Origin of the sequence: Pseudomonas sp. stari2 (assembly GCF_040760005.1) — a bacterium.
Classification (GTDB): Bacteria; Pseudomonadota; Gammaproteobacteria; order Pseudomonadales; family Pseudomonadaceae; genus Aquipseudomonas.
Map to the genome: position 1 here is coordinate 506,970 of NZ_CP099760.1, position 229,725 is coordinate 736,694.

Sequence of the window (229,725 nt, forward strand, 5' to 3'; positions counted from 1 at the left end):
TGCTGCGAATGCATAACTCTGGACGATAGACGGCGTTGGGCATGAAGTTGATCGACAAGTGTGTCTGCATATTAAGCGCGGCCGCGCCTTCGATGGCGCGAGTCCGGCAGAGTTGGTCGAAACGGTAGCGGTTATCTTCTGTAATCTGGTCCAGCACGGTGAGTGCGCCTTCACCGGCCGCACCACGAACCAGTGCCTCGTAGGCGTATACCGACTCGTCACGCAGATCCACGATGGGCTGATAAGCGAAGGAAAAGTCGAAGCCCAGCGGCTCGCTTTGCTGGCAGCCCAGACAGCCCGGTTTGGGCGAGGTCAATGAAGACGGAAATTTGGTCACTCGATCACTCCATGCCGGTGAACCGGCGAAGATCACAGTTTATCTGGAGGGCCGGGTTCTTGCGCCCGACAGAATCGGTAGTACAGTTCCGACTACTGGCTGAACGAGGAATTCATATGGCGCAAAAACAGGAAGAGGACGACAAGGTCCGTCTCGATAAATGGTTGTGGGCTGCGCGTTTTTATAAAACACGGGCCTTGGCCAAAGCCGCCATTGAAAGCGGCAAGGTGCATTGTCGGGGAGAGCGCTGCAAGCCTGGCAAAGAGCCACGCATCGGCGATGAATTCGAGATTCGCACCGGCTTCGATGAAAAGACCGTTGTGGTGCAAGCCCTGTCGATCGTGCGTCGTGGCGCGCCGGAAGCGCAGACGCTGTATGCGGAAACCGAAGCCAGTGTCGCCAAGCGCGAGGCGGCTGCGGCGATGCGCAAGGCGGGCGCCTTGGGCGTAACCACAGATGGCAAACCGAGCAAGAAGCAGCGCCGGGATCTGTTTAAATTTCGTGGGAACAGTGGCGGAGAATAAAAAAAACGCAGCCTGCCGGTCCTGACTCAAGACTCGTCAATGGCTGCGATTTTTTTCAGCGGTCGTCGATTATCGTGCGGACACGACAGTCATCCGCGAAACCACCGGCAACTTGCCCAGCAGCCCAAAGATTGGCGCCGTGACCTTCAGCCAGAAGTTCGCCGCGTGATAGGCAAACGGCGTGTAGTAACCCCAACCCAGCGCCCACACCGCCAGCAGCAGGCCACCGATGTAATCGTCCTGGCCCCAGTGCGCGCCGGCCACCAGCCGCGGCAGCATGAACAGCAGCGCCAGGCCCCAGACTGTCAGGAACTGGCCGGCTGAGCGACTGAAAACGCCCATGAACAGCGCCCAGATCAGCAGCACCGAAGCATGGTCACCGGGAAAACTCTGGCTCGAGCGATCCTTCAGCTCAAAGGTCTTCTCCAGATGCGGGAAATAGTCGCTCATATGGACGGCGCCTTCGAGCACCATGGAGGGGCTATTGTGCTGCCAGCCCATGTGGTCGGCAAATTTGGAAAACAGCGCGCGGATCACCACCATCAGCAGCAGGATCGAGAAAAATCCGAAGAACGCGCGACGTACGTCAATCGCCTTGAAGACCCAGTCGCCCTTGATCAGCAGCGTCAGCAGAATCAGTCCGACGACAACGTCGAACGGGCGCAGACTTGCAATTGCCCAGATGTGGAGCCATATGGGGTTGCTGGCCAGCGGAGTATTGAGTGAGCGGAACAGCCACTCGTCGAAAACCACACACAGCATCTGGCCTGTAGGCCATAACCAGAAAGCCAGTAGTGCCAATGGCACTGCATTGCACAGAACCAGCCGGCCGAGGTTCCACCTTGATTGGAACAAACCCGGATTGTTCATAAAATGCCTCCCGTGGCTGAACATAGGCATCAAAATGGATGCCAGAAGCGCGGGATTTTCATTCTTTGTAACCTTTTTGTCATTAAAATCAGATACCTAGACCTATGACCGATTTCCTCGATACCGATTACACCCAACGCTTCATCTTCGATGACAGCGACACGCGCGGCGAACTGGTGTCGCTGGAACGCAGCTACGCCGAAGTGCTCGCCAAGCACCCGTATCCGGAGCCGGTTGCGCAATTGCTGGGCGAATTCATGGCTGCCGCGTCGCTGCTGGTGGGCACCCTGAAATTCGATGGCTTGCTGATTCTTCAGGCACGCTCCGAAGGCCCGATTCCGCTGCTGATGATCGAGTGCTCCAGCGAGCGCGAAATTCGTGGCCTGGCCCGTTATGAGGCGGACCTGATCGCCCCTGACGCAACCCTCGCCGACCTGATGCCCAACGGCGTTCTGGCCCTGACGATCGACCCGACCGTAGGCCAGCGTTATCAGGGTATCGTCGACCTCGACGGCGAAACCCTGTCCGATTGCTTCACCAACTACTTCGTCATGTCCCAGCAGGTCGGCACCCGCTTCAAGCTGTGTGCCGATGGCCGTCGCGCCCGTGGCCTGCTGCTGCAGCAACTGCCGGCCGATCGCCTGAAAGATGAAGATGAACGCGCCGCCAGCTGGCAGCACATCACCGCGCTGGGCAACACCCTGACCGCTGATGAACTGTTGAGCCTGGACAACGAAACGGTTCTGCATCGCCTCTACCATGAAGAGCAGGTTCGTCTGTTCGATGTGCAGAAATTGCGTTTCCACTGCAGTTGCTCCCGCGAGCGTTCGGGCAATGCATTGGTCAGCCTGGGTCTGGAAGATGCGCAGCAATTGGTGGCCGAGCAGGGTGGCAGCGTCGAGATCGATTGCCAGTTCTGTAACCAACGCTACCTGTTCGATGCGGCGGATATCGCTCAATTGTTCGCTGGCGCGGGCGTCGAGACGCCGTCAGATACCCGGCACTAAAACGGTTCAGCGCAGGTAAATTCACTGCTCAACGACGGAATAACGCCGTTACGACGGGAGGACCCTACTCTTTTTGGGCTTTTCTGGCATAATCCGGCCCACTTTTTTCGCGGTAGTAGTGCACGACTTTCTACTACAAAACGTTTGGAGCACACTCGGCCACTGGCCGACGGGGAATCTCATGACGCAAGCCAATAACGCCGTGTACACCGATCTGAGTGTTGATGATCTGGTAAAAGAAGCCCTGAAACGCGGTGAAGGCGAGCTTGCCGATACCGGCGCTCTGGTTGTTCGCACCGGTCACCGTACCGGCCGTTCGCCAGTCGACCGTTTCATCGTTGAAGAGCCTTCCACCCAGGACGCTATCGCTTGGGGCCCGATCAACCGCAAGTTCCCGGCCGACAAGTTCGACGCGCTGTGGGCTCGTGTCGAGGCGTTCAACAACGCGCAAGAGCATTTCGTTTCCCACGTGCATGTAGGCGCGGCCGAAGATCACTACCTGGCCGTGAAGATGACCACTCAGACTGCCTGGCAGAACCTGTTCGGTCGTTGCCTGTTCATCAACCCGGCCCAGTACAACCCGGCCGGTCGTGAAGAGTGGCAAGTGCTGAACGTGGCCAACTTCGAGTGCGTGCCTGAGCGTGACGGCACCAACTCCGACGGTTGCGTGATCCTCAACTTCGCCCAGAAAAAAGTGCTGATCGCCGGCATGCGTTACGCCGGTGAAATGAAGAAAGCCATGTTCTCGGTGCAGAACTTCCTGCTGCCGGCTTCCGACGTGTTGCCAATGCACTGCGCTGCCAACATCGGCGAAGCAGGTGACGTGACCCTGTTCTTCGGTCTGTCCGGCACCGGCAAGACCACCCTGTCGGCCGACGAAAGCCGTTACCTGATCGGTGACGACGAACACGGCTGGGGTGAAGGCGTTGTCTTCAACATCGAAGGCGGCTGCTACGCCAAGTGCATCGACTTGTCCGAGAAGAACGAGCCGGTCATCTGGAAAGCCATCAAGCACGGCGCCGTGCTGGAAAACGTCGTGATCGACGATGCCAAGCACGCGGACTACGCCGATGTCAGCCTGACCCAGAACAGCCGCGCAGCCTACCCGCTGGAGCACGTTGCCAAGCGTTCCGAGAAGAACCTGGGCGGCGAGCCGAACGCTGTGATCTTCCTGACTTGCGACCTGACCGGCGTACTGCCGCCCGTGTCGATCCTGAACAACGAGCAGGCGGCCTACCACTTCCTGTCCGGCTACACCGCACTGGTGGGCTCGACTGAAATGGGTTCGGGCAGCGGCATCAAGTCGACCTTCTCCACCTGCTTCGGCGCACCGTTCTTCCCGCGCCCGGCGGGTGAATACGCCGAGCTGCTGATCAAGCGCATCAAGGGCTTCGGCTCCAAGGTCTACCTGGTCAACACCGGCTGGACCGGCGGTGGCTACGGCGTCGGCAAACGCTTCAACATCCCGACCACCCGCGCCGTGATCGCTGCGATCCAGAGCGGTGCCCTGGTCGGTGCCGAAACCGAACACCTGGACACCATCAACCTGGACGTGCCACTGGCCGTACCGGGCGTCGAAACCAACCTGCTCAACCCGCGCAACACCTGGGCTGACAAGGCTGCATACGACGAAGCTGCCAAAGCACTGGCCGGTCTGTTCATCGAGAACTTCAAGAAGTTCGACGTGAGCGACGCGATCAAGGCTGCCGGGCCTAATTTGTAAGACTTAGTTCTGGTGAATGAAAAAGCCGCCTCTTGAGGGCGGCTTTTTTGTGGGTGATCGGTTGGACTTCGTTGTCAGATCAACTGCCATTATTCCCGCAGAGTCCGTGCTAAGCAGCCAGAATAATGCTACTTAAGGATCCGCAAACTCCTAAGCATTTTTTCTCCAGCCATCATGGCCATTGCCGTCTGGTATGCAGCACTCGCAGCACTTCCACAACATCAACTTTGATTGTGTAGATGATGACGTAGTTTGGGGTGACGACGATTTCGCGGGTGCCTTCCGCGATACCTTTTCGGTATATGGCAGGGTGCTTGCGAGCGCTTTCTCCTTTCAGTTCGAAAACCTCATCGAGTTCAATCGCTGCAACGGGATTTTCCTGTCCGATACGCTCCATGATGTTGTCTCGGTCATCCAGCGCCTTTTGGCGCCAGACCAACCTCATCAACGTACTCGCTGACGCAGGGCATCCCGCTTGGCGGCAAATATCCTGCGAGCGTTTTCATTGCTGACGCTGGGCCTTGGGTCATCAATGCTGATTTGTACCTGTTGTTTGACCCATTCTTCATATGCAGCGGCTTCATGAGCTTGCTTCATCGCTTCGGCGCGATCAGGGCGAGCATAGGTTTTTATTTGAAGAGGATCATAACTGGAGGCGTCCACATCGAAGTGATTGATACCCACTCCTTGCAGGTAGGTCACCAGTGTTTCGAACCGCTTGAACAGCCGCACCTGGCCACTGCGTTGTGCTGCCAGTGAATACTCTTTGCTTCCTTGCTGAACTTGAATCGACCAGCCACCGGGCCTGGCGACGATATGTGCGCTACTGATCGAACCGTTCTCAAACAGTCGCGTGAGAGTGCTGTGATCAATGGTTTCAGTGGTCATGAAAGCAAGCCCTTGGTTGAACAATGGCTCCCATCGTACGCAATCAATAATAGTTTGCAAAATTCAGGTCCTTAAGTTTTGCGCCGGAAATGCCAGCGTCAGTGTTCTAGATAGAGGCAGGCAGTTCTAGCCATGAACACGCCTGCCCGAAGTTCGTCAGGCCGGGGCTTTCCAGCTGAGCATTTTCTGCTGGTCGACTTGCAGCAGGTCACAGCCGTCTTTGGTCAACAGGTAGAGCGCGTGGGTGATGTGCGGGATGTCTTCGACGTCGGCGTGTTTGAAGCAGAGACAGTAGAGGGTTTGCAGCAGGTGGCTGGAAGCACGCAGACGCTGGACGGCGCATTCGAGGATGTCTTGTGGGTTGGCATCGGTGTCGATGACCAGGGGCTTGGTGTCGGTGAGGTTGGAGTCGAGTGGACGGTAGCGATCGGAGTGGAGCTCGTTCCATGATTTCATTTTTTCTATCTCTGTAGGCATCGATGAACCGCTGCTACCGTGACCAAGCGGTGGAGGCGGACTGTGTTCAAGTTGGTCAAACCGGCAGAGATAACCCGGTACGCCGAAGCGTCCCAAACACAGCCCGCCATATAGCGTGCCGACAGAAAGAGGTCGGCAGCATACAAGGGCATGCATCAGTTATCTCTGTTTTTCAGGTGACCAAACCTGAATCGCTGATTGGGCAGCGACAGTCACAACTATAGGTTTCGACCCACCGGCGCCGATAGAAGACAAGGCGCCGCTGCGTGTAGGAACGGGATGCAGATTCGGGCAGGCCGTTCTTACAGATCAATCATGGTTTTCAACGAATCGCCCGATACCCCTCAACATCCAGCACACTCGTCGTCAGCCCGGTCGCCGGGGTGTAGATCGTGCCTTTCACTGTCGAGAACGGGACGCCTTTGCTGCCCAGCGACACGTAGCGTTCACCTTGATCCAGTTCGGTGAACCAGGTGTAGGAGCACTTCTCCATGGCTTTGTATTTCGCTGCCGCGTTGACGATGGCGGCGGTGTGGTTTCGAAGGTCGGCGTCAGTAAGGTTGAGGTTCTTGTCGAGCACGGTGCCCCAGCGTTTCAGGCAGGTCTCGGCAAAGTGGCGGACGATCAGGCCCGGTTCGGCCACAACCTTCGGACCACTGACACCATCGGCCGAAGCATTGCCGACCAGGGTGGCGTGACGACCTGGCATGGGGAAAATGCTGGTTTTGGTGCCGGTCGCGGTTTGCGGAATGACGCAGCTGAAACCCTTGGAACGTTCGTCCCGAGCATAAAAGCCCACGTATTCTTTGACGTTGTAATTGAGCTTTACCCGGTGTTCCTGAAAGTTACCGATACCGGGCACAGGATCAATGGCAAAGATATTGACTGGAATGTTTTTCAGCGCACTGTCATTGAACATGGCATTGGCCAGCATATGGCAACTAATGCCGCCACGGCTCCAGCCCACCAGATTGACCTTTGTTGGAATAACACCGTCCTTGCGGAAGGTTTTAATGATTTGCTCTTGTAACTTCTGTTGCGTGACGCTGCGCTCGCCATAGTTATATTTGCGCCATAGCCAGGAACCCTCGATCTTTACATCTTCAATCGGAATGCCGGCAGCCTTGAGGCGGTTGTATTCCGCTTCGGTCAACTGCTCGCGCTGCCAGTCGCATTTGCCTTTGATGATGTTCATCGCGTGCTGGACGTTTTCCTCCCAGCCCTTGCCGAACAGGGTTCCGCTGAGGCCATAGTCCTTGGATTTGGTGAACAGGTCATCGGCTTGCAGGTTGCTGGTGCCGGGGCCATCGACCACGATCCATTCGGCAAACTCGCGACCGGCGTGGTGGGAGGCGAGTGTGGAAACGAGTTCGCCATCCCAATAATTTTCGTGGGCATTATCAAACTTTGTGGAACCTGTACCGCAAAAGAAAATAGTCAGCGTAGTCATGTTGTTGCTCTTGGTTGATGAAAGAGCAAACAGACTAGTTCTGAACTTTGCAGTCATGGAAGAGACGGGTTGTTGCGAACTTTGTAAGTTTGGCGGGTGGCGTCAATTATTTATTCGTTGCCTGGCAACTTCCAGCAGGTCACAGCCGTCCTGCGTCAATAAATAAAGCGCATTGACGATGTTGGGGATGTCTTTCACATCGGCCTGTTTGAAACACAGGCAGTAAAGAGTTTCCAGCAGGTTGTTGGCTGCACGCAGTCGCTGATCGGCGGCGTCGAGGAGATCGCGGTGACTCGCCTCGGTATCAATGACCAGCACGGGCGTTTCGTTATAGCTGGTCGTGAGTGCGCGGTATCGGGTGTTTAGCGGTTTGAACGGGTTCATGATCGGGTGAGTCCTTTACGAAGTCGCGTTAGCGGGCCGACACAGTGCTTTCAGTCGCGCCGGCCACTATAGAAGGGCGCCCTCGAGCGGAACAAGACAGCCACGATGGACAGAATTCGTAGGGGTTTTTCCGGGGTTCGGGCATTTGCCCTACGCGTTTTTCAAGCTTTTTCACAGCCAAACCCTGATCAGCGAAATTTCCCGCGTGTTTGTCGGGCGATTCCCGTTAAACCTCTGTATGGTGCGCGCCAGAATCCGTAGGGCGTTTCCAGACGTCCGACACACGCTTAAAGGGAATTAGGTATGCAGTGGCTACGAATGGCCTCGATCATTTTGCTGTGGGCCAGTGGTTGTCGTTTGGCGGTGGCTTCCGACACAGGCAATGGGCTGGCGCTTGCCAATCTGGAGCGCAGTGGCTGGCCGGACGCGCTCACCACTCAGGACAACATCGATACGGCCTCCCGCGCTGAGGTGCTGATCTTCGGTAAGGCCTTGTTGGCCAGCGAAGCGCTGAACGAAACGGGACTCAAACAACGACTGGGTGTGCAGCAAATGCAGCTCAAGTCGATCCGGCAAGTGCGCGACGGTCTGTGGGATCGCTTGCTCAGCACTTACCGTAATGCCAGCCAGAATTGTGATGAACAAGCGTTTTGCCCACGGGTGCGCAGCGTCGCCGATCTGCGCCAACTGGCGGCGGCATTCACCGGTGATATCAGCCCTGCCCATGCACAATGGGCAAGCAAAAGCCTGGACGTGCATGAGCGGGTACTGGATGAGCAACTGCGGGTGGCTGTCTTGCGGCCCTGACGATGCTTTGCGGGTGTTCAGGCCGAAAGGGTTTCACCCGTTGTCGCGGCGCAAGCCCAGGGCGGGGGGAAGTTGTCGGGAGAGGGCGTACATCCACCCAGCAGCAGGAATGCAAAGATCAGGGCGAGGGGCAGTTTCAAAGGTTTCGACATGTTCACTCCTTGATAAAAATCCATGGGCATCGGCCATCCTGGCTCTATGCGTGACGGACATTACCCTCAGGTCGATTCACGCTGCGATGAACAAAGTGTTTCATTTGTTTGATCCCGTGGCGGAGCTGCCGACGCTGTATCATCCCGTATCGATTTGCCCCCCGACCTATTCTCGACTCGCTGCGATCGCCCGCTAGGCTGTTGGCATCACAGCGGTCAACGGAGTGACAGCGAATGCACAACACCCTGGAACAGGTTTTCGGTTATCCACAATTTCGACCCGGTCAGGAAGCGGCAATCAGCGCCGTGCTGGCCGGGCGCTCGGCGGCGGCGATCTTTCCCACCGGGTCGGGAAAGTCCATTTGCTACCAGATGCCGGCTCTCCTGCTGCCACACCTGACGCTGGTGGTCTCGCCGTTGCTGGCGCTGATGCAGGACCAGCTTGAGTTCTTGCGGCGCCACGGCATTTCGGCGGGGAGCATCGACTCGGCACAAAGCCGCGAAGACGCCAATAATGTGATGGCCCGCGCCCGTTCGGGCGAACTGAAGATCCTGATGATTTCCGTTGAGCGTCTGAAAAACGAGCGCTTTCGAAATTTTTTGCAGCAGGTGCCGATCTCGCTGCTGGTGGTGGATGAGGCGCACTGCATCTCCGAATGGGGCCACAACTTCCGGCCCGACTATCTCAAGCTGCCGGACTACCAGCGCCAGTTCAACATCCCGCAGACCCTGCTGCTGACTGCCACCGCAACGCCGAAAGTCATTGCCGACATGCAGGCGAAGTTCGCCATCGCCGCCGAAGACGTAGTGACAACCGGTTTCTATCGACCCAACCTCAACCTGCTGGTGGAGCCGGTGCGCGGCGAGGACAAGCGTCGACGGCTGGTGCAGTGGATGGCCGAGCGAACGGGCCAGCCGAGCATCGTCTACGTCACCCAGCAGAAAACCGCCGAACACCTCGCCGAGCATCTGGGGCGCAATGGCATCCAGGCCGAGGCGTACCATGCCGGGCTGCCCCACGAACAACGGGAAGCGATCCAGAAGCGCTTCATGGGCGGGCAGTCCAATTGCATCGTCGCCACCATCGCGTTCGGCATGGGCATCGACAAAAGCGACATCCGCAACGTGGTGCATTTCGACCTGCCCAAATCCATCGAAAACTACAGTCAGGAAATCGGCCGTGCCGGGCGAGACGGGCAACCCTCCGACTGCCTGGTGCTGGCCAACCGCGACAGCCTCAATGTGCTGGAAAACTTCGTCTACGGCGACACGCCGGAGCGCGATGGCATTCGCCACGTGCTGGACGAGTTGCAGGCCGCTGCGCCTGAAGGTCAGTGGGAGTTTTTGCTCGGGCCGCTGGCGGATCAGAGCAATATCCGTGCGCTGCCGTTGAAGACGTTGCTGGTGCAACTGGAGCTGCGAGGGCTGATTGCCCCGCGCTACGCGTACTACGCCGAATATCGTTTCAAATACCTGCTGGAACCCGAGGCGTTGCTTGAGCGTTTCGAGGGCGAGCGCAGGGATTTCGTCGCAGCGATCATCCAGACTTCGAGCCGCGCACGGACCTGGGCCACGGTGAATTTCGAGGCGATGTATTCGCAGTATTCGGCCGAGCGCAACCGCGTGGTGAAGGCGCTGGATTACTTCCAGGAAAAGGGCTGGGTCGAGCTGGAAAGCAAACAGATGACCGAGGTCTACAACGTTCTTCACAGTGCCTTCGACAGCCAGGTCTTGAGTAGCGAGTTGCATGAATACTTCTCCCGTCACGAACAGGCCGAAGTGGCGCGGATTCACGCGATGCTCGAATTGTTCGCCACCGAGCGATGCCTGGGCTATCGACTGGCCGAATACTTCGGTGATCACAACGCCCCCGAGCAGTGCGGGCATTGCTCGGTGTGTCACGGGCAGATTGCCCGGTTGCCGGCGCCTCCGGAACTGCCGGCGCTTGTGGATAAAAGTTTTCCGGCGTTGTGCAGCGACTTTATCCACAGGCACGAGCAACAGACCGGCAGTGCGCCTTCGGCGGAGCGGCTGACGCGCTTTCTGTGCGGGATCAGCGTGCCGCTGTTCACCAAGCTAAAGGCACGGACCATTTCCGGGTATGCGGCGCTGGAGGAGTATTCCTACGCGGACGTGCGGGCCTGGGCTCAGGCGCATCTCTGAAGCGGTGAATCCATCTGCTGAATGTCGATCATCACGGCAATAAACTTCAAAAAAGCCCGGTGGCTGTCTATGGTGAAGGCTGTCTTTGGATCTCCAACAAGAGAACAACATGAGCCAGACATCCTTCGAAATCCGCCAGGCCGCCGTGATCGGCGCCGGCACCATGGGCCGCGGCATTGTCATGTGCCTGGCCAACGCCGGCGTGTCAGTGCAATGGGTCGATAACAATCCGCAGATGCTTGAGCAGGCGCTGAAGGCGGTGGCCGATACCTATGCGCACAACGTGCGTCAGGGGCGTATCGATCAGGTCGAGGCCGATGCGCGAATCGTCCGGGTCAGCGCGGCGGCGGATTATGTGGCGATCCGCAATGTCGATCTGGTGATCGAAGCGGTGTACGAGAATCTCGAGCTCAAGCAGAAGATCTTCCGTGAGCTCGATGGCTTGCTGAAGCCGGAGGCACTGCTGGCGAGCAATACCTCGGCGCTGGACATCGATGCAATTGCCGCCGCGACACGACGCCCGACTCAGGTGTTGGGCCTGCATTTCTTCAGTCCGGCGCACATCATGAAATTGCTGGAAATCGTCCGTGGTGCGCGAACCTCGCCAGCCGTGCTGGAAGCGGCGCTCGAACTGGGCAAGCGTATGGGCAAGGTCAGTGTGGTGTCAGGCAACTGTCACGGATTTATCGGCAACCGCATGCTTCATCCTTACGTGCTCGAGGCGCGCAAGATGCTGCTCGAAGGGGCCTGGCCACAGCAGATAGACGCGACGTTGCAGGGCTTCGGTTTTGCCATGGGGCCGTTTCGCATGTACGACGTGGTTGGCATCGACCTGGAGTGGCGTGCCCGTGAGCTCGCCGGCAAGGGCCAGGAAGCGCCAGAGGTTCAAGTGGATAACCGCTTGTGCGAGCTGGGGCGCTTCGGACAGAAGTCCGGTAACGGCTATTACCACTACGAACCGGACAGTCGTCAGGCCGAGCATGACCCCGAGGTGGATGCGCTGGTGTTGAGCGTCAGCGAAAGTCTGGGGTTTCATCGCCGTGACATCGGCTCCGAGGAGATCCTTGAGCGTTGCCTTCTGGCGTTGGTCAACGAGGGCGCGAAAATCCTGCAGGAAGGGATTGCCGAATCGGCCCATGACATCGATCAGGTCTACCTGAATGGCTACGGTTTCCCGGCGGAGAGGGGCGGGCCGATGGCCTGGGCGGACGACCAGGGGCTGGCAGACATTCACAAGCGGTTGCTGGCGCTGGAGACCCGGCAGGGTGATCAGTGGCGGCCAGCGCAATTGATTGGTGAGCTGGCAGCGCGAGGAAAAGGTTTTTACCTTTAGACTGGCCCGATCACTCAAGGAATCGACACTGATGTCCAACCCGATGCCGCAACGCACCGATTACCCGCATTTCCAGCCGATCACTACGCGCTGGCATGACAACGATGCCTACGGTCACGTCAACAACGTCACCTACTACAGCTTTTTCGACACGGCCGTGAACACCTACCTGATTCAGGTCGGTGGCCTGGATATTCACGACGGCGAGGTGGTGGGGTTTGTGGTGAGTTCGTCCTGCGATTACTTCGCCTCGATTGCGTTTCCAGACCGGATCGAGATCGGTCTGCGGGTTGGCAAGCTGGGTAACAGTTCGGTGCAGTACGAGCTGGCGGTGTTCAAGGCTGATGAAAGTGAAGCCTGTGCGGCCGGGCGTTTCGTGCATGTGTTCGTTGATCGGGCGTCGAACCAGCCGGTGGCGATTCCGGCCGGTTTGCGCGGGGCGCTGGAACGGCTGGCGGTCTGACAGGCAAAAAAAAATCGCAGCTCGGGGGAGCTGCGATCTGGCTGTACCGGCAATGAGGTCAAGCCTCAGTCGCGGTAGTAGCGGTGATGCTTGCGATGGCCGTAGGCATGGCCGCGACCATGGTGGTAGTCACGATAGTAGCGACGATCATCACGGCCGCGATCATAACGACGGTCTTCGCGATTGCTTTCGTTGCCCATGTAGTTACCCAACGCGCCACCGGCACCGCCACCTGCTGCGGCGCCGATCAGGCTGCCAGTGGTGCCGCCCATGCTGCGGCCAACCACGTTACCGCCGGCTGCGCCCAACGCACCGCCAATGGCCGCTTCGCCACGGCTGTGTTTGTTGGCGCCCACCGCACTACCACCCGCGCCGCCCAGGGCCGCGCCAATGGTTGAACCTGTGCTGCCGCCTAAAGACTGACCGACGACCGAGCCAAGAACCCCGCCCAATGCGCCGCCCACACCTGCTTCGGTGGTGCCTCCGGCAGAAGCGAAGCCACTGACCAGGCCAAGGGACAACAAGAGAATCTGGGAGAACTTCATAGAGGAGCCTCAAAGGGATGACGGCGCGATCCTGAGGCTGTGTAACAAGGCTGACAATCGAAATCCGACGAATAACACGACCTGTATACAATTATGCAAGTTACTGATTTTTGGATGGAACTTAACCGATTTTGGCCGGTCTTTAGCTACTTCACAAAGGCCGCTTTTATGCAAAAGCGGCCTTTTTTTGTGGGCGCAGAAAAGTTTTGTATCAGGCCGACTTGGCCATGATCAACCCTGACTCACTCGCCGCTTCCAATCGGATCGCGATGAATTTCGACGTCGGCGTATGGCTGCCGTCCCCGGTGCTTTCCAGCGGCACCAGCGGATTCACCTCTGGATAGTAGGCAGCTGCCTGACCCGCCGGAATATCGAACGCCAGCAGCGTGAAGCCCTTCACCCGACGCTCACGGCCATCGTCCCACAGCGACACGATGTCAGCCTTCTGCCCCGGTTTGAAGCCCAGACGAATGATGTCCGCTTCGTTGGCAAACAGCACGTCACGCTGTCCCTTCACCCCGCGATAACGGTCGTCGAGACCATAGATCGTGGTGTTGTACTGATCGTGAGAGCGCATCGATTGCAGGATCAGGTCCGGCAGTTTGCCGGTGGCGCGGGTGCGTTCGTGGATCAGGTCTTTTGGCAGCATGTTCGGTTTGAAGTTGGCCCGCCCCGATGTGGTGTTCCACTTGCGCGCGCCGGCGCTGTTGCCGAGGTAGAAGCCGCCCGGGTTCTTGACCTTCTCGTTGAAATCCTTGAAGCCCGGGATGGTGTCGGCGATCAGTTCGCGGATGCGCCGGTAGTCGGCCACCAGCCAGTTCCAGTCCACCGGTTTGCTGCCCAGTGTGGCGGCGGCGATGCCGGCGATGATCGACGGCTCCGAGCGCATCTGGTTCGACAGCGGCTGCAACTGACCGTTGGAGGCGTGCACCATGCTGAACGAGTCTTCCACGGTGACGGCCTGCGGGCCTTCGGTCTGGATGTCGATGTCGGTACGGCCCAGGCACGGCAGGATCAATGCGTCCTTGCCGTGGGCGAGGTGGCTGCGGTTGAGCTTGGTGCTGATCTGCACGGTCAGGTCGCAGTTGCGCAGGGCCTGGAAGGTGCGCGGGCTGTCCGGCGTGGCCTGGGCGAAGTTGCCGCCCAGACCGATGAACACTTTGGCGCGGCCTTCGGCCATCGCGTGAATCGCTTCGACCACGTTGTGCCCGTTGTGGCGCGGCACCTTGAACTGGAAGCGACGCTCCAGAGAATCGAGGAACGCCACCGGCGGACGCTCGTTGATGCCCATGGTGCGGTCGCCCTGCACGTTACTGTGACCGCGCACCGGACACAGACCGGCGCCGGGCTTGCCGATGTTGCCGCGCAGCAGCATCAGGTTGGCGATTTCCTGGATGGTCGGCACCGAGTGGCGGTGCTGGGTGATGCCCATCGCCCAGCACATGATCACGTTCTTGCCTTTGGCGTACATGCGCGCCGCTTGCTCGATCTCGACCAGGGGCAGGCCGGACTGCGCGACGATCTGCTCCCACGGCGTGTCATCGACGACACCGAGGTATTCCAGCACGTTGACGCTGTGTTCATTGAGGAAGTCGTGATCGAACACCGCCGGCGCACCGGCCTTTTGCGCATCGCGTTCCCACTGCAGCAGGAACTTGGCCATGCCGCGCAGCACCGCCATGTCGCCGCCCAATGCCGGGCGGAAGTAAGCGGTGTTGGTTGGCTTGTCGCCGTTGGTGAGCATTTCGATCGGGTGCTGCGGGTGCTGGAAACGTTCCAGGCCGCGCTCTTTCAGCGGGTTGATGCAGACCACCTGAGCACCGCGTTTCACCGCTTCGCGCAGCGGTTCAAGCATGCGTGGATGGTTGGTGCCGGGGTTCTGGCCCCAGACGAAAATCGCATCGGCGTGTTCGAAGTCGTCGAAGGTCACGGTGCCTTTGCCGACACCGACGCTTTGCGCGAGCGCTACGCCGCTGGCCTCGTGGCACATGTTCGAGCAGTCGGGGAAGTTGTTGGTGCCGAAAGCGCGAACGAACAGCTGATACAGATACGCCGCTTCGTTGCTGGCGCGCCCCGAGGTGTAGAACTCGGCCTGGTCCGGGCTCGACAACGCTTGCAGGTGTTTGCCGATCAGCGCGTACGCATCGTCCCAGCTGATGGGCTTGTAGCGGTCGGTTTCGGCGTCATACACCACCGGCTCGGTCAGACGGCCCTGATATTCGAGCCAGTAGTCGCTCTGCTCCAGCAACGAGGTGACGCTGTGTTTGGCGAAGAACTTGCCATCGACTCGACGTTTGGTTGCTTCCCAGTTGACCGCTTTGGCGCCGTTCTCGCAGAACTTGACCATGCCGCTTTCCGGCGAATCGCCCCAGGCGCAGCCCGGGCAATCGAAGCCGCCGTTCTGGTTGGTCTTGAGCATCATGCGCAGGTTTTTCAGCGCGTTGTCGCTGGTCAACCAGGCCTGGGCCACGCTGATCAGTGCGCCCCAGCCGCCGGCTGGGCCCTTGTAGGGTTTGTAGCGCGGGACGGGTTTCTGGTCGGCTTGATGGTGTTGGCTCACGGGTGTTTCTCCATTTCTGGGCTATACACCCGCGGCGCATTTTTCTGCGGCAGGTGGATGAGATTGAGGTTGTGGCGACGGGCCCATTGAACGGCGAGGCCGGTGGGCGCGGACAGACTGACGAGGGTCTGGATCCCGGCGCGCAGGACTTTCTGGATCAATTCGAGACTGCAGCGGCTGGTGACAATCGCCAGGCCTCCGGTTGTGGATATCTTTTGCCGGATCAGGCCGCCGATCAGTTTGTCGAGAGCGTTGTGCCGGCCGATGTCTTCACGACCCAGCAGCAATTCACCGCTGGCATTCATGAACACCGCCGCGTGCACCGCGCCGCAATGCTGGCCGAGCGGCTGGAACGCGCCGATGCGCTGGCGCAGACCGTCGAGCCATTCGACCGGCGGCAAAGGCGCGCCGGGCAGGTCCTTGAGATCGGGTAACGCCTGTTCCACCGCCTCCACACCGCACAAACCGCAACCGCTGGTGCCGGCCAGTTGCCGACGTTGCTGCTTGAGGTTCCAGAAGGCGCGATTGGCGATAGTCACCTGGGCGTATTGCGCCGAGCCCGAACCGGTCAGTTGCAGGTCATAGATGTCTGAGGCGTCTTCGATGATGCCGCTGCCCAGGCTGAAGCCGACGATGAAGTCTTCGAGGTCGGTTGGCGTCACCAGCATCACGGCCTGGCTGATGCCGTTGTAGGCGATCGCCAAGGCGACTTCCTCGGCCAGCGCGGTGCTGGCCGACTCCGCCAGGGGCAGGTCGCTGTAGCTGTAGGTCTGACTGGCGGCGGGCGCGGGCGTTTCGAGTGCAGGCGCCGCGCAGGCCGGGCGCTTGGCGTTCATGGCATCACCGACGGATTGATCAACGTTAAGACTAGGCGCGGCAACTTGTCGCGTCTAATCGCTAGTGTCGATCTATCGATAGATGCTGTCGATCAAGCGGCCACTGGCGATTTCTGATACAGCGCGAAACAGGCCTCGGCAAGCGCCGAGCGCGGGGCACCGCGGCGCATGATCAGGCCCAGTCGGGCGAGGGTCTGAGCGTTTTCGATAGGTTGCAGCCGCAGGTGATCGGTGAGTCTTTCGAGACCGCCGTCCAGCGGCATGATCGCGCAGCAGAATCCGCCGTGCACAGCTTGTAACAATTGATGCACGGCGTCGGTCTGCAACAGTGGCTTTGGTGTCAGGCCCCGGCTGTGGAAGTTGTGGTCGATGGACTGGCGAAAGTGCATGCCGCTGGTGAGCATGCCCAGCGGCAGTTCGATCAGCGCCTGCCAGCTCAGCGGTGCCTCGCCGAAACTGAAGGAGCGCTGATCGTAGAGCAGGCCCATGCGGGTTTCGTCGAAGGCCAGGGATTCGAAACGTTCGTTATCGAGGCGGTCCAGATACGAGACGCCGATGTCTATCCGGTTGTCCGCCAGTTGTTCGAGGATCTGCTCGGAACTCAGTGCCGACAATTCGAAGCGCAGTTCCGGGTGTGCAGCGTGCAGGCGTTGCATCAACGGCAGCGGATCAAAACTCGACAGCGGCACCACCCCCAGGCGCAAGGTGCCGATCAGGTTGCCGCGACAGGCTGCCGCTTCCGCTTGCAAGCCGTCGTAAGCCGCCAGCACCGTACGGGCCCAGGCCAGCACTCGCTCGCCTGGCGCGGTGAAACCTTCGAAGCGCTGGCCGCGATTGACCAGCGGCAGATCGAGCTCTTCTTCGAGGCTGCGCAGGCGCATCGACAGGGTCGGCTGAGTGATGTGGCAGCGGGCGGCGGCCTGTCCGAAATGGCGGGTTTCGTCGAGGGCGATGAGGAATTTCAGCTGCTTGATGTCCATCTTCGCTCCGGGGCGCTGGCAAGGGTGGACGATTCTACCGCTTGCGCGGCGACAGGGTCATTGGTCGGTCTGGAACCGGGTTGGTTTGTGGTGGTCTAGGCTTGGGCGTCTGGAACTTAAATCAAGGAGTGTGCGCTATGAGTCTTTTGAGCTTTGTAAAAGAGGCCGGTGAGAAGCTGATCGACCTGCTGACCCCCGGCAACGCCAATGCCAGCGAGCAGTTGAAGGAACACATCAGCAAGGTCGGGTTGGGTAACCCGAATGTCCAGGCCACCGTGGACGGCGACAAGGTGACGGTCACCGGTGAAGTAGCGAGCCAGGAAGAGAAAGAGAAGATTCTGCTGGCCGTCGGCAATATCGAAGGCGTGGGCAGTGTCGATGACCAGATCACCGTCACCGGGCCGGTGGTGGCCGCCGCACGTTTTGTGGTGGTGAAAAAGGGCGACACCCTCAGCGCGATTTCCCTGGCGGTGTATGGCAACGCCAACCAGTACAACAAGATTTTCGAGGCCAACAAACCACTGCTCAAGGACGTGAACAAGATCTATCCGGGGCAGACGCTGCGTATTCCTGATTAACAACACACCTGCAGGAGCTGCTTCGGCAGCTCCTGCAACGTTCAGAGTCCGCTGATCAAATCCCGATAATCCTCGACCGCCGCAAATTCCGCCGTGTCCTTCGGCCCCTTGCGACTGTCCGGTTCCTTCACTGCCAACAGATGCGCCACCCCGAAATCCTGTGCACTGCGCAGGATCGGCAAGGTGTCGTCGATGAACAGGCTGCGCGCCGGGTCGAATCCGATATCGGCCTGCAAGGCGTCCCAGAACTGCGGATTTTCCTTGGGGAATCCGTAATCGTGAGAGCTGATCAGTCGCTCGAAGTACGGCGCCAGTTCAACCCGTTCCAGTTTCAGCGACAGTGAATCGCGGTGCGCGTTGGTGATCATCACCACGCGTTTGCCGGCCCGTTTGATTGCAGCCAGAAAAGTGTCGGCGTCGGGGCGCAGGGCGATCAGGTGGGCAGTTTCCAGCTTCAGCTCGCGCACCGACAGCTTCAATTCCGCGCTCCAGAAGTCCAGGCAATACCACTGCAATTGACCGGCATGGCGTTCGAACAACGGCTGCAATTCCATTTCCGCCATGGCCCGGCTCACACCATGCAGTTCGGCGTAGCGCTGCGGCAAGTGTTCCAGCCAGAAATGGTTGTCGAAGTGCAGATCCAGCAACGTGCCGTCCATGTCCAGCAGAACGGTATCGATGTCGGACCACGGTAATGAAGGCATGGCAACGTCTCGAACGGTAGAAAGATATCCGACGCAAACAATCGGAAAAGCCGCGTTATAGTAGCGCGTTCACGCCAAGGAGCTTTGCATGCGCCAGAAACCAACCGTACTCGCCCGGGAAATCGTCGCCACCAGCCGTCTGTTCTGCGTCGAAGAGCTGAAGCTGCGCTTTTCCAACGGTGTGGAGCGCACCTACGAGCGGCTGGTGGGCAAGGGCGCCGGTTATGGCGCGGTGATGATCGTGGCAATGCTCGATGCCGAGCACGCGGTGCTGGTCGAGGAATACTGCGGCGGTACCGACGAATATGAACTGTCCCTGCCCAAAGGGTTGATCGAACCGGGCGAAGACGTGCTGGCGGCGGCCGAGCGTGAACTCAAGGAAGAGGCCGGCTTTGGCGCACGACAGCTGGAGCACCTGACCGAGTTGTCGTTGTCCCCCGGTTACATGAGCCAGAAAATCCAGGTGGTGCTCGCCAGCGATCTGTATGAAGAGCGACTGGAAGGCGACGAGCCGGAGCCGATGCGAGTGGACAAGGTCAACCTGCGGGATCTCTCGGCGCTGGCGCAAAATCCGCAATTTTCCGAAGGTCGTGCCTTGGCGGCGTTGTACCTGGCCCGCGATCTGCTGACCCAGCGCGGCTTTTTCCAGTCATGAGTGAGATGTCGATGAATTTTCCCCATCCGATGATGGCGCCCGTGGTTGAACTGGCGTTGCGGGCCGGCGAGGCGATCCTGCCGTTCTGGCGCGCCGATGTGGCGGTGACCGCCAAGTCCGATGATTCGCCGGTAACCGCCGCGGATATCGCTGCACACCATGTGATCGTTGCCGGCCTGACCGCCCTGGATCCGAGCATCCCGGTGTTGTCCGAAGAAGACGCCAACATCCCGCAAAGCGTACGTGCCGAGTGGCAGCGCTGGTGGCTGGTGGATCCGCTCGATGGCACCAAGGAGTTCATCAGCGGCAGCGAAGAGTTCACCGTCAACATTGCCCTGATCGAAAATGGTCGGGTGGTCTTCGGCGTGGTATCGATGCCGACCAACGGGCGCTTCTACGTCGGCGGTGCCGGGATCGGTGCCTGGCGTGGTGATACAGGCGGCACGCCGGTGGCGATTCAGGTTCGTGACGTGCCAGGTCCTGGCGAAGCGTTCACTGTGGTTGCCAGCCGCCGTCATTCGAGCCCGGAGCAGGAACGCTTGCTGGCCGGTTTGAGCGCAAGCCTGGGCGAGTTGCAGCTGGCCAATATCGGCAGCTCCCTGAAGTTCTGTCTGCTGGCCGAAGGCGCGGCGGACTGCTATCCGCGACTGGCGCCGACGTCCCAGTGGGACACGGCGGCGGCGCAGGGCGTTCTGGAAGGCGCGGGCGGTGAGGTGCTGGACTTGAGCGGCGAAGCGTTCTGCTATCCGCCGAGAGAATCACTACTGAATGAGTTTTTCCTCGCGCTGCCGGCAAAAGCGGCGTGGCGCTCGAAGCTGTTGGAGCTGGCCCGTTCGTAAGAACACCTCCACATCTCAGCGGTGCAGGACGTACTGCCCGCTGAACGTCACCGCATCCTCATCGCTCCCCGCATTGACGACTCGCGTGTGCAGCGTCAATCGCGCCCGCCCGCAGCGCTGATACATCGCTATAAATTTTTTCCAAACGGCCGTACTTGGCGCCGGGCAGATGGCAGTGGCATCGCCAGTCACCGGCAGTGGATAACTGATCTGCCCTTCCTGAATCACGATGTGGCCGTCGGTGATGCCTTCTTCCTTCAAACGCAAATGCAGCCAGCCCCAACCGGCCAGCACCGCGCCGCAATACAGACTGCCGCCGAACATGGTGCTCTTGTGATTGACGTTGGCCTCCAGCGGCAAGTGCAGGCGCAGCTGCTGTTCGTGCCAGTCGAGCACCTTGAGGCCCATGTCCCGGGTCAGCGGGATGTCGTGATGGAGGACGGATTCCAGATAATGGCTGTCGTGCTTCATTCGGATTCGTCTCCATGGTTGCTGCTGTCGGCGAAATTCAGTCCGTGCTTGCGCAGTTTGTCGTGCAGGGTCTTGCGTGGGATGCCCAGGGCTTCGGCGAGGCTGCGCACCGAGCTGTGCGAGCGGGCCAGCTCGGCGGCGATCAATGACTTCTCGAAATGCTCCACCTGTTCACTGAGGCCACCGCTGGTGACCTCGATGGTCGCGCTGCCGCCGTCGGGCTGAGTGTTATCCAGCGCCAGTTCCAGGCCGAGGGCAAAACGCTCTGCCGCGTTCTGTAACTCCCGCACATTGCCCGGCCATGCGTGACGCAGCAGCAACGCCCGTTGTGCCGGTTGCAGTTCATGAGGTGGCAGACCGTGGCGAGCGCTGGCTTCATCGGCATAGTGCTGGAACAGCACGAGCGCGTCTTCGCCTCGTTCGCGCAGCGGCGGAATGCGCAGCGGCGCGACGTTGAGGCGGTAATACAAGTCCGCCCGGAACCGCCCCTGATCGGCGGCCTGGCGCAGGTCTTCCTTGGTCGCGGCGATGACGCGGATGTCCAGCGGGATCAACTGATTGCCGCCGAGGCGTTCGACGACTCGCTCCTGCAACATGCGCAGCAGTTTGACTTGCACATCCATGCTCATGCTTTCGATTTCATCGAGGAACAACGTGCCGCCATTGGCGAATTCGAACTTGCCGATCCGCCGTTTTTGCGCTCCAGTGAAGGCGCCGGGCTCATGACCGAACAACTCGCTCTCCACTACCGACTCAGCCAGTGCCCCGGCGTTGATCGCCACGAACGGGCCGTTACGCCGGCTCGACAGGTCGTGCAGGGCGCGGGCGACGACTTCCTTGCCGGCACCGGTTTCGCCGAGGATCAGGACGTCGGCCTTGGTCGCGGCCAGTGCGCCGATCTGCTCGCGCAGACGTGCCATAGGGGCCGAGTGGCCGACCAGTCGGGCGCTCAGTTCGTTGCGGTCGCTCAGGGCCATGCGCAGGCTGCGGTTGTCCAGCACCAGACGGCGCAGGGCCAGTGCGCGGCGTACGCTGTCGAGGAGTGCGTCGCTGGCGAACGGTTTTTCGAGGAAGTCGTAGGCGCCGGCGCGCATGGCCTGCACGGCCAGCGGTACGTCGCCATGGCCGGTGATCAGCAGCACGGGCAGCTCGGGATCCTGAGCGTGAAGTTCATGGAGCAACTCAAGACCATCCATGCCAGGCATACGAATGTCGCTGACTACCACGCCGGGCCAGTCACGCTCCAGTTGGGTGGCCAGACCCTTGGCTTCGGACAGCGGAAGGATTTTCAGGCCGGCCAGATCCAGCGTCTGGCCGAGGGCCTGACGCAGGTGCGGATCGTCGTCGATCAGCACCACCTGAATGCGGTTGTCGATGGTCATGCACTTCGATCCTCGGACGGTTGCAGGCTGACCCCGGGCGCGCCGGCGCGCAGCCGCAGGGTGATCAAGGCGCCACCTTGCTTGTGGTTGGCGAACGACAGCTCACCGCCGAAGGCGCGCATCAGGGTTTCGCAAATGGCCAACCCCAGACCAAGCCCCTGTGTGCGGGTCTTGGTGGTGTAAAACGGTTCGCTGGCGCGACCCAGCGCTTCCATGCAGAAACCCGGGCCGTTGTCGCGAATGTACAGATTGACGCCTTCGCCGGTGGATTCGGCACTCAGCCACAATTTGCGCGGCGGGCCTTTCTCGGTCAGGGCATCGAGGGCGTTGGCCAGCAGATTGCCGAGGACCTGGCGCAGACGGGTTTCCCCGGCCTCGACCCACAAGGTTGCGGCGGGCAGGTCGCGGATCAGCTCGACGTCCATGCTCCGGCGACGTTTGGCCAGCAGCGCCAACGCATCGTCCAGCGCCGGTTGCAGGGCTACGCTTTCCGGGGCGTGGCGATCGCGGCGGGCGAAAGCGCGCAGGTGGGCGATGATCGACGCCATGCGCCCGGTCAGTTCGCTGATCAGTTTGAGGTTGCCGCGGGCGTCGTCGGTGCGCTGATGGTCCAGCAGCACTTCGGCGTTTTCCGCGTAACTGCGGATCGCTGCCAGCGGTTGATTGAGTTCGTGGCTGATGCTCGCTGACATCGTCCCGAGCGCTGACAGTTTGCCAGCCTGCACCAGATCGTCCTGGGCCCGGACCAGTTCCTGCTGAGCCTGCTCGCGCTCCAGCACTTCCTGTTTCAGGCGTCGGTTGAGTCCTTCCAGATCGCTGGTCCGTTCGGCGACCCGACCTTCGAGTTCCCGCCGCGCCTTGGCTTCGAAAGCGATCCGTTCCAGGTAATGGCGACGGCGCTGCATCATCAGCCCGAGCAACAGCATGACCACCAGCAACGTGGCGCCGCCGACGGCCACCACGGTGCGCACCGGGCGGTCGATCAGGGTGCGCGGAGCAAGAATGCTGACGCTCCAGCCGGTTTCTTCGATGTCCCGGGTCTGGGTCAGCCAGGCGGTCGGGCTGAGGTTCAATGGGCGCGGTTCGCGGGTCGGATAGGGCTGGATCGCGGTGATTGCCGAGCGTTCGTCGCCACTCAATGGACGGGTCGAGCGGAAGCGCCATTCCGGACGCGACGTAAGGATGACCACGCCGTTGTGGTCGGTCACCAACAGTTGCTCCGGGGTTTTGCCCCACAGGCTTTCGGTGTGGTCGAGGTCGACCTTGATCACCAGCACGCCGATGATTTTTTCGCCATTGCGCACGGCCGCGGCGAAGAAGTAGCCGCGTTTGGCAGAGGTGGTGCCGAGGCCGAAGAAGCGGCCCAGGCGCCCGGCCATGGCTTCACTGAAATAAGGCCGGAACGAGAAATTGCGCCCGACGAAACTGTCGTGCTTGTCCCAGTTCGACGCCGCCAGCGTTCGGCCAGTGGTGTCCATCAGGTACATGACTTCGGCGCCGGTCTGGGAAGCGATGTTCTTCAGCAGGCGGTTGGCATTGCCTTGGGTGACACCATCGTCCGGTGCGCCGACGACCGCGCGCAGTGCCGGCAGGTCGCCGAGGATCTGTGGCAGCACTTCGTAACGATGCAGAGTGCCCAGCAGGTTGGCGACGTAGAGGTCGAGGGTCTGGCGGTTCTGGCCAGCCAGCTCACTGCGGTAGTAACGCTCGGCGAGATGCTCCAGCGGCCACAGCAGCGGGGCCAGGCACAGGGCCAGCAGGGCGAGGCTGCGCCAGCGGGGGCGGCGGGGAAGGGTCGGAGTCATGAGCATCGAGCGCCTGTGGATACAGGCGCATTATGCCTAGGCTTGCCGTCGCAGTCTGCGCACCCGTTGTCGGATGCGCAGTGGCGCTGAAGTTTCACACAGGCATTCAGGAAAAGACGTCAGCGTCCTTGAAGAGTGTTCCAGCCTGGTCCTTGATCGACAGTTTTGGTTCTTCGTCCAACTGCCAGTCGATGCCCAGATCCGGGTCGTCCCAGCAAATGCAGCGTTCGGCCGAAGGGGTGTAATAGTCAGTGGTCTTGTAGAGAAATTCAGCGAATTCGCTCAGTACCACAAAGCCATGGGCAAAGCCTTCAGGTACCCACATTTGACGATGGTTGTCGGCCGACAAGCGCACGGAGACCCACTGGCCGAAGTGCGGCGAGCTGCGCCGGATATCGACGGCTACGTCGAGCACTTCACCGGCAGTGACGCGAACCAGTTTGCCCTGGGTGTTATCCAGTTGGTAATGCAAACCGCGCAAGACGCCTTTCTGCGAGCGGGAATGGTTGTCCTGGACAAATTGAGGGCTAAGGCCGGTCGCTTCCTGAAAAACCCTGGCGTTGAAGCTTTCGTAAAAGAAGCCGCGCTCGTCACCAAATACCTTGGGTTCGATGATCAGAACGCCGGGCAGGTCGGTGGTGATTACATTCATGAATTTTTCCATTGGCTGGTACGGATGGCCGACATTCTTGCGCAAAGTGCCGGAGGGTACGAGAGCAGACTTGCAAAAAACCTTGCCTCCCAAGACTCGGGGGGACGGATGGTCGGGGGTTGCTTATCGCCTTAAGCAGTGGCGATATAGGCGCCTAATAAAATTTCAGGGGTCGTTCCATGTCGTTCGCCACGTTGATTCATCGCGCCAGTCTGCCAGGTCCACAGGTCACCGCGGAGCAGGCGTTGCAGGTTCTGGCGCAGCATTACGGGCTGAACGGCACGTTGCAGGCACTGGGCAGCCAGCAGGACCTCAACTATCGCGTGGACAGCGAGCGCGGGCGATTCGTGCTGAAGATCTGCCGCGGTGATTATTCGCTGGTGGAGTTGCAGGCCCAGCACGCGGGTCTGAAATATCTTGCCGAACATTGCGATGTCACCGTTCCCCGGGTCATCTCGGCCAATGACGGCCAGGACCTGTTGTCGCTGGAGATCGGCGGTGAAGCTGTGCATGTGCGGCTGCTCGACTACATCGAAGGTCAGCCACTGACCGCGCTCGATCATCTTGGTCACGAAGTCGTCGCCGGATTCGGCAGGCTCTGCGGTGAAATGGACCTGGCCCTGGCCGGGTTCGACCATCCGGGACTCGAGCGCACGTTGCAGTGGGACGCGCGCCACGCCAGCGCACTGATCGAGCATCTGCTCCCGGTGATCGCGGATCAGCACCAGCGCGCATTGATCGCCAACGCTGCGGAGCAGGCTGGGCGCCGTCTGCAACCGTTGCTGGAAAAGCTACCAGTGCAGGCGATCCACATGGACATCACCGACGACAACGCGGTCTGGCAGCGTGATACCCGCCGGCACTGGCAGTTGCAGGGTGTGATCGATTTCGGTGATCTGGTCCGTACCTGGCGCATCACTGATCTGTCGGTCACCTGTGCCGCGTTGCTGCATCACGCCGGGGGCGATCCGTTCGTGATCCTGCCGGCAGTGCAGGCCTATCACGCGGTCAATCCGTTGCAACACGAAGAATTGCAGGCGCTGTGGCCGCTGATCGTGGCGCGGGCGGCGGTGCTGGTGCTCAGTGGCGAGCAACAGGTCAGCATCGATCCGGGTAACACCTACAGCCGTGACAACCTCACCCATGAATGGGAAATCTTCCGGGTCGCCACGTCGGTGCCGCTGGCGCTGATGGAGGCGGCGATCCTCTCGGCGGTCGGGCAGACGTTGCCGGCTATCGATAGTGAAGGCTTCGCGCCGTTGTTGCCCGGCCTGGTCGGGCGCGAATTCGCGTTGATCGATCTGGGTGTGTTGAGCGCGCACTTCGAGGCAGGCAACTGGGAACAGCCGGGCATTGATCAACGTTTGTTGAACGAGGCAGCCGCGATTCACGGTCTGGCCGCCAGTCGATACGGGCAATACCGTCTGTCCCGCACCCGGCCGGACAGCGCCGAGGAACCGGAGACGTTCCCGCTGCACGTTGAGTTGCGCGTACCTCAGGGTACGGTGGTAGAAGCGCCGTTTGCTGGCGTTCTGCACCTGTCGGCTGACGGTGCGCTGCGACTCGACGGCCCTCAACTGAGCGTGCGCCTGTGGGGCGTGACGCCGTCGCTGCACAGCGGCGCGGCGCTGGTCAAAGGCCAGGTGTTGGGGTCGGTGGACGGTCCGTTGATTGTGCAACTGATTCGCGATGCGCACCTGGAGGCACCGCTGTTCTGCACGCCGACCCGCGCACCGGCGTGGCAGGTGCTGTCACCATCGCCGGCAGCACTGCTGGGCCTGGCCTGCGACGCCGAGCCGGAACTGGATGCGCAAACCCTGCTGGCGCGTCGTGACGCCAGTTTCGCCCGCACTCAAAAACACTATTACGTCGACCCGCCGCGGATCGAACGCGGCTGGCGCAATCACCTGATCGACATGCAGGGTCGCTCCTACCTCGACATGCTCAACAACGTCGCGGTACTCGGGCATGGCCATCCGCGCATGGCGGCGGTCGCGAGCCGGCAATGGTCACTGCTCAATACCAACTCGCGGTTCAACTATGCGGCGGTTGCCGAGTTTTCCGAACGCTTGCTGAAACTGGCCCCGGAAGGCATGGACCGGGTGTTCCTGGTCAACAGCGGCAGCGAGGCCAATGATCTGGCGATCCGTCTGGCCTGGGCCTACAGTGGCGGGCGCGACATGCTCAGTGTGCTGGAGGCCTATCACGGCTGGACGGTCGGCGCGGACGCGGTATCGACGTCGATTGCCGACAACCCGCGAGCCCTGAGCAGCCGTCCGGACTGGGTGCACCCGGTGACTGCGCCGAATATCTATCGTGGCGAATTCCGAGGCCTCGATTCGGCACCGGACTATGTGCGCAGCGTTGAACACAACCTGGCCAAAATCGACGAACAGAAACGGCAACTGGCCGGGTTCATTTGCGAGCCGGTCTACGGCAATGCGGGCGGGATCTCGCTGCCGCCGGGCTACCTGAAGAAAGTCTATGAACTGGTGCGTGCCCGGGGCGGCGTGTGCATCGCCGACGAGGTGCAGGTCGGTTACGGGCGCATGGGCCACTTCTTCTGGGGCTTCGAAGAGCAAGGCGTGGTGCCGGACATCATCACCATGGCCAAAGGCATGGGCAACGGTCAGCCCTTGGGCGCCGTGATCACCCGCCGGGAAATCGCCGAAGCGCTGGAAGCCGAAGGTTACTTCTTCTCGTCTGCCGGCGGCAGTCCGGTGAGCTGCCAGATCGGCATGGCGGTGCTCGATGTCATGGAAGAGGAAAAGCTCTGGGAAAATGCCCAGGTGGTTGGCGGGCACTTCAAGCAGCGGCTGGAAGCATTGATCGATAAACATCCGCTGGTCGGTGCGGTGCATGGCTCGGGGTTCTATCTGGGGGTCGAACTGATCCGCAATCGCCAGACCCTGGAGCCGGCGACCGAAGAAACCACGCTGTTGTGTGATCGCCTGCGAGAGCTGGGGATCTTCATGCAGCCGACCGGCGATGACCTGAACATCCTCAAGATCAAACCGCCGATGGTCACCTCGCGCCAGAGCGTGGATTTCTTTGTCGACATGCTGTCGAAGGTGCTCGAAGAAGGTCTCTGAGCCTGTGATAGTCCGATTAATACCGATTTCTATCGGTATTAATCGGTAAAAACAAAATCATGGATTTGTTTTTAGCTTTTAAAGTCGATATTTATCGTTTATAAAGTCGCCATCGTCCGTCGTCCAAACCTGTTCGGCGCGTTGAACAACCTCGACCGTTCCCTGGAGTCCTGATCGACATGACCACCTTGAAAAGTACCCCACGCGCCGATGGCTTCTACATGCCGGCCGAATGGGCGCCGCAAACCCAGACCTGGATGATCTGGCCCGAGCGTCCGGACAACTGGCGTCTGGGCGGCAAGCCGGCGCAGGCTGCTCACGCCGCCGTGGCCAAGGCCATCGCGCGTTTCGAACCGGTGACCGTTGCAGTGTCCGCCGGCCAGTACGAAAACGCTCGCGCTCGCCTCGACGTGCCGAATATCCGCGTGGTCGAGATGTCCAGCGATGACGCCTGGGTTCGCGACAGCGGCCCGACTTTCGTCATCAACAACAGTGGCGAAGTGCGCGGTGTGAACTGGGACTTCAATGCCTGGGGCGGTTTTGATGGCGGTCTGTATTCGCCGTGGAACCGCGATTCCCAGGTCGGCGGCAAGATCCTCGAGATCGAGCGCAGCCCGCGCTACCGCACCGAAGGCTTCGTGCTCGAAGGCGGTTCGATTCACGTCGACGGCGAAGGCACCCTGATCACCACGGAAGAATGCCTGCTCAACCGCAATCGCAACCCGCACCTGAACCGCGAAGAAATCGAAGCGGTACTGCGCGACAACCTGTCCGTGGACAAGATCATCTGGCTGCCGGATGGCTTGTTCAACGACGAAACCGACGGCCATGTTGATAACTTCTGCTGCTACGTGCGTCCGGGCGAAGTGCTGCTGGCGTGGACCGACGATCCGCAGGATCCGAACTACCCGCGCTGCCAGGCTGCGATGAAAGTGCTGCAAAGCAGCACCGACGCCAAGGGGCGCCCGTTCACGGTGCACAAGATGCCGATCCCGGGGCCGCTGTTTGCCACTGAAGAAGAATGCGCGGGCGTGGACCCGGTGGACGGCACCCAGGAGCGCAACCCAAGCGTGCGTCTGGCCGGTTCCTACGTGAACTTCCTTATCGTCAACGGCGGCATCATCGCACCGAGCTTCGACGATCCGATGGACGCCCCGGCCCGGGAGATCCTGCAGAACCTGTTCCCGCAACATGAAGTGGTGATGGTGCCGGGTCGTGAACTGTTACTGGGAGGCGGCAACATTCACTGCCTTACCCAACAGCAACCCGCGCCGCACAAAGAGTGAGTGCGGATGTAACAGCTTGAGTTGATTGAAAAATCGACCGGTCAGTCATTTGTTGCCCACGCTTGAAGAGAAACCCGCAGCCCGTCAGGACTGCGGGTTTCTTTATGTCCGCTGGTCGACAAATTCATTACGTTGGCATAGCTCTTGTATCGCTCATGACGCACTAGGGAGGGGGAAGAACTTCAACGGTTCTGTCATAAACCTTGGATAACTTAGCCGCTCATGAACGGGGAGAGAGCGCTGAAATGAACGCCGAAGTGAACGTAATCAGCGAGCGGACGTTGCATCCCATGGCTGTAAATAGTGAGTCGCTCCAGATTGTCGCGCACTGGTTGAAGTCCAATGGAACGCGTCAGATCAGAGAGCCTGATCCGCGCCGGATGATGATCGAGCGTTACCCCGCTGGCCTGTTCAGCGAGGCCGAACTGGATGCACTTTGGGATGTGATGGAAGGATAAGAAGAACAAACAAGGATTGTAAAAAGCGCTGCCGGGATGGCAGCGCTTTTTTTATGGGCGCGAATCAGAAGCTGTAGGTGCCTGTCATGACCAGGCTGCGCGGCGCGCCCGGCTGGATCTGGAAGGCACTGGTGGCCGAGGCGTAATACTCGCGGTCGGTAATGTTGTTCAGTGCTGCACGCAGATCCCAGTCCTTGTGCCGGTAGCCGACCAGTGCGTCCCAGCGACCATAACCCGGTAACACGGTGGTGTTGGCGTTGTCGGCGTAACGCTGGCCGACCAGGGTCAGGCCGGTTTCACCGTACCATCCCATCTCCGGTTTCCAGGTCAGGAACAGACTGCCGTTGTGCTTGGCCACGTTGTTGACGCGCTTGCCTTCCAGGCCGTTGTTGTCCTTCTCGATGGTTGCGTCCTGCACGCCGACGCCACCGCGCACGTACCAGTTGCCGACGATCTTGCCGGTGCCGGTCAGTTCGATCCCGCGTGACCGTTGCAAGCCGCTGAGTACGGTCAGGGTCGGGTCGTTCGGATCAGTGGTGCGACGGTTGTAGAGTTCCAGCTCATAGACGGCGAGGGTGGTGCTCAGGCGATCGTCGAGCCAGTCGCTCTTGACCCCGATTTCCTTCTGCTTGGTCAGCTCCGGGCTCAGGTCGTTGGTGTTGCCGGTCGCACCCGGGGTGATGCCGATCAGACCGCCGCCGACCGGCGAGAAGGTCTTGGTCCACGAAGCGTAGAACGAGTGGTTCTGCAACGGCGTCCAGACCACGCCGAAACGTGGGCTGGTGCTGTGGCTGTCACGGTCTTCGGAAATGTTGCGCAGCTTGTTGGTCGACTCGATGTCGAAGGTGTCGTAGCGCAGGCCGGCCAGCAGTTGCCATTGATCGTTCAGGCGCAGTTGATCCTGAACGTAGATCGCGCGGCTTTCGACTTCGGTGTGGCTGCTGCTCGACACCTGCATGCGCCCGGTGTGGCGCTGGCTGCGATCCGGGTTGTATAGATCCAGCGACGGCACTGGCTGAGTGCCCCGGCCGGTGGCCGCGTTGTACAGCGTCGGGTCGCGGCGCTGGCTGCCGGTTTCGATCCCGGTCAGCAAGCGATGCTCGAGGCCGAAGGTGTCGAATCCACCTTCCAGCTCGACGTTGTTGTAGACGTTGCGGGTGGTCAGATCCTGTTGCCAGTGCTGGCGGGTGACCTTGTTGGTTTTCGCGTCGAAGCCGGTGAGGTAGGTGTTGTCGAAATCGCTGTCGAGCTTGAACACACCGAGGGTGTGGCGCAGCTGCCAGTTGTCGTTGAGTTCATAGCTGAGTCGCGAGCGCAGGGACTGCGTTTTGTCGTCGATGAAATCGTGATCGTTACCGTAGGTCGTGTCCCGGCCGACATCCGCCGGACGTCCACCGACCCCGGGAATGCCGCGATCCGGCGTGCGGTTGTAGCGGCTGTATTCGTATTGCACCAGCCAGTTCAGGTCAGGCGTGAGCTGCCAGCTCATCGACGGTGCGAACAGTTTGCGGTTGCCGCTGACGCCGTCGCGGAAGCTGTTCTCGTCCATGTTGCCCATGTTCAGGCGCAGGCTGATGTTCTCGCTTGGGTCGGCGCTGAGGTCAGCGTACAGGCTGCGCAGATCTTCACTGCCACCCTGGGCCTCGACGGTCGAGCGGCGGCCGAATTCGGGTGCCTTGCTCACACGGTTGACTATCCCGCCCTGGCTCCCACGGCCGTACAGCACGGCCGCGGGGCCCTTGAGCACTTCGACACGTTCGATGTTGTGCAGGTCGCGCTTGTACTGGCTGTCGTCGCGGATGCCGTCCAGATAGAAATCGTTGCTGGCATCGAAACCCCGGATGCGCAGGCTGTCGAAGCGCGTGTCGCCTCCACCGCTGACGTTGGGAATCCCGCTCAGGGCATCTTCGATGTCGTTGATGCCGTAATCCGCGACATTGGTGGTCTTGATCGAATCGATCGCCTGCGGCACGTAGCGCACGGGGGTGGACGTGCGGGTCGCGGTGTTGCTGACTTTTACGCGTGGGTCGTCGGCTTGCGTTTCGGCACTGATCGAAGTAGCGGGAAGCTCGGTCGCGGAGTAAGCGAAACCGGAGGACAAAAAGGCGGAAAGCCCAAGCGTGACGGGCGTGAGACGGAACGGGGCAGGCATTGAAAAACGCATCCGAAAGGGTGGAAGAATTCGAGTGCGCGAATGGCAATGCTTTGCATTTGCTTCCGTTAATTATTCTGGAAAAGTTCCGTGAGTTGATTGTGTCAATTTGTTTCCAGCCTGTTTCAAGATTGTCACGAGATTCGCAACAAGGGCATTCGACCGATTGCTGAAACAGACTGAAAGCCATTCCGGCGTTTTTCTGCAACGGCCGAGGGACTAACGTGGCTGCCATCGATTTCCCGGAGTTTTCAGATGGCCCTTCACTACATTTACGACCCTCTGTGCGGCTGGTGCTATGGCGCAAAACCGCTGGTACAAGCCGCACAGCAAGTGCTGCCGGTGATCGCCCACGCGGGCGGCATGATGACCGGCGCCAACCGTCAGAGTGTTTCACCGCAACTGCGCAATTACGTGATGCCTCACGACCGACGCATTGCTGAATACACTGGACAGCCGTTTGGCGAAGCCTATTTCGAAGGCCTGTTGCGTGATCACACGGCGGTTTTTGATTCCGCGCCGCCGATTGCCGCTGTCATGGCGGCAGAAAGCATTGATGGGCGTGGTCTGGAACTGCTGGGTCGTTTGCAAACCGCACACTATGTAGAAGGCCGACAAATTGCCGATGACGCCGTGCTCGTGGAGTGCGCGGTAGAGATGGGCTACGAGGCGGACACGTTCCTTAAAACCCTCAAAGCGACTGACACCGGTCAACACATAAAGAACAGCCGCGCATTGTTGGCGAAACTCGGTGGCCAAGGCTTTCCAACTTTCGCACTGGAACAGGACGGGCAGTTCACCCTGATCGATATCGGCCCGTGGCTCGGCAAACCGCAGGCCTTTGCACAATGGTTGAGCGAGTCGATTCCGTCGGCTCCAGCGACACAAGTCTTGCCGGTCTGTGGCCTCGATGGTTGTGCGTGACCGGGCATCAAATCCCTGATTACAGGCATTTCCCCGCACGTAGCTTTCGAAAAATTTACTTTTATTAGACGATTTTTGCCTATTTAAAGACGATTCTTGAAATTGACACATTGTTCAGGGCGCGGCTACGATTCGGCCACAACGCCTGTGGCTAACCGCCATGACTCAAAATCAGGAGCAGGCCCGCCATGACAGTGTCTTGAGCGGGCCTTTTTGTTTCGGGGTGAATAAAAGAGTGCATCAAGCGCCGTTTCAGCCGTTCGACACAGCGCGTTTCAACCCGTAATAAGGAAAACAAAATGTTGAACAAGCGGATCAGTCTGATCGCATTGGGGATGTTGAGCGCCACTCAGGCCATGGCTAACGACCAGGCAGAGTCCAAGGGTTTTGTTGAAGACAGCAGCCTCAAAGTGCTGCTGCGCAATGCCTACATCAATCGTGACTACAAAGACGGCAACAAGGACAAATCCGAGTGGGGCCAGGCGGCCATCGGTACGTTCTCGTCCGGTTTCACCCAGGGCACCGTCGGTGTCGGTGTGGACGCATTCGGCCTGTACGCCCTGAACCTGGAGCGCAGCGAAGATCGCAGCGGTGCCCAGGGTATCGACTTCTTCAAGAAAGGCGACAGCGGCCACCCGGCCAACGACCTGTCCAAGGGCGGCGCAGCGGTGAAGTTCCGCCTGTCCAACACCACCCTGACTTACGGTGACCAGATGCCGGCCCTGCCGGTGCTGAACTACGACAACTCGCGTCTGCTGCCGGAAAGCTACACCGGTACCTTGATCACTTCCAAAGAGATCAAAGGCCTGCAACTGGATGCCGGTCGTTTCACCGCCGAATCGCGTAAAAGCGCTGAAGGCCGTGACAGCGGTGGTCTGAAGTCGATCAACGTGTTGGGCGGTAGCTACCAGTTCACCGAACAGTTCAAGGCTGCGCTGTACGCTTCCGACGTCGAAGACGTGCTGAAGAAGCAATACGTGAACGCCAACTACGTGTTCCCGATCGACAAGGATCAGTCCCTGACCCTGGACTTCAACGGTTACCGCACCAAGCTGGACAACTCCTATGTCCGCGAAAACGGTGTGACCGGCGACGACAACAAGATCTGGAGCCTGGCAGCGACCTTCGCTACCGGCCCGCACTCGTTCACCGTGGCGCACCAGCGCTCCACTGGCGACAGCAACCTGGGTTACGCCTATGGTGGCTACCAGAAAGGTCAGGGGCGCGTGGGTGACGGTGGCAACACCATCTACCTGGCCAACTCCTACTGGTCGGACTTCAACGCTGAAGACGAGCGTAGCTGGCAGCTGGGCTATGGCCTGGACTTCGGCGCATTCGGCGTACCGGGTCTGAGCTACAACTTCGCGTACGTACGTGGCGACAACATCACCACGTCCACCAGCGAAGGCGGCACCGAGCGTGAAATCTTCAACCAGTTCAAGTACGTCGTGCAAAGTGGCCCGGCCAAAGACCTGAGCGTAAAAGTGCGTAGCTCGATCCTGCGTGTTTCGCAGAAATCCAGCGAGTACAACGTCAGCGGCAACGAGCTGCGTGTGTTCGTGGATTACCCGATCAACATCTTCTGATGATCGGTTGAACCCGCGAAAAGCGATAAAAAACCCCGACTGGTTCGGGGTTTTTTTTTGACGGTTTTTCTGAAAAAAGCATAAATACCCGTGTTTTTGTCATTTGAAATGCACTTTGAGGCCGTTTCAAATCGCGTTTCAAACAGGGCTTTAAATGCCTGAAATTCTTTCTCATGGACGCAAATTCTCCACCTAATAGATTAGGCCGCTCAATGCAGCGGAGAATTTGGTAATGATCGTTTTAACCAGAGAAGTGGGCGAATCGCTACGGCGCGACAAGTACGCCAACGTGCAGGGTGCTGACTTCAATCTCTACGGTCATTTCGCCGACTTCGTCAGACTGACCAAAAGTTGGGAAAACATGGAGCCTGACAGTTACTACGGTCAGGCCGAAGCCGGCATGCGTTACCGTCGTTACAGCGACTTTGAGTACAACCCCAAGACTCGCGAGCTCAAGCAGCTTGAGCATCGCGCGTACGTGCAGTCCAAGGAGAACAACGCCTATGTGGGCGGTGTGGTCCGGCACTTCCAGGACTTCTCGGACGAAGTCATCGACTCACCGGTGATGCGCAGCCTGATCGACACCGATTTCGAAGTGTACAAAAGCGTGTTGCCGGAAGAGCTGCACGATGAAATCTGGCAATGCCAGATCCATCAGATCCGCATCGAGATCAAACCCGGCAAACAACTTGAAATCACGCCGGAAGGCATTCACTGCGACGGTTATCCGTTCAGCGGTGTGCACTTCTGGGGCCGCAATAATGTCGAGGGCGCCGAAAGCCGTCTGTACGACATTCACGAGCAGCAACTGGCGTCGACCACCTACCAGGAGATCCTCGACACCACTTACTTCCTCGACCGCGACATGCGCCACTACGTGACACCGGCGCGCAACACCCACTCCCATGCCATGGCTTATCGGCAGATCCTGGCGATTTCCTTCTCGCGGCCCGGGACCGCTTTCGACATTGTTCGCTAATCAGATCACCCAAATAGACGGCGTCGAATGCTCGACGCCGGTGGTGCTGCGGCGCGCGACGGCCAAGGACGCGCAGCGCATGGAGCGTTTCTTCCGCCAGTTCGACGAAGTGTCGTTCTGTGAATGGCAGGACGCCAAGTGCCTGCGCGGCGTGCTGATCCAGAAAACCACCACGGCGTATCTGGCCTTCGACGTCGAAGGCGAGATTGTCGGGGCGGTGCTGGGCGGCATGCTCGGCAGTCGCGGCACCATCAACCATCTGGCGGTCAGCCTGCGCTATCGCAGCCAGGGCGTCGGCCAGCGACTGGTGGAAGCGGCGTCGGCCGACATGAAACGGGTCGGTGTGCTGCGGATGTTCCTGTTCGTCGATGATGCTAACCTCGCGGGCAAGCGTTTCTGGACTGCCCAGGGTTTCTGCGAACCTCACGGCGAACGGACATTTGAGAGGGATCTATGAATGAAACATCCGGCAGTGCGCCGCTGATGGTCGACCGTCAGCCGTCGCGCACGTTTGCCGAAGCCAGCCCGGTGGTGGCCGGTTATTTCACCGTGTCGTTCGTGTTCGGGCTGATGGCGGTCAACGCCGGGCTGCCGCTGTGGCTGCCGGTGGCAATGTGTCTGTTCGTGTATGCCGGGGCTTCGCAATTCGCGGCGCTGGCGCTGATCAGCAGCGGTGCGTCGCTGACCACCATCGTGCTGACCACGTTTCTGATCAACGCACGGCACATGCTGATGTCGGTCTACATGGCGAAGGCCCTGCGGGCGCTGGGCCTGAGCCGCATGGAGCGTTGGTGCTACGCCGGCGGCCTGACCGATGAATCGTTCGCCTTCCACAGCGTCAAACTGGGCACCGGTGTGCCGGTGAATATCCGTTATCTGATCGGCTTCAACCTGTTCTGCCACACCTCCTGGGTGATCGGCGGATTGCTCGGCGCCTTGTGCGCACAGTACGCGTCGCACTTGATCAAATATCAGCTCGACTATGCGCTGACCGCAATGATGCTTTATGTGCTGGTCTCGCTGTGCAACACCCGCAACAAGCTCATTGCCGCCCTGGCCGCAGTGGTCTGCATGGGCGCTCTGAGCCTGGTTGGCAGCTCGCCGTTCAACGTTTTCATCGCCACGTTTGTGGGCTGTGGAGTGGGTGTATGCCTGACCAAACGTTCCTGATTCTGGTGGTCGCGCTGATGATGGCCGTGACCTTTCTGCCACGAGCGCTACCGCTGCAGGTCAACACCGAGCACTGGCCGCCCTTCGTCGCCCGGGCGCTGGAATACCTGCCGGTGGCGATCGTCGCTGCGATCAGCCTGACACCCTTGTTGATCAAGGATCAGCACATACAGCTCGATCGCCCGGAATTTTATGCAGCGATTCCGACGCTGTTATGTGCGTATTTCAGCAAAAACCTCTTTCTCAGTGTGGCGGTTGGGACGGCTGCGTACATTGCGCTCGGCTCGTTCATGTAGCGGCAGATCGACCACGTCGTTCAACGCCTGGCCGGACAGATCCGGGTTGTTTACCGCCAGGCGTACTTCGAGGAAATCCTCGAACCCGGGGAAAATCGTCAGGCCGTTCTTCTGCGCGGCCTCGCGGGAGACCATGCCGACCGCGTCCATCTGCGTGATGAGCGACAGGGTCAGCGTTTCGCTGCAGGAATAAATCGTCCGCTGACTGTTCTCGTGATTACCCAGCCCGGCGTCGAGAAAACGCAAAAAGCTGTGGGAATACGGGCAATCTTCTGCAGGACGCACCTGAAACTTGTTGCCAAGTAACGTCAGCGGATCGTTCTCCTGACCACAATGAGCGCCGACTACCTGCACCTGCACTTCCGGCAGGACAATGCTCGGCAACCCCGGCCGCTGCGGGCCGATCAGCACCGCAAGGTCGAAGTCTTCGTTCTTCAGCTTGCTGAGATTTTCCATCGACTCGGCGTAGCTGAATTCCATCTGATAGTCGGGGAACACATCGATCAGGCGTCCGATCAGTCGCCGGTTGAAATCCGGGTCCAGCGTGGTGTTCAACGCCACTTTCAACGTGCGCTGTCCCGGTACCTTCAACGCCTCGACTTTCTCTTCCATCTGCCGCGTGGCTATCAGCACTCTGTCCATATAGGGCGTCAGCTCGGTGCCTTGCGGCGTCAGCGTCAGGCCCTTGTTGGATCGTCTAAACAAGCGGAAACCGAACTGTTCTTCGACCTTGTTCAACTGCGCGGCCAGGGCCTGCACAGTCAGGCACGAATGCTCGGCTGCGGCCGACAACGAGCCGGTCTGCACGATGCGCATGAGGTTGCGTAAGGTTCTGCTATCCATGGGTAATGCCCTCTGAAGTGGGCTGGGTATTGTTGTGTACGTGACGGCCTGAACGGCTCCATTTGCCGGCTATATTCCTGTACCTGAGCATAGTTGTCGCGCAATTAGTAGCGAATTGATGTCCCCGCCGATGGCTGGAGGCTGACACAGAATCGAGGTTTTTGGTGACGCGGGGGTGATTGGGGTCAAAAAAAGTGCACGGTTTGGGTGCGTTTGGGGGGATTTTCCAAGGGAAACGACTGACGTGAAGGATGCCTTTTGCCCGCAATTTTTACGGACAGGTCTCAGAGATCACTGCGAATGAGCTGATATCGGCTGCCAGAGTGAGCGTCTCTAATAAGTCGCACTGTCTGGAAATAGGTAATTGCGATGGTGGTTCAACGAAAACCCGAACATGTGCGGATACCCTCACTGAAGACCGCCCGCGCCATGAGGGAAGCACTCCTGCTTCGACAGTATTTTGGTTCGATTGATGAGCTGTTGAAGGCTCAAGACGATGCAGAAAAAGGCATTCAATCACGCTGAGCTGACGCGTTCCTTTGCTCAAATTCTGGTGGGGTTGTTACAGGCTATTCATTACACCACCTCACAAATGAAGTACCCAACCCCTACTTTTTCCCCTCCCGGCACACGCCTACATTGAGCTCCAACACCTGACCATCATCCCGAGGGCAGGTCACTGGAGTAGTCGTCATGCCATTTGTCAGCGTACGCATCACCCGCGATGGTGTTACCCGTGAGCAGAAAGCTCAGGTGATCGCCGAAATCACTGAAACCCTGGAACGCGTCCTCAACAAGCGCCCGGACCTGACCCACATCGTGATCGAAGAAGTCGACACCGATAACTGGGGCTACGCCGGCATCACCACCACCGAATACCGCCGGCAACTGGCGGAACGGGGCCAGTCATGACCCCGACCGTAACCATCGATTTCGTCTCCGACGTGGTGTGCCCCTGGTGCGCACTCGGGGCGACAGCGCTGGAGCAGGCGATCGGCAATCTGGCCGGCGAGGTTTCGGTGGAGCTGACCTACAAGCCCTTCGAACTCAACCCGGACATGCCCGCCGAAGGCGAACCGGCGGTGCAGCACTTGATGCGCAAATACGGCCGCACCGCCGAAGACGTCGCCGCCGGTAAGAGGATGCAAATCGAACGCGGCAATGCCATCGGTTTCGAGTTCGATCTGGAGAAGCGCACGCATTTTCACAACACCTTCGACGCCCATCGATTGCTGATGTGTGCAGCACAGGAAGGGCGGCAGATCGCGCTGAAAAAGATCCTGCTGCGCGCTTACTTCCGCGACGGCGACAACCCGAACGATCACCCGACGCTGATGCGTCTGGCGACCGAAGCAGGACTGGATGCGGTGAAGGCTCGCAAGGTGCTGGCCAACGACGAATTCGCCAGCGAAGTACGGCAACTGCAAGCGTTTTACCGGCAGCACGGAATCAACTCGGTGCCCGCGCTGATCCTGAACGGCAAGCACCTGGTGTCCGGTTCGCAATCGGTCGAGTACTACGAACAAATGCTGAAACAACTGGCTGCCGCCTGATTCAACACCCACTTATTGATTGAGGATTTCATCATGAGCAACTCGAAAAAAACCGTCGTTATCACCGGTGCTTCCCAAGGTCTGGGCGAAGGCATGGTCAAGGCCTTCCGTGAACTGGGCTACAACATCGTCGCTACCTCGCGCTCGATCAAACCGTCGAACGACCCGCAGATCCTGACCATCGCCGGCGACATCGGCGACCCGGCTACGGCACAGCGCGTGATTAGCGAAGGCGTGGCCCGCTTCGGCCGCATCGACACCCTGGTCAACAACGCCGGCATCTTTGTCGCCAAACCGTTCACCGCCTACACCCCGGAAGACTACGCGGCGGTGCTGTCGGTCAACCTCAACGGTTTCTTCTACATCACCCAACTGGCCATCGCCGAGATGGAAAAACAGGGCAAGGGTCACGTAGTCAACATCACCACCAGCCTGACCGACCACGCGGTCGACGGCGTGCCCTCGGTCCTCGCTTCACTGACCAAGGGCGGCCTCAACGCCGCCACCAAATCCTTGGCCATCGAATACGCCAAACGCGGGATTCGGGTGAACGCGGTATCGCCGGGCATCATCAAGACGCCGATGCATGGCGAGGAAACCCATACGGCACTGGGTGCGCTGCACCCGGTCGGGCACATGGGCGAGGTCGACGATATTGCGCAGGCGGTGGTATATCTCGACAACGCGAACTTTGTGACTGGCGAGATTCTGCATGTGGATGGCGGGCAGAGCGCTGGGCACTGATTGACGCGGAAACACAAAGCCCTTGCAGTGATGCGAGGGCTTTTTTGTGGGCGACGGTTTATGGATCTGGACTCAGCACTTTGACCGCATCATCGACCAGCGCCTTGCTCAACTCCTGCAAATATTGCGAGGCGCAGGCGTGGAGTTCCGGGTCGTTGGCGGCAGAAGTATCCGAGGTCAGCAGTTTGGAAATGTGTAGCAGATGGGACGCGTGGGAGAGAGCGGTGGCGACCGGTACGCCGGGGGTGGTGCGAAAGAGTGCGTGGTTGGACTGGAAGGAAAAATGGGTGAGGCCGAGGGTTTTTAGATCGTTGGGGGTGGTCATGGCTTCACCTACCTTTGGCTGGTTGGTGGAAGGGGCAGACTCTGGACGGATCGATGCTAATCATTTGTGAAACTCCCTGTATCAAATGAGCGCTGCCACTTCGTTCTCAGGCGAAAGGGTGGCAGCTATGCGCAGGCTGAGAAACCGGAGATACAGGAACCCGGCAGACCCGAAGGTCTCCCACGCACAGCCGCCATTGCACGGAAATGCAGGCACAAAAAAACGCCGGCAAACGTGGGTTGGGGCGCTGGTGCGCCTGCATCTTACTCGGGTTCTCAGGCCCGGTCGCTGAATTGGCAGCGACGGGATTGACGGTAGCGTGGGGAGGGTTGGAGCGCAATCGTGGCCAGGTGGTGGCGAGGAGGCCGACATACTCACATGCAACACTTATGTTGCATGGGTAACAAATATGTTGCACGGTCGCTCTGCCGAAATAGCGCGTGATGCGCATAAGCGAAATCGAGTTTCGGCGATGCAGCTAGGCCACAAGGGTGAGGCTGAGTTGTACCCCATGAGAGGAAACGTGATGTTCGAATATGCGTTGGAAGTCCACGAGGAGCCGAGCAGTGTCTGGTTGTCCTGCGCAGAAATTCCAGAGATGCACGTCGCTGGCGACACTCTTGAGGAAGCACTCGACGGCGCCATTGATGCGATGGAAACGGCATTGTCGATTTACGTCGATGATCGCCGGTTGATTCCGACAGGTGATGCGGGAGAGCAGGAAAGTGACGCGGTATTGCGTCTGCCTGCACTGACTGCGGCAAAGGTTGGGCTCTGGAATACGCTTCTGGAGTCTGGGGTCAGCAAAGCTGAACTGGCACGACGCTTGGGTGTACAACGACCCCAGGTAGATCGGTTAGTCGATTTCCTGCATCACTCCAAGATCGAGAATGTCGAGCGTGCATTGCAGCAGCTTGGGCGGCGGATTTTGCTTTCGGTTGAGGCTGCTTAAGATTGGAGAAAAGCCCCCGACAGCGATTGCTGTCGGGGGCTTTTCATTTGGGTTGGAATAAACGCACCCTAGAAACAACAAAGCCCCTGCATTTCTGCAGGGGCTTCGTTTTGTATGGTGCCGGCACCAGGAATCGAACCCGGGACCTACTGATTACAAGTCAGTTGCTCTACCATCTGAGCTATACCGGCGTGTGGGCGACGATTATAGCGACTCGGGTGCTTCTGTAAACCCCTGAATTCAGACTATTTTTGCGCCCTCTGCGAATCACGCCCGGCGCAGGACGTTGCGCAGTTTTTGTACAGCGCGCCAGGCGCGGCTGTTTTGCATGGCTCGCAGTTCGGCTTCGGCTTGTTCGGCGCGTTGCAGGGCGGTTTCCAGTGCCGGGTTTACCGGGTGGGCGAGGTTGTGGCCTTTGCACAGCTGGAAGTTGTCGAGGTTGCACGGTGGCAGGTCGAACGCGGGTTTGAGATTGATGTGTTCATTGGCCAGGAAGAAGCTGTTGAGGCCGTCGAACAGGACGTTGGTGTAGCCAGCGTCGGTCACCAGGTGTTCCCAGGTGTGGTCGCGCTCCCATGGGGTTTCGATGAGGATGATCCAGGGGCGGAAGCGGCTGAAGTCCATGCCGCGCAGGACGGTTTCTTCGTGGCCTTCGACGTCGATTTTCAGGAAGTGGATCGGCCGCTCAGCGGCGTGTTCTTCGCAGATCGAAGTCAGTGTGCGTGCGTTGACGGTGAGGCTTTGCACGTCCATGCCGAGGTTTTTGCGTTCTTGCGCAACGACTGGGTCAGCGGTGGACAGGCCGGTGTCGGGAATGCCGTAGAAGGTCAGCTCGCCCGGCTGGTCGCTGGCCACACATTGCAGCGTCGTGTCGCGGGGGCGATGCTGGCGAAGTGCGTCGTGGTAGTTCTGCATCGGTTCGACATTGATGCCCTGCCAGCCACGATCGTAAAAGGCCTTGGTGACCGAGTCGTGGATCGGGTCATTGGCGCCGACGTCGATATAAAAACCGTTTTCAAAATACTGCAGGGCGCGCCAAAGGCGAACGTCCTCGAAATTCTGTGCGTAAGAAATGAACGTCACGGTCGCTTCCTGTCGGTCAGATTTTTTCTTGTTCGGGCGTGCGCTACCTGCACGGCGTAGGTCTGTATAACAAGGGCGGTGGGCTGGCGCAATTGCCGGTTGCCGGCGTCCGCGATTCGGCGGTTATGTCCTTTTATTCGAAGGCTTATGCACAACAGGCTTTGTAGAGAACGCGCTTAGGCAGGTTTTTGTGAACGGGTTCTCATTTGATGCGCAAATCCCTGTTTTACCGGTTTTTTATTTGTGTGAACAAAAAATGACCAGTGCTGTTACTGGCTTGAAACAGGCGTGGATATTGGATCCACGAGAATTCCATCAACAGAGTTATCCACAGGCTGTGAAGGATTAATCGCGTTCTGCCAGCAACAGGAAATTGCGCGGCGTGAGCGGCGCTTCGCAGAAGGTGCCGAGACGTACGATGTATCCCTGCTCGGTGAGGAAAAGTGCCCGATCAAGATTCAGCCAAAGCTCCAGCGGCCGTCGGAACAGTCCGCGCAGCAATTCCAGGTTGCGAACTTCGGCCAATCGCTGCCAGCCGGCGATTTCCAGTGCTGGCCAATCTGGCGAGCCGATTGTGGATAACTCTTTCAGCGCTGCCAGGTCGCGGCAGAAATCGGCAAACGGTTTTTCCAACCACGCGCTCGGCAGGGACGGCGTCGGCAGGTATTCGTCGACGCCGCGTACTTGCCGTTGCAGCAAATCGAAAGCCAGCCGGCGGGCCATGGAAGTGTCGCGTTGACGTCGGACGCGGGCACCGGCGGTGACGGTTTCGCTCATTGGCAGGGACAGATCTTCGAGCGATAGCTGTAGGGCTGATCGCGAACCAGCGGAGGACAATGTCTGATATTCAGTGCGACTGATCCGGTTGTAGCAGCACGGTGCGATCGCCATTTGTTTGCAACCGACGGCGCTGGCCAGTTGCATCAGCCGCACATGCAAGTCGCCGCAAGCGTGCAGGGCGACAGGTGTGTGCTCGGCGTTCAGCAATAAAGCGGTGTTCGCCGCGAGCACATCCTGCTCGACATGCAGCGCAGGCAGGTGATGACGCTGACTCAACGCCTGACCGCTCGCAACCAGCGTCGGGTCATATTCCAGACAGGTGAGTTGCTGATCAGCGCCGAGCAGACGCCGACCCAAATGCCCTTTGCCCGAACACCAATCCAGCCAGTGCTTCGGTTGTGCGGCAAACGACAAGCGGCTGGCGAAGGCCTCGATCTGCTGCCATTTGCGCCCCGGCACATCGACATTCAAGCGATGCCCGGCGGCTTCCAGCGAATGCGCAGGTAATTCACCGACCGAACTCAACTCAAGCGACAACGCCGCCAATGCAGCGAATGGCTCCGGCGCATCCAAGAGTTCTGCAGGTTGGTTGTGGGCGTTTTCCGCATCTTCCAGCGACCGCTCGCGTAGCCACGAGGCCAGTTCCGGGTGGGACGCTTCCCATGGCAGTTGCAGATGAGTAAACGGGCGAGGCTTCCACAGCGCCTGATGTGCTGTGAGAAATGTATCCAGTGCCGTGAAGCGGGCGAGTAGGGCCTCGCCCGTCAGCACGTAAGAAGAATCAGCGTCCCTGGCACGCATCGACGCGCAGCCAGCGTTCCAGCAATTTGAAACCGCGAACCAGCACGTATGCCATCACCAGATAGAACAAGCCGGCAGCGAAGAAGATCTCCACCGGCAGGTAAGTGCGGGCAATGATCGTCCGGGCCATGCCGGTCAGTTCCAGCAGCGTCACGGTGCTGGCCAGGGCGCTGGCCTTGAGCATCAGGATCACTTCGTTGCTGTAGGCCGGCAGGCCGATGCGCGCAGCGCGCGGCAGGATGATGTAGAACAGCGCTTTCGGCCGGGACATGCCCAGTGCCCGCGCCGCTTCGATTTCACCCGGCGGAATCGCCTGGATCGCGCCGCGCAGGATCTCGGCGATGTAGGCGGCGGTGTGCAGGGTCATGGTCGCGGTCGCGCACCAGAAAGGATCGCGCAGGTATGGCCACAGCGCGCTGCTGCGCACTGCGTCGAACTGCGCCAGGCCGTAATAGACCAGAAACAGTTGAACCAGCAACGGCGTGCCACGGAAAAAGAAGATGTAGGCGTAGGGCAACGAGCGTACGTACCACAACTTCGAAGAGCGGGCGATGCCCAGCGGGATTGCCAGCAGCAGACCGGCGATGACGGCGATGGCCACCAGTTCCAGAGTCAGGGTCGCGCCCTGCGCCAGTTTCGGCAGCCACTTGATGATGACTTCCCAGTTCATTGAGCGCTCCTCGCGAAGCCGCGTGCGGCGCGTTTTTCCAGGAAGTGCATGCCGGTCATCGCCAGCACCGTCAGGCACAGGTACATGAGGGCGGCGACCATATAAAAGGTGAACGGCTGTTTGGACACGGTCACGCCGATCTGCGCGTGACGCATGATTTCTTCCAGGCCGATGACCGACACCAGCGCGGTGTCCTTCATCAGAATCATGAACAGGTTACCCAGACCGGGCAGGGCGATGCGCCACATCTGCGGCATGATCAGCTTGGTGAAGATCCGCCATTTCGACAGGCCCAGGGCCACGCCGGCCTCACGGTGGCCCTTGGGAATGGCAAGGATCGCGCCTCGGAACACTTCCGTGGCGTAGGCGCCGAAGCACAGGCCCAGCGCGATGACGCCGGCGGCGAAGGCGCTGAGTTCCAGTTCGGGGTTGCCGAAGAACTCTCCAAGCGCGCGCATGGCATTGACCGTACCGAAGTAGATCAGCAGTACCCAGAGCAATTCCGGGACGCCGCGCACCAGGGTCGAATAAGTGCCGCCAAGCCATTGCAGCGGCTTGTACGGAGAAGTCTTGGCCAGGGCGCCGAGCAGACCGAGCACCAGCCCGAGGCACAGAGCCGTAAGTGCCAGTTTGACGGTCATCAGCGCGCCGGCGGCGAGCGCCGGGCCGAATCCGTAGAGGTCGATAATCATGGATTTCTTTTCAAATCGCGGCAGGCAAGGCCGGGATCCCGCACCGTCGGATCACGGTGCAGGTCCCGCACGTCAGGATCAGTAGATGCTGAACGGGAAGTACTTGTCGTTGATCTTCTTGTAGGTACCGTCGGCGACGATTTCCTTCAATGCGACGTTCAGCTTCTCGCGCAGCGGGTCACCTTTGCGCACGGCGATGCCGATCTTGTCGCTTTCCACGACCGGGTCACCCTTGAACTCGTAGTTCTTGCCGGCGTCGGTTTTCAGCCAGTCATAGTTGGCGTACTTGTCGGCGAGGATGGCGTCGACACGACCGGAAGTCAGGTCGAGGTAGGCGTTTTCCTGAGTGTCATAGAGTTTGACCTGGATATCGCTACCGTAGGTGTCTTCAAGCCAGGTGCCGGCCAGGGTCGCGCGTTGCGTACCAATGATCTTGCCTTTGAGCGCGTCCTTGTCGGTTTTGAAGTCGACGTTTTTCGGCGCGATGAACTGCAGCTTGTTCGAGTAGTACGGGTCGGTGAAGTCCACCGCACCCTTGCGCTCGTCGGTGATCGACAGCGAGGAAATCAGGAAGTCGAACTTCTTGGCGTTCAGGGCCGGGATGATGCCGTCCCAGTCGGAGGTGACCACGGAACATTCGACTTTCATCTTGGCGCACAGGGCGTCGCCGATGTCTTTGTCGAAGCCGACGACGTTGCCGCTGGCATCTTTATTGTTGAACGGCGGGTAAGCCGCTTCGATGCCCATCTTCAGGGTCTCAGCCATGGCGCCGGCGCTGAACGCCAGGGAGACGGCGGCGGCCAGGAAGACCTTTTTGTAGTTCTGCATGCGGGTAGCTCCGTTAGCGGTTGCTGGACATGAATTGTTTGCAGCGCGCCGAAAGCGGGTTTTCGAACACCTGCTGTGGCGATCCTTGCTCTTCGACCAGGCCCTGGTGGAGGAACACCACTTCACTGGACACCTGGCGGGCGAACCCCATTTCGTGGGTCACGAGCAGCATGGTGCGGCCTTCTTCGGCCAATGCGCGGATGACATTAAGTACTTCCTGGACCATTTCCGGGTCAAGGGCGGAGGTGGGCTCGTCGAACAGGATCACCTTGGGCTGCATTGCCAGCGTGCGGGCAATCGCCGCGCGCTGTTGCTGGCCGCCGGACAGTTGCGCCGGGTAGGCGTGGCGCTTGTCGGCGATGCCGACCTTGGCCAGCAGGGCTTCGGCGACTTCGATGGCTTCGGCCTTGCTCTGGCCGAGCACGCGGCGCGGGGCTTCGATGATGTTGTCGAGCACGCTCATGTGCGGCCATAGATTAAAGTTTTGAAACACAAAACCAATCTCGGAGCGCAGGCGGTTGATCTGCTTGCCGTCGGCGGCAACCAGTTCGCCATTCTTGGCGGCCTTGAGCTTGAGTTCTTCGCCGGCGACCAGGATCTGGCCCTGGTGCGGGTTTTCCAACAGGTTGATGCAACGCAGGAACGTGGACTTGCCGGAACCGGAGGAACCGAGGATCGAGATCACATCGCCGTCGCGGGCGGTCAGCGAGATGCCTTTGAGCACCTCAAGCTGTCCGTAGCGTTTGTGCAGGTTGCGGATTTCAAGCGCGGGCGTGGCCTCAGCCATGTGCGTTCCTCATATATGTTGCGCTCCAGCTGTTGGTGGCCTTCCTGGCGAGGCGGCCAAGCTAGCATAGCGTTTCAATGGCAGCCAACAGCGCTACGAGCGGTAAACGGATGGCGTGTGGCAGGTTGTCGCATCAGCGCAGCAGACTGTCGCCCCGTCAACAACCGAACGGGTGTTTGAACGTTGATTCCCGTGGGTGTCGCGTAAAAAAAGGCGCGATGTTGCCACCTTTGGCGGGGTGTTGGAAGCGCTATCCGGCCGAACGTTCCTCATTCGCCCTTTTATTGTGCATCCCGCACTTTTTCAGTGTGTTTCTGGTGCGCTTGTTCGTTTGAAAAGTGAGTCGCAGGGTAACGCTTTGGCGAAAGGCCAGTATTCTCAAGGACTTGCGATGACTGTCCGGTCGCGCTAAAAACCGCGGGCCAGAAGACTTTGAAACATTTTGGCGCAATTATTGCGTGCAGAATCTGGAACGCCCCGTTGGATTCTTTTTACGAGAAGGAACGCCAGACGGGCCGGACGCAATCGCTTTCCTCGCAAAGGTAGTTTCAATGAGCAGTACCTCAAGCTCCAATGGCCTCGAACAGGGGCTCAAACCGCGTCATGTGACCATGCTGTCGATCGCCGGTGTGATCGGTGCAGGTCTGTTCGTCGGCTCCGGCCACGCGATCGCCGCCGCCGGCCCGGCCGTGCTGCTGGCCTACGCCGCTGCCGGTATGCTGGTTGTGCTGGTCATGCGCATGCTCGGCGAAATGGCTGTTGCCTCGCCGGATACCGGCTCCTTCTCGACTTATGCCGATCGGGCCATCGGCCATTGGGCCGGTTTCACCATCGGCTGGCTCTACTGGTGGTTCTGGGTTCTGGTGATCCCGCTGGAGGCCAACGCCGCTGCAACCATCCTGCACGCCTGGTTTCCGAGTGTGGAAATCTGGGCATTCGCACTGATCATCACCATGCTGCTGACCGTGACCAACCTGTTCAGCGTGAAAAACTACGGTGAGTTCGAATTCTGGTTCGCCCTGCTCAAAGTTGTGGCGATCATCGGTTTCATCATTCTGGGTGTGGCGGCGATTTTCGGTTTCCTGCCGAACAGTCAGGTGAGCGGCGTTTCGCACATCTTCGACACCCAAGGCTTCCTGCCAAACGGTCTCGGCGCTGTATTGGGCGCGATCCTGACCACCATGTTCTCCTTCATGGGTACCGAAATCGTGACCATCGCGGCCGCGGAATCGAAGAACCCGGGCAAGCAGATCTCCAAGGCCACCAACTCGGTGATCTGGCGGATCGGTCTGTTCTACCTCGTATCGATCTTCATCGTCGTGGCCCTGGTGCCATGGAATGATCCGGCGCTGGCCAGCCTCGGTTCCTACCAGACTGTGCTGGAGCGCATGGGCATCCCGAATGCCAAGATGATCGTCGATATCGTGGTACTGGTCGCTGTGACCAGCTGCCTGAACTCGGCGCTGTACACCTCTTCGCGCATGCTGTTCTCCCTCGGCAAGCGTGGTGATGCTCCTGCCATGGCAACCCGTACCAACAAAAGCGGCACCCCTTACTGGGCGGTGATGCTGTCCACTGGCGCGGCGTTCCTGTGCACCTTCGCCAACTATGTGGCCCCGGCTGCGGTGTTCGAGTTCCTGCTGGCCAGCTCCGGCGCCATCGCGCTGCTGGTGTACCTGGTGATCGCGATTTCGCAACTGCGCATGCGTAAACAGCGCATGGCTCGCGGCGAAAAAATCGTCTTCAGCATGTGGCTGTTCCCGGGCCTGACCTACGCGGTGATCGCCTTCATCGTGGCAGCCCTGACCATCATGCTGTTCCAGGACGCCCACCGCGTGGAAATCCTCGCGACTGGCCTGCTGAGTCTGGTGGTTGTCGCGACCGGCATGCTCGTGGCGCGTCGTCGCAAGGCAGAAAGCCGTGGTGCGGTGGTATTGAACTGATCCGTATCGCGTAATGCAAAACGGCCGCTGTCAGCGATGACAAGCGGCCGTTTTTGTTTGCGGGCGAGGTTTATTCGCTCTTTTCTTCCTGCGTTTCGAGCGACTGGCCGTAGGTGTCCAGTGCTTTCCCGAAATCGCTGATGAACTGCGGCTCGCTCAGCCAGGCCTGGGCCGTCTCGCGATCCATGCCATCGGCCCACATGCGGTAGTCGATCAGCATGTCGGCGGCCAGGTGAGTGGCGGCCATGCCTTCGTCGTCGGCGTTTTCCATGTCCAGCAGTTCAGGATGATCAACGATGATGAACGCCAGCTCCCGCAGCAGCGTCAGCAGCATGTCGTTGCGGCTGATGGCTTCGGCGTCGCGCATCTTGCTGAACATCGCCAGGGTGTATTCCGGGATCGGCTCGGCCAGGTGACCGAGGTCATCGTCCTGGGCCAGAGGTTTGCGGCCGACCATGCGGATTTGCTTGGCTTTGGCCTTGGCGCGTTTGGCGCGTTTCTGCTGCTTGTTCAGGGATGCCATGGGAACTCAGTTTTTCTGTTGGGTTTGTGCGGCGATTGCGTCGGACGCGGCCACATAGTCTTTCTGGAAAGCAGGGGATTCGATCCAGGCCAGGGCGCCGGCTTCGTCGGTCTCGGTGGACCACTGGCGGTACTCGATCAGTGCGGCGAGGATGAAGTCCATCGCACCTTCTTCGCCTTCCTGTTCGTACACCAGCTCCAGCAGCGGGTCTTCGAGGAACGCGGTGCACATGGCCTGCTGGCTGATCTTCTCGGCGTCGATCATTTTCTTGAACAGTTCGGTCAGGTCCACCGACTCGAAATCGATGCGGTCGTCGTTCGGGTCCAGCTCGACTGGCGTTTCCGCACGTTTGGTGCGGTTCTGCTTGGCCTTGGTCTTGGCCCGGGCGGCGCGTTTTTGCTGCTTGTTGGCGGAAGCCATGGTGTGTGTTCCGTGATGCGTTAAAGGGCTTGGCTGCGCGGCACTTGCCGCCCCGGAGTGTCGGGGGCCAGTGCGCCGGTTTGCAGCCAGGTCAGAGCGATGGGCCATAGTGTGGCTTGGTATGCGCTGCGAAAAAAGGCGAAATGTCCGACTTCTTGTTCGCCGATGTCCTGCGGTTCGATTCGCAGGTGGGTCTTTCGGGCGTTGTGGAAGTAATCGAGCAGGCGTTCGGTCGCTGGAATGGTTCCGTAAGGATCGTCGCTGATACTGATTGCCAGGGCGTTTGCGTGGACGTTGGTGAAGGGCAGATCGACCATTGCCCGACCGCTTGGGCGCTGCTCATAACGTGCGGCAGGCGTGCTCCAATCGCGCACCACGCCCGCGGGCGTGTCTTCCAGCCAGCCGAGCCGCTTGCCCGGAAAGTAGCCACAGAGCAGCGTCACCAGCGGCATCAGCAGATGCCATTTGCCGAACATCCGCCAGCGGTGTTCCGAGGCGTAATCGCGCCAGTAAGCGAACTGCGCGCCGACCGTAACCAATCGTCGGATCATCTGCCCGGAGGCTCCCAGACCTGCTGCGCAGCCACCAAAGCTGTGCCCGACCACATCGATCGGCTGACCGGGAAACTCCCGCTGCGCGCGTTTGAGCATCGCCTCGAAATCCAGCGCGCCCCAATCCGTCCACGAGGCCTGCAAATGCCTCATCGACTTCGGTCGCGACTCACCAATGCCCCGGTAGTCGTAAATGATCACGTCGAAACCGTTGGCGAACAGGTACGCCGCGAAGCGCGAGTAGTGACGGCAACGCACCGAGGTGGCCGCGTTGATGATTACCACCGAACGCTGCAGGTCGGGCAACGCGTGGCGCCAGGTGAAGCCGCCAAGACGATAGCCATCGGCGGCGGGCTCGTGAAAGGGTTCGTCCAGAACGGCGCTTGCGAGCGCGGTTCTGCCCTGAGGATCTTCCAGTGCGTGCGTCTCTTGAAAACCCATGGCTCTCGACCTTCGCGGAATAGCTGCCAACGATAGTCTCAGGCGGCTCGGTGAACAATCCGTCGTCGGTTAATCATCCGGCTGATCGGTCAGGCGCTCGTCGAGAAACCTCTGTTCCCGGTTCAGTTCCGCTCGCAATTCCTCCTCACTCGGCAGCACCAGTTTGTAGCTGCTGGCGAACAGTTGTTCATTGCCCTTGAGGATTGTGTAGCGCGCAACCGATTCATTTTGCTGTGCGCAGAGGATGATCCCCACCGTCGGCCCATCACCCTCGCTGCGTTTCAGGTCGTCGTACATGCGGATGTACATGTCCATCTGGCCCACGTCCCGGGCGCTGAGTTTGCCGCGCTTCAAATCGAGGATAACGAAGCATTTGAGCAGGTAGTTGTAGAACACCAGGTCAATGTAAAAATCATCGTCTCCAGCGCTGATGCGTTGCTGACGTCCGACAAAAGCGAAGCCCTTGCCCAATTCGAGGAGAAAACCCTGGAGCTGATCGATCAAGGCCTGTTCCAGTTCGGACTCCTGAAGTTTGCCCGGTGAGGGCAGGCCGAGAAATTCCAGAAGGACGGGGTCGCGGATGAATTCCCGAGGATTGTTTATCATCGCGGCGATGTTGGTCGCTGCCTCTGCATAGACGTCGGTCCTGTCTTGGCTCATCAACAGACGTTCGTAGTAAAGCGTGTTGATTTGGCGATCCAGGGCGCGGCTTGACCAGTTTTGTGCAGCTGCTTCGTTCATGTACCACTGCCGGGCCGGTTCGCTTTCAATCCCCAATAGCTTGCGGTAGTGGGTCCAGCTCAATTCGTGACGCAGTGCGTCACGAATTGGAAATGCTTGATAAAACAAGCGCATGTAGCGAAGGTTGGAAGAATCGAAGCCTTTTCCAAAATCCGCAGTCAGCTCCTTGGCCAACGTAGCCAGAAGCTGTTTTCCATACCCGGCCCGCCGGGCTCCCTGTTGTTCGAACTCGACAATATGCCGCCCGATCTGCCAGCAGGTCTGGACCTGAATCGTGTCGACCGTTCGCAGCACTTTTTGGCGTGCCTGACGAATCAGGTCGCCAAGGTCGCCCAGCAACGAATCGAGTTTCGGATCTTGCGCTTCAGAAGGTTCAAGTTGGCTCATCAGGTTTTCCGACGCAGGAGGAACAGAAGCAAAAGCATGCCTGTAACCCACGGCTTGGCGATGCCGGCCATGTCTGGTTCAACTGAAGGAAGGGTGAGCGGGTTTTGCGGGATCTGACCGAGTACGGCAATGATTGGGGAATACAACGCGTAGTCCTTTTCGCACCCAAGACAACTCCCAATCAATCTAAAACCAGCCCCGCATCGCAAAATCTAAACAGGAGTAACGATTGGGTTCTGCGAGAACCCGGGAGTACTCATCATGAAACGCGTCACTTCACTCATGTTGCCCGTCGCCGCTGTGGCGATTCTGATGTTCCCGCTCATGGCGCAGGCCACGAGTGCCGAGCCTATCGAAAGCGCCGGCGTGCAAGTCCAGCAGCAACAGCAGAACGGGATCAATTATCTGTCCGGCGGGATTGGCCTGGACGAGTCTCGGGCCATTCAACAGTCCACCGGTTACAACCTGCATATGACTTTCGCCGTCGGTGCGCAAAATCTGTACACCTCGGACGTTGATCTGGTTGTCCAGAAGGCGACGGGGCAGCCTGTACTGAATCTGAGTCAGATCGGACCGCTGGTTTATGCACAGTTGCCACCAGGCAAATACACCGTGGTTGCCACGCGCAATGGCGAGGTGCGCCGGGACGTTGCCAATGTCGGCAGCGGCGCAGCCAGCAATCTGGTGTTTCATTGGGACTGGCATCAATAGCTTCGGCCAGGACGGGATTCGCCCTGAATCCCGTCCTTCACGATTACTTGCGCGCTTTCAGGTAGATACGTAACCCGAACAACGAAATCGCCAGCAGCAACAGCGTGCCAAGGCTTTGCCATATCACTTCGAACCAGTATTTGTGCGGTTGCAGGTCGCGCAGCCAAGTGTTGCGCGGGCCTCGATTGTTCGTCGTGATCGAACCTGTGATCAGGCTGTCGATGATCATGTAGAGGGACGCGCCGATGGCGAACGTGATCAACACCCCGACAAGAAGGGTCAGCCAGAATGAAGTCCGGCTCTGCCGATAAGGTGGCGGATGGGGCAGGGGGACGCGGGTGCGTTTCTGGTTCATCGACGTGATGACCCTCTTCCGTAAGGGGCGGGCAAAGAACCGCGAATGGCGGCCTGCAAGAAGCGCGTAATTCAGCCATCATCAAATCGCAGGCATAAAAAAACCCTGAATCTTGCGATTCAGGGTTTTCGGTATTTGGTGCCCAGAGACGGAATCGAACCGCCGACACGGGGATTTTCAATCCCCTGCTCTACCGACTGAGCTATCTGGGCAACGGGGCGCATTAAAAGGGTTTTTCGGATTTACGTCAACGACTTTTTTAAAATTTCTTAAATTAATTCCGTCGCTTACGATCAGACCCCCGATTTCCGCTGATTATTCCGCTGGCGGAACGTAGCCTTCGGCCTGGGCGTATTCCTCGCCGGAGAAGTACTTGTCCATTTCGCCCTGCAGATATTTGCGGTCTTCGGCGTTCATCATGTTCAGGCGTTTTTCGTTGATCAGCAGGGTCTGGTGTTTCTGCCAGTCGGCCCAGGCCTTGGCCGAGACGTGTTCGAAGATGTCCTGGCCCTTGGCGCCCGGGTACGGTGGGCGCTCCAGACCTTCGAGTTGTTCTTTGTACTTGCGGCACATTACGGTGCGGGTCATGTCGACTCTCCTGCATTCAAGACGGCGGCCGCGCGTTCGAGCAAGGTCTTGACCGGGGCGGCGAGGCCCAGGCGCGGCGGGGTGGCGAGGTTATACCAGAGCCAGTCGGCCTCGGCCACGTGACCGCCGGCTTCCTGCACCTGGACCAGCCAGGGTTCGATGGACAGCTGGAAGTGGCTGAATGTGTGGACGAGGCTCGGCAGCGCCTGCTGCTCACCCAGTTCCAGCGAGTGCTGTGCGGCGAGGTGTTGCAGGTCGTCGAGGTCGTCGAGTTCCGGCAGGCTCCACAAACCGCCCCACAATCCGCTGGACGGGCGGCGATAAAGCAGAATCGCGCCATCCTCGTTGGCCAGCAGCGGCATCAGCGTGCGTTTCTGCGGGATGGCCTTGCGTGGCTTTGGAATCGGGTAACGGGTCTCCAGGCCAAGCAGGTGCGCTTCGCAACCCTTTTTCAGCGGGCACAGCAGGCAGCTCGGTTTGCTGCGGGTGCACAGCGTGGCGCCCAGATCCATCATCGCCTGGGTGTAGGCGTTGACCCGATCCTGCGGCGTGAAGCGCTCTGCGTTGGCCCACAGCTGTTTGGCGACCTTCGGCTCGCCCGGATAGCCTTCTTGCGCTGTAAAACGCGCCAGCACCCGTTTGACGTTGCCGTCGAGGATCGGCGCGCGCAGGCCCATGCTGATGCTGGCAATCGCGCCAGCGGTAGACAGGCCGATGCCCGGCAAGTCCGTGAGCTTCTCGACATCCCGGGGAAATTCGCCGCCGTACTGGCTGACGACGATCTTCGCGGTCTTCTGCAAATTGCGCGCGCGAGTGTAGTAACCCAGGCCCGTCCACAGGTGCAGCACTTCGTCCTCCGGGGCTTCGGCCAGGGCCTCGACCGTCGGCAGCGCGGCCATGAACCGGTCGAAGTAATTGAGCACGGTGCTGACCTGGGTCTGCTGCAACATGATCTCGGACACCCACACCCGATACGGGTTGATGTTCTGTTGCCAGGGCAAATCATGGCGGCCGTGGCGGTCGAACCATTCCAGTACCGCCGTGGAAAACTGCTCCGCTCTCATCGCTTGAACAGCCCCTTCAATGCGTTTTTCAGTTCCGGGCTGACTTTGTCGCCCAGTTTTTCGTCGATTTTTTCACTGAGCTTGTCGCCGGCCATTTTGGTCGCGACCTGGCCCAGGCGCTCGTTGTCTACGCGGCAGGCCTTGGCGCCCAGTTCCAGCGGGCCACGGCAGCGCAGCGGCCATTCGATGCCGACGAACTTCTCGCCGACCTGGCAGGCCGGGTCCGGCATGGCGCTGGTGTCGCCTTCGACGATGATGCCGACGCGATAGTCCATGCCCAGCACTTTCAGGTCGATGTCGCCGTCGCCGTTGACGGTCATGCCCGGGATGCGCACTTTCAGATCCGGGTTGTTGGCGACGCCGTTGCGGAAGGTCAGGTTGCCCTTGAGCTCCTGGAACGGCGTGTCCTTGCCGCGCGGTTCGCCGCTCAGGGATTTGCGGTTGAGGGTGGCGATGCCTTTGCACAGTTGCTGTTCAAGGTTGGCATTGAGCAGCACGCCGTTGTTGATCACGAAACTGGCGTTGCCGTTGAGGGTGTCGATCAGTGCCTGTTGGCTGTTGCCGCTGCCGGTGACGGTACTGGTGAGGTTCACCAGGCCTTTGACCGGTGGGTTCTTGCCTTGGCTTTCGAGGATTTTTTCCACCGGCACCCGGTTGATCCGGGTTTGCAGATTCAGCACTGGTGTCGTCTGGCGCACGTCCAGCGTGCCCTTGGCTTCGAAGTCGCCGTTGTACAACTCGCCGCGAAGGTTCTCCAGGGTCAGCAGGCCGCCCTGGCCGGAGGCTTTCAGTGCAGCGTTCTGGATCGGCAATTTATCGAGGGTCAACTGGCCGAAGGTCAGGTCGGCGTTCACGTCCAGTTTGCTCAGGCGCTCCACCGGGAACAGGCGCTCGGTGCTCCAGGCGCTTTTGCTCGGTTTGTCCGGCAGCGGAGTGCTGCCGGCGCCGGCCATGGCATCGGCTTCGGTGCTGGCGACTTCGGTCTGCCGCGCCTGGGTGGCGCTGGCGGCTTTTTCCGATTTCGGCGGCAGGTAGCGGTCAACGTTGAAGGTGTCAGCCTTGAGGATCGCTCGCAGCGATTGCTTGGCGAAGTCTTCGACGGCGATGCGACCGCTGAAGCTGCTGTCGTCGAGTTTCAGGTTGATGTTGTCCAGCGCCAGGCTGGTCGGTGTGGCGGCGACACGGCTGACCAGTTCGACCTTGCTCAGGCTGCCTTCGGCCATGGCCGGCAGGGTCTGGCCGATGCTGTCGACGAACTTGGCCAGATCGAACTGGGCAATGGAAATCGCACCAGTGATCTGCGGGGTCTTGTCCAGATCGTTGGCCTTCAGTTCGCCCAGTGCGCGCAACTGGTTGGCGGAGATCTTGATCCCGGTCCATTCGGCGACGTTCGCGGCCTTGTCGAGCAACATCTGCCCTTGGGCGGAGAACGTCATGGCTTTGCCTTGCAGCGGGTCGCCGGTCAGTTCGCCGGACAGCTTAAGATCTTCGAACTTGTAGCGTTGAAGGGCGCGCTCGATGCGCAGTTCGCCATTGAGCTCGGTGCGCACCCGCAGCACGGGCTGATTGGTGCTGAGGAACGCCGTGGCTTTCAGCGGAATGTTGGTCGAATCGTGCACCGCACCGGTGCTCAGCTGGATGCTTTCGGCGCTGAACTGTTTGCCGGTCTGCTCATCGTTGTATTCAACCCGGGCGTTGTTGACCGTCAGGCTGTCGATGTCGAGGCGGATCGGCTGCGGCGGCTTTTCCGGCTGGGCAGGCGTTTCGGCGACCGGTTCGCCGGCGGTAGCTGGCGGGGTGCTGCCCGGCGCAGGGGCGGCAGTCGGCAGCTTGCCGATGTCTTCCCAGTTGCCGTGGCCGTTCTTGTCGCGGTTCAGACGCAGGTTCAGGCCTTCGACGCGCACATCGCTCATCTGCACTTCGCGGCGCAGCAGCGGCAGCACGCGCACCGACAGACCGAGCATCTGCAGATCGGCATACGGCTCGTCAGGCTTGATCAGGGTGGCGACGCTGGCCTCGTGCAATTCCAGGCCGAGCCACGGGAACAGGCTCCAGCCGATATCGCCATTGAGCGTCAGCTCGATGTGGGCCTTGTCGCGGGCTATCTGGCGGATCTCGTTTTTGTAGTCGTTGGGATCGAAGAAGTGGGTCAGGGCGAAGCCCGCCGCCACAATGATCAGCAACAGCCCGAGAATTACCAGACCCAGGATTTTGCCGAACGCTTTCATGGGCGAGTCCTTGTAGTTAGTCGAATTCGTAATTTAGCCGGGGAGTATAGCGCTGCCTGACCCCTTGCTGGTGCGGTGTCCTGAGGAGCCTCTTGAACCGCGGCGTGCAGCGCTTCGACAACGGTCGGCGGGAGGGTTCCCCGGTGATATGAGATCAGATGACTCGAAAAAGGTGATATCAGTTTGGTTTTTCTGTCACGTGCAGATGGTAACCTTCGCCCGTTCGTCCGTCCCTCTGCGACTTTTGGTCGCGCTTCAAGGAGCTCCACCCACTAACACGGTCATGCCTGCGTGCATAAAGGCCGGGGGTGAGCAGTGGCTGACGAACACATACTAATAATTGGGGGATACACAATGAGCACAAGCATCACGGCGGACGGCCTCAGCGCCGCCCAGCCTGCATTCCTGTCCAAGGAACGCATCATCGCCAAACCCGGTTTCAACCGCTGGCTGGTACCACCGGCCGCTCTGGCCATCCACTTGTGCATCGGCATGGCCTACGGTTTCTCGGTGTTCTGGCTGCCGCTGTCCAAGGCACTCGGCATCACCGCGCCGGTGGCTTGCGCGCCGGACATGAGCTTCATCGCACAGGTTTTCTCGTCGCAATGCGACTGGCCGATCTCCATGCTCGGCTGGATCTACACCCTGTTCTTCATCTTCCTCGGCTGCTCGGCAGCGATCTGGGGTGGCTGGCTCGAACACGCAGGGCCACGCAAGGCCGGCGTTGTATCGGCACTGTGCTGGTGCGGCGGTCTGCTGATTTCCGCGCTGGGTATTTATACCCACCAGATCTGGCTGATGTGGATCGGCTCCGGCGTGATCGGCGGTATCGGTCTGGGTCTGGGCTATATCTCGCCGGTCTCGACTCTGATCAAGTGGTTCCCGGACAAGCGTGGCATGGCCACCGGCATGGCGATCATGGGCTTCGGTGGTGGCGCGATGGTCGGTGCTCCACTGGCAACTGCTCTGATGAGCCATTTCGCTTCGCCGACTGGCGTGGGCGTATGGCAGAGCTTCGTGGCCATGGCCGCGATCTATTTCGTGTTCATGATCGGTGGTGCACTGGCTTACCGCGTGCCGCCAACCGGCTGGAAGCCTGAGGGCTGGACCGCTCCGGCGAAGAAAGCCTCGAATGCGATGATCACCCACCGTCACGTTCACGTGAATGTGGCGTGGAAAACCCCGCAATTCCGTCTGGTGTGGCTGGTGCTGTGCCTGAACGTGTCCGCCGGTATCGGCATCCTCGGCATGGCTTCGCCACTGTTGCAGGAAGTGTTCGGTGGAAAATTGATCGGTGTCGATCTGCCGTTCGGTCAGCTGGACGCCGGGCAACTGGCCTCGATCGCAGCGATTGCGGCCGGTTTCACCGGTCTGCTGAGCCTGTTCAACATCGGCGGTCGTTTCTTCTGGGCGTCGTTCTCGGACTATCTGGGCCGCAAGAACACTTACTTCGTGTTCTTTGCACTGGGTTTTGCGCTGTACGCGTTGATCCCGAACCTCGGTCACCTGGGCAACGTTGCGCTGTTCGTGGCGGCGTTTTGCATCATCCTGTCGATGTACGGCGGTGGTTTTGCAACCGTTCCGGCCTATCTGGCGGACCTGTTCGGCACGCAAATGGTCGGCGCGATCCACGGTCGTCTGCTGACCGCCTGGGCCGCCGCTGGCGTGCTGGGTCCGGTGCTGGTGAACTACCTGCGTGAGTATCAGTTGAGCATCGGTGTTGAACGCGCCGCTGCTTACGACATCACCCTGTACATCCTCGCCGGCCTGCTGGTGCTGGGTTTCCTGTGCAACCTGCTGGTGCGCCCGGTAGCGGACAAGTACTTCATGACCGACGCCGAACTGGCCGCCGAGCAGGCGCTGGGCCACGACAAGGGTGCTGACAGCAGCACTGTGCTGGAGTGGAAAGCCGCGCCGGGCAGCAAGCCGCTGGCAATCGCTGCGTGGCTGGTGGTAGGGATTCCGTTGGCGTGGGGTGTGTGGGTGACCCTGCAGAAGACGGCGGTGCTGTTCCACTAAGTAAAACGTCGTAACCCTGTGGGAGCGAGCCTGCTCGCGATAGCGGTCTGACAGTCGACAGTGATGTTGAATGTGCGGCCCTCATCGCGGGCAAGCTCGCTCCCACAGTTGTTTTGGGCTGTATGAAATGGCTTGTATGGACATGTCTATCCCCGACAGTACGGGCTTCTATCCGTCTGCCATATCACGTCTCGTGTTTCTGTTTCGGCCCCGCGCCCCTATAATGGCTGCCTTTTTCGCCCAATGATTTTGCGGAGCTGGTGATGGCCGAACGTAAGGCGTCTGTCGAGCGCGACACTCTGGAAACCCAGATCAAAGCCTCGATCAACCTTGATGGCACCGGAAAGGCCCGATTCGATATCGGTGTTCCTTTTCTTGAGCACATGCTGGATCAGATCGCCCGTCACGGGTTGATCGACCTGGATATCCAATGCAAGGGCGATCTGCATATCGACGACCACCATACCGTGGAAGACGTCGGTATCACCCTTGGCCAGGCCTTCGCGCAAGCCATCGGCGACAAGAAAGGCATCCGTCGCTACGGCCACGCCTACGTGCCGCTCGATGAAGCGCTGTCGCGCGTAGTGATCGACTTCTCCGGCCGTCCGGGCCTGCAGATGCACGTGCCGTACACCCGCGCCACCGTCGGCGGTTTCGACGTCGACCTGTTCCAGGAATTCTTCCAGGGCTTCGTCAACCACGCGCTGGTCAGCCTGCACATCGACAACCTGCGCGGCACCAACACCCACCACCAGATCGAAACCGTGTTCAAGGCTTTCGGCCGCGCACTGCGCATGGCCGTCGAACTGGACGAGCGCATGGCCGGCCAGATGCCTTCGACCAAGGGCGTGCTGTAATGCAGACGGTTGCAGTCATCGATTACGGCATGGGCAACCTGCACTCGGTGGCCAAGGCCCTCGAGCACGTCGGCGCCGGCAAGGTGTTGATCACCAGCGATGCGGACGTGATCCGCGAAGCCGACCGCGTGGTTTTCCCCGGCGTCGGCGCGATTCGCGATTGCATGGCGGAGATCCGTCGCCTCGGTTTCGACTCGCTGGTACGCGAAGTCAGCCAGGATCGCCCGTTCCTCGGCATCTGCGTTGGCATGCAAGCCTTGCTCGACACCAGCGAAGAAAACGACGGCGTGGATTGCATCGGCCTGTTCCCGGGCGCGGTGAAGTTCTTCGGCAAAGACCTGCATGAAGACGGCGAGCACCTTAAAGTCCCGCACATGGGCTGGAACGAAGTGAAGCAGTCGGTGGATCACCCGCTTTGGCACAACATTCCGGACCTGGCGCGTTTCTACTTCGTGCACAGCTACTACATCGCCGCCGGTAATCCGCGCCAAGTGGTCGGCAGCGGTCATTACGGTGTCGATTTCGCCGCAGCGCTGGCCGAAGGTTCGCGTTTCGCCGTGCAGTTTCACCCGGAGAAGAGCCATACCCATGGCCTGCAATTGCTGCAGAACTTCGCGGCGTGGGACGGTCGCTGGTAAATGGCCACCAAGAAAAAACCGCCGATCCTGACCCTCACGCCCGAGCAGGAAAGCGATGCAAATCGCAAGATCCAGCGGTTCATGGAGGATCGTTTCGAACTGGACCTGGGTTCGTTCGAGGCGGCGGAAATTCTTGAGCTGTTTACCCGCGAAATTGCTCCGCACTATTACAACAGGGCGATTTTCGATGTGCAGACCCAGCTCAAGGAGCGGTTTGAAAGCATCGAAAGCGACCTGTGGGCGCTCGAGAAAAACTGATTTCCGAGCCAAGCTGAACATTCAAATTTGAAGGTTTGCCAGATGCTGATTATTCCCGCTATCGATCTTAAAGACGGTGCCTGCGTACGTCTGCGCCAGGGCCGCATGGAAGATTCCACAGTGTTCTCCGATGACCCGGTGAGCATGGCTGCCAAGTGGGTGGAGGGCGGTTGCCGTCGTCTGCATCTGGTCGATCTGAATGGCGCTTTCGAAGGTCAGCCGGTCAACGGCGAAGTGGTGACTGCGATTGCCAAGCGCTATCCGACCCTGCCGATCCAGATCGGCGGCGGTATTCGTTCGCTGGAAACCATCGAGCACTACGTCAAGGCCGGCGTGAGCTACGTGATCATCGGCACCAAGGCTGTGAAGAATCCGGCGTTCGTCGCTGAAGCCTGCCGCGCCTTCCCGGGCAAGATCATCGTCGGTCTGGATGCCAAGGACGGTTTTGTCGCCACCGATGGCTGGGCTGAAATCAGCACCGTGCAGGTCATCGACCTGGCCAAGCAATTCGAAGCCGACGGCGTGTCCTCGATCGTTTATACCGACATCGCCAAAGACGGCATGATGCAGGGCTGCAACGTACCGTTCACTGCTGCTCTGGCTGCTGCCACGAAGATCCCGGTGATCGCTTCCGGCGGCATTCACAACCTGGGTGACATCAAGTCGCTGCTTGACGCCAAGGCGCCAGGCATCATCGGCGCCATCACCGGCCGGGCGATCTACGAAGGCACCCTCGACGTCGCCGAAGCGCAAGCTTTCTGCGATTCGTATCAAGGCTGAGGACTGACCATGGCGCTGGCCAAACGCATCATCCCTTGCCTGGACGTGGACAACGGCCGGGTCGTCAAAGGTGTGAAGTTCGAGAACATCCGTGACGCCGGCGACCCGGTGGAAATCGCCCGTCGCTACGACGAGCAGGGTGCCGACGAGATTACCTTTCTCGATATCACCGCCAGCGTCGATGGCCGTGACACCACGCTGCACACCGTCGAACGCATGGCCAGTCAGGTGTTCATTCCGCTGACCGTCGGCGGTGGCGTGCGCACCGTGCAGGACATTCGCAACCTGCTCAACGCCGGTGCGGACAAGGTGTCGATCAACACCGCTGCCGTGTTCAACCCGGAATTCGTCGGCGAAGCGGCGCAGCATTTCGGCTCGCAATGCATCGTCGTCGCCATCGACGCGAAGAAGGTCTCGGGACCTGGCGAAACCCCGCGCTGGGAGATCTTCACTCACGGCGGTCGCAAACCGACCGGCCTCGACGCGGTCGAGTGGGCGAAGAAAATGGAAGGCCTGGGTGCCGGTGAAATCCTCCTGACCAGCATGGATCAGGACGGCATGAAAAACGGCTTTGACCTCGGCGTGACGCGCGCCATCAGCGATGCGCTGGGCATTCCGGTGATCGCTTCCGGCGGCGTCGGCAACCTGCAACATCTGGCTGACGGCATTCTTGAAGGTCACGCCAGCGCAGTACTGGCAGCGAGTATTTTCCACTTCGGCGAATACACGGTTCAGGAAGCCAAGGCTTACATGGCTCACCGCGGCATCGTAATGCGTTAAACAACCATACAGGCCAGTGGACAGCATGGCGTACCCAAGGCACTCTTGGGCACGCCATGGATTTCGGTAGCCCGACATGATCAAACGCCTGCTTCTCGCTCTCGCCAGTGCCTCCGTGTTGTTGATCAACGCTGGCCACGCCGAAGAAAGTCCCGACACCGATCTGGTGCTCCTCACCGAAAACTTCCCGCCGTACAACATGGCGAAGAACGGCAAGAATTTCGCTCAAGACGAAAACATCAACGGCATCGCCACTGACATCGTGCGCGAGATGTTCAAGCGTGCCGGCATCACTTACAGCCTGACCCTGCGCTTTCCTTGGGAGCGGGTCTACAAGCTGGCACTGGAGAATCCTGGTTATGGCGCGTTCGTCATGGCGCGCCTGCCGGATCGCGAGACGCTGTTCAAGTGGGTCGGCCCCATCGGCCCGGATGACTGGGTCATGCTGGCCAAGGCCGACAGCAAGATCACCCTCGAAACCCTGAATGACGCACGCAAATACAAGATCGGTGCCTACAAGGGCGATGCGATTGCCGAGACTCTGACCAAGCAGGGCCTGAAACCGGTGGTAGTTTTGCGTGATCAGGACAACGCCAAAAAGCTTGTCAGCGGCCAGATCGACCTGTGGGCCACCGGCGATCCTGCCGGGCGTTATCTGGCACGGCAGGATGGCGTGACCGGCTTGAAAACCGTGCTTCGCTTCAACAGCGCCGAGCTGTATCTGGCGCTGAACAAGGATGTGCCGGACGAGGCCGTTGCGAAGTTGCAGGCTGCGCTCGATCAGATGCGCAAGGACGGCGTGGTCGACGAGATCATGGGACGATATTTGTAACAGTGGGCTCCTCACCCATCGGCTGCGAGACGGTATCGACATTGTTGCTTTCGCTGTCTGAACGGCTTTCGCTTGCTTGCGGCTCTTGCGCCAGTTGTGGAGTGAAAATCAGCGTGCTATCGGTTTCTGGCGGATATTCGGTCAGATACAGGCTTTCGTCATCGGTGTAACCGATGCTGACCGCCACTGGCGTACCATCCGCACGTTTCAGCGTGTAAAAGCTCTGTATTTGATAGATCGCCACGGCCTTGCTTTTGGCTGCCATGGCGACGATGTCCAATGGGCGAGAATCATTCCAGCCGCTGGAAGATTTCTCGGAGTAAGTGAAGTCCTTGTACAAATGAGCCGAGAACCTGATGGGCCGGACGCCGCTCGCCCCCTTCTCCGACCACACCGTCGCAATTTCGATAGAGCTGAGGCGGCTGAAAATGTGCAGCATCTGTGCATTTTGAGCCCGGAGTGCTCGCCACTTGAAAGGTCGCGGTTGGTCACTGGTGTTGTGTCCATGTCCCACCAGCACATATTGATCCGTCCGCTCCAGACGGTAGAAAGGGGATGTACGCAACTGCTCGCCTGGAGGCAAGTGATCGGTCACGGTGAACCAGGGAATGCGAACAGTTTGAGTGAGTTTGGAGGGTTCCAGTTCTGAAGGTGCTTCATACCCCGATAGCTTTGGAGCCTCCGGGGCTGATGCTGACTGGCGAGGGATCTGCATCCGTAATGCGTAAGCGGCGGATGTAGCGGGTCTGGAATGGCTCTGGACACCGAAAAACGTCCCCGGTGCAAAGTAGATTTCACCAGCGGCAGCCTGCGGAGGATCAATGTTCCAGGCGCTGAAATTCTGCCTGGCGCCACTGCCTTTATCGTTCCAGATCAGGCCGCCGATCCCTGTGGCAATGACCAGGTCTTCCCGGACACAGCGGACCGCATTGAGTAATGGCTTGTCACGACCGTTGGAACAGACAAGCCCCATGGCCACGTAGCCGGCAGGAGGGATCGGGCGCCATACCGTGCAGTCGGCGGCGGCGCCGGAGTTGGAGTCTCTCCAGACTCTTTCATAGTCTGTGGGCGGGCTGAGTGCCCTGCCTTGGGAAGCATCCTCACTTTGCGGCTCGCCTTCGCAGACGACAGCCATGATTCTGTTTCCATTGACATTGTCGTATCCGGTCACCGCCAGATCCCCCAGAGGAAAATATCCTGGCAGCAGATCAGGGGCGGGGGTCGGGCGCCAGAAACTACCGACAGAGGAGCCCGAGCCCCGACTGTCCCATATCCTGTGAAACTCGCTGGTGAAATTGATCAGCAGATTGCCGAACTTTATCGATTCCATTTGCTCGGCCGGAAATGTGTTGCTGTCGTTGCTAGTCATAGTCAGTCCTGAAGTTTGAAAGGCGACTCGTGGAGGTCGCTGACACTTGCAAGGCTGACTATCCCGACTGGGCCAAGTCTTCTGGCGGTAACTATGTGTGACGGTTGTTTCAGGGCATTTATCGGTAGACACCGTCTTTGCCATGAGCGGCCGTGGCGCGATTGCTGCGCACACTGATCATCTGCTTGATGTCGATCCACTCGATGCCTTGAGCTTTCAACTTCGGCAGCTCCCGCTCCAGCACCGCCAGCGTCTGTGGATAAGGATGGCCGATCATCACCGCCGAACCCTGTTTGCGCGCCAGGTTGATCGCGGTCTGCAACTGGCTGTAGATCGCCGCTTCGGTGCGCTCGTCATCGAGAAACACGTCCCGCGAAACGCTTGCCAGATCGATCTTCTGTGCCTGTTGCGCAGCGACCGTTTGCGCGCTGGTGCGGCTGTCGACGAAGAACTTGTGGCGGCGCTGCAACTCACCCATCAACCATGCCATCGCCACAGGTTGTGCGGTCATGCGACTGCCCATGTGGTTGTTGATGCCTGCGGTGTACGGGACCATTTTGAATGCAGCGTTCAGCCGTTTCTCAAGTTCTTCGATGGGCAGTTCAGGATGCCAGGCAAACGGGCCGGTGGCCGGGTCCATCGGCATGTGCAGGATCACGATCTTGCCGGCGCGATGGGCTTCGCGGGCAAATTCGGTAGCGTGCGGGGTGTCGGGCATGATCGCCGTGGTGACCGGTCCGGGGAGGGCCAGCACACGACGATCCCGGGGCAGATTTTGCCCCAGGTCGTCGATGATCAGTGTCAGGTAGGCTTTTTGTGGTGTTGGTCTGGCGGGCTCTGCGTGAGCAGCCCCCACCAGACAGCACAGCAGGACAAAGACGAAACGCAAAGACATCCTCAACGGCCGGACGTGATGCTCAGGCCTTTGAGCAGGCTCAGGGCCTGGGCCAACTGGTAATCGTCATCCTGCGGCATGGCTTTCGGTTTGCCGCCGGAGCCGGTCGGTTTGTCCGCGCCGCCGTTGCCGTTGCCCAAGTGACCCTGCAGGTCGGCTTCCTTGAAGTAGTCGCCGTCCGCCTCGTTGGTGATCTTGGCCTTGCGCACTTCGATGTCCGGGACGATGCCCTGGGCCTGGATCGAGCGGCCGTTCGGCGTGAAGTACAGCGCGGTGGTGATCTTCAGCGCCCGGTCGTTGTTCAGCGGCAGCACGGTCTGCACCGAGCCTTTGCCGAAACTGGTGGTGCCCATGACCACGGCGCGTTTCTGGTCTTGCAGGGCGCCGGCGACGATTTCCGAGGCCGAGGCACTGCCACCGTTGATCAGCACAACCATCGGCACTGCTTCGCTTTCGTCCTTGCCGGTGGCGGAGAAACGCAGCTCGGAATTGGCGATCCGGCCCTTGGTGTAGACGATCAGGCCTTTGGTGATGAAGTGGTCGACCACTTCCACCGCCGCCTGCAGCACGCCGCCCGGGTTGTTGCGCAGGTCGAGAATGATGCCGTTGAGCTTCTTGCCGTTGTCCTTGCGCAGTTTGGCCAGGGCCTTGGAGACTTCCTCGCCGGTCTTGACCTGGAACTGGGTGATGCGGATCAGGCCATAACCCGATTCGAGCAGTTGCGCCTTGACGCTCTTCACCTGGATCACTGCGCGGGCCAGGGTCACGTCGAACGGCGTACCGCCGTCGCGGACCAGGGTCAGGGTGATTTTCTGGCCGATCTTGCCACGCATCTTGTCCACGGCTTCGGTCATGGTCTGGCCGCGGGTCGGCGCGCCGTTGATCTTGACGATGAAGTCGCCGGCCTGGATGCCGGCCTTCGATGCTGGCGTATCGTCGATTGGCGACACGACCTTGATGAAGCCGTCTTCCGAGCCGACTTCGATGCCCAGGCCGCCGAACTCACCGCTGGTGCTTTCCTGCAGCTCGGTGAAATCTTCCGGGCCGAGGTAGGCCGAGTGCGGGTCGAGGTTGCTGAGCATGCCTTTGATGGCATTTTCCAGCAGGGTCTTGTCGTCCACCGGTTCGACATAGGCGGCCTTGATCCGGTCCATGACCTCGGCAAAGGTGCGCAGCTCTTCCAGCGGCAACGGGGCCTTGGAAGTCGCGGCAGTGCCTGCCGGAGCGACAGCCGGAGCCGGTTGAGCGGCAAACGCCAGAGGCGCGCCGATCACCAGGGCGATCGTCAGGGCCAGCGAGGTAAGACGGGACAAATGCAGCATGTCGAACGAACTCCTAAAGTTGGTGACTCAACGCCTATCCTTGCGCGCGGCACCATTGCGCCGGATCACTCGGGTGACCCTGCTGACGAATTGCGAAATACAGCGCTGGTGTGTCCTGCCCACCACTGCTACCGACAGTGGAGATGGACTCACCGGCTTTTACCACGTCACCAGCCGACTTCAGCAGCGTCTGGTTATGACCGTAAAGGCTCAGAAAACCGTTGCCGTGGTCGAGGATCACCAGCAGCCCGGCACCGCGCAACCAGTCGGCAAACACCACGCGCCCGCCGTGTACGGCGTGCACCTGGCTGCCGGCGGAGGCGCTGATCATCACGCCATCCCACTTGGTTCGGGCATCGTCGCCACGGGTTTCACCGAAGCGTGCCAGCAGTCGACCATCAACCGGCCATGGAAGTTTTCCCCGGGTGGCAGCAAAAGGGCCGCCGAACGTCTCGCCGCTGCTGGAAACCAGCGCACCAGGTGTGGGTCTGGCTTGTTTGCGTGGGGCGTCGCTGGTGTCCGAGTCCGCATCGGCGCGGGCCTGGGCCTCACGCAAACGCTTTTTTTCGGCTTCCTGCTGGGCGATGAGCGCTTTCTGTCGCGCTTCTTCTGCCTCACGGGCCTGGCGGGCCAGGGTTTCTTCAATGGTTTTAAGGACTTTAGACAGGTCTGCCTGATCCTGCTCGCGGGCGGCCAGTTTCTGATCGCGTGCTTTCACGTCGTCGTTGAGCTTGGCCAGCACCTGCTGGCGCTCCTTGCGGACCTTGTCGAGTGCGTCGCGCTGGGTATCCAGGTCGCTTTTCTGCACCAGCAACTGGGCTTGCTGGGCCGAGATGTCTTTTTCGACATTGGCCAGCTGGCGCAGGGTTTCGTTGAAATTCTTCAGCTGTTCCAGGCGGGCCTGGCTCAGGTAGTCGTAATAGGTGAGGGTGCGGGCGAATTTCTCGGGATTCTGCTGATTGAGCAGCAGCTTGAGGTATTCCTGCCGACCGTTCTGGTAGGCCGCGCGGGCCTGGATGGCAATCAGTCGTTGCTGTTCAGTGCGCGCGCTCTGGAGTTTTTTTTTCTCCGCATCGAGCCGCTGCAGCTCGGATTCGCTCTTCTTCAGCTCTTTTTGCAGGGCGTCGACCTGTTTCTCGAGATTGCCCATCTCGGTTTCGGTGCCCTTGAGCTCTTTCTGTACGCCGGATTTTTCTTCCTGGAGCTTGCCCAGCAGCTTTTTCAGCTCGGCGATATCCTGACGCGTGGCTTCCAACTGTTGTTGGGTTTGCGCACGCTCGTCAGCGAAGGCCGGTTGGAGCAGGCATGTCAGAGCGAGGGCGATCAGGACGCGGAGCATAGGGGCGGGCGGCACCAGGGTAAAGGACGGCCTAGTATGCCCGCCCCACGCGGCAAAAAAAACGCCTCAAAGCCAACTGCTTTGAGGCGTTCGTCATAAAAAGCCGTTTCAGGCTGATTACAGGGCGTTTTTGATATCAGACCAGAATCGAAGTGCCAGTCATTTCCACTGGTTTTTCCAGGCCCAGCAGTTTGAGCATGGTCGGCGCCACGTCCGCCAGTACGCCGCCTTCGCGCACCTTGAGGTCGCGTTTGCCGACGTAGATGAACGGCACCGGCTCGGTGGTGTGCGCGGTGTGCGCCTGGCCGGTGGCTTCGTCGGCCATTTGTTCGACGTTACCGTGGTCGGCGGTGATCAGCGCTTCGCCGCCGACCTTTTCCAGCGCTTCGACGATGCGGCCCACGCAGGTGTCCAGGCATTCCACGGCTTTCACCGCCGCCTCGAATACGCCGCTATGGCCGACCATGTCGCCGTTGGCGTAGTTGACCACGATCACGTCGTAACGCTGGTGCTCGATGGCATCGACGATGCGATCAGTGACTTCCGGCGCGCTCATTTCCGGCTGCAAGTCATAGGTGGCGACTTTCGGCGACGGGATCAGGATGCGTTCTTCGCCCGGGAACGGCTCTTCGCGACCGCCGGAGAAGAAGAAGGTCACGTGGGCGTATTTCTCGGTTTCGGCGATACGCAGTTGAGTCTTGCCGTTCTTCGCCAGGTAATCGCCGAGCACGTTTTCCAGGCTGCCCGGTGCAAAGGCTGCGGGTGCCGGGATGCTGGCGGCGTACTGGGTCAGGCCGACGTACTGCACTTTTGGCTGGCGTGCGCGCTCGAATTCCTTGAAACCGTCTTCGACAAACACACGGCTCAGCTCACGGGCACGGTCGGCGCGGAAGTTCATGAACACCACGGCGTCGCCGTCTTCAATTTTTACCGGTTCGCCGATGCTGGTGGCTTTGACGAATTCGTCGCTCTCGCCACGGGCGTAAGCGGCTTCCAGGCCTTCCTGAGCGGTGGCGGCGTTGAATTCGCCTTTGCCATCAACGATCAGGTTGTAGGCCTGGGATACGCGATCCCAACGGTTATCGCGGTCCATGGCGTAGTAGCGGCCGATGAGGCTGGCGATGCGGCCCTTGCCGAGGGCCTGGAAGGTCGCGTCGAGCAGTTCGATCGACGAAGCAGCGCTTTTCGGTGGCGTGTCACGGCCGTCGAGGAAGGCGTGCAGGTAGATTTTTTCGGCGCCACGCTTGAAGGCCAGTTCGGCCATAGCGATCAGATGGTCCTGGTGGCTGTGAACGCCGCCGTCCGACAGCAGGCCCATGAAATGCACGGCCTTGCCGGCGGCCACGGCTTTGTCGACGGCGGCGCAGATGGTCGGGTTCTCGAAGAACTCGCCGTCGCGGATCGCTTTGGTCACGCGCGTGAAGTCCTGATACACCACGCGGCCGGCGCCGAGGTTCATATGGCCGACTTCGGAGTTGCCCATCTGGCCGTCCGGCAGGCCGACGTCCATGCCGCTGCCCGAGATCAGGCCGTTCGGCACGGTGGCCCACAGGCGATCCAGCACAGGCTTTTTGGCCGCGAAGACGGCGTTGGATTCGGGGCTGTCGCTGTGACCGAAGCCGTCGAGAATCATCAGGACCAAAGGTTTAGGCGTGGTAGTCATGGAATCCACTCGTGGCTAATAAAGAAGAGGGCGATGGAAAAGGGAGTTGGAGTTTAAAGCGAAGTTCCGACCGCGTCACCGCCGGACGGGGTTTGGCCGACCATAGTGGCTGTGTATACTGGCCGACATTTTAACGCCCTGGAACCTCCTTCGATGGTTGCTCACCTGATTGAATTTGCCACTAACCACTACATTCTTGTCGGTATCTTCGTCGTACTGCTGGCATTGCTGCTGGCGCACACAGTGCAGGGCGGCGGTAAAAGCCTGAGCACGGGCGAGCTGACCGCACTGGTCAACAAGGAAGCCGGCGTGGTCGTGGACATCCGTCCGAGCAAGGAATACGCCGCCGGTCACATCGTTGGCGCGGTGAACATTCCCCAGGACAAGCTGGCCGCCCGTATCGGCGAGCTGGAAAAACACAAGGCCAAGACCATCATTCTGGTCGACGCCCTGGGCCAGACCGCCGGCACTCATGCCCGTGAACTGATGAAGGCCGGCTTCACCGCCGCCAAGCTGTCCGGCGGGATTTCCAGCTGGAAAGGCGACAACCTGCCGCTGGTGAAGTGATATGAGCGAAGTCATCGTCTACTCCAGCGATTACTGCCCTTACTGCTCGCGCGCCAAGTACCTGCTCGCGAACAAAGGCGTGGCCTTCGAAGAGATCAAGGTCGATGGCAAGCCGCAAGTGCGCGCCGCCATGGCCCAGAAGGCCGGACGCACGTCCGTGCCGCAAATCTGGATCGGCGACACCCACGTCGGCGGATGTGACGATTTGTACGCCCTGGAGCGCGCCGGCAAGCTCGACGCGCTGCTCAAGGCCTGACCTGCTGCACGCTCTACCGAACACCAAGAACCCTACAAGACCCGAGATCAGAAAGGATCTGAGATGACTGACCAACAGAACACTGCAGCCAGCGAAGAAGAAACCGCACCGCAATTCTCCTTGCAGCGCATCTACGTACGCGACCTGTCCTTCGAAGCCCCGAAAAGCCCGGCGATCTTCCGTCAGCAGTGGGACCCGGCGGTCGGTCTGGATCTGAACACACGTCAGAAGGCGCTGGAAGGCGATTTCTACGAAGTCGTGCTGACCCTGTCCGTTACCGTGAAAAACGGTGAAGAAGTTGCCTTCATCGCTGAAGTGCAACAGGCCGGTATCTTCCTGATCAAGAACCTGGACGCGGCTTCGATGAGCCACACTCTGGGTGCGTTCTGCCCGAACATCCTGTTCCCGTACGCTCGCGAAACCCTGGACAGCCTGGTGACCCGTGGTTCGTTCCCGGCGCTGATGCTGGCCCCGGTGAACTTCGATGCCCTGTACGCGCAAGAGCTGCAGCGCATGCAGGAAGCCGGCGAGACCCCGACCGTTCAGTAAGCGGTCGATACAACAACGAAAAAAGCGCCGTTACAGGCGCTTTTTTCTTGGGCGATCGTATGGCGTTACTTGAAGTCGTTCTGCCGCCACGCTTCATACACGGCCACTGCCACTGTGTTGGACAGGTTCAGGCTGCGGCAACCCTCGCGCATCGGCAGGCGCAGGCGTTGTTCGGCGGGCAGGGCGTCCAGCACTTCAGGCGGCAGGCCACGGCTTTCCGGGCCGAAAATGAAGGCATCGCCGGGGACGAACGCGGCATCGTGAAACGGTCGCGAACCCTTGGTGGTGAAGGCGAACAGCCGAGGGTGGCCGAGGCTTTCCAGGCAACTGGCCAGGTCGGCGTGGCGTTGCAGAGTGGCATACTCGTGATAGTCGAGACCGGCGCGACGCAGACGCTTGTCATCCATCTCGAAGCCCAGCGGTTCGATCAAATGCAGGTGGCAGCCGCTGTTGGCGCACAGCCTGATAACGTTACCGGTGTTCGGTGGAATTTCCGGTTGAAAAAGGATGACGTGAAACATGCACGGCTCCGAAGGTAAAGATGACGCGCATTCTACGCCGCAAGCCGACCCGCGTTCGAAACTATTCCTGCGGGTAATGGCGTCACTGGCGATCGTCGGTGTGATGGTCGGGATGATGATCGGCCGCTTGACCACGCCTGACCCGAGCGTCTTGCAGCAGGTCGAGGTGATCGATGGGGGGCTGGCGGTCTGGTTCAACAACGAGCCGAAGCTGCACGGCGAGATCGTCGATGGCAGCGTTGCTTTGCTGTTCGAGGCCGAAGGCAAGGTGCAGAAAGGACAGCTCAAGTTCAACGGCAAAGACGTGAACTGGCGGACGCGGTTGAGTGACGGGGGATTGTTGCTGACGCTGGTGGCGGCGCGGCCACTGCAGGGCGACTGGGCCGGCCAGGCGGTCGATGACCGCTGGCGGCTGGAGATCCATCTCCGGGAGCAATAAAAGAGGGAATCCCCGGCCTGCCTGTACCAAGGTTCCCGAAACGGGTGGGCTCATCGCATCGCGTTCTGAGCCGGTGTAAAGAAGGAGCCCCTGACCTGCCTGTATCAAGGGTCCCAAAAGGGTGGACTCGATGAGTCCGGTGTAAAGAGGGGAATCCCCGGCCTGCCTGTACCAAGGCCCCCGAAAGGGTGGGTGAATCGAATCACCTGATGGAGTTATTGCAGGGGGCGTGCCAGGTTTTCTCGTTTTGAAACAATAAAGCCCGACACAATGACGAAGGCCCCGTAATACGGGGCCTTCGTCTTTCCACAGGATGGAATTTTCAGGGGGTTTCAGTGCAAGCCTGAGCCGGTGGCCGTGCCCGATTACGGGTCACGGTGCCTTTCGGCGGTGCAGACTGGCGCTCAATCTCAGCCTTCATCACCCTCGTCGTCATCCCCGCCATCGACCTTCATGCCGAGCTCCTTGATCTTGCGGGTCAGGGTATTGCGGCCCCAGCCCAGCAGCACCGCAGCATCACGACGACGCCCGGCGGTGTGCTTCAACGCCGTCTCGATCATGATTCGCTCGAACGCCGGCACCGCGCTGTCGAGCAGGCTCGACTGGCCGCGCGCCAAAGCCTGATCGGCCCACTGACGCAGCGCCTGTTCCCAGTTGGTCACCGGTGCGGAGTCCTGCGGCAGGCTCAACAGTTCCGGCGGCAGGTCGCTGATGTGCACCTCGCGCCCGGACGCCATCACCGTGATCCAGCGGCAGGTGTTTTCCAGCTGACGCACGTTGCCCGGCCATGGCAGGTTTTTCAGGTATTCCTCTGTCTCGCTTTTCAGCAGCTTCGGTTCGACCGCCAGTTCTTGCGCGGCGCGGCTGAGGAAGTGCTTGGCCAGGGTCGGGATGTCTTCGCGGCGATCCGACAGGCGCGGGATGTGGATGCGGATCACGTTGAGGCGGTGGAACAAGTCCTCACGGAATTTCCCGGCGTGAACCAGAGTTTCCAGATTCTGGTGGGTTGCAGCGATGATCCGCACATCGACCTTGACCGGCACATGCCCGCCAACGCGATAGAACTCGCCATCGGCCAATACCCGCAACAGTCGGGTCTGGGTGTCTGCCGGCATGTCGCCGATTTCATCGAGGAACAGCGTGCCGCCGTCGGCTTGTTCGAAGCGGCCGCGACGCAGGTTGGCCGCGCCGGTAAACGCGCCTTTCTCGTGGCCGAACAGCTCGGATTCCATCAGGTCTTTCGGAATCGCCGCCATATTCAGCGCGATGAACGGCGAGGCCGCGCGCGGGCTGTGGCGGTGCAGGGCGTGAGCCACCAGTTCTTTACCGGTGCCGGATTCGCCGTTGATCAGCACGGTGATGTTGGAGTGGCTCAAGCGCCCGATGGCGCGAAACACTTCCTGCATCGCCGGTGCTTCGCCGATGATTTCCGGGGTGCGGGTCAGGGTCGGCGCGACCTCCAGGCCCTGTTGTTCCTGGGCGTGCTGATTGGCGCGTTTGACCAGCGACACCGCTTCGTCGACATCGAACGGTTTTGGCAGGTACTCGAAAGCGCCGCCCTGATACGAGGCGACAGCGCTGTCCAGATCGGAGTGAGCGGTCATGATGATGACCGGCAGTCGGGGGTGTTGCTCGCGGATGCGCGCCAGCAAGTCCAGGCCACTGGCGCCGGGCATGCGGATATCGGAGATGATCACATCCGGCTGCTGGCGGGCCAGGCGGCTCATCACGCCATCGGCACTGTCGAAGCTCTGGGTGGTCATGCCTTCCTGTTGCAGGGCTTTTTCCAGAACCCAACGGATAGAACGGTCGTCATCGACGATCCACACTGTTTCACTACGGCTCATGTCGATGTGGCTCCTTGTTCCAGTGGCAGAAAGATCGAAAACGTGGTGTGGCCTGGATGGCTGTCACACTCGATCAGGCCCTGGTGCTGGCTGATGATGTTCTGGGTGATGGCCAGGCCCAGCCCGGTACCGTCCGGACGGCCGCTGACCATGGGAAAGAAAATGGTTTCCTGGAGTTCCGTCGGGATCCCCGGGCCGTTGTCGATGATCTCGATCTTGGTCACCAGGCGATGGCGGATGTGGCCGATGGTGAACTGGCGCATGGCGCGGGTGCGCAGGCTGATGCGGCCCAGGCGCAGCTCGTTCTGGCTGCTGATCGCCTGCATCGCGTTGCGCACGATGTTCAGCACGGCCTGAATCATTTGCTCGCGGTCGATCAATACGTCGGGAATGCTCGGGTCGTAATCGCGCACCAGCGTGATGCAGCCCTGGCTTTCGGCCTCGACCAGTTGGCAGACACGCTCCAGCACCTCGTGGACGTTGCACAGGGCCAGCGACGGCAGTTTGTTCGAGCCGAGCATGCGGTCGACCAGATTGCGCAGGCGGTCGGCCTCTTCGATGATCACATTGGTGTAGTCGCGCAGGCTGTCTTCCGGCAGCTCTCGGGCCAGCAATTGCGCTGCGCCACGAATACCGCCCAGCGGGTTCTTGATCTCGTGGGCGAGGCCGCGCACCAGCATCTTGCTGGTTTCCTGTTTGGACAGTTGTGCCTCTTCCTTGGTGATCCGCAGCAAGCGATCACGGGGATGCACTTCCAGCAACAGCAGGGTCGCGCCGTTGCTGAGGATCGGCGTCACCGCATAGTCCACGGTGAGTGTCTGGCCGGTGAGGGCGGTGAGCATTGCTTCGCGCTTGGTGAACGGATGCGCCTGTTCCACTGCCTGGCGCAACGAATTGAGCGCCTCGGTGGACTCGGTGAACAGCTCGCTGATGAACTGGCCATGGCTGCGCTGACCGCTGATGGCCAGCAGCATCTCCGCCGCCGGGTTCATGTACTCGAGGCGCAATTCGGCATCGAGCAGGATGGTGGCGGTGGTCAGGTTGTCGAGCAACAAACGGTGGAGTGCGTCGCTTATGGTCATCAGGACCTCTTTTGGAGCAAGGCGTGCGCAAGGAACCAAGCGCCGATATCAGGAAAATGCAAAAACCAAACCAAGGCTCCGAAAAGAAGCGTTCGCCCCCTGAAACGGGCGTTTTACGCTCGTTTGCGTGGCGATCCGCCAGCCCTGTCGGGTACTTTTGAACCAAAATGGGTTGCAATGTGGGTAGGGTGCAGACTGCCGCACCAATATAGTGCGCAAAGCTGAACGGCGTTAGAAGAAACGCAGGAAGGGATTTTTCGGTTCGACGGGTTTGTCCTTCAGCGGGCATTCGGGGCGGACGCCGTAGTCGTCGGTGGAGCAAGGTTTGACCTGGCGTTTCTGTGCCAGCGAGATGCGCTGCATGTGGAACGGCTGATTGGCTGTGCGCTCGACGATACGATCCTGTGCGTCGAGGATCTCCACCGACAGGTTATGGCTGCCGCGATCGATATTGCTCAGCGGGAATACCGGGCTCAGGCCGGGCTCGCCGGTGGCTTGGCCGTCCAGCAGCAGGCGATAGCGATGACCTTTTTGCAGGCCAGGTTCGCTGGTGATGCTGACGATCAATTCGCCGGCGCTGCTGCGGATGGTGGCGTCCGGCTCGGGGACCAGCACGCGTAGCATGTCGTAGCGGAACAGCGGTTGCTCCGGTGATTTTTTAGCCGTGATGATGGGCGCCGCCCCGGTCGGGTTCGAGGCCATGCGATTGCTGGTGGCCAGCGGTACACGCTTGGCATTGCCTCGTGGTTGGTCGGTGTAAACCCGGTTGCCCTGCGAATCGACATAAGTGAAGACCTCGGCAGATGCGCCGAACGCAAACAGGGCCAGACACACAGCGATCAATCTGCGAGTCATGGCTTGTGCACCCGTTGCACAGTGAGGACCACAGCCGGACTCTGTTGAATGATCGCCTCGCCATCGATCACCTGAACCGCCAGCCGATGTTCGCCCCGGTCAACGTTCACCAGTTGCAGGATCGGCACGTTGCTCGGCTGGCCATAAGGCGCGTTGTCCAGTAGCAGGCGCAATTGATGTGGTGGTTGCAGGCGCGGCTCGATCTGCACGCTGACAGTGAACGTGCCGTTGTTGGCGCGCAGAGCCTCTTCAGTGGGCAGGCCGGTCAGTTCCAGCACGTCATAGGCATTGCGCGCAGGTGCACGGCCGGCCGTGTCTGATGACGGCGCACTCGGTGCCTGAGGCTGGACGCTATTGAGCGGCGGCAACTCCACCGGCCGCGCCTGCACCCCGTCTGGCGAGTGATCGCTGTACACCGTGTTGCCGTTTGCGTCGGTGTATTTGTAGATCTGCGCAGCGGCGGGCAGGGCGATCAGCAGCAGGATGTAGAGAAAGGTGCGACCCATGAAATCGACCGGAAAAGAAAACGATGGGTTGCAGCATAGGCCAGGGACGGCTTTTAGCCCAACCGGGACAACATCCGTTCATACAAACGCCCCGGATTTACTGTGAGGTGCTCGGCGTAACCACATTTTTACGGGCGCCGGACAGGGAACCGGCCTTGTAGTGCTCGATGAAGAGCAGCACACCATTGGCGTCGACTTCGCGCAACTCGCCTTCCTTCTTGTCTTCAGCGAAGTGGACGCTCCGGCTGTGGCCATTGTCCGTCTTGGTCACCCAGAGGCCTTCGCGTTTGCCATCGCGATATTCGCCGCGCTCGGTAGTACCACGGAGAGTCAATTCACTGGGGCCGTTGAGTTGGCCGTGGGCATAGGTCTGGAATCCTGTGGCGACCCATTCCAATTCGTCGTAGTTGTGAAGCTGCCAGCGGCCCTCGCGCAAGTCATTGTGGTAGTCACCCTCCAGAATTTGACCATCCTGGTACAGACTCCACTGTCCCTCTCGTTTGCCCTCTACGAAATTGCCGGACTCCGAGTATTTTTCGTCTTTGGAGGACGACCACGGACCGATTCGCACACCTTGCTTGAAAGCCCCTTGGGCCGAGATCGATACGGAATCATAAGACACTGACTGGCCGTCTTCGCCGCCAGTGAATCTGGTCGGTTCGGTTTCCCAGGCAATGCGCCTGACCCGGTAGTTGTAGAGCGTGCGGTTACCCTCGACGAGGGTCTTGTCGAGCCAGCGCCAGAAGGTAACGGTGAGAAACCGGCCGTCTTTTTCCTGGTAGGTCTTCTTGAAAAAGTACGGCTCGTCATCTGGCGTCGGGTTGTTCAGTGGGTCGTAGTACTGGCCGTAATAGCTCACCAGTTTCCCTTGGCTGAGATCGAGCTGGTCGAATTCCGGTATACCGGACTCTTCAAGGAGGAGGCTGTAGTTGAGCGGGGTGATCTGGCTCAGCGCTTTCTTGATGGTCAGGGCGTCGAGGTGCTTGTGGCCTTCAGTGATACGGTCCAGCGCTGGCTGCAGTCGCGTGACGCGGCTATAGAGTTGATCGTTGGTGTTGTACTTGTAGGCGTAGATCCTGTAGCCGTCGCTTTGCCGAAAAAGCACGAAGCGAATGGGATCCTCACTGTCGAGCGACATGAGAAAAACCGACTCGATACTCGCCTGGCCGAAGTCATCAAGCAATTGCGGACGTTCGCCCGGTGTCTTGCAACGGCAGTAATAGCCTTTGACACCGCGGGCTTCCTTGATGAACGCCAGGGTCATCGAGCTCTCCTGCAAGCCCTGAATCAGCGGGTGAGCCAGCGGCTTGTTTTCATAGAACTCGGCAGCGCCGGCTGTCGAGCAGGCGAGACCGGCCATCAGGGCGATAACCCGTAACCACTTCATGCGAATCCCTTCGTCAAGGCGCCGGTCATGGCGCGAAAGCGGCGGATTATCCATGGATGAGCGGGCACAAAAAAGGCCTCCCGAAGGAGGCCTCTCTTTTGTCACGCCGCGTAGCGCAGCGCTACCGGATCAGCAGCTGTAGTACAGCTCATATTCCAGTGGGTGTACGAAGGTGCGAACCTTGATTTCTTCTTCGGATTTCAGCGCGATGTAGGCATCGATGAAGTCGTCGGAGAACACGCCGCCCTTGGTCAGGAACGCGCGGCCCTTGTCCAGCTCTTCCAGGGCTTCTTTCAGGCTGCCGCAAACTTGCGGGATCTCTTTCGCCTCTTCAGGCGGCAGGTCGTACAGGTTTTTGTCGGCAGCATCGCCTGGGTGGATCTTGTTCTGGATACCGTCCAGACCGGCCATCAGCAGTGCTGCGAAAGCCAGGTACGGGTTGGCAGCCGGATCCGGGAAACGTGCTTCGATACGACGGCCGCGTGGGCTGTTGACGTAAGGAATACGGATCGAGGCGGAACGGTTGCGAGCCGAGTAGGCCAGCATCACCGGAGCTTCGAAACCTGGCACCAGACGCTTGTAGGAGTTGGTGGCCGGGTTGGTGAAGCCGTTCAGGGCCTTACCGTGCTTGATGATGCCGCCGATGAAGTACAGGGCGGTTTCGGACAGGCCGGCATAGCCTTCGCCAGCGAAGGTGTTCTTGCCATCTTTGGCGATGGACATGTGAACGTGCATACCCGAACCGTTATCGCCGTACAGAGGCTTCGGCATGAAGGTCGCGGTGCGGCCATAGGCATCGGCCACGTTGTGTACAACGTATTTCAGAGTCTGAACTTCGTCAGCTTTCTTCACCAAGGTGTTGAACTTGACACCAATTTCGTTTTGACCGGCAGTCGCCACTTCGTGGTGGTGAACTTCAACGGTCTGACCCATCTCTTCCAGTGCGTTGCACATGGCGGTACGGATTTCGTGGTCGTGGTCGAACGGCGGAACCGGGAAGTAGCCGCCTTTCACGCCTGGACGGTGGCCCTTGTTGCCGCCTTCCACGTCCTGGTCGGACATCCACGAGCCTTGCTCGGAGTAGATCTTGAACATCGAGCCGGAGATGTCGGACTTGAACTTCACTTCGTCGAAGATGAAGAACTCAGGCTCTGGACCGGCGAATACGGTGTCACCGATACCGGTGGTCTTCAGGTATTCCTCGGCGCGGTGGGCGATGGCGCGCGGGTCGCGATCGTAACCCTGCATGGTCGAAGGTTCGATGATGTCGCAGACCAGGATCAGGGTCGGCTCTTCGGTGAACGGGTCCAGAACGGCGGTTTCGTCGTCCGGCAGCAGGATCATGTCGGAGGCTTCGATGCCTTTCCAGCCAGCGATGGAGGAACCGTCGAACATCTTGCCAACTTCGAAGAAGTCGTCTTCCAGCGCATCGCGAGCCGGCATGGTCACGTGGTGCTGAGTGCCTTTGGTGTCCGTGAAGCGCAGATCAATCCACTTGACGTCATGATCTTTGATGAGTTGAACCGACTTCGACATAGTGTCCTCCGGGTGGCTTAGGGCTGGTAGTGGATGCCCTTAAATGTTGGTGATGCCGGCGCGAATACTCTGCCAAGGCAACCTGCCTCACAAGGGAGCAAATTGCATGCCAGTGCCCCAGCATGGGTTTTTTGCCCCAAATTCACGCTTATTAAGGTACGAAACGCATAAAGGCTGAAAATCTCGCCCTTTAATGTAGCGCCACAAGCCGAAAACGACCCGTTTTGGTGCATGCAAAACCTTCTGCACATTAACTGGTTAAACCTTGAGCAATTTCCGCTATAATCCGCGCCCCCCTTTTTCGGCTGGCCCAGCGCGCGCTGTTTTCATGAAACTAATCGTAAAAGTCTTCCCCGAGATCACCATCAAAAGCCGACCTGTCCGGACGAAATTCATCCGCCAGCTGGCCAAGAACATCCGCACCGTGCTCCGCGACCTGGACCCGGCCGTGGTGGTGAACGGCGTGTGGGACAATCTCGAGCTGGAAACCCGCGTAACCGATCCCAAGGCCCTGAAAGAGATGGGCGAGCGCCTGACCTGCATGCCGGGCATCGCGCACTTTCTGCAGATCGACGAGTACCCGCTGGGCGACTTCGACGACATCACCGAGAAGTGCAAGCAGCACTATGGCGATGCACTGGCCGGGAAGATTTTCTCGGTGCGCTGCAAACGTGCGGGCAAGCATGCATTCAGCTCGATGGACATCGAAAAATACGTCGGCAGCAAGCTGCGCCGTGAGTGCGGTGCCGCCGGAATCGACCTGAAAGCGCCGGAAATCGAAGTCCGCATCGAAGTTCGCGACAAACGGTTGTTTGTTATCCACAGCCAGCACAATGGCATCGGCGGCTACCCGCTTGGTGCGCTGGAACAGACGCTCGTATTGATGTCCGGCGGCTTTGACTCGACGGTTGCCGCCTACCAGATCATGCGTCGTGGCCTGATGGCGCACTTCTGCTTCTTCAATCTGGGCGGTCGTGCCCACGAATTGGGCGTGATGGAAGTCGCGCATTTCATCTGGAAGAAGTACGGCAGCTCGCAACGCGTGCTATTTGTCAGTGTCCCGTTCGAAGAAGTGTTGGGCGAAATTCTCGGCAAAGTCGATAACAGTCATATGGGCGTCGTATTGAAGCGTATGATGTTGCGCGCGTCCTCGGCCATCGCCGAGCGTCTGCACATTGATGCGCTGGTCACCGGTGAGGCGATCTCCCAGGTGTCGAGCCAGACGCTGCCGAACCTGTCGGTGATCGACTGCGTGACCGACAAACTGGTCCTGCGCCCGCTGATCGTCGCCCACAAGCAGGACATCATCGACACGGCCAACGAGATCGGCACCGCCGATTTCGCCCGGCACATGCCGGAATACTGCGGGGTCATTTCGGTCAATCCGAAAACCGCCGCCAAGCGTGGTCGCGTTGAGCACGAAGAGCAGGAATTCGACATGGCGGTGCTTGAGCGTGCGCTCGCAAACGCCAGACTGGTGCCGATCGATCGGGTGATCGACGAATTGGGCCAGGATTTGCAAATCGAAGAAGTCAGCGAAGCACTGGCCGGCCAGATCGTCATCGACATCCGTCACCCGGATGCCGCCGAGGATGAGCCGCTGGAGCTCGAGGGCATAGAAGTACAGACGATGCCGTTCTACGCAGTGAACGCTCGTTTCAAGGAGCTGGATCCGACTCGCCAGTACCTGCTGTATTGCGACAAAGGCGTGATGAGTCGCCTGCATGCTCACCATTTGCTCAGTGAGGGGCATGCCAATGTGCGCGTTTATCGACCGAGCTAAGTGCCCGGGGCTGTTTGCCTGTGGCCTGCGTCACCGGCCCCCCGACACCGCCGTCAAGCTGTAACGGCCATGCCGGACACTACTGCTAATCGCTGCCAAGACTTGTCAGCAAACCGAATCCTCTGATCGAGATACACAAGTGATCGAAAATCTACGCAACATCGCCATCATTGCCCACGTTGACCATGGTAAGACCACCCTGGTAGACAAACTCCTGCGTCAATCCGGCACCCTGGAGCGCAACGAGCTCAACGACGAGCGCGTGATGGACTCCAACGACCAGGAAAAAGAGCGCGGCATTACCATTCTGGCGAAAAACACCGCCATTAACTGGAACGGCTACCACATCAACATCGTGGACACCCCGGGCCACGCCGACTTCGGCGGCGAAGTTGAGCGCGTAATGTCCATGGTTGACTCCGTGCTGCTGCTGGTCGACGCTCAAGACGGCCCTATGCCGCAAACCCGTTTCGTGACCAAGAAGGCTTTCGAAGCCGGCCTGCGTCCAATCGTGGTCATCAACAAGGTTGACCGTCCGGGCGCGCGTCCTGACTGGGTTCTGGACCAGATCTTCGATCTGTTCGACAACCTGGGCGCTACCGAAGAACAACTGGACTTCCAGGTTGTTTACGCTTCGGCCCTGAACGGTATCGCCGGTCTGGACCACACCGCCATGGCGGAAGACATGACCCCGCTGTACCAAGCGGTTGTCGACCACGTTCCAGCTCCGGCTGTTGACCGTGACGGTCCGTTCCAGATGCAGATCTCCGCTCTGGACTACAACAGCTTCCTGGGTGTTATCGGTGTTGGCCGTATCGCTCGTGGTCGCGTCAAGCCGAACACTCCGGTTGTGGCTATCGACGCCAACGGCAAGCGCCGCAACGGCCGTATCCTGAAGCTGATGGGTCACCACGGTCTGCACCGCGTTGACGTTGAAGAAGCAGCGGCCGGTGACATCGTCTGCATCAGCGGTTTCGACGAGCTGTTCATCTCCGACACCCTGTGCGACATCAACAACGTCGAGGCGATGAAGCCTCTGACCGTTGACGAGCCAACCGTTTCCATGACCTTCCAGGTAAACGACTCGCCATTCTGCGGTAAAGAAGGCAAGTTCGTGACCTCCCGTAACATCAAGGATCGTCTGGACAAAGAGCTGCTGTACAACGTTGCACTGCGCGTTGAAGAAGGCGACTCGGCTGACAAGTTCAAGGTATCCGGCCGTGGTGAGCTGCACCTGTCGGTACTGATCGAAACCATGCGTCGCGAAGGCTTCGAGCTGGCCCTGGGCCGTCCTGAAGTGATCATCCGTGAAGTTGACGGCGTGAAGCAGGAACCGTTCGAAAACGTAACCATCGACATCCCTGAAGAATCCCAGGGCAAGGTCATGGAAGAGATGGGTCTGCGTAAAGGCGACCTGAGCAACATGGTGCCGGATGGCAAAGGCCGTGTTCGTCTGGAATACAACATCCCTGCTCGCGGTCTGATCGGTTTCCGTAACCAGTTCCTGACCCTGACCAACGGTGCTGGCATCCTGACCTCGATCTTCGACCGTTACGCTCCAGTGAAGTCGGGCCACATGTCCGGCCGTCAGAACGGCGTTCTGGTTTCGGTTGAAACCGGCAAGGCGCTGACCTACTCCCTGGAAACCCTGCAGGCTCGTGGCAAGCTGTTCGTAGAACACGGCCAGGAGATCTACAACGGTCAGATCGTTGGTCAGAACTCCCGCGACAACGACCTGGGTGTGAACCCAACCAAAGGCAAGAAGCTCGACAACATGCGTGCTTCGGGTAAAGACGAAACCATCGCTCTGGTCCCACCTGTTCGCTTCACTCTGGAACAGGCTCTGGAATACATCCAGGAAGACGAGCTGTGCGAAGTTACTCCTAAGTCCATCCGTCTTCGCAAGAAGATCCTGGACGAAAGCGAGCGTACCCGCGCTGCCAAGAAAGCCAAGGCGTAATTTAGTCCAGGCTTAAAAAAACGCCCCCGGTCGAGAGACCGGGGGCGTTTTTGTTTGTCTGGGCTTTTTTGATATCTCGTTCCCACGCAAAGCGTGGGAACGATCAGATCAGAACTTCTCGATCGACCGCGAATTCTGCACCCGCTCCACTTCCTTCGGCTTGTACGCGCAATATCCCGGGCGCGGGCCGATCTTCGGGTGGTTGCGGCAGGTGTCCGGGCGCTTGTCATAAATGGTGCACAGCCGGCTCTTACGATCCAGGTAGTAGCAATCGTTGTTGCTCATGCGCTGCAGGGTGAAGATCCCCGACTTCTGGTTGAAGCGTTCCACCAGGCCTTCCTTTTGCAGGCGCTTGGCGATGTTCTTCGGCGGGTCGCCCAGTTCGAATTCGTCGACCACACCGATTCGCACCAGATCCTTGATCTTGACCTCGACCGGCAGCGTGCAGCAGCTGGAAACGCACGAGCCGCACATCGGGGCCGAATATTTGGCCCAGGTATCGAGACGGTCGATCTCGGCTGCGGCGATCAGGTTGGGCTTCATCATCGGGGTTTACCAGGCGTGTGCATCAGGGCGCGCGATCATACCGGGACTGGTGGATTTTTGAACAACCTTTCGCCAGATTTTTTCTTTCTGTCATCACTGGGGCAGACAATTCGGCACGGCCCCTGCATTCATTCAGGCATTCGCCAGGGTATTGCCGGACGAACGCTCACTCTCAGGAAAAACTGCCGAACCAGAGCTCCCACCGTCGGTCAGACCGTCTAGGCTCTGACAATTCCCCGCTCGCTCGAGGTCCTATCGATGACTCAAGAACCACTAGTTCGCGAAGCAGAGGTGGCCGCATTCCGCGACGCCGTCCTGACCAAACTCACCTACGCGGTGGGCAAAGACCCGGATCACGCCTTCGACCATGACTGGTTCGAAGCCATTGCGCTGGCGGCGCGCGATCACATGGTCGAGCACTGGATGGACCACACCCGGCAGATCTACCGCAAAGGTCAGAAGCGGGTGTATTACCTCTCGCTGGAGTTTCTTATCGGCCGTTTGCTCTACGACAGCCTGAGCAACCTCGGCCTGCTTGACGTTGCCCGTGAGGCGCTGACCGAACTGGGCGTGGACCTGGAGCGCATCCGCCTGCTGGAACCTGACGCGGCACTGGGTAACGGTGGCCTCGGACGGCTGGCGGCGTGCTTCATGGAAAGCATGTCGACCCTCGGCATCGCCGGTCACGGTTATGGCATTCGCTATGAGCACGGGCTGTTCCGCCAGGCCATCGTCGACGGCTGGCAGCAGGAGCAGACCGAGCACTGGCTGGATTTCGGCAACCCGTGGGAGTTCGAGCGGCCGGAGGTCGTCTACACCATCGGCTTCGGCGGCAGCGTCGAGACCGTCACCGATGTCAGCGGCAAGAGCAAACAGGTCTGGCACCCGGCGGAAACCGTTCGGGCAATTGCCTATGACACTCCGGTGGTCGGCTGGCGCGGGGCAAGCGTCAATACCTTGCGTCTGTGGCGCGCCCGGGCGATGGAGGACTTGCACCTGGAGCGCTTCAACGCCGGTGACCACCTGGGTGCTGTGGCCGAAGTGGCCCGGGCCGAAAGTATCTCCCGCGTGCTCTACCCGGCGGACAGCACCGAGGCCGGTCAGGAACTGCGCCTGCGTCAGGAATACTTCTTCGTCGCCGCCTCGCTTCAGGATCTTCTGCGTCGTCATCGCAACATGCACACCTCGGTGCTGACTCTGGGCGATCACGCGGCGATCCAGCTCAACGACACGCACCCCTCGATTGCCGTCGCCGAACTGATGCGCCAACTGGTGGACGTCTACGACGTGGCGTGGGACGCGGCGTGGCAAGTCACCGTCGACACGCTGTCGTACACCAACCACACGCTGTTGCCTGAAGCACTGGAAACCTGGCCGGTGGGGTTGATGGAACGGATGCTGCCGCGGCACATGCAGATCATTTACCTGATCAACGCCCAGCACATCGATTCGCTGCGGGCCAAGGGCATTCACGATTTCGACGTGCTGCGCGCGGTGTCGCTGATCGAAGAGGACAACGGTCGCCGGGTACGCATGGGCAATCTTGCGTTCCTCGGCTCCCACAGCGTCAACGGCGTGTCCGGGCTGCACACGCAGTTGATGCGCAAGACCGTGTTCGCCGAACTGCACAAGCTCTATCCGGAGCGGATCAACAACAAGACCAACGGCATCACCTTCCGCCGCTGGCTGTTCCAGGCCAACGCCGAACTGACCTCGATGCTGGTGGATGCCCTCGGCCCGGATGTGCTGGACAACCCCGAAGAGCGTCTGCTGGACCTTGAGCCGTTCGCCGAGAAAGCAGCGTTCCGCAAGGCCTTCGCCGAACAGCGACTGCACAGCAAGAAAGCATTGGCTTACCTGATTCACGAACGACTGGGGATCGCGGTCAACCCGGCGGCGATGTTCGATGTGCAGGTCAAAAGGATTCACGAATACAAACGTCAGTTGCTCAACCTGATGCACACCGTGGCGTTGTATCAGGCGATTCGGGCCGAGCCTGAAATCGATTGGGTGCCGAGGGTCAAGATCTTCGCCGGCAAAGCGGCGGCCAGTTATCACCAGGCCAAGCTGATCATCAAACTGACCAATGATGTCGCCCGGGTGGTGAACAACGACCCGACCGTGCGCGGTCTGCTCAAGGTGGTGTTCCTGCCCAACTACAACGTCAGCCTGGCCGAGAGCATCATCCCGGCGGCGGATTTGTCGGAGCAGATTTCCACTGCCGGTTTCGAAGCCTCGGGCACCAGCAACATGAAGTTCGGCCTCAACGGCGCGTTGACCATCGGTACCCTTGACGGTGCCAACGTGGAAATGTGCGAGCGCATCGGCGCCGAGCACATGTTCATCTTCGGCCTGAGTGCCCAGCAGGTCGAAGCGCGCAAGCAGAACCACGAGTTCAGCGCCGTGCCGGACATTGCGGCGTCCCATCGCCTCAATGACGTGTTGCAGGCGATCCGCAGCGGCGTTTTCTCGCCGGACGACACCTCGCGCTATACCGGGTTGATCGATTCGCTGGTGGACTACGACCGCTTCCTGGTCTGCGCCGACTTCGATTCTTACTGGGAAGCGCAGATGCGCGTCGACGCGCTCTGGCACGATTCCAACAACTGGTGGCGTTCGGCGGTGCTGAACACCGCGCGGATGGGCTGGTTCTCGTCGGACCGGACGATTCGTGAGTACGCCACGGATATCTGGAAGGCACTGGAGTAACTTTTAGCGACAAATTTGCGCCCGGCCCCACGCTTGTTGGGCCGGGCCGATATACTGAGCCCTGGTTTCGCCCCGTTCCGGGGCTGCTCAGGGATATCGACCATGCAATGGATGTTCATGTTGATCGGGCTGCTGCTCGGTTGGCTGCTCGACGAATCGTTCAGTTCTGCGCTATTGGGCGCGTTGCTGGGCCTGGCGATCGGGCAGACGATCCGCATCATGCGGCTCGGCTCGCAGGTGGCGGAGCAACAGCAGCAACTTGAACAGGCGAAGGTGGCGTTGCAAGGCGTCGCGCAGCGTCTGTATCTGCTGGAGGGATCGCCTTCTCACGCAGTGCCGGCACCAAGTGTGGAGCCGGTCCCCGAGCCGTTGGTCGAGCCCGCCGAGGTCGCCGAAGAAGCTGCGACCCCTGAACTGGTCTGGGAGTTGCCGCCCGAACTCGAACCTCTCTCCGCCGTCGCCAGTGAAGCCAGTCAGCCGCTACCGGCCGATGTCTGGCGTCTCGACGCTGTAACCCCGGACACTCCCGAACCGCAGCAACCTGCCGAACCCCGTGGCCCGAACCTCATCGAGCGCGGCATCAGTGCTGCGCGCAACTGGTTGTTCGGGGGCAACACCGTGCTGCGGGTGGGCGTGGTGCTGTTGTTCTTTGGTCTGGCCTTCCTGCTGCGTTACGCCACCGAAGGCATGGTGGTGCCGATCGAAATGCGTTATGCCGGAGTCGCGGCAGCAGCACTGGGGTTGCTGGCGCTGGGCTGGTGGTTGCGCCATCGCAACAGCAGTTACGCCTTGATGCTGCAAGGCACCGGGATCGCGGTGTTGTACCTGACGGTATTTGCGGCGATGCGTCTGCACCCGCTGCTCGATCCGTCCGCTGCGCTGGGATTGCTGGTGGCGGTGACGGTGTTCTCGGCCATTCTGGCTATTACTCAGGATTCTCTCGCTCTGGCTTGCGTTGCCGCGTTGGGCGGTTTCGCCGCGCCGATCCTGACCTCTACCGGCGCCGGCAACCATGTCGCGCTGTTCAGTTATTTCGCGTTGCTTAACGCAGGCATCCTGGCCATTGCGTGGTTCAAGGCCTGGCGTCTGCTCAACCTGATCGGCTTCGCCGGCACCTTCGGCATCGGATTCGCCTGGGGTGTGCGTTCGTATACGCCGGAACTGCTGTGGAGTACCGAGCCGTTCCTGATTCTGTTCTTCCTGATGTACCTGGCCATCGGCCTGCTGTTCGCCCGACGCAAGTTGCTGGACATGCCGGACGCCCCGGCGGATGGCGATCGCGAGGCGCTGCTGAATTGGTCGGCGCGCAAGGGTGACTACGTCGACGGCACCATGCTGTTCGGTCCGCCGCTGGTGGGTTTTGGTCTGCAATTTGCGTTGGTGCAGCATCTGGAATTCGCCGCTGCGTTCAGCGCATTGGCGCTTGGCATGATTTACATGACGCTCGCCCGGGTGCTGATGGGCGGTCGCGCCTTGTTACTGGGCGAGACCTGCCTTGCGCTCGGCGTGATTTTCGCCAGCCTGGCGATTCCATTGGGGCTGGATGCGCGCTGGACATCTGCTGCCTGGGCGGTGGAGGGCGCAGGGATTTTCTGGCTTGGCCTGCGTCAGCACCGGCCGTTCGCCCGGGCTTTTGCATTGCTGCTGCAACTGGGCTCGGCGCTGGCGTTTCTCAGCCAGTTGCGTGTCGGCGAAAGCAGCCTGCTCGACGGTGCGCCGCTGGGCGCGTTGATGCTGGGCATTGCGTTGCTGTTCAGTTTCTATCAATTGCGCAAGGCGTTGCCGGAGCAGGTTTCACCGTGGGAGCGTCAGGGCTTGCCGGTATTGGCGAGTCTTGGTCTGACTTTTCTCTATCTGCTGGCACCGTTGTTTTTCTTCGTCCAGGCCACGGCCATCAGTTGGGCATTGGCGGGTCTGGTGACCTTGTTCGTTGGCTTGCGCCTGCAATCGCGCACGTTCCTGTTCTGCGCATTTGCCGTACAACTGCTGGGCGGGGCGTTGTTCCTGTTGCGCCTGCAAGGAGCAGGCGAGGATTCGGCGGCCGTGTTCAGCGCCGGTTGGAGCGGTTTGCTCAGCGCCTCGCTGATTGGTCTGGCGTTGATCGCCGGCATGCTGTTGGCGGCGCGCGACGAGATGGTGCGCAACGATGTGCGGCTGTTGCGCGGTTTGTCGGTAGTGCTGTTGGCGGGGTTGGTGTTGATCAACCTGGCGGTGTTGTTCGTCCTGCCGTGGCAAACCGCGAGCGCCGTGTGGGCGGCGAGTGGGTTGCTGATCATCTGGCTCAGTCTGTATCTCAAGCAGCGCGTGAGTTTTGTCTTCGGTCTGTTGTTGCAATTGATCGGCGGCGCGGCGTTTTTGCTGGCCGGTCCGGAGTTGCTCGGGCCGCTGTCCAGCGAAGGTCTGCGACCACTGGCCCATGGCGGATTCTGGACGCCGCTGGTGCTGGGGCTGGCGGCGATGATCGGGGCTTGGCGCCTGCAACTGGGCAATCACGCTTCGGCGTTCGATGTGCTGAGTTTGCAGCGGTTGTCCGAAGTGTTGCTGGTGTGGGGCGCCGGTTGGTGGGCGCTGGCGTGGGTCAGTGAAGTGCTGCGTTTTGCGCCACTGAATCTGCAGGCAACGCTGTTGCTGGTGGTTGCCGCGCTGAGCGTCGCGTTGTGGACGGTGTTGGCATTGCGCCTGAAATGGCCGCCGCTCGGTCTACTATGCACCTTGCTGATTCCGGCGGCCGGGCTGGTGTTGCTCGCCGCGTGGCACTCGCGTTATCACCCGGCGGCCAATTTCGGCTGGCTGGCGTGGGCGGCAGTGTTCGCGGTGCATTTCTTCAGCCTGCGGCGTCTGGCGCCGATGTTGCCGGCGCGAGCCTTGAACACGGCCCATGTGCTCGGCTGCTGGCTGCTGATCGGCATGCTGGCGCTGGAGCTGCGCTACGGCCTGCTGCTGTTGTCCGAGCAGTACAATGCCTGGCGCTGGCTGGGCTGGGCGATTCTGCCGAGTGTGTATCTGTTGCTGATGGCCGCACCGCGTCAATGGCCGTGGCCGGTGGCGGCGTTCCCTCGCGAGTACCGCTTGTTCGCGGCAGCGCCGCTGGCGGTGCTGATGCTCGTCTGGTTCTGGCTGGCGAACGGGGTGAGCGACGGCAACGCCGAACCGCTGCCTTACGTTCCGCTGATCAACCCGTTGGAGCTGGGTCTGTTGATCGCGTTGTTCAGTGTCTATGTCTGGTCGCGCAGTGCGGTAGCCGAGCTGTCGATCCGCAAGGATTACGCCGCTCACGCTTCGCAACTGATCGCCGGTGTTTCTCTGTTCGCCTTCTGCACTGCGTTGGTGACCCGCGCCGCACACCATTGGGCGGGGATCCCGTTCGAGCTCGACCTGTTGCTCGAATCAATGCTGGTGCAGGCCGGGCTGTCCATCGTCTGGACGCTGATGGCGCTCGGATTGATGATCGGCGGGCACCTGCGCCATCGCCGCGAAGTGTGGCTGATCGGTGCGGCGCTGATTGCGCTGGTGGTGGCGAAACTGATTTTTGTCGAACTGAGCAACCGTGGCGGGCTGGCGCGGATCGTCTCGTTTATCGGCGTCGGTGTGTTGCTGCTGGTGGTGGGCTACTTCGCGCCGCTGCCGCCCAAACGCGTCGAAGCTGCACCGGAGGCGGACAAACCGGCCCCGGAAACCGAAGGAGTGTCGTCTTGAGTCGCAAGCTTAATCTCGGGTGGCTGTTGCTGGGCGTGGCCATGACGGCCGGCGCTCAGGAAAAACCGGCGGACTTCGCCGCGCTGGTGCCGTTGTCGGTCAGTGGCGCAGGCCCGTGGTATCGCCTCGAAATGCCGCTGAGCGTGCAGTTGCAGGCGCGCCAGACCGACCTCAGTGACCTGCGGGTGTTCAACGCCGCCGGTGAACCGCAGGCCTATGCGCTGGCCCGGGAATCGGCGCAGACCCGCGATGACGGCCACATGAACACGGTGAAGTGGTTTCCGCTGTATAACTCGGCGGATGCCACCGAACGTGCGCCGAGTGTGCGGGTGCAGTCCACGACCACCGGCACGCTGGTGGAAGTGCAGCCCTCCAGCCAGCTGGAAGCGGGCGAGGAAGTGCTGCGCGGCTGGCTGCTGGATGCCAGTGCAATCAAGGCACCTTTGCAGCAACTGATCCTCGACTGGACCAGCGAGCGCGACGGCTTCCAGCGTTTCAGCATCGAGGCCAGCGACGACCTGCAGCACTGGCAACCGTGGGGTGAAGGCCAGGTCGCGCGCCTGACTTTTTCCGATGAGCGCATCGAACAGCATGAAGTCGCGCTGCCGGGGCAATCGGCGCGCTATCTGCGGCTGTTGTGGGATTCGCCCAATGCAGCACCAACGCTGACCTCGGTGCAATTGAAAAGCAGCGACCCGCAAAACCTGCCGTTGCCGCTGGTCTGGTCGCCAGCGCTGGCCGGCAGCAGCACCAAGGCCGGGGAATACACCTGGCAGTTACCGATGGGGCTGAATGTCGAACGGGTCCAGGTTGAGTTGAAACAACCCAACAGCCTGGCGCCGGTGATGCTCTCGGGGCGCCGCGAAACCAGTCTGCCGTGGCAACCGTTGAGCAGCGGCTTACTCTATCGCCTGACCCAGAATGGCCAGGACGTGGTGCAGAACGAATTGCAGCTTTACGGCCAGACCGTCCAGCAGTTGAAGCTGACGGTCGACGAACGCGGCGGCGGCCTCGGCGAGCAGGCGCCGAGCATCAAGTACGCGGTGCGCGCCACACAGGTGATCTTCCTTGCTCGCGGTGACGGGCCTTACAGCCTGGCGCTGGGCAATCCGACGGTGAGAACGGCGAACCTGCCGCTGAGCACGCTGATCCCCGACTTCAAACCGGAGAAGCTGGCCACGCTGGGCAAGGCCACGGTGCAGGGCGATGCAGTCGCGACGCAGACAACGACGGCGACGACAGCAGCTGTCGCCGAGACCAACTGGAAGAAAATCGGATTGTGGGCGGTATTACTGTTGAGTGTGCTGTTTCTGGCCGCGATGGCCTTCAGTCTGCTGCGCAAGCCGCCGGCCAAGTCCTGAGTTATGACGGGTGTGGCCTCCACACCCGTCGGGTTTCCAACTACGCTGAATCCCGTGTCTGAACTCTCCCGGTTCGATCACGTCTGATAGCAGGAATTGCACCCGACGCACGTTAGCGGGCGTCATTGCTCGCTACGGTTTAAGACTCCCTGTAAACTGCGCGGGTTTTCAGCCCCCCCATTCCACCGGAGCCGTCCATGTCCCGCGTTACCCTGAGTCGCTATTTGATTGAGCAGACCCGCAGCAACAACACTCCTGCCGATCTGCGCTTCCTGATCGAAGTGGTGGCGCGTGCCTGCAAAGAGATCAGCCACGCCGTGTCCAAAGGCGCCCTGGGCGGTGTTCTGGGCAGCATGGGCACTGAGAACGTGCAAGGCGAAGTGCAGAAGAAGCTCGACGTACTGTCGAACGAAATCCTGCTCGAAGCCAACGAGTGGGGCGGTCACCTGGCCGGCATGGCGTCCGAAGAAATGGACAACGCCTACCAGATCCCGGGCAAATACCCGAAAGGCGCCTACCTGCTGGTATTCGACCCGCTGGACGGTTCGTCGAACATCGACATCAACGCGCCGGTCGGCACCATCTTCTCGGTACTGCGTTGCCCGAACGAATACCTGAGCCAGAACGAAGCCCTGAACGAAAAGGCCTTCCTGCAGCCAGGCACCCAGCAGGTTGCGGCCGGTTACGCGATCTACGGTCCGCAGACCATGCTGATCCTGACCCTGGGCAATGGCGTGAAGGGTTTCACCCTGGACCGCGAAATGGGCAGCTTCGTCCTGACTCACGAAGACATCACCATTCCTGAAAGCACCCAGGAATTCGCCATCAACATGTCCAACCAGCGTCACTGGGAAGCTCCGGTACAGCGCTACGTTTCGGAACTGCTGGCCGGTGAAGAAGGCCCGCTGAAAAAGAACTACAACATGCGTTGGGTCGCGGCGATGGTTGCCGACGTGCACCGCATCCTGACCCGTGGCGGTCTGTTCATGTACCCGCGCGACAGCCGCGAGCCGTCCAAGCCAGGCAAACTGCGCCTGATGTACGAAGCCAACCCGATGTCGTTCCTGGTGGAACAGGCGGGCGGCGCTTCCACCGACGGTCACCAGCGCATCCTCGACATCCAGCCTGAAGGCCTGCACCAGCGCGTAGCGGTGTTCCTCGGCTCGAAAGAAGAAGTCGCCCGCGCCACGGCTTACCACAAGGAATAAACCATGACCGCGCCTTGGCAGCCGTTGCTCGATTGGTGGTTCGGTCATGCCGAGTCAGCGACTGAAGTGACGGCGCAACAGGGCAGGTTGTGGTTCGGCAAGAAAGACAGTCAGGACCTCGAAGCGCGTGAGCGTTTCGGGGTCTTTGTCGATCAGGCCCTCGCCGGCGGATTGACCGAGTGGACGCAACGTCCCGAAGGTTGGCTGGCGCTGGTGCTGCTGCTCGACCAACTCCCGCGAATGATCTTTCGCGATACACCCAAGGCTTTTTCCGGCGATCTGCGGGCGCAGAAACTGGTCGCCCAAGGCATTGCGGCGGATTTCGACCGGCAGTTGAAACCGATTCAGCGACTCTTCATCTACCTCGTCTTCGAACACTGCGAAAACCTCGCTGTGCAGAATGAAGCCGTCTCGCGATTCATCGAATTGGTGGCTGAACAGCCGGAGGCGGAGCGTGGGGTGTTTGCCGACAACCTGGATTATGCCGAGCGGCACCAGCGGGTGATTGCGCGGTTTGGGCGGTTTCCGCATCGCAATGCGGTGTTGGGGCGGGAGTCTACGGCGCAGGAATTGGAGTTTCTCAAACAGCCTGGGTCAAGTTTCTAGCTTGTCCGCGTCCACTTATCCAATTCAAGAAACAAGTCTTCAACGTCTCTGTACTTTTCTTGATCAATTTCGTCGGCACCCAATGCAAGGATTGCCAATAAAGTAGTTTGATCTGAATCCGTGCAATTGTGATTTTTGTTCATTGGCCAAATTTCCTTGCGAATCGCGGATTACATTTCCGGCCTTCTGTGTCATGTATACCGCTATCGCGGGCAAGCCCGCTCCCACAGTGTTTGATGTGAGACACAAATTGTGTGAACACACATTACCTGTGGGAGCTACGGTGCGACGACTCGACTTGCCAGCGATGAGGTCAGTAACCGCGCCTCAGATCCGGAAGCTACCCACCAACTGTTTCAACCGCGCCGCCTGCTGCTCAAGATCCGCACAAGCGCGCAACGTCGCCTGCAGGTTCTCCACACCTTCCTGGTTCAGCGTGTTGATCTCGTTGATATCCACGTTGATCGACTCGACCACCGCTGTCTGCTCTTCGGTCGCGGTCGCCACCGACTGGTTCATGCCGTCGATCTCGCCGATGCGCTGGGTCACGCTTTCCAGACGCTCGCCGGCCTGATTGGCAATGCCGACGCTGCTTTCGCTCTCGCGTTGGCTCTCGGTCATGATGCCGACGGCCTGACGTGCGCCGACCTGCAGTTCTTCGATCATGCTTTGCACTTGCTGCGCCGAATCCTGGGTGCGGTGTGCCAGGTTGCGCACTTCGTCGGCCACCACGGCGAAACCACGACCGGCCTCACCGGCACGGGCCGCTTCGATGGCGGCGTTGAGCGCCAGCAGGTTGGTCTGCTGGGAGATGCTGGTGATCACTTCCAGAATCTGCCCGATGTTCACGGTGTTGCTGTTCAAGGTTTCGATGTTGCCGCAGGAGTCGCTGATCTTCGCCGACAGTTGCTGCATGGCGTGGATGGTTTTATCCACAACCTGCTGGCCGTCTTCGGCCAGGCTGCGTGCGTCGCTGGAGTGTTGCGAGGCGAGGGCGGCGTTCTGGGCGATTTCCTGGGCGGCGGCGCCGAGCTGATTGATTGCAGCGGCCACGCTGTTGGTGCGCGAGGCCTGTTGGTCGGAATTGAACATCGACGAGTTGGACGCCGCGACCACGCGCAGGGCGACTTCGTTGACCTGCCCGGTGGCCGAGGACACTTCGCGGATCGAGGTGTGGATACGCTCGACGAAACGGTTGAACGACAACCCCAGCGCACCGAACTCGTCGTGGCCGTGGATGGTCAGGCGTTTGGTCAGGTCGCCTTCGCCTTCGGCGATGTCATGCATGGCGCGGCCCATGGTCAGCAGCGGTTGCATCAGCACGCGGATCAGCATGCCGAGCAGGGCGATGATGATCACCACGGCGATGACCATGGCGATCAGCGCCGATGTGCGGAACTCGCTGAGCATCGAGAACGCGGTGTCCTTGTCCAGCACCAGACCCACGTACCAGTCGGCCGATGGCACGCCGTTGACGCGGGTGAAGGAGATCAGTTGGGTCTTGCCGTCGAACTCGACTTCCTTCAGGCCCGGGCTGACTTTTGGTGCACCGTTGGGATAGGCCTCGGCCAGGGTCTTGAGCACCAGTTTGCTGTCCGGGTGGATCAGGATCTTGCCGTCGGCGCTGACGATGAACGCGTGGCCGTGGCCACCGAAGTTCAGCGAGTTGATGATCGCGCTGACACTCGACAGATCAATGTCGGCACCGGCCACACCAATCATCTGGCCCTGGCGCTGTACCGGAGTGGCAACGGTAATCACCAGTTTGCCTGACGAGGCGGCGATGTACGGTTCGGTGACGATGGTCTGCTGGGCGCTGTTCGCGGCTTTGTACCAGCCACGGGCGCGCGGGTCGTAGTCCGGTGCGCGGTTGCCGGCCGGGATCGAGAACATCACACCGTCGGCGCCGCCGAAGTAGCTGAGCTGGAAATTGCCGGTGTAGGCGGGCAGGTCGATGATGCGCTTAAGACTGGCCGGGGCGTTGCCGTCGGCGACAACCTGCTGCGACATCGATTGCAGCAACTGGATGCGGCTTTCCAGCCAGGTCTGGATGTTGCTGGTGGTCAGGCTGCCCAGTTCCTGCATGGCCGCTTCGGTACTGGTTTGCAGGGCTTCGCGTTGTCGATAGTCGTTGAACAAAATGAAACAGGCGAACGCTACGGCCACCACGAGGGCAGCAGCCAACAAGATCTTGTGGCTGAATTTCATGTTTCTGGTCATTAAGTGAGCTACCGCGAAGGGGCTGGTCAAGAAAGGGCGGCAATTTGCCACACTCTCGGGCTTTGCGCTGCTCTTATTTCGACCGCCGCGTGACAAAGATGAGGACGCTTTTGTTAAAGGCGACGAAATGCTCAATAGCCTTACAAAGTGTCTGATTTACCGATGAATGCCGGACGAGCGGGCGAACAAATAGCCAGTCCCCCAGGGAACCAGACAGGGGTTTTCTCTTCTAAGCTTCTGGTTGGCGCCAGGCCATCCCCCTTCCGTTCCAGGAGTTACACCATGTCGCTGCGATCTATCGCCCTTCTGTCGTTTTGCGTGCTGTTGGCCGCATGCAGCAAGGTCAATCAGGAAAACTACTCCAAGCTCTCGGCCGGCATGGCCAAGGCCGAAGTGGAGACGCTGCTCGGCAAGCCTACCGATTGCTCGGGCGCGCTCGGCATGTCCAGTTGCACCTGGGGCGACAAGAACAGCTTTATCAGCGTGCAGTACGCCGGTGACAAAGTGTTGATGTTTTCCGGCCAAGGCCTGAAGTAAACCGGGGCTACGCGCCCACGGGAGAAAAACAATGAAGCGGTTATTGCTTGTCCTTTTTGCCGGCCTGGTATTGGCCGGCTGCGCCACGACCGGTGAAGATCCGCTGGCGCCCAAGACAGTCCACAGCGTCAACCTCAAGCGTTACCAGGGCACCTGGTACGAATTGGCACGACTGCCGATGTATTTCCAGCGCAACTGCGCACAATCCGAAGCCCGTTACACGCTCGAATCGGACGGCAACCTGGGCGTATTCAACCGTTGCCTGACCAAGGACTGGCAATGGGAAGAGGTCAAGGGCACGGCTTATCCACAGGTGCCGGGTAAAACCGACAAATTGTGGGTCGAGTTCGACACCTGGTTCTCGCGGCTGATTCCGGGTTCGGCCAAGGGCCAATACTGGGTGCTGTACGTCAGTGACGACTACAAGACCGCCATTGTTGGTGACCCGAGCCGACGTTACCTGTGGCTGCTGTCCCGCACCCCGACTGTCAACGGTGTGGTGCGCGAGGAGCTGTTGAGCAAGGCGCGTCAGCAGGGTTACGACACCACGCGGTTGATCTGGCGGGCGTCGGATCAGCAGATGGCCAAGACGTCCAACTGACGCGCAACAAAAAACCTGTGGAGGTAGCCCTCCACAGGTTTTTTTGTGTCAGCCCAAAAGCTCTCGCAGCACCTGGGTGAAGGCGCGATTGCTGTCCTCTTCCCCGGCATGGTGCCCGTCACGTACGACCCACTGACCGTTGACCAGCACGTCACGCACCTGACGGTCGCCACCGGCAAACAGCCAGCGGTTGAGGATCCCGTCACCGCTGGCCGTGGCCAGGTACGGATCGCTGCCATCGAGCACAATCCAGTCGGCGCGTTTGCCGACTTCCAGCGCGCCGATCGGCTGGCCCAGCGCCTGAGCGCCACCGTCCAGTGCGGCGTCATACAACGTGCGACCAACCATCGGTTGATCCGCGCCATACAAGCGATTGCGTCGCTGATCGCGCAGACGCTGGCCGTATTCCAGCCAACGCAGTTCTTCCACCACACTCAACGACACATGGCTGTCGGAACCGATGCCCATGCGTCCGCCCTGAGCGAGGAAATCCACCGCCGGGAAAATCCCGTCGCCGAGGTTGGCCTCGGTGGTCAGGCACAGGCCGGCAATGGCGCGACTCTTGGCCATCAGCGTGACTTCTTCCGGATTGGCGTGGGTCGCGTGCACCAGGCACCAGCGCTGATCGACTTCGGTGTTTTCATACAGCCATTGCAGCGGACGGCGACCGCTCCAGCTCAGGCAGTCGTCGACTTCCTTCTGCTGTTCGGCGATGTGGATATGTACCGGGCATTGCTTGTCGCTGGCCGCCAGCACTTCGCTGATCTGCTGCGGGGTAACCGCGCGCAACGAGTGGAAACACAATCCCAGCGACTGAGCCTTCTGCTGCGCCAGCAACGGTTGCAGGCGTGATTGCAGTTTCAGGTAGTTTTCGGTGCTGTTGATGAAGCGGCGCTGGCCCTCGTTCGGCGTCTGGCCACCGAAACCGCTGTGGCTGTAGAGCACCGGCAACAGCGTCAAACCGATGCCGGCGGAGCTGGCGGCCTGGCTGATGCGCAACGCCAGCTCGGCCGGATCGGCGTACGGCTGCCCGTTGTGATCGTGATGGACGTAATGGAATTCGGCGACCGAGGTGTAACCGACCTTGAGCATTTCGATGTACAGCTGACGGGCGATCACGCCGAGCTGGTCCGGGCTGATTTTTCCGACGAGCCGGTACATCAGATCGCGCCAGGTCCAGAAACTGTCATTGGGATTGCCGGCCACTTCTGCCAACCCGGCCATCGCTCGCTGGAACGCGTGGGAGTGCAGATTCGGCATGCCCGGCAGCAGCGGACCGCTCAGCCGTTCGGCGCCATCTGCAGTGGAATCGGCCTGGATTCGGGTCAACACGCCATCGGCGCTGACCTCGAGACGTACATTGTTGGCCCATCCGTTAGGCAGCAGCGCGCGTTCGGCAAAGAAGGCGGACATGGTTCAGCACCCCATCGTGTGTTATTTGTATATACATATACAGACGTTTGCCTGCCCGGTAAACTCCGGCAAGCTAGCAACCTTATCCAATGAACAGGGATCCATCGTGCCGACTCCGCCTCCAGTTTCTCCGTTGGCCGCGAACATGGGCGACAGTCCGGCGCCCTTGTACGCCCGCGTCAAACAGATGATCACCCAGCAGATAGACAGTGGTAACTGGCCGCCGCATTACCGCGTGCCGTCGGAAAGCGAGCTGGTCAGCCAATTGGGCTTCAGCCGCATGACCATCAACCGCGCGCTGCGCGAGATGACCGCCGACGGTTTGCTGGTGCGCATGCAAGGTGTCGGCACGTTCGTCGCCGAACCGAAGAGCCAGTCCGCGCTGTTCGAGGTGCACAACATCGCCGATGAAATCGCCTCCCGTGGCCATCGCCACACCTGCCAGGTGATTACCCTGGAAGAAGAGGCCGCCGGTTCCGAGCGCGCCCTGGCCCTGGACATGCGCGAAGGGCAGAAGGTATTCCATTCGCTGATCGTGCATTACGAAAACGATATTCCGGTGCAAATTGAAGACCGCTTCGTCAACGCGCTGGTCGCTCCGGAATACCTCAAGCAGGACTTCACCCTGCAGACGCCTTACGCCTATCTCAACCAGGTCGCGCCGCTGACCGAAGGCGAACATGTGGTCGAAGCGATCCTCGCCGAGCCGTCCGAATGCAAATTGCTGCAGATCGAAAAAGGCGAGCCGTGCCTGCTGATCCGTCGCCGCACCTGGTCGGGCCGTCAGCCGGTGACGGCGGCGCGCCTGATCCACCCCGGTTCCCGTCATCGTCTGGAAGGTCGGTTCCATAAATGAAAGAGTTGAAGGTTTTACGCGCCGAAGGCTACCCGCGCATGCCGTGGAAAAACGGCGGCGGCAGCACCGAGGAAATCACCCGTGACGCCGGTGCCGGCCTCGACGGTTTCGGCTGGCGCCTGTCGATTGCCGATATCGCCGAATCCGGTGGCTTCTCGACGTTCTCCGGTTATCAACGGGTGATCACGGTGTTGCAGGGCGACGGCATGACCTTGTGTGTCGACGGTGACGACACTCGGCCGCTGTTACCCCTCGACCCGTTTGCCTTCAGCGGTGAAAGCCAGGTGTCCTGTACCTTGCTCGGAGGGGCGATTCGCGACTTCAACCTGATCTATGCGCCGCAGCGATACAGCGCGCGTTTGCAATGGCTGGATGGCGAGCAGCGGTTTTTCAGCTCCGCCGGCACCGTTCTCGTCTTCAGTGTCAGCGAGTTGCTGCAAGTGCAGGTCGATGACAGTGCTACGCAACTTGGCCGACATGACTGCCTGCAACTGGACGGTAACACCGGTCTGGTGGAAATCACCGTCAACGCGGGCTGCTGTGTGATCGAACTGACTGCACGCTGATCCGAACCTTGAAAAGCCGCCGCTTTGGACAGCGCCTGTAAGGGCTGTTAAAAGCGGCGGCTTTTTTCATCCCGACGTTCCCGAACGCGCACCAACTTGTTACCGAACGCCCCAGCGTGGCGCAAAACCACGTTACTGAAACAGCCTTCCGCGTCTTCTAACCAACCCCGCGAAAAAAATCATACACGCCACAACCCTTGATTCAGGCGTCCTCCAGCTGTGCCCTGCATTTTTGTTGAACAGCCCTCCAACAAGTTGGCCGCCCGATTGCATATGCTTGTATGTACAAGTAAAGACGTATGCGTATGAGTCGTTAGAGATTCTCCGCAGCGTCCCTGATTCGCTTGTCGCGCATTGAAGCGCACAAGCCGCTTGCCCATCGCCAGGGTTGGTTTGAATTGATCGCTGAGGAGTCTTTTTCGTGACTGACGCAAAAACTACTAAATTCCGTGACGTCGAAATCCGCGCCGCCCGCGGCAACAAGCTGACCGCCAAGAGCTGGCTGACCGAAGCGCCGCTGCGCATGCTGATGAACAACCTCGACCCGGAAGTGGCCGAGAACCCGAAAGAACTGGTGGTTTACGGTGGCATCGGTCGCGCCGCGCGTAACTGGGAGTGCTACGACAAGATCGTCGAAAGCCTGACCAATCTGAATGATGACGAGACCCTGCTGGTGCAATCCGGCAAGCCGGTCGGCGTGTTCAAGACCCACAGCAACGCCCCGCGTGTGCTGATCGCCAACTCCAACCTGGTGCCGCACTGGGCGACCTGGGAACACTTCAACGAACTCGACGCGAAAGGTCTGGCGATGTACGGCCAGATGACCGCCGGCAGCTGGATCTACATCGGCAGCCAGGGCATCGTGCAGGGCACCTACGAAACCTTCGTTGAAGCCGGTCGCCAGCATTACGACTCCAACCTCAAGGGCCGCTGGGTTCTGACCGCCGGCCTCGGTGGCATGGGCGGCGCCCAGCCTCTGGCTGCCACATTGGCCGGTGCTTGCTCGCTGAACATTGAATGCCAGCAGGTGAGCATCGATTTCCGCCTGAAAAGCCGTTACGTCGACGAACAGGCCAAAGACCTCGACGACGCCCTGGCGCGCATCGAGAAGTACACCAAAGAAGGCAAGGCGATCTCCATCGCCCTGCTGGGCAACGCCGCCGAAATCCTTCCGGAACTGGTCCGTCGCGGCGTGCGCCCGGACATGGTCACCGACCAGACCAGCGCCCACGACCCGCTCAACGGTTACCTGCCGGCCGGCTGGACCTGGGAGCAATACCGCGCCCGCGCCAAGACCGAACCGGCCGCTGTGATCAAGGCCGCCAAGCAATCGATGGCTGTTCACGTCAAAGCCATGCTGGACTTCCAGAAACAAGGCATCCCGACCTTCGACTACGGCAACAACATCCGCCAGATGGCGCAGGAAGAGGGGGTGGAAAACGCCTTCGACTTCCCGGGTTTCGTGCCGGCCTACATCCGTCCGCTGTTCTGCCGTGGCATCGGCCCGTTCCGTTGGGCGGCGCTGTCGGGTGATCCACAGGACATCTACAAGACCGACGCCAAGGTCAAGGAACTGATCCCGGACGACGCCCACCTGCACAACTGGCTGGACATGGCCCGCGAGCGCATCAGCTTCCAGGGTCTGCCGGCGCGGATCTGCTGGGTCGGCCTGGGCCAGCGCGCCAAGCTCGGTCTGGCGTTCAACGAAATGGTCCGTCGCGGCGAACTGTCGGCGCCGATCGTGATCGGTCGCGACCACCTCGACTCCGGCTCGGTCTCCAGCCCGAACCGCGAAACCGAATCGATGCAGGACGGCTCCGATGCCGTGTCCGACTGGCCACTGCTCAACGCCCTGCTCAACACCGCCAGCGGCGCGACCTGGGTCTCGCTGCACCACGGCGGCGGCGTCGGCATGGGCTTCTCCCAGCACTCGGGCATGGTGATCGTCTGCGACGGTACTGATGACGCGGCCGAGCGTATCGCTCGCGTGCTGCACAACGACCCGGGCACTGGCGTGATGCGCCACGCCGATGCCGGTTACCAGATCGCCATCGACTGTGCCAAGGAGCAAGGGCTGAACCTGCCGATGATCACCGGCAAATAAAAAACGGCGGGAGCGAGCACGCTCGCTCCCGCTCAAGCCAATACAACAAAACCCAGAACAATCCACAGAGGTTGAATCATGGCTGGCAACACCGATCGTGCAAGCAACAAACCGTTGATCGAAAGGCGTTCGATCGACTACATCCCGGAAGCGGAAAGACACGGTCGTCTATTCAGTCAGTTCACCCTGTGGATGGGTGCCAACCTGCAAATCACCGCGATTGTCACCGGGGCCCTGGCCGTGGTGCTGGGCGGTGATGTGTTCTGGTCGCTGATCGGTCTGTTGATCGGTCAACTGCTGGGCGGCGGCGTCATGGCGCTGCACGCGGCGCAAGGGCCGAAGCTGGGCCTGCCGCAGATGATCTCCAGCCGTGTGCAGTTCGGGGTGTATGGTGCAGCGATTCCGATCGTGCTGGTGTGCCTGATGTACCTCGGCTTCACCGCGACCGGCACCGTGCTGTCGGGTCAGGCGCTGGGCCAGTTGTTCGGGGTCAGCGACACCGTCGGTATCCTGCTTTTCGCCAGCGTCATCGTCGTGGTCACGGTGCTCGGCTATCGGGTGATCCACTGGATCGGCCGTATCGCCAGTGCCATTGGCGTGATTGCGTTCGTGTACCTGTTCAGCCGTCTGATAAGTCAGGTGGACGTCGGCGCACTTCTGCAAATTCGTCACTTCAGCTGGAGCAGCTTCCTGCTGGCGGTGTCGCTGGCAGCGTCCTGGCAGATAGCCTTCGGCCCGTACGTGGCGGACTATTCGCGTTACCTGCCGAGCAAGGTTTCCTCGGTGAAAACCTTCTTTGCTGCCGGCGCCGGCTCGGTGATCGGCGCGCAGGTGGCGATGATCCTCGGCGTGTTCGCGGCGGCTTCGGCCAACGGCCAGTTCGCCGGTCATGAAGTGGCCTACATCGTCGGTCTGGGCGGCACCGGTGCCACCGCGGCGCTGCTGTATTTCAGCATCGCGTTCGGCAAGGTGACCATCTCCACCCTGAACTCCTACGGCAGCTTCATGTGCATCGCAACCATCATCAGCGGCTTCCGTGGCCACCTGACGGTCAGCCGGATGCAGCGCCTGGTGTTCGTGCTGGTGATCGTCGGTGCCGCGACCCTGATCGCCTTGCTCGGCCAGCACTCGTTCCTCGGGGCGTTCAAGTCGTTCATCCTGTTCCTGCTGGCGTTCTTCACGCCGTGGAGCGCGATCAACCTTGTGGACTACTACTGCATCACCCGTGAGCACTACGACGTCCCGGCGCTGGCCGATCCGAACGGTCGATACGGTCGCTGGAACCTCCTCGGGATCAGCGTCTATGTGTTCGGTGTGCTGGTGCAGCTGCCGTTCATTTCCACCAAGTTCTACACCGGTCCGCTGGTGGCCGCGCTGGGTGATGTGGATATCTCGTGGATCATCGGTCTGGTGTTGCCCGCCGCGCTTTACTACGTGTGCGCAAAGAAATGGCACGGCAGCGTGCCCGATCAACTGATTCTGCCGGTTGAGCAGAACAGCGTTGTACAACCTGAAGCAAGCGGGGCCGGTCGCGCTGCGGCGCAGGCCTGATTTGGACGTGGACAGGGCTGGATGCCTCTTGAACTGCCGTAAGCCAATTCATGATTAGGAGCGTCACAACAATGAAATCGAACAAGACCCTGCTGACCACATTGCTGTCCATGGGCCTGCTGGCCAGTGCCGGCGCCACCCAGGCCGCCGGTTGGTGCGAATCCGGCAAACCGGTGAAATTTGCCGGCCTGAACTGGGAAAGCGCGATGTTGCTGACCGACGTGCTGCAGGTCGTGCTGGAGAAAGGTTACGACTGCAAGACCGACAGCCTGCCAGGCAACTCCATCACCATGGAAAACGCCCTGAGCAGTAACGATATTCAAGTGTTCGCCGAAGAGTGGGTCGGCCGCAGCGAGGTCTGGAACAAGGCCGAGAAGGCCGGCAAGGTCGTCGGTGTCGGCGCGCCTGTCGTCGGTGCTGTGGAAGGTTGGTACGTGCCGCGCTATGTGATTGAAGGCGATGCCAAACGCAAGATCGAAGCCAAGGCGCCGGACCTGAAAAACATCGCTGATCTGGGCAAATACTCGGCAATCTTCAAGGACGCCGAAGAGCCGTCCAAGGGCCGCTTCTACAACTGCCCGGCCGGCTGGACCTGCGAGCTGGACAACAGCGAAATGCTGAAAAGCTACGGCCTGGAGAACAGCTACACCAACTTCCGTCCGGGCACCGGCCCGGCGCTGGATGCGGCGGTGCTGTCGAGCTACAAGCGCGGCGAGCCGATCCTGTTCTACTACTGGTCGCCAACCCCGCTGATGGGTCAGATCGACGCGGTCAAACTGGAAGAGAAACCGGGCGTCGACAAGCGCGTGACCATCAAGGTCGGCCTGTCCAAGACCTTCCACGAGGAAGCCCCGGAGCTGGTGGCCGTGCTGGAAAAGGTCAACCTGCCGATCGACCTGCTGAACCAGAACCTGGGTCGCATGACCAAGGAGCGGATCGAGTCGCCGAAGCTGGCGAAAATCTTCCTCAAGGAACATCCTGAAGTCTGGCACGCATGGGTGAGCGACGACGCAGCCAAGAAAATCGACGCGGCCTTGTAGGTCGAGCTTCACCGGCTGCCGGCAACGGCAGTCGGACGCTTGATCGCAACCCCTTGATTGAGAGTCTCTTATGTTTCCCGAACGCTTTACGTTTTCCATCGCCGACTGGGTCAACGGTTGGGTCGATGCACTGGTCACCAACTACGGTGACGTGTTCCGCCATATCTCCGACACCCTGCTGTGGGCCATCGTCAACCTTGAAGGCCTGCTGCGCGCCGCACCGTGGTGGCTGATGCTGGCCATTGTCGCGGGCGTTGCCTGGCACGCCACGCGCAAGGTCGTGACCACCGCCGTGATCGTTGGTCTGCTGTTCCTGGTCGGCGCCGTTGGCCTGTGGGACAAGCTCATGCAGACGCTGGCGCTGATGATGGTCGCCACGGTCATCTCGGTGCTGATCGGTGTGCCGCTGGGGATCCTCTCGGCCCGCAGCAACCGCCTGCGTTCGTTCCTGATGCCGCTGCTCGACATCATGCAGACCATGCCCAGCTTCGTGTACCTGATTCCGGTGCTGATGCTGTTCGGCCTGGGCAAGGTGCCGGCGATTTTCGCCACTGTGATTTACGCCGCGCCACCGCTGATCCGCCTGACCGATCTGGGTATCCGTCAGGTCGACGGTGAAGTGATGGAAGCCATCAACGCTTTCGGCGCCAACCGCTGGCAGCAACTGTTCGGCGTGCAACTGCCGCTGGCCCTGCCGAGCATCATGGCGGGGATCAACCAGACCACCATGATGGCCCTGTCGATGGTGGTGATCGCCTCGATGATCGGTGCCCGTGGCCTGGGTGAAGATGTGCTGGTGGGCATCCAGACCCTCAACGTCGGACGCGGCCTTGAAGCCGGTCTGGCGATCGTGATTCTCGCAGTGGTCATCGACCGCATTACCCAGGCGTATGGTCGGCCACGGCATGAGGTGAGCAAATGAGCAACGCAACCGTGAGCAAGATCGAAGTCAAAAACGTCTTCAAGATTTTCGGCAATCGTTCCAAGGACGCGCTGGCCATGGTCGGCCAGGGCAAGACCAAGGAGCAGGTGCTGAACGAGACCGGTTGCGTGGTCGGGGTCAACGACCTGTCCCTGAGCATCGGCACCGGGGAGATCTTCGTGATCATGGGCCTGTCCGGTTCCGGCAAATCGACGCTGGTGCGCCACTTCAACCGCCTGATCGACCCGACCAGCGGCGCGATCCTGGTGGACGGCGTGGACATCCTGCAATACGACATGGAAGCCCTGCGCGAATTTCGCCGGCACAAGATCAGCATGGTGTTCCAGAGCTTCGGCCTGCTGCCCCACAAGACCGTGCTCGACAACGTCGCCTATGGCCTGAAAGTGCGCGGTGAGAGCAAGCAACTGTGCGCCGAGCGCGCGCTGCACTGGATCAACACCGTGGGCCTCAAGGGCTACGAAAACAAATACCCGCACCAGCTCTCCGGCGGCATGCGCCAGCGTGTCGGCCTGGCCCGCGCGCTGGCGGCGGACACCGACATCATCCTGATGGACGAAGCGTTCAGCGCCCTCGACCCGCTGATCCGCGCCGAGATGCAGGATCAGTTGCTGGAGCTGCAAAAGACCCTGCACAAGACCATCGTCTTCATCACCCACGACCTCGACGAGGCCGTGCGCATCGGCAACCGCATCGCGATCCTCAAGGACGGCCGCCTGATTCAGGTCGGTACGCCGAAAGAGATCCTGCATTCGCCGGCGGACGAGTATGTCGACCGCTTCGTGCAGCGGCGGGCGGCAGTGGTTTGAGGTTCGTTCCCACGTCGAGACGTCGAACCGTCTGCGTGGGAATGCATTTCGTGACGATCAGGTTAAAGAGGTTTTAGATGTCCCAGGCTGAAAAAATCGTTATCGCCGACGCTCCGATGCGTTGGCAGGATGTGGTCGCGGTAGCCCGTCACGGCGCGCAACTCGAGCTGTCGGCCCACACCTGGGCGCGCATCGAAAATGCTCAGGGCATCGTCCGGCGCATCGTCGCCAGCGGCGAGCGCGCCTATGGCGTCAACACCGGACTGGGAGGTCTGTCCAACGTCTCGCTGCAGGGCGAACAGCTCAGCCAGTTGTCGCGCAACACCTTGCTCAGCCACGCCTGCGGCGTCGGTCCGGTGCTGGCCGACGAGCAGACCCGCGCCATCATGTGCGCCGCAATCCGCAACTACAGCCACGGAAAATCCGGGATTCATCGGCAAGTGGTCGAAGCACTGCTGGCGCTGCTCAATCGCGGCATCACCCCGCAAGTGCCGTCCCAGGGTTCGGTGGGTTACCTGACACACATGGCGCACATCGGTATCGCGCTGCTGGGTGTGGGCAATGTCAGCTATCGCGGGCAAGTGATTTCCGCGCAGCAGGCGCTGGCCGAAGAAGGCCTGCAACCGGTGCAACTCGGGGCGAAGGACGGTTTGTGCCTGGTCAACGGCACGCCGTGCATGACCGGTCTCGGTTGCCTGGCGATTGCCGATGCCATGCGTCTGGTGCAATGGGCTGACGTGGTCGGTGCCATGAGCTTCGAGGCCCAGCGCGGTCAGATCGCCGCGTTCGATGCCGAAATCATCGCGCTCAAACCGCACCCGGGCATGCAACAGGTCGGCGTCAATCTGCGGGCGCTGCTCGATGGCAGTGAAGTGATTGCGTCGAGCAAAGGCATTCGCACTCAGGATGCGCTGAGCATCCGCTCGATCCCGCAGGTGCATGGCGCCGCGCGCGATCAACTGCAACACGCGATCAAACAGATCGAAACCGAACTCAACGGCTGCACCGACAACCCGTTGCTGCTGGGTACACCGGACGAGTTCCGGGTCATGTCCCAGGCCAACCCGCACGGACAGTCGGTGGCGCTGGCAGCGGATCTGCTGGCGATTGCCATGGCCGAAATCGGCTCGATTGCCGAGCGGCGTCTGGACCGTTTGATCAACCCGCATGTCAGCGGTCTGCCGGCCTTTCTGGTGGCCAATCCGGGGGTGAACTCCGGGATGATGATCGTGCAATACGTCGCCGCGTCGCTGTGCGCGGAAAACCGCCAGTTGGCGCAACCGGCGGTGCTGGACAACTACGTCACTTCCGGTCTGCAGGAAGACCACCTGAGCATGGGCACCAACGCCGCGCTGAAGCTGCATCGAGCACTGGAAAACTGCACGCAGATCCTCGCCATCGAGTACTTGCTGGCGGCTCAGGCGTTTGAATTTCTCAAGGAACAGCGCTTCGGCGCGGGCACCGATACCGCCTGGCGACTGTTGCGCGAAAAGGTCCCGGCCTACGATCAGGACCGCTGGCTGGCGCCGGATATCGCCGCTGCCGCGAGCGTGTTGAAAGATTCGGAATTGCTGCACCACGTACTGCCGAATTTGCACTGACAATTACCCATGCCAGCGTACCAAGGCGTGGATCGTCCAAAAGACGAGAAGCGACGGATAACGGAATGCTCCGGAGCGACTGGTAGTTCATAACAAACTCTCAAAAGGAGCATTTAAATGACTGCGCTGAACCTGATCCCCGGCCAACTGAGCCTGGCCCAACTGCGTGACGTCTATCAGCATCCGGTCAAACTGACCCTCGATTACAGCGCTGCTGCACAGATCGAAGCCAGCGTCGCCTGCGTCGAGCAGATTCTCGCCGAGAACCGCACCGCCTACGGCATCAACACCGGTTTCGGCCTGCTGGCCTCGACCCGCATCGCCAGCGAAGACCTGGAAAACCTCCAGCGTTCGCTGGTGCTGTCCCACGCTGCCGGAGTCGGCCAGCCGATCAGCGATGAGCTGGTGCGCCTGATCATGGTGCTCAAGGTCAACAGCCTGAGCCGTGGTTTCTCCGGCATCCGTCGCGTGGTGATCGATGCGCTGATCGCCCTGATCAACGCCGAGGTTTACCCACACATTCCGTTGAAAGGTTCGGTCGGTGCATCCGGCGACCTCGCGCCATTGGCGCACATGTCGCTGGTGCTGCTGGGCGAGGGCAAGGCGCGCTACAAGGGCGAGTGGATGGAAGCGACCGAGGCGCTGAAGGTCGCCGGTCTGACGCCGCTGACGCTGGCTGCGAAAGAAGGTCTGGCGCTGCTCAATGGCACGCAAGTCTCCACCGCATTCGCCCTGCGCGGTCTGTTCGAAGGTGAAGACTTGTTTGCCGGCGCGCTGGCTCTGGGTGGTCTTACAGTTGAAGCAGTATTGGGTTCGCGCTCGCCATTCGACGCGCGTATCCACGCCGCCCGTGGCCAGAAAGGCCAGATCGACACCGCCGCTGCCTACCGCGATCTGCTCGGCGAGCGCAGCGAAGTCTCCGACTCGCACCAGAACTGCGAAAAGGTTCAGGACCCGTACTCGCTACGTTGCCAGCCGCAAGTCATGGGCGCGTGCCTGACCCAGTTCCGTCAGGCCGCTGAGGTGCTGGTCATCGAAGCCAACGCCGTCTCCGACAACCCATTGGTATTCGCCGCCGAAGGCGACGTGATTTCCGGCGGCAACTTCCACGCCGAACCAGTCGCCATGGCCGCTGACAACATGGCCCTGGCCATCGCCGAAATCGGCTCCCTGAGCGAGCGTCGCATCTCGCTGATGATGGACAAGCACATGTCGCAACTGCCGCCGTTCCTGGTGGCCAATGGCGGGGTGAACTCCGGTTTCATGATCGCTCAGGTGACGGCAGCGGCCCTCGCCAGCGAGAACAAGGCACTGGCTCATCCGCACTCGGTGGACAGCCTGCCGACTTCCGCCAACCAGGAAGACCACGTGTCGATGGCCCCGGCTGCCGGCAAGCGTCTGTGGGAAATGGCCGAGAACACTCGCGGCATTCTTGCGGTGGAATGGCTGGCGGCGGTGCAGGGGCTGGACCTGCGCAACGGCCTGAAGACCTCGACCAAACTGGAAAAGGCCCGGGGCATTTTGCGTCGCGAAGTGCCGTTCTACGAGAAGGACCGCTTCTTCGCGCCGGACATCAATGCGGCGAGCGAGCTGTTGGCTTCGCGCATTCTGACTGAACTGGTTCCGGCGAAACTGCTGCCGAGCCTTTAACCCTATCCACTGATCGTTCCCACGCAGACGGTTCGACGCCTCGACGTGGGAACGATCGCAAGACGAGGACCTGGGATGAAAACCCTCTGGCAACACTGCCACGTCGCAACCATGGCGCAAGGCGTCTACTCGATCATCGAGGATGCGGCCATCGTGACGTCCGGTGCACACATTGAGTGGATCGGCCCGCGCACTCAATTGCCGTCCGGCGAATACCCGGCGGTCAACGATCTGCAAGGCGCGTGGGTCACCCCCGGCCTGATCGACTGCCACACTCACACCGTGTTCGGCGGTAACCGCAGCGGTGAGTTCGAGAAACGCCTGCAAGGCGTCAGCTACGCCGAGATCGCCGCAGCCGGTGGCGGCATCGCCAGCACCGTGCGCGCCACCCGCGAAGCCTCGGAAGACGAGCTGTTCGCCAGCGCCGCCAAACGCCTGAAAAGCCTGATGCGCGATGGCGTGACCACGGTCGAAATGAAGTCCGGCTACGGCCTCGATCTGGCCAGCGAACGCAAGATCCTGCGGGTCATCCGTCGCCTCGCCGCCGAGCTGCCGATCAGCGTGCGCAGCACCTGTCTGGCCGCCCATGCGTTGCCGCCGGAATACAAGGACCGCGCTGACGATTACATCGATCACATCTGCGCCGAGATGCTGCCCGCGCTGGCTGCGGAAGGACTGGTGGATGCGGTGGATGCCTTCTGTGAATACCTGGCGTTCTCCCCGGAGCAGGTCGAGCGGGTGTTCATCACCGCGCAAAAACTCGGTTTGCCGGTGAAGCTGCACGCCGAGCAATTGTCGTCGTTGCACGGCTCCAGTCTGGCCGCGCGCTATCACGCGTTGTCCGCCGACCATCTGGAGTTCATGGATGAAGACGACGCCATTGCCATGGCCAGGTCCGATACTGTCGCGGTGTTGTTGCCGGGCGCGTTCTACTTCCTGCGTGAAACCCAGTTGCCGCCGATGGAAGCCTTGCGCAAGCACAAGGTGAAAATCGCCATCGCCAGCGACCTCAACCCCGGCACTTCGCCGGCGCTGTCGTTGCGCCTGATGCTGAACATGGCCTGCACCTGCTTCCGCATGACCCCGGAAGAAGCCCTGGCTGGCGCCACGATTCATGCGGCGCAAGCCCTGGGCATGGCCGATACCCACGGTTCGTTGGAAGTCGGCAAGGTCGCGGATTTCGTCGCCTGGCAGATCGACCGGCCGGCGGACCTGGCGTACTGGCTGGGCGGTGAACTGGACAAACGCGTCGTGCGTCACGGCGTTGAATCAAGTCTGTAGGAGAGTGGTTGTGGATAAGGTTCTGAACTTCAAACAAGGTCGCGTGCCGTTGCTGATCAGCATGCCTCACGCCGGTGTACGCCTGACGCCTGCGGTCGAGGCCGGGTTGATCCCGGACGCGAAAAGCCTGCCAGACACCGACTGGCACATTCCTCAGCTCTACGACTTTGCGGCCGAACTGGGCGCCAGCACCCTGGCGGCCGAGTACTCGCGGTTCGTCATTGATCTGAACCGGCCGTCCGACGACAAGCCGTTGTATGCCGGCGCCACCACCGGGCTGTACCCGGCGACGCTGTTCGATGGCATTCCGTTGTTCAAGGAAGGCAAGGAACCGTCGAAAGAAGAACGCGCGACCTATCTGGAGCAGATCTGGACGCCGTACCACCGCACCCTGCAGGAAGAACTGGCGCGGCTGAAGGCCGAGTTCGGTTACGCACTGTTGTTCGATGCGCACTCGATCCGTTCGGTGATCCCGCACCTGTTCGACGGCAAGCTGCCGGACTTCAATCTCGGCACCTTCAACGGCGCCAGTTGCGATCCTCAACTGGCCACGCAACTGGAAGCGATCTGCGCCCGCTACGGCGATTACAGCCATGTGCTGAACGGACGCTTCAAGGGCGGCCACATCACCCGTCACTACGGCAACCCGGCCGAAAACATCCACGCCGTGCAACTGGAGCTGGGCCAGTGCACCTACATGGAAGAGTTCGAACCGTTCCGCTACCGCGCCGATCTGGCGGAGCCGACGCGGGTGGTGTTGAAAGAGCTGCTGCAAGGGCTGCTGGCCTGGGGCAAAAACCACTACGACTGAGTCAGCTGTGATCGTTCCCACGCTCTGCGTGGGAACGAGCTGCATCGGGGGCGCAGCCAAACAGTCGCCACCGTGCAAATCCCGGTCGCCACAGGTCGCTTTTCCGTTTCGCCTGCTGCGTAATGTTTCGGCCACGGTGCAAGAAGACACCGATCCGAACAATAAACCGCTGCCGCACGAGACGATCCCACATGAAAAAACTGTTCACTCGTTGTGCGTTAATCCTCACCGGCAGTGCGCTGCTCAGCGCCGGCGCCATGGCTTCCGACGATGCTTCCTGCAAAACCGTGCGCATGGGCGTGGTCAACTGGACCGACGTGATCGCCACCAGCGGCATGGCCGATGTGCTGCTCAATGGCCTCGGTTATGAAAGCAAGCAGACCAGCGCCGTGCAGCAAATCATCTTCGCCGGCATCCGCGACAAGCGCCTCGATATCTTCCTCGGCTACTGGAAACCGGCGATGGACAAGAACATCGCGCCGTTCCTCGCTGCCAATCAAGTCAAAGTGATGGACAAGCCAAGCCTGGCCGATGCCCAGGCAACCCTGGCAGTGCCGGACTACGTCGCAGCGGCAGGGCTGAAAACCTTTGGCGACATCGCGAAATTCAAGGATCAGCTCGGCGGCAAGATCTACGGCATCGAACCCGGCAGCGGCGCCAACACCACGATCAAGACCATGATTGAAACCAACCATTTCGGTCTGAAGGATTTCAAGATCATCGAATCCGGTGAGGCCGGAATGCTCGCCGCCGTGCAACGGGCGGTGAACCGCAAGGAATTCGTGGTGTTCGTCGGCTGGACGCCGCATCCGATGAACATCAACATGAAAATTACCTACCTGACCGGCAGCGAAGACGTCTACGGCCCGAACGAAGGTGCTGCCACCGTATCGACCGTCACTTCGCCGGATTACGCCGAGCGCTGCCCGAACGTCCATCGACTGCTGGAGAACCTGACCTTCACCGCCGCTCAGGAAAGTCAGTTGATGGTACCGATCATGGAGCGCAAGACACCGCAGGAAGTGGCGAAGAACTGGCTGCGCGAGCATCCGGAAGATTTGCAGCGCTGGCTGGCGGGTGTCAGCAGTTTTGATGGCAAGGACGGCGTGGCCACGGTTCAGGCCAGCCTGAAAAACTGATGAGCACTTATCCACTTTCTCCGGCGATGGCGGCGTTTGTCGCCAGAACCGAACGCTTCGCCAGTGATGACAGCAGCTTGGCCGGGTTGCGCCGGGGCTATGACGAGATGTGCCGGGCGTTCACCCCGCCGCGGCCGGCAGGGCTTGAGGTGGAAGACTTTCGGTTGGGGGCGGTGCCGGTTCGCGCCTATCGCCCACCCGTGGTGTCACCGCCCTGCGTGGTGTATCTGCACGGTGGCGGTTGGGTAGTCGGCGGACTGGATTCCCACGACTTCATCTGCTGCGAACTGGCCATGATGCTGGGGGCGATGGTGGTGGCGGTGGATTACCGGCTGGCGCCGGAGCATCCGTTTCCCGCCGGGTTCGACGACTGCCTGAGTGTCTGGCGTGCCCTGCGCAGCGGATCGTTCGGCTTCGAGCCCGAGCGGATGCTGGTGGCCGGCGACAGTGCCGGCGGCAATCTCGCCGCTGCGTTGTGTCTGGCTCTGCGCGATGCCGGCGAGCCGTTGCCCAGTGCCCAAGTGCTGATCTATCCCGGACTGGGCGGTGACGAGCATCTGCCGTCACGCAGCGAATGCGCCGATGCGCCGTTACTCTCCAGCAGCGACGTGGATTGTTATCACGCGTTGTACCTGCGCGGCACGCCAAAACCGAATGCCTGGGCCATGCCGCTGCTCGCCGATGACTTCAGCGGATTGCCCCCGGCCTGGATCGCTGTGGCGCAGTTCGATCCGTTGCGCGACGACGGTGTGCGCTACGCCGAACGACTGTCTGCCGCCGGGGGCGAGGCCACGCTGTATTACGGCGAAGGGCTGGTGCACGGCTGCCTGCGGGCGCGGCATCAGGTCGCCGAAGTCGATCGCCTCTACGAAAACCTGCTGGGGTTCATGGCTGACAAAATGTGACAGCGTGCGGGCATGCTCATTGACGTAAATCGGGTTTATGATGCCGGACGGCAGAATAATAGAAGTCCCCCCAGGGATGACCTCGACCCCTTACGGAGCGCGCAATGCAGACTTTGTTTCCGCAGATCAAACCTCACGCACGGCACGATCTGGCCGTCGACGACACCCATACGCTGTACGTCGACGAAAGCGGTTCACCGGAAGGTTTGCCGGTGGTGTTCATTCACGGTGGTCCCGGTGCCGGGTGCGATGCTCAGAGCCGTCGCTACTTCGATCCGAACCTGTATCGCATCGTCACCTTCGACCAGCGTGGCTGCGGACGCTCCACCCCCCACGCCAGCCTGGAAAACAACACCACCTGGGATCTGGTCGAAGACCTCGAGCGCATTCGCAAACACCTGGGCATCGATAAATGGGTGCTGTTCGGCGGCTCCTGGGGTTCGACCCTGGCGCTGGCTTACGCGCAGACCCACCCGGAGCGCGTCCATGGTCTGATCCTGCGTGGGATCTTTCTCTGCCGCCCGCAGGAAATCGAATGGTTCTACCAGGCCGGTGCCAGCCGTCTGTTCCCCGATTACTGGCAGGACTACCTCGCGCCGATCCCGCTGGATGAGCGCGACGACCTGCTCAGCGCTTTCCACAAACGCCTGACCGGCAACGATCAGATCGCCCAGATGCATGCCGCCAAGGCCTGGTCGACCTGGGAAGGACGCACCGCGACCCTGCGCCCGAACCCGCTGGTGGTCGACCGTTTCTCCGAGCCGCAGCGTGCCTTGTCGATTGCGCGGATCGAGTGCCACTACTTCACCAATAACGCCTTCCTCGAACCGAACCAGCTGATTCGTGACATGGGCAAGATTGCTCATTTGCCGGGCGTGATCATCCACGGTCGCTACGACGTGATCTGCCCGCTCGACAACGCGTGGGAGCTGCATCAGGCCTGGCCGAACAGCGAGCTGCAGGTGATCCGCGATGCGGGCCACGCCGCCTCCGAACCGGGTATCACCGACGCGCTGGTACGCGCCGCCAGCAAAATGGCCCGGCGCCTGCTCGATCTGCCGCCCGAAGAAGCATGAAGGGGCTTTTGCAGCGCGTGAAAGGCGCGCGGGTCGAAGTGGCGGGGGAGGTGGTCGGCAGCGTCGATCAGGGTTTGCTGGTGCTGGTGGCGGTCGAACCCGACGACACGCAGGCCAGCGCCGACAAACTTCTGCATAAGCTGCTTAACTATCGAGTATTCAGTGACGCCGAGGGCAAGATGAATCTGTCTTTGGCGGATGTGGGCGGCGGGCTGCTGCTGGTCTCTCAGTTCACCCTGGCTGCCGACACCAAAAGCGGGCTGCGTCCGAGTTTCTCGACCGCCGCCCCTCCGGCGCTGGGCGAGGAATTGTTCGACTATCTATTAAGCAAAGCGAAACAGATGCATGGCACTGTGGCATCAGGTAGATTCGGCGCGGATATGCAGGTGCACCTGGTCAACGATGGCCCGGTAACCTTCCTGTTACAGACATGAAAGCGCTTGAAACAAGTTTTTAAGGGCTTTTCGACTGAAAACAGGGAATTTTCGCGATAAATACTTTGTTACCCCTGATGCGTTGTCACGCGGGCTACTAGATAATCGCGCGCTACGGGGATCAGCGTTCGTTGGTCCATTTTGACTTAGGTAGAGACTTGTCCGGATCCGATTGGGGAATCATTTTGCCCCAGCGGAGTCGGAACAATGCTCGCCAACTTGGCAAGGGTGCCCTGCAAGGCCGGTATTTTTGTACCGAAAACCTCACAGGCACTTCATCTGGCCGTTGGTTTATTGATCTGTTTTCGGCGAGGGTTGCTCGTGATTGTTAGTCCCTGTAATGCAGCAAAATTGTCTGCCAAACGCTTGCGCAGCGCTCTGGTAGCGGGCTCGGCAGTGCTCTGCCTGCTCAGCGCCGGCCAGCTTTGGGCATTCAATCTTGACGATGTGTCGGCCAAGGCCAAAGAGCTGGCCGGGCAGAAATTCGAAGCCCCGCGCAGCAACCTGCCGAACGAATTCCGTGACATGAAATTCGCGGACTACCAGAAGATTCGTTTCCGCACCGAAAAAGCCGAATGGGCCGACCAGAAGAACCCGTTCAAGCTGTCCTTCTATCATCAGGGCATGCACTTCGATACGCCGGTGAAAATCAACGAAATCACTGCGAACACCGTCGAAGAGATCAAGTACGATCCGAGCCGTTTCGATTTCGGCGATCTGCAGTTCGATCCAAAGGCCACCGAACAACTGGGCTATGCCGGTTTCCGTGTGCTGTACCCGATCAACAAGGCTGACAAGCAAGACGAAATCATGACCATGCTGGGCGCGAGCTACTTCCGTGTCGTCGGCAAGGGGCACACCTACGGTTTGTCGGCCCGTGGCCTGGCGATCGATACCGCTCTGCCGTCCGGCGAAGAATTCCCGCGTTTTCGCGAGTTCTGGATTCAGCAGCCGAAGCCGGGTGACAAGCACCTGGTGATCTTCGCCCTGCTTGATTCGCCGCGCGCCACCGGCGCCTACCGTCTGATCCTGCGTCCGGGCAGCGACACCATCGTCGACGTCAAAGGCCAGATGTACCTGCGTGACAAAGTTGGCAAGCTCGGCGTCGCGCCGCTGACCAGCATGTTCCTGTTCGGTGCCAACCAGCCGTCGAAAGTGCTCAACTACCGCCGCGAACTGCACGACTCCAGCGGTCTGTCGATCCATGCCGGCAATGGCGAGTGGATCTGGCGTCCTCTGAACAACCCTAAACATCTGGCCGTGAGCCAGTTCAGCGTCGAAAACCCGCGTGGTTTCGGTCTGCTGCAACGTGGCCGTGACTTCAGCCACTACGAAGACCTCGACGACCGCTACGACAAGCGTCCAAGCGCCTGGATCGAGCCGAAGGGTGACTGGGGTAAAGGCACCGTCGATCTGGTCGAGATCCCGACCGCCGACGAAACCAACGACAACATCGTTGCGTTCTGGAACCCGGAAAAACTGCCGGAGCCAGGCCAGCCGCTGGACTTCGCGTACCGCATGCACTGGACCATGGACGAAGCGGCGATTCACGCGCCGGACAGCGCCTGGGTCAAGCAGACTCTGCGTTCGACCGGTGACGTCAAGCAGTCGAACCTGATCCGTCAGCCGGATGGCAGCGTGGCCTATCTGGTCGATTTCGAAGGCCCGTCCCTGGCGGCCCTGGCCCCGGATGCGGACGTGCGCAGCCAGGTCAGCGTCGGCGACAACGCCGAACTGGTCGAGAACAGCGTGCGCTACAACCCTGAAACCAAGGGCTGGCGCCTGACCCTGCGGATGAAGATCAAGGACGCGAGCAAGTCGACCGAGATGCGTGCCGCACTGGTGCAGAACATCGTTCCGGCCGATCTGGCCAAGACCTCGCTGCCGGCCTCCAACTCCTCGGTTGCCAAGGCCGACAAGGTCGCCGCCAAGCAACAGGAGAAAGCCGACAAGGAAGCCAAGGCCGCCGAAGCCAAACAGGCCGACGCCAAGCCAGCGACAGACGCCAAGGACAAGGCCAACAAAGACGCCAAGCAGCCAGCCGCTGCGGACGCGGCCCCAGCCACACCGGAATCGGCCTCGACTGAAGAAGTCCTGACCGAGACCTGGAGCTATCAGTTGCCTGCCGATGAGTAACTCTCAAGTACAGCCAGAGACTCTGTCCGAGTATCTGGCACATCTGCCGATGACCGACGAGCAGCGCGCGGAACTCGCGGGCTGCCAGTCCTTCAGCGAATTGCATCAACGCCTGTCGTCCTCGACGTTCGACGCGCCGACCGAAGCCGCCCAGGCTTCGGTGGGCAAGCGCCTGACCCTGAGCACTGCCGAAGAGCTGGAAGACGCGGAAATGCTGGTGCTCGACGCCAGCGGCCGGGTCAGCCTCAAGGCCACGCCGCCGATCCGTCGGACCAAAGTCGTGCCGGAGCCTTGGCGCACCAACATTCTGGTGCGTGGCTGGCGTCGGCTGACCGGCCGGACCAATCCGCCGCAGCCGCCGAAAGACCAGAACGTGCTGCCGGCCGCCCGCTGGCGCACCGTCGGTTCGATCCGTCGCTACATCCTGCTGATCCTGATGCTCGGCCAGACCATCGTCGCCGGCTGGTACATGAAAGGCATCATGCCGTACCAGGGCTGGTCGTTCGTCGATCTGGAAGAAGTCCTGCATCAACCGCTGCTGCAGACCGCCACGCAAGTGCTGCCGTATGCGCTGCAGACCAGCATCCTGATCATGTTCGGGATTCTGTTCTGCTGGGTGTCAGCGGGTTTCTGGACCGCGCTGATGGGCTTCCTCGAGTTGCTCACCGGTCACGATAAATACCGGATCTCCGGTAAAAGCGCTGGCAACGAGCCGATCCCGAAAGATGCGCGCACCGCGCTGGTGATGCCGATCTGCAACGAAGACGTGCCTCGGGTGTTCGCCGGTCTGCGCGCGACCTTCGAGTCGGTCGCGGCGACCGGTGATCTGGACCGTTTCGACTTCTTCGTCCTCAGTGACAGTAACGACACCGATATCTGCGTTGCCGAGCAGCAGGCCTGGCTGGATGTCTGCCGTGAAGCCAAGGGCTTCGGCAAGATCTTCTATCGCCGCCGTCGCCGTCGCGTCAAACGCAAGAGCGGCAACCTCGACGACTTCTGCCGTCGCTGGGGTGGTGACTACAAGTACATGGTCGTGCTCGACGCCGACTCGGTGATGAGCGGCGAGTGCCTGACCAGTCTGGTGCGCCTGATGGAGGCGACTCCGGACGCCGGTATCATCCAGACCGCGCCGCGCGCTTCGGGCATGGACACGCTGTATGCACGCATGCAGCAGTTCGCCACTCGCGTTTACGGCCCGCTGTTCACCGCCGGCCTGCACTTCTGGCAGTTGGGTGAATCCCACTACTGGGGTCACAACGCGATCATCCGCATGAAACCGTTCATCGACCACTGCGCCTTGGCGCCGTTGCCGGGCAAGGGTGCGTTCTCTGGTGCGATCCTCTCTCACGACTTCGTTGAAGCCGCGCTGATGCGCCGTGCCGGCTGGGGCGTGTGGATTGCCTACGACCTGCCGGGCAGTTACGAAGAACTGCCGCCGAACCTGCTCGACGAGCTCAAGCGTGACCGTCGCTGGTGCCACGGCAACCTGATGAACTTCCGCCTGTTCCTGGTAAAAGGCATGCACCCGGTGCACCGTGCGGTGTTCCTGACTGGCGTGATGTCTTACCTGTCGGCGCCGTTGTGGTTCTTCTTCCTGGTACTGTCTACCGCGCTGCTGGCGGTGAACACCCTGATGGAGCCGCAGTACTTCCTCGAACCGCGCCAGCTCTATCCGCTGTGGCCACAATGGCACCCGGACAAGGCGATCGCGCTGTTCTCGACGACCATCGTGCTGCTGTTCCTGCCGAAACTGTTGAGCATCATCCTGATCTGGGCCAAGGGCGCGAAAGAGTTCGGCGGCAAGTTCAAGGTGACCCTGTCGATGCTGCTGGAGATGCTGTTCTCCATGCTGCTGGCGCCGGTGCGAATGATTTTCCACACCCGTTTCGTCCTCGCCGCGTTCCTCGGCTGGGCCGCGACCTGGAACTCGCCGCAGCGTGATGACGACTCCACGCCATGGAGTGAAGCGGTCAAGCGTCACGGTCCGCAGACCCTGCTGGGCTTCTTCTGGGCGCTGCTGGTGATCTGGCTGAACCCGAGCTTCCTGTGGTGGCTGGTGCCGATCGTCGGCTCATTGATGCTGTCGATTCCGGTGTCGGTGATTTCCAGCCGTGTGGGCCTGGGCCTCAAATCCCGCGACGAGAGCCTGTTCCTCATCCCCGAGGAATACAATCCGCCACAGGCACTGCTGGCCACCGATCAGTACACCCACGAAAACCGCTGGCACGCGCTGAACGACGGCTTCATCCGCGCCGTGGTCGATCCGCAGCAGAACGCCCTGGCGTGCTCACTGGCGACCTCGCGTCACGGTGAGGCCGAGCCGATCGAATGGCTGCGTCAGGAACGTGTGCGTCACGCGATCAAGGTCGGCCCGGCCGGGCTGAATAACCATGATCGCCTGCAACTGCTGAGCGACCCGGTCGCCCTGGCCCGCCTGCACGAGCAGGTGTGGGCCGAAGGTCACGCCGAGTGGCTGGACGCCTGGCGGGCCTCGGTGAAAGCCGATCCCCATGCGCCGCTGCTGCCGCTCAAGCCTGTGAGCTTGCAGGCGCAACCGGCCTGATGAAGAACCCCGCGAAAGCGGGGTTTTTTTTGTTCTCGATAAAGAAGCCCCTCAGCCCGGCCCTTGATTGTTAAACAAATCGTCCATTAAACCTTGTGCAAAAAATCGAGTGCGTTAGCATCCGTCCCCGAATTGGCGCACCCGGACAATCTTGTCCACCTCTGTCGGTTTTCGCGCCGCAAACGCAATGGTTTTGGGGACTTGAAGATGAAGAAGTATCTGTCGATGCTGCTGGTCGGCGTCACGGCACTGGTTGCAGTCAATGCGGCGCAGGCCGGCGCAATCGATGATGCGGTCAAGCGCGGCACATTGAAAGTCGGCATGGACCCGACCTACATGCCATTCGAGATGACCAACAAGCGCGGCGAGATCATCGGTTTCGAAGTCGACATCCTCAAAGCCATGTCCAAGGCCATGGGCGTCAAGCTGGAACTGGTTTCGACCGGTTACGACGGCATCATCCCGGCGCTGATGACCGACAAGTTCGACATGATCGGCAGCGGCATGACACTGACCCAGGAACGCAACCTGCGCCTGAACTTCAGCGAACCGTTCATCGTGGTCGGCCAGACCCTACTGATCCGCAAGGAGCTGGAAGGCACCATCAAGTCCTATAAAGACCTGAACACCGCCGACTACCGCATCACCTCCAAGCTCGGCACCACCGGTGAAATGGTCGCCAAGAAGCTGATCGCCAAGGCCAAGTACCACGGCTACGACAACGAGCAGGAAGCCGTGCTCGACGTGGTCAACGGCAAGGCTGACGCTTTCATCTACGACGCGCCGTACAACGTGGTCGCGGTGAACAAGGTCGGCGCCGGCAAGCTGGTGTTCCTCGACAAGCCGTTCACCTACGAGCCGCTGGCCTTCGGTCTGAAGAAGGGTGACTACGACAGCCTCAACTTCATCAACAACTTCCTGCACCAGATCCACGAAGACGGCACCTACGATCGCATCCATGACAAGTGGTTCAAGAGCACCGAGTGGCTCAAGGACATGGAATAAGCGCTGGTCGGACTGACCGCGTCGCGCCCATCGCCAGCAGGCGGGCTTCCACATTGGAATGCGTTTCCCTGTGGGAGCGAGCCTGCTCGCGATAGCGGCTTCCCCGGCGACACAACTTTCGGATTTCGCTAAACCCATGAAACAGAAAAAAGCCCAATGGCCCTGGCACGCGCTGACCGTGCTGGTGCTGGTCGGCCTGGCTGGCGCGCTGTATTACGCCACGTCGCTGATGTCCTACGAATGGCGCTGGAACCGCGTGCCGCAGTACTTCGCCTATCAGGCCGAGGAAACCCAGCGCGCCACCGACATTTCCACCGTCAGCGAACTGGTGCGCAAGGGCGGCAGCGCGCAGGTCACCCTGCGTAACGATGCCGGTGACGAGCAGCACCTGACCGTCGATGAAAACAGCCTGCAATTCGCTCAGGGCGATGATGTGGCCGAAGGTGACGTCGTGGGTGTAACCCGGCATTGGGCGGCGGGGCCGCTGCTGTGGGGCCTGTGGACGACGCTTTGGCTGTCGGTGGTGTCCGGCGTGCTGGGTCTGTTGATCGGTCTGGCGACCGGGCTGTGCCGCTTGTCGAGCAACCCGACCCTGCGCGACCTGTCGACGATCTATGTCGAACTGGTGCGCGGCACGCCGCTGCTGGTGCAGATCTTCATTTTCTACTTCTTCATCGGCACGGTGATGAACCTGTCCCGGGAGTTCGCCGGGATCGCCGCGCTGTCGCTGTTCACCGGCGCCTACGTGGCAGAAATCATCCGTTCCGGCGTGCAGTCGATTGCCCGTGGCCAGAACGAAGCGGCGCGTTCGCTGGGTCTGAGTGCTGGACAGTCGATGCGCCATGTGGTGTTGCCGCAGGCGTTCAAACGCGTGCTGCCGCCGCTGGCCGGGCAGTTCATCAGTCTGGTGAAAGACACCTCGCTGGTGTCGGTGATTGCGATTACCGAGCTGCTGAAAAGCGGCCGTGAAGTCATCACCACCTCGTTTTCGCCGTTCGAAATCCTGTTCTGCGTGGCCGGCCTGTACCTGTTGATCAACCTGCCGCTGTCGAAAATCGCCAGCCGGCTTGAGCGGAGGCTCGCGCAAAGTGATTGAAGTCCGCGATCTGGTAAAAGTCTTCGACACCCGGGGTCAGGTGGTGCGTGCGGTGGATCGCGTCAGCACCAACGTGGCCAAGGGCGAAGTGCTGGTGGTGCTCGGTCCGTCCGGTTCCGGCAAGTCGACCTTCCTGCGTTGCCTCAATGGTCTGGAGGAATTCGATTCCGGTTCGGTGAGCATCGACGGTCTGCAACTGGCCGACCCGAAAACCGACGTCAACGCCTACCGCCGCGAAGTCGGCATGGTGTTCCAGCATTTCAATCTGTTCCCGCACATGACCGTGCTGGAAAACCTCTGTCTGGCGCAGAAAGTCGTGCGCAAGCGCGGCCAGAAGGAAAGCGAGGCCAAGGCCCTGGCGTTGCTGGAAAAGGTCGGCATCGCCCAGAAGGCCCGCGAATACCCTTCGCGTCTGTCCGGCGGTCAGCAACAGCGCGTGGCGATTGCCCGGGCTCTGGCGATGGACCCGAAGGTCATGCTGTTCGACGAGCCGACCTCGGCCCTCGACCCGGAAATGGTCGGTGAAGTGCTGGACGTGATGAAAAACCTGGCCGTGGAAGGCATGACCATGGTCTGCGTGACCCACGAAATGGGCTTTGCCCGGGAAGTGGCGGATCGGGTGTTGTTCTTCGATCACGGCAAACTGCTGGAAGACGCCTCGCCGGCGGCGTTCTTCGATGCACCGAAGGATCCGCGAGCCCAGGCGTTTTTGCGGCAAGTCCTCTAAACGCAGGACAAAAAAAATCGCAGCCAATGGCTGCGATTTTTTTGTTTGCGCGGTTTACACCTTGAACCGCCCCACCAGCGTTTGCAGGTGAGTGCCCAGGCGCGCCAGCTCGACGCTGGACGCCGCCGTCTCTTCACTCGCCGCCGACGTCTGGTCCGATACATCCCGCACGTTCAACACGCTACGGTTGATCTCCTCGGCCACGGCACTTTGCTGCTCGGCCGCCGCGGCGATTTGCTGGTTCATCGCCTGAATCGCAGAGACGGTGCGGGTGATGCTTTCCAGCGAACCACCGGCACGACGGGTCAGCTCGACGCTGCTGTCGGTCAGGGTGCGGCTGTTGTCCATGATCGTTGCCACTTGCTGGGTGCCGTTCTGGAGGCCGACGATCAGCTCTTCGATTTCTTCGGTGGACTTCTGGGTGCGTTGGGCCAGGCTGCGAACTTCATCGGCAACCACCGCAAAACCACGTCCGGCTTCACCGGCACGGGCGGCCTCGATCGCGGCGTTGAGGGCCAGCAGGTTGGTTTGTTGAGCCACGGACTTGATCACGTCGAGCACGCTGCCGATCTTGTCGCTTTCGCGCTTGAGCTCGCCCATGGCCTCGGTGGAATGGCCGACTTCGGCAGCCAGACGTTCGATCTGGGCAATGGCTTCGCCGACCACTTTGTCGCCTTCGCGGGCCTGTTGGTCAGCGGCGACGGCTGCTTCCGAAGCTTCCTCGGCGTTGCGCGCGACTTCCTGCACGGTGGCAGCCATTTCGTTCATGGCGGTGGCGACCTGATCGGTCTCGATCTTCTGATTGTTCACACCGGCGCTGGTCTGCTCGGTCACGGCCGACAGTTCTTCGGCGGCGCTGGCGATCTGGGTGACGCCGTCGCTGATGCCACCGATCAGTTCGCGCAGACCCTGGGTCATGCTCAGCATCGAACGCTGCAACTGGCCGAGTTCGTCGCGACGCTGGGAGATCAGGTTGTGGGTCAGGTCACCAGCGGCCACGCGCTCGGCGACTTTCAGGGTCTGCTCCAGCGGGATGATGATCTGCCGGGTGATCGCCCAGGCGGCGAGCAGGCCGAAGGCCACGGCCAGCAGGGTGGCGATCAGCAACTGGTTCTTGGCGCTGGCGGCATCGGTGTCACGGACGATGGTCTGGGAGTCGGTGAGCTTCTTGCTGATGTCCATCAACAGGTCGCCTTGGGTCGACATGCGGGCAAGGGCCTTGGCGCTGGCAACCTGCGAATCACGGAACTGGCTGACGGCGGCGCGATAGGCTTTCAGCGACTCGGTAGCCTGTTGCAGGTTGGCGATGTGCTGTTCCGGCAGTTTGGCCGGCAGGGTCTCGAGGTTTTTAAGGGCGTTGTCGATGGCGTCGAGGGCCGGTTGTTCGGCCTCGGCCTTGGCACTGTAGGTGTATCCGCGCACCTGGAAGCGTGCCTGCTGAATCAGCTTGCTGAGGTCGATCACCGCGTTGAACTGGGCAACGCTGTCGCCTTGCAGCATGGATTTCTCGACTTCGGCGACCTTGGCCACGGCGTTGTCAGCGGTGGCGCCGAGCTTGCTGCGGGCATCTTCGCGGTTGGCGCCGGCCTGCACCATGTCGGCGAAGGCGCGTTTGTACTCGGCGACGGCCGCCAGTTGTTGATCGACTTTCGCCGCGTCCGACGGTTGCTCGATCAGGCTGCGAGCGGTTTGCAGGCCGCTGTCGAGTTTGCCGAGCAGGTCGTTGACCGCGCCAGGGCCTTGTTCGCCACGACGCATTTCATAGTCCAGACGCGCCAAACGCAGGTCCTTGGTCAGCTCGTTGAGGCTGGAGATGAAGCCGAGTTTGTCACCGCGGCTGATGATGCCGCTCATGCCGGTCCAGCCGGTGAAGGTGATCAACAGCGTCAGCAGCAGCACCAGGCCGAAACCGATGCCCAGCTTGCGTTTGACGCTGACGTTTCCAAGATTCTCGGCTAACCAACGGTACATGCGACGACTCCCCTCGGACCACTAATTGGACTTATGGAGACTGTATCGGCTGGATGATGGCAATCTGTAACGCAATTTGTCTGGCGCCGAATGGCGCCAGAGCGGTTCAGAACAGGCGGGCGAGCAGGGCAGTGACGGCGGTTTCGACGCGCAGGATGCGATCGCCGAGTTGCACCGGTTGCAGGCCGGACTTGGCCAGCAAGTCGATCTCGTACGGAATCCAGCCACCCTCGGGGCCGATGGCCAGGGTCACCGGTTCGCTCAGGGCTCGCGGGCAGGGCGGGAAGTTGCCCGGATGACCGACCAGGCCGAGGGTGCCGTCGGTGATGGCCGGCAGGCGATCTTCGACGAATGGCTTGAAGCGCTTCTCGATAATGATTTCCGGAAGCACAGTATCGCGGGCCTGCTCGAGGCCGAGGATCAGATTCTCGCGAATCGCTTCCGGCTCGAGAAACGGCGTCTGCCAGAAACTCTTCTCGACGCGATAGCTGTTGACCAGAATCACCTTCGACACGCCCATGGTCGCCACGGTCTGGAACACCCGACGCAGCATCTTCGGGCGTGGCAGGGCGAGTACCAGGGTCAGCGGCAACTTGGCCGGCGGTGGCTGATCGAGTGTGACCCGCAGTTCGGCTTCGCCCGCTTCCAGGCGCAGCAGCTCGGCCGAGCCCATCAACCCGTTGATGCGCCCGACCCGCAGGCTGTCGCCGACTTCCGAGCGATGGACTTCCTGCATGTGGGTCAGGCGCCGATCACGCAGCACGACGCGGTCGGCCGCAATGAAATCGGCCTCTTCGAGCAACAGCAGGTTCATGGCTGGGTCGCTGGCGGCTGGTCGTTGTGGTCGTCGACGGTTTCGTCCGGGCGCTCGCGCTTGCTGACCAGGCTGCCGAACAGGATGCCGACTTCAAACAGCATCCACATCGGTACGGCCAGCAGGGTCTGGGAGAAGATGTCCGGCGGGGTCAGGATCATGCCGACCACGAAGCAGCCGATGATCACGTACGGGCGGATCTTCTTCAGGTATTTGACGTCGACCACGCCGATCCACACCAGCAGCACCACGGCCACCGGGATTTCGAACGCCACGCCGAAGGCGAAGAACAGCGTCATGACGAAATCGAGGTAGCTGGTGATGTCGGTCATCATTTCCACGCCGGCCGGGGTGGCCGAGGCGAAGAACTTGAAGATCAGCGGGAACACGAAGAAGTAGGCGAACGCCATGCCGGTGTAGAACAGCAGGATGCTGGAAATCAGCAACGGCACCGCGACACGCTTCTCGTGCTTGTACAGGCCTGGTGCGATGAAGCCCCAGATCTGATGCAGGATCACCGGGATCGCCAGGAACAGCGACACCATCATCGTCAATTTCAGCGGCGTCAGGAACGGCGACGACACGTCGGTGGCGATCATCGTCGCGCCGGCCGGCAGGTACTGGCGCAGCGGCGTCGAGACGAAGGTGTAGATCTGCTGGGTGAAGGCGAACAGCCCGGCGAAGATGATAAAGATCGCCGCGACGCAACGCAGCAGGCGGGTGCGCAACTCGGTGAGGTGCGAAACCAGCGGCATGTGCTGGTCGTTTTCGGGGAGATCGCTCATGGGGCTCGCGGCGGCAGTGTAGGGTCGTGAGGGGCCGGCGTGGTTGGCCCGGCGGCTGGAGCAACGGGTTCGATCGGTTTCATGACCGGGGCAGTTTCAGCGGCTGCGGCAGAGACGTGTTCGACGCTCGCCGGTGCATGAATCGTTTGCTCTGCGACAGGCGGTATTGGCGTCTGGTCTGCCGCCGGCTGCACTGGCGTCGGCTCCTGCTGAACCGGTGGCGTGAAGATTTTCCGCGCCTCCTGCTCCAGCGACAGGATGTGTTCGTTGTGCAGTTGCCGACGGATTTCGTCGGCACCGATTTCACGTTCAACTTCCTGTTTGATCGCGTTGAAGCTGCGCTTCAGCCGTCCGACCCACAGGCCGGCGGTGCGTGCAGCACCCGGCAAACGCTCGGGGCCCAGCACCAGCAGGGCAACGAGGCCGACGAGCAGCAGTTCAGAGAAGCTGATACCAAACATTAGTCAGTGCTCACACGTCTTTGCGGATCGGCTCTTCGACTTTCTGCGCCTGCACGTCGATGGTGTGCGGCGGGTTGGCCTGAGCGGTGGCTTGCGGCTGAACCGGCGGTACCGGTTGCGCAGGCGTGACGGTCGGTTCGGCCGGTTTCTCGTCGTCGTTCATGGCCTTGCGAAAGCCCTTGATCGACTCGCCGACGTCGGTGCCGAGGTTTTTCAGTTTCTTGGTGCCGAACACCAGCACCACGACAACCAGAATGACGATCCAGTGTTTCCAGTCAAAAATGCCCATGTTGCTGTTCCTCTCTAAAAGTTGTTCAGGCGGACGGACGCGAGGCTTTCTCGACGTGTCCGGACAGGCCGAAGCGACGATCCAGTTCGTCGAGTACAGCCTGCGGATGCTGCCCCAGCTGGGCGAGCATGACCATGCTGTGGAACCACAGGTCGGCGGTCTCGTAGATCACGTCGCTGCAGTCACCGCTGACGGCGGCGTCCTTGGCGGCAATGATCGTTTCGACCGACTCTTCGCCGACCTTTTCCAGAATCTTGTTCAGGCCCTTGTGATACAGACTAGCTACATATGAGCTGTCGGCAGCAGCGCCCTTGCGCTCTTCCAGCACCTGAGCGAGGCGGGTCAGGGTGTCACTCATGTTTGTGTCCTGCGGAATAGATTGCGTGCGGGTCTTTCAGGACCGGGTCGACCGTTTTCCAGTCGCCGTTTTCGAATACGCGGTAGAAGCAGCTCTGACGGCCGGTATGGCAAGCGATGTCGCCAATCTGTTCGACCATCAGGATGATCACGTCGGCGTCGCAGTCCAGACGCATTTCATGCAGCGTCTGTACGTGGCCGGACTCTTCGCCCTTGCGCCACAGCTTGCCACGGGAACGTGACCAATAGATGGCACGGTTTTCCGCCGCAGTCAGCTCCAGGGCTTCGCGGTTCATCCAGGCCATCATCAGCACGCGTCCGGTCTTGTGATCCTGGGCAATCGCCGGCACCAGGCCATCGGCGTCCCACTTGATCTCGTCCAGCCAGTTTTTCATCTTCGACTCCGACAGCGAACCCACACTTCAATAGTCGGGTTCAGGCGTTGAAACAGTGTGCCAGCCGATCACGGAACTGGCTATCGGCGAACGACCAGATACAAGCCGACTGCCACCATGATCCCGGCAGGCCAATGCCCCAGTTCATTCAGCGGGCCACCGGCGGCGAGGATCGTGCCGCCCGCCAGATGGGCGCTGCCGAGCAGGCGCAGGAACCAGTCGTCCTTGCGCTTTTTCCATGGCGGCGGTGGGTCGTTGGCGTGGGGCTGGGACATGCGCTCGAGCAGGTCGCGGGCCATGTTGGCCAGGTGCGGCAGTTGTTCGAACTGGCTCTGCACGTTGCCGATCAAGGCTTTCGGGCTGACACGCTCGCGCATCCAGCGTTCGAGGAACGGCTGCGCGGTGTTCCACAGATCCAGATCCGGGTACAGCTGACGGCCCAGGCCTTCGATGTTCAACAAGGTCTTTTGCAGCAACACGAGTTGCGGCTGCACTTCCATATTGAAACGGCGCGCGGTCTGGAACAGGCGCATCAGCACCTGGCCAAATGAAATATCTTTTAACGGTTTTTCGAAGATCGGTTCGCACACGGTACGGATCGCCGCTTCGAATTCGTTGAGTTTGGTTTCTGCCGGCACCCAGCCCGAATCGATGTGCAATTGCGCCACGCGGCGGTAGTCGCGCTTGAAGAAGGCGAACAGGTTACGCGCCAGGTAATCCTGGTCTTCCGGGGTCAGGCTGCCGACGATACCGCAGTCGATCGCGATGTACTGCGGGCTCCACGGGTTGACGGTGCTGACGAAGATGTTGCCCGGGTGCATGTCGGCGTGGAAAAAACTGTCGCGGAACACCTGGGTGAAGAAGATCTCCACGCCACGTTCGGCAAGCATTTTCATGTCGGTGCGCTGGTCGGCGAGGGTCGCCAGATCCGTCACCTGAATCCCGTAGATGCGCTCCATTACCAGCACTTTCGGCCGGCACCAGTCCCAGTAGACCTGTGGCACGTAGAGCAGCGGCGAGCCTTCGAAGTTACGCTTCAACTGGCTGGCGTTGGCCGCCTCGCGCAGCAAATCGAGTTCGTCGTAGATGGTTTTTTCGTAGTCGCTGACCACGTCCACCGGGTGCAGCAGGCGGGCGTCGGCGGAGACCTTTTCGGCCGCGCGGGCGAGGATGAACAGCCACGCAAGGTCCTGGGCGATCACCGGTTTCAGGCCCGGACGGATCACCTTGACCACCACTTCTTCACCGGTCTTCAGTTGTGCGGCGTGTACCTGCGCCACCGAGGCCGAGGCCAGTGGTTCGACGTCGAAGCGGCTGAACACTTCGCTGATCTTCTTGCCCAGTTGCTCTTCGATCAGTTTGACCGACAGCTGCGAATCGAACGGCGGCACGCGGTCCTGCAACAACATCAGCTCATCGGCGATGTCTTCCGGCAGCAGGTCGCGGCGGGTCGAGAGGATCTGCCCGAACTTGATGAAGATCGGCCCCAGATCCTGCAAGGCCAGGCGCAGGCGTGCACCACGGCTGAGGTCCAGCGGCTTGCGCGGGAACCAGCGCCACGGCAGTACATAGCGCAGCGCCAGCAGGAACCAAGGCAAGGGCAGATCGAACAGCAGATCATCGAGGCGGTAGCGGATCACGACGCGCTGGATGCGCAACAGACGGCGGACGGCGAGCAGCTTCATGCGTTATCGCTTGGGTCGAGGGATCGGGAAAGGCGCTCGAAGCGCGCCTCGAGACGTTCCAGATCGAGTTTGATCCGGTCCAGTTCGCTGAAGCGGGCTTCGGCTTCGCGCTGCCCGACGAGGGTGCGCGATTCTTCGGCCAGGTATTCGGCGAGATTCTGGTTGAGGCTGGCAAATCCTTGTTGATACCAGCGGGCGCGGCTGCGCAGGTGACCGCCGATCAGTTGCGTGGCGACCGGTCCCAGCCAGCGCGAGAGTTCGTACTCCCAGTCCAGCTCCAGATCCTGCAGGACTCCCGCCAGCTCCAGCAGCACGCCGCTGTCGCCGTCGAGTTCGACTTCCGGTGCGTGCAGCACCGCGGTCTTGTCCTTGCTCAGGGCCAGTTTCACCAGGCTCGAGGCCGGGGCGCGCAGGGTGCAGTCGACGCCGGTTTCCCAGTGGGATGCCAGCATCAGGCCTTCGTCGCTCGGCAGGATGAACAGTTGCAGCGCCGGGCTGCGGCAATCCACGGCAATCACTTTGCCGGTCAGGTGCGCCAGTCTTGGCAGCGCCGTGCTGTCGAGACGCAGCACACGGTTGAGGCCGAGTTCGACGCTGGCGAGCAGCCCGGTCAGCAGCATCAGGGTTTGATGCCGCGGTGCAGGGCGACGATGCCTGCGGTCATGTTGTGATAGGTCACGCGGTCGAAACCGGCATCAACCATCATCGACTTCAGGGTTTCCTGATTCGGGTGCATGCGGATCGATTCGGCCAGGTAGCGATAGCTTTCCGAGTCGTTGGTGATCAGCTTGCCCATCAGCGGCATGAAGGCGAACGAGTAGGCGTCATAGGCCTTGGACATCAGCGCGTTGGTCGGCTTGGAGAATTCCAGCACCAGCAGGCGACCGCCGGGCTTGAGCACGCGCAGCATCGAACGCAGGGCGTCCTCTTTATGCGTCACGTTGCGCAGGCCGAAGGCGATGGTCACACAGTCGAAATGGTTGTCCGGGAACGGCAGTTTTTCCGCGTCGGCCTGGACGAACTCGACGTTGCCCGAAACACCGACATCCAGCAGGCGGTCACGACCGACCTTGAGCATGGATTCGTTGATGTCCGCGAGAACGACCTGACCGGTCGGGCCGACCAGGTGCGAGAATTTCTTGGTCAGGTCGCCGGTGCCGCCGGCGATGTCCAGCACGCGGTTGCCGGCGCGCACGCCCGACAGTTCGATTGCGAAGCGCTTCCACAGACGGTGCATGCCGCCCGACAGAAGGTCGTTCATCAGGTCGTACTTGGCGGCCACGGAGTGGAACACCTCAGCGACTTTTTCCGCTTTCTGGCTTTCCGGAACGTTTTTGAAGCCGAAGTGAGTGGTGGGTTCGGCATCGCTGCCTTTGCGCTGATCAGTCATATCGCTGTCACCAAAAGAGAATGCGCGACATTCTAATCCCCAAGCCATGCTTTGTCTTGGAATGGCTAAAGGTAAGATGGGCAACCTTCGGGACGATTTGCCGCAGTGGCGGTCAAGATTCGTTGCAGGCATTCATAGCCCCATTCAAAAAGCAGGAGTCATTCAATGGCCCATATCAGTGTTGAGCGTGCCCACAGCCTGGGCAAGGAAGTTGCCCGCGAGAAAGCCGACAAACTGGCGCAGAAACTGTCCGATCAATATGGCCTTGAGCCGCAGTGGTCGGGCGATACCCTGAACCTCAAGCGTTCGGGTGTGAAGGGCGCGGTGCATGTGGCCGAGAATTCGATCCGGGTCGACGTGGAACTGGGCCTGATGATGTCGGCCATGAGCGGCATGATCAAAGCCGAGATCGAGAAAGCGCTGGACAAGGCGCTGGTCTGAAAAGAACAGAGGGGGAGCTTCGGGCTCCCCTTTTTCTGTGTGGTGCACCTGCCTTTTATGTCAGTTGTTAGGGTGCCGTTTCTAATTTTTCTCCCTACTTTGTGCCTGAGCCCGACACACGTCCGGGCAGTTCCTCAAACCTTCTGCGCGTGAGGTGCACCATGGCCAAAGTTATTTTGAAGAAAAAAATCGACGCCTCGACTTCTGCTTTGAGCGACGTCAAATCCTATGCCCGCAAGATCTGGCTGGCAGGCCTGGGTGCCTACACCAAGGTCGGTCAGGAGGGCAGCGAGTACTTTCAGGAGTTGATCAAGGCTGGTCAAACTGTTGAAAAGAAAGGCAAAAAAGCCGTCACCGAAAAACTCGAAGCGGCCAACGCCGAGATCGATGAAGCCAAGCACGAAGTCAGCTCTTTCAAAGGCCGCGTCGAAGTTCAGCTCGACAAGGTCGAGAAGGCGTTCGACACGCGTGTCGCCAGTGCCTTGAATCGTATCGGCATTCCGTCTAAACATGACGTTGAGGCACTCTCTGCTAAGCTCGATGAGCTGACGGCATTGCTCGAACGCGTCGCGCGTAAATCTTAAGGAGAACGGGATGGCTGGTAAAAAGAACACCGATAAAGAAGGCAGCTCGTGGATCGGAAAAGTCGAAGACTATTCCCGCAAGATCTGGCTGGCTGGTTTAGGCGTGTACTCGAAGATCGACACTGACGGCAGCAAGCTCTTCGATACATTGGTCAAAGACGGCGAGAAAGCCGAGAAGCTCACCAAGGCTGCAGTCGGCAAGAAAGTCGATGCTGCCAAGGATTCTGCAAGCTCGGCAAAATCGCGCATCAGCGGCGTGAAAGATCGCGCTCTGGGCACCTGGGATCAACTGGAAGGGGCTTTCGACAAGCGTCTGAACAGTGCGATCTCGCGCCTGGGCGTACCGAGCCGCAACGAGGTGAAGGATCTGCACAAGAAGGTCGATACCCTGACCAAACAGATCGAAAAACTCACCGGCCTGAAAGCTCAGCCTGTCGCGGCCAAAACCGCAGCAGCCAAACCGGAGGCAAAACCTGCTGCCAAACCGTTGACTAAGGCTGCCGCGAAACCTGCAGCAAAACCAGCGGCCAAAACTGCAGCAGCCAAGCCAGCAGCGAAAGCCGCGGCCAAACCGGTTGCCGCCAAGGCCGCCGCCAAACCTGCTACAAAACCTGCTGCAAAACCAGCGGCCAAGCCAGCAGCGAAAACCGCTGCCGCCAAACCCGCTGCCAAGCCTGCCGCCAAACCGGCTGCGGCGAAAAAACCGGCAGTGAAAAAAACGGCCGCGCCGAAAGCCGCTGCGCCGAAAGCTGCTGCACCAAAACCGGTGACCACACCGCAAGCACTGGCCAGCACGTCGAACTCCGCCTCGGCTCCAACCCCGGCGCCAGTTTCGACTGTTGCATCGACGCCGTCGACGCCGACCAGTCAGTCCTGATTTTCAGGGCACAAGAAAACGCCCGGCCTCTGAAGGTCGGGCGTTTTTGTTTGTGCGGTCACTCGTGATCTTCGAGGTATTGTAGCGCCATCCGCTCCGTCGCCACCTTCACCGGCGGCAACAGGTGCGGCGCCACCAGCATCATGATCTGGTAAACCACCAGCCGTACCTCGCCCTCGCGATCGAGAATCCGCTGATAGTCCAGCGAGAACAGCAAGGTCATGGTGATCTGCTCCACCAGTTGCCCCAGCGCCTGGGTGTCACTGATCAACTGTCCCGAGGCCTTCAACCGCGCCAGCAGTGACGCCAGCGTGCGCTTCAGGACGTTGAGAAAGTTGCGGATGCCCTTGGCGAGTTTCGGCAGGCGTCCGGCCAGGTTCGACAGGTCCTGGAACAGGAACCGGTACTGCGCCAGCCGTTCGACGATCAGGTGCAGGAACAGCCAGTAATCCTCCGGTGCCAGTTCGACATCCGCAGGTGGGTCGAGCAGTGGCGCCAGCTCGTTCTGGAAACGCTCGAACAGCCCGAGAATCAGCGGCTCCTTGCCGTGGAAGTGGTAGTAGAGGTTGCCCGGGCTGATCCCCATTTCGTTGGCAACCTCCATAGTGGAGACGTTCGGCTCGCCCTTCTCGTTGAACAACTGCAGGGCACATTCGAGGATCCGTTCGCTTGTTTTCATCCAGTCTTCTTAATGGGCGGTTGGGGCCGGTCAGCGCACGCGCACGTAAGTGCCGGGCGCCGCCTCCATCGGTGGATAGTTCGCGTTGCCAAGGGCCATCTGGGTTTCGCGCAGGGTGCCGGAGCGCTGCTGGACCCATTCCAGCCACTGCGGCCACCAACTGCCGTCGACCTTTTTCGCGTCGTAGTACCAGGCGCGCGGGTCGCTGCTCATCTTGCCGTTTTCGACGTAGTTGGCCTTGGGGTTGCTCGGCGGGTTGAGAATGCTCTGGACGTGGCCGCTATTGGACAGCACGAAGCGCCGCTCCCCACCCAGCAGCAGGGTCGAGCGATACACCGCGTCCCATGGCGTGATGTGGTCGTTCATGCCGGCCACGCTAAAACTGTCGACCGTGACTTTCTGCAGGTCGATCGGCGTGCCGCAGACTTCCAGGCCGCCCGAATGAATCAGCGGGTTGTGCTTGAAGAAGTCCAGCAGATCACCGTGAAACGCGGCGGGCAGGCGGGTGCTGTCGTTGTTCCAGTAGAGGATGTCGAACGCTGGCGGCTCCTTGCCCAGCAGGTAGTTGTTGACGAAGTAGCTCCAGATCAGATCGTTGGGGCGCATCCAGGCGAACACCTTGGCCATGTCGCGACCGTCCAGCACGCCTTTCTGATAGGAGCGGCGCTTGGCCGCTTCGAGGGTCTGTTCATCGGCGAACAAAGTGGCTGGAGAGTCGATCTGACTGTCGAGCAGGCTCACCAGATAGGTCGCGCTGGAGACCCGCCGCAACTGTCGCTTGGCCTGCAAGTGCCCCTGCAGCGCAGCGATGGTCAGCCCGCCGGCGCAGGCACCCATCAGGTTGACCTCGCGGGCACCGGTGATCGCGCGGCAGATGTTCATTGCTTCTTCCACGGCCTCGACGTAGGTCGACAGGCCCCATTCGCGATGACGAACGTCCGGATTGCGCCAACTGATCATGAAGGTCTGCAAGCTGTTCTTCAGGGCGTACTGGACGAAACTGTTGCTCGGGCTCAGGTCGAAAATGTAGTACTTGTTGATTTGCGGCGGCACCACCAGCAGCGGTTTCGAATACTGCTTTTCGCTCATCGGCTTGTACTGGATCAGCTCGAGCAGTTCATTGCGAAACACCACCGAACCGGTGGTAGTGGCGACAGTCTTGCCGACTTCGAAAGCTTGTTTGGTCACCTGGCGCGGCAGGCCGTCGTTGTGCAGCAGGTCATCGAACAGATGACTCAGGCCACGCACCAGACTGTGGCCGCCGGAGTTGAACAGCTCCTTGATCGCCAGCGGATTGAGCAACGTGTTGGAGGGCGCCACGGCGTCGTTGATCAGGGAGAAAGCGAAGTGCGCACGGGCGCGATCGTCATCGCTCATGCTGCTTTCGTCGATCCAGCTCTTCACCTGTTTTTGCCAGCTCAGATAGGCCTGCAGGCTTCGGCGATAGAACGGATTGAGGCTCCAGGCCGGATCGGCGAATCGGCTGTCATTGGGGTTGGTCGGATGCAGGGTTTCACCGAGCAGCACGCGTCCGAGCGCGCCGCCGAGTTTCAATGCGTGTTTCGCGCTGTGGATCGGGTTGCGCAGGCCATGGGCGGCGACGCTGCGCAACGTCGAAATCAGATCGCGGCCACGCAGGCCGGTCATTGCACTCTGTGCATTGATGAACACGGCAGGACTGGGCACTACGCCCGTCGCTGGTTTGTCGCGCATGACTCAACACTCCTTCGTCTTCAGGTCAAAAACAAACACACCGAACCAGAACACCATAGACGCTGTTGCGGCTTGTTGCCTGCGCGGCGTCCTGCCACGCACGTTGAAAAGCTCTGCAAGGAGCTGTCCAGAAAACCGGACCGGGCCGGTTATCCGCCCAGCGGTGTCGGGTGGGGGTGCATCACTGCGCGAAGACGTTCCTCCTGGAGGAACTTCATGATGATCGGTGCCACTGCTTCGGCCCGGGTGATCAGGAACAGATGACCATCATCGATGATGTGCAACTGGGCGTTGGGAATCCGCCAGGCCAGCATGCGCATGTTGATCAGCGGGATCAGCGGATCGTCGTCACCGGCCAGCACCAGGGTCGGCTGATGGATCTTGTGCAGCCAGTGAATGCTGGTCCAGCCAAGGCCCGCGAACAGTTGCCAGTAGTAGCCGAGCTTGCCCGCCGAACGCACCTTGGCCGCATGGCTGGCAGCGAGCGTCGGGTCGCGACGGAACGAGCCGCCGTAGATCATCGGGGCGATGCGGATCACATGGGACGGCTGGATGTAGCGCCGTGGACTGGCCATCATCCACAGCACCTTCGGCTTGCCCGGCACCATCACCGCACCCGCCGCCGTCGCTGCCAGTACCAGCTTCTTGCAGCGCTCGGGATAGTCATAGGCGAACTGCTGTGCCAGCGCGCCACCCCAGGACACACCAATCACATTGACCTGTCCGTAGTCGAGGTAGTCGAGCATCCGTGCTGTGAGCTTGGCCAGTCCCGGAAAGCGATACGGCCGTCTCGGCGTCGAAGACCCCCCGACACCGGGCACGTCGAAGGCGATCACTTCCAGGTCCGGATCCAGCGCCGCGACAAAAGGAAACACCAGCTCCAGGTTGGCGCCGATGCCGTTGAAAATCAGCAAGGGCGTCAAGTGAGGCTTGCCGGGGCGTACGGCGGTCCGGATGGTCTGGCCATCCAGCTCGACGGTACGAAAGATGAACGGTTGCGGCATGCTTCAGGGCCCTGTGGGTCGCAATCTCAGTGTTCACCTCACTCCCCGCAGGGAGTGAGGTGTCTCGGTTACCGCTCGTGTACGTAAGTGCCCGGTGAGGCCTCGCCTGCCGGGAATGCCTTGTTGCCCAGCTTCGTCGGTGCCTTTTTCAGTTCGCCCGATCGCGCCGCCTGCCACGCCTGCCAGTGCAGCCACCAGGAATCGGCATGCTTGGTCGAGTTTTCCTGCCAGTCATCGGCATTGGCGGTCATTTCGTCGCTGGTCATGTAGCGCGATTTCGGGTTGCCCGGCGGGTTCAGAATGCTCTGGATATGCCCGCTGCTGGACAGCACGAACTCCACCTTGCCACCAAACAGTTGCGCCGACTTGTAGCAGGACTTCCACGGGGTGATGTGGTCGTTGGTGCCGGCCAGCGAGAAGATGTCGGCCGTGACTTTCTTGAGGTCGATCGGCGTGCCGCACACTTCCAGTGCATCGGGGCGGGTCAGTGGGTTGTTTTTGAACATCTCGATCAGGTCGCCGTGGAACGCGGCCGGCAACCGGGTGGTGTCGTTGTTCCAGAACAGGATGTCGAACACCGGCGGCTCGTTGCCGAGCAGGTAGTTGTTGACCCAATAATTCCAGATCAAATCGTTGGGGCGCATCCAGGCAAAGACCTTGGCCATGTCTTTGCCTTCCAGCACACCGGCCTGATACGAATGACGCTTGGCCATCTCCAGGGTCTGCTCGTCGACGAACAAGGCGACGTCACTGTCCAGGGTGGTGTCGAGCACGCTGACCAGCAGGGTCAGGGCATTGACCTTGTTTTCACCCGTCGCGGCATAGTGGCCGAGCAGGGCGGTGCAGGTGATGCCGCCGGAGCAGGCGCCGAGCATGTTGACGTCCTTGCTGCCGGTGATCGCGGTGACCACGTCGACCGCTTCCTTCAGGGCTTCGATGTAGGTCGAGAGGCCCCACTCGCGCTGTTCCTTGGTCGGGTTGCGCCAGCTGACGATGAAGGTCTGCACATTGTTGCGCAGGCAGAAGCGCGCCAGGCTCTTGTCCGGGCTCAGGTCGAAGACGTAGAACTTGTTGATCTGCGGCGGCACCACCAGCAGCGGGCGCTCGTGCACCTGCTCGGTGATCGGCTTGTACTGGATCAGCTCCAGCACGTCATTGCGAAACACCACCGCGCCTTCCGTCACGCCCAGGCTCTTGCCGACCTCGAACGCGCCCATGTTGACCTGGCTCGGCATGCCGCCGTTGTGCACCAGATCCTTGGCCAGATGCGAGAGACCGTCGAGCAGGCTCTTGCCGCCGGTCTCGAAGAAGCGTTTGACCGCCGCCGGGTTGGCCATGCTGTTGGTCGGCGCCATGGCTTCGGTCATCAGGTTGATCACGAAGTGGCCGCGCGCGATGTCCTTGGGCGAGAGGCTGCTGTCGTCGATCCAGGCATGGAGTTCCTTGCGCCATGCCAGATAAGTTTGCAGATAACGTTTGTACAGCGGGTTCTGACTCCACGCCGGATCGACAAAGCGACGGTCATCGCCCGCCGGTTGCAGTTCTGATTTGCCGAACAGCACGTTCTTCAGTTCGAGGCCGAACCGGGTGACGTGCGTGACACTATGGATCGGTTGTTTGATGGCCTGGGTCAGCACCATTCGAGCAGAGGCCAGCAGATCCTTTCCGCGAAGCCCAACGACAGGATTCAGCCCCAGGGTGTTTTCCGAGGCCTGGTACTTCAAATCATCGTTATTCTTGTTACTCATCTACGACGCTCCATTGTCCTGAGACGAGTACCCGGTTTCTGCTGTGCAGTTCCACAGCCAATGCCAGGTACTACTGCTCGGGTGACCGTTGATTCTGCATAGCTGCTTTACAGTCGTAGAGCACTGCAGGGAACTTGCCAGCTCCATTGGTTACCCGAGTTTAATTTTTTTCGCAAGCAGCCGATCCCGGGCCGCTTTAGCGGAGCATTCAAACAGATGAATCTAGAAAATGCCCTCTAAACAGTCCGAGGCGCGGACTAGAGCATCAGCTTGACGACGGACTGATCCGGGTCGCGGGTTTTGCCGGCGGCTTTGAGTTCGGCCAGATAATCCGCCCAGAGTGCGTCATAACGTCGCCCCAGCTCGTACAGGTAATCCCAGGTGAACAGACCGCTGTCGTGACCGTCGTCGAAGGTCAGTTTCAGTGCGTACTGACCGGCCGGTTCTACCTTGGTCAGGCCGACGTGCAGTTTGCCGAATTGCAGGATCGGTTTGCCGTGGCCCTGGACCTCGGCGGAAGGGGAGTGCACGCGCAGGAATTCGGCGGGCAGGGTGTATTCCTCGCCGGACGCGTATTTGAGCGACAGGGTTTTCGAGGCTTTGTGCAGTTTGATGTCGGTGGGGAGTTGGGTCATCGCCGGCGTTCCGTCAGGTGGAAAAAATTGTGGGAGCCGATGGCTCCCACAGTTTCACGACCACTGTAAGTATGGCTTACAGGATATAACGGGACAGATCTTCGTTCTGCGCCAATTCACCCAGGTGGCTGTTGACGTACTCGGCGTCGATCAGGATCGCCTTGTCGTCATGGGCGCTGGCCAGATCACCGGCACTGAACGACACCTCTTCCAGCAGGCGCTCGAGCAGCGTGTGCAGGCGACGGGCACCGATGTTCTCGGTCTTCTCGTTGACCTGCCAGGCGATCTCCGCCAGACGCTTGATGCCTTCAGGCTGGAACTGGATGTTCAGGCCTTCGGTCTTCAGCAGCGCGCAGTATTGCTCGGTGAGCGAGGCGTGCGGTTCGCTGAGGATACGTTCGAAGTCTTCAGGGCTCAGGGCCTTGAGTTCGACGCGAATCGGCAGACGGCCTTGCAGCTCCGGTACCAGGTCGCTCGGCTTGCTCAGGTGGAACGCACCGGAAGCGATGAACAGAATGTGGTCGGTCTTGACCATGCCCAGCTTGGTGTTGACGGTGCAGCCTTCGATCAGTGGCAGCAGGTCACGCTGCACGCCTTCACGGGACACATCGGCGCCGCCGACATTGCCGCGCTTGGCGACCTTGTCGATTTCGTCGATGAACACGATACCGTGCTGCTCGACCGCTTCCAGGGCCTTGGCCTTCAACTCTTCTTCGTTGACCAGGCGACCGGCTTCTTCATCGCGCACCAGTTTCAGTGCTTCCTTGACCTTGAGCTTGCGAGACTTTTTCTTGCCCTTGCCCATGTTGGCGAACAGGGACTGCAGCTGGTTGGTCATTTCTTCCATGCCCGGAGGCGTGGCGATTTCGATGCCGGCCATCTCGGCGACTTCGATCTCGATTTCCTTGTCATCCAGCTGACCTTCGCGCAGGCGCTTGCGGAACAGCTGGCGGGTGTTGGAGTCCTGGGTCGGTGCGTCTTCGTTGCTGAAACCCATGCGTGCCGGCGGCAGCAGAGCGTCGAGGATACGATCCTCGGCAGCGTCTTCGGCGCGGTGGCGAACGCGGGTCATTTCCTGCTCGCGCAGCATCTTGATCGCGGCATCGGCCAGATCGCGGATGATCGATTCGACGTCACGGCCGACGTAGCCGACTTCGGTGAACTTGGTCGCTTCGACCTTGATGAATGGCGCGTTGGCCAGTTTGGCCAGGCGACGGGCGATTTCGGTTTTACCGACACCGGTCGGGCCGATCATCAGGATGTTCTTCGGGGTCACTTCAACGCGCAGCTCTTCAGGCAGCTGCATGCGGCGCCAGCGGTTGCGCAGGGCAATCGCGACGGCACGCTTGGCATCGTCCTGGCCGATGATATGGCGGTTGAGTTCGTGGACGATTTCGCGGGGAGTCATGGACATAATAATTGACGGTCCTCAAGCAGAAGCAAGCCGTGGCACAGGGCCGAATCAGGCTTCTTCAGCGAGATCCTGCTCCTCAATGGTCTGAGTGTGGTTGGTGAATACACAGATGTCGGCGGCGATCCCGAGAGCGGTCTCGACGATTTCGCGGGCCGACAGATCGGTCTTTTTCAGCAGCGCGCTGGCAGCGGCCTGGGCGTAACCGCCACCGGAACCCATGGCGATCAGGCCGTTTTCCGGTTCGACCACGTCACCGTTGCCGGTGATGATCAGGGAGGCGTCCTTGTTGGCGACCGCGAGCATCGCTTCGAGGCGGCTCAGGGAGCGGTCGGTACGCCATTCCTTGGCGAGTTCGACGGCGGCGCGGATCAGGTGGCCCTGATGTTTCTCGAGCTGGCCTTCGAAACGTTCGAACAGGGTAAAGGCGTCGGCGGTGGCACCGGCGAAACCGGCGATGACCTGGCCGTGGTACAGGCGACGAACTTTCTTCGCGTTGCCTTTCATCACGGTGTTGCCGAGAGAAACCTGGCCGTCGCCGCCCATGACGACTTTGCCGTGGCGGCGGACTGAAACGATGGTGGTCAAGGGAAGAGTCTCCACACTGCGGGGCGAAAATGCCTTATGCCCATTCATATGGGGGTAGTGGAGAGGATTTCAACTGCGGGGAGGGAGAGGGGACGAGCGGTGTTGTTGCGCTGATCCTCCCCACGCAGAGCGCGGGAAGGATCATTCGAGGGGAATCAGCGGCTCTGGCGTTGTTGTAACAACAGGTTGCTGAAACCTGCGCCCGCCAGTTGTTTCTGGGCAGTGGTCAGTTGTTCGCGGTTGCTGAACGGGCCGACCAGTACGCGATACCAGGTTTCATCCTTCACTGTCCCGGATTCAACCGCGACCGCCTGGCCGAGCAGAATGATCTGCGCGCGGACCTTGTCGGCATCAGCCTCTTTTCGGAACGAGCCGGCCTGGAGGAAGAACTTGGTCACCGGCGCAGCCTTGGTCACCGGAGGCGCTGGCGGTGGGGTGATCCCGGCCAGTGCAGCCTGGGCGCGTGCGGTGTCGATCTTCGCCGCTTCCGCCGGAGTCACCGGCGTAGTCGGGATCGCCGGCACCTGTGGCGTCGGCAGGGTTTTCTCCGGCACGGCGTCAGGCGGCACGATCACTTCCGATTCCGGCAGCAGGGTGTAGAAGTCGTACTTCGGCTTCACCGGTTGCGTCGGGCTCGGCGGGGTCTTGTTGGCCTCGGCGATCTTGGTGGCTTTCTGTTGTTGCTGTTGTTCGACCTTCTCGCGCTTGACCGTGTCGCTGCCCTTGCCCGGCTCCAGTTTCATCAGGAACACGATGAACGCACCGACCGTCAGGCCGATGGCCATCCACAGCCAGCCCGGAATCGGCTGCTTCGCTGGAGCTTGGTAACGGCTGGCGCCACGTTTGGGTGCAGGTTTTTTCTTGGCAGCCAACTTACATACGCTCCAGGGTTTCCAGGCCGAGCAGTTCCAGGCCTTGCTTGAGGGTACGGCCGGTCAGCGCGGCAAGGCGCAGACGGCTTTGCATTTGTGCCGGGGTGTCGGCGGCGAGGATCGGGCAGTTCTCGTAAAAGCTGGAGAACAGGCCGGCCACGTCGTACAGGTAGGTGCACAGAGTGTGTGGCGTACCCTTTTCCGCAACGTTGTTCAGCACTTCACCGAACTGCGCCAGTTTGGCCGCCAGTTCCTGCTCGTGCGCCGCTTCGAGGACGATCTGGCCGTCGACTTCGCTGAAATCCTTGCCCAGTTTGCGGAACACGCCGGCCACACGGGTGTAGGCGTACAGCAGGTACGGCGCGGTATTGCCTTCGAAGTTGAGCATCAGGTCGAAGTTGAAGCTGTAGTCGCTGGTGCGGTGCTTGGACAGGTCGGCGTACTTCACCGCGCCGATGCCAACGACCTTGGCGATGCTGCGCAGTTCGTCTTCGGCCAGTTCCGGATTCTTGTCTTTCACCAGGGTGTAGGCGCGTTCCTGAGCCTCGGTCAGCAGATCGATCAGCTTCACGGTGCCGCCGTCACGGGTCTTGAACGGACGGCCGTCGGCGCCGTTCATGGTGCCGAAGCCCATGTGCTCCATTTCCATCGGATGGGTCACGAAACCGGCCTTGCGCGCCACGGCGAACACTTGCTGGAAGTGCAGGGCCTGACGCTGGTCGACGAAGTACAGCGCACGGTCGGCCTTCAGTTTGCCGCTGCGATAGCGCACAGCTGCCAGGTCGGTGGTGGCGTACAGGTAGCCGCCGTCGGCCTTGACGATAATCACCGGCAGCGGCTCGCCTTCGGCGTTCTTGAATTCGTCGAGGAACACGCACTGGGCGCCGTTGCTTTCAACCAGCATGCCGGCGGCTTTCAGGTCGTTGACCACATTGATCAGGTCGTCGTTGTAAGCGCTTTCGCCCATCACGTCGGCCATGGTCAGTTTGACGTTGAGCAGTTCGTAGATCTTCTGGCAGTGCGACAGCGAGATGTCCTTGAACTTGGTCCACAGCGCCAGGCATTCGGCATCGCCGGCCTGCAGCTTGACCACCAGGCCGCGGGCGCGGTCGGCGAACTCCGGGGACTCGTCGAAGCGCTGCTTGGCGGCGCGGTAGAAGTTTTCCAGGTCCGACAGTTCGTCGCTGGTGATCGGGTTTTCCTGCAGATACGCCATCAGCATGCCGAACTGGGTGCCCCAGTCGCCGACGTGGTTCTGACGGATCACAGTGTCGCCGAGGAATTCGAGCACCCGGGCAACGCCGTCGCCGATGATGGTCGAGCGCAAGTGACCGACGTGCATCTCTTTGGCCAGGTTCGGTGCCGACAGGTCGACCACGGTGCGTTGCGCCGGACCCGCCTTGCGCACGCCAACGTGAGCGTCGGCCAGTGCGGCGTCGAGGCGCGAGGCCAGCGCCTGAGTGTTCTGGAAGAAATTGATGAAGCCGGGGCCGGCGATTTCGGCCTTGGTGACGTTCTCGTCAGCCGGCAGGGCGGCGATGATTTTTTCCGCCAGGTCACGCGGCTTCATGCCCGCAGGCTTGGCCAGCATCATGGCGATGTTGCTGGCAAAATCGCCGTGGGTCTTGTCCCGAGCGTTTTCCACCTGGATCGCCGGCGTCAGGCCTTCAGGCAACACACCTTCGTTGACGAGTTGGGTGAGGGCTTGTTGGATCAGCTGGCGAATGGTGTCTTTCATGGTCTTCTCTTTCGACCGCAAGCGCGGCGGCGCATCGATGCGCGGGTGGAAAAACTGGGCATTATCCGTTGCGAAGACGGGCTTGCCAACCTTAGCAGGCAGGATGTGGATGTGTGGTGACAATTCGACCGGTTTTTCCCGGTCAGTACAGATCCACGGGATCGACATCCAGCGACCAGCGCACCGCCCGGCCGCTTGGCATCTGCTCCAGCGCCAGCAGCCAGCTCGACAGCAACCGGTGCAGCGGCGCCCGGGCCGTGGCCTGCAAAAGCAGCTGCGCGCGGAAGCGTCCGGCCCGACGTTCCATCGGCGCCGGCACTGGTCCCAGCAGTTCGATACCGCTCAGGTTCTGTTCGGCCAGCAAGCGCTCGGCCTCACTGCACGCCTCATCGAGAAAGCCTTCAGCCTGCCCCGGCTTGTGTGCTTCGGCGCGCAGCAGCGCCAGATGGGCGAACGGCGGCAGGCCGGCGGCGCGACGCTCGCTCAGGGCCTGTTCGGCAAAGGCGAAGTAACCCTGCTCGGTCAGTTGCACCAATAAAGGATGGTCGGCCAGGTGCGTCTGAATGATCACCTTGCCCGGTTCTTCCGCCCGCCCGGCGCGCCCGGCAACCTGCACGATCAACTGCGCCATGCGCTCGCTGGCGCGGAAGTCGCCGGAAAACAGCCCGCCGTCGGCATCGAGGATCGACACCAGGGTGACCCGGGGAAAGTGGTGACCCTTGGCCAACATCTGGGTGCCGACCAGAATGCACGGCTGGCCTTTCTGGATCGTGGCGAACAACTGATTCATCGCGTCTTTGCGCGAGGTGCTGTCACGGTCGACGCGCAGCACCGGATAGTCCGGGAACAGAATCGCCAGCCGTTCCTCGGCCCGCTCGGTGCCGGCGCCCACCGGCCGCAGATCGACCTTGTTGCACTTCGGGCACTGGCGCGGCACACGCTCGACGTAACCGCAGTGGTGGCAGCGCAGCTCGCCGTAGCGCTGGTGCACGGTCATCCGCGCATCGCAGCGCTGGCACTCGGACATCCAGCCGCAATCGTGGCACAGCAGGGTCGGGGCAAACCCTCGGCGGTTGAGGAACACCAGCACCTGCTGGCCGGCGGCGAGGGTCTGGCCGATGGCTTGCTGCATCGGCCCGGAAATGCCGCTGTCCAGCGGACGGCTTTTTACGTCCAGACGCAGGAACCGTGGCTGTTTGGCGCCGCCGGCCCGTTCATTCAGGCGCAGGAGTCCGTACCGGCCGGTATAGGCGTTGTGCAGGCTTTCCAGGGATGGCGTCGCGGAGCCGAGCACGATCGGGATGTTTTCCTGACGCGCGCGCACCAGTGCCAGATCCCGTGCGTGGTAGCGCAGGCCTTCCTGCTGTTTATAGGAACCGTCGTGTTCTTCGTCGATGATGATCAGCCCCGGATTTTTCATCGGGGTGAACAGTGCCGAGCGGGTGCCGATAATAATGTCGGCCTCGCCATCCCGGGCAGCGAGCCAGGCATCGAGGCGATCGCGGTCGTTGACGGCCGAGTGCAGTAGGGCGATGCGCGCATTGAAACGTTGTTCGAAGCGGGCCAGGGTCTGCGGACCGAGGTTGATCTCCGGGATCAGTACCAGCGCCTGTTTGCCGGCCTCGAGGGTTTCGCGGATCAGTTGTAGATAGACTTCGGTCTTGCCGCTGCCGGTGACTCCGGCCAGCAGGAACGCGTGATAACTGTCGAAACCGGCGCGAATCGCTTCATAAGCGGCGCGCTGTTCGCTGTTGAGCGGCAGCTCCGGCTGGGCCAGCCAGTGCTCGTGGCGTGCGCCGGGGGCGTGGCGACGTACTTCGACTTGTACCAGATCTTTGGCCAGCAGCAGATCGAGGCTGTCCTTGTTCAGCATCAGTTTGCTTAGCAACTGATGGGCGACGCCGTGAGGGTGCTGGGCCAAAGTCGCAAGGGCTTCACGCTGGCGCGGGGCGCGGGCGATGCGCGGGTCGTCGAGGCTGGCGCCGGGGGCGGCGGACCAGAAACGTTCCTGGCGGGCTTCCGCCAGTTCGCCCTGGCGCAGCAATACCGGTAATGCCCAACTCAAGGTGTCGCCGAGGCTGTGCTGATAATACTGAGCCGTCCACAGGCACAGCTTGAACAGTGCCGGCGGCAACGGTGCGGTGGCGTCGAGCAGGGCCAGCGCCGGTTTGAGCTTTTCCACCGGCACTTCACTGGTGTCAGTGACTTCCACCAGAATCCCGATCATTTCCCGCCGACCGAACGGCACCCGCAGCCGCATGCCCGGTTGCAACTGCGAACGCAGCACACCGGCCGGGGCCCGATAGTCGAACAGGCGGCGCAGGGGCGAAGGCAGGGCGAGGCGCAGAATGGCGTCGGGCACGCGGAGGATTCTCATAGGCGGGGCGGTGAAGAAGGGCGGGAGCCTAGCAGACGGTCGGTCTCGGTGACAGCTTGCGTGATTGAAAAGGTCTGGTAGAATCCGCGGCCTAATTACGTGCGGTATTCAACAATCGTGTTGGATGGCGGCACGCCAGCTGAGGAAAACACCATGAAAGCCGATATCCACCCGAATTACCCAGAAGTTGCAGTAACTTGCAGCTGCGGCAACAAGTTCGAAACCCGTTCGACCTTCGGCAAAGCCCTGGCGATCGACGTTTGCAACGAGTGCCACCCGTTCTACACCGGTAAGCAGAAGACTCTGGACACCGGTGGTCGCGTTCAGAAGTTCGCCGACCGTTTCGGTGCTTTCGGCGCGAAAAAGGCCTAAGGCCTCTCATTCTGGAAAACCTCAGCGGCTTTTCCGGTCTGATGAAAAAGGCGTCCCTTGTGGGCGCCTTTTTTGTGTCCGCGATTTGGCTGTCCGCTGCCCAGGCCTTTTGTCCGGCGCCCTCGGGTCTGTCCAGCGTGGTGGTGCAGCGGGTTGTCGATGGCGACACGGTGCGCCTGAGTGACGGTCGCAGCGTACGCCTGATCGGTCTCAACACGCCTGAATTGGGCAAGCAGGGTCGCGGCGACGAGCCGTTTGCCGTGGCGGCGCGCAAACGCCTGGAAGCCTTGGTAGCTGACAGTGGCGGACGAGTCGGTTTGCGCCTCGGCGCGCAGGAAAAAGACCATTACGGGCGTACGCTCGCCCATCTCTACAGCGTCAGCGGCGCCAGTCTCGAAGCGCAAATGCTCGCCGATGGCCTCGGTTTCCGGGTCGCGGTGGCGCCGAATGTCGATCTTGTCGATTGTCAGCAAGCCGCCGAACGCAGCGCGCGGCAGGCCGGGCTTGGCCTTTGGAAGCGCTCGCCTGTACTGAAAGCGGAGCAGATCGAACGCTCGGGTTTCGCCATCGTCAGCGGGCGTGTGAGCAAGGTTCAGCGCAATCGTGGCGGAATCTGGATCGAGTTGCAGGACAAGCTTGTACTGCGCGTTGCACCCAATCTGCTGGAGCGCTTCGATGTCAGTTCCCTGCAAGCGTTGAAGGGCAAGCAAATCGAAGCCCGGGGCTGGGTGGTCGACCGTTCACGACGGGGCGGATTGAAATCCGGTCAGGTCCGTTGGCTGTTGCCGCTGACCGATTCTTCAATGTTGCAATCGTCCCGCTGAAGAAAAAGTTGTAGACATTTTTTCTGTCGATTGTGAACAGTCTAGCCCTTGTGCGCCGTGGCTCTTGGCCCAAAGTCGTAGGGCAGGGCGCTTGACAGGGGTGACCGGGCAGTCTTGTGGGGACTTTGCGAGGCGCGTATCCTCGCTGACCAGTCTGTCCAACAGTAAAAAGCGGAATGCCAAAATGTCTGATCTGAAAACTGCCGCTCTCGAATATCACGCCAATCCTCGTCCAGGAAAGCTGAGTGTCGAGCTCACCAAGGCCACTGCTACCGCCCGCGACCTGTCGCTGGCCTACAGCCCCGGCGTAGCTGAACCAGTGCGCGAGATCGCCCGCGATCCTGAACTGGCCTACAAGTACACCGGCAAGGGCAACCTGGTTGCAGTCATTTCCGATGGCACCGCGATTCTGGGCCTGGGTAACCTCGGCCCATTGGCTTCCAAGCCAGTGATGGAAGGTAAAGGCGTGCTGTTCAAGCGCTTCGCCGGCATCGACGTATTCGACATCGAAGTCGACTCCGAAAGCCCGCAAGCCTTCATCGACACCGTAAAACGCATTTCCATCACCTTCGGTGGCATCAACCTGGAAGACATCAAGGCGCCTGAGTGCTTTGAGATCGAACGCGCTCTGATCGAGCAGTGCGACATTCCGGTGTTCCACGATGACCAGCACGGCACCGCGATCGTGACCGCTGCGGGCATGATCAACGCTCTGGAAATCGCTGGCAAAACCCTCGGCGAAGCCAAGATCGTCTGCCTGGGCGCCGGCGCTGCCGCAATCTCCTGCATGAAATTGCTGGTGAGCATGGGCGCCAAGGTCGAGAACATCTTCATGATCGACCGTACCGGCGTGATCCACGCTGGCCGTGACGACCTGAACCAGTACAAGGCTGTGTTTGCTCACGCTACCGAGAAGCGCACCCTGGACGACGCCATCGAAGGCGCTGACGTATTCGTCGGCCTGTCGGGCCCGAACCTGCTGAGCGCCGAGCAACTCAAGCGCATGGCGGCCAACCCGATCGTCTTCGCCTGCTCCAACCCGGATCCGGAAATCTCCCCGGAACTGGCTCACGCCACACGCAACGACGTGATCATGGCCACCGGCCGTTCGGACTACCCGAACCAGGTCAACAACGTGCTGGGCTTCCCGTTCATCTTCCGCGGTGCCCTGGACGTTCGCGCCAAGCGCATCAACGAAGAAATGAAGATCGCTGCCGCCAACGCTCTGCGCGAACTGGCCAAGCTGCCGGTTCCACAGGAAGTCTGCGACGCCTACGGCGGTATCTCCCTGGAATTCGGTCGTGAGTACATCATTCCGAAGCCAATGGACAAGCGCCTGATCACCGTGATCTCCGACGCCGTGGCCAAGGCCGCGATCGAGACCGGCGTAGCGACCCTGCCGTATCCGAAGAACTACCCGCTGAAAAGCGTGGATGACGTGTTCAACGGCTAAGTCGTTGTAGCGCTTCAAGTGAAAGCCCCGGCTCGTGAGAGTCGGGGCTTTTTTGTTCCTGAGGTTTTTGTGTCGAGTGTGGCCTGTTCGTCCGGCACCGATCCTGAAGGCAATAAAAAAAGCCCCGCACTTCTCACGAAGGCGGGGCTTTTTAGCGGATCAGGATCAGAACAAATCGATCGGCGCCTGTTCATCCGCGGGCAGCGGACTACCCGGCGCTGTCCCATTGCCGATCTCGTTGACCGACGGCGGCGTGTCTTCGGCCTTGAACAGTTCGAAGTAGGCGCCTGCCGTGCTCGGGGAGGCTGCGCGGCCGCTGACCGGGTCTACCCGCAGGCTGAGGATGCCTTCCGGCTCCGGCTGGACATGCGGCGGCTTGTCCTTGAGCGCGGCGCTCATGTAGTTCATCCAGATCGGCAGCGCCACGGTGCCGCCGAACTCCCGGCGACCGAGGCTTTCCGGCTGGTCGAAACCGGTCCAGACCGTGGTCACGTAATCGGCGTTGTAACCGGAGAACCACGCATCCTTGGATTCGTTGGTAGTACCGGTTTTACCCGCGATGTCGCTGCGGCCCATGGCCAGTGCACGACGACCGGTGCCGAGCTTGATCACGTCCTGCAGCATGCTGTTGAGGATGTAGGTGGTGCGGCCATCGACGATGCGCTCGGCGACTGCCGGCACTTGTGGCACCGCTGCAGCGCTCGGTGCTTCACCCGGAACCGGTGCTGCACCGACGGTGATCGATTGAGTCGCCGGTGCCGCGATGCCGTCGGTAGCCGCGCCGCCCTGTGGCACGGTCGGCGGGTTGGCGACGAACAATGTGTCGCCATTGCGGCTTTCGATCTTGTCGATGATGTACGGGGTGATCTTGTAACCACCGTTGGCGAAGGTGCTCCAGCCGGTGGCGATTTCCATCGGGGTCAGGGTCGCGGTGCCCAGCGCCAGGGACAGGTTTGGCGGCAGATCCTGCTTGTTGAAACCGAAGCGGGTGATGTAGTCGATGGTCTTGCCTACGCCCATCGCCTGCAGCAGGCGGATCGAAACCAGGTTGCGCGACTTGTACAGCGCTTCACGCAGACGGATCGGGCCGAGGAAGGTGTTGGTGTCGTTCTTCGGGCGCCAGACCTTGTCCAGATACTCGTCGACGAACACGATCGGCGCGTCGTTGACCAGCGTGGCGGCGGTGTAGCCGTTATCCAGCGCGGCACTGTAGACGAATGGCTTGAAGCTCGAGCCCGGCTGACGCTTGGCCTGCGTCGCGCGGTTGTAGTTGCTCTGCTCGAAGGCGAAACCGCCGACCAGCGAACGGATCGCGCCGTTCTGCGGATCCAGCGACACCAACGCACCCTGGGCCTGCGGAATCTGGCTGAACTTCAGCGAATTGTTCGGCTGGCGCTGTACGCGCACCAGGTCGCCGACCTGCGCGACATCCGATGGCTGACGCGGTGCGGCGCCCATGCTGTTGGTATTGAGGAACGGACGGGCCCATTTCATGGTGTCCCACGCCACGTGCTCTTCACCGGTCCGGGTCAGCACTTGCAGGCCGTTCTTGTCGACCTGGGTGACGATGGCCGGCTCGAGACTGCTGATGGTGCGTTGCTTGGTAAGCTCGACGGCCCAGGCTTCACGGGTCTTGCCCGGCAGGCGCGATTCAGGGCCACGGTAGCCGTGACGCTGGTCGTAGGTCATCAGGCCTTCGTGCAGCGCGGTGTTGGCCATTTCCTGCAGGTTGCTCGGCACCGTGGTGGTGACGCGGAAACCTTCGGTATAGGCGTCGCTGCCATAGCGGCCGACCATTTCGGCGCGGGCCATCTCGGCGATGTACGGCGCGTTCACTTCCGGGGTCGGCACGTGGTAGCTGGCGTTCAGCGGCTCGTTGATGGCAGCGGTGTAGTCGGCTTCGGTGATCTTGCCGAGCTTGTACATGCGCCCGAGGATCCAGTCGCGACGCTCCTTGCTGCGCGCCGGGTTGGCCAGCGGGTTGAAGCGCGAAGGGGCCTTCGGCAGGCCGGCGATCATCGCCATCTGCGCCAGGCTGACCTCGCGGATCGACTTGCCGTAATACACCTGCGCCGCCGCCTCGATGCCATAGGCGCGGTTGCCCAGATAAATCTTGTTCACGTACAGCTCAAGGATCTCGTCCTTGGTCAGCTGCCGTTCGATCTGCAGGGCCAGGAGGATTTCTGTGGTCTTGCGCGAGAAGCTGCGTTCGCTGGTCAGGAAGAAGTTCTTCGCCACCTGCATGGTGATGGTGCTGCCGCCGGACTGGATGTGCCCGCTCTTGACCAGTTGGGTCGCGGCACGCATCAGGCTGCTCGGATCGACGCCATAGTGGTTGGCGAAGTTGTCGTCTTCAGCACTTAGTAACGCATTGATGAAATTGGGGGGAATGTCGGCGAAACGGATCGGTGTGCGGCGCATTTCGCCAAATTCTGCGATCAACTTGTTGTCGCTGCTGTACACCCGGAGGGGAATCTGCAACTGAATGCTTCTCAGCGCCTCCACAGATGGCAAACCCGGACTAAGGTAAAGAAACGCGCCGCTGAGACCTAAAAGCAGTCCGCAGAAAACGGCGACGATGGACCAACCGAAGAATTTCAGCAGACGAATCAAGGCTTTTGGACATCCAGGGCAAAGAATGAATTGGGCGACAGGGTTCCGGAAACACACAGAACGGCCCGCGCCGGCAGTAAAAAGCGGAAAAAATCGCTGGGCATTATAAGCACTTTTCCGCTGGGGGCGTCATTTGCGCTTCTGTCAAGACGGGGCGAGGGAACGCAATGCGCATTACAGAGTCCGTAACTCACGGAAAGTCATAGGGAATTGGTAGTGCTAGGACTCTTCAACAAAAAGACCAATACGTTACTGGGGATCGACATCAGTTCCACTTCGGTGAAGCTGCTGGAGCTGAGCCGTCAGGGTGAGCGCTACCGGGTCGAGGCGTACGCGGTGGAGCCGTTGCCGGCCAACGCCGTGGTCGAGAAAAACATCGCCGAACTCGAAGGCGTCGGGCATGCCCTGTCCCGGGTGCTGGTCAAGGCGCGCACCGGGCTCAAGAGCGTGGCGGTGGCGGTGGCCGGTTCGGCGGTGATCACTAAGGTCATCGAAATGGACGCCGGGCTGTCCGACGACGAACTGGAAAACCAGCTCAAGATCGAGGCCGACCAATACATTCCCTATCCGTTGGACGAGGTCGCCATCGACTTCGAAGTCCAGGGTATCTCGCCGCGCAATCCCGAGCGGGTCAACGTGCTGCTGGCCGCCTGTCGCAAGGAAAACGTCGAAGTCCGTGAGGCTGCACTGGCCCTCGCCGGCCTGACTGCGCGGGTGGTGGATGTCGAGGCCTATGCGCTTGAGCGCTCGTTCGGCCTGCTGGCCACGCAACTGGCGGCTTCCCAGGAGCGCTTGACCGTTGCGGTGGTCGATATCGGCGCCACCATGACCACCCTCAGCGTCCTGCACAACGGCCGGATCATCTATACCCGCGAGCAACTCTTTGGCGGGCGCCAGCTGACCGAGGAAATCCAGCGCCGTTATGGCCTGACCATTGAGCAGGCCGGGCTGGCCAAGAAGCAGGGCGGTCTGCCGGACGATTACGTCAGCGAGGTCCTGCAGCCGTTTCGCGAGGCGCTGGTGCAGCAGGTCTCACGCTCCTTGCAGTTTTTCTTCGCTTCCGGCCAGTACAACGCGGTCGACCATATTTTGCTGGCCGGCGGCACGGCGTCGGTGCCCGGGCTGGACCGGCTGATTGAAGAACGCCTGGGGACGCCGACCCAGGTTGCCAATCCGTTTTTCGACATGGCCTTGAGCAGCAAAGTCAATGCCGGGGCCCTGGCCAGTGATGCGCCGGCCCTGATGATTGCCTGTGGGCTCGCGCTCAGGAGTTTCGACTGATGGCGCGGATCAACCTTTTACCCTGGCGTGAGGAGCGCCGCGAAGAACGACGCAAACGCTTCCTGCTGACCCTGACCGGCGTAGTGGTCGGCTCGGTCGGCGCAGTCTTTATTGCTGCTGAGGTTTTCAGTACCGCCATTGAGCGGCAGCAGGTGCGCAACGATTACATCGGCAAGCAGATCGCCGTGGTGGATGAGCGGATCCAGCAGATCAGCGAGCTCAAGGCGCGTCGCCAGCAGTTGGTGGAGCGGATGCGCATCATCCAGGACCTGCAGGCCAACCGGCAGGTCAGCGGGAGAATTTTCGATCAGCTGGCGCGCACCCTGCCCGACGGCGTCTATTTCACCAGCGTGAAGATGGTCGGCAAGACCCTGTCGATCAGTGGTGCGGCGGAATCGAACAACCGGGTCTCCGACCTGATGCGCAATCTTGAGGCGTCCGACTGGTTCGATGCGCCGACCCTGAACGAGGTCAAGGCAACCACGGCGGGGCAGCTGGATCAGGCCAACGTGTTCCAGTTGACCGTCCATCAGACCCGGCCGAAAAACCTGGAGGACGACCAATGAAACCGTCCGAATGGCTGGCCAGCCTGCGCAATATCGACTTCAACGACCTGGATACCAGCAACATCGGCTCCTGGCCGCCGGCCGTGAAAGGCCTGGCCGGGGCGCTATTGATGATTCTGGTGCTGGCCCTGGGCTACAACTTTTTCGTCAGCGACATGGAAAACCAGCTTGAGCTCAAGCGTACAGAGGAAGCCACGCTCAAGGAGCAGTTCTCCAGCAAGGCGCACCTGGCGGCCAATCTCGAGCTGTACACCCAGCAGATGAAGGAAATGGAGAACTCGTTTGGCGTCCTGCTGCGGCAATTGCCCAGCGACACCGAAGTGCCGGGGCTGCTGGAAGACATCACGCGCACCGGTCTGGGCAGCGGTCTTGAATTCGAGGAGATCAAGCTGTTGCCGGAGGTGACGCAGCAGTTCTACATCGAATTGCCGATCCAGATCACCGTCACGGGTGCCTATCACGACCTCGCCACTTTCGTCAGCGGTGTGGCCGGGTTGCCGCGGATCGTGACGCTGCACGACTTCGAGCTGGCACCGGCCAACCCGGAAGGCGGGACGAAGTTGCGCATGAGCATCCTCGCCAAGACGTACCGTTACAACGACAAGGGGCTGCAAAAATGAGCCCGATCCGTTTCCTTCTATTGTCGACCTTGACGCTGGGCTTGAGCGGTTGCGGCGGCAACGACTTCAGCGATCTCGACGCTTACATGAATGAAGTGCGCCTGCGGCCGCCGGGCAAGATCGAGCCGACGCCGACCTTTCGTTCCTACCAGACGTTCACCTATAGCGCCGCCAGCCTGCGCAGCCCGTTCTCGCGTCAGGTGCGGGTCGATCTGGCCGGGCAGCAGCACGGCTCGCGCAACGTCAAGCCGGATCCGACACGGGTCAAGCAATACCTCGAAGGTTTCAACATCGAGCAATTCGAGATGGTCGGCACGATCGCCAATGCGTCCGGCTCCTTTGCGCTGCTGCGCGGAGCGGGCGGGGTGCATCGGCTGAAAGTCGGCGATTACCTGGGGCGCAACGACGGGCGCATCGTCGCGATCAGTGCCACCCAGGTCGATGTGGTCGAAATCGTTCCCGATGGCGAAGGCGCCTGGCTGGAGCGGCCGCGCACCATTCCTTTGAAAGAGCACTCATAGTGGAAGTCGAACAATGAACAGGATTTTCTCCACCCTCGGTTTTTCGCTATGGATAGCGCTGCTGTCGCCGATGGTTCAAGCGGCAAATCTGAAGACGCTGGACGTGGCGGCGCTGCCGGGCGATCGCGTCGAGTTGAAGCTATCGTTCGACGGCCCACCGCCACAGCCCAAGGGCTACACCACCGATTCGCCGGCGCGGATCGCTCTGGATCTGCCGGGAGTGGTCAGCCAGCTCGCGAGCAAGACTCGTGACCTCGGTAGCGGTAATGCGCGCACTGCCACAGTGGTCGAGGCCAACGACCGTACCCGGTTGATCATCAATCTGACGCAACTGGCGCCGTATGACACCCGGGTCGAGGGGAATACGTTGTTCGTGGTGGTCGGGCAAGGTTCCAAAGTCACCGCGCCGCGACCTGCCACCAAGGCTCCACGTGCGACACCGGTGGCGGCACCGGTCCGGACGTTCGCGCCGACCGCCAGGGCCATCCGAGGCGTGGACTTCCAGCGCGGCACGGCGGGCGAGGGCAATGTCGTCATCGACCTGTCCGACCCGACCATCGCGCCGGACATCCAGGAACATGACGGCAAGATCATTCTCAATTTCGCTCGCACCCAACTGCCCGAACCGTTGCGGGTGCGTCTCGACGTCAAGGATTTCGCCACCCCGGTGCAGTTCGTCAATGCTGGTGTCAGCGGTGATCGAGCGACCATCACCGTCGAGCCCAGCGGCACGTTCGACTATTCCACTTACCAGACCGACAACAAGCTGACCGTGAGCATCCGGCCGTTGACCGTCGATGACCTGCAAAAGCGCAATGCTGACCGCAACACTTATAGCGGCGAAAAGCTTTCGCTGAATTTCCAGGACATCGATGTGCGTTCGGTGCTGCAACTGATCGCCGATTTCACCAACCTCAATCTGGTCGCCAGCGACACGGTGCAGGGCGGAATCACCCTGCGTCTGCAAAACGTGCCGTGGGATCAGGCGCTGGATCTAGTGCTCAAGACCAAAGGCCTGGACAAGCGCAAAGTCGGAAATGTGTTGCTGGTGGCGCCGGCGGATGAAATCGCCGCCCGCGAACGGCAGGAACTGGAGTCGCAGAAGCAGATCGCCGAGCTGGCGCCGCTGCGCCGTGAACTGTTGCAAGTGAATTACGCCAAGGCCGCGGATATCGCCAAGTTGTTCCAGTCGGTCACCAGCGCCGAGGCCAAAGTCGACGAACGGGGTTCGATCACCGTCGATGAGCGCACCAACAACATCATCGCCTACCAGACCCAGGATCGTCTCGACGAGCTGCGGCGGATCGTGGCGCAACTGGATATCCCGGTGCGTCAGGTGATGATCGAGGCACGGATCGTCGAGGCCAACGTCGATTACGACAAGAGCCTGGGCGTTCGCTGGGGCGGATCGATCCAGAACAAGGGCAATTGGAATACCTCCGGGGTCAGCAACGGCTCGTCGACCACCATTGGTACGCCGGGCAGCACCAGCACCAACTCGCCGTTCGTCGACATGGGTACAGTCAACAACACCTCCGGGATCGGCATTGCGTTCATCACCGACAACGTCTTGCTGGACCTTGAGCTGACGGCGATGGAGAAGACCGGCAACGGGGAGATCGTCTCGCAGCCCAAGGTGGTCACCTCCGACAAGGAGACCGCGAAGATCCTCAAGGGCACCGAGATTCCGTATCAGGAAGCCAGCTCCAGCGGCGCTACATCGGTGTCGTTCAAGGAGGCCTCGCTGTCGCTGGAGGTCACGCCGCAGATCACCCCGGACAATCGCATCATCATGGAGGTGAAGGTCACCAAGGACGAACCGGACTACCTGAACAAAGTGCAGGATGTACCGCCGATCAAGAAAAACGAGGTCAATGCCAAGGTACTTGTGAACGACGGCGAGACCATCGTGATTGGCGGGGTTTTCTCAAATACTCAAAGCAAGGTCGTAGATAAGGTGCCATTTCTTGGCGATGTGCCGTATCTTGGCCGCCTTTTCCGGCGTGATGTAGTTTCGGAGAAAAAATCCGAGCTGCTGGTATTCCTCACTCCGCGTATCATGAATAACCAGGCGATTGCTGTGAGTCGTTGATTCTGTGCGAAATTTGATTCTTGTAGGACCGATGGGGGCTGGAAAAAGCACCATCGGCCGATTACTGGCCAAAGAGCTGCGCCTGCCGTTCAAGGATTCCGACAAGGAAATTGAACTGCGTACGGGCGCCAATATCCCGTGGATCTTCGACAAGGAAGGCGAGCCCGGTTTTCGTGATCGTGAGCAGGCGATGATCGCCGAGCTGTGCGCGTTCGACGGCGTAGTGCTGGCGACGGGCGGCGGCGCGGTGATGCGCGACGCCAACCGCAAGGCCCTGCACGAGGGCGGGCGGGTGGTGTATCTGCACGCCTCTGTCGAACAGCAGGTCGGCCGGACTTCCCGCGACCGCAATCGCCCGCTGCTGCGCACAGCCAATCCCGAGAAAACCCTGCGCGACCTGCTGGCGATCCGCGATCCGCTTTATCGGGAAATCGCCGATCTGGTGGTGGAAACCGACGAGCGGCCGCCACGCATGGTGGTGCTCGACATTCTTGACCGTCTGGCGCAACTTCCACCCCGTTAAAGCGTCGCCCGAAATGCGCTATCCTCGGCGTCCTGTCGAGGGTTGTGGCGGATCGCACGCAAGCGGCGTCACACCTTTCAAGACCGGGGACATCCGATAATTCAAGGCAGGACGCCTGCTTCCATCTTCACGTGGGGACACATGCAGACACTCAAGGTCGATCTAGGCGAGCGCAGCTACCCGATTCATATTGGCGAAGGACTGTTGGATCAGCCTGAATTGCTGGCTCCGCACATTCACGGGCGGCAAGTGGCAATCATCTCCAACGAGACCGTTGCGCCGCTCTATCTCGAGCGTCTGACCCGCAGTCTTTCGCAGTTTTCGGTAGTTTCCGTGGTGCTGCCGGACGGCGAAGCCTTCAAGAACTGGGAAACCCTGCAACTGATCTTCGACGGTCTGCTGACCGCTCGTCACGACCGCCGCACCACGGTGATCGCCCTCGGTGGCGGTGTGATCGGCGACATGGCCGGCTTTGCGGCCGCCTGCTACCAGCGCGGCGTCGATTTCATCCAAATCCCTACCACGCTGCTGTCCCAGGTCGATTCGTCGGTGGGCGGCAAGACCGGCATCAACCATCCGCTGGGCAAGAACATGGTCGGCGCGTTCTATCAGCCGAACGTGGTGCTGATCGATACGGCGTCCCTGAAAACCCTGCCAGCGCGTGAGTTGTCCGCGGGCCTGGCGGAGGTCATCAAGTACGGCCTGATCTGCGACGAGCCGTTTCTGACCTGGCTCGAAGACAACGTCGACGCCCTGCGCGCGCTGGATCAGAAAGCCCTGACCTATGCCATCGAGCGCTCCTGCGCGGCCAAGGCTGCGGTGGTCGGCGCCGATGAGAAAGAAACCGGTGTACGCGCCACGCTCAACCTCGGCCACACCTTCGGCCACGCCATCGAAACCCACATGGGCTATGGTGTCTGGTTGCACGGTGAAGCGGTCGCTGCTGGCACGGTAATGGCGATGGAAATGTCCGCGCGCCTCGGCTGGATCAGCGAGCAGGAGCGCGATCGCGGCATTCGTCTGTTCCAGCGCGCCGGCCTGCCGGTGGTTCCGCCTGAAGAGATGACCGAAGCCGATTTTCTTGAACACATGGCAATTGACAAAAAAGTGATCGACGGTCGTCTGCGCCTGGTGCTGCTGCGCCGGATGGGCGAAGCGGTAGTGACCGACGATTATCCGAAAGAGGTTCTACAGGCAACGCTGGGAGCGGATTACCGCGCTCTGGCTCAGCTTAAAGGTTAATAAGATTCCGATGACTAGTTTGCATGCCGACGAGGCGTTCCTCGGCCATTTCCAGTTAAGTCATGACCCTTTTGCTCCACGGGTCCCGGGCTTCAAATTCTTCCCGGCCCAGCGCAAACCGGTGCTGGGTCAACTGCACCACCTGGCGCGTTACAGCCAGTTGCTGCTGGTGGTCACCGGCCCTCAAGGCAGCGGAAAGACGTTGCTGCGTCAGGCGCTGGTGGCGAGCACCAACAAGCAGTCGGTTCAAAGTGTTGTAGTTTCCGCCCGTGGCGCTGGCGATGCCGCCGGTGTGCTGCGTCAGGTTGCCCAGGCGCTGGACGTGGCCCAGGCCGAAGTCGGTGCGATCCTCGATCAGGTCGTACAGCTGGCGCTGACCGGCCAGGAGGTCTATCTGCTGGTGGACGATGCCGAGCAGCTCGACGAGTCCGCCCTCGAAGCCTTGATGGCTTTGGGTGCCGGCGCACCGGAAGGCCGACCGCATGTGTTCCTGTTCGGTGAGTCGTCGCTGATTGCCCAGCTTGAGGCGCTGCACCTTGAAGAAGAGCGCTTCCACGTCATCGAATTGCAGCCGTACACAGAAGAAGAAACCCGCGAATATCTCGACCAGCGGCTAGAAGGTGCGGGCCGGGGTGTCGAACTTTTCACCGCGGATCAGATCTCTGATATTCACGAAAGCTCCGAGGGTTGGCCGGGCAACATCAACCAGGTCGCTCGCGATGCTCTGATCGAAGTCATGATTGCCAGCCGCTCTGCGGTCAAGCGTCCAAGTATGGGGTTCAACATGCCGAAGAAACACGTATTGGCGATTTCCGCCGTCGTCGTGGTGGCGGTCGCTGCCGCCTGGCTGATGCCCGGTCGCAACAAGGCGCCGACCACCGGCGCACCGGCCAACGAACAGGCACAGCTGCCATTGGGCCAGGGTGGCGCGCCGAACGTGGAGTTCGCCGGTAACACCCAGCCGATGCCGTTGCCGCTGGTCGGCAATTCGCAACCGGTCATGCGCAAGCCATTGGCCGAAGCGGCCGGCGGGATCACCGAAGGTGACGACGGCGTACCGCTGGAAGGCTCGAGCAATACACCGCCGACCGTGACGACCACCGCGCCACCGGCCGGCGTGCCTGCCGGTCCTGCGCCAACGCCGGTTCCGGTCCCGGCGGCCAAACCGACGCCGGCACCGACTCAGGTTGCCACGGCCAAGCCAGCGCCTGCTCCGGCTGCGCCAGTCGCCAAGCCAGCTCCGGCGCCTGCCAAGCCTGTCGCTGCGGCCAAACCGGCCGAGAAAGCCACCGAGAAGCCGGTCACCGTCGCCAAGGCCGCCGGTGGCAACTGGTATGCCGGTCAAGCCCCGGGCAACTACGTGGTGCAGATCCTCGGCACCAGCTCCGAAGCGGCTGCGCAAAGCTTCGTCAAGGAGCAGGGCGGCGAGTACCGTTATTTCAAGAAAGTCCTCAACGGCAAGCCGCTCTACGTGATCACCTATGGCAGCTTTGCCAATCGTGATGCGGCCGTTTCTGCCATCAAGGCCTTGCCAGCGAAGGTTCAGGCTGGTAAACCTTGGCCTCGCACTGTCGCCAGCGTCCAACAGGAACTGGCAACAACTCGCTGAAGATTCGGCGGCCTTACCCAGGCCGCCACTCCAAGCACCTCAAAATTTCTACAAGTGCGCGCCGCCCTTACGGGTCGCGTGCCTTGTGGTGTCTGCGTCACAGTAGTCTTTGAGTCGTTGCGGTCAAAATTAAAAAAGTTTTGACTAGCACAGCAGATCGCTTTAAACCTTTCACAAATGCGACATGAGTTTGCGACATTTCGTCGTCAAATTTGTGAGCCTCTGTGTCGCTGTGTACAATGACCACCCTTTTGCCCCCGCTAAGCCGGCGTACGTTCGGCGCGAGATGCAAGTGGTTGAATTGAAAAGAAATTTGCCTCGAAAAGAGGCAGCCTGGTGAGAAAGTGTCTATGAAAGCAGGTCTGTACCAACCAGATGAATTCAAGGATAACTGCGGTTTCGGCCTGATAGCCCATATGCAGGGCGAACCCAGTCATACCCTTTTGCAAACGGCCATCGAGGCCCTGACCTGCATGACCCACCGCGGTGGGATTAATGCCGACGGCAAGACCGGTGACGGTTGCGGTCTGCTGATTCAAAAGCCCGACGCCTTCCTGCGTGCGATTGCCCAGGAAGCGTTCAGCGTCGAGCTGCCCAAGCAATATGCCGTGGGCATGGTCTTCTTCAATCAGGACCCGGCCAAAGCCGAGGTCGCTCGCGAGAACATGAACCGCGAGATCCTCGCTGAAGGCCTGCAACTGATCGGCTGGCGCAAAGTGCCCATCGATACCAGCGTCCTCGGCCGCCTCGCCCTTGAGCGCCTGCCGCAGATCGAGCAGGTGTACATCGGTGGCGAAGGCCTGAGCGATCAGGACATGGCGGTCAAGCTGTTCAGCGCCCGTCGTCGTTCGTCGGTGGCCAACGCCGCTGACACCGACCACTACATCTGCAGCTTTTCCCACAAGACCATCATCTATAAAGGCCTGATGATGCCGGCCGACCTGGCCGCGTTCTATCCGGACCTCGGTGACCAGCGCCTGCAAACCGCGATATGCGTGTTCCACCAGCGCTTCTCCACCAACACCCTGCCGAAATGGCCGCTGGCCCAGCCTTTCCGTTTCCTCGCCCACAACGGCGAGATCAACACCATCACCGGCAACCGCAACTGGGCCCAGGCCCGCCGCACCAAGTTCACCAACGATCTGATGGATCTGGAAGAACTCGGCCCGCTGGTGAACCGTGTCGGTTCCGACTCCTCGAGCATGGACAACATGCTCGAACTGATGGTCACCGGTGGCATCGACCTGTTCCGTGGCGTGCGGATGATCATTCCGCCAGCGTGGCAGAACGTCGAGACCATGGACCCGGATCTGCGTGCGTTCTACGAGTACAACTCGATGCACATGGAGCCGTGGGACGGCCCGGCCGGCGTGGTAATGACCGATGGTCGCTACGCGGTGTGCCTGCTCGACCGTAACGGTCTGCGTCCGGCGCGCTGGGTTACCACCACCAACGGTTTCATCACCGTCGCTTCGGAAATCGGCGTCTGGAACTACCAGCCGCAGGACGTGATCGCCAAGGGCCGTGTCGGTCCTGGCCAGATCCTCGCTGTGGACACCGAAACCGGTCAGATCCTCGACACCGATGCGATCGACAACCGTCTGAAATCCCGTCATCCGTACAAGCAATGGCTGCGCAAGAATGCCCTGCGCATCCAGGCGACCATGGAAGACAACGATCACGGTTCGGCTTTCTACGACGTCGATCAGCTCAAGCAATACATGAAGATGTATCAGGTCACGTTCGAAGAGCGCGATCAGGTACTGCGTCCGCTCGGCGAGCAAGGCTACGAGGCCGTTGGCTCGATGGGCGACGACACGCCGATGGCCGTGCTGTCCCAGCGTGTGCGCACGCCGTACGACTATTTCCGCCAGCAGTTCGCGCAGGTGACCAACCCGCCGATCGACCCGCTGCGCGAAGCGATCGTGATGTCGCTGGAAATCTGCCTCGGTGCCGAGCGCAACATCTTCCAGGAATCGCCGGAGCACGCTTCGCGCGTGATCCTCAGCTCGCCAGTGATCTCGCCGGCCAAGTGGCGCTCGCTGATGAACCTCGACCGCCCGGGTTTCGAGCGGCAGATCATCGACCTCAACTACGACGAAAGCGTCGGCCTCGAAGCGGCGATCCGCAACGTGGCCGATCAGGCTGAAGAAGCCGTGCGTGCCGGTCGTACCCAGATCGTCCTGAGCGACCGCCATATCGCGCCGGGCAAACTGCCGATCCACGCCTCGCTGGCCACCGGCGCGGTGCACCACCGTCTGACCGAAAAAGGCCTGCGCTGTGATTCCAACATCCTCGTTGAAACCGCGACTGCCCGCGACCCGCATCACTTTGCGGTGCTGATCGGTTTCGGCGCCTCGGCAGTCTATCCGTTCCTCGCGTACGAAGTGCTGGGCGACCTGATCCGTACCGGTGAAGTGCTGGGCGATCTCTACGAGGTGTTCAAGAACTACCGCAAAGGCATCACCAAAGGTCTGTTGAAGATCCTGTCGAAGATGGGCATCTCGACCATTGCCTCCTATCGTGGTGCTCAGCTGTTCGAAGCCATCGGTCTGTCCGAGGAAGTCTGCAACCTGAGCTTCCGTGGCGTGCCGAGCCGCATCAAGGGTGCGCGTTTCGTCGACATCGAAGCTGAACAGAAAGCATTGGCCACCGAAGCCTGGAGTCCGCGCAAGCCGATCCAGCAGGGCGGTCTGCTGAAGTTCGTCCACGGTGGCGAATACCACGCGTACAACCCGGACGTGGTCAACACCCTGCAAGCCGCCGTGCAGCAGGGCGACTACGCGAAGTTCAAGGAATACACCTCGCTGGTGGACAACCGTCCGGTGTCGATGATCCGCGACCTGTTCAAGGTCAAGACATTCGACACGCCGCTGGACATCAGCGAAGTCGAGCCGCTGGAATCGGTGCTCAAGCGCTTTGACTCCGCCGGTATCTCGCTGGGCGCCCTGTCGCCGGAGGCTCACGAAGCCCTGGCCGAAGCCATGAACCGCCTCGGTGCGCGTTCCAACTCTGGCGAAGGCGGTGAAGACCCGGCGCGCTACGGCACCATCAAGAGTTCGAAAATCAAACAGGTCGCGACTGGCCGTTTCGGCGTGACGCCGGAATACCTGGTCAACGCCGAGGTGCTGCAGATCAAGGTCGCCCAGGGCGCGAAGCCGGGCGAGGGCGGGCAACTGCCGGGCGGTAAAGTGAACGGGCTGATCGCCAAGCTGCGTTACGCAGTGCCGGGCGTGACCCTGATTTCGCCGCCGCCGCACCACGACATCTATTCCATCGAAGACTTGTCGCAGCTGATCTTTGACCTGAAACAGGTCAACCCGAAGGCGCTGGTTTCGGTGAAGCTGGTGGCTGAAGCGGGCGTCGGCACCATCGCCGCCGGTGTGGCCAAGGCCTATGCGGACTTGATCACCATCTCCGGCTACGACGGCGGTACCGGTGCCTCGCCGCTGACTTCGATCAAGTACGCCGGCGCCCCGTGGGAACTCGGCCTGGCCGAAACCCACCAGACCCTGCGCGGCAACGACCTGCGCGGCAAGGTCCGGGTGCAGACCGACGGTGGCCTGAAAACCGGCCTTGACGTGATCAAGGCGGCCATCCTCGGCGCCGAAAGCTTCGGCTTCGGCACCGCGCCGATGATCGCGCTGGGCTGCAAATACCTGCGTATCTGCCACCTGAACAACTGCGCCACCGGCGTCGCGACCCAGAACGAGAAGCTGCGCAAGGATCACTACATCGGTACCGTCGACATGGTGGTGAACTTCTTCACCTACGTCGCCGAAGAAACCCGTGAGTGGCTGGCCAAGCTCGGCGTTCGCTCCCTCGAAGAGCTGATCGGCCGCACCGATCTGCTGGAAGTCCTCGAAGGCCAGACCGCCAAGCAACATCACCTGGACCTGACACCGCTGCTGGGCAGCGATCACATCCCGGCGGACAAACCGCAGTTCTGTGGCGTCGAGCGCAACCCGCCATTCGACCAGGGCCTGCTGGCCGAGAAAATGGTCGAGATGGCGACGTCGGCGATCAACGACCTCAGCGGCGCCGAGTTCGATCTGGATATCTGCAACTGCGACCGTTCGATCGGCGCGCGGATCTCCGGCGAAATCGCTCGCAAGCACGGCAACCAGGGCATGGCCAAGGCGCCGATCACCTTCCGTTTCAAGGGCACTGCGGGCCAGAGCTTCGGCGTGTGGAACGCCGGCGGCTTGAACCTGTATCTGGAAGGCGATGCCAATGACTATGTCGGCAAAGGCATGACCGGCGGCAAATTGGTCATCGTGCCGCCGAAGGGCAGCGTTTATCAGACTCAAAACAGCGCCATCATCGGCAACACCTGCCTGTACGGCGCCACCGGCGGCAAGCTGTTCGCCGCCGGCACCGCGGGCGAGCGTTTCGCCGTGCGTAACTCCGGTGCCCACACCGTCGTGGAAGGCACTGGCGATCACTGCTGCGAGTACATGACCGGTGGTTTCGTCTGCGTCCTGGGCAAGACCGGTTACAACTTCGGCTCTGGCATGACCGGCGGTTTCGCCTACGTGCTCGACCAGGACAACACCTTCGTTGACCGGGTCAACCACGAACTGGTGGAAATCCAGCGGATCAGCGGCGAGGCGATGGAAGCCTATCGCAGCCACCTGCAAAACGTGCTGAACGAGTACGTCGCGGAAACCGACAGCGAGTGGGGTCGTGAACTCGCCGAGAACCTCGATGACTACCTGCGTCGTTTCTGGCTGGTCAAGCCGAAGGCTGCCAACCTGAAGTCGTTGCTTTCCAGCACCCGTGCCAACCCGCAGTGATATGCGCCTGAAGAGTTTGATGAGGTTTTAACAATGGCTGAACGTCTGAATAACGACTTCCAGTTCATCGATGTCGGGCGCAAGGATCCGAAGAAGAAACTGTTGCGTCAACGCAAGAAAGAGTTCGTGGAAATCTACGAACCGTTCAAACCCCAGCAGTCGGCCGACCAGGCTCACCGCTGCCTGGGTTGCGGAAACCCGTATTGCGAATGGAAGTGCCCGGTGCACAACTTCATTCCGAACTGGCTGAAACTGGTGGCCGAGGGCAACATCCTCCAGGCCGCCGAGCTGTCGCACCAGACCAACACCCTGCCGGAAGTCTGCGGTCGGGTGTGCCCGCAGGATCGTCTGTGCGAGGGTGCGTGCACCCTTAACGACGGCTTTGGCGCGGTGACCATCGGTTCGGTCGAGAAGTACATCACTGACACCGCGTTCGCCATGGGCTGGCGCCCGGACATGTCCAAGGTCAAGCCGACCGGCAAGCGTGTCGCGATCATCGGTGCGGGCCCGGCGGGCCTCGGTTGTGCCGACGTATTGGTGCGCGGCGGTGTGACCCCGGTGGTGTTCGACAAGAACCCGGAAATCGGTGGTCTGCTGACCTTCGGCATCCCCGAGTTCAAGCTGGAGAAGACCGTGCTGAGCAATCGCCGCGAAGTCTTCACCGGCATGGGCATCGAGTTCCGCCTCAACACCGAGGTCGGCAAGGACGTGACCATGGAGCAACTGCTCGCCGAATACGATGCCGTGTTCATGGGCATGGGTACCTACACCTACATGAAAGGCGGTTTTGCCGGTGAAGACCTGCCGGGCGTTTATGACGCGCTGGACTTCCTGATCGCCAACGTCAACCGCAACCTGGGCTTTGAAAAGTCGCCGGAAGATTTCGTCGACATGAAAGGCAAGAAGGTTGTGGTGCTGGGTGGCGGCGACACGGCGATGGACTGCAACCGCACGTCGATCCGCCAGGGCGCCAAGTCGGTGACCTGCGCCTATCGTCGTGACGAAGCGAACATGCCCGGCTCGCGCAAAGAGGTGAAGAACGCCAAGGAAGAAGGCGTGAAATTCCTCTACAACCGCCAGCCGATTGCCATCGTCGGCGAAGACAAGGTCGAAGGCGTGAAAGTGGTCGAGACCCGTCTCGGCGAACCGGATGCCCGTGGCCGTCGCAGCCCCGAGCCGGTCCCGGGCTCCGAAGAGATCATCCCGGCCGACGCCGTGGTCATCGCGTTTGGTTTCCGTCCGAGCCCGGCGCCGTGGTTCGAGCAGTTCGAAATCCAGACCGACAGCCAGGGCCGCGTCGTTGCGCCTGAGCAAGGTCAGTACAAGCACCAGACCAGCAACCCGAAAATCTTCGCCGGTGGCGACATGGTGCGCGGTTCCGACCTGGTGGTGACGGCGATCTTCGAAGGCCGCAATGCGGCGGAAGGGATCCTCGACTACCTGGGCGTCTAAACCCTGCTCGAAACTGCACCGCAATACCTGTGGGAGCTGGCTTGCCAGCTCCCACATTGTTTTCAGGGTGTTGCTGAAGCCCGCGAAATCATTGCGACAAATTGACCCGATAGACAAAAGGCTGACCTGTATCCGTGCCTTTTGCGTCGCGCTCTGAGAAAATGCCCGCACTTTTTTTCCGGATGCCGACATGACTGCCCTGAAGAACGACCGTTTCCTCCGCGCCCTGCTCAAGCAACCCGTAGACGTCACCCCTGTGTGGATGATGCGCCAGGCCGGCCGCTACCTGCCGGAATACCGCGCGAGCCGCGCTCAGGCCGGTGATTTCATGAGCCTGTGCATGAATCCGGAATTCGCCTGCGAAGTCACGCTGCAACCTCTCGACCGCTACCCGCAACTGGACGCGGCGATTCTGTTCTCCGACATCCTCACCATTCCCGATGCCATGGGCCAGGGCCTGTACTTCGAGACCGGTGAAGGTCCGCGTTTCAAGAAAGTCGTCAGCACCCTGGCCGACATCGAAGCCCTGCCGATCCCCGATCCGCACAAAGACCTCGGCTACGTGATGGACGCGGTCAGCACCATCCGCCGCGAACTGAACGGCCGTGTGCCGCTGATCGGTTTCTCCGGCAGCCCGTGGACCCTCGCTACCTACATGGTCGAAGGCGGCTCGTCGAAAGACTTCCGCAAGACCAAGGCGATGCTCTACGACAACCCGCAAGCCATGCACCTGCTGCTGGACAAGCTGGCGCAGTCGGTGACGTCGTACCTCAACGGCCAGATTCAGGCCGGTGCGCAAGCGGTGCAGATCTTCGATACCTGGGGCGGCAACCTGTCGGCGGCGGCCTATCAGGAATTCTCCCTGGCCTACATGAAGAAAATCGTCAGCGGCCTGATCCGCGAGCACGATGGTCGCAAAGTGCCGGTGATCCTCTTCACCAAGAACGGTGGCCTGTGGCTGGAAAGCATCGCCGACGCTGGCGCCGATGCGTTGGGTCTGGACTGGACCTGCGACATCGGCAACGCCCGCGCCCGCGTTGGCGACAAGGTTGCGCTGCAAGGCAACATGGACCCTACCGTGCTGTACGCCAAACCCGAAGCGATCCGCACCGAAGTCGGGCGCATCCTCGCCAGCTACGGCAAGGGCAGCGGTCACGTGTTCAACCTCGGTCACGGCATCACGCCTGAAGTCGACCCGGAACACGCGGGCGCGTTCCTGCGAGCGGTGCACGAGTTGTCGGCGCAGTATCACGAGTGATCTTTGCCCCATAAAAAACGCCCGGCTTATGCCGGGCGTTTTTTATGGGCGTGAATCAGGCTTTGACGCCGCCCAGCGGCGGCAACTTCGCAAGCTTCAACGCCACCAACAGCGCCACCAGCAACAGCGCGCCGATGAACAAACCAATCCCGTTCCAGCCGCCAAGGTGCCAGAACACTCCGCCTGCCGTCCCGGCAATACTCGACCCGGCGTAATAACTGAACAGGTACAGCGACGACGCCTGGCCCTTGGCCTTGAGCGCACGACGGCCGATCCAGCTGCTGGCCACCGAGTGGGCGCCGAAGAAGCCGAAGGTGAAGATCAGCATGCCGATGATCACCAGTGGCAGCGGTGTGAACATTGTCAGGGCGAGGCCGGCGAACATCAGGGCGATGATGGCCCACAGCACTTTGCGGCGGCCCAGTTTGTCGGCCAGCGAACCGATTTTCGCCGAGCTGTAGATGCCTGACAGGTACACCACCGACAACAGCCCGACAAACACCTGATCCAAGTGATACGGCTCGGCCAGCAGACGGTAGCCGATGTAGTTGAACAACGTGACGAACGCGCCCATCAGCACGAACGCCTCAAGGAACAGCAATGGCAGGCCGGCATCGCGAAAGTGCATGGTGAAGCCGTCGAGCAGGCTGCGCGGATGCAACGAGCGGGAGCGGAAGTTGCGCGACTCCGGCAGGATTTTCCAGAACACCGCCGCCGCGATCAGCGCCAGACCGCCGATCACCATCATCGCCGTGTGCCAACTGACGAAGTCGATCAATACGCCAGTGATCAACCGCCCGCTCATTCCGCCAATCGCGTTGCCGCCGATGTACAGGCCCATCGCCAGACCGATGTGCTGCGGGTGGATTTCCTCGCTCAGGTACGTCATTGCCACCGCCGCCAGACCACTCAGCGACAACCCGATCAGCGCACGCATGATCAGTACGCCGTGCCAGCTCGGCATCATCGAACTGGCGATGGTGCACAGAGCCGCAGCAAACAGTGCGGCAACCATCACCGGTTTGCGCCCGACTCGATCGGAAATCGGGCCAGTGATCAGCAGACCGAACGCCAGCATGCCGGTGGCCACCGACAGGATCAGGCTGCTCTGTGCCGCATTGATCGAATATTCGTGGGACAGCAGAGGCATCATCGGCTGCACGCAGTACAGCAGGGCGAAGGTCGCGAAGCCGCCGCTGAACAGCGCAAGTACCGTGCGCATGAACGCGGGCGTGCCTTTCTCGATGTAGATCTCTTGCAGTTCGGTCAGCACATCGTCCGCCGCAGCGGGCGGAACTTCATGGGCCAGTGGAGCGACGGCGGTTTTCACATCAGACCTCGGAGGGCGCGGGCAGGCAGGCAGTGAAAAAATCATATAGCTGGCTAATGTTTCTATCCAATATATTGTTCGACCTGTTTGATAGCTTTCACGACCTAATGGAGTGTTCATGGAATTGCGTCATCTGCGCTACTTCATCGCCGTGGCCGAAGAACTGCACTTTGGCCGCGCCGCACAGGTGCTGGGTATCTCCCAGCCACCGCTGAGCCAGCAGATTCAGGCGCTGGAACAAGAAGTCGGCGCGCGGCTTTTCGAGCGTACCAATCGTCGGGTCGAGCTCAGTGAGGCCGGGCGACTGTTTCTGGAGGAAGCGCGGCTGGTGCTCGCGCAAGTCGATAAAGCAGCCGACGTGGCCCGCCGCGCGCAACTCGGCGAGCTGGGTGAACTGAAGATCGGCTTCACCTCGTCGGCGCCATTCAACTCGACCATACCCCAGGCGATCTTCTCGTTTCGCCAACGCTTCCCGGCCGTGCATCTGAACCTGCGGGAGATGAGCAGCACTCAGGTGGCAGATGCACTGGTGGACGAGTCGATCGAGGTCGGCATCATGCGGCCGCTGGGTTTGCCGGATTCGCTCAGCGTGGTCGAACTGATGCGCGAGCCGCTGGTGGCCGTGCTCAGCTCCAAACATCCGCTGGCGCAGGGCTCTGAAGAGGGGCTGTTCCTCTCGGCACTGGCCCTCGAACCGTTTGTGTTTTTTCCGCGCAGCTACGGCAGTGGTTTGTACTCGCAACTTATCAACCTGGCCCGAGATGCCGGATTCAGTCCGCATTTTGCGCAGGAGGCGGGCGAAGCCATGACCATCATCGGTCTGGTAGCGGCGGGTTTGGGCGTGTCGGTGCTGCCGGCGTCCTATCAGCGGATGCGCATCGATGGCGTGGTTTATCGACCCTTGCTCGACCCTGAAGCGATTTCGGCCGTGTGGCTGGTGCAGCGCAAGGACCAGAAATCACCGATGGCCAAGGCATTCGTCGAGTTGCTCACGCGCAAGGTTGAAGCCGGTTGATCAGGGCAGCCGCACCAGATCCCCCTTCAACGCCACACGCGTCACAAACACCCCGGCGCGACATTCGTATGTGTTCAGATCCTTGCGTACGTGCTGGTCGTAGTAGCTGACGATATTGGTCACCGCATTGGCCCCGACACGCTTGGCCTGAGCCTGCAGGGCAATCAGGTTCGATTGCAGCACCCACTCGCACGAGTCGTGATCGCTCTTGTTGAAGCCGTTGGTCTTCAGGTCGCTGACCACACCGCGTTGCAACATCCGCTGAGTCCCCTGAGGTCCATTGCCGATCAGGTAAAACTTCACACTGCCATCCAGCCGCCCGGCCCGAATCGCATCCGACAGCACGGTTTCGAACGGCATGTACATCAGATTGGTGGCGTGGCTGGCGCTGGGGAGCAGGCTGAAAAGGGCGGCGGCGATCAGGGCTTTAGCTTGCATGGTCATCTCCTTGACGTAATGCGCAGCAAATTACGGGTATGACGAGTGTAGACGCCGTGTATCGGAAAGAGAGAAGTCTATGTAGAGGGTGTAGCTCAGTGGCTACAGCTGATCTCGAGACATCAAGCAAGCCAGGCTCATCGCGGAATCCTGGCAGGATCAAAACCCATGACCGAACAATTCACTCGTTGGGACTCAGCCGAGTACCTCAAGACAGAAGAGGACATGGCCAACTATCTGGACGCCTGTATGGAGGAGGCGGGTGCCGACCCGGCTTTTATTGCCAAGGCACTTGGCACTATCGCTCGGGCGCGTGGCATGACCCAGGTCGCGCGCGATGCAGGGCTGTCACGGGAAAGTCTTTATCGCGCACTGTCAGGCGAGGTAAATCCCGAGTTTGGAACGATCCTCAAAGTCATGAAAGCGCTGGGCCTGAAGTTGCACGCAAGCCCATGATTTGAACTGAAAGGGCGCCGGAAGGCGCCCTTTGTCGTTCTGGCCGTTACTGAACCGTCGCCAGATCCCCCTTCAACGCTACACCGGCCATGATCGCGCCGGCGTGGCATTCGTAGTTTTTCGTGTCCTTGCGCTCGTTGCTCTTGTAGAAGCTGACGATGTTGGTCACGGCATTGGCGCCGGCGTTTTTCGCCGCCTGGTGCAGGCTGATGATCGCCGATTGCACGACCCACTCGCAGGCTTCCTGGTCGGACTTGTTGAAGGCGTTGGTCTTCTTGTTGGTCACCGCGCCGGGGCTGACGACGCTGACTTTGCCGGCCGGGGCGTTGCCCGCCAGATAGAACTTCACGCTGCCGTCGATCTTGCCGGTGCGGGTTGCCTCTGCAACCGCTTTGTCGAATGGCAGATAGACCGCCGTATCACGGGCCTGGCTGACGGCCGGCAAGGTACAGATGAGCAGGGTGGCAGCGAGTTGGTTAAAACGCATGGAGGTCTCCTTGACCTGGATTAATTCGGTTGCGTCCAGCGGCGGAAAATCAGCGAGGTGTTGACCCCACCAAACGCGAAGTTGTTGTTCATCACGTAGTCGTGGTGCATCTGGCGGAATTCACCACGCAGGTAATCGAGCTTGCCGCAGTGCGGGTCGACCTCGTCGAGGTTGAACGTGTGCACGTACAGGTCACGGTTGAGCATTTCGATGCTGAACCATGATTCCAGTGCGCCACAGGCACCCAGGGTGTGGCCGAGGAAGCTTTTCTGCGAGCTGATCGGCATGTGTTCACCGAACAGGCTGCTGGTAGCCAGAGTCTCGGCGATATCGCCCTGCTCGGTGGCCGTGCCGTGACCGTTCACGTAACCGATGGCGTCAGGCGTGAGGCCGGCGTCATCCAGTGCCAGCTCCATCGCACGGCGCATGGTGACTTGTTCCGGACGGGTGGTGTGCTGGCCGTCGGCGTTGCTGCCGAAGCCGACGACTTCGGCGTGAATATGCGCACCGCGAGCGAGGGCATGTTCGAGTTCTTCGAGCACCAGCATGCCGCCGCCTTCGCCGATCACCAGTCCGTCGCGGCCCTTGTCGTAGGGGCGTGGCGAGGTTTGCGGCGCATCGTTTTTCAGGCTGGTGGCGTACAGCGCGTCGAACACCATGGCCTCGGTCGGGCACAGTTCTTCGGCACCGCCGGCGAGCATCAGCGGCAAGCGACCGAACTTGATTGCCTCGTAGGCATAACCGATGCCCTGGCTGCCGCTGGTGCAGGCGCTGGAGGTCGGGATCAGGCGGCCGGTGAGGCCGAAGAAGATGCTGATGTTCGCCGCCGTGGTGTGCGGCATCATCCGCACGTAAGAGTTGGCGTTCAGGCCTTCGGCCACGGAATTCAGCAGCATGTTGCCGAACGCCTTGATCTCGTCGGTGCTGCCGGTGGACGAGCCGCAGGCCACGCCCATGCGTCCGTCCTTGATCGATTCGTCGCCGAGCAGGCCGGCATCGGCCAACGCTTTTTCGGCTGCGCCGACTGCCAGCCGCGAGACCCGACCCATGCTGCGCAATTGCTTGCGGGTCCAGTGCTCCGGCACCAGAAAATCATCGATCGGCCCGGCCAGTCGGGTGTTGAGTTCGCTGAAACGATCCCACTCGTCCATCCGGCGGATGCCGCTGCGGTTGGCCGCAAAGTTGCCGGCGATGGTGTCCCAGTCGCTGCCCAGCGAGGTGATGCCGGCCATGCCGGTGACGACAACGCGCTTCATCAGCACAAGCCTCCGTTGACCGCCAGGACCTGGCGGGTGATGTACGACGCTTCCGCCGACATCAGGAAATTCACCGCACCGGCCACCTCTTCAGGGGTGCCCATGCGTTGTGCCGGGATCATTTTCATCAGCTCTTCCACCGGCACGTTTTCGTCGAGCATGGCCGTGTCGATCAGGCCCGGCGCGACACAGTTGACTGTAATTTTGCGCTTGGCCAGTTCGATCGCCAACGCCTTTGCGGCGCCGATCACGCCAGCCTTGGAAGCGCTGTAGTTGACCTGGCCACGGTTGCCGATCAGTCCCGAGACCGAGGTGATGCAAACAATGCGACCGGCCGCGCGGCGGCGGATCATCGGCATCATCACCGGGTGCAGGACGTTGTAGAAACCGTCGAGGTTGGTACGCAATACGACGTCCCAATCGTCATCGCTCAAGGCCGGAAACGCGCCGTCGCGGGTCAGACCGGCGTTCAGCACTACGCCGTAATAGGCGCCGTGAGCTTCGACGTCGGCTTCGAGGATGGCCTTGCAGGTTTCGCGATCCGCCACGTCGAATTGCAGGATGCGCGCGGTGCGACCCAGCGCTTCGACTTCGGCTTTCACCGCTTGGGCTTCGGCCACGCCGCTGCGGCAATGCAGGACGATATCGTGGCCGGCCTGGGCCAGGCGCAGGGCGATGGCGCGGCCGATGCCACGGCTGGAGCCGGTGACCAGTACGGATTCAGTCATCGTTCGACTCCTTCAATTGTTCAAGATATTGCGCCGCGTGCGGCGGGCGGAACACGTTCAGCCGGGCGCTGGCTTCAATGCCGGGCGCATTGATGTGGCATTCGAACACGCCCATGCCGTTGTCATCTTCCAGCGAGCGGATGCCGTGGATGGTCAGTTCACAGCCGACCGGAAACGCCTCGACATTGCATTCAAACTTGCGGGTGCCAAGCAGAAAGCCCAACTCCACCGCATTGCCTTTCTGCCGGGCATGGCAACCAGCGAACGCGGCAACACTCTGCGCCATCAGCTCGACGCCGACCCACGCCGGCAGACTGCCGTCGGGTAGGTTGAACAGGCCGTCGGGTTTGACCGTCAGGGTGGTGTGGATCTGCTCGTCGTCGAAGCGGAGGATCCGATCGATCAGAATCATGTCGCCAGCGTGGGGCAGCAATTCGGCGAGCGGCCAGTCATTCATGGGGCGTCTCCGATAATCAGGCTGACGTTATTGCCACCGAAGGCAAACGAGTTGCTCATCAGGTAGCGGGGTGCAATGGACGCCAGGCGCTCGCTCGCGGTCACCCACTTCAGCGCTGGCAGGTCGGGATCGGCCTGGCCGTCCCAGACATGCGGCGGCAAGGCGTGGTCGGGGTTGTCGGCACTCAAACTCAACCAGCAGAACGCGGCTTCCAGCGCACCGGCAGCACCGAGGGTGTGGCCGGTCATCGGTTTGGTCGAGGAGCAAGCCACGCCCTGCGGGAACAGGGTGGAAACGGCCAGGCTTTCCATGGCGTCGTTGTGCTGGGTGGCGGTGCCGTGCAGGTTCAGATAACTGATTTGCGTGGTTTGCAGCTGCGCGCGACCCAGTGCCTGTTGCATGGCTTGCAACGCGCCACGGCCGGACGGTTCCGGTGCGGAAATATGGTGTGCATCGGAGCTGGCGCCGGCGCCCAGCAGGGCAATGGCCGGGCCGTCGCCGCGCTGTTTGCTCATGACGAACAGCACTGCCGCTTCGCCGATGTTGATTCCGTTTCGGTTAGCCGAGAACGGATTGCAGCGCTCGCCGGATACCGCTTCCAGCGACGAGAATCCGTTGAGGGTCAGCTTGCACAGGCTGTCGACTCCGCCGCACAACACCGCATCGCACAGCCCCAGATCCAACAGGCGCCGTGCGCTCATCAGGGCCCTGGCGCTGGAGGTGCATGCGGTGGAAATCACGTAGGTCGGGCCGCTCAGTTGCAGCCAGTCGGCAAGGAAAGTCGCCGGGGCGCCGAGTTCCTGTTGTCGGTAGTCGTAATCGTCCGGGAACTGTTGGTTGCGAATGTAATGCGCCAGACCCCGGCTGGCCTCGTCGATACCCGAGGTGCTGGTGCCAAGCACCACGCCAATTCGATCCGGGCCGTAGGCCTGAATGGCGGCGTCGATGTGGGTGCGAATCTGCAGCGCGGCTTCCAGCAGCAACTGATTGTTGCGGCTCTTGTGTGCCGCCAGCTGTGGCGGAATCGGTGCCAGATCACCGTGCACCGCGGCCACCGGCAACTCGCGATCCGGTACCCAGCCTGACTCGTGGCGCATGCCCGAGCAATCGCCGGCGAACAGTTTGCGTGCGATCTCTTGCTTGTCACGGCCCAGGGCGCAGATCACGCCGAGGGCGTTGAGGTAGGCGGTCATGGCGTCGATTCACCTAAGGGAGAAACCCGATACTGCGGGCCTTGGGGCAGGTTCAATTCGAAGCTCAACGGTTGTGCATAACGGATGTCCCAATGTGCCGGCAAGGTGCGTTGCCCGCCGTGTTGCTGCGCGGTGGGGTAGTTGCGCGACAGCTCGCCGGCAGGCGTCAGGGCGAACAACAGTGCTGCGAACAACTCCCGGGCCTCCGGATTCGGCGGCAGCAGGCCGTCAGCCTGCCAGCGTCCGTCGATCAGTTGCTGACGGGCCTGGGGGATGCCGAGCGGGTCCATCATCGACCAGCGAATGCCCGGGCCCTCGCGCTGGATCACCAGCAACCAGTCCTGACGCTGTTCGGCTTGCTGGCGCTCGATGTGCAATTGCAGCGGAAGGGGCAGCGTCGGGTTATCCACAGGCAACGGCGCCTGGCTGGCGCAAGCGCTCAGCAGCAAGGCGCAGGCGAGCATCAGAACACGCAACATCAGACGGCCTCTTCCAGCGGTTTGCGCGCCACGACATTGACCAGGGTTTCTTCACGCTGGCCAAACGGTTTCGGCTTGCGCAGGCCAAAACGTTCCAACAGACCAAAATCCTTTGAGCGGCTCCACCACAGGTACGGGTAGGAAACATTCCGCTCGCCGAACTCGAATCCCTGCTGGCGAATCATTTCCAGATACTGCGCCGCACTCTTTTGCACGTGCATCGGATGGCGGAACAGCCAACGGATGACCCACGTATCAATGTAAGCCTCGGTGGACTCGGCGAACAGCAGATAACCGCCCGGTTTGAGCACTCGGTAGAACTCGGCCAGGGCCTTTTCCTGTTCCACCAGATGATGAAAGGTCTGGTGACAGAACAGCAGATCGACGCTCGCATCCGGGACATTCAAAGTTGCGCAGTCGCTGCCGATCAGCTCGACGGCGAAGCCCTGGCGCGCGGCTTCGGCGGCGCTCAATTCCAGGCTGTGCGGGTCGGCATCGACGCCGATCAAACGCTGTGGGGCGAAGGTCTGGCGCAAGTGGCCGAAGGATTTGCCCTGACCGCATCCGGCATCCAGCAGCACCGGGTTGGCCGGCAGCGACTCGCTGAACAAGCCGCGCAAATCGTTGATCGCCACGCGCAATACATGGTGCTGCCAGGTGTGGCTGCGCAGGAACCAGAAGCCGAACCGGGTTTCCTCGACGTAGCTGTCGCTCAAGTAATTCATGTGTCGTCCTTTGCACAGAGTTCGGAAATCATCTTCAGCCGACGGCGCGCTTCGCTGACGAACGGGTTGCGTTCGTCCCAGGCGTAACCGGCGAGGATCGAGCAGATCATGCGACGGATGTCCGGGGAGGCCTGCTCATGGAAAATCACGTCCTGGAAAGTGCCGGCGTACCAGCCCTCGACGTAGGCGCGGAAGGTGTCGACGCCGCGTTTCAAGGGTTCGGCGAACTCGCTTTGCCAGTCCACGGTTTCGCCCTGCAACTGCCGGTGCAATACGCCGGCGGCCATGCTCGCCGAACGCATGGCGATGGTTACGCCGGAGGAGAACACCGGGTCGAGAAATTCCGCCGCGTTGCCCAGCAGCGCAAAGCCGGGGCCGTGCAGGGTTTTGACGTTGGCCGCGTAACCGCCAAGGGTGCGCGCCGGGGTATCCCAAACGGCGTTGTTCAATACCTTGGCCAGGCTTGGCGTTTCGGCGATGAACCCGCGCAGGCAAGCGTCGAGATCGGTATCGCGACCGTTGAAATGTTCAGCGGCAGCAACGACGCCGACCGAGCAGCGACCGTTGCTGAACGGGATCGTCCAGAACCAGATGTCGCGATGCTGCGGATGGGTTGTGACGAGGATTTTTTCGCGGTCGAAGGCCGGGTGGTCGATGTGATCTTCGACGTGGGTGAACACGGCCTGGCGCACCGGGAAATTCGATGGAGCCTCCAGGTCCAGCAAGCGAGACAGTACGCGGCCGTAGCCGCTGGCGTCGAGGACGAAACCGGCCTCGACACGGTACTCGCTGCCGTTTTCGCGACGCACATCGAGTTGCGGACGCGGACGCTCGAAGTCGACGCTGACAATGGCGTCGCCATAACGGATTTCCACACCTTGCAGCGCTGCTTGATCGGCCAGCAGTTTGTCGAAGTCGGCGCGTTGTACCTGGAAGGTGGTCGGTTTGCCGCCAGTGAATGTATCGCCGAAATCGAACGCGCTATAGCGCTCGCCCCACGCAAATGCGGCCCCGGTCTTGCGCTGGAATCCGGCGGCGTTCACGGCGTCGAGCATTCCCGCTTCTTCGACGAAATCCAGGCAATGACTGAGCAGGCTTTCGCCGATGGAAAACCGCGGAAAATGCTGGCGCTCGATGACCAGCACGTCGTGCCCCTTGCGCTTGAGCAACGCAGCGGCAATGGCGCCGGACGGGCCGGCGCCGATGATCACGACCTGACGGGATTCCGTTTCAACGATTGGCACGCGAGCTCCTGGGTACGGCAATAGGGTTCAGAGACGCACGGTGCAGGCCGATGAAGGCCGGCAGCAGCGTCGCAATCAGTCCCATCAGCATCAGCGCAAAGTACAACGCCGGGCTGATGAGCTGTTGTTGCAACAGCAAGTTGAGAAAGACGATTTCGCTCAAACCGCGAATGTTCAGCAGCACGCTCTCGCGCCAGCGGCTGGCGCCTTCGAACGACGCACCGGCCCAGCCGAGGCCCAGCCAGTTACCGAGCAGTTTGCTGGCGATCGGCAACAGCAGCAGTGCTGCCCATTGCACAGCGCCGAGGCTGGCGAGGGCGCTGTGCACATCGATCTGCACAATGCCAAAGGTGAGGATCAGCGGAATCGCGATCCAGGTCTGCAAACGATTCATCCAGCGTGCCGGCAACGGCAGCACCAGCGGCACTTTCAGCACGGCCATGCACAGCAAATAGCCGATGCCGAAAATCAGCGCATTGAGCTTGTAGTGTTCGGCCAGCACCAGCAGCACAAAGAAACCCAGGCTGTAAGTCAGCGGCCGGCGGATTGCGAACACCCGCAGCAGCAACGGTACGCAGGCCAGTCCCAGCGGCAGCAACAGGCTGCTCAGGTGCAGGCTGCCCTGGGCGAGGCCGAACAGGGTCCAGCAGGTCAGGTCGATCAGGATCGCAGTCTGTACCAGGCGCCGGGTCGCGGCGGGCGGATAGTCGATGTGGCGCAGGTATAGATACAGCACCGGGATCGCGGTGATCGCGAACACCAGACCGATCGCCAGCGAGTTGATCCATGGTTGCGCCGGCAGCAGCCAATACGCCGTTGCGAGTCCGCAGGCGAACGGCACGGCGAAACTCGGCACGGCGATTTTCACGCTCTGGCGGTCCAGACGCAGGTCGATTACGTCGCTGAGAATGTGCCCGAGCAACAGCGCAAAACTCAGGCTGTAGAGGTTTTTCAACCAGTCCGGTGCAATCAGGTCGGCACCACTGAGCTGCCAGCCCGGTTCGATCCAGAAATACATCAACAGCGGCAGGATGAAGCTGGCCAGCAGCAACTGGCTGACAATCGGAATCAACCCGAAATGTCGACCGACACGGGTGGCCACGGCGAACAGTGCCAGGGCCATGACCCAGAAGACTGCGACCATCATGTTGCCGGCTCCGCGACTGTTGCGGCATGGACATGACGCCCGGCCCACGGCGCCAGCATGAAGCTGAAGGCCAGCCCGAGGCTTACCGACAACCCGAAGTTGCTCACCGCCGGTGTACTCGACACCGCCAGCAGGCCGAATGACAGCCAGGTCGTCAGCGCCGCCAGCAAAGTGCCGAGCAGACTGACGGCTGCGCCGCCGACCTGCTCGCGCATCAGGATTGCGTAATCGACGCTGATCGCCGTCACCAGCAACAGACCGAACAGGCTGAACAGGGTCAGCGGCTGACCGAGCCAGCCGAGGCTGGCCAGACTGCACAGCGCGGCGAGCAGCGGCAGGGAAACGATGCGCAATGCACCGCCGAGACCGAACGGCAGAATCAGCACCAGCACGATCAGCACGCAGGAGGCGAGTTTCAGTTCGGCGGCGCTGATCTGGGTTTCGGCAAACACCCGGTTAAGGTCACCGAGGCGATCCACCAGCTCCACACCGGGCAGGTCCAGTGCCTGCACCCGCAGCAGCGCCGGGTTGTTCAGGCCTTGCAGGCTGACCATCGCCGCCACACCGCCCTCGACCGGGCCGAGCCACAAGGTGCGGTAGGGCTCGCCGAGCGGGCCGCTGAGCGCGGTGTCGATGTCTTCGGCGGGCAGGGACTGCAACTGTGTCAGTTCGGTTTGCAGGGCTGCGAGCGGTACGCCGACTTCAAGCAGCGGCTGCCAGAATTGCGGCAACTTGTTCAGCGCCTCGCGAACCTGCTGTTGCTGGCTCGGCGAGCTGACCAGTTGGTTGAGCGCCAGAAAACCCTGCAACTTGTCGAGGTTGACCAGTTGCTCCAGTCGCTCACTCAACGCGGCCTGACGTTCCAGCAGTTGCTCCTGATTTTCTGCGCGTACCAGGAAGAACTGGCTGGTCGGTTGATAGCCGGTGATGCGGGCGATGGCCTGCGCCTCGTCGGTCAGATGCTGCGGTGCGCCGACCCACTGGCGGATGTCGTTCTTGGTCTGTAGTTGCACCAGACCGCCGGCGCAGAAGGCGATCAGCAGGGCGAACAGAATCGGTGTGCGCACGTGTTCCAGCAGGGTTTTCCGAAGGTTGACCATGCGTTCGGCCAGCCGCAACGGCCATTGCGCCGGGCGTAATTCGACGTTGCTCAACAGCGCCGGCAGCAGGCACACCGCCGACAGGTAAGCGCCGAGCAGGCCAGCGGCGGAGAACACGGCAATTTGGGTCAGGGCAGGGAACGGCGTCCAGGCCAGCGCCAGATAACCGATGGCGCTGGTGATCAGGCTCAGGGTCAGGCCCGAGACGGTCAGGCGCAGCGCCGGCCAGCTGCGCCAGGGCTTGAGGCTCCAGCTCTTGGACAGATAGTGCAACGGGTAATCCACCGCGACACCGATCAGGCTCGAGCCGAGCACCAACGTCATGACATGCAGGTGCCCGAACAGCGCCACGCAGGCCACTGCCCCGAACAGCATGCCCACCAGCACCGGAATGAACGCCAGCAACACCCGCCAGCGGCGGAAGGCGAGCAACAGCAGCAACAGAATGCCGAGTGTCGCGCCGCCGCCGACCCAGGAAATTTCCCGGGTCGCTTGCTGTTGGCCGTTGGCCGCGTAGAGCAGTCCGCTGGCGGCCAGCAGTTGTACATCGGATTTCGCCGCTTGCTCGCGGCTGTGTTGCAGCAGCGCGGCGACTTGGAGCGGCAGGTTCATGTCGAAGGCGTTGCCGGTGGTACGTGCCCGCAGCAGCACCCAGCTCTTGCCGTCAGCATCGGCGATCAACGCGCCGCTGCCGATGTCCAGTTGCACCGCCCCGTGTTGCGGCTGGCTGTTCTGGATACGGCCAGTCAGGCCCAGCCAGTCGTCCTGGCTCGGCACCAGACTGAAACCGGTGAACGGATCGAACAGCGCCTGCACCCGTTGCTGGGTGAAGGCATCCGGGTGTTCGATCAGCAGTTGTCGATCATCCGCCGAGAGCATCGCCAGTCGCCCTTGCAACAGTTGCGTGCGCAGGGCGGGCAGATCGGCTTGCAGGTTCCACTGGACCTTTTCGAACAGTCCGCTGGCCTGCCATTGCTCGCCCAAAGTCTGGGCCATGGCGACGGCTTGCTGGCGATCCGTGTGACCGACCAGCACCAGCATTTCCCGGTTGAGCGGTTCCTGCATGCGTTGTTCGGCACGCTGCTCGATCGCGTCCGGGTGGGTGCCGGGCACCAGCTCCATCAGGTTCGCCGACAGCGGTGCGCCGTCGCGCCACTGCCAGGCGCCCAGTGCGACGACGGCCAGCAACAGGATCAGGAACAGCCAGGGCAGCCTGCGTTCACTCGGCAAAGTCATGTTGCTCCGCGTCGCTCAACGGTTGGCCGGCGGTGCTGTCCTGCATGCGCAGTACAGTGCTGTCGCCCTGGGTTTCCAGCAGTTCGATGGTGTTCACCAACGTGCCGCCGGTGATGTTGATCTGGTTGAAAACTTGCTTGAGCAGCACCGAACGCGGGGTCAGTGTCAGATGCCATTGCTGTGCATCGCCGCTCAGGGCCAGTTCGAAATCCCGTTGCAGACCGCTGCTGTCGCCTTGCAGCACGGCGAGGAACAGACGGTTCTGTTCGGCGCCGGCGCTCTTGCCGGGCAACAGTTGCCAACCGCTGACGTCACGACGGGCGATGCCTTTGCCGCTGATGCGGTAATCCTGTTGCAGCGGAGTTTTCAGCAGCCAGAGCAGGCCGTGGTTTTTCGCCAGCACGAAGCTGCCCTTGCTGATCAGCGGCTGGGGCAGGGCGCGCAGGTGCTTTTCCTGGATGAACTGGCCGTGGATCACGTCCGGTTTCGCCAGTTGATCGCTCAACTGTTGCAGGTCGAAGGCGTTGGCCAGCGACGACAGCGTCAACAGCGCCAGGGCCCCAAGGGATTTCACAAACACATTCATCGCAGCATCCTTTCCACGGCATCGGTGAAGACTTTCGGCGACGCCAGTTGCATCTCGCGGCTGCTCACCTCGACAGCGACCTGCACCGAGCTGGCGCGAGTCAGGCGCTCGCCGGTCTGGGCGTCGGTGATCAGGTAGTGAATCTTCAGGCGATTTTCCCATTCCACCAGGCTGGCGCGCACGTTCAGCCGCTGACCGAACACCGCGCCGCGCACGTAGCGCAATTGCAGGTCGATCACTGGCCAGGCGTAGCCCGAATCGACCATCTGGTTGTAGTTGTGGCCGATCTTGTCGAGCAGCGCGCAGCGCGCCACTTCCAGGTATTTCACGTAATGGCCGTGCCAGACGACGTGCATGGTGTCGACGTCAAAGAACGGCACGAGGATTTCCGTATCGGCGTGAAGCACTCCGGCGCTACGCATGCAGCCTCCAGTGTTGCTCGGCGATACGTTGCAGACACAGGCGCAGTTCGCCTTCCAGAGCACGGTCTTCGATCACCGGCGGGAAGTCTTTGGCCAGCTCTTCGTGCATCGCCGCCAGGGACGGCGGCAGTGGGCGCGCGTCTTCATCACGGCCACGCAGCCACACGCCCTGATTGGCCGCCAGCAGTGTGGCGGCGGCCACCTGTTCGGTCAGCTCCAGCACGCGAATGGCGTCGCGGGCGGCGATGGTGCCCATGCTCACCTTGTCCTGGTTATGGCATTCGGTGGAGCGCGAGAAGACGCTGGCCGGCATGGTGTTTTTCAGGGCTTCGGCAGTCCAGGCGCTGGCGCCGATCTGCACAGCCTTGAAACCGTGGTTGAGCATCGCCCGGTCGGCGCTGGCGCCGGACAGGTTGCTCGGCAAACCGTGGTTGTAACGCTCGTCCACCAGCAGCGCGAGTTGCCGGTCGAGCAGGTCGGCGACGTTGGCCACGAGGTTTTTCAGGCTGTCCATGGCGAACGCGATATGCCCGCCGTAGAAGTGCCCGCCGTGCAGCACGCGCTCGGCTTCCGCATCGATGATCGGGTTGTCGTTGGCGCTGTTGAGTTCGGTCTCAATGAACGAGCGCAGCCAGTTCAGGCTGTCGGCCAGCACGCCGAGCACGTGCGGTGCGCAACGCAGCGAGTAGCGATCTTGCAGGCGATGCAGCGGCGCGGTCGGTGCGTCGATCGCCAGATCCTTGCGCAGCCACGCGGCAACCTGCATCTGGCCCGGATGCGGCTTGGCGGCGAACAGGCGCTCGTCGAAGTGTTCCGGATTGCCTTGCAGCGCCACCACGTTCAGCGCGGTGATGCGGGTGGCCAGTTGCAGCAGGTAGTCGGCGCGGGCGTAAGCCAGGCAGGCGAGGCCGGTCATCACGGCGGTGCCGTTCATCAGTGCCAGCGCTTCTTTCGGGCGCAATACCAGCGGGGTCCAGCCCAGTTCGCGGTGTACGTCGGCGGACTGGCGGCGTTCGCCACGGAACATCACTTCACGCTCGCCGGACAGGGTCGCGGCAACGTAGGACAGCGGCGTCAGATCGCCGCTGGCGCCCACCGAACCCTCTTCGGGGATCAGCGGCAGGATGTCGTATTCGAGGAAGGCATGCAGGCGTTCCAGCAGTTCGATGCGCACTCCGGACACGCCGTGGCACAGCGACTGCAAACGCGCCGCCAGCACCGCGCGGGTGGCCTGGGCGTCGAGCAGTTTGCCCAGCCCGCAACCGTGGAAGGTGTACAAGTGCTGCGGCAGCGCTTCGACGTGATGCAGCGGCACCGCCACCACGCAGGAGTCGCCGTAACCGGTGGTCACGCCGTAGATCACGCCTTCCTTGTCCAGCAGCGAATCGAGGAACCGCGCACCTTTGGCGATGCGTTCGCGGTAGTCGGCGTCGCTCTGCAGCTGCACGGGCGCCTGACGGTTGGCCAGGGCCAGCACGTCTTCGATGCGCAAAGGGCGTTCGCCGAAGGTTACCGGCTCATGGGTTGGCGTCGTCATCGGTCTTCCAGAAAGGGTAAAAGTTGAACCATTGCTTGGGGGCTTCGAGGCAATAGTGACTCAGGCGTTCGGCGTAGCGGGTCGCCCACTGATGAATGACCTGTTCGCGGTCGCGGCGGGTCCAGGTCACGGCCTCGGTGAACGGCTCGAGGGTCAGGCGATAGTGTCCGTCAGGTTGCTTGAGGCACATCAGCAGATTGACCGGGCATTTCAGCAGGCCGGCCAGCAGCCACGGGCCTTGCGGGAATCTCGCCGGATGGCCGAGAAAGTCCACGGTCACGCTGCGCCCGCCATGCAGCGGCACGCGGTCGCCGGCAATCGCCAGCCATTCGCCGCGTTCCAGGCGTTCGTGCAGTTGCAGCATGATTACCGGGTCCAGCTCGCTGACCTGGATCAGTCGCAGATTGGTCGCACCGGCCTCGCCCAGCAGGCGATTGAATTGTTCGGCGTGCTTGGTGTGCACCAGCACATTCATGGTGACCTTTTCGCCGATCTCCGCCAGCGCCCGGCACACTTCGAGGTTGCCCAGGTGCGCGCCCACCAGCATTTGCCCGCGACTGCCACGCAACTGATTGCGCAGTAGCGCCGGGTCGATGATTTCGATCTGCTCGATGCGCAGCTTGCGGTTCCACACATCGAGCTTGTCGAGCAGCGAATCGGCGAACGCCATGAACTGGCCGAACACGCGCCACAGGCTCGGACGCAATTCGTGGCGGCCGCTCCAGTCGGCGAGGCGTTGCTGATACTGCCAGGCACTGCGCCGGGCTGTGCGGCCGAACAGGAAAAAGTACAGGACGATGCCGTACAACAACGGGCTCAGCAGGCGCCGGCCAAGGACCTTGGCGGCGAACGCGGTGAACTTCATCAGCAGGAAACTGCCGCGCTCTTCGCGGTCGGCCCAGTGCTTCTTGTCGGTTTCGACCGTCATGCGCGCCACCGTCGCCAGAGGATCACGGGCGAGCGCAGCAACATGCCGAAGAACAGGCGTGTGTGCATGCTCGAAATCAACAGGTTGTCGTGGAACATCCGAAAGTGCGAAACGCCATCCAGCGGGTAGTGCACACGGGTTTGCAACCAGCGCATCGGCTGGTTGCGCCAAGACAGGCGCACGAGAATGTCCGAGTCGAAATCCATGCGCTTGCCGATTCGCGCCGAGTCGATCAGCGCCAGGGTCGGTTCCAGCGGATAAACGCGTAATCCGCACATCGAATCGCGGATCTGCAGCGACAGGGTGTTGATCCACACCATCACGTGAGTCAGGTAACGGGCGTACAGGCGCCCCTTGGGCACGCTGGCGTCGTACAGCGGATAACCGCAGATCAGCGCACGCGGATGGGCGCGGGATTCTTCGATGAAGCGGCTGACGTCCTGCAAGTCGTGCTGACCGTCGGCATCGACCTGCAAGGCATGAGTGAAGCCCAGTCGCGCGGCTTCACGCAGTCCGGTCATCACCGCGCCGCCCTTGCCCTGATTGGTGGTGAGGCGTACCAGATACACCCGCTCGCGTTCGGCCAGAACATCCAGAACGGCTGCGCAGGATTTGCTGCTGGCGTCGTCCACCAGAATGCATGGCAAGCCTTGGGCGAGCAGGGCACCGATTACGGTGGCAATCGCGGTTTCGTGGTTGTAGACCGGGATGACTGCGCAAGGGTTATGCATCGTCTGTCCCCAACAGAATCCGCCCGCTGGAGCAGGTCGCGGTGTCGTTGCGGTAGGCGAAATACAGCTTGCCGCGTTCGGGGTCGAAACGCAGGTGCAGCTGGACTTCATCACCAGGGCGCACCAGTTGCTGGAACTTCAGCACTTCCATGCCGACGAACGCGCCGGACAGGTTCAACAGTTGGCGACCAAGGTTCAGCGCCCACTCGACCTGCACCACGCCAGGCAACACCGGGGCCTTGGGGAAGTGACCGCTGAAGTAGGCAAGGTCTGGAGGCACGCTCAGTTGCAGGCTCCATTCGCCCTCGGTTTCGGTCTGTTCCAGAACCTCTGGAGCCTTCGGGCGCGTTGCCAGCAGCAGCGCTTCGACGTCGGCCTGAGGCAACTTGCCCTGAGGGTTCAGCGGCAGTTGTCGCAGCAAGCGCCAGCGCCGGGGCAGGGCGAGGGCTTCGCAATGTTCGCCGAGGTGACGGCGCAGGGTTTCGGTGAGGCTGCGGCGGCCGTGTTCGCGCAAGGCAAACAGGCCTGATTCGCTGAGCACCAGCAAGGCGCCGAGAGACGCACGGTTTTCCTGAACCACACCGAGCCGCGCTTCGGCGACCCAGTCGTGGGCGACCAGGGCCTGTTCCAGCATCGGCAGGGAGATACGCTTTTCTTCCAGTTTGACGATCCGGTCCAGCCGCCCGAGCAGTTCGAAGCGACCATCGGCTTCGATGCGTGCGGCATCCGCCGTGTGTTCGACATGTCCGGCGGGCAGGTACGGTGACGCGATCAGCAGTGCGCCGTCGCCGTCCTGGCTCAGATCGACACCGGCGAACGGTTGCCACAGCTGTTGGCCCTGACGCCAGGCGATGCCGCCGGTCTCCGAGCTGCCGAGAATTTCCGTCGGCCACTGCTGCAAGCGCTGGTGCAGGCTCTGCGCGGCATCTGCCGGCAGCGCGCCGCCGGAGGAAAACACCCGGCGCACGGCGCTCAGGGCCGGCCAGTCGAGGTTGTCGCCCATGCGTTTGAGCAGCGCCGGGCTGGCCACCCAGGCGAAGGCCGGGTGTTCGCGGCTGGCGCGCTGCATGTCTTCGGGAAAGGCCAGTTGTTTGCGCAGGAATGGGCGCCCGGCACACAGTGGCCACAACACACGGAACAACAGGCCGTAAATGTGTTGGGTAGCGACGCTGCCGATGATGCAGGCCTCGCCGAGATCCGCGCCCCACAGTTGCTCCAGGGCTTGGACTTCGTTGGCCAGTTGTCGCAGGGATTTGTCGATGCGTTTGGGCTCGCCGCTGGAGCCGGAGGTGCACAGGCTCAGGCGGCACTGGTCGAGATCCAGTTCGGCACCCGTCAGTGCGGTGTGCTGCAAATCGCTCAGTTGCGTGTCGTCTGCGTGATCGGTCAGCCACAGGTCGACTTCTTGCGACCAGCGCTGGCGGGTCTGCGCTTGCAGATCCGAAGGCAGCAATACGCTGACGCCGGCACGCCAGGCACCGAGCAGGGTGACGGCCAGTGCTACGGCATCTTCCAGATGTACGGCGATTCGCTGCACACCTTTGGCTTGCAGGCCGGCCGCCAGGCTCAGGGCCTGTTCGCGAAGTTGTGCGTGATCGAGTGCCGGCGCGACGGTGACGGCGCGCTGCGGCAGATCCTTGAGCAACAGCTGCTCAAGTTTTATCCAGTTCATGGGTGACCTCTTACCCGTTGTCGTATCAGCCATTCAATGGCAAACATCAGGCCGATCAATCCGTAAGAGATCAGGCCGGTGTACAACATCCACCAGTGCAGCGGCGCCCAAAGGGTCAGCAGGGCCGCGCACAAGCCGTTACAGAAAAAGAACACGCTCCAGGCCACGGTGACCTGGCGGGTGTAGCGGATCGCTTCGGGCGGCAGTTGCGGCTCGCGAATTCGCGCCATACGCTCGACCATCGGCGGGCCATATTTCAGGCTCAGGCTGAACAGTATCAACATGAAGCCGCTGATCAGCACCGGGTACCAGCGCAGTAACAGAGGGCTGTCGAACAGCGCCAGCAGCAGGCAGAAAATGATCGCCACGCAAGCCATCCACAGGCTGCCGGGCTTGCGCTCGCCGGTCAGCGCGCGGGCCAGCCACAGGCTGCCCAGCAGCAGGCCGAACTGCCACGGCGCAAAGTGCTCCATGCCGAAATACACCGCAAAGGGATACAACAGGCCCGCCAGCAGCAGGCCGAGGCCGATCAATCGGCTCATGCGGCCGGTTGAACCAGACGGTAGACCGCCTCGACCACGTCGCCGACGGTGCGCACCGACTTGAATTCCTCGGCGGCGATTTTCTTGCCGGTCTGGCGCTTGATGTGGTCGATCAGGTCGACGGCGTCGATGCTGTCGATTTCCAGATCCTGATACAGGTTCGATTCCAGGCTCACACGGGCCGGGTCCAGTTCGAACAGCTCGACCAGGGCATCGCGCAGGGTGTTGAAGATGTCGTCACGAGTTTGCATGGTCCGGTCTCAAGCTGCCTGTTTTGCCGTGACGAACGCCGCAAGGCTCGCCACGTTGGTGAAATGGTTGCGGGTGTCCTTGGCGTCGGCGTCGATCTTGATGCCGTACTTTTTCTGGATCGCCAGGCCAAGCTCCAGGGCGTCGACGGAATCCAGGCCCAGGCCCTCGCCGAACAGCGTCTGGTCGTCGCCGATGTCGTCGACGCTGATGTCTTCGAGGCCCAGGGCGTCGATGATCAGCAGTTTTATCTCACGGTGCAGATCGCTCATCTTCGGCGAGCTCCTTGATAAAAAAATGGTGCAGAAAGTCGTTGAGCTTGCGCGAGGCCTGCGGTGCAGGGCCTTGTGCGGCAAAGGTCTGTGGGTCTATATCGGCCCCGACGCGAAAACTGAAGTGAACACGGCGGCTCGGGATGCGATACCACGGCTCGGCCTTGGTCAAAGTGGTCGGGCTGACCTTGATGATGACCGGAGTCAGGATTTTCGCACCGCGCAGCGCGATGGCCGCTGCCCCCCGATGAAAGGCTGGGGCCTGGCCGGGCTGAGTACGCGTGCCTTCCGGGAAAATGATCAGGGTCTGGCCATCCTGCAATGCGCCGGCGGCGGCATCGAGCATGTCCATGCTGCCGTCGTTGCTGATGTATTCGGTGCTGCGCAGCGGGCCGCGGGTGAAAGGGTTTTCCCACAGGCTTTTCTTCACCACGCAATTGGCGTGGCGCACCAGGCCGATCAGGAACACCACATCGATCAAAGACGGGTGGTTGGCGATGATCATCTGCCCCGGCCGGCCGAGGCGTTCGGCGCCCTGGATGTCATAGGTCAACACGCCGGTGCGGGCCATGAACCGGACGAAAAACCAGAACAGCCGACTGACGGTCTGCCGTGCCCGCTCGCGATGGGTTTTAGCGTCACCCGGCAGGCAGCCCAGCAGCGGAAAAACCAACAGGCGCAGGCACAGCCCGCCCAGCCCGAACAGGGCAAAGCTGGTGGCGGTGGCCAGCAGACGCCAGTAGTAGGCGTCGCGGTTTTTTTCGGTCACGGGTTGCGTTGCCAGGTCCATACACGATTTTTCCAGGCATGTTGGCAAAGGGTTTGCTGGCCGAGCAGGGTTTGCAGCAGGTGCAGCGCGTGGGGCCATTGCGCTTTGGACAGTGCTTCGGGGGCGCTGTTCAGGGTCAGCCGCCAGTCGGTACCGGGGGTCAGCAGCAAGCCGACCGCATACGGAAACGGCACGTCATCGATCCACGCCGAATAGGCGGCGGGCGGTTGTTCTTCGGTGATCACCAACAGTACCGCTGGAGCACCTTCGTCCAGCAGGGCGGCGGCTTCCAGCACGCCGTGTTCGAGGCCGTCGCCAGCGGCGGCGAGGGCCGTCATTTCGCTGGTTTCGCCGCGCATGATCGACCACAGGCCGATGATCGCGTTGTGCACGGAGAGGCTGAATTGGGTCGGTGAAAGCGGTTGTTCGTTGGCCAGGTCGCTGAGGATGTCGAACGTACGCGGGGTTTCACCGTGGCGGGACACAAACACCAGTGGCAGGTTTTCCCGACCGTCGGCCAGTGGCCAGCCGACACTGAAGGCCATCCGCGCCAGGCGGCTGAGTCGGCGGCGCTGCATCGCGGGAAGGAACGACACATCGGGCGCGGCATCGCTGCTCGGGAGCACGATCGGCTGTCGGCTCCAGGCTTGCCAGGCGTCCACGCTGTCGAGCCCGGGAGCCCAGGCGCGCCATTGGGCGATGTTGAAGTTGATCACGGACATTCATCCCGCCCCTGCGGGCTGTTTTTGACGCGGTTCTGCCAAAGCCACAGAGGAGCTGACCTTGCCGAAAGTGGCGTGGTGCTTGGCGCCGGGTGGCGCGCATTATCCCGGTGCGACGAGTGTGTAGCAAATGCTGGTTACATTTTGCGCTCTGAAATGGACCAAAGGGTACATGGCAAAAAATATCATTTGGCCATTATCCGGATTGTGAAGGGATTGTCTGTCGGGCATATCGGCGGTCGAAGGCAGCATTTGCGCCGTGACTATTGAGATATTTGCGCCTGACCCTGTAGTCCGTGTCCGCGAAGGTAGCGAAGCGGGGCCGGGCACTACTACACTCGGTCATTCTTTGATACACGGAGGTTTTGTCATGCGGCGCGTGGTGTTCAATCAGAAAGGTGGCGTGGGCAAATCCAGCATCGCCTGCAATCTGGCGGCGGTCAGCGCCAGCGAGGGTTATCGCACGCTGTTGGTAGACCTCGATGCCCAGGCCAACTCCACTCAGTACCTGACCGGGCTCACCGGTAATGACATTCCGATGGGCATCGCCGACTTCTTCAAGCAGACCCTGTCTTCGGGCCCGTTTTCGAAGAAGAACCAGGCGGATATCTACGAAACCCCGTTCGACAATCTGCACATCATCACCGCTACGGCGGAACTGGCCGACCTGCAGCCCAAGCTCGAGGCCAAGCACAAGATCAACAAGCTGCGTAAGTTGCTGGAAGAGCTGGACGGCGAATACGACCGCATCTACCTCGATACCCCGCCAGCCTTGAACTTTTATGCGGTATCCGCGCTGATTGCCGCTGATCGTGTGCTGATTCCCTTCGATTGCGACAGCTTTTCCCGTCAGGCGCTGTACGGGCTGATGTCGGAGATCGAAGAGTTGAAGGACGACCACAACGAAGGCCTGGAAGTCGAAGGCATTGTGGTCAATCAGTTCCAGGCCCGGGCCAGCCTGCCACAGCAGATGCTCGACGAATTGATCGCCGAAGGGTTGCCGGTGCTGCCGGTGTACCTTGCCAGCTCGGTACGCATGCGCGAATCGCACCAGGCCAGCACACCGCTGATCCACCTCGACCCGCGGCACAAGCTGACGCAGCAGTTCGTCGAGCTGCACAACCTGCTCGAAGACGCCTGAAAAAAACCCTGTGGGAGCAAGCTCCCACATGGCTGATGGTGTGTCAGATGCCTTGGCTGCGCAGCCACGCCATCAGTTGCGGCAGCGGAAACGCCCCGCTCTGCCGCGCCACCTCACGACCGTTTTTGAACAGAATCAGGCTCGGAATCGAGCGAATCCCCAACTGCGCCGACAACTGCTGATTGGCTTCACTGTCCAGCTTGGCCAGCCGGCATTTGCCCGCCAGTTGCGCCGCCGCCTGCTCGAACACCGGCGCAAACGACTTGCACGGCCCGCACCAGTCCGCCCACACGTCCACCAGCAACGGCAGATCGCCCTTGATCTGGCTGGCGTAATCGCTTTGCGTGAGTTCGAACGGCTTGTTCAACAGCACCTCGGACTTGCAGCGCCCGCATTTCGGGTGGTCGCCGAGGCGCTCGGCGGGAATGCGGTTGAGGTCGTTGCAGGAGGGGCAGGGGATGAGGAGTGGGTCGGTCATGTCGGGCTCGATGAAAAGAGTGTGATCGTACGGCTGATCTGGAGCCGTACGGATCGATTATCAAGGTTCAAGTCGTCGCACTCACGATGAACAACTGATCTCCAGATGCTTGCCCCACTCCGGCGGCCGTTCCGCATAGCTTTCCATTCCAGGCTGTTCCTCGAATGGATTGCTCAACACCGCATGCAGACGACGCACTTCTGAGTAGTCGCCTTGCTCGGCAGCATCAATCGCCTTCTGCGCCAGGTAATTGCGCAGGATGTACAGCGGGTTCACCGCGTGCATCCGCGCGCGGCGCTGTTCCTGATCGGTGGCGCCATCGCGTGCGACACGGTCGACATAGCGCTCGCCCCAGGCATCGAAACCTCGGATATCCACAAAGTCATCGCGCAACCGGGCAACCGCCTGGTCTGCGGATTCTTCGCCCAGATGACGGAAAAACAGCGTGTAGTCGACGCCGCTGTTCTGCATCAGTTGCAGCAGTTGCTCCAGCAATTGCTGGTCGTCGTCCTCGGCCGTGGTGAGGCCTAAACGGCGGCGCATCAGGTCGAGGTAGTGCGCCTGGAACAGTGGCAGGTACAGGCCAAGGGTTTCGCGCAAGGCTTCGACGCTGATGAACGGCGTCAGGGCCTGGGCCAGGGCGCTGAGGTTCCACTGGCCGACGGGCACCTGATTGCTGAACGAGTAACGACCCTGATCATCAGAGTGGTTGCAGATGAAGTTCGCGTCGAAGTCATCTAGAAAAGCGAACGGGCCGAAGTCGAAGGTGATGCCGAGGATCGACATGTTGTCGGTGTTCATCACCCCGTGGCAGAAACCGTAGGCCTGCCACTTGGCGATCAGTTCGGCGTTGCGCTCGACGATTTCGCGGAACATCGCCAGGTACGGTTCCGGCTGTTCCAGGCACTCGGGGAAGTGCATCGCCAACACGTGTTCGCCGAGCAACTTCTGCTGCTCGGGACGCTTGGTGTAATAGAAATATTCGAAATGGCCGAAGCGGATGTGGCTTGGCGCCAGGCGCAGCACCATTGCGGCGCGTTCCTGCTTTTCGCGCCAGACCGGGGTATCGGAACCGATCACGCACGCGGCACGTGAAGACGGGATGTTCAGCGCATACAGCGCTTCGGATGCGAGAAATTCACGGATCGACGAACGCAGCACGGCACGACCATCGCCCATGCGCGAAAACGGTGTCTGCCCGGCGCCCTTGAGGTGCAAGTCCCAGTGCTCGCCAGCGGCGTTGTAGACCTCGCCCAGCAGCAGCCCGCGACCATCGCCCAGTTGCGGGGTGTAGCCGCCGAACTGATGCCCGGAATAGACCATCGCCCGCGGCTCCGCATCGGCCCACAACTTGTGCCCGCCGAACAGTTCAGCGAACTCCTGGGTGTTGGCCGTCGCCGGTTCCAGATCCAGCAGCGCCAGGGCCGCCGGGCTGGCAACCACCAGTCGCGGATTGTCAATCGGTTCGGGCAGCACATGGGCCGAGAACGCGTCGCCCAGGCGGGCGAAGCGGTTATCGAAGGTCAGTTCGTCGAGGGCTTTCAAGGGCCGGCTCCAGCAGAATGTCCGAGCATTCTGCTGGGAATGGTCGGGTTAGTCGAGTTTGGCGGGCGGCGGCTCTTGCAGCGGTTTTTGCTCGTCGCTGACGGGTACGGTGGTTTTGCTGTCGTCTTCGACCGGCACCAGTTTGTACTCCTGACCGTGGAGGTTCTTCAGGTACACCTCCATCTGCCGGAACGAGATGTTGATGTGCTGTTTCTTGAACTCGCGGTTGATGAAGCGGTTGACCTCGTCGATCACCGGGTTGCGATCACCGAGGTCGCGCACATGCATACGCAGCTCATGATCGAGAGTGCTTTCGCCGAAGTTGAGGAAGTACACGTGCGGCTCGGGTTCTTTGAGTACGCGCGGGTTTTCCCGGGCGGCCTTGAGCAGCAGTTCCTTGACCAGATCCAGATCGGAACCGTAATCCACGCCGAGTTTCAGCGTCACCCGGGTAATGGTGTCGGTCAGCGACCAGTTGATCAGTTGCCCGGTGATGAACGTCTTGTTCGGGACAATGATGTCCTTGCGGTCGAAGTCGGTAATGGTCGTGGCGCGGATGCGGATCTTGCTCACGGTGCCCGACAGATTGCCAATGGTGATGGTGTCGCCGATCCGTACCGGGCGTTCGAACAGGATCATGATGCCGGAGATGAAATTCGCGAAGATCTCCTGCATGCCGAAACCGAGGCCGACCGACAGTGCCGCCACCAGCCATTGCAACTTGTCCCAGCTCACGCCGAGGGTCGACAGGGTCGAGACGAAACCGACCCCGGCGATCACGTAGGACAACAACGTGGTAGTCGCGTAGGCGCTGCCCTGGGCCAGATTGAGTTTCGACAGCACGAATACTTCAAGCAGGCCTGGCAGGTTGCGTGCGAGCGCAAAGGTAATGCCGATGATGATCAGCGCGCCGAGCATGTCGCCGATGCTGATCGGCACCATGCTCATGTTGGCGCCGGTGCCGCTGGTGTATTCGTAGAGGGTGATGTTGTCGAGGTACGAGAACACCGTGATCAGGTCGGCCCAGACCCAGTACAGCGCGGCGATGAAACCGCCGAGCAGGGCCAGGCGTATCAGGCGCAGGGACTGTTCGTTGACCTTCTCGATGTCGAGGGTCGGTTCTTCGATCACCGCTTCGCCGTCGCCGGCTTCTTTGGCTGCCTGACGTTTGGCCAGGGCGCGCTGGTAGGCCAGACGCCGAGCCGCAACCGCCAGACCACGGACGAAAGTCGCCTCGATCACCAGCCAGAACATCAGCAGGTACAGCGTGTTGATCAAACGGTCGCTGAGTTTCAGCGCGGTGTAGTAGTAGCCGAAGCACACCGCGACAAACAGCGCGATGGGCAGCAGGGTGAACATGATCCCCACGGCCTTGCGGAACAGCGAGGCGTTTTCGTGGGTCGGGCTACTGATCAGCAGGCGACTGAGCAACCACGCCATCAGCGCGTAGCAAGTCAGCACCACCGGCATGCCGATGACGTCATCGGCCAGCGCCGCCGGTTGCAGCTCGGCGACTGCCACCACCGCCACGAGAGCCATGACCACCAGGCCGAGACGCCGCACCCAGCCCTGGAGGAATTCAACCTGCGGCTTCTCCCAGCGGAAGTGCAGTTCAGCCACACCGCCCGGCGCAAGGATCCGGTAAGCGGTGTAAAACACCAGCCACGCCTGGCCCATTTGCAGCAGGGCGGCGCCCATGTTGGCGTTCTGTCCTCGGGCGTCGATCTGCAGCGCCAGCCCGCACAAGGCGAGGCCCAGCGCCACCGGCATCGCCAGCAGGATGTTGATCAGGATCGCCTGCGGCGTGTGCCACTGGCTGTCGCGCTTGAAGTGGCCGATGTCCTGGTGAACCTTGTTCAGGCGTGCATACAGCTGCTTGCGCCGCCACAGCAAGGCGCCGATCAGCAGCGCCAGTGGCAGGAACAACAGCGGGCGCTGGGTCAGACCGTCGGTCAGTTCGCTGAGGCTGGAGGCCAGCGGCAGGGTGTCGATCTGGCGTTTCAGGCGCTCCGGCACACCGCGCAGCCACTCTGAGTCCAGCGGCTTGTTGCTGGGAATCCAGAACATCTGTTCGTCGAGGGTCGCGCGCAGGCTTTGCGCGGTGCTCAGCAGTTGCTTCTGGTTCAGTTGCAGGGTGATCGATTCATTGAGCATCGCGCTCAATTCGCGACTCAGCCGCTCCAGCAGATCGACACGGGTGTTGGCCAGCTCCAGCAGACTCTTGCGCAGTTGTGGCGTGACTTGCTCCGGCGGCTGGGTGGACAGCAGGTTGTCGACGTAAGTCGCCGGATTGCTCAACTGTTCGCGCTGTTGGTTGATTTCGAACTGGTACAGGCGAATGTCGGCGATCTGGTCCGCCAGGTCGCGGTCGACTTTGAGGCGTGGCAGCGCCTGCTTTTGTTTATAGAGAATTTTCGACAGCAGCAGGCTGCCCTTGAGCACGTTGATCTGCTCGTCGAGGGCCGAATCGCTCTGGGTCACGCTGTCCAGTTGTTGCTTGGTCTGCAAGTTCTGCTGGGTCAGCTCGTTGAGGCGGTCGGTGCTTTTGAGCAAGTAGTCGGAGAGTTTGAGATTGGCCGCGCTTTCAGTGGCGAGCAGGGTGCTGCTGCCGGACTTCTGAGCCTCGATCGACTGCTGCGTCACGGTTTCCTGAGACAGGGTCAGACGCTTCTGGTTGATCAGGGTCTGCAGTTCCTGAATCTCGTGGTCCAGCCGGTCGGATTTTTCCGTGAGCAGGTCATGCTGGCTGTTGCCCAGATCCTGCAACTGGTTGTTGCCGGCCAGTTCCTGGCGGCGCAACGGGATCAGTGCATTGAGTGCTGCCAGCTCGGCGTTGAGCAGGTCGCGTTGCTCGGCGCTCAGGGTCTTGCCGCTGTCCTTGCCGGTCTTGAGGATGCTGTTGATCTGCTGGATGCGTGTCTGGCTGCTGGCGATTTCTGCCTGGGCGCGCTCCGGACGGGTCTGGGCGGTGATGATCAGGCTGTTGGCGTCGGCCAGGGCTTTTTGCAGGTCGCTTTGCTGGGTCGAGCGCTCGGTGAGTATCTGCTCCAGTTGCTGGATGTTCTCTTTGGTGAAGCGCTGCGCTACCGGTACCACGGCCGTGGCTTTGAGGCGTGCCAGTTCGCGGGTGTTCTCGATGGTCTGTTTCGGCGCTGTGGCCAGTTGCTGCTTGAGGTCAATCAGCTTCTGATCGTAGTCACGCCGGTTGTTGAGCTGGTTCAGCGTGTTTTGCAGGAGCGTTTGCAGGGCCTTTTTGTCGGCCTCGGGCAGTTTGCTGTCGGTGAGCTTGTCCAGGTTTGCCTGCACGGCTTCGCTGGACGGCGGTTCTGCGGCCTGCAGCGGGCCGACAGTGAGACTCAGGCCCAGCAGGGCCGCGAGGAAAAAGGAGCGCAGGGTAGGCATAGAGACCGGTCAAGCAAGTGAGAGTGGAGGCAGTTTAGAGGAAGAGCCCGGGCCCCGGGCGACTTCCTTCGGGGAATCTGACGCCCACTTTGGCGATCTTGTTCCCGTCCATGACCGCCACCGTCCAGTGGGTGTTGTTCCATTCCACCTGGTCGCCAACGATCGGTGCACCGCCGACTTTCTGGGCAATGAAGTGGCCCAGGGTCATGTCCGGATCGATGCCCTCGGCCGACAGGCCGTAGAGGGCCGCAACCGCTTTGAGCTGGGCGTCTCCTTCGAGTACGAAGTCGCCGAAGAAGCGCAGGTCGAGGCCTCGTTGCGGCGCCTGGCTGAACAGTTTTCCAAGGGCCGGCAGGTTGTGTTCATGGCCGATAACACACAGCAAATCATCGACTTCCAGCACCGTGCTACCCGACGGATGGAGCAGTTGCTGACCGCGAAACAGGGCGGCGATACGGGTGCCTTCGGGCATTTTCAGCTCGCGCAGGGGGGAACCGATGCACCATTTCTCCGCACCGAGCTTGTAAACGAACAGTTCCCACTCGCTGGTGATGTGCACTTCCAGTGCCGAGCGGGAGATCGGCGCGGGCTCCGGCGGGACCGTTACCTTGAGCAGTCTGGCCACCCACGGCAGGCTCGTGCCCTGCACCAGCAGCGACACCAGCACGATGAAGAACGCTAGGTTGAAGTACAACTGCGCATTCGGCAGGCCGGCCATCAGCGGGAACACCGCCAGAATGATCGGTACCGCGCCACGCAGGCCGACCCAGGAAATGAAGGCCTTTTCGCGACCATGGAATGCCTTGAACGGCAGCAACCCGACCACCACCGACAGCGGCCGCGCGAACAGAATCATCCACAGCGCCAGACCCAGGGCCGGCAAGGCGATCGGCAGCAAATCGTGCGGAGTGACCAGCAAACCCAGCACCAGGAACATGCCGATCTGCGCCAGCCACGCCATGCCATCGAGCATGTGCAGGATGCCGTGGCGGCTGCGCACCGGACGGTTGCCGATCACCAGGCCGCACAGGTACACGGCGAGGAAGCCGCTGCCATGCAGGGCGTTGGTCAGGGCAAACACCACCAGACCGCCAGCTATCACCAGGATCGGATAGAGGCCGGTGGCGAGGTTGATCCGGTTGACCAGTTGCAGCATCAGCCAGCCGCCGCCGAGGCCGATCACGCCACCGATACCGAACTCGCGGATCAGGTGGGTCAGCAGGTTCCAGTGCAGGCCGGTCTGGCCGCTGGCGAGCATGTCGATCAGGGTCACGGTAAGGAACACCGCCATCGGGTCGTTGCTGCCGGATTCGATTTCCAGACTGGCGGTCACCCGCTCGTTCAGGCCCTTGCCGCCGAGTAGCGAGAACACCGCCGCGGCGTCTGTGGAACCGACGATGGCGCCGATCAGAAGGCCCTGAATCAGATTCAGGTCGAACAGCCACGCGGCAGCCATGCCGGTGAGGCCGGTGGTGATAAGGACGCCGACCGTGGCCAGCGACAAGGCCGGCCACAGGGCCACGCGGAAACTCGACACCCGGGTGCGCAAGCCGCCGTCGAGCAGAATCACCGCGAGTGCGAGGTTGCCGACCAGATAGGCCGTCGGGTAGTTATCGAAAATGATGCCGCCGCCATCGACCCCGGCAGTCATGCCGACCGCGAGGATGATCACCAGAATCGGGATGCCGAGACGCGACGAAAGGGAACTGACAAGAATGCTCGCACCTACCAGCAACGCGCCGATCAAGAACAGGCTGTTGATGGTCGTCGCATTCAAAGGCAGTACTCCAGAAGCGGAAAGACGGGCACAAACTGACCATGCAGTCTGCGTGCCAGCGATTCTAACCTGTTGAAATGTGATGCTGTCAAAAAGGTTTTTGCGCGGAGTGCAAGATCGTTCCCACAGGCGTGGGAACGATCAGCCATGTGGAAGGTTACAGGCTGAACCGCCCAACCATATTGTTCAGATCCAGCGCCAGGCGCGACAGCTCGTTGCTCGCCGCACTGGTCTGATTCGCGCCGGTTGCCGATTGCACCGACAGATCGCGGATGTTCACCAGGTTGCGGTCCACTTCCCGCGCTACCTGCGCCTGTTCTTCGGCAGCGCTGGCGATCACCAGGTTGCGCTCGTTGATCTCGACGATGGCGGTGTTGATGGTGTCCAGCGACAGGCCGGCGCCACGGGCGATGTTCAGGGTCGATTCGGCGCGTTCAGTGCTGTTGCGCATCGAATCCACCGCGTGTTCGGTGCCGCTCTGGATGCTGCCGATCATGCGTTCGATTTCGCTGGTCGACTGCTGGGTGCGGTGCGCCAAAGCACGGACTTCGTCGGCCACCACGGCAAAACCACGACCGGCTTCACCGGCACGGGCTGCTTCGATAGCGGCGTTGAGCGCCAACAGGTTGGTCTGATCGGCCAGACCACGGATCACGTCCAGCACTTTGCCGATGTCGCGGGATTCGTTGGCCAGATCGCCAATCAGGGTCGCAGTGCTCTGCACGTCGGCGCTCATGCGTTCGATGGCGCTGACGGTTTCCTGCACCAGATCGCGGCCGTCGCCGGCGGAGGTGGTGGCGTACTTCGAGGCTTCCGAGGTGCTGACGGCGTTGCGTGCGACCTCTTCCACGGCGCTGGTCATCTCGTTGACTGCCGTGGCGGCCTGTTCGATTTCGTTGTTCTGCTGGGTCAGGCCACGGGCGCTTTCGTCGGTGACGCTGTTCAGCTCTTCGGCAGCGGACGCCAGTTGGGTGGCCGAGCCGGAAATTCGCTGCAGGGTGTCGCGCAGCTTCGACTGCATCTTGGCCATGGCCGCCAGCAGGCGCCCGGCTTCGTCGGTGCCGTCAACGTGGATCGGCTGGGTCAGGTTGCCTTCGGCGATGGTTTCCGCGGCATCCAGTGCTTTCGAGATCGGCTTGGTGATGCTCAGGGTCAGTAGCCAGGCAAAGAGGAAGGTAAGGCCGGTCGCGATCACCAGCAGTGTCACCACCAGATTGAAGGCCGAAGAAAACTGCTCGGCGGCTTGCTGGTTGGTCTGGCTGATCTGCTCGCCGTTGATCTGCATCAGGCGGTTGAGCACGGTGTTCATTGCTTCGGAGTTGTTCAGCAATTCGGTGTTCAGCAGGTTGCGCAGCTCATCCACCTGGTTGTTGCGCGACAGGGTTTTCATCCGGTCTTCGATCTGGCGGTACTGGCCCAGCAACTGCACGTATTGATCGTAGGCCGCACGTTCCTGCGGGCTGCCGATCAGCGGCTCGTAGTCGGTCTGGGCCTTGCGGATCTGCTGGTTGCGCATTTCCAGCAGCTCGACGGTTTTCTGCTGGACGTCCGGCTCACGGTTCACCAGCAAGCGGTACGACAGCACCCGCAGACGCAGGGTCAACTGGGTGAACTCGTCGAGGTTCTTGATGCTCGGCACGCTGGTGGTGGTGATGTTTTCGGCGGCGCCGCGGATCTTGCTCATCTGGTTCAGGGCGAACACACCGAGGATCAGCATCAGGCCGCCGATCAGGGCGAAACCGGTGAACGCCCGGGGGGCGATATTCATATTGCGAAGAGACATGTGGCGGATACCGAGGAAGGGCCGCATCCATGCGGGCTGAGACTGCTGTTGGATGACTTATCGGTCATACGACTAAAGTCTTGAGGCGGTGCGCGTATTTGTCGCATAAGGGGGCGGGCGACGAAGTGCAGGAACCAGATCGGCAGATCACAGTCTCTAACACTCGCAGGAATGGTCGACTGCCAGGAAAATCAAGGCCTTGCGCCGGTTTAATCCTGGCATCCACGACGACTTTTCTTTATCGTACGCGCCCTTTGAAAAAGCCCTGGAAGATCAAAATGTTGGAAGCATCCCTCAGCCAATTGGAACAGCTCGTCAGCGATCTGGTGCAACAGAACCAGACCCTGTCGGAAACCAACCAGACCCTGTCCACGGAACTGGCCCAGGTCAAGGATGAAAACGAGAGCCTGCAACTGAGCCTGATGGAACAGGAAGAAAAGCACGGCGCCACCGCCGCACGCATCCAGGCCCTGGTTGATCGCGTCAATGCAGGTCCTGTCAGCGCATGAACCACGGCACAGCAGGGGTAAAAGTCATCTCCATTCTCGGGGAGGACTATTCGATCAAGGCACCGGCCGGGGAAGAACAGACCCTGCTGGACGCCGCATTGATGCTCAAGGCCGCACTGGCCGACACCAAACGCAAATACCCGACGCTGATCGGCGACCGCCTGCTGGTGCTGGCGGCGATGAATCTGTGCTCGCAGCAGATTGAAATGAAAAAGCAGCACCAGCAGGAACTCGAACGTTACCAAGAGCAAGTCAGCGCCACGGTCGAGACTATCGCCAAGACCATCAATCAGGGTTGATGGGGTTGCGCACAACCAAAGAATAAGATTGTCGATTGCGCTGTATACAATCGGCACGGCTGTTGCAGTGTTTCAGCCTCTTATTCTTTGGGGGTGCTTCATGCAGTTCTGGCGTCGCAGTATTCAATGGCAGTTGATCCTCGGCATGGGCACCGCCCTGCTGGTCAGCATCCTGATCGTGGTTGGCATTTATACCCTGGTGGTCAACCGCCTCGCCCAGAGCTATCTGGTCGAACAGGCGTTGCCGTCGAGCATCGAAGCGACGCGCAACGACATCGAACGAATCCTCGTTCAGCCCCTCACCGCCGCCAAAGACATCGCCAGCAACACGATGGTCCGCGATTGGCTGGCCAATGGCGAAGATTCCGCTAAAACGGCAGGCTTCGCGCAATATCTGGAAGGCATCCGCGCCGAACACAAGGCGTTTACCGCGCTGATCATCGGCACGGAATCCAATCACTACATCACCGAAAAAGGCCTGGATCGCACCCTTAGTCGATCCAAACCGGCCGATGCGTGGTTTTATTCTTTCCTCGACAGCAATCAGCCCCGAACCCTGAACATCGACAATGACGGGGCCACTGGAGAGTTGGCGCTGTTCATCGATTTGAAAGTCGAGCAGGCCGGCAAAGTGGTCGGCGTGGCGGGGCTTGGATTGAGCATGAAAGAGCTGTCCGAGCTGATTCACAACTTCAGCTTCGGCGAGCGCGGGAAGGTCTATCTTGTGCGTTCCGACGGTTTGATCCAGGTCCATCCCGAGGCGCAGTTCAGCGGCAAACGCACCCTCACGGAGCAGATCGGCGCCAATGCGGCGCAAGCGGTCATGGGCCATAAAGTGGCGACCAACAGCAGCTTCCAGCGCGACGGCGAAGACTTCCTCGCCTTCAGCCTGCCTTTGCGCGATCTCGGCTGGACGCTGGTGGCCGAAGTGCCACAGTCGCAGATCTACGCCGAAGCCCGGCGGGCGATGTGGATGAGTAGCGGTATCGGTCTGGCGGTGGCGCTGGTTTGCCTGGTACTGGTGATCTGGCTGGCCCAGGGATTGGTGCGCCCGATTCGTCAGGTAACAGCCGCACTGGTAGCAATCGGTAGCGGTGGTGGAGATTTGACCCATCGGTTAGATTCCAGTCGCGCCGATGAACTGGGCGACCTTGCCCGTGGCTTCAACCGTTTCCTCGACAGCCAGCGCGGGATGATCGGCGAAGTGCTGACCACCAGCGAGCGTCTGCGCGTCGCCGTCGGTCAGGTTGCCAGGGTTGTGGATAACACCGCCGAGCGCTCCGGTCGCCAGCAGGAAATGACCGACATGGTCGCCACCGCCGTCCACGAAATGGGCCTGACCGTGCAGGAGATCGCCCAGAACGCCGGTAATGCGGCGCTCGCCTCGCAAACCGCTCGCGATGAAGCGATGCAGGCGCGGGAAGTGGTCGGCGGGTCGATTCGCCATATAGAAAGCATGTCTGATGAAATCGGCGTCGCGGCCGGGGCAGTGGGTGAGCTGGCGCATCAGGTGGCGTCGATCGATCAGGTACTGGCGGTGATTCGCGGGGTGTCCGAACAGACCAATCTGTTGGCGTTGAACGCGGCGATCGAGGCGGCGCGGGCCGGCGATATGGGGCGTGGTTTTGCGGTGGTGGCCGATGAAGTGCGGACGCTGGCGCGCCGCACTCAGGCGTCTACCGACGAGATTCAGCAGATGATCGGCAGCCTCAAGCAGGGTGCGGAGAATGCGGTGTCATCGATGCGCACCGGCCAGGCCGCGACGGGAACCGGCGTTGAATCGAGTCAGCGTACCGGGGCGTCACTGACCGCGATTACCGGGCAGGTCGAACGCATCAGCGACATGAACCATCAAGTCGCGACGGCGACTGAAGAGCAGTCGGCGGTGACCGAAGAGATCAATCGCAATGTGCAGGGGATTTCCGATCTGGCGCGGGCCACGGCGGGGGAGGTTCGCGCTTGTCGTGAGGATTGTCAGATGTTGCAGCGGTTGGCGGATGATCTGGCGCGGCAGATGGGTGGGTTCAAACTGAGCTGACTGATCGTTCCCTGTAGAGGCGCTGATCGTTCCCACGCGGAGCGTGGGAACGATCGCTAAGGTATCAGAACCACGCATCCTGCATTGCCAGACACGTATCATCCCGCGTCTCCAGCAACGTCAGCTCATGCTGGCACCCCGGCACTTCCCATGTCAGAAAATATCGCGCCGCCTGCAACTTGCCCTTATAGAAGTCGGCGTCCGCCACATTGCCCTTGGCCAACCCTTCCTCGGCGCGAATCGCCTGTTCCAGCCAGCGCCAGCCGATCACTGCATGCCCGAACACTTTCAGGTACAGCGCCGAATTCGCCAGGCTGCTGTTGACCTTGCCCTGGGCCAGGTCAGTCAGCAGGCCAATGGTCACGGTCTGCAGACGCGCGACCAGTTTCTCCAGCGGTTCACGCAGTGCGGTCAACGATTCATACGCCACCGCGCGTTCGGCGGTGTCGGCGATCAGGCGCATCAGTTGCTTGAGCCCGGCGCCACCGTTCTGCGCGAGTTTGCGTCCCAGCAAGTCCAGCGACTGAATGCCGTGGGTGCCTTCGTGGATCGGGTTCAGGCGGTTGTCGCGGTAGTACTGCTCCACCGGGTATTCGCGGGTGTAACCGTGGCCGCCGAGAATCTGGATCGCCAGTTCGTTGGCCTTCAGGCAGAACTCCGATGGCCAGGATTTGACGATCGGTGTCAGCAAATCCAGTAGCTCGTGAGCTTGCTTGCGCTCGGCTTCGGTTTCCAGTGTGGTGGTGTCATCGAACAGTCGCGCCGCATACAGGCCGAGATCGAACGCACCTTCGACGTAGGATTTCTGCGTCAGCAGCATGCGTCTGACATCGGCGTGCTGAATGATTGCCACCGGCGCCGTCGTCGGGTCCTTGCTGTCCGGCACTCGGCCCTGTGGACGTTCGCGAGCGTATTCCAGCGAGTACAAATAGCCGGCATAACCAAGCATCACCGCGCCCATGCCGACGCCGATCCGCGCCTCGTTCATCATCTGGAACATGTAGCTCAAACCGTGATGCGGCTTGCCCACCAGATAGCCGACACACTCGCCGCTATCGCCGAAGTTCAGCGCCGTGGACGTCGTTCCGCGCCAGCCCATCTTGTGGAACAGCCCGGCCAGCAGCACGTCGTTGCGCTTGCCCAGACTGCCGTCATCGTTGACCAGAAACTTGGGCACGATGAACAGCGAAATGCCCTTCACCCCGGCTGGCGCGTCCGGCAGTTTGGCCAGCACCATGTGCACGATGTTTTCCGAGAGCGGGTGATCGCCGCCGGAGATGAAGATCTTGTTGCCCTTGAGGTGATAAGTGCCGTCGGACGCAGGCTCTGCACGGGTGCGAATATCCGACAGCGACGAGCCGGCATGGGGCTCGGTCAGGGCCATGGTGCCGAAGAAACGGCCATCGATCATCGGTTGCAGGAAGCGTTGCTTCTGCTCCTCGGTGCCGAAACTTTCGATCAGATTGGCCGCGCCCATGGTCAGGAACGGATAGGAGGTCGAAGCGGCGTTGGCCGACTGAAAGTGAGCGAAGCAGGCCTGGGACAACAATGTAGGCAGTTGCATGCCGCCAGCGTCGAAACTGCGCGCAGCGTTGAGGAATCCGGCTTCGAGGAAGGCATCCACCGCCGGTTTCACTTCGGGAATCAGAATCGCCTGACCGTTCTCGTAGCGCGGCTCGTTCTCGTCGCCCTTGCGATTGTGCGGTGCGAAGTACTTCTCGGCGATGTTGCGCGCCGTGCCGATGGCGGCATCGAAGGTTTCGCGGTTGTGCTCGGCAAACCGCTCGCGCCGGGTCAGGCCCTCGGCATCGAGGACTTCGTACAGCTCGAAAGCCAGATTGCGGGAACTGAGCAGCGTCTCGGACATGGCGGCCTACCTTTTTTTGGAATGGGCCGAGTCTAGGCGTGCGAATAAAGGCTGAACAGGAAGATTGATAACGGTGATGGAGAGGCCAAAAAAATGGGCGCCGGTGAGGGCGCCCATTTCTAAGTGGCTGACAGAGTCGCTGATTAGCCGATAGTCATCAGGCTGGCGTTACCGCCTGCTGCTGCGGTGTTGACGCTCAACGCGCGCTCGATCACCAGGCGCTCCAGCGCAATGTTGGTTTCGCCCTGGGACAGGCCCTGAACCCCGATGATGGCACCGGCACGCTTGGCAATCTGCTGGCAGACCGCCCGCAACTGGTCGGAGTGGCCGTGATGCAGAACCGCATCGAACACCACGTCGTCCTTGTTCCAGTCGGAAACCAGTTTTATCCGCGCCTGAATCTCCTTCGGAAGGCGTGCGAACAATGCCTTGTTGGCGTCGGATTCCGGCCAGACCGCCGAACCGCCCACCGCCAGTACCGCCGCCAGTTGGGTCAGCAGATCACCTTCGATGTCCGCCAGGCACAACACGTGCTCGCGCGGCAGGATCGCGTAGCTGTTCTTCTCGCCGGTCGGGCCGGCCAGCACGCGGGTGATGCCGCTTTGCGATTGCGCCGAGTATTGAACGCACAGCGTGCTCAAATCGGCGAACTTGTTGCTGTCGGCCCAGGCTTTCAGGGCAACCAGCGGTTTACTCAGGGCGTCGCGCAGACGAACGTCCGGTGCCACGGCCGCATCACCGCGTGCGAAGGATTGTTCGATGGCGTCGGTAGGACGCGTCGACAGCAGGCGGTACAGGTACAACGGACCACCGGCCTTCGGACCCGTACCCGACAGGCCTTCGCCACCGAACGGCTGAACGCCGACCACGGCACCGACGATGTTGCGGTTGACGTACACGTTACCGGCGTTGACGTTGTCGATCACCTTGGCGATGGTCTCGTCGATGCGGGTGTGCACGCCGAGGGTCAGGCCGTAACCGGAGGCGTTGATCTGGGCGATCAACTGGTCGATCTCTTTACGCTTGTAGCGCACCACGTGCAGCACCGGGCCGAAGATCTCGCGTTGCAGCTCGTCGAAGCTTTCCAGTTCGATCAGGGTCGGCATGACGAAGGTGCCGCGTTTGACTTCCTCGGCATCGGCGATCGCCACCTGGTACACGTTGCGACCTTTGTCGCGCATGCCCTGGATGTGCTTCTCGATGCCGGCCTTGGCTTCGGCGTCGATCACCGGGCCGATGTCCACGGACAGACGCTCCGGGTTGCCGAGACGGCTTTCAGCCATCGCACCTTTAAGCATTTCGATGACGCGATCAGCGGAATCTTCCTGCAAGCACAGGACGCGCAGGGCCGAGCAACGCTGACCGGCGCTGTCGAAGGCCGACGACACCACATCGATCACTACTTGTTCGGTCAGTGCCGAAGAATCGACGATCATCGCGTTCTGGCCACCGGTTTCGGCGATCAGCGGGATCGGACGGCCCTGGTTGTCGAGGCGACCGGCAATGTTGCGTTGCAGCAGGCGCGCGACTTCGGTGGAGCCGGTGAACATCACGCCTTTGACGCGCTCGTCACCGACCAGACCGGCGCCGACAGTTTCACCGCGACCCGGCAGCAGTTGCAGCACGCCTTCCGGAATCCCGGCTTCGAGCAACAGGCGTACGGCTTGTGCGGCGACCAGCGGAGTCTGTTCGGCCGGTTTGGCCAGCACCGGGTTACCGGCGGCCAGTGCGGCAGCAACCTGGCCGCTGAAGATCGCCAGCGGGAAGTTCCACGGGCTGATGCAGACCACCGGGCCCAGTGGGCGGTGGGCGTCGTTGCTGAAATCGTTGCGTGCCTGCACCGCGTAATAACGCAGGAAGTCGACGGCTTCGCGGACTTCGGCGATGGCGTTGGCGAAGGTCTTGCCGGCTTCGCGGGCCAGCAGGCCCATCAGCGGCTGGATCTCGCCTTCCATCAAGTCAGCGGCGCGTTCCAGAATCGCGGCCCGCTCGGCGGGCGGGGTGGCCTGCCAGATCGGTGCGGCGTTCAGGGCGCATTGAATGGCGTTGTCGACGTCTTCGACGGTGGCTTCCTGCACGTGGCCGACCACGTCACGCAGATCGGACGGGTTCAGGACTGGTGCCGGCGCTTCGTTGCTGGAGGCACAACCGAGCATCGGCGCGGCTTTCCAGTTGTTGTGCGCGGTCGCCAGCAGGGCGCAGGACAGCGATGCCAGACGGTGTTCGTTGGCCATGTCGATGCCGCTGGAGTTGGCGCGCTCGGAACCATAAAGGTCACGCGGCAGCGGAATGCGCGGGTGCGGCAGGCCGAAACCACCTTCCGCGGTCGCCATCTGCTCGATTTGCGCAACTGGATCGGCCACCAGTTCCTGGATCGAAATCGACTGGTCGGCGATACGGTTGACGAACGAGGTGTTGGCGCCGTTTTCCAGCAGACGACGTACGAGGTACGCCAGCAGGGTTTCGTGGGTGCCGACCGGAGCGTACACGCGGCACGGACGGTTCAGCTTGCCTTCGGAAACCTTGCCTACAACCTGCTCGTACAAAGGTTCGCCCATGCCGTGCAGGCACTGGAATTCGTACTGACCCGGGTAATAGTTCTGACCGGCAATGTGATAAATCGCCGACAGGGTGTGGGCGTTGTGCGTGGCGAACTGCGGGTAGATGACTTCCGGTACCGACAGCAGTTTGCGGGCGCAGGCGATGTAGGAAACGTCGGTGTACACCTTGCGGGTGTACACCGGATAGCCTTCCAGGCCTTCGACCTGGGCGCGCTTGATTTCGCTGTCCCAGTACGCGCCTTTCACCAGGCGGATCATCAGGCGATGACGGCTGCGGCGAGCCAGGTCGATCACGTAGTCAATCACGTATGGGCAACGCTTCTGGTAGGCCTGGATCACAAAACCGATGCCGTTCCAGCCGGTCAGTTGCGGTTCGAAGCACAGGCGCTCGAGCAGATCCAGCGACAGCTCCAGGCGGTCGGCTTCTTCGGCGTCGATGTTCAGACCGATGTCGTATTGCTTGGCCAGCAGGGTCAGCGACAGCAGGCGCGGGTACAGCTCGTCCATCACGCGCTCGTACTGGGCGCGGCTGTAGCGCGGGTGCAGGGCGGACAGTTTGATCGAGATGCCCGGGCCTTCATAAATCCCACGGCCGTGGGACGCTTTACCGATCGAGTGAATGGCTTGTTCGTACGAGGCCAGGTACTTCTGGGCGTCGTGTTCGGTCAGCGCTGCTTCACCGAGCATGTCGTAGGAATAACGGAAGCCCTTGGCTTCGAACTTGCTCGCATTGGCCAGGGCTTCGGCGATGGTTTCGCCGGTCACGAACTGCTCGCCCATCAGGCGCATGGCCATGTCGACGCCCTTGCGGATCATCGGCTCGCCGCTCTTGCCGATGATGCGGCTCAGGGACGAAGTCAGGCCGGCTTCGTTGTGAGTGGAGACCAGTTTGCCGGTCAGCAGCAGACCCCAGGTCGCCGCATTGACGAACAGCGAAGGGCTGTTGCCCAAGTGCGGCTGCCAGTTGCCGGTGCTGATCTTGTCGCGGATCAGTGCATCGCGAGTGCCCTTGTCCGGGATACGCAGCAGCGCTTCGGCCAGGCACATCAGCGCCACGCCTTCCTGGGACGACAGGGAAAATTCCTGCAGCAGACCCTGAACAATGCCTGCACGACCGCCGGCACTCTTCTGGTTACGCAGTTTTTCCGCGATGGTTGCAGCGAGTTTGTTGGTGGCTTCGGCCATCGGCGCCGGCAGGCGAGCCTGCTCGATCAGCATCGGCACCACTTCCGGCTCAGGGCGACGGTAAGCGGCGGTGATCGAGGCGCGCAGCACCGATTGCGGCAGGATGCTTTCGGCGAATTCGAGGAAACATTGGTGAGCGTGATCGGTGTGGACTTCGCCCGCGTCGTCGGCGTCCTTGGCGGTCAAACCGTTCAGCTCGGTCAGGGTTGCACCACCCTCGAGTTTTTCCAGGTAATTGAAAATTGCCTGCTTGATCAGCCAGTGCGGCGTGCGATCAATCGAGGTTGCGGCGGCCTTCAGGCGCTCGCGGGTCGGGTCATCGAGTTTGACCCCAAGGGTGGTGGTAGCCATATTTTTATCCTCATGGGTGCCGCAGTTGCGCGACAACAGCTGGCGGCAAGATTAGCCGCGAGCCGAAAGAGGTGCAACCGGGTGCAACCCTTTTTTTGTCGGAATATTCGGCAACTTGTCAGGAATAAATTTCAGCTTCGCGATGACCGCTCTAGATAGGTGCTTTCAAGGCAGATGGCGGGGTGTCACTGCGCCGCAACAGTGCAAAATCGGCGGTTTACAGGCAAAAAAACGACGTAGGTGCAACTAATTCTCAAGAAACTGGTTGCACCTGTTTTGCTTTGTTGCATAGGATTCGCGCCCAAGGTGCAACCGGGACAACCCGGTTTACCGGCCAATGGCTTTCCTGGGGAAACATTGGTCATAAATGCGTGGCCGTGCGAATCGTCTGTCAGACGTCAGTCTGCAAACGGTGCAACCGCCGCCGCTACATAAAAACAAAGCCAGGGCACGTACGTAATGAGCGCAAGCAATCCAACCCTGATCACGTTCGTGATCTACATCGCAGCAATGGTGCTGATCGGCTTCATGGCCTATCGCTCCACCAACAACCTTTCCGACTACATTCTGGGCGGACGCAGCCTGGGCAGCGTGGTGACCGCATTGTCCGCCGGCGCTTCCGACATGAGCGGCTGGTTGCTGATGGGCCTGCCGGGCGCCATCTACATGTCCGGTCTTTCCGAAAGCTGGATCGCCATCGGCCTGATCGTCGGTGCCTACCTGAACTGGCTGTTCGTCGCCGGCCGTCTGCGTGTTCAAACCGAACACAACGGCGATGCCCTGACTCTGCCGGACTACTTCGCCAGCCGTTTCGAAGACAAAAGCGGTCTGCTGCGGATCATTTCGGCAGTAGTGATTCTGGTGTTCTTCACCATCTACTGTGCTTCCGGCATCGTTGCCGGCGCCCGTCTGTTCGAAAGCACCTTCGGCATGTCCTACGAGACGGCGCTGTGGGCCGGTGCTGCGGCGACGATTGCCTACACCTTCGTCGGCGGTTTCCTCGCGGTGAGCTGGACCGACACTGTACAAGCCACCCTGATGATCTTCGCCCTGATCCTGACTCCGGTCATCGTTCTGCTGGCCACCGGCGGCGTCGACACCACGTTCCTGGCCATCGAAGCCAACGACCCGAGCAACTTCGACATGCTCAAGGGCACCACTTTCATCGGCATCATCTCGCTGATGGGCTGGGGTCTGGGCTACTTCGGCCAGCCGCACATCCTGGCGCGCTTCATGGCCGCTGACTCGGTGAAATCCATCGCCAACGCCCGTCGCATCTCGATGACCTGGATGATCCTGTGCCTGGGCGGCACCGTGGCCGTGGGCTTCTTCGGTATCGCCTACTTCTCGGCCAATCCGGATGTGGCAATGCCAGTGAGCGAAAACCACGAACGTGTGTTCATCGAGCTGGCCAAGCTGCTGTTCAACCCTTGGATTGCCGGTGTCCTGCTGTCGGCGATTCTGGCTGCCGTGATGAGTACCCTGAGCTGCCAGTTGCTGGTGTGCTCGAGCGCCCTGACCGAAGACTTCTACAAGACCTTCCTGCGTAAATCCGCCTCGCAAGTCGAGCTGGTATGGGTCGGCCGCGCCATGGTGTTGCTGGTTGCACTGATCGCCATCGCGATGGCTGCCAATCCGGACAACCGCGTGCTGGGTCTGGTGTCCTACGCCTGGGCCGGTTTCGGCGCTGCCTTCGGTCCGGTCGTGCTGATCTCGGTGATCTGGAAAAAGATGACCCGCAACGGCGCACTGGCCGGCATCCTGGTCGGCGCGATCACTGTGATCGTGTGGAAGCACTTCGAAGTGCTGGGCCTGTACGAAATCATCCCGGGCTTCATCTTCGCCAGCCTGGCCATCTACCTGGTCAGCCTGATGGGCCAGCCAAGCACTGGCATGGTTCAGCGCTTTGAAGCGGCCGAGAAGGACTTCCATCTGAACAAGTGATGGAAATGAGCTGAGGCTCACAAAAAACGGCCCGTTTCCTATAGGAAACGGGCCGTTTTTTATTGCCTGCGATTTTTCTGAAGGAAAAGTCTGTAGTCGAATACGCCGATTCTTGAAGGGGAGATCGAAGTTTCAAGTAGGGAAAATCTGATTTTCCGGTCACCCATCCTGCACCCCTTGCCCCTCATGCAGAATCGCCCGCCCTCAATCTGCAGAGAGACATCGGATGTTCGCGCCTGCCAATCAACCGCGTTTCACGTTGACCGTCGAAGGCGCCCGGTTTGATCTCAAAGTCCTTGAGTTCACGGGCAAGGAAGCCATCAGCCAACCCTTTCGCTTCGACCTGGAGCTGGTCAGCGAACGGCCGGACCTGGACCTTGAAAGCCTGCTGCACTGTCAGGCGTTTCTGGGTTTTGACGAGGACGGTTCCGGTATCCATGGTCAGATCTATCGGGTCGGGCAGGGGGATTCCGGCAAGCGTCTGACCCGCTATCACGTCAGCCTCGTTCCGCGTCTGGCCTATCTCGGTCACCGGATCAATCAGCGCATCTTCCAGCAACAAAGCGTGCCGCAGATCGTGACGCAGATCCTCAAGGATCACGCGATCCTGCGCGATGCTTTCGAGTTTCGCCTCGGCAGCGATTACCCGCCCCGTGAATATTGCGTGCAGTACGCCGAGAGCGATCTGGCGTTCATTCAGCGCCTGTGTGCCGAGGTCGGCATTCATTTCCACTTTCATCACAGCCCGGATGGACATCTGTTGGTGTTCGGCGATGATCAGACCGTGTTCCCGCGTCTGGCCGAGCCGACGCTGTACCTGCCGGGTAGCGGCATGGCAGCGGCGGCACCGGCGATCAAGCGTTTCACCGTCCGCGTTGAGACTCGTACCAGCGTGGTCACACGGCGTGATTACGACTTCAGCAAACCCCGGCTTTCGATGCAAAGTCGCGCCGAGAGCGAACAGCGCCCGGTGCTGGAGGATTACCACTTTCCCGGCCAGTTCACCGAGCGTGAAACCGGAAAGCAGCTGGCCCAGCGCACCCTTGAACGACATGTGGCCGACTATCGTCAGGCCGAGGGCCACAGCGATCAATCCGCCCTCGTCAGTGGACATTTCCTGCAGCTGACCGAGCATCCGCGCCAGGATTTGAATGATCTCTGGCTGCTGACTGCTGTCGAGCACCATGGACGACAGCCGCAAGTGCTGGAGGAATCGGTCACCAGCGATGGCGATGAATTCCAGGGTTACCGTAATACCTTTCTCGCCACGCCGTGGGATGTGTTCTTCCGCCCGCCGATGGGCCCGGAAAAACCACGGATGCTTGGCTATCAACCGGCCGTGGTCACAGGCCCCAAAGACAGTGAAATCCATTGCGACGAGTACGGTCGGGTCAAGGTGCAACTGGCCTGGGATCGCGACGGCGAACTCAACGAGCATTCCAGCTGTTGGCTGCGGGTCGCCAGCGGCTGGGCTCATGACCGTTACGGCAGCGTGCTGATTCCACGGGTCGGTATGGAAGTGCTGGTGGGGTTCATCGATTCCGACGCCGACAAACCGTTGGTCATGGGCTGCCTGCCAAACGCGGCGACGCCGATACCGCTGGATCTACCAGCCGACAAGACCCGCAGCATCTTCCGCAGCCAGAGCAGTCCGGGCGGCGGCGGTTACAACGAATTGCGCATCGAGGATCGCAAGGGCGCAGAGGAAATCTACCTGCGCGCCCAGCGAAACTGGACGCAGCATGTGTTGAATGATCAGCAGGTGCAGGTCGACAACCAGCGCAGTGTCGTTGTGACCGGTCTCGCCAAGCATGAACTGAAGGCCGATGAGCAGCGCATCACCCACGGCCAGCGGCAGACCGAGGTGAAGCAGGATGACCACCTCACGGTGACCGGTGATCGGCACATTCGGGTGAGCAATCAGGCGATCAACGCCAGTGCGCAATTTCATGTCAGCGCCGGCCAGCAGGTGGTGATCGACGGCGGGGCGAGCGCGACGATTCAGGCGGGCGGGCAGTGGATCAACATCGGCCCCGGCGGGATCTTCAGCAGTGTGCCGATTGTGGTGGGTGGTGCGCCGATGGCGGCGATGAGCGCCGCGCCGACAGTGCCGGGTTTGCCGGAAAAGCTGATCGCAGCACCGGCAGCGATTCTGACTGCTGCGCAAATCATGAGCCTTAAAGGAGACGCACCGTTCTGCGAAGAATGCGAGCGCTGTAAGGACGGTGTCTGTGCAGCCTGATCAATGGTTGAAGGATGAGCCGCTGAAACCGTCGGAGCAGTTGTTCGCGGTTTTCAGTTGTGCCAGTGCGGTGGACCCGCTGAAAGCCTGGCCGTGGAATGCGCAGATACCGAAACCGGTCTGGGCGGAAACGATCTATGCCGAGTGGGATGCGGTGATGCCCTATGTGGGAATCGTCGACGCGGGCAGTGAGTTTCTGGATTGGGTGGCGACCACGGAGTATCGCGGCTGGGGCTGGCTGGCGGTCTCTTCGGCGGGGCTTGAGGCGGTGGTCGAGCACTTTCGCAGTTTGACTCAGGTGCTGATGCCGGACGGGAAAGCGGTGTTCTTGCGGTTTTGGGATGGGCGGTTTTTGTTGCCAATCCTTGAGTCGTCCGAGGTGGATGCCGGGCAATTGCTGCCGATTCTCACGCGAGGCTTGATCAACGGTCAGGCCGTCGGGATCGGGGGCAGGGCGCAGGTCTCGGGACGGGAATTTCCTTGGTGGACGGTGCCGGAAAAGCTGCTGGCGCAATTCGGTGGTGATGCCCGGATCAACAACGCCTTGCAGTGGTTGAGCGAGGAGCAGCCGGTGTTGTTCGAGGCGTTTCCCGCTGATGTCTTGCGCTGCAAGGTTGTCAGGTTTTTTGCGGTTTCGGCGTCGGAGGAATCGTCGGCTTCGGCATTGCTGGACTACTTGCGGGACGAGTCAGAGTGATATTTCCGGGCAAGGGCTTCGGACGTTTCCTGTGAGTTGCGGCGGTTTGCGTGAACTGGTGGGCGCGGTGGTGCGGGGATAGTCTTTTGGCTGTCACTGCGGGAGTGGTGACAGGGCGTAGGAACCCTTGGAAAACTCACCGTGCATCAGCTCTGCCCTTCGATTGCGGCACTTGAATGTGCCCATGACATTGTTCGCGGCGGCTGTGCGCGGGAACGCTTCGGCGTGGCTGAGTTTGGTGGGTTCCTCAGCTTCCTACTCTCGCGTACAGCTGCCACCCAAACCTGTAGGAAGGTCGTTGGCAGCTTCACTTGACCTGCCGAGGTGCAAAAATATGTCGACGTTAAAACCCGATCCACCCTACGAACCCTTCATCCCTCACCCCGACAACCGCCTCATGGCGCTGACCAGCAACTGCAACGACATGCCCACCCTGTTCATCGACACCCACGCCCCGCTCGACATCCTGATGGACGCCGCCAACTACCGCATCCGCGCCGTGATCCAGGTCCTGGAAAACATGTGCATGCGCGGCTCGGTCGAGTGCGACTCGGTCATCCTCAGCGACTTCGCCCAGCTCTGCGTGATTCCGTTGCGCGACGGCTGTGATGTCTTGGATGTGATTGGCAAGCGCCTACGTACACAGGCCTGACAGTCCCTGCAAACTCCCTCGCCAAAACAGCGAACTCAAAGGAGCGCCCGAATGTAGCCTCTGCCGTTGGGTGATCATTCCGAGACGTAAGCGTCCTGGGTCTTGATGAAGCTGTCGAAAGCCTGGGAGTTGTAAACCTCAAGGCATGCGTAAAACACAGCTTTCCGATTTGAGAGCTGGTTGGCCGAGGATGTCTGATCGTAGGCAGCGAGTACGTAGTTTTCGGTTTCTTTGTAAGGATCGTGCACGACTTCCAGTGTGTCCTCATTCTGAACAACGGTGTGCAGGCCTTTGCCCATGAACGAGTAGGCTCCGGCAGACAATCCGATGTCTTTTTCCAGTGCAGACTGTTCTTTGAATGGCGCCAGGATGCAGTGGCTCAAACCGTAGTTCTTTAGATTCTGGCGTGCTTGTTCGGTGTGTTTTTCATCAGCGAAGGCGTGCCAGGAACCAAGCAGACACAGGAAAAAAATGATCCGGCGGTACATGATTTTCAGACTTCCTGTCAGGTGGTTGCGGCCAGTGTAACGCCGGGAACGCCCACTCAGCCCCCAACCCCTGACTTGCCGCCCGGTAAAAGGTAAACTTCACGGCCCTCGCAGGAGCAGCCATGAATTATCGTCACGCCTTCCATGCCGGCAATCACGCCGATGTGTTCAAACACCTGACCTTGACCCGCCTCATCGCCCTGATGTCGCGTAAGGAGCAGCCGTTTGCCTATCTCGACAGCCACGCCGGCATCGGTCTGTATGACCTGCAGGGCGATCAGGCCAACCGTACCGGCGAGTATCTGGAAGGCATCGCGCGCTTGTGGGATCAGCCGGATCTGCCGGCGCTGACCGCCGATTACATGAACGTGCTGCACGAGATGAACCCGGATGGCCAGTTGCGCTATTACCCGGGTTCGCCGGAGCTGGCGCGGCGTCTGACCCGTTCCCAGGATCGTGTGCTGCTCAACGAGAAGCATCCGGAAGACGGCGTGCTGCTCAAGGACAACATGAAGGGCGACCGTCGTGTGGCCGTGCATCTGGGCGAGGGCTGGCATGTGGCGCGGGCGTTGCTGCCGGTGGCCGAGAAGCGCGCTGTGATGCTGATCGACCCGCCGTTCGAGAAACTCGACGAGATGCAGCGTTGCGCGGCGTCCTTGAAAGAGGCGATCTCGCGGATGCGCCAAACCGTGGCGGCCATCTGGTATCCGGTGAAGGATCAGCGCGCGCTGCGTCGTTTCTATCTGGATCTGGCCGGCACCGGTGCGCCAAAGTTGCTGCGGGTCGAGTTGCTGGTGCATCCGCTGGACACGCCGAACAGCCTGAACGGCTCTGGCCTGGCGATTGCCAATCCGCCGTGGGGGCTGGAGGAAGAATTGCGTGAGCTGCTGCCGTGGCTGTCCAAGAAACTTGGGCAAACCCAGGGTGGATGGCAGATGGATTGGTTGATCGCCGAGAGCTGATCGACCGTCAATCGCTCCCACGCCAAGCGCGGGAGCGATCAGGGCGGGCTTAGTTACCCGCCAGACTCGGCGGCATGCAAACGCCCGTGCCGCCAATCCCGCAGTAGCCTTCCGGATTTTTCGCCAGGTACTGCTGGTGATAGGTCTCGGCGAAGTAAACGGTCGGGGCCTGTTCAATCTCGGTGCTGATTTCACCCAGCCCCGCCTTCGACAGCTCAGCCTGATAAACGGCCTTGCTCTTCAGCGCCGCATCCAGTTGCTCCGGGTGGGTCGCGTAAATCACCGAACGGTACTGGGTGCCGATGTCATTGCCCTGACGCATGCCCTGGGTCGGGTTGTGCAATTCCCAGAACATCGCCAGCAGTTCTTCGTAGCTGACCTTGGCCTTGTCATACACCACCAGCACCACTTCAGCGTGGCCGGTCAGGCCCGAGCAGACTTCTTCGTAGGTCGGGTTCGGCGTGTAACCGCCGGCGTAGCCGACCACGGTGCTGACCACACCTTCACGCTGCCAGAAGCGGCGTTCCGCACCCCAGAAGCAACCCAGACCGAAAATCGCGAAGTCGACGTCCTGAAAGAACGGGCCCAGCAACGGCGTCTCGGTGAAAACAAAGTGTTTTTCAGGCAGGGCCATCGGGGTTTCGCGGCCGGGCAGAGCTTGTTCTTTAGTCGGTAGCACGTTTTTGTTCACCAGAATTTCCGAGCGCAGAACCATGATCGTTCCTCTCAGTCAGGATGGGATGTCAATACACAGACCGCCAGTGTGCCCAATGATGCCCAGTTAATCACTAGTCAAAATGTGCGGGTACTGCGGTTGATGTTTACAGAGGGAGAGGGCCGCGCGGGTAGCGCTTGAGCGCCTGGATCAGCTCGCCGCCCGGAATCGGCCGGTCGAACAGGTAGCCCTGGCCGACGTCGCAGCGGTGCCGGCGCAGGAATGCCAGTTGCTCGGCGGTCTCGATGCCTTCGGCCACGACCTTGAGTTTCAGGTTGTGGGCCATGGCGATCACGGCGGAGGTGATTTCCATGTCGTCCTGGTTGTCCGGGATTTCGTGGATGAAGCTGCGATCGATCTTGATGATGTCGATCGGGAATTTTTTCAGGTAGCTGAGCGACGAGTAACCGGTGCCGAAGTCGTCCATGGCCAGGGTCAGTCCCAGGCGCTTGAGCTGATCGAGTTGCAAGTGGGTGTCTTCGGTGGCTTCCAGCAGTAGGCCTTCGGTCAGCTCCAGTTCCAGCAGATTGGCCGGCAGTGCTTCTTCCTTGAGGATGTTGGCGATGGAGGCCACCAGATCCGGGTCGGAGAACTGCTTGGGCGACAGGTTGATCGCCACTTGCAGGTTGCCCATCCCGGCGGCGGTCAGCGCCTTGCTCATGCGGCAGGCCTGGCGGGCGATCCACTTGCCGATCGGAATGATCAGGCCGGTTTCCTCGGCCACGCTGATGAACTGGTCCGGGCGAATCATGCCGCGCTCCGGGTGGTTCCAGCGCAGCAGCGCTTCCATGCCCAGCAATCGGCCGCTGCGCAGGCACAGCTTCGGCTGGTAGAAAACATCCAGTTCGTTCTGGGTCAGGGCGCGGCGCAGGTTGTTCTCGACGAACAGTTTGTAGCTGGCCTCGGCGTTCAGTGCCTCGGTGAACACCTGCACCTGATGTTTGCCGTTGGCCTTGGCTTTGTGCAGGGCGAGGCCGGCGTTGCGCATCAGGGTCTGCGGGTCGCGGCCGTGCAGCGGCGCGCAGGCCAGGCCCACGGAGCCGGTGACGCTGATCAACTGGTTGTCGACGAACATCGGTTTGTCGAGGGTCAGCAGCAATTGGCTGGCGATCCGTTGACCGGCTTCGAGGTCGGTGTTGTCGAGCAACACCGCGAATTCGTTACTGGCGAATCGCGCCAGGCTGCCGCTCGGGCTCAGGCTGTTACGCAGGCGCCGGGCCAGGCTGATCAACAGTTTGTCGCCGGTCTGGTGGCCGAGGCTGTCGTTGATCCGCTTGAAGTTGTCGATGTCCACCAGCAGCAGGCTGATCGGGGTATCGCTGTCTCGGGCGAAGCGTTCATCCAGATTGCGGATAAATGCAGGGCGGTTGCCGAGGTTGGTCAGGTTGTCGGTGTAGGCCAGGCGCTCGATGCGCTGCTGCGCCAGTTTGGTCTGGGTGATGTCTTCGTAGATGCCGATGTAATGCGTCAGCTCACGGTTGTCGCCGTAGACCTTGGAGATCGACAACTGGCCCCAGTAGGGTTCGAGGTTTTTGCGGCGACTCTTGAATTCACCCTGCCAGCTGTTGCTCTTGGCCAGCGCCGAGGGCGCGTCGAACAGCAGCTCGCTCAGGTTTTCCAGGGCCGGCAGTTCCGACAGGCGCTGGCCGTGGACTTCCTCGGTGGTGTACTGGGTGATCGCGGTGAAGCTCGGGTTGACGTACTCGACCACGCCGTCGCAATTGACCAGCAAAAAGGCGTTTGCACTTTGCTCGACCGCGCGCTGGAACAGGTGCAGAGCGCTGGTAGCGGTGCGGCGGTTGTGATTGTTGATGACCTGGGCGAACTGGTCAGCGAGTTCACCGGCAAAGGCGATCTCGTCGGACTGCCAGGCGCGTGTCACGCCGGTCTGCTCCAGGCACAGCACGCCGACCACCTGGCCGTCGACGCGGATGCTGGCGTCGAGCATGGCGTTGACGTCGCGCGGGCGCAGGGCCTCGGCCATTTCCCGGGTGCGCGGGTCGCGCATCGCGTTGTGCGCGTCGATGGCGCGGCTGCCGTGCAATGCGTCCATGTAATCGGGGAAGCCGCTGACGTCGATCACCTCCGGCAGGATGTATTCCTGGGTGGCGCGGTGATAGGCCGAGATCGGCACCAGTTTCTGGCCTTCGAGGTTCCACAGGCTGGCGCAGTCAATTTCATAGATATCGCAGGCGCAGCGGGTGATCAGCTCGGCGGCTTCTTGCAGGGAGTTCTGGCTGCTGTAGCGCTGGCGGGCCAGCAACAGGATCAGATCCTGCTGGGCGCGCACCCGCTCCAGATGTTGCAGTTGTTCCTGCTGGGCACGCTGATTGAGCTCAAGGGCAATTTGCAGGCGCGAGTTCTGGGTTTCCAGGTCGACGGACGGCAGCGTCGGCGCCTCGTCGAACACGTCGTCGACCGCCAGCAGATAACCGCGCAGCAAGTGGCGGTTGTGCTGTTTGTAGGCTTCACCGAGTTCAAGAATGCTCAGCGCACCGGCGGCGGTGTGCAGGGTATAACGCACCAGATAATGCGGACTGTCACGCAGTTGTTGCTGGATCGCATCGTGCAGCTGATAGCGCGCTTCGGGCTCCATCAGGCTGGCGTAGGGTGAACCGACCAACGCGCAGAGTTCGACGGCAGGCTGGCCGAACTGGCGTTCACAATTGGGATCGAGAAACAGCATCGCCCAGCTGGCTTCATTCAGGCGCTCGAAACGCAGCATGCCGAGCCGCGAGGGCACAGGCAACTGCGTCACTACCTCGGCCACCATACGGCTGGCGGCATCGGGTTGGCTCTTCATGAAGGGAACTCGCTTGGAAATTTGCTGAACGCGCCGGGCTCTCGCCCTCTTTACTGTTGCCTGCGGCAAGGTTGCATCATTGCGGCACCGACTGACAAGAGACATGAAGGCCAAGTGCTATAAGAATATGTCGGCTGCACCGGACATTTCTCCAGCGGGCGCTGGAAAGTAATGCAGTGGCGCGCTGAGAGCGCCGTTCCAGAGCCTTCTGACGTCCGGAGCGGCGGCATTTTTCCATTCAGCGCAGTGGAATGTCGATTGATTGCAAGTGTTTGCCATCCCGGTCGTGGTAGTTGACCCGGATGTGTTCGGCCTCGACCACCATGTGGGCAAAATTGTCCTGACTGACGACCTGGCTGGTCAACGTATGCCGATATTCTCCCGTGTCTGTGCGTGCCAGCGGCTGATCGAGAATGAACATCGATGCCGTGGCATAGGGCAACAGTTTGCTGTTGCTCAAAGGCGAGGACACGATGGTGTTCACTTCGAAGTCAGGATCGTCGCTCTGGGTCAGGCGGGATGTCAGCGAGCCATGCACGTCCCCGGAGATGAATACGACGTTCCTGATCCGATGCAGGCGGATGGTTTCCAGCAGGCGCAATCGCTGTTCCGGGAAGCCCATCCAGGCATCCACGCCGTTCATTCTGCGATCCGGGTAAAACATGACGCTGGTGACCACGAACTTGACCCGCGCAAGGCTTTCGATCAGCCACTTGCACAAGGCCTGTTCCTGTTCTTCATCCAGGATGCAGCGGTTTTCGCTGGATAAGTTGCGACGGGTTCGGCTATCGGTCACAAACCATTCGATATCGCCATCGCTGAATTGATACCAGTAATGCTTCAACGAAGAATGATCTGCTTGATCGTTAGTTGTGAGCGAGCAGGCCGGGCTGTGACTGGCCTGATAGATTTCGTAAGCCGCCATTGCATTGCTAAACAGTACTTCGCCGGATGTGTCGGCATTCACCGGCCAGTTATCTTCTATTTCATGGTCGTCGAGAATCATGTAGGTAGAAGTGCCTGACATCAGTCGTTGGATATGGGGTTGGGAAAAGGCTGCGCGATACTTTGCAATGATCTCGTTATATTCGCGGTCCGGTGCAATCAGGTTCAAATCATCGGCGTAGATCTGGTCACCGCTCATCATGATTGCACTGACTGGTGGTTGTGTCCCCTCGATCAGTTGGCTGATCGAGGCGAAGATCCGGTCACCCAGTTGTGGCAGCACGGGGATACCGGCGGTCAGTCGCAAGTAACGGCAGGAGCCGAGGATGTAGGCCCGCGGTTGCAGAGGCTGGCTGCTACGGGTGCGAAAGCGATAGGTTTCCCGTGGCCATTGCAATGGCAGTTCCGCCACGCTTTCAATCGTATGAGTCGGGCTCATGGGACTGAACCAGCCGGTCTGGTATTCGTAGTCGGTGTCGGCGCTCAAGTTGTCGAGCATGAGAACGCCGGACTGGTCACGACTGGCATCAAGTTTGATAAATAGTCCTTTTGACCATTTTTTTGAATTGGTTGTCCGGTAACGAATGCCGGTAAATGCCGCAGCGTTACTTTGAAAGTCGCCGCGCACAAAGATTCTTGCCTGACTAGTTGTAGTGTGACCAATAATCGGGCCGACAGTAGGCTTAAGCATGTTCGAATCCATTCGAATAAAAGTTAATCAGGAATAAAGTTTCCAACTTGGATTGGTTGACTTTGGTGCGCCAAGATTAGTTGTCTGCTGCTAAAAAATGTCGACAGGAAGTGGACTTAAGTCGTGGCTTATATCAGCGCAAGTTGTGGGAAAAGTGCAGGCCTGTGCTATTTCAGGCAAAAAAAAGCCCCGCCAAACTGACGGGGTTGAGGTACGAGCGTGTGGCGCTCGAAAACGTGGAACGCAGTCGGCCCTCCGTTGCCGGAGGGCCGAGCGCTTTACAGCAGGATGGTGCGGATGTCCGCCAGCAGATCGCTCAGACGCTTGGTGAAGCGTGCAGCAGCGGCGCCGTTGATCACACGATGATCGTAGGACAGCGACAGCGGCAGCATCAGTTTCGGCTGGAAGGCTTTGCCGTCCCAGACTGGCTGGATGGTTGCCTTGGAAACACCGAGGATCGCCACTTCCGGCGCGTTGACGATCGGCGTGAAGCCGGTGCCGCCAATGTGGCCGAGGCTGGAAATGGTGAAGCAGGCGCCTTGCATCTCGTCCGACGAGAGCTTCTTGGTCCGGGCTTTTTCAGCCAGGGAAGCGGCCTCGGCGGCCAGTTGCAGCAGGCTCTTCTGGTCGACGTTCTTGATGACCGGTACCAGCAGGCCATCCGGGGTGTCGACGGCGAAGCCGATGTTCACGTATTTCTTGCGGATGATCGCCTTGCCGCTTGGAGCCAGCGAGCTGTTGAAGTCCGGCAGTTCCTTGAGCAGGTGTGCGCAGGACTTGAGCAGCAGCGGCAGAATGGTCAGCTTGACGCCGGCCTTCTCTGCGACAGCTTTTTGTGCGTTGCGGAACGCTTCCAGCTCGGTGATATCCGCCGAGTCGAATTGCGTCACGTGCGGCACGTTCAGCCAGCTGCGGTGCAGGTTGGCGGCGCCGACCTGCATCAGGCGGGTCATCGGCACTTCTTCGATTTCGCCGAAGCGGCTGAAGTCGACGACCGGAATCGGCGGGATGCCCGCGCCACCGGTTGCACCAGCAGCAGCGGCCGGCGCTTCCTTGGCCTTTTGCATCATGGCTTTGACGTAAGTCTGCACGTCTTCTTTCAGGATGCGACCGTGCGGACCGCTGGCACCGACAGCGCTCAGCTCGACGCCGAACTCGCGAGCCAGTTGACGCACGGCAGGGCCGGCGTGAACTTTCGCACCAGGCTTGGCTGGAGCAGCAACCGGGGCGGCAGCAGGTGCAGCGGCAGCCGGAGCAGCAGCTGGCGCCGGAGCGCTAGGAGCAGCAGCGGCAGCGGCAGCTGGAGCTGGGGCAGCAGCCGGAGCGGCGCCTTTGACTTTCAGCTTGAGGATCAGGTCGCCGGTGCCGACTTCGTCATCCAGCTTGATGGAAATGCTTTCCACCACGCCAGCGGCAGGCGATGGGATTTCCATGCTCGCCTTGTCGGATTCCAGGGTGATCAGCGACTGGTCGGCTTCAACGCTGTCGCCAGCCTTGACCAGCACCTCGATGATCTTGGCCTTGCCGGCCGAGCCGATGTCCGGCACGTGGATGTCCTGAACGCTGTCGGCAACCGGTGCGGCAGGTGCAGCGGCCGGAGCCGGCGCAGCGGCAGCGGCTGGAGACGCCTGGGCCGGAGCGGCAGCAGCAGGGGCAGCAGCACCCGCCACTTCCAGATCCAGGATCAGGTCACCAGTGCCGACTTCGTCGTTCAACTTGACGCTGATGGCCTTGACCACGCCAGCGGCAGGCGACGGGATTTCCATGCTCGCCTTGTCGGATTCCAGAGTGATCAGCGACTGATCAGCCTCGACGGTGTCGCCAACCTTGACCTGAATCTCGATGATCTGGGCCTTGCCCGACGAACCGATGTCCGGCACGTGCACTTGCTGAACCGAAGCGGCAGCTGGGGCAGCGACTGGCGCGGCAGCAGCAGGAGCGGCAGCCGGTTTGGCTTCAGCTTTTGCAGCCGGCGCAGCGGCAGGCGCTGGGGCCGCTTGCGCGGCGCCCTCGACTTCCAGCTCCAGCAGTTCGTCGCCTTCTTTCAGGCGATCGCCCAGCTTCACTTTCAGGCTCTTGATGACGCCGGCTTTCGGGGCCGGCACTTCCATGCTGGCCTTGTCCGATTCCAGGGTCAGGATGCTTTGGTCGGCTTCGATACGGTCGCCGACCTTCACAAACAGTTCGATTACTTCACCTTCACCGCTGCCGATGTCAGGTACGCGAATGAGTTCGCTCACAGAGTTTCTCCTCAGCAGTCCAGTGGGTTGCGTTTTTCCGGGTCGATGCCGAACTTGGTGATGGCCTCGGCCACGACTTTAGGTTCGATATCGCCACGGTCAGCCAGTGCTTCCAGGGCTGCCAACACCACGAAATGACGGTCGACTTCGAAGAAATGACGCAGTTTCTTGCGGCTGTCGCTGCGGCCGAAACCGTCGGTGCCCAGGACTTTGAATTCCTTGGACGGTACCCACTGACGGATCTGCTCGGCGAACAGTTTCATGTAGTCGGTGGAGGCGATGACCGGACCCTTACGGCCGCTCAGGCACTCTTCGACGTAGCTGCGCTTAGGCTTCTGGCCTGGTTTCAGACGGTTGCTGCGCTCTACGGCCAGGCCGTCGCGACGCAGTTCGTTGAAGCTGGTGACGCTCCACACATCGGCGCCGATGTTGAACTCTTCACGCAGGATCTTCGCCGCTTCACGGACTTCACGCAGGATGGTGCCGGAGCCCATCAGCTGTACGTGGTGCGCCGCTTCGCGGGTGTCTTCTTCCAGCAGGTACATGCCTTTCTTGATGCCTTCTTCGGCACCGGCCGGCATGGCTGGCTGCTGGTAGGACTCGTTCATCACGGTGATGTAATAGAAGATGTCCTGTTGCTCTTCGGTCATCTTCTTCATGCCGTCCTGAATGATCACCGCCAGCTCGTAGCCGTAGGTCGGATCGTAGGTGCGGCAGTTCGGGATGGTGGCAGCCAGCAGGTGGCTGTGACCGTCTTCGTGCTGCAGGCCTTCACCGTTCAGGGTGGTACGGCCGGCGGTGCCGCCGATCAGGAAGCCACGGGTACGGCTGTCGCCGGCAGCCCAGGCCAGGTCGCCGATACGCTGGAAGCCGAACATCGAGTAGAAGATGTAGAACGGCAGCATTGGCTGGTTGTGGCTGGAGTACGAAGTACCGGCCGCGATGAAGGAGCTCATGGCGCCTGCTTCGTTGATGCCTTCTTCAAGGATCTGACCTTTCTGGTCTTCCTTGTAGAACATCACCTGGTCTTTATCGACTGGCTCGTAGAGCTGGCCGACGGACGAGTAGATGCCCAGCTGACGGAACATGCCTTCCATACCGAAGGTACGGGCTTCGTCCGGGATGATCGGAACGATGCGCGGGCCGATTTCCTTGTCCTTGACCAGTTGCGCGAGGATCCGCACGAACGCCATGGTGGTGGAAATTTCACGGTCGCCCGAACCGTCGAGGATTGCCTTGAGGGTATCCAGATCCGGAGTCGGTACGCTGAAGCTCTGTGCACGACGCTGAGGCACGAAACCGCCCAGTGCGGCGCGGCGCTCGGCCAGGTAACGGGCTTCGGCGCTGTTTGGCTCCGGCTTGAAGAACGGCAGGTTTTCCAGCTCTTCGTCTTTCACCGGGATGTCGAAGCGGTCGCGGAACAGCTTCAGGCTGTCGACGTCGACTTTCTTGGTGTTGTGCGCGGTGTTCTTCGCTTCGCCCGCACCGGTACCGTAACCCTTGATGGTCTTGGCCAGGATGACGGTCGGTTGTTCTTTGTGGTTGACCGCTTCGTGGTACGCCGCGTAGACCTTGTACGGGTCGTGGCCGCCACGGTTGAGTTTCCAGATCTCGTCGTCGGACAGGTCGGCAACCATCGCCTTGAGTTCAGGCGTGTTGAAGAAGTGTTCACGCACGAACGCGCCGTCTTTGGCTTTGTAGTTCTGGTACTCGCCGTCGATGACTTCGTCCATGCGACGTTGCAGGATGCCGTCGACGTCCTTGGCCAGCAGTGGGTCCCAGAAACGGCCCCAGATGACTTTGGTCACGTTCCACTGAGCACCGCGGAACACGCCTTCGAGTTCCTGGATGATCTTGCCGTTGCCGCGAACCGGGCCGTCGAGGCGCTGCAGGTTGCAGTTGATGACGAAGATCAGGTTGTCCAGCTTCTCGCGGCCGGCCAGGGAGATTGCGCCCAGGGATTCCGGCTCGTCGCACTCGCCGTCGCCCAGGAAGCACCAGACTTTCTGTTTGCCCGGCTGGATGAAACCGCGGTGTTCCAGGTACTTCATGAAGCGTGCCTGGTAGATCGCCTGGATCGGGCCCAGACCCATCGAAACGGTCGGGAACTGCCAGAAGTCAGGCATCAGCCAAGGGTGCGGATAGGACGACAGGCCCTGACCGTCGACTTCCTGGCGGAAGTTGTTCATCTGGTCTTCGGAAATGCGGCCTTCCATGAACGCACGGGCGTAGACGCCTGGCGAGGTGTGACCCTGGAAGTAGATCAGGTCGCCGCCGTGTTCGTCGGTCGGGGCCTGGAAGAAGTAGTTGAAACCGATGTCGTACAGGGTCGCGCTGGAGGCGAAGCTGGAGATGTGACCGCCCAGGTCAGAATCTTTCAGGTTCGTACGCATTACCATGGCCATCGCGTTCCAGCGTACCAACGAGCGAATGCGGCGTTCCATGAACAGGTCGCCAGGCATGCGTGCTTCGTGGGTAACTGGGATGGTGTTGCGGTAAGGCGTGGTGATGGCGTAAGGCAGTTGCGAGCCGCTGCGGGTCGCGAGTTCGCCCATACGGGTCATCAGATAGTGAGCACGGTCTTCGCCTTCTTTGTCGAGAACCGATTCCAGGGCGTCCAGCCATTCCTGGGTTTCGACGGGATCGAGGTCTTGCATGGCTTGCTCCAGGGCGGAAAGGCTTCCAGAATCGGTTGCCTGAGTTTGCGACTGGCCTTGTGGGCAGACGATTTAAAATTCTTGGATTGCCGACAGGTTGTTCCGGCGGCGTGTAGTTTTACTACAAATCATCCGGCATTTCAGCCTTTCGAATGTATAGACGAGTAGTAAAACTACAGATGAAAGGCTTGTGGCCTCCGACTGCGTTGTGAGAATAATCGTTAAGGTTGGTCTTTAGCCATCCAAAAAAGGTGAAAGTTTGATGCCGGCTGCCAAAGAAAAAGAAATTTCAGCTATTTCTCACTTTTGTTCGACAGTCCTTCGCGTAGCGGTTTTTCAATCATCACTACATGCGGCCATTTACACGCCGATCAAGGATAGACCATGACCCTGCCCGCGCTTGCCGAACTGCCCGCCGTTCTCCTGCCGTTGGTCAGCCGATCAGAGCAGTCGTTCCGTACGGCCGTCGCTCAGCTTGAAGACGATCACGGCTTCTCCACCTGGACCCCGGAGCGCTGGGCGCAGTTCGCCCGCGTCACTGGCGCCAGCGATTTTGTGATTGAACAGAGTGTTCGTGACCCTTTGATGTTGCTGTCGCTGGTGCAGTCCGGCGAACTCGACCGGCCGTTTGCCCCCGGCGAATTGTGCGGGCAGATCGCCGCTGCGGTGAGCGTTGCACAAACAGAAGACGAGCTGGGCCGTGTCCTGCGTCGTCAACGCGCCCGGCATCAGGTGCGGATCATCTGGCGCGACCTGACCCGCCAGGCCGATCTGGTGCAGACCTGCCGCGACCTTTCCGATATGGCCGACGCCAGCATCGACCAGGCCTATCAATGGCTGTACAGCCGCCATTGCCAGCAATTCGGCACGCCCACCGGCCGGCGCAGCGGCGAACCGCAGCAAATGGTCATCCTCGGCATGGGCAAGCTCGGCGCGGTCGAGCTGAACCTGTCTTCGGACATCGACCTGATCTTCGCCTACCCCGAGGGTGGCGAAACCGTCGGCGTGAAACGCGGGCTGGATAACCAGGAATTCTTCATCCGCCTCGGTCAGCGCCTGATCAAGGCTCTCGACCCGATGACCGTCGACGGCTTCGTGTTCCGCGTCGACATGCGCCTGCGCCCGTACGGATCGTCCGGCGCGCTGGTGCTGAGCTTCAATGCGCTGGAGCAGTATTACCAGGATCAGGGCCGCGACTGGGAACGCTACGCGATGATCAAGGCGCGGGTCGTCGCCGGTGATCAGGTGGCGGGCGCGCAGTTGCTCGACATGCTGCGGCCGTTCGTTTACCGGCGCTATCTGGACTTCTCGGCGATTGAAGCGCTGCGCACCATGAAACAGCTGATCCAGCAGGAAGTCCGGCGCAAAGGCATGGCCGACAACATCAAGCTGGGCTCCGGTGGCATTCGTGAAGTCGAGTTCATCGCCCAGGCCTTTCAGCTGATCCACGGCGGTCGCGATCTGAGCCTGCAACAGCGCCCTCTATTAAAGGTGCTGGGCACGCTGGAAGGGCAGGGTTACCTGCCGCCGGCAGTGATCAGCGAGTTGCGTGAAGGTTACGAATTCCTGCGCTACACCGAACACGCGATCCAGGCGATTGCTGACCGCCAGACCCAGATGCTGCCGGACACTGCACAGGATCAGGCGCGCATCGCCTTCATGCTCGGTTTCGCCGACTGGGATGCCTTCCATGAAAAACTGATGTTCTGGCGTGGCCGGGTGGCCTGGCACTTTGCGCAAGTGATCGCTGACCCTGATGAAGAAGAGGGCGCCGATTGCGAAGTGGTGGTCGGCGGCGAATGGCTGCCACTGTGGGAAGAGGCGCAGGACGAAGAAGCTGCTTGCCGTCAGTTGGAAGAGGGCGGTTTCGCCGATGCCGCCAAAGCCTTGAAGGCGCTGGCCGGTCTGCGCAGCAGTCCGCAGCTGCGGGCGATGCAGCGTCTGGGGCGCGAACGCCTCGACGCCTTTATTCCGCGCCTGCTCGCCCAGGCGGTGGAGCATGACAACCCGGATCTGGTGCTTGAGCGGGTCCTGCCACTGGTCGAGGCGGTGGCCCGGCGTTCGGCTTATTTAGTGTTGCTGACGGAAAACCCCGGCGCGCTGCGTCGCTTGCTGACCCTGTGCGCCGCCAGCCCATGGGTCGCCGAGCAGATCACCCGTTTCCCATTGCTGCTTGATGAATTGCTCAACGAAGGTCGCCTGTTCAAGCCGCCGCTGGCGCCGGAGTTGGCCGCCGAATTGCGCGAGCGCCTGACCCGGATTCCGGAAGACGACCTCGAGCAACAGATGGAAGCCCTGCGTCATTTCAAACTGGCGCACCGCTTGCGCGTCGCCGCCTCGGAAATCGCCGGCAGTCTGCCGTTGATGAAAGTCAGCGATTACCTGACCTGGCTGGCCGAGGCGATTCTGGAGCAAGTGCTGGCCCTGGCCTGGCGCCAGACCGTGGCCAAGTACGGCACGCCGCTGCGTACCGATGGCACGCTGTGCGATCCCGGCTTCATCATTGTCGGTTATGGGAAAGTCGGCGGGATCGAGTTGGGGCATGGTTCGGATCTGGATCTGGTGTTCATCCACGATGGCGACCAGCAGGCCGAAACCGATGGGCCGAAGCCCATCGATGGCACACAGTTCTTCACCCGACTCGGCCAGCGGATCATCCACTTGCTGACGGCGCAGACCAACTCCGGTCAGTTGTACGAAGTGGACATGCGCCTGCGACCGTCCGGTGCGTCGGGGCTGTTGGTCAGTTCGTTGGGGGCATTTGCCCGCTATCAAGAAAATGAAGCCTGGACGTGGGAGCATCAGGCTCTGGTGCGGGCGCGTGTGCTGGTGGGCAGTCAGGATGTCGGCCAGGCGTTCGAGAAAGTACGGGCTCAGGTGCTGGGCAAGGCGCGGGATTTGGCGAAGCTGCAACAGGAAGTGAGCGAGATGCGCGCCAAGATGCGCGATAACCTCGGCAGCAAGAGCACCGCTGCCGGTACCGGGGCGAATGCCTTCGACGCCACGGCGCCGTTCGACCTCAAGCAGGACGCCGGAGGTATCGTCGATATTGAATTTATGGTGCAATACGCGGCCCTGGCGTGGTCGCAAAGCCACCCGCCGCTGCTGCGCTGGACGGACAATATCCGCATTCTGGAAGAGCTGGAACACGAAGGGCTGATGCCCGTTGAAGACGCCAGCCTGTTGCGCGAGGCCTACAAGGCCTATCGTTCCGCCGCCCACCGGCAGGCCTTGCAGAAGGACGCCGGAGTGATACCGGGCGACCAGTTCGCGGACGAACGGCGGCAGGTGATGCGGATCTGGCGAGAGCTGGGGCTAAGCTGATTCTCGAGACGGGGAGGCGTAAGGCCTCCCCGGTTCGTTTATGGAAACCACATGAATATTCTGATCGTTGGGCCCAGTTGGGTCGGTGACATGGTGATGGCGCAGACACTCTTTCAGTGTCTCAAGCAACGCCACCCGCAGTGCGAAATCGACGTGCTGGCCCCCGAGTGGAGCCGGCCGATCCTTGAGCGCATGCCCGAAGTGCGCAAGGCTTTGAGCTTCCCGCTCGGCCACGGCGCGCTGGAGCTGGCGACCCGCCGGCGGATCGGCAAATCCCTGGCCGGCCAGTATGACCAGGCGATCCTGCTGCCGAACTCGCTGAAGTCGGCGCTGGTGCCGTTCTTCGCCGGCATCCCGAAACGCACCGGCTGGCGTGGCGAATTCCGTTATGGCCTGCTCAATGACGTGCGCACGCTGGACAAAGAGCGTTATCCGCTGATGATCGAGCGCTTCATGGCTTTGGCCTATGAGCCGAACGCCGAGCTGCCGAAACCCTATCCGCGCCCGAGCCTGCAGATCGACCCGGTCACCCGCGAGGCCGCATTGGCCAAGTTCGGCCTGACCCTCGATCGCCCGGTACTGGTGTTGTGCCCCGGTGCCGAGTTCGGTGAAGCCAAACGCTGGCCGTCCGAGCATTACGCCAAGGTCGCCGAAGCGCGGATTCGCGAAGGCTGGCAGGTCTGGCTGTTCGGCTCGAAGAACGATCACGCGGTCGGCGAAGATATCCGTGCGCGGTTGATACCGGGCCTGCGCGAAGAGTCCGTGAACCTCAGTGGCGGTACTTCGCTGGCCGAAGCCATCGACCTGATGTCCTGCGCAGATTCTGTAGTCTCCAACGATTCCGGTCTGATGCACGTCGCGGCGGCGCTGAACCGTCCGTTGGTGGCGGTCTACGGTTCGACTTCGCCGGGTTTCACCCCGCCGTTGGCCGAACATGTGGAAATCGTCCGTCTGGGCCTCGATTGCAGCCCGTGCTTCGACCGCACCTGCCGTTTCGGCCATTACAACTGCCTGCGCCAGCTGATGCCGGACGCGGTCAACGATGCCTTGCAGCGTTTGCAGGGCTCCGTGGTCGAGGTTCATTAACTTGCGGGTATTGCTGATCAAGACCTCATCGCTGGGCGACGTGATTCATGCGTTGCCGGCGCTGACCGACGCGGCCCGGGCGATTCCCGGGATCAAATTCGACTGGGTGGTGGAAGAAGGCTTTGCCGAAATCCCGACCTGGCACCCGGCCGTGGGCAAGGTGATTCCGGTGGCGATCCGTCGCTGGCGCAAGAGTCTCTGGAAAACCATCACCAGCGGCGAGTGGAAACGCTTCAAACAATCCGTTCGGGCGAACAAGTATGACCTGGTAATCGACGCGCAAGGCCTGCTGAAAAGCGCCTGGCTGACTCGTTACGTCAAAGCCCCGGTGGCCGGTCTCGACAAGGGCTCGGCCCGTGAGCCGATCGCCGCGCGTTTTTATGATCGCAAACTGGCGGTGGCCCGTGGTCAGCACGCCGTTGAGCGCGTACGCCAATTGTTCGCTATCGCCTTGGGTTACGACTTGCCCAAAGGCCTCGGTGATTACGGCCTCAACGTCGAGCGTCTGGTCGAACTGCCGCGCAAGAATGCTTACGTAGTGTTCCTCCACGGCACCACTTGGGACACCAAGCACTGGCCGGAAAGCTATTGGCGTGAGCTGACCGAGCGGGTCGGCTACCTCGGTGTCGGGATCAGGCTGCCGTGGGGCAACCCGCTGGAGAAGGCCCGGGCCGAGCGCATCGCTGCCGGCTTCAAGCATGCCGAAGTGCTGCCGAAACTGAACCTGGCCGGAGTCGGTAAGGTGCTGGCCGGCGCCCAGGCGTGCGTTGCGGTGGACACCGGTCTCGGCCATCTCGCTGCGGCACTGGATGTGCCCACAATTTCGCTGTTCGGTCCGACCAATCCGGGCCTGACCGGCGCCTACGGCAAACTGCAGATTCACCTCGGCAGCGATTTCCCGTGCGCACCGTGCCTGCAAAAGAAATGTACGTATCAACCGACCGCGCAGGATGCCCGTCAGTTTGACCTGAAACGCGAGTGGCCTTTGTGCTTCACGCGTCTGAATCCCGAGCGTGTCGCCAGCCGACTGAGCACGTTGTTGATGGCTGAGGAGCTGCGTTGATGCAATTGGCATTTGTCCTTTACAAGTATTTCCCGTTCGGTGGTTTGCAGCGCGATTTCATGCGCATCGCCCTCGAATGTCAGAAGCGTGGCCATCAGATCCGCGTCTACACCCTGATCTGGGAAGGCGACGTGCCGCCCGGTTTCGAAGTGCTGGTGGCGCCGGTCAAGGCGTTCTTCAATCATCGGCGCAACGAAAAACTCAGTGCGTGGATGGAAGCGGACCTGGCCAAGCGCCCGGTGGATCGTCTGATCGGCTTCAACAAGATGCCGGGGCTGGACGTCTACTACGCCGCCGACGGCTGCTTCGAAGACAAGGCGCAGAACCTGCGCCATTCGCTGTACCGTCGCTGGGGTCGCTATCGCCACTTCGCCGAGTACGAGCGCGCAGTGTTCGCCAAAGACGCAAAAACCGAAGTGTTGATGATTTCCGAAGTGCAGCAGCCGCTGTTCATCAAGCATTACGATACGCCGCTGGAGCGCTTCCACTTGTTGCCGCCGGGCATCGCCCAGGATCGTCGGCGTCCGGCGGATGCTGACGAGATTCGCGCCGGATTCCGCGCCGAATTCAATCTGAAGGACGACGAACTGTTGCTGGTGCAGATCGGTTCCGGGTTCAAGACCAAGGGTGTCGATCGCAGCCTGAAAGCCCTGGCCGCATTGCCCGCCGAGCTGAAGAAACGCACCCGGCTGTTTGTAATTGGCCAGGACGACCCCAAATTGTTCCAGATGCAGAGTGCAACTTTGGGTTTGGGCGAC

Annotated in this window: 203 protein-coding genes and 2 tRNA genes (2 of these 205 running past the window's edge); 97 read left to right on the forward strand and 108 right to left on the reverse strand. The window is 60.8% G+C overall.

The genetic code is table 11. The annotated features are described in order from the left end of the window. Positions 1-337, reverse strand: partial view of an EAL domain-containing protein gene (locus tag NH234_RS02235; RefSeq protein WP_367255546.1) — the 5' portion only. The gene continues 443 nt to the left of window position 1, outside the view; only the first 337 of its 780 coding nucleotides appear in the window; it begins with the start codon at positions 335-337; its stop codon lies beyond the left edge, outside the window. Between the two features lie 116 nt (positions 338-453). Between NH234_RS02235 and NH234_RS02240 the strand changes: the two genes are divergently transcribed. Continuing rightward, positions 454-861 (forward strand): S4 domain-containing protein, encoded by a 408-nt coding sequence (locus NH234_RS02240; protein ID WP_085733331.1) that lies wholly within the window; start codon positions 454-456, stop codon positions 859-861. A 69-nt stretch (positions 862-930) separates the two neighbouring features. Here the strand turns inward: NH234_RS02240 and NH234_RS02245 are convergent, their stop codons facing one another. Then, positions 931-1,731 carry a phosphatase PAP2 family protein gene (locus NH234_RS02245; RefSeq protein WP_085733330.1) on the reverse strand — a complete coding sequence of 267 codons (801 nt, stop codon included), beginning with the start codon at positions 1,729-1,731 and terminating at the stop codon, positions 931-933. 104 nt (positions 1,732-1,835) lie between these two features. Between NH234_RS02245 and hslO the strand changes: the two genes are divergently transcribed. Both hslO and NH234_RS02255 read left to right on the forward strand, forming a co-directional pair. Next, positions 1,836-2,738 carry an Hsp33 family molecular chaperone HslO gene (hslO, locus tag NH234_RS02250; RefSeq protein ID WP_134825140.1) on the forward strand — a complete coding sequence of 301 codons (903 nt, stop codon included), beginning with the start codon at positions 1,836-1,838 and terminating at the stop codon, positions 2,736-2,738. Positions 2,739-2,919: 181 nt separating this feature from the next. Beyond that, positions 2,920-4,461: a phosphoenolpyruvate carboxykinase gene (locus tag NH234_RS02255; RefSeq protein WP_367255547.1), complete on the forward strand. Its 1,542-nt coding sequence runs from the start codon at positions 2,920-2,922 to the stop codon at positions 4,459-4,461. A 172-nt stretch (positions 4,462-4,633) separates the two neighbouring features. Here the strand turns inward: NH234_RS02255 and NH234_RS02260 are convergent, their stop codons facing one another. The 5 genes from NH234_RS02260 to NH234_RS02280 form a co-directional block, all read right to left on the reverse strand. After that, positions 4,634-4,906 carry a type II toxin-antitoxin system RelE/ParE family toxin gene (locus tag NH234_RS02260; protein WP_367255548.1) on the reverse strand — a complete coding sequence of 91 codons (273 nt, stop codon included), beginning with the start codon at positions 4,904-4,906 and terminating at the stop codon, positions 4,634-4,636. Continuing rightward, positions 4,906-5,349, reverse strand: coding sequence for a hypothetical protein (locus NH234_RS02265; protein ID WP_367255549.1), 444 nt, complete (start codon positions 5,347-5,349; stop codon positions 4,906-4,908). The genes NH234_RS02260 and NH234_RS02265 overlap by 1 nt, the downstream gene beginning before the upstream one ends. A gap of 156 nt (positions 5,350-5,505) precedes the next feature. Continuing rightward, positions 5,506-5,805: a hypothetical protein gene (locus tag NH234_RS02270; RefSeq protein ID WP_367255550.1), complete on the reverse strand. Its 300-nt coding sequence runs from the start codon at positions 5,803-5,805 to the stop codon at positions 5,506-5,508. 343 nt (positions 5,806-6,148) lie between these two features. Beyond that, positions 6,149-7,276, reverse strand: a complete 1,128-nt coding sequence (locus NH234_RS02275; RefSeq protein WP_367255551.1) for a hypothetical protein — start codon at positions 7,274-7,276, stop codon at positions 6,149-6,151. Positions 7,277-7,378: 102 nt separating this feature from the next. Further along, positions 7,379-7,660 (reverse strand): hypothetical protein, encoded by a 282-nt coding sequence (locus NH234_RS02280; RefSeq protein ID WP_085733325.1) that lies wholly within the window; start codon positions 7,658-7,660, stop codon positions 7,379-7,381. A 303-nt stretch (positions 7,661-7,963) separates the two neighbouring features. Here NH234_RS02280 and NH234_RS02285 point away from each other — a divergent pair, with 303 nt between their 5' ends. Continuing rightward, positions 7,964-8,467 carry a polysaccharide deacetylase gene (locus tag NH234_RS02285; RefSeq protein WP_367255552.1) on the forward strand — a complete coding sequence of 168 codons (504 nt, stop codon included), beginning with the start codon at positions 7,964-7,966 and terminating at the stop codon, positions 8,465-8,467. Between the two features lie 17 nt (positions 8,468-8,484). Here the strand turns inward: NH234_RS02285 and NH234_RS02290 are convergent, their stop codons facing one another. Continuing rightward, positions 8,485-8,619, reverse strand: coding sequence for a hypothetical protein (locus NH234_RS02290; protein WP_256576048.1), 135 nt, complete (start codon positions 8,617-8,619; stop codon positions 8,485-8,487). A gap of 234 nt (positions 8,620-8,853) precedes the next feature. Here NH234_RS02290 and NH234_RS02295 point away from each other — a divergent pair, with 234 nt between their 5' ends. From NH234_RS02295 to NH234_RS02305, 3 genes are all read left to right on the forward strand, one after another. After that, positions 8,854-10,782, forward strand: coding sequence for an ATP-dependent DNA helicase RecQ (locus NH234_RS02295; RefSeq protein WP_367255553.1), 1,929 nt, complete (start codon positions 8,854-8,856; stop codon positions 10,780-10,782). A 109-nt stretch (positions 10,783-10,891) separates the two neighbouring features. Continuing rightward, positions 10,892-12,115, forward strand: coding sequence for a 3-hydroxyacyl-CoA dehydrogenase NAD-binding domain-containing protein (locus NH234_RS02300; RefSeq protein WP_367255554.1), 1,224 nt, complete (start codon positions 10,892-10,894; stop codon positions 12,113-12,115). A gap of 31 nt (positions 12,116-12,146) precedes the next feature. Further along, positions 12,147-12,578, forward strand: a complete 432-nt coding sequence (locus NH234_RS02305; protein WP_085733321.1) for a thioesterase family protein — start codon at positions 12,147-12,149, stop codon at positions 12,576-12,578. A 65-nt stretch (positions 12,579-12,643) separates the two neighbouring features. On the opposite strand, the gene NH234_RS02310 is transcribed toward NH234_RS02305, so the two are convergent. The 4 genes from NH234_RS02310 to NH234_RS02325 all read right to left on the reverse strand — a co-directional run bounded on the left by NH234_RS02310 (position 12,644) and on the right by NH234_RS02325 (position 17,499). After that, the gene (locus tag NH234_RS02310; RefSeq protein WP_085712724.1) at positions 12,644-13,123 is read right to left on the reverse strand and encodes a glycine zipper domain-containing protein; all 480 of its coding nucleotides are present in this window, start codon (positions 13,121-13,123) and stop codon (positions 12,644-12,646) included. 211 nt (positions 13,124-13,334) lie between these two features. Next, positions 13,335-15,683, reverse strand: coding sequence for an FdhF/YdeP family oxidoreductase (locus NH234_RS02315; RefSeq protein ID WP_085733320.1), 2,349 nt, complete (start codon positions 15,681-15,683; stop codon positions 13,335-13,337). Beyond that, positions 15,680-16,519 carry a formate dehydrogenase accessory sulfurtransferase FdhD gene (fdhD, locus tag NH234_RS02320; protein WP_367255555.1) on the reverse strand — a complete coding sequence of 280 codons (840 nt, stop codon included), beginning with the start codon at positions 16,517-16,519 and terminating at the stop codon, positions 15,680-15,682. The genes NH234_RS02315 and fdhD overlap by 4 nt, the downstream gene beginning before the upstream one ends. A 92-nt stretch (positions 16,520-16,611) precedes the next feature. Beyond that, the gene (locus tag NH234_RS02325; protein ID WP_085733318.1) at positions 16,612-17,499 is read right to left on the reverse strand and encodes a LysR family transcriptional regulator; all 888 of its coding nucleotides are present in this window, start codon (positions 17,497-17,499) and stop codon (positions 16,612-16,614) included. A gap of 137 nt (positions 17,500-17,636) precedes the next feature. Here NH234_RS02325 and lysM point away from each other — a divergent pair, with 137 nt between their 5' ends. Further along, on the forward strand, positions 17,637-18,077 hold the full coding sequence (gene lysM / locus NH234_RS02330; RefSeq protein WP_085733317.1) for a peptidoglycan-binding protein LysM: 441 nt from the start codon (positions 17,637-17,639) through the stop codon (positions 18,075-18,077). Positions 18,078-18,118: 41 nt separating this feature from the next. On the opposite strand, the gene yrfG is transcribed toward lysM, so the two are convergent. Continuing rightward, on the reverse strand, positions 18,119-18,781 hold the full coding sequence (yrfG, locus tag NH234_RS02335) for a GMP/IMP nucleotidase (protein WP_085733316.1): 663 nt from the start codon (positions 18,779-18,781) through the stop codon (positions 18,119-18,121). An 88-nt stretch (positions 18,782-18,869) separates the two neighbouring features. Between yrfG and nudE the strand changes: the two genes are divergently transcribed. Beyond that, complete coding sequence (gene nudE / locus NH234_RS02340; RefSeq protein ID WP_085733315.1) at positions 18,870-19,436, forward strand: ADP compounds hydrolase NudE; 567 nt, start codon at positions 18,870-18,872, stop codon at positions 19,434-19,436. A 5-nt stretch (positions 19,437-19,441) separates the two neighbouring features. Then, on the forward strand, positions 19,442-20,275 hold the full coding sequence (gene cysQ, locus NH234_RS02345; protein WP_085733314.1) for a 3'(2'),5'-bisphosphate nucleotidase CysQ: 834 nt from the start codon (positions 19,442-19,444) through the stop codon (positions 20,273-20,275). A 15-nt stretch (positions 20,276-20,290) separates the two neighbouring features. On the opposite strand, the gene NH234_RS02350 is transcribed toward cysQ, so the two are convergent. From NH234_RS02350 to rfbC, 4 genes are all read right to left on the reverse strand, one after another. Beyond that, positions 20,291-20,746 carry a YiiD C-terminal domain-containing protein gene (locus tag NH234_RS02350; RefSeq protein ID WP_367255556.1) on the reverse strand — a complete coding sequence of 152 codons (456 nt, stop codon included), beginning with the start codon at positions 20,744-20,746 and terminating at the stop codon, positions 20,291-20,293. Next, on the reverse strand, positions 20,743-22,128 hold the full coding sequence (locus NH234_RS02355) for a sigma-54 dependent transcriptional regulator (RefSeq protein ID WP_085733312.1): 1,386 nt from the start codon (positions 22,126-22,128) through the stop codon (positions 20,743-20,745). Before NH234_RS02355 ends, NH234_RS02350 begins: the two co-directional genes overlap by 4 nt. Beyond that, positions 22,125-23,933: an ATP-binding protein gene (locus NH234_RS02360; protein WP_367255557.1), complete on the reverse strand. Its 1,809-nt coding sequence runs from the start codon at positions 23,931-23,933 to the stop codon at positions 22,125-22,127. The genes NH234_RS02355 and NH234_RS02360 overlap by 4 nt, the downstream gene beginning before the upstream one ends. A 106-nt stretch (positions 23,934-24,039) precedes the next feature. Beyond that, a complete protein-coding gene (gene rfbC / locus NH234_RS02365; RefSeq protein WP_085733310.1) occupies positions 24,040-24,585 on the reverse strand; it encodes a dTDP-4-dehydrorhamnose 3,5-epimerase in 546 nt (181 codons plus the stop codon). Between the two features lie 179 nt (positions 24,586-24,764). Here rfbC and NH234_RS02370 point away from each other — a divergent pair, with 179 nt between their 5' ends. The 3 genes from NH234_RS02370 to NH234_RS02380 all read left to right on the forward strand — a co-directional run bounded on the left by NH234_RS02370 (position 24,765) and on the right by NH234_RS02380 (position 29,421). After that, positions 24,765-27,677, forward strand: coding sequence for an aminotransferase (locus NH234_RS02370; RefSeq protein WP_367255558.1), 2,913 nt, complete (start codon positions 24,765-24,767; stop codon positions 27,675-27,677). Between the two features lie 179 nt (positions 27,678-27,856). After that, the gene (gene aguA / locus NH234_RS02375) at positions 27,857-28,963 is read left to right on the forward strand and encodes an agmatine deiminase (protein ID WP_085733308.1); all 1,107 of its coding nucleotides are present in this window, start codon (positions 27,857-27,859) and stop codon (positions 28,961-28,963) included. A 245-nt stretch (positions 28,964-29,208) separates the two neighbouring features. After that, entirely contained in the window at positions 29,209-29,421 is a 213-nt protein-coding gene (locus NH234_RS02380) for a hypothetical protein (protein ID WP_065257771.1), read from the forward strand. Between the two features lie 64 nt (positions 29,422-29,485). Here the strand turns inward: NH234_RS02380 and NH234_RS02385 are convergent, their stop codons facing one another. Beyond that, positions 29,486-31,573: a TonB-dependent receptor gene (locus tag NH234_RS02385; protein WP_367255559.1), complete on the reverse strand. Its 2,088-nt coding sequence runs from the start codon at positions 31,571-31,573 to the stop codon at positions 29,486-29,488. 255 nt (positions 31,574-31,828) lie between these two features. Between NH234_RS02385 and NH234_RS02390 the strand changes: the two genes are divergently transcribed. The 6 genes from NH234_RS02390 (at position 31,829) to NH234_RS02415 (ending at position 36,528) form a co-directional block, all read left to right on the forward strand. After that, positions 31,829-32,497, forward strand: coding sequence for a DsbA family protein (locus NH234_RS02390; protein WP_367255560.1), 669 nt, complete (start codon positions 31,829-31,831; stop codon positions 32,495-32,497). 299 nt (positions 32,498-32,796) lie between these two features. Then, positions 32,797-34,083 (forward strand): OprD family porin, encoded by a 1,287-nt coding sequence (locus NH234_RS02395; protein ID WP_367255561.1) that lies wholly within the window; start codon positions 32,797-32,799, stop codon positions 34,081-34,083. Between the two features lie 232 nt (positions 34,084-34,315). After that, entirely contained in the window at positions 34,316-35,062 is a 747-nt protein-coding gene (locus NH234_RS02400; RefSeq protein ID WP_085712739.1) for a 2OG-Fe dioxygenase family protein, read from the forward strand. Positions 35,063-35,141: 79 nt separating this feature from the next. Then, a complete protein-coding gene (locus NH234_RS02405; protein WP_007952618.1) occupies positions 35,142-35,519 on the forward strand; it encodes a GNAT family N-acetyltransferase in 378 nt (125 codons plus the stop codon). Next, the gene (locus NH234_RS02410; RefSeq protein WP_192559507.1) at positions 35,516-36,232 is read left to right on the forward strand and encodes an AzlC family ABC transporter permease; all 717 of its coding nucleotides are present in this window, start codon (positions 35,516-35,518) and stop codon (positions 36,230-36,232) included. Before NH234_RS02405 ends, NH234_RS02410 begins: the two co-directional genes overlap by 4 nt. Then, a complete protein-coding gene (locus NH234_RS02415) occupies positions 36,211-36,528 on the forward strand; it encodes an AzlD domain-containing protein (RefSeq protein ID WP_007952614.1) in 318 nt (105 codons plus the stop codon). The genes NH234_RS02410 and NH234_RS02415 overlap by 22 nt, the downstream gene beginning before the upstream one ends. Here the strand turns inward: NH234_RS02415 and NH234_RS02420 are convergent. Then, positions 36,445-37,371 carry a LysR family transcriptional regulator gene (locus NH234_RS02420; protein WP_085712740.1) on the reverse strand — a complete coding sequence of 309 codons (927 nt, stop codon included), beginning with the start codon at positions 37,369-37,371 and terminating at the stop codon, positions 36,445-36,447. The two genes, NH234_RS02415 and NH234_RS02420, sit on opposite strands and share 84 nt — an antisense overlap. 693 nt (positions 37,372-38,064) lie before the next feature. Here NH234_RS02420 and NH234_RS02425 point away from each other — a divergent pair. Genes NH234_RS02425 through NH234_RS02435 form a run of 3 tightly spaced genes read left to right on the forward strand, consistent with a single transcriptional unit; the run spans position 38,065 to position 39,668 of the window. Then, positions 38,065-38,283 (forward strand): 4-oxalocrotonate tautomerase family protein, encoded by a 219-nt coding sequence (locus NH234_RS02425; RefSeq protein ID WP_007952610.1) that lies wholly within the window; start codon positions 38,065-38,067, stop codon positions 38,281-38,283. Further along, positions 38,280-38,924, forward strand: coding sequence for a DsbA family oxidoreductase (locus NH234_RS02430; RefSeq protein WP_085733302.1), 645 nt, complete (start codon positions 38,280-38,282; stop codon positions 38,922-38,924). The genes NH234_RS02425 and NH234_RS02430 overlap by 4 nt, the downstream gene beginning before the upstream one ends. A 33-nt stretch (positions 38,925-38,957) precedes the next feature. After that, the gene (locus tag NH234_RS02435) at positions 38,958-39,668 is read left to right on the forward strand and encodes an SDR family NAD(P)-dependent oxidoreductase (RefSeq protein ID WP_367255562.1); all 711 of its coding nucleotides are present in this window, start codon (positions 38,958-38,960) and stop codon (positions 39,666-39,668) included. 58 nt (positions 39,669-39,726) lie between these two features. Here NH234_RS02435 and NH234_RS02440 read toward each other — a convergent pair whose 3' ends face one another. After that, positions 39,727-39,993 carry a DUF3077 domain-containing protein gene (locus NH234_RS02440; RefSeq protein WP_085733300.1) on the reverse strand — a complete coding sequence of 89 codons (267 nt, stop codon included), beginning with the start codon at positions 39,991-39,993 and terminating at the stop codon, positions 39,727-39,729. Positions 39,994-40,519: 526 nt separating this feature from the next. Between NH234_RS02440 and NH234_RS02445 the strand changes: the two genes are divergently transcribed. Continuing rightward, positions 40,520-40,945: a type II toxin-antitoxin system HicB family antitoxin gene (locus NH234_RS02445; protein ID WP_367255563.1), complete on the forward strand. Its 426-nt coding sequence runs from the start codon at positions 40,520-40,522 to the stop codon at positions 40,943-40,945. 115 nt (positions 40,946-41,060) lie between these two features. Here NH234_RS02445 and NH234_RS02450 read toward each other — a convergent pair. The 7 genes from NH234_RS02450 to NH234_RS02480 form a co-directional block, all read right to left on the reverse strand. Next, positions 41,061-41,136 (reverse strand) — tRNA-Thr (locus tag NH234_RS02450). 76 nt (positions 41,137-41,212) lie between these two features. Continuing rightward, positions 41,213-42,028 carry an FkbM family methyltransferase gene (locus tag NH234_RS02455; RefSeq protein WP_085733299.1) on the reverse strand — a complete coding sequence of 272 codons (816 nt, stop codon included), beginning with the start codon at positions 42,026-42,028 and terminating at the stop codon, positions 41,213-41,215. Positions 42,029-42,373: 345 nt separating this feature from the next. Beyond that, on the reverse strand, positions 42,374-43,609 hold the full coding sequence (locus tag NH234_RS02460) for a methyltransferase (RefSeq protein WP_367255564.1): 1,236 nt from the start codon (positions 43,607-43,609) through the stop codon (positions 42,374-42,376). After that, on the reverse strand, positions 43,590-44,279 hold the full coding sequence (locus NH234_RS02465) for an ABC transporter permease (protein WP_085712748.1): 690 nt from the start codon (positions 44,277-44,279) through the stop codon (positions 43,590-43,592). Before NH234_RS02465 ends, NH234_RS02460 begins: the two co-directional genes overlap by 20 nt. Continuing rightward, on the reverse strand, positions 44,276-44,971 hold the full coding sequence (locus NH234_RS02470) for an ABC transporter permease (protein WP_085712749.1): 696 nt from the start codon (positions 44,969-44,971) through the stop codon (positions 44,276-44,278). The genes NH234_RS02465 and NH234_RS02470 overlap by 4 nt, the downstream gene beginning before the upstream one ends. A 78-nt stretch (positions 44,972-45,049) precedes the next feature. Beyond that, complete coding sequence (locus tag NH234_RS02475; protein ID WP_367255565.1) at positions 45,050-45,799, reverse strand: ABC transporter substrate-binding protein; 750 nt, start codon at positions 45,797-45,799, stop codon at positions 45,050-45,052. A gap of 13 nt (positions 45,800-45,812) precedes the next feature. Then, entirely contained in the window at positions 45,813-46,586 is a 774-nt protein-coding gene (locus NH234_RS02480; protein WP_007897462.1) for an ABC transporter ATP-binding protein, read from the reverse strand. A 551-nt stretch (positions 46,587-47,137) separates the two neighbouring features. On the opposite strand from NH234_RS02480, the gene gabP reads away from it, so the two are divergent. Then, positions 47,138-48,529, forward strand: a complete 1,392-nt coding sequence (gene gabP / locus NH234_RS02485) for a GABA permease (protein ID WP_367255566.1) — start codon at positions 47,138-47,140, stop codon at positions 48,527-48,529. A 70-nt stretch (positions 48,530-48,599) separates the two neighbouring features. Here the strand turns inward: gabP and NH234_RS02490 are convergent, their stop codons facing one another. From NH234_RS02490 to NH234_RS02505, 4 genes are all read right to left on the reverse strand, one after another. After that, positions 48,600-49,052, reverse strand: coding sequence for a hypothetical protein (locus NH234_RS02490; RefSeq protein ID WP_367255567.1), 453 nt, complete (start codon positions 49,050-49,052; stop codon positions 48,600-48,602). 6 nt (positions 49,053-49,058) lie between these two features. Next, entirely contained in the window at positions 49,059-49,472 is a 414-nt protein-coding gene (locus NH234_RS02495) for a hypothetical protein (protein WP_085733294.1), read from the reverse strand. Positions 49,473-49,492: 20 nt separating this feature from the next. After that, on the reverse strand, positions 49,493-50,464 hold the full coding sequence (locus NH234_RS02500) for an alpha/beta fold hydrolase (RefSeq protein WP_085733293.1): 972 nt from the start codon (positions 50,462-50,464) through the stop codon (positions 49,493-49,495). Positions 50,465-50,533: 69 nt separating this feature from the next. Beyond that, the gene (locus NH234_RS02505) at positions 50,534-51,592 is read right to left on the reverse strand and encodes a YhcG family protein (RefSeq protein WP_085733292.1); all 1,059 of its coding nucleotides are present in this window, start codon (positions 51,590-51,592) and stop codon (positions 50,534-50,536) included. A gap of 261 nt (positions 51,593-51,853) precedes the next feature. On the opposite strand from NH234_RS02505, the gene NH234_RS02510 reads away from it, so the two are divergent. Further along, positions 51,854-52,303, forward strand: coding sequence for a hypothetical protein (locus NH234_RS02510; RefSeq protein ID WP_085733291.1), 450 nt, complete (start codon positions 51,854-51,856; stop codon positions 52,301-52,303). A 43-nt stretch (positions 52,304-52,346) separates the two neighbouring features. Here the strand turns inward: NH234_RS02510 and NH234_RS02515 are convergent, their stop codons facing one another. The 5 genes from NH234_RS02515 to NH234_RS02535 form a co-directional block, all read right to left on the reverse strand. Continuing rightward, a complete protein-coding gene (locus NH234_RS02515; protein ID WP_367255568.1) occupies positions 52,347-52,658 on the reverse strand; it encodes a hypothetical protein in 312 nt (103 codons plus the stop codon). 136 nt (positions 52,659-52,794) lie between these two features. Continuing rightward, positions 52,795-52,870 (reverse strand) — tRNA-Phe (locus NH234_RS02520). 103 nt (positions 52,871-52,973) lie between these two features. After that, entirely contained in the window at positions 52,974-53,246 is a 273-nt protein-coding gene (locus tag NH234_RS02525; RefSeq protein WP_085712761.1) for an oxidative damage protection protein, read from the reverse strand. Beyond that, positions 53,243-54,310 carry an A/G-specific adenine glycosylase gene (mutY, locus tag NH234_RS02530; RefSeq protein WP_085733289.1) on the reverse strand — a complete coding sequence of 356 codons (1,068 nt, stop codon included), beginning with the start codon at positions 54,308-54,310 and terminating at the stop codon, positions 53,243-53,245. The genes NH234_RS02525 and mutY overlap by 4 nt, the downstream gene beginning before the upstream one ends. Next, positions 54,307-56,538, reverse strand: coding sequence for an AsmA family protein (locus NH234_RS02535; RefSeq protein WP_367255569.1), 2,232 nt, complete (start codon positions 56,536-56,538; stop codon positions 54,307-54,309). The genes mutY and NH234_RS02535 overlap by 4 nt, the downstream gene beginning before the upstream one ends. A 354-nt stretch (positions 56,539-56,892) precedes the next feature. Between NH234_RS02535 and NH234_RS02540 the strand changes: the two genes are divergently transcribed. The 7 genes from NH234_RS02540 to NH234_RS02570 all read left to right on the forward strand — a co-directional run bounded on the left by NH234_RS02540 (position 56,893) and on the right by NH234_RS02570 (position 62,702). Further along, the gene (locus NH234_RS02540) at positions 56,893-58,557 is read left to right on the forward strand and encodes an OFA family MFS transporter (protein ID WP_085733287.1); all 1,665 of its coding nucleotides are present in this window, start codon (positions 56,893-56,895) and stop codon (positions 58,555-58,557) included. A gap of 263 nt (positions 58,558-58,820) precedes the next feature. Further along, positions 58,821-59,414 (forward strand): imidazoleglycerol-phosphate dehydratase HisB, encoded by a 594-nt coding sequence (gene hisB, locus NH234_RS02545; protein ID WP_039764670.1) that lies wholly within the window; start codon positions 58,821-58,823, stop codon positions 59,412-59,414. After that, positions 59,414-60,052 carry an imidazole glycerol phosphate synthase subunit HisH gene (gene hisH / locus NH234_RS02550; protein ID WP_085712765.1) on the forward strand — a complete coding sequence of 213 codons (639 nt, stop codon included), beginning with the start codon at positions 59,414-59,416 and terminating at the stop codon, positions 60,050-60,052. The genes hisB and hisH overlap by 1 nt, the downstream gene beginning before the upstream one ends. After that, positions 60,053-60,310, forward strand: a complete 258-nt coding sequence (locus NH234_RS02555) for a DUF2164 domain-containing protein (RefSeq protein ID WP_085733286.1) — start codon at positions 60,053-60,055, stop codon at positions 60,308-60,310. A gap of 42 nt (positions 60,311-60,352) precedes the next feature. Beyond that, positions 60,353-61,090 (forward strand): 1-(5-phosphoribosyl)-5-[(5-phosphoribosylamino)methylideneamino]imidazole-4-carboxamide isomerase, encoded by a 738-nt coding sequence (hisA, locus tag NH234_RS02560; protein WP_085733285.1) that lies wholly within the window; start codon positions 60,353-60,355, stop codon positions 61,088-61,090. A gap of 9 nt (positions 61,091-61,099) precedes the next feature. Further along, positions 61,100-61,870: an imidazole glycerol phosphate synthase subunit HisF gene (gene hisF, locus NH234_RS02565; protein WP_007897430.1), complete on the forward strand. Its 771-nt coding sequence runs from the start codon at positions 61,100-61,102 to the stop codon at positions 61,868-61,870. Positions 61,871-61,946: 76 nt separating this feature from the next. Further along, a complete protein-coding gene (locus NH234_RS02570) occupies positions 61,947-62,702 on the forward strand; it encodes an ABC transporter substrate-binding protein (RefSeq protein WP_085733284.1) in 756 nt (251 codons plus the stop codon). Here NH234_RS02570 and NH234_RS02575 read toward each other — a convergent pair. The 5 genes from NH234_RS02575 to gpmI form a co-directional block, all read right to left on the reverse strand. Beyond that, entirely contained in the window at positions 62,683-64,071 is a 1,389-nt protein-coding gene (locus NH234_RS02575) for a Vps62-related protein (protein WP_367255570.1), read from the reverse strand. The genes NH234_RS02570 and NH234_RS02575 overlap by 20 nt on opposite strands. 118 nt (positions 64,072-64,189) lie before the next feature. After that, entirely contained in the window at positions 64,190-64,966 is a 777-nt protein-coding gene (locus NH234_RS02580) for a divergent polysaccharide deacetylase family protein (RefSeq protein WP_085733282.1), read from the reverse strand. 2 nt (positions 64,967-64,968) lie between these two features. Then, positions 64,969-66,288, reverse strand: a complete 1,320-nt coding sequence (locus NH234_RS02585; RefSeq protein WP_085712771.1) for a S41 family peptidase — start codon at positions 66,286-66,288, stop codon at positions 64,969-64,971. A 34-nt stretch (positions 66,289-66,322) separates the two neighbouring features. After that, on the reverse strand, positions 66,323-67,627 hold the full coding sequence (locus tag NH234_RS02590) for a murein hydrolase activator EnvC (protein WP_367255571.1): 1,305 nt from the start codon (positions 67,625-67,627) through the stop codon (positions 66,323-66,325). A 136-nt stretch (positions 67,628-67,763) separates the two neighbouring features. Then, a complete protein-coding gene (gene gpmI, locus NH234_RS02595; protein ID WP_367255572.1) occupies positions 67,764-69,290 on the reverse strand; it encodes a 2,3-bisphosphoglycerate-independent phosphoglycerate mutase in 1,527 nt (508 codons plus the stop codon). A gap of 153 nt (positions 69,291-69,443) precedes the next feature. Between gpmI and NH234_RS02600 the strand changes: the two genes are divergently transcribed. From NH234_RS02600 to secB, 3 genes are all read left to right on the forward strand, one after another. After that, on the forward strand, positions 69,444-69,857 hold the full coding sequence (locus NH234_RS02600) for a rhodanese-like domain-containing protein (protein WP_085702705.1): 414 nt from the start codon (positions 69,444-69,446) through the stop codon (positions 69,855-69,857). A 1-nt stretch (position 69,858) separates the two neighbouring features. Further along, positions 69,859-70,113, forward strand: a complete 255-nt coding sequence (gene grxC / locus NH234_RS02605; protein ID WP_085712775.1) for a glutaredoxin 3 — start codon at positions 69,859-69,861, stop codon at positions 70,111-70,113. Between the two features lie 63 nt (positions 70,114-70,176). After that, positions 70,177-70,662, forward strand: a complete 486-nt coding sequence (gene secB, locus NH234_RS02610; protein WP_085733279.1) for a protein-export chaperone SecB — start codon at positions 70,177-70,179, stop codon at positions 70,660-70,662. Positions 70,663-70,727: 65 nt separating this feature from the next. On the opposite strand, the gene NH234_RS02615 is transcribed toward secB, so the two are convergent. After that, positions 70,728-71,183, reverse strand: a complete 456-nt coding sequence (locus tag NH234_RS02615; RefSeq protein WP_041071426.1) for a tRNA (cytidine(34)-2'-O)-methyltransferase — start codon at positions 71,181-71,183, stop codon at positions 70,728-70,730. On the opposite strand from NH234_RS02615, the gene NH234_RS02620 reads away from it, so the two are divergent. Continuing rightward, positions 71,182-71,622, forward strand: coding sequence for a hypothetical protein (locus NH234_RS02620; protein ID WP_085733278.1), 441 nt, complete (start codon positions 71,182-71,184; stop codon positions 71,620-71,622). The genes NH234_RS02615 and NH234_RS02620 overlap by 2 nt on opposite strands. Positions 71,623-72,032: 410 nt before the next feature. Here NH234_RS02620 and ntrC read toward each other — a convergent pair whose 3' ends face one another. The 6 genes from ntrC to glnA form a co-directional block, all read right to left on the reverse strand. Next, the gene (gene ntrC, locus NH234_RS02625) at positions 72,033-73,469 is read right to left on the reverse strand and encodes a nitrogen regulation protein NR(I) (RefSeq protein ID WP_007952518.1); all 1,437 of its coding nucleotides are present in this window, start codon (positions 73,467-73,469) and stop codon (positions 72,033-72,035) included. Further along, positions 73,466-74,551 (reverse strand): nitrogen regulation protein NR(II), encoded by a 1,086-nt coding sequence (gene glnL, locus NH234_RS02630; RefSeq protein WP_085733277.1) that lies wholly within the window; start codon positions 74,549-74,551, stop codon positions 73,466-73,468. The genes ntrC and glnL overlap by 4 nt, the downstream gene beginning before the upstream one ends. 231 nt (positions 74,552-74,782) lie before the next feature. After that, complete coding sequence (locus NH234_RS02635; protein ID WP_367255573.1) at positions 74,783-75,406, reverse strand: DUF4124 domain-containing protein; 624 nt, start codon at positions 75,404-75,406, stop codon at positions 74,783-74,785. Further along, a complete protein-coding gene (locus tag NH234_RS02640) occupies positions 75,403-75,912 on the reverse strand; it encodes a DUF4124 domain-containing protein (RefSeq protein WP_367255574.1) in 510 nt (169 codons plus the stop codon). Before NH234_RS02640 ends, NH234_RS02635 begins: the two co-directional genes overlap by 4 nt. Before the next feature lie 97 nt (positions 75,913-76,009). Then, the gene (locus NH234_RS02645) at positions 76,010-77,299 is read right to left on the reverse strand and encodes a toxin-antitoxin system YwqK family antitoxin (RefSeq protein ID WP_367255575.1); all 1,290 of its coding nucleotides are present in this window, start codon (positions 77,297-77,299) and stop codon (positions 76,010-76,012) included. A gap of 129 nt (positions 77,300-77,428) precedes the next feature. Continuing rightward, a complete protein-coding gene (gene glnA / locus NH234_RS02650) occupies positions 77,429-78,835 on the reverse strand; it encodes a glutamate--ammonia ligase (RefSeq protein WP_085712782.1) in 1,407 nt (468 codons plus the stop codon). 328 nt (positions 78,836-79,163) lie between these two features. Here glnA and thiI point away from each other — a divergent pair, with 328 nt between their 5' ends. Together thiI and typA are read left to right on the forward strand one after the other, a co-directional pair. Further along, positions 79,164-80,618: a tRNA uracil 4-sulfurtransferase ThiI gene (thiI, locus tag NH234_RS02655; RefSeq protein ID WP_085733273.1), complete on the forward strand. Its 1,455-nt coding sequence runs from the start codon at positions 79,164-79,166 to the stop codon at positions 80,616-80,618. A gap of 139 nt (positions 80,619-80,757) precedes the next feature. Beyond that, a complete protein-coding gene (gene typA / locus NH234_RS02660; protein WP_085733272.1) occupies positions 80,758-82,578 on the forward strand; it encodes a translational GTPase TypA in 1,821 nt (606 codons plus the stop codon). A gap of 108 nt (positions 82,579-82,686) precedes the next feature. Here typA and NH234_RS02665 read toward each other — a convergent pair whose 3' ends face one another. Then, positions 82,687-83,124 carry a YkgJ family cysteine cluster protein gene (locus tag NH234_RS02665; protein WP_007961740.1) on the reverse strand — a complete coding sequence of 146 codons (438 nt, stop codon included), beginning with the start codon at positions 83,122-83,124 and terminating at the stop codon, positions 82,687-82,689. 258 nt (positions 83,125-83,382) lie between these two features. On the opposite strand from NH234_RS02665, the gene NH234_RS02670 reads away from it, so the two are divergent. The 5 genes from NH234_RS02670 to NH234_RS02690 all read left to right on the forward strand — a co-directional run bounded on the left by NH234_RS02670 (position 83,383) and on the right by NH234_RS02690 (position 92,704). Beyond that, complete coding sequence (locus NH234_RS02670) at positions 83,383-85,833, forward strand: glycogen/starch/alpha-glucan phosphorylase (RefSeq protein ID WP_367255576.1); 2,451 nt, start codon at positions 83,383-83,385, stop codon at positions 85,831-85,833. A gap of 102 nt (positions 85,834-85,935) precedes the next feature. Then, positions 85,936-89,529, forward strand: a complete 3,594-nt coding sequence (locus NH234_RS02675; RefSeq protein ID WP_367255577.1) for a DUF2339 domain-containing protein — start codon at positions 85,936-85,938, stop codon at positions 89,527-89,529. Further along, on the forward strand, positions 89,526-90,890 hold the full coding sequence (locus NH234_RS02680; protein WP_367255578.1) for a DUF3999 domain-containing protein: 1,365 nt from the start codon (positions 89,526-89,528) through the stop codon (positions 90,888-90,890). Before NH234_RS02675 ends, NH234_RS02680 begins: the two co-directional genes overlap by 4 nt. A 197-nt stretch (positions 90,891-91,087) precedes the next feature. After that, positions 91,088-92,098, forward strand: a complete 1,011-nt coding sequence (locus tag NH234_RS02685; RefSeq protein ID WP_065261556.1) for a class 1 fructose-bisphosphatase — start codon at positions 91,088-91,090, stop codon at positions 92,096-92,098. Between the two features lie 3 nt (positions 92,099-92,101). Beyond that, a complete protein-coding gene (locus NH234_RS02690) occupies positions 92,102-92,704 on the forward strand; it encodes a DUF924 family protein (RefSeq protein ID WP_367255579.1) in 603 nt (200 codons plus the stop codon). Positions 92,705-93,031: 327 nt separating this feature from the next. Here the strand turns inward: NH234_RS02690 and NH234_RS02695 are convergent, their stop codons facing one another. Further along, positions 93,032-94,924, reverse strand: a complete 1,893-nt coding sequence (locus NH234_RS02695) for a methyl-accepting chemotaxis protein (protein WP_367255580.1) — start codon at positions 94,922-94,924, stop codon at positions 93,032-93,034. 282 nt (positions 94,925-95,206) lie between these two features. Here NH234_RS02695 and NH234_RS02700 point away from each other — a divergent pair, with 282 nt between their 5' ends. Continuing rightward, positions 95,207-95,461 (forward strand): hypothetical protein, encoded by a 255-nt coding sequence (locus NH234_RS02700; protein ID WP_007952486.1) that lies wholly within the window; start codon positions 95,207-95,209, stop codon positions 95,459-95,461. 31 nt (positions 95,462-95,492) lie between these two features. Further along, a complete protein-coding gene (locus NH234_RS02705; RefSeq protein ID WP_085712791.1) occupies positions 95,493-96,062 on the forward strand; it encodes a lipocalin family protein in 570 nt (189 codons plus the stop codon). A gap of 48 nt (positions 96,063-96,110) precedes the next feature. On the opposite strand, the gene NH234_RS02710 is transcribed toward NH234_RS02705, so the two are convergent. Further along, on the reverse strand, positions 96,111-97,475 hold the full coding sequence (locus NH234_RS02710; protein WP_367255581.1) for a formimidoylglutamate deiminase: 1,365 nt from the start codon (positions 97,473-97,475) through the stop codon (positions 96,111-96,113). A gap of 145 nt (positions 97,476-97,620) precedes the next feature. Between NH234_RS02710 and hutC the strand changes: the two genes are divergently transcribed. The 20 genes from hutC to NH234_RS02810 all read left to right on the forward strand — a co-directional run bounded on the left by hutC (position 97,621) and on the right by NH234_RS02810 (position 121,765). Beyond that, a complete protein-coding gene (gene hutC, locus NH234_RS02715; protein WP_162803449.1) occupies positions 97,621-98,331 on the forward strand; it encodes a histidine utilization repressor in 711 nt (236 codons plus the stop codon). Then, complete coding sequence (locus tag NH234_RS02720) at positions 98,328-98,897, forward strand: HutD family protein (protein ID WP_085733264.1); 570 nt, start codon at positions 98,328-98,330, stop codon at positions 98,895-98,897. Before hutC ends, NH234_RS02720 begins: the two co-directional genes overlap by 4 nt. A 421-nt stretch (positions 98,898-99,318) precedes the next feature. Beyond that, entirely contained in the window at positions 99,319-101,001 is a 1,683-nt protein-coding gene (hutU, locus tag NH234_RS02725) for a urocanate hydratase (RefSeq protein WP_367255582.1), read from the forward strand. A 78-nt stretch (positions 101,002-101,079) separates the two neighbouring features. Continuing rightward, a complete protein-coding gene (locus NH234_RS02730; RefSeq protein ID WP_367255583.1) occupies positions 101,080-102,552 on the forward strand; it encodes a cytosine permease in 1,473 nt (490 codons plus the stop codon). A 71-nt stretch (positions 102,553-102,623) separates the two neighbouring features. Beyond that, positions 102,624-103,592 carry an ABC transporter substrate-binding protein gene (locus NH234_RS02735; protein WP_085732540.1) on the forward strand — a complete coding sequence of 323 codons (969 nt, stop codon included), beginning with the start codon at positions 102,624-102,626 and terminating at the stop codon, positions 103,590-103,592. 70 nt (positions 103,593-103,662) lie between these two features. Next, the gene (locus NH234_RS02740; RefSeq protein WP_085711027.1) at positions 103,663-104,514 is read left to right on the forward strand and encodes a proline/glycine betaine ABC transporter permease; all 852 of its coding nucleotides are present in this window, start codon (positions 103,663-103,665) and stop codon (positions 104,512-104,514) included. Next, entirely contained in the window at positions 104,511-105,341 is an 831-nt protein-coding gene (locus tag NH234_RS02745; protein WP_085732541.1) for a glycine betaine/L-proline ABC transporter ATP-binding protein, read from the forward strand. The genes NH234_RS02740 and NH234_RS02745 overlap by 4 nt, the downstream gene beginning before the upstream one ends. A gap of 77 nt (positions 105,342-105,418) precedes the next feature. Beyond that, positions 105,419-106,942, forward strand: coding sequence for a histidine ammonia-lyase (hutH, locus tag NH234_RS02750; protein WP_367255584.1), 1,524 nt, complete (start codon positions 105,419-105,421; stop codon positions 106,940-106,942). A 117-nt stretch (positions 106,943-107,059) separates the two neighbouring features. Further along, the gene (gene hutH, locus NH234_RS02755) at positions 107,060-108,592 is read left to right on the forward strand and encodes a histidine ammonia-lyase (RefSeq protein ID WP_367255585.1); all 1,533 of its coding nucleotides are present in this window, start codon (positions 107,060-107,062) and stop codon (positions 108,590-108,592) included. A 75-nt stretch (positions 108,593-108,667) separates the two neighbouring features. Next, on the forward strand, positions 108,668-109,873 hold the full coding sequence (gene hutI / locus NH234_RS02760; protein ID WP_305833281.1) for an imidazolonepropionase: 1,206 nt from the start codon (positions 108,668-108,670) through the stop codon (positions 109,871-109,873). Positions 109,874-109,883: 10 nt separating this feature from the next. After that, positions 109,884-110,684, forward strand: coding sequence for an N-formylglutamate deformylase (gene hutG / locus NH234_RS02765; protein WP_367255586.1), 801 nt, complete (start codon positions 109,884-109,886; stop codon positions 110,682-110,684). Positions 110,685-110,875: 191 nt separating this feature from the next. After that, complete coding sequence (locus NH234_RS02770; RefSeq protein ID WP_085732546.1) at positions 110,876-111,823, forward strand: choline ABC transporter substrate-binding protein; 948 nt, start codon at positions 110,876-110,878, stop codon at positions 111,821-111,823. Next, entirely contained in the window at positions 111,823-112,728 is a 906-nt protein-coding gene (locus tag NH234_RS02775; RefSeq protein WP_367255587.1) for an alpha/beta hydrolase, read from the forward strand. The genes NH234_RS02770 and NH234_RS02775 overlap by 1 nt, the downstream gene beginning before the upstream one ends. Before the next feature lie 104 nt (positions 112,729-112,832). Then, complete coding sequence (gene pip, locus NH234_RS02780) at positions 112,833-113,804, forward strand: prolyl aminopeptidase (protein ID WP_007952436.1); 972 nt, start codon at positions 112,833-112,835, stop codon at positions 113,802-113,804. Then, positions 113,801-114,238, forward strand: a complete 438-nt coding sequence (dtd, locus tag NH234_RS02785; protein ID WP_065260939.1) for a D-aminoacyl-tRNA deacylase — start codon at positions 113,801-113,803, stop codon at positions 114,236-114,238. Before pip ends, dtd begins: the two co-directional genes overlap by 4 nt. Before the next feature lie 321 nt (positions 114,239-114,559). Next, positions 114,560-116,374, forward strand: coding sequence for a glucan biosynthesis protein G (locus NH234_RS02790; protein WP_085732791.1), 1,815 nt, complete (start codon positions 114,560-114,562; stop codon positions 116,372-116,374). Next, on the forward strand, positions 116,367-118,937 hold the full coding sequence (gene mdoH / locus NH234_RS02795; protein ID WP_085732548.1) for a glucans biosynthesis glucosyltransferase MdoH: 2,571 nt from the start codon (positions 116,367-116,369) through the stop codon (positions 118,935-118,937). The genes NH234_RS02790 and mdoH overlap by 8 nt, the downstream gene beginning before the upstream one ends. A 207-nt stretch (positions 118,938-119,144) precedes the next feature. Beyond that, positions 119,145-119,942, forward strand: coding sequence for a transporter substrate-binding domain-containing protein (locus tag NH234_RS02800; protein ID WP_065260936.1), 798 nt, complete (start codon positions 119,145-119,147; stop codon positions 119,940-119,942). A 136-nt stretch (positions 119,943-120,078) separates the two neighbouring features. Further along, positions 120,079-121,038 (forward strand): amino acid ABC transporter permease, encoded by a 960-nt coding sequence (locus NH234_RS02805; RefSeq protein ID WP_367255588.1) that lies wholly within the window; start codon positions 120,079-120,081, stop codon positions 121,036-121,038. After that, positions 121,031-121,765 (forward strand): amino acid ABC transporter ATP-binding protein, encoded by a 735-nt coding sequence (locus tag NH234_RS02810; RefSeq protein ID WP_085732550.1) that lies wholly within the window; start codon positions 121,031-121,033, stop codon positions 121,763-121,765. Before NH234_RS02805 ends, NH234_RS02810 begins: the two co-directional genes overlap by 8 nt. Positions 121,766-121,819: 54 nt before the next feature. Here the strand turns inward: NH234_RS02810 and NH234_RS02815 are convergent, their stop codons facing one another. The 10 genes from NH234_RS02815 to ubiE form a co-directional block, all read right to left on the reverse strand. Beyond that, positions 121,820-123,736, reverse strand: coding sequence for a methyl-accepting chemotaxis protein (locus NH234_RS02815; protein ID WP_367255589.1), 1,917 nt, complete (start codon positions 123,734-123,736; stop codon positions 121,820-121,822). 106 nt (positions 123,737-123,842) lie between these two features. Continuing rightward, the gene (locus NH234_RS02820; RefSeq protein ID WP_085732552.1) at positions 123,843-124,550 is read right to left on the reverse strand and encodes a 16S rRNA (uracil(1498)-N(3))-methyltransferase; all 708 of its coding nucleotides are present in this window, start codon (positions 124,548-124,550) and stop codon (positions 123,843-123,845) included. Then, positions 124,547-125,335 carry a twin-arginine translocase subunit TatC gene (tatC, locus tag NH234_RS02825; protein WP_065261773.1) on the reverse strand — a complete coding sequence of 263 codons (789 nt, stop codon included), beginning with the start codon at positions 125,333-125,335 and terminating at the stop codon, positions 124,547-124,549. The genes NH234_RS02820 and tatC overlap by 4 nt, the downstream gene beginning before the upstream one ends. Continuing rightward, positions 125,332-125,796 (reverse strand): Sec-independent protein translocase protein TatB, encoded by a 465-nt coding sequence (gene tatB, locus NH234_RS02830; protein ID WP_367255590.1) that lies wholly within the window; start codon positions 125,794-125,796, stop codon positions 125,332-125,334. The genes tatC and tatB overlap by 4 nt, the downstream gene beginning before the upstream one ends. A gap of 10 nt (positions 125,797-125,806) precedes the next feature. Beyond that, positions 125,807-126,085 (reverse strand): twin-arginine translocase TatA/TatE family subunit, encoded by a 279-nt coding sequence (locus tag NH234_RS02835; protein ID WP_085732554.1) that lies wholly within the window; start codon positions 126,083-126,085, stop codon positions 125,807-125,809. A 25-nt stretch (positions 126,086-126,110) separates the two neighbouring features. Then, complete coding sequence (locus tag NH234_RS02840) at positions 126,111-126,443, reverse strand: phosphoribosyl-ATP diphosphatase (RefSeq protein WP_007952422.1); 333 nt, start codon at positions 126,441-126,443, stop codon at positions 126,111-126,113. Beyond that, positions 126,436-126,837, reverse strand: coding sequence for a phosphoribosyl-AMP cyclohydrolase (hisI, locus tag NH234_RS02845; protein ID WP_007909357.1), 402 nt, complete (start codon positions 126,835-126,837; stop codon positions 126,436-126,438). Before hisI ends, NH234_RS02840 begins: the two co-directional genes overlap by 8 nt. Before the next feature lie 80 nt (positions 126,838-126,917). Next, positions 126,918-128,522: a ubiquinone biosynthesis regulatory protein kinase UbiB gene (gene ubiB / locus NH234_RS02850; protein WP_085683997.1), complete on the reverse strand. Its 1,605-nt coding sequence runs from the start codon at positions 128,520-128,522 to the stop codon at positions 126,918-126,920. Then, positions 128,519-129,142, reverse strand: coding sequence for an SCP2 domain-containing protein (locus tag NH234_RS02855; RefSeq protein WP_085732555.1), 624 nt, complete (start codon positions 129,140-129,142; stop codon positions 128,519-128,521). The genes ubiB and NH234_RS02855 overlap by 4 nt, the downstream gene beginning before the upstream one ends. Further along, positions 129,142-129,912, reverse strand: coding sequence for a bifunctional demethylmenaquinone methyltransferase/2-methoxy-6-polyprenyl-1,4-benzoquinol methylase UbiE (gene ubiE / locus NH234_RS02860; protein WP_007952418.1), 771 nt, complete (start codon positions 129,910-129,912; stop codon positions 129,142-129,144). The genes NH234_RS02855 and ubiE overlap by 1 nt, the downstream gene beginning before the upstream one ends. 165 nt (positions 129,913-130,077) lie before the next feature. Between ubiE and NH234_RS02865 the strand changes: the two genes are divergently transcribed. The 3 genes from NH234_RS02865 to NH234_RS02875 all read left to right on the forward strand — a co-directional run bounded on the left by NH234_RS02865 (position 130,078) and on the right by NH234_RS02875 (position 131,814). Continuing rightward, a complete protein-coding gene (locus NH234_RS02865) occupies positions 130,078-130,353 on the forward strand; it encodes a polyhydroxyalkanoic acid system family protein (RefSeq protein WP_085732556.1) in 276 nt (91 codons plus the stop codon). 161 nt (positions 130,354-130,514) lie between these two features. Beyond that, the gene (locus tag NH234_RS02870; RefSeq protein WP_085732557.1) at positions 130,515-130,937 is read left to right on the forward strand and encodes a phasin family protein; all 423 of its coding nucleotides are present in this window, start codon (positions 130,515-130,517) and stop codon (positions 130,935-130,937) included. A gap of 10 nt (positions 130,938-130,947) precedes the next feature. Next, positions 130,948-131,814 carry a phasin family protein gene (locus NH234_RS02875; protein ID WP_367255591.1) on the forward strand — a complete coding sequence of 289 codons (867 nt, stop codon included), beginning with the start codon at positions 130,948-130,950 and terminating at the stop codon, positions 131,812-131,814. 58 nt (positions 131,815-131,872) lie between these two features. Here NH234_RS02875 and NH234_RS02880 read toward each other — a convergent pair whose 3' ends face one another. The 10 genes from NH234_RS02880 to NH234_RS02925 all read right to left on the reverse strand — a co-directional run bounded on the left by NH234_RS02880 (position 131,873) and on the right by NH234_RS02925 (position 144,564). Continuing rightward, positions 131,873-132,493: a TetR/AcrR family transcriptional regulator gene (locus tag NH234_RS02880; protein WP_085732559.1), complete on the reverse strand. Its 621-nt coding sequence runs from the start codon at positions 132,491-132,493 to the stop codon at positions 131,873-131,875. Positions 132,494-132,523: 30 nt separating this feature from the next. Further along, positions 132,524-134,206, reverse strand: coding sequence for a class II poly(R)-hydroxyalkanoic acid synthase (gene phaC, locus NH234_RS02885; RefSeq protein ID WP_085732560.1), 1,683 nt, complete (start codon positions 134,204-134,206; stop codon positions 132,524-132,526). A 149-nt stretch (positions 134,207-134,355) separates the two neighbouring features. Next, a complete protein-coding gene (phaZ, locus tag NH234_RS02890) occupies positions 134,356-135,210 on the reverse strand; it encodes a poly(3-hydroxyalkanoate) depolymerase (protein ID WP_085732561.1) in 855 nt (284 codons plus the stop codon). Between the two features lie 68 nt (positions 135,211-135,278). Beyond that, positions 135,279-136,958, reverse strand: coding sequence for a class II poly(R)-hydroxyalkanoic acid synthase (gene phaC / locus NH234_RS02895; RefSeq protein WP_085698106.1), 1,680 nt, complete (start codon positions 136,956-136,958; stop codon positions 135,279-135,281). Positions 136,959-137,215: 257 nt separating this feature from the next. After that, complete coding sequence (locus NH234_RS02900; RefSeq protein WP_085698107.1) at positions 137,216-137,593, reverse strand: gamma-butyrobetaine hydroxylase-like domain-containing protein; 378 nt, start codon at positions 137,591-137,593, stop codon at positions 137,216-137,218. 76 nt (positions 137,594-137,669) lie between these two features. Further along, positions 137,670-139,007, reverse strand: a complete 1,338-nt coding sequence (gene hslU, locus NH234_RS02905; protein WP_085732563.1) for an ATP-dependent protease ATPase subunit HslU — start codon at positions 139,005-139,007, stop codon at positions 137,670-137,672. 48 nt (positions 139,008-139,055) lie between these two features. Continuing rightward, a complete protein-coding gene (gene hslV, locus NH234_RS02910; protein ID WP_003220875.1) occupies positions 139,056-139,592 on the reverse strand; it encodes an ATP-dependent protease subunit HslV in 537 nt (178 codons plus the stop codon). 155 nt (positions 139,593-139,747) lie between these two features. Then, complete coding sequence (locus NH234_RS02915; RefSeq protein WP_085732564.1) at positions 139,748-140,464, reverse strand: SPOR domain-containing protein; 717 nt, start codon at positions 140,462-140,464, stop codon at positions 139,748-139,750. A gap of 1 nt (position 140,465) precedes the next feature. Continuing rightward, positions 140,466-142,202, reverse strand: a complete 1,737-nt coding sequence (gene argS, locus NH234_RS02920) for an arginine--tRNA ligase (protein WP_085732565.1) — start codon at positions 142,200-142,202, stop codon at positions 140,466-140,468. Positions 142,203-142,344: 142 nt separating this feature from the next. Continuing rightward, positions 142,345-144,564, reverse strand: coding sequence for a primosomal protein N' (locus NH234_RS02925; protein ID WP_367255592.1), 2,220 nt, complete (start codon positions 144,562-144,564; stop codon positions 142,345-142,347). Positions 144,565-144,732: 168 nt separating this feature from the next. Between NH234_RS02925 and rpmE the strand changes: the two genes are divergently transcribed. From rpmE to NH234_RS02940, 3 genes are all read left to right on the forward strand, one after another. Then, positions 144,733-144,951, forward strand: a complete 219-nt coding sequence (gene rpmE / locus NH234_RS02930) for a 50S ribosomal protein L31 (protein ID WP_007952398.1) — start codon at positions 144,733-144,735, stop codon at positions 144,949-144,951. A gap of 41 nt (positions 144,952-144,992) precedes the next feature. Further along, entirely contained in the window at positions 144,993-145,775 is a 783-nt protein-coding gene (locus NH234_RS02935; protein ID WP_085732567.1) for a thermonuclease family protein, read from the forward strand. Between the two features lie 184 nt (positions 145,776-145,959). Next, positions 145,960-147,228 carry a malic enzyme-like NAD(P)-binding protein gene (locus NH234_RS02940; protein WP_085711053.1) on the forward strand — a complete coding sequence of 423 codons (1,269 nt, stop codon included), beginning with the start codon at positions 145,960-145,962 and terminating at the stop codon, positions 147,226-147,228. 165 nt (positions 147,229-147,393) lie between these two features. Here NH234_RS02940 and NH234_RS02945 read toward each other — a convergent pair whose 3' ends face one another. After that, the gene (locus tag NH234_RS02945; protein WP_085732568.1) at positions 147,394-149,841 is read right to left on the reverse strand and encodes a penicillin-binding protein 1A; all 2,448 of its coding nucleotides are present in this window, start codon (positions 149,839-149,841) and stop codon (positions 147,394-147,396) included. A gap of 216 nt (positions 149,842-150,057) precedes the next feature. Between NH234_RS02945 and NH234_RS02950 the strand changes: the two genes are divergently transcribed. The 11 genes from NH234_RS02950 to hemE all read left to right on the forward strand — a co-directional run bounded on the left by NH234_RS02950 (position 150,058) and on the right by hemE (position 165,801). Beyond that, positions 150,058-151,122, forward strand: a complete 1,065-nt coding sequence (locus tag NH234_RS02950; protein ID WP_085732569.1) for a pilus assembly protein PilM — start codon at positions 150,058-150,060, stop codon at positions 151,120-151,122. Beyond that, positions 151,122-151,688, forward strand: coding sequence for a PilN domain-containing protein (locus tag NH234_RS02955; RefSeq protein WP_085732570.1), 567 nt, complete (start codon positions 151,122-151,124; stop codon positions 151,686-151,688). The genes NH234_RS02950 and NH234_RS02955 overlap by 1 nt, the downstream gene beginning before the upstream one ends. After that, positions 151,685-152,308 (forward strand): type 4a pilus biogenesis protein PilO, encoded by a 624-nt coding sequence (pilO, locus tag NH234_RS02960; RefSeq protein ID WP_085732571.1) that lies wholly within the window; start codon positions 151,685-151,687, stop codon positions 152,306-152,308. The genes NH234_RS02955 and pilO overlap by 4 nt, the downstream gene beginning before the upstream one ends. Beyond that, positions 152,305-152,829: a pilus assembly protein PilP gene (locus tag NH234_RS02965; protein WP_085732572.1), complete on the forward strand. Its 525-nt coding sequence runs from the start codon at positions 152,305-152,307 to the stop codon at positions 152,827-152,829. The genes pilO and NH234_RS02965 overlap by 4 nt, the downstream gene beginning before the upstream one ends. A gap of 13 nt (positions 152,830-152,842) precedes the next feature. Continuing rightward, on the forward strand, positions 152,843-154,921 hold the full coding sequence (gene pilQ / locus NH234_RS02970) for a type IV pilus secretin PilQ (protein WP_367255593.1): 2,079 nt from the start codon (positions 152,843-152,845) through the stop codon (positions 154,919-154,921). 4 nt (positions 154,922-154,925) lie between these two features. Further along, positions 154,926-155,444 (forward strand): shikimate kinase AroK, encoded by a 519-nt coding sequence (aroK, locus tag NH234_RS02975; protein WP_011332081.1) that lies wholly within the window; start codon positions 154,926-154,928, stop codon positions 155,442-155,444. Between the two features lie 141 nt (positions 155,445-155,585). Further along, positions 155,586-156,686 (forward strand): 3-dehydroquinate synthase, encoded by a 1,101-nt coding sequence (aroB, locus tag NH234_RS02980; RefSeq protein ID WP_119429530.1) that lies wholly within the window; start codon positions 155,586-155,588, stop codon positions 156,684-156,686. Between the two features lie 10 nt (positions 156,687-156,696). Next, on the forward strand, positions 156,697-158,295 hold the full coding sequence (locus tag NH234_RS02985) for an AAA family ATPase (protein WP_085732575.1): 1,599 nt from the start codon (positions 156,697-156,699) through the stop codon (positions 158,293-158,295). Positions 158,296-158,645: 350 nt separating this feature from the next. After that, on the forward strand, positions 158,646-163,091 hold the full coding sequence (gene gltB / locus NH234_RS02990; RefSeq protein WP_367255594.1) for a glutamate synthase large subunit: 4,446 nt from the start codon (positions 158,646-158,648) through the stop codon (positions 163,089-163,091). Between the two features lie 33 nt (positions 163,092-163,124). Beyond that, positions 163,125-164,543 carry an FAD-dependent oxidoreductase gene (locus NH234_RS02995; RefSeq protein WP_281922237.1) on the forward strand — a complete coding sequence of 473 codons (1,419 nt, stop codon included), beginning with the start codon at positions 163,125-163,127 and terminating at the stop codon, positions 164,541-164,543. A 190-nt stretch (positions 164,544-164,733) separates the two neighbouring features. Next, the gene (gene hemE, locus NH234_RS03000) at positions 164,734-165,801 is read left to right on the forward strand and encodes a uroporphyrinogen decarboxylase (protein WP_007952372.1); all 1,068 of its coding nucleotides are present in this window, start codon (positions 164,734-164,736) and stop codon (positions 165,799-165,801) included. Positions 165,802-165,856: 55 nt separating this feature from the next. Here hemE and NH234_RS03005 read toward each other — a convergent pair whose 3' ends face one another. Next, positions 165,857-167,131, reverse strand: coding sequence for an MFS transporter (locus NH234_RS03005; protein WP_085732577.1), 1,275 nt, complete (start codon positions 167,129-167,131; stop codon positions 165,857-165,859). Between the two features lie 118 nt (positions 167,132-167,249). On the opposite strand from NH234_RS03005, the gene NH234_RS03010 reads away from it, so the two are divergent. Continuing rightward, a complete protein-coding gene (locus NH234_RS03010; protein ID WP_085701104.1) occupies positions 167,250-168,146 on the forward strand; it encodes a LysR family transcriptional regulator in 897 nt (298 codons plus the stop codon). On the opposite strand, the gene NH234_RS03015 is transcribed toward NH234_RS03010, so the two are convergent. Beyond that, the gene (locus NH234_RS03015; RefSeq protein ID WP_085711066.1) at positions 168,147-168,584 is read right to left on the reverse strand and encodes an excinuclease; all 438 of its coding nucleotides are present in this window, start codon (positions 168,582-168,584) and stop codon (positions 168,147-168,149) included. 168 nt (positions 168,585-168,752) lie between these two features. On the opposite strand from NH234_RS03015, the gene NH234_RS03020 reads away from it, so the two are divergent. After that, a complete protein-coding gene (locus NH234_RS03020; protein WP_085732579.1) occupies positions 168,753-169,040 on the forward strand; it encodes an addiction module antidote protein in 288 nt (95 codons plus the stop codon). Between the two features lie 46 nt (positions 169,041-169,086). On the opposite strand, the gene NH234_RS03025 is transcribed toward NH234_RS03020, so the two are convergent. The 21 genes from NH234_RS03025 to NH234_RS03125 are packed head-to-tail and all read right to left on the reverse strand — an operon-like array spanning position 169,087 to position 187,522. Then, the gene (locus NH234_RS03025) at positions 169,087-169,527 is read right to left on the reverse strand and encodes an excinuclease (RefSeq protein WP_085732580.1); all 441 of its coding nucleotides are present in this window, start codon (positions 169,525-169,527) and stop codon (positions 169,087-169,089) included. A gap of 20 nt (positions 169,528-169,547) precedes the next feature. Continuing rightward, entirely contained in the window at positions 169,548-170,783 is a 1,236-nt protein-coding gene (locus NH234_RS03030; protein ID WP_085732581.1) for a beta-ketoacyl-ACP synthase, read from the reverse strand. Next, positions 170,783-171,511, reverse strand: a complete 729-nt coding sequence (gene fabG / locus NH234_RS03035) for a 3-oxoacyl-ACP reductase FabG (protein ID WP_085732582.1) — start codon at positions 171,509-171,511, stop codon at positions 170,783-170,785. The genes NH234_RS03030 and fabG overlap by 1 nt, the downstream gene beginning before the upstream one ends. Continuing rightward, positions 171,504-171,968: a hotdog family protein gene (locus tag NH234_RS03040; protein ID WP_367255595.1), complete on the reverse strand. Its 465-nt coding sequence runs from the start codon at positions 171,966-171,968 to the stop codon at positions 171,504-171,506. Before NH234_RS03040 ends, fabG begins: the two co-directional genes overlap by 8 nt. Beyond that, positions 171,965-173,161: a beta-ketoacyl-[acyl-carrier-protein] synthase family protein gene (locus NH234_RS03045; protein ID WP_367255596.1), complete on the reverse strand. Its 1,197-nt coding sequence runs from the start codon at positions 173,159-173,161 to the stop codon at positions 171,965-171,967. Before NH234_RS03045 ends, NH234_RS03040 begins: the two co-directional genes overlap by 4 nt. After that, complete coding sequence (locus NH234_RS03050; RefSeq protein WP_085732585.1) at positions 173,158-173,640, reverse strand: hypothetical protein; 483 nt, start codon at positions 173,638-173,640, stop codon at positions 173,158-173,160. The genes NH234_RS03045 and NH234_RS03050 overlap by 4 nt, the downstream gene beginning before the upstream one ends. Continuing rightward, positions 173,640-174,365, reverse strand: a complete 726-nt coding sequence (locus NH234_RS03055; protein ID WP_085732586.1) for a class I SAM-dependent methyltransferase — start codon at positions 174,363-174,365, stop codon at positions 173,640-173,642. The genes NH234_RS03050 and NH234_RS03055 overlap by 1 nt, the downstream gene beginning before the upstream one ends. Then, positions 174,362-175,609 (reverse strand): NAD(P)/FAD-dependent oxidoreductase, encoded by a 1,248-nt coding sequence (locus NH234_RS03060; protein WP_367255597.1) that lies wholly within the window; start codon positions 175,607-175,609, stop codon positions 174,362-174,364. Before NH234_RS03060 ends, NH234_RS03055 begins: the two co-directional genes overlap by 4 nt. Further along, positions 175,596-176,756 (reverse strand): sodium:proton antiporter, encoded by a 1,161-nt coding sequence (locus NH234_RS03065; protein ID WP_367255598.1) that lies wholly within the window; start codon positions 176,754-176,756, stop codon positions 175,596-175,598. Before NH234_RS03065 ends, NH234_RS03060 begins: the two co-directional genes overlap by 14 nt. Then, the gene (locus NH234_RS03070) at positions 176,753-179,092 is read right to left on the reverse strand and encodes an MMPL family transporter (RefSeq protein WP_367255599.1); all 2,340 of its coding nucleotides are present in this window, start codon (positions 179,090-179,092) and stop codon (positions 176,753-176,755) included. The genes NH234_RS03065 and NH234_RS03070 overlap by 4 nt, the downstream gene beginning before the upstream one ends. Further along, on the reverse strand, positions 179,076-179,678 hold the full coding sequence (locus NH234_RS03075) for an outer membrane lipoprotein carrier protein LolA (protein WP_367255600.1): 603 nt from the start codon (positions 179,676-179,678) through the stop codon (positions 179,076-179,078). The genes NH234_RS03070 and NH234_RS03075 overlap by 17 nt, the downstream gene beginning before the upstream one ends. After that, positions 179,675-180,100 (reverse strand): thioesterase family protein, encoded by a 426-nt coding sequence (locus NH234_RS03080; protein WP_011332100.1) that lies wholly within the window; start codon positions 180,098-180,100, stop codon positions 179,675-179,677. The genes NH234_RS03075 and NH234_RS03080 overlap by 4 nt, the downstream gene beginning before the upstream one ends. Beyond that, positions 180,093-181,637 (reverse strand): histidine ammonia-lyase, encoded by a 1,545-nt coding sequence (gene hutH / locus NH234_RS03085; RefSeq protein WP_367255601.1) that lies wholly within the window; start codon positions 181,635-181,637, stop codon positions 180,093-180,095. Before hutH (NH234_RS03085) ends, NH234_RS03080 begins: the two co-directional genes overlap by 8 nt. Next, positions 181,618-182,565: a glycosyl transferase gene (locus NH234_RS03090; RefSeq protein WP_367255602.1), complete on the reverse strand. Its 948-nt coding sequence runs from the start codon at positions 182,563-182,565 to the stop codon at positions 181,618-181,620. The genes hutH (NH234_RS03085) and NH234_RS03090 overlap by 20 nt, the downstream gene beginning before the upstream one ends. Further along, positions 182,562-183,296, reverse strand: coding sequence for a glycosyltransferase family 2 protein (locus NH234_RS03095; protein ID WP_367255603.1), 735 nt, complete (start codon positions 183,294-183,296; stop codon positions 182,562-182,564). Before NH234_RS03095 ends, NH234_RS03090 begins: the two co-directional genes overlap by 4 nt. After that, on the reverse strand, positions 183,289-184,968 hold the full coding sequence (locus NH234_RS03100; RefSeq protein WP_367255604.1) for an AMP-binding protein: 1,680 nt from the start codon (positions 184,966-184,968) through the stop codon (positions 183,289-183,291). The genes NH234_RS03095 and NH234_RS03100 overlap by 8 nt, the downstream gene beginning before the upstream one ends. Beyond that, positions 184,965-185,510, reverse strand: a complete 546-nt coding sequence (locus tag NH234_RS03105; RefSeq protein WP_085732595.1) for a hypothetical protein — start codon at positions 185,508-185,510, stop codon at positions 184,965-184,967. Before NH234_RS03105 ends, NH234_RS03100 begins: the two co-directional genes overlap by 4 nt. Then, the gene (locus NH234_RS03110) at positions 185,507-185,761 is read right to left on the reverse strand and encodes an acyl carrier protein (protein WP_007909503.1); all 255 of its coding nucleotides are present in this window, start codon (positions 185,759-185,761) and stop codon (positions 185,507-185,509) included. The genes NH234_RS03105 and NH234_RS03110 overlap by 4 nt, the downstream gene beginning before the upstream one ends. Before the next feature lie 9 nt (positions 185,762-185,770). Beyond that, entirely contained in the window at positions 185,771-186,031 is a 261-nt protein-coding gene (locus tag NH234_RS03115; RefSeq protein ID WP_085711082.1) for a phosphopantetheine-binding protein, read from the reverse strand. Next, on the reverse strand, positions 186,012-186,821 hold the full coding sequence (locus NH234_RS03120) for a lysophospholipid acyltransferase family protein (protein ID WP_367255605.1): 810 nt from the start codon (positions 186,819-186,821) through the stop codon (positions 186,012-186,014). Before NH234_RS03120 ends, NH234_RS03115 begins: the two co-directional genes overlap by 20 nt. Then, entirely contained in the window at positions 186,797-187,522 is a 726-nt protein-coding gene (locus NH234_RS03125; RefSeq protein ID WP_085732597.1) for a beta-ketoacyl synthase chain length factor, read from the reverse strand. Before NH234_RS03125 ends, NH234_RS03120 begins: the two co-directional genes overlap by 25 nt. A 370-nt stretch (positions 187,523-187,892) precedes the next feature. On the opposite strand from NH234_RS03125, the gene NH234_RS03130 reads away from it, so the two are divergent. After that, a complete protein-coding gene (locus tag NH234_RS03130) occupies positions 187,893-188,663 on the forward strand; it encodes a ParA family protein (protein WP_085732598.1) in 771 nt (256 codons plus the stop codon). Positions 188,664-188,706: 43 nt separating this feature from the next. Here the strand turns inward: NH234_RS03130 and trxC are convergent, their stop codons facing one another. From trxC to NH234_RS03155, 5 genes are all read right to left on the reverse strand, one after another. Continuing rightward, complete coding sequence (gene trxC / locus NH234_RS03135) at positions 188,707-189,141, reverse strand: thioredoxin TrxC (RefSeq protein ID WP_367255606.1); 435 nt, start codon at positions 189,139-189,141, stop codon at positions 188,707-188,709. 81 nt (positions 189,142-189,222) lie between these two features. Further along, positions 189,223-190,686 (reverse strand): protein adenylyltransferase SelO, encoded by a 1,464-nt coding sequence (selO, locus tag NH234_RS03140; protein WP_367255607.1) that lies wholly within the window; start codon positions 190,684-190,686, stop codon positions 189,223-189,225. 48 nt (positions 190,687-190,734) lie between these two features. Then, positions 190,735-194,088, reverse strand: a complete 3,354-nt coding sequence (mscK, locus tag NH234_RS03145) for a mechanosensitive channel MscK (RefSeq protein WP_367255608.1) — start codon at positions 194,086-194,088, stop codon at positions 190,735-190,737. A gap of 34 nt (positions 194,089-194,122) precedes the next feature. Next, positions 194,123-195,865, reverse strand: coding sequence for a potassium/proton antiporter (locus NH234_RS03150; RefSeq protein ID WP_085732602.1), 1,743 nt, complete (start codon positions 195,863-195,865; stop codon positions 194,123-194,125). Between the two features lie 157 nt (positions 195,866-196,022). Then, positions 196,023-197,648 (reverse strand): methyl-accepting chemotaxis protein, encoded by a 1,626-nt coding sequence (locus tag NH234_RS03155; protein ID WP_367255609.1) that lies wholly within the window; start codon positions 197,646-197,648, stop codon positions 196,023-196,025. Between the two features lie 278 nt (positions 197,649-197,926). Here NH234_RS03155 and zapB point away from each other — a divergent pair, with 278 nt between their 5' ends. From zapB to NH234_RS03170, 3 genes are all read left to right on the forward strand, one after another. Further along, on the forward strand, positions 197,927-198,157 hold the full coding sequence (gene zapB, locus NH234_RS03160) for a cell division protein ZapB (protein WP_367255610.1): 231 nt from the start codon (positions 197,927-197,929) through the stop codon (positions 198,155-198,157). Continuing rightward, complete coding sequence (locus NH234_RS03165) at positions 198,154-198,456, forward strand: cell division protein ZapA (RefSeq protein ID WP_011332115.1); 303 nt, start codon at positions 198,154-198,156, stop codon at positions 198,454-198,456. The genes zapB and NH234_RS03165 overlap by 4 nt, the downstream gene beginning before the upstream one ends. A gap of 100 nt (positions 198,457-198,556) precedes the next feature. Further along, positions 198,557-200,494 carry a methyl-accepting chemotaxis protein gene (locus NH234_RS03170; protein ID WP_085732604.1) on the forward strand — a complete coding sequence of 646 codons (1,938 nt, stop codon included), beginning with the start codon at positions 198,557-198,559 and terminating at the stop codon, positions 200,492-200,494. A 64-nt stretch (positions 200,495-200,558) separates the two neighbouring features. Here NH234_RS03170 and NH234_RS03175 read toward each other — a convergent pair whose 3' ends face one another. Next, complete coding sequence (locus NH234_RS03175) at positions 200,559-202,361, reverse strand: acyl-CoA dehydrogenase (RefSeq protein ID WP_085732605.1); 1,803 nt, start codon at positions 202,359-202,361, stop codon at positions 200,559-200,561. A gap of 143 nt (positions 202,362-202,504) precedes the next feature. Then, complete coding sequence (gene putA, locus NH234_RS03180) at positions 202,505-206,458, reverse strand: trifunctional transcriptional regulator/proline dehydrogenase/L-glutamate gamma-semialdehyde dehydrogenase (protein WP_367255611.1); 3,954 nt, start codon at positions 206,456-206,458, stop codon at positions 202,505-202,507. Positions 206,459-206,917: 459 nt separating this feature from the next. Between putA and putP the strand changes: the two genes are divergently transcribed. The 4 genes from putP to NH234_RS03200 all read left to right on the forward strand — a co-directional run bounded on the left by putP (position 206,918) and on the right by NH234_RS03200 (position 211,993). After that, on the forward strand, positions 206,918-208,402 hold the full coding sequence (gene putP / locus NH234_RS03185; RefSeq protein ID WP_367255612.1) for a sodium/proline symporter PutP: 1,485 nt from the start codon (positions 206,918-206,920) through the stop codon (positions 208,400-208,402). 226 nt (positions 208,403-208,628) lie between these two features. Continuing rightward, entirely contained in the window at positions 208,629-210,644 is a 2,016-nt protein-coding gene (locus NH234_RS03190; protein ID WP_367255613.1) for a type VI secretion system tip protein VgrG, read from the forward strand. Next, on the forward strand, positions 210,634-211,341 hold the full coding sequence (locus NH234_RS03195) for a DUF4123 domain-containing protein (RefSeq protein ID WP_367255614.1): 708 nt from the start codon (positions 210,634-210,636) through the stop codon (positions 211,339-211,341). Before NH234_RS03190 ends, NH234_RS03195 begins: the two co-directional genes overlap by 11 nt. Before the next feature lie 334 nt (positions 211,342-211,675). After that, the gene (locus NH234_RS03200; RefSeq protein WP_085732610.1) at positions 211,676-211,993 is read left to right on the forward strand and encodes a hypothetical protein; all 318 of its coding nucleotides are present in this window, start codon (positions 211,676-211,678) and stop codon (positions 211,991-211,993) included. A gap of 74 nt (positions 211,994-212,067) precedes the next feature. Here NH234_RS03200 and NH234_RS03205 read toward each other — a convergent pair whose 3' ends face one another. After that, on the reverse strand, positions 212,068-212,481 hold the full coding sequence (locus tag NH234_RS03205; RefSeq protein ID WP_085732611.1) for a hypothetical protein: 414 nt from the start codon (positions 212,479-212,481) through the stop codon (positions 212,068-212,070). 122 nt (positions 212,482-212,603) lie between these two features. On the opposite strand from NH234_RS03205, the gene NH234_RS03210 reads away from it, so the two are divergent. Beyond that, positions 212,604-213,443 (forward strand): 23S rRNA (adenine(2030)-N(6))-methyltransferase RlmJ, encoded by an 840-nt coding sequence (locus NH234_RS03210; RefSeq protein WP_085732612.1) that lies wholly within the window; start codon positions 212,604-212,606, stop codon positions 213,441-213,443. A gap of 49 nt (positions 213,444-213,492) precedes the next feature. On the opposite strand, the gene msrA is transcribed toward NH234_RS03210, so the two are convergent. The 5 genes from msrA to aceE all read right to left on the reverse strand — a co-directional run bounded on the left by msrA (position 213,493) and on the right by aceE (position 223,494). Continuing rightward, the gene (gene msrA / locus NH234_RS03215) at positions 213,493-214,158 is read right to left on the reverse strand and encodes a peptide-methionine (S)-S-oxide reductase MsrA (RefSeq protein ID WP_085732613.1); all 666 of its coding nucleotides are present in this window, start codon (positions 214,156-214,158) and stop codon (positions 213,493-213,495) included. Positions 214,159-214,264: 106 nt separating this feature from the next. Next, the gene (locus tag NH234_RS03220; protein WP_367255615.1) at positions 214,265-216,961 is read right to left on the reverse strand and encodes a putative bifunctional diguanylate cyclase/phosphodiesterase; all 2,697 of its coding nucleotides are present in this window, start codon (positions 216,959-216,961) and stop codon (positions 214,265-214,267) included. Between the two features lie 238 nt (positions 216,962-217,199). Beyond that, positions 217,200-218,597: an alkaline phosphatase D family protein gene (locus NH234_RS03225; RefSeq protein ID WP_367257116.1), complete on the reverse strand. Its 1,398-nt coding sequence runs from the start codon at positions 218,595-218,597 to the stop codon at positions 217,200-217,202. Positions 218,598-218,875: 278 nt separating this feature from the next. Then, positions 218,876-220,837, reverse strand: a complete 1,962-nt coding sequence (aceF, locus tag NH234_RS03230) for a dihydrolipoyllysine-residue acetyltransferase (protein ID WP_367255616.1) — start codon at positions 220,835-220,837, stop codon at positions 218,876-218,878. Positions 220,838-220,848: 11 nt separating this feature from the next. Continuing rightward, a complete protein-coding gene (aceE, locus tag NH234_RS03235) occupies positions 220,849-223,494 on the reverse strand; it encodes a pyruvate dehydrogenase (acetyl-transferring), homodimeric type (RefSeq protein ID WP_085732617.1) in 2,646 nt (881 codons plus the stop codon). A gap of 384 nt (positions 223,495-223,878) precedes the next feature. On the opposite strand from aceE, the gene glnE reads away from it, so the two are divergent. The 4 genes in view from glnE to NH234_RS03255 are tightly spaced (at most 51 nt apart) and all read left to right on the forward strand, a layout consistent with a single transcriptional unit that may run on beyond the window. Beyond that, a complete protein-coding gene (glnE, locus tag NH234_RS03240) occupies positions 223,879-226,818 on the forward strand; it encodes a bifunctional [glutamate--ammonia ligase]-adenylyl-L-tyrosine phosphorylase/[glutamate--ammonia-ligase] adenylyltransferase (protein WP_367255617.1) in 2,940 nt (979 codons plus the stop codon). A 51-nt stretch (positions 226,819-226,869) separates the two neighbouring features. After that, positions 226,870-227,904, forward strand: coding sequence for a lipopolysaccharide heptosyltransferase II (gene waaF, locus NH234_RS03245; protein WP_039766536.1), 1,035 nt, complete (start codon positions 226,870-226,872; stop codon positions 227,902-227,904). Between the two features lies 1 nt (position 227,905). Further along, positions 227,906-228,967 carry a lipopolysaccharide heptosyltransferase I gene (waaC, locus tag NH234_RS03250; RefSeq protein ID WP_367255618.1) on the forward strand — a complete coding sequence of 354 codons (1,062 nt, stop codon included), beginning with the start codon at positions 227,906-227,908 and terminating at the stop codon, positions 228,965-228,967. Next, a protein-coding gene (locus NH234_RS03255; protein WP_367255619.1) for a glycosyltransferase family 4 protein crosses the window boundary here: on the forward strand, positions 228,967-229,725 show its 5' portion. The gene runs 363 nt beyond the window's last position; 759 of the gene's 1,122 nt are visible here — the first part of the coding sequence; it begins with the start codon at positions 228,967-228,969; its stop codon lies beyond the right edge, outside the window. Before waaC ends, NH234_RS03255 begins: the two co-directional genes overlap by 1 nt.

Coding starts and splice junctions, on each gene's coding strand:
- ntrC (WP_007952518.1), bottom strand. CDS start 73,469: ATGAGCCGTAGTGAAACAGTGTGGATCGTCGATGACGACCGTTCTATC.
- NH234_RS03055 (WP_085732586.1), bottom strand. CDS start 174,365: ATGAATTACTTGAGCGACAGCTACGTCGAGGAAACCCGGTTCGGCTTC.
- NH234_RS02290 (WP_256576048.1), bottom strand. CDS start 8,619: ATGTCGAAACCTTTGAAACTGCCCCTCGCCCTGATCTTTGCATTCCTG.
- NH234_RS02490 (WP_367255567.1), bottom strand. CDS start 49,052: ATGGCATCCCTGAACAAGCAGCAGAAACGCGCCAAACGCGCCAAGGCC.
- NH234_RS02395 (WP_367255561.1), top strand. CDS start 32,797: ATGTTGAACAAGCGGATCAGTCTGATCGCATTGGGGATGTTGAGCGCC.
- NH234_RS03015 (WP_085711066.1), bottom strand. CDS start 168,584: ATGCAAGCTAAAGCCCTGATCGCCGCCGCCCTTTTCAGCCTGCTCCCC.
- NH234_RS02875 (WP_367255591.1), top strand. CDS start 130,948: ATGGCTGGTAAAAAGAACACCGATAAAGAAGGCAGCTCGTGGATCGGA.
- hisA (WP_085733285.1), top strand. CDS start 60,353: ATGCTGATTATTCCCGCTATCGATCTTAAAGACGGTGCCTGCGTACGT.
- NH234_RS02735 (WP_085732540.1), top strand. CDS start 102,624: ATGAAATCGAACAAGACCCTGCTGACCACATTGCTGTCCATGGGCCTG.
- glnE (WP_367255617.1), top strand. CDS start 223,879: ATGACCCTGCCCGCGCTTGCCGAACTGCCCGCCGTTCTCCTGCCGTTG.
- pilQ (WP_367255593.1), top strand. CDS start 152,843: ATGAACAGGATTTTCTCCACCCTCGGTTTTTCGCTATGGATAGCGCTG.
- hutH (WP_367255585.1), top strand. CDS start 107,060: ATGACTGCGCTGAACCTGATCCCCGGCCAACTGAGCCTGGCCCAACTG.
- NH234_RS02445 (WP_367255563.1), top strand. CDS start 40,520: ATGTTCGAATATGCGTTGGAAGTCCACGAGGAGCCGAGCAGTGTCTGG.
- NH234_RS02720 (WP_085733264.1), top strand. CDS start 98,328: ATGAAAGAGTTGAAGGTTTTACGCGCCGAAGGCTACCCGCGCATGCCG.
- NH234_RS02590 (WP_367255571.1), bottom strand. CDS start 67,627: ATGCTCCGCGTCCTGATCGCCCTCGCTCTGACATGCCTGCTCCAACCG.
- mdoH (WP_085732548.1), top strand. CDS start 116,367: ATGAGTAACTCTCAAGTACAGCCAGAGACTCTGTCCGAGTATCTGGCA.
- phaC (WP_085732560.1), bottom strand. CDS start 134,206: ATGCGCGACAAACCAGCGACGGGCGTAGTGCCCAGTCCTGCCGTGTTC.
- tatC (WP_065261773.1), bottom strand. CDS start 125,335: ATGAGCGATCTCCCCGAAAACGACCAGCACATGCCGCTGGTTTCGCAC.
- NH234_RS02380 (WP_065257771.1), top strand. CDS start 29,209: ATGAACGCCGAAGTGAACGTAATCAGCGAGCGGACGTTGCATCCCATG.
- NH234_RS02985 (WP_085732575.1), top strand. CDS start 156,697: ATGACTAGTTTGCATGCCGACGAGGCGTTCCTCGGCCATTTCCAGTTA.
- NH234_RS02480 (WP_007897462.1), bottom strand. CDS start 46,586: ATGGCTGAGGCCACGCCCGCGCTTGAAATCCGCAACCTGCACAAACGC.
- NH234_RS02370 (WP_367255558.1), top strand. CDS start 24,765: ATGTCGTTCGCCACGTTGATTCATCGCGCCAGTCTGCCAGGTCCACAG.
- NH234_RS03075 (WP_367255600.1), bottom strand. CDS start 179,678: ATGAATGTGTTTGTGAAATCCCTTGGGGCCCTGGCGCTGTTGACGCTG.
- NH234_RS02645 (WP_367255575.1), bottom strand. CDS start 77,299: ATGAAGTGGTTACGGGTTATCGCCCTGATGGCCGGTCTCGCCTGCTCG.
- NH234_RS02800 (WP_065260936.1), top strand. CDS start 119,145: ATGAAGAAGTATCTGTCGATGCTGCTGGTCGGCGTCACGGCACTGGTT.
- NH234_RS02835 (WP_085732554.1), bottom strand. CDS start 126,085: ATGGGCATTTTTGACTGGAAACACTGGATCGTCATTCTGGTTGTCGTG.
- NH234_RS02585 (WP_085712771.1), bottom strand. CDS start 66,288: ATGCTGCATTTGTCCCGTCTTACCTCGCTGGCCCTGACGATCGCCCTG.
- mscK (WP_367255608.1), bottom strand. CDS start 194,088: ATGCCTACCCTGCGCTCCTTTTTCCTCGCGGCCCTGCTGGGCCTGAGT.
- NH234_RS02285 (WP_367255552.1), top strand. CDS start 7,964: ATGCAGTGGCTACGAATGGCCTCGATCATTTTGCTGTGGGCCAGTGGT.
- hutH (WP_367255601.1), bottom strand. CDS start 181,637: ATGACGACGCCAACCCATGAGCCGGTAACCTTCGGCGAACGCCCTTTG.
- NH234_RS02900 (WP_085698107.1), bottom strand. CDS start 137,593: ATGACCCAACTCCCCACCGACATCAAACTGCACAAAGCCTCGAAAACC.
- NH234_RS03040 (WP_367255595.1), bottom strand. CDS start 171,968: ATGAATGACTGGCCGCTCGCCGAATTGCTGCCCCACGCTGGCGACATG.
- NH234_RS03165 (WP_011332115.1), top strand. CDS start 198,154: ATGAACCACGGCACAGCAGGGGTAAAAGTCATCTCCATTCTCGGGGAG.
- glnA (WP_085712782.1), bottom strand. CDS start 78,835: ATGTCGAAGTCGGTTCAACTCATCAAAGATCATGACGTCAAGTGGATT.
- NH234_RS03030 (WP_085732581.1), bottom strand. CDS start 170,783: ATGAAGCGCGTTGTCGTCACCGGCATGGCCGGCATCACCTCGCTGGGC.
- pip (WP_007952436.1), top strand. CDS start 112,833: ATGCAGACTTTGTTTCCGCAGATCAAACCTCACGCACGGCACGATCTG.
- NH234_RS02995 (WP_281922237.1), top strand. CDS start 163,125: ATGGCTGAACGTCTGAATAACGACTTCCAGTTCATCGATGTCGGGCGC.
- hisH (WP_085712765.1), top strand. CDS start 59,414: ATGCAGACGGTTGCAGTCATCGATTACGGCATGGGCAACCTGCACTCG.
- NH234_RS02385 (WP_367255559.1), bottom strand. CDS start 31,573: ATGCCTGCCCCGTTCCGTCTCACGCCCGTCACGCTTGGGCTTTCCGCC.
- NH234_RS02265 (WP_367255549.1), bottom strand. CDS start 5,349: ATGACCACTGAAACCATTGATCACAGCACTCTCACGCGACTGTTTGAG.
- NH234_RS02505 (WP_085733292.1), bottom strand. CDS start 51,592: ATGAGCCAACTTGAACCTTCTGAAGCGCAAGATCCGAAACTCGATTCG.
- NH234_RS02690 (WP_367255579.1), top strand. CDS start 92,102: ATGACCGCGCCTTGGCAGCCGTTGCTCGATTGGTGGTTCGGTCATGCC.
- NH234_RS02350 (WP_367255556.1), bottom strand. CDS start 20,746: ATGAAGCACGACAGCCATTATCTGGAATCCGTCCTCCATCACGACATC.
- NH234_RS02270 (WP_367255550.1), bottom strand. CDS start 5,805: ATGAAATCATGGAACGAGCTCCACTCCGATCGCTACCGTCCACTCGAC.
- NH234_RS02555 (WP_085733286.1), top strand. CDS start 60,053: ATGGCCACCAAGAAAAAACCGCCGATCCTGACCCTCACGCCCGAGCAG.
- dtd (WP_065260939.1), top strand. CDS start 113,801: ATGAAGGGGCTTTTGCAGCGCGTGAAAGGCGCGCGGGTCGAAGTGGCG.
- NH234_RS02820 (WP_085732552.1), bottom strand. CDS start 124,550: ATGAACCTGCTGTTGCTCGAAGAGGCCGATTTCATTGCGGCCGACCGC.
- NH234_RS03020 (WP_085732579.1), top strand. CDS start 168,753: ATGACCGAACAATTCACTCGTTGGGACTCAGCCGAGTACCTCAAGACA.
- NH234_RS02420 (WP_085712740.1), bottom strand. CDS start 37,371: ATGGATAGCAGAACCTTACGCAACCTCATGCGCATCGTGCAGACCGGC.
- NH234_RS02305 (WP_085733321.1), top strand. CDS start 12,147: ATGTCCAACCCGATGCCGCAACGCACCGATTACCCGCATTTCCAGCCG.
- NH234_RS02580 (WP_085733282.1), bottom strand. CDS start 64,966: ATGTCTTTGCGTTTCGTCTTTGTCCTGCTGTGCTGTCTGGTGGGGGCT.
- NH234_RS03155 (WP_367255609.1), bottom strand. CDS start 197,648: ATGTCTCTTCGCAATATGAATATCGCCCCCCGGGCGTTCACCGGTTTC.
- aroB (WP_119429530.1), top strand. CDS start 155,586: ATGCAGACACTCAAGGTCGATCTAGGCGAGCGCAGCTACCCGATTCAT.
- NH234_RS02675 (WP_367255577.1), top strand. CDS start 85,936: ATGCAATGGATGTTCATGTTGATCGGGCTGCTGCTCGGTTGGCTGCTC.
- NH234_RS02620 (WP_085733278.1), top strand. CDS start 71,182: ATGCACGGCTCCGAAGGTAAAGATGACGCGCATTCTACGCCGCAAGCC.
- NH234_RS02855 (WP_085732555.1), bottom strand. CDS start 129,142: ATGCTGCTGACCGGGCTGCTCGCCAGCGTCGAACTCGGCCTCAACCGT.
- NH234_RS02685 (WP_065261556.1), top strand. CDS start 91,088: ATGTCCCGCGTTACCCTGAGTCGCTATTTGATTGAGCAGACCCGCAGC.
- NH234_RS02400 (WP_085712739.1), top strand. CDS start 34,316: ATGATCGTTTTAACCAGAGAAGTGGGCGAATCGCTACGGCGCGACAAG.
- putP (WP_367255612.1), top strand. CDS start 206,918: ATGAGCGCAAGCAATCCAACCCTGATCACGTTCGTGATCTACATCGCA.
- NH234_RS03100 (WP_367255604.1), bottom strand. CDS start 184,968: ATGAACTGGATAAAACTTGAGCAGCTGTTGCTCAAGGATCTGCCGCAG.
- NH234_RS02570 (WP_085733284.1), top strand. CDS start 61,947: ATGATCAAACGCCTGCTTCTCGCTCTCGCCAGTGCCTCCGTGTTGTTG.
- hutC (WP_162803449.1), top strand. CDS start 97,621: ATGGGCGACAGTCCGGCGCCCTTGTACGCCCGCGTCAAACAGATGATC.
- hutH (WP_367255584.1), top strand. CDS start 105,419: ATGTCCCAGGCTGAAAAAATCGTTATCGCCGACGCTCCGATGCGTTGG.
- rfbC (WP_085733310.1), bottom strand. CDS start 24,585: ATGAATGTAATCACCACCGACCTGCCCGGCGTTCTGATCATCGAACCC.
- NH234_RS02640 (WP_367255574.1), bottom strand. CDS start 75,912: ATGGGTCGCACCTTTCTCTACATCCTGCTGCTGATCGCCCTGCCCGCC.
- NH234_RS02325 (WP_085733318.1), bottom strand. CDS start 17,499: ATGGACATCAAGCAGCTGAAATTCCTCATCGCCCTCGACGAAACCCGC.
- fabG (WP_085732582.1), bottom strand. CDS start 171,511: ATGACTGAATCCGTACTGGTCACCGGCTCCAGCCGTGGCATCGGCCGC.
- NH234_RS03205 (WP_085732611.1), bottom strand. CDS start 212,481: ATGTACCGCCGGATCATTTTTTTCCTGTGTCTGCTTGGTTCCTGGCAC.
- NH234_RS02535 (WP_367255569.1), bottom strand. CDS start 56,538: ATGAAAGCGTTCGGCAAAATCCTGGGTCTGGTAATTCTCGGGCTGTTG.
- hisI (WP_007909357.1), bottom strand. CDS start 126,837: ATGAAAAACTGGCTGGACGAGATCAAGTGGGACGCCGATGGCCTGGTG.
- cysQ (WP_085733314.1), top strand. CDS start 19,442: ATGTCGATGAATTTTCCCCATCCGATGATGGCGCCCGTGGTTGAACTG.
- NH234_RS02510 (WP_085733291.1), top strand. CDS start 51,854: ATGAAACGCGTCACTTCACTCATGTTGCCCGTCGCCGCTGTGGCGATT.
- NH234_RS02405 (WP_007952618.1), top strand. CDS start 35,142: ATGGAGCGTTTCTTCCGCCAGTTCGACGAAGTGTCGTTCTGTGAATGG.
- NH234_RS02965 (WP_085732572.1), top strand. CDS start 152,305: ATGAGCCCGATCCGTTTCCTTCTATTGTCGACCTTGACGCTGGGCTTG.
- NH234_RS02410 (WP_192559507.1), top strand. CDS start 35,516: ATGAATGAAACATCCGGCAGTGCGCCGCTGATGGTCGACCGTCAGCCG.
- NH234_RS02255 (WP_367255547.1), top strand. CDS start 2,920: ATGACGCAAGCCAATAACGCCGTGTACACCGATCTGAGTGTTGATGAT.
- NH234_RS02300 (WP_367255554.1), top strand. CDS start 10,892: ATGAGCCAGACATCCTTCGAAATCCGCCAGGCCGCCGTGATCGGCGCC.
- aceE (WP_085732617.1), bottom strand. CDS start 223,494: ATGCAAGACCTCGATCCCGTCGAAACCCAGGAATGGCTGGACGCCCTG.
- secB (WP_085733279.1), top strand. CDS start 70,177: ATGACTGACCAACAGAACACTGCAGCCAGCGAAGAAGAAACCGCACCG.
- NH234_RS02500 (WP_085733293.1), bottom strand. CDS start 50,464: ATGGGTTTTCAAGAGACGCACGCACTGGAAGATCCTCAGGGCAGAACC.
- NH234_RS03225 (WP_367257116.1), bottom strand. CDS start 218,597: ATGCTTAAGCCTACTGTCGGCCCGATTATTGGTCACACTACAACTAGT.
- rpmE (WP_007952398.1), top strand. CDS start 144,733: ATGAAAGCCGATATCCACCCGAATTACCCAGAAGTTGCAGTAACTTGC.
- NH234_RS02770 (WP_085732546.1), top strand. CDS start 110,876: ATGAAAAAACTGTTCACTCGTTGTGCGTTAATCCTCACCGGCAGTGCG.
- NH234_RS02805 (WP_367255588.1), top strand. CDS start 120,079: ATGAAACAGAAAAAAGCCCAATGGCCCTGGCACGCGCTGACCGTGCTG.
- hisF (WP_007897430.1), top strand. CDS start 61,100: ATGGCGCTGGCCAAACGCATCATCCCTTGCCTGGACGTGGACAACGGC.
- thiI (WP_085733273.1), top strand. CDS start 79,164: ATGAAACTAATCGTAAAAGTCTTCCCCGAGATCACCATCAAAAGCCGA.
- NH234_RS02310 (WP_085712724.1), bottom strand. CDS start 13,123: ATGAAGTTCTCCCAGATTCTCTTGTTGTCCCTTGGCCTGGTCAGTGGC.
- NH234_RS03125 (WP_085732597.1), bottom strand. CDS start 187,522: ATGTCCGTGATCAACTTCAACATCGCCCAATGGCGCGCCTGGGCTCCC.
- argS (WP_085732565.1), bottom strand. CDS start 142,202: ATGAAAGACACCATTCGCCAGCTGATCCAACAAGCCCTCACCCAACTC.
- NH234_RS03045 (WP_367255596.1), bottom strand. CDS start 173,161: ATGACCGCCTACCTCAACGCCCTCGGCGTGATCTGCGCCCTGGGCCGT.
- NH234_RS02525 (WP_085712761.1), bottom strand. CDS start 53,246: ATGACCCGCACCGTAATGTGCCGCAAGTACAAAGAACAACTCGAAGGT.
- NH234_RS02245 (WP_085733330.1), bottom strand. CDS start 1,731: ATGAACAATCCGGGTTTGTTCCAATCAAGGTGGAACCTCGGCCGGCTG.
- fdhD (WP_367255555.1), bottom strand. CDS start 16,519: ATGAACGCCAAGCGCCCGGCCTGCGCGGCGCCTGCACTCGAAACGCCC.
- NH234_RS03090 (WP_367255602.1), bottom strand. CDS start 182,565: ATGACGGTCGAAACCGACAAGAAGCACTGGGCCGACCGCGAAGAGCGC.
- NH234_RS03095 (WP_367255603.1), bottom strand. CDS start 183,296: ATGCATAACCCTTGCGCAGTCATCCCGGTCTACAACCACGAAACCGCG.
- NH234_RS02515 (WP_367255568.1), bottom strand. CDS start 52,658: ATGAACCAGAAACGCACCCGCGTCCCCCTGCCCCATCCGCCACCTTAT.
- gltB (WP_367255594.1), top strand. CDS start 158,646: ATGAAAGCAGGTCTGTACCAACCAGATGAATTCAAGGATAACTGCGGT.
- NH234_RS02745 (WP_085732541.1), top strand. CDS start 104,511: ATGAGCAACGCAACCGTGAGCAAGATCGAAGTCAAAAACGTCTTCAAG.
- hisB (WP_039764670.1), top strand. CDS start 58,821: ATGGCCGAACGTAAGGCGTCTGTCGAGCGCGACACTCTGGAAACCCAG.
- NH234_RS02705 (WP_085712791.1), top strand. CDS start 95,493: ATGAAGCGGTTATTGCTTGTCCTTTTTGCCGGCCTGGTATTGGCCGGC.
- NH234_RS03105 (WP_085732595.1), bottom strand. CDS start 185,510: ATGAGCCGATTGATCGGCCTCGGCCTGCTGCTGGCGGGCCTGTTGTAT.
- NH234_RS02775 (WP_367255587.1), top strand. CDS start 111,823: ATGAGCACTTATCCACTTTCTCCGGCGATGGCGGCGTTTGTCGCCAGA.
- NH234_RS02295 (WP_367255553.1), top strand. CDS start 8,854: ATGCACAACACCCTGGAACAGGTTTTCGGTTATCCACAATTTCGACCC.
- NH234_RS03025 (WP_085732580.1), bottom strand. CDS start 169,527: ATGCGTTTTAACCAACTCGCTGCCACCCTGCTCATCTGTACCTTGCCG.
- NH234_RS02355 (WP_085733312.1), bottom strand. CDS start 22,128: ATGACCATCGACAACCGCATTCAGGTGGTGCTGATCGACGACGATCCG.
- zapB (WP_367255610.1), top strand. CDS start 197,927: ATGTTGGAAGCATCCCTCAGCCAATTGGAACAGCTCGTCAGCGATCTG.
- hutI (WP_305833281.1), top strand. CDS start 108,668: ATGAAAACCCTCTGGCAACACTGCCACGTCGCAACCATGGCGCAAGGC.
- NH234_RS02425 (WP_007952610.1), top strand. CDS start 38,065: ATGCCATTTGTCAGCGTACGCATCACCCGCGATGGTGTTACCCGTGAG.
- NH234_RS03190 (WP_367255613.1), top strand. CDS start 208,629: ATGTTCGCGCCTGCCAATCAACCGCGTTTCACGTTGACCGTCGAAGGC.
- NH234_RS03130 (WP_085732598.1), top strand. CDS start 187,893: ATGCGGCGCGTGGTGTTCAATCAGAAAGGTGGCGTGGGCAAATCCAGC.
- trxC (WP_367255606.1), bottom strand. CDS start 189,141: ATGACCGACCCACTCCTCATCCCCTGCCCCTCCTGCAACGACCTCAAC.
- phaZ (WP_085732561.1), bottom strand. CDS start 135,210: ATGCCGCAACCGTTCATCTTTCGTACCGTCGAGCTGGATGGCCAGACC.
- NH234_RS02430 (WP_085733302.1), top strand. CDS start 38,280: ATGACCCCGACCGTAACCATCGATTTCGTCTCCGACGTGGTGTGCCCC.
- NH234_RS02360 (WP_367255557.1), bottom strand. CDS start 23,933: ATGACTCCGACCCTTCCCCGCCGCCCCCGCTGGCGCAGCCTCGCCCTG.
- NH234_RS02870 (WP_085732557.1), top strand. CDS start 130,515: ATGGCCAAAGTTATTTTGAAGAAAAAAATCGACGCCTCGACTTCTGCT.
- NH234_RS03210 (WP_085732612.1), top strand. CDS start 212,604: ATGAATTATCGTCACGCCTTCCATGCCGGCAATCACGCCGATGTGTTC.
- mutY (WP_085733289.1), bottom strand. CDS start 54,310: ATGAGAGCGGAGCAGTTTTCCACGGCGGTACTGGAATGGTTCGACCGC.
- NH234_RS03175 (WP_085732605.1), bottom strand. CDS start 202,361: ATGTCCGAGACGCTGCTCAGTTCCCGCAATCTGGCTTTCGAGCTGTAC.
- NH234_RS03115 (WP_085711082.1), bottom strand. CDS start 186,031: ATGAGCGATCTGCACCGTGAGATAAAACTGCTGATCATCGACGCCCTG.
- yrfG (WP_085733316.1), bottom strand. CDS start 18,781: ATGCCTTCATTACCGTGGTCCGACATCGATACCGTTCTGCTGGACATG.
- hslO (WP_134825140.1), top strand. CDS start 1,836: ATGACCGATTTCCTCGATACCGATTACACCCAACGCTTCATCTTCGAT.
- NH234_RS03120 (WP_367255605.1), bottom strand. CDS start 186,821: ATGGACCTGGCAACGCAACCCGTGACCGAAAAAAACCGCGACGCCTAC.
- NH234_RS03050 (WP_085732585.1), bottom strand. CDS start 173,640: ATGTTGCGTGTTCTGATGCTCGCCTGCGCCTTGCTGCTGAGCGCTTGC.
- NH234_RS03065 (WP_367255598.1), bottom strand. CDS start 176,756: ATGATGGTCGCAGTCTTCTGGGTCATGGCCCTGGCACTGTTCGCCGTG.
- NH234_RS03220 (WP_367255615.1), bottom strand. CDS start 216,961: ATGAAGAGCCAACCCGATGCCGCCAGCCGTATGGTGGCCGAGGTAGTG.
- NH234_RS02600 (WP_085702705.1), top strand. CDS start 69,444: ATGGTTGCTCACCTGATTGAATTTGCCACTAACCACTACATTCTTGTC.
- NH234_RS02540 (WP_085733287.1), top strand. CDS start 56,893: ATGAGCACAAGCATCACGGCGGACGGCCTCAGCGCCGCCCAGCCTGCA.
- NH234_RS02815 (WP_367255589.1), bottom strand. CDS start 123,736: ATGTACCGTTGGTTAGCCGAGAATCTTGGAAACGTCAGCGTCAAACGC.
- NH234_RS02935 (WP_085732567.1), top strand. CDS start 144,993: ATGAAAAAGGCGTCCCTTGTGGGCGCCTTTTTTGTGTCCGCGATTTGG.
- NH234_RS02280 (WP_085733325.1), bottom strand. CDS start 7,660: ATGAACCCGTTCAAACCGCTAAACACCCGATACCGCGCACTCACGACC.
- NH234_RS02495 (WP_085733294.1), bottom strand. CDS start 49,472: ATGGCTTCCGCCAACAAGCAGCAAAAACGCGCCGCCCGGGCCAAGACC.
- NH234_RS02635 (WP_367255573.1), bottom strand. CDS start 75,406: ATGACTCGCAGATTGATCGCTGTGTGTCTGGCCCTGTTTGCGTTCGGC.
- phaC (WP_085698106.1), bottom strand. CDS start 136,958: ATGAGTAACAAGAATAACGATGATTTGAAGTACCAGGCCTCGGAAAAC.
- waaF (WP_039766536.1), top strand. CDS start 226,870: ATGAATATTCTGATCGTTGGGCCCAGTTGGGTCGGTGACATGGTGATG.
- NH234_RS02415 (WP_007952614.1), top strand. CDS start 36,211: ATGCCTGACCAAACGTTCCTGATTCTGGTGGTCGCGCTGATGATGGCC.
- pilO (WP_085732571.1), top strand. CDS start 151,685: ATGAAACCGTCCGAATGGCTGGCCAGCCTGCGCAATATCGACTTCAAC.
- NH234_RS02390 (WP_367255560.1), top strand. CDS start 31,829: ATGGCCCTTCACTACATTTACGACCCTCTGTGCGGCTGGTGCTATGGC.
- NH234_RS02695 (WP_367255580.1), bottom strand. CDS start 94,924: ATGACCAGAAACATGAAATTCAGCCACAAGATCTTGTTGGCTGCTGCC.
- NH234_RS02470 (WP_085712749.1), bottom strand. CDS start 44,971: ATGATTATCGACCTCTACGGATTCGGCCCGGCGCTCGCCGCCGGCGCG.
- msrA (WP_085732613.1), bottom strand. CDS start 214,158: ATGGTTCTGCGCTCGGAAATTCTGGTGAACAAAAACGTGCTACCGACT.
- hemE (WP_007952372.1), top strand. CDS start 164,734: ATGACTGCCCTGAAGAACGACCGTTTCCTCCGCGCCCTGCTCAAGCAA.
- NH234_RS02740 (WP_085711027.1), top strand. CDS start 103,663: ATGTTTCCCGAACGCTTTACGTTTTCCATCGCCGACTGGGTCAACGGT.
- NH234_RS03070 (WP_367255599.1), bottom strand. CDS start 179,092: ATGACTTTGCCGAGTGAACGCAGGCTGCCCTGGCTGTTCCTGATCCTG.
- NH234_RS02435 (WP_367255562.1), top strand. CDS start 38,958: ATGAGCAACTCGAAAAAAACCGTCGTTATCACCGGTGCTTCCCAAGGT.
- NH234_RS02260 (WP_367255548.1), bottom strand. CDS start 4,906: ATGAGGTTGGTCTGGCGCCAAAAGGCGCTGGATGACCGAGACAACATC.
- putA (WP_367255611.1), bottom strand. CDS start 206,458: ATGGCTACCACCACCCTTGGGGTCAAACTCGATGACCCGACCCGCGAG.
- NH234_RS02700 (WP_007952486.1), top strand. CDS start 95,207: ATGTCGCTGCGATCTATCGCCCTTCTGTCGTTTTGCGTGCTGTTGGCC.
- grxC (WP_085712775.1), top strand. CDS start 69,859: ATGAGCGAAGTCATCGTCTACTCCAGCGATTACTGCCCTTACTGCTCG.
- NH234_RS02465 (WP_085712748.1), bottom strand. CDS start 44,279: ATGAACTGGGAAGTCATCATCAAGTGGCTGCCGAAACTGGCGCAGGGC.
- NH234_RS03170 (WP_085732604.1), top strand. CDS start 198,557: ATGCAGTTCTGGCGTCGCAGTATTCAATGGCAGTTGATCCTCGGCATG.
- NH234_RS02615 (WP_041071426.1), bottom strand. CDS start 71,183: ATGTTTCACGTCATCCTTTTTCAACCGGAAATTCCACCGAACACCGGT.
- NH234_RS03080 (WP_011332100.1), bottom strand. CDS start 180,100: ATGCGTAGCGCCGGAGTGCTTCACGCCGATACGGAAATCCTCGTGCCG.
- NH234_RS03110 (WP_007909503.1), bottom strand. CDS start 185,761: ATGCAAACTCGTGACGACATCTTCAACACCCTGCGCGATGCCCTGGTC.
- NH234_RS02880 (WP_085732559.1), bottom strand. CDS start 132,493: ATGAAAACAAGCGAACGGATCCTCGAATGTGCCCTGCAGTTGTTCAAC.
- NH234_RS03200 (WP_085732610.1), top strand. CDS start 211,676: ATGTCGACGTTAAAACCCGATCCACCCTACGAACCCTTCATCCCTCAC.
- NH234_RS02955 (WP_085732570.1), top strand. CDS start 151,122: ATGGCGCGGATCAACCTTTTACCCTGGCGTGAGGAGCGCCGCGAAGAA.
- NH234_RS02665 (WP_007961740.1), bottom strand. CDS start 83,124: ATGATGAAGCCCAACCTGATCGCCGCAGCCGAGATCGACCGTCTCGAT.
- NH234_RS02440 (WP_085733300.1), bottom strand. CDS start 39,993: ATGACCACCCCCAACGATCTAAAAACCCTCGGCCTCACCCATTTTTCC.
- nudE (WP_085733315.1), top strand. CDS start 18,870: ATGCGCCAGAAACCAACCGTACTCGCCCGGGAAATCGTCGCCACCAGC.
- ubiE (WP_007952418.1), bottom strand. CDS start 129,912: ATGACTGATCAGCGCAAAGGCAGCGATGCCGAACCCACCACTCACTTC.
- tatB (WP_367255590.1), bottom strand. CDS start 125,796: ATGTTTGGTATCAGCTTCTCTGAACTGCTGCTCGTCGGCCTCGTTGCC.
- NH234_RS02460 (WP_367255564.1), bottom strand. CDS start 43,609: ATGCGTGCCAGGGACGCTGATTCTTCTTACGTGCTGACGGGCGAGGCC.
- ubiB (WP_085683997.1), bottom strand. CDS start 128,522: ATGAAGCTGCTCGCCGTCCGCCGTCTGTTGCGCATCCAGCGCGTCGTG.
- gpmI (WP_367255572.1), bottom strand. CDS start 69,290: ATGACTACCACGCCTAAACCTTTGGTCCTGATGATTCTCGACGGCTTC.
- NH234_RS02710 (WP_367255581.1), bottom strand. CDS start 97,475: ATGTCCGCCTTCTTTGCCGAACGCGCGCTGCTGCCTAACGGATGGGCC.
- NH234_RS02840 (WP_007952422.1), bottom strand. CDS start 126,443: ATGAGTGACACCCTGACCCGCCTCGCTCAGGTGCTGGAAGAGCGCAAG.
- NH234_RS02865 (WP_085732556.1), top strand. CDS start 130,078: ATGGCCCATATCAGTGTTGAGCGTGCCCACAGCCTGGGCAAGGAAGTT.
- glnL (WP_085733277.1), bottom strand. CDS start 74,551: ATGACCATAAGCGACGCACTCCACCGTTTGTTGCTCGACAACCTGACC.
- NH234_RS02575 (WP_367255570.1), bottom strand. CDS start 64,071: ATGACTAGCAACGACAGCAACACATTTCCGGCCGAGCAAATGGAATCG.
- NH234_RS02940 (WP_085711053.1), top strand. CDS start 145,960: ATGTCTGATCTGAAAACTGCCGCTCTCGAATATCACGCCAATCCTCGT.
- NH234_RS03010 (WP_085701104.1), top strand. CDS start 167,250: ATGGAATTGCGTCATCTGCGCTACTTCATCGCCGTGGCCGAAGAACTG.
- lysM (WP_085733317.1), top strand. CDS start 17,637: ATGAGTCTTTTGAGCTTTGTAAAAGAGGCCGGTGAGAAGCTGATCGAC.
- NH234_RS02730 (WP_367255583.1), top strand. CDS start 101,080: ATGGCTGGCAACACCGATCGTGCAAGCAACAAACCGTTGATCGAAAGG.
- NH234_RS02240 (WP_085733331.1), top strand. CDS start 454: ATGGCGCAAAAACAGGAAGAGGACGACAAGGTCCGTCTCGATAAATGG.
- NH234_RS02275 (WP_367255551.1), bottom strand. CDS start 7,276: ATGACTACGCTGACTATTTTCTTTTGCGGTACAGGTTCCACAAAGTTT.
- NH234_RS02475 (WP_367255565.1), bottom strand. CDS start 45,799: ATGCAGAACTACAAAAAGGTCTTCCTGGCCGCCGCCGTCTCCCTGGCG.
- gabP (WP_367255566.1), top strand. CDS start 47,138: ATGAGCAGTACCTCAAGCTCCAATGGCCTCGAACAGGGGCTCAAACCG.
- hslU (WP_085732563.1), bottom strand. CDS start 139,007: ATGTCCATGACTCCCCGCGAAATCGTCCACGAACTCAACCGCCATATC.
- NH234_RS02670 (WP_367255576.1), top strand. CDS start 83,383: ATGACTCAAGAACCACTAGTTCGCGAAGCAGAGGTGGCCGCATTCCGC.
- aguA (WP_085733308.1), top strand. CDS start 27,857: ATGACCACCTTGAAAAGTACCCCACGCGCCGATGGCTTCTACATGCCG.